Annotated in this window: 206 protein-coding genes and 1 tRNA gene (1 of these 207 running past the window's edge); 87 read left to right on the forward strand and 120 right to left on the reverse strand. The window is 71.7% G+C overall.

All coding sequences use genetic code 11. The features are described from left to right. Positions 1 to 298: integrase core domain-containing protein (locus tag BM236_RS10530; RefSeq protein WP_139230081.1), on the forward strand; the 298-nt coding region annotated here is incomplete at its 5' end. A 433-nt stretch (positions 299 to 731) separates the two neighbouring features. After that, positions 732 to 2,978: a putative bifunctional diguanylate cyclase/phosphodiesterase gene (locus BM236_RS10535; RefSeq protein WP_091123392.1), complete on the forward strand. Its 2,247-nt coding sequence runs from the start codon at positions 732 to 734 to the stop codon at positions 2,976 to 2,978. A gap of 271 nt (positions 2,979 to 3,249) precedes the next feature. Here the strand turns inward: BM236_RS10535 and BM236_RS10540 are convergent, their stop codons facing one another. The 12 genes from BM236_RS10540 to dop form a co-directional block, all read right to left on the reverse strand. Further along, positions 3,250 to 4,956, reverse strand: a complete 1,707-nt coding sequence (locus BM236_RS10540) for an HD domain-containing phosphohydrolase (protein WP_281247646.1) — start codon at positions 4,954 to 4,956, stop codon at positions 3,250 to 3,252. Between the two features lie 149 nt (positions 4,957 to 5,105). Continuing rightward, on the reverse strand, positions 5,106 to 5,978 hold the full coding sequence (locus BM236_RS10545; RefSeq protein ID WP_091123396.1) for a diacylglycerol/lipid kinase family protein: 873 nt from the start codon (positions 5,976 to 5,978) through the stop codon (positions 5,106 to 5,108). A gap of 27 nt (positions 5,979 to 6,005) precedes the next feature. Then, positions 6,006 to 6,848, reverse strand: coding sequence for a twin-arginine translocase subunit TatC (gene tatC, locus BM236_RS10550; RefSeq protein ID WP_091123399.1), 843 nt, complete (start codon positions 6,846 to 6,848; stop codon positions 6,006 to 6,008). Between the two features lie 12 nt (positions 6,849 to 6,860). Continuing rightward, the gene (gene tatA / locus BM236_RS10555) at positions 6,861 to 7,148 is read right to left on the reverse strand and encodes a Sec-independent protein translocase subunit TatA (RefSeq protein ID WP_091123401.1); all 288 of its coding nucleotides are present in this window, start codon (positions 7,146 to 7,148) and stop codon (positions 6,861 to 6,863) included. Positions 7,149 to 7,184: 36 nt separating this feature from the next. Then, positions 7,185 to 8,186, reverse strand: coding sequence for a helix-turn-helix transcriptional regulator (locus BM236_RS10560; protein ID WP_091123403.1), 1,002 nt, complete (start codon positions 8,184 to 8,186; stop codon positions 7,185 to 7,187). Continuing rightward, positions 8,183 to 9,139 carry a helix-turn-helix transcriptional regulator gene (locus tag BM236_RS10565; RefSeq protein ID WP_091123404.1) on the reverse strand — a complete coding sequence of 319 codons (957 nt, stop codon included), beginning with the start codon at positions 9,137 to 9,139 and terminating at the stop codon, positions 8,183 to 8,185. The genes BM236_RS10560 and BM236_RS10565 overlap by 4 nt, the downstream gene beginning before the upstream one ends. Positions 9,140 to 9,170: 31 nt before the next feature. Continuing rightward, positions 9,171 to 10,163 (reverse strand): FKBP-type peptidyl-prolyl cis-trans isomerase, encoded by a 993-nt coding sequence (locus tag BM236_RS10570; RefSeq protein WP_091123407.1) that lies wholly within the window; start codon positions 10,161 to 10,163, stop codon positions 9,171 to 9,173. Between the two features lie 116 nt (positions 10,164 to 10,279). Further along, positions 10,280 to 11,641, reverse strand: coding sequence for a Pup--protein ligase (gene pafA, locus BM236_RS10575; protein WP_091123409.1), 1,362 nt, complete (start codon positions 11,639 to 11,641; stop codon positions 10,280 to 10,282). 17 nt (positions 11,642 to 11,658) lie between these two features. Then, complete coding sequence (gene prcA, locus BM236_RS10580; RefSeq protein ID WP_091123411.1) at positions 11,659 to 12,456, reverse strand: proteasome subunit alpha; 798 nt, start codon at positions 12,454 to 12,456, stop codon at positions 11,659 to 11,661. Next, on the reverse strand, positions 12,453 to 13,304 hold the full coding sequence (prcB, locus tag BM236_RS10585; protein WP_245750265.1) for a proteasome subunit beta: 852 nt from the start codon (positions 13,302 to 13,304) through the stop codon (positions 12,453 to 12,455). The genes prcA and prcB overlap by 4 nt, the downstream gene beginning before the upstream one ends. Positions 13,305 to 13,307: 3 nt before the next feature. Beyond that, positions 13,308 to 13,505: a ubiquitin-like protein Pup gene (locus BM236_RS10590; RefSeq protein WP_091123415.1), complete on the reverse strand. Its 198-nt coding sequence runs from the start codon at positions 13,503 to 13,505 to the stop codon at positions 13,308 to 13,310. Positions 13,506 to 13,543: 38 nt separating this feature from the next. Next, positions 13,544 to 15,058 carry a depupylase/deamidase Dop gene (gene dop, locus BM236_RS10595; protein WP_091123417.1) on the reverse strand — a complete coding sequence of 505 codons (1,515 nt, stop codon included), beginning with the start codon at positions 15,056 to 15,058 and terminating at the stop codon, positions 13,544 to 13,546. Positions 15,059 to 15,152: 94 nt separating this feature from the next. Here dop and BM236_RS10600 point away from each other — a divergent pair, with 94 nt between their 5' ends. Together BM236_RS10600 and BM236_RS10605 are read left to right on the forward strand one after the other, a co-directional pair. Next, positions 15,153 to 15,977 (forward strand): DUF1206 domain-containing protein, encoded by an 825-nt coding sequence (locus tag BM236_RS10600; protein ID WP_175507642.1) that lies wholly within the window; start codon positions 15,153 to 15,155, stop codon positions 15,975 to 15,977. A gap of 25 nt (positions 15,978 to 16,002) precedes the next feature. After that, the gene (locus tag BM236_RS10605) at positions 16,003 to 16,632 is read left to right on the forward strand and encodes a GNAT family N-acetyltransferase (protein WP_091123423.1); all 630 of its coding nucleotides are present in this window, start codon (positions 16,003 to 16,005) and stop codon (positions 16,630 to 16,632) included. A gap of 10 nt (positions 16,633 to 16,642) precedes the next feature. On the opposite strand, the gene BM236_RS10610 is transcribed toward BM236_RS10605, so the two are convergent. The 6 genes from BM236_RS10610 to BM236_RS10635 all read right to left on the reverse strand — a co-directional run bounded on the left by BM236_RS10610 (position 16,643) and on the right by BM236_RS10635 (position 25,965). After that, the gene (locus BM236_RS10610; protein WP_091123426.1) at positions 16,643 to 18,010 is read right to left on the reverse strand and encodes a pyridoxal phosphate-dependent decarboxylase family protein; all 1,368 of its coding nucleotides are present in this window, start codon (positions 18,008 to 18,010) and stop codon (positions 16,643 to 16,645) included. Between the two features lie 26 nt (positions 18,011 to 18,036). Next, positions 18,037 to 19,086, reverse strand: coding sequence for a class I SAM-dependent methyltransferase (locus BM236_RS10615; RefSeq protein WP_091123428.1), 1,050 nt, complete (start codon positions 19,084 to 19,086; stop codon positions 18,037 to 18,039). A gap of 76 nt (positions 19,087 to 19,162) precedes the next feature. Beyond that, positions 19,163 to 21,811 carry an ATP-binding protein gene (locus BM236_RS10620; protein WP_091123431.1) on the reverse strand — a complete coding sequence of 883 codons (2,649 nt, stop codon included), beginning with the start codon at positions 21,809 to 21,811 and terminating at the stop codon, positions 19,163 to 19,165. 49 nt (positions 21,812 to 21,860) lie between these two features. After that, positions 21,861 to 23,627: a proteasome ATPase gene (arc, locus tag BM236_RS10625; protein WP_091123433.1), complete on the reverse strand. Its 1,767-nt coding sequence runs from the start codon at positions 23,625 to 23,627 to the stop codon at positions 21,861 to 21,863. A gap of 122 nt (positions 23,628 to 23,749) precedes the next feature. Continuing rightward, on the reverse strand, positions 23,750 to 24,691 hold the full coding sequence (locus tag BM236_RS10630; protein ID WP_245750289.1) for a tRNA (adenine-N1)-methyltransferase: 942 nt from the start codon (positions 24,689 to 24,691) through the stop codon (positions 23,750 to 23,752). 113 nt (positions 24,692 to 24,804) lie between these two features. Further along, a complete protein-coding gene (locus tag BM236_RS10635; protein ID WP_245750266.1) occupies positions 24,805 to 25,965 on the reverse strand; it encodes a site-2 protease family protein in 1,161 nt (386 codons plus the stop codon). Positions 25,966 to 26,056: 91 nt separating this feature from the next. On the opposite strand from BM236_RS10635, the gene BM236_RS10640 reads away from it, so the two are divergent. Further along, positions 26,057 to 26,914 carry a RecB family exonuclease gene (locus BM236_RS10640; protein WP_091123436.1) on the forward strand — a complete coding sequence of 286 codons (858 nt, stop codon included), beginning with the start codon at positions 26,057 to 26,059 and terminating at the stop codon, positions 26,912 to 26,914. Beyond that, on the forward strand, positions 26,911 to 27,441 hold the full coding sequence (locus BM236_RS10645; RefSeq protein ID WP_091123438.1) for a DUF1697 domain-containing protein: 531 nt from the start codon (positions 26,911 to 26,913) through the stop codon (positions 27,439 to 27,441). The genes BM236_RS10640 and BM236_RS10645 overlap by 4 nt, the downstream gene beginning before the upstream one ends. Here the strand turns inward: BM236_RS10645 and BM236_RS10650 are convergent. The 5 genes from BM236_RS10650 to metH form a co-directional block, all read right to left on the reverse strand. Then, positions 27,438 to 29,582: a DEAD/DEAH box helicase gene (locus BM236_RS10650; RefSeq protein ID WP_091123440.1), complete on the reverse strand. Its 2,145-nt coding sequence runs from the start codon at positions 29,580 to 29,582 to the stop codon at positions 27,438 to 27,440. The two genes, BM236_RS10645 and BM236_RS10650, sit on opposite strands and share 4 nt — an antisense overlap. Positions 29,583 to 29,802: 220 nt before the next feature. Continuing rightward, positions 29,803 to 30,519 (reverse strand): HAD family hydrolase, encoded by a 717-nt coding sequence (locus tag BM236_RS10655; RefSeq protein ID WP_281247652.1) that lies wholly within the window; start codon positions 30,517 to 30,519, stop codon positions 29,803 to 29,805. Then, positions 30,516 to 31,649: a sensor histidine kinase gene (locus BM236_RS10660; protein WP_091123807.1), complete on the reverse strand. Its 1,134-nt coding sequence runs from the start codon at positions 31,647 to 31,649 to the stop codon at positions 30,516 to 30,518. Before BM236_RS10660 ends, BM236_RS10655 begins: the two co-directional genes overlap by 4 nt. Then, positions 31,642 to 32,334 carry a response regulator transcription factor gene (locus BM236_RS10665; protein WP_091123808.1) on the reverse strand — a complete coding sequence of 231 codons (693 nt, stop codon included), beginning with the start codon at positions 32,332 to 32,334 and terminating at the stop codon, positions 31,642 to 31,644. Before BM236_RS10665 ends, BM236_RS10660 begins: the two co-directional genes overlap by 8 nt. 219 nt (positions 32,335 to 32,553) lie before the next feature. Continuing rightward, the gene (metH, locus tag BM236_RS10670; protein WP_091123445.1) at positions 32,554 to 36,300 is read right to left on the reverse strand and encodes a methionine synthase; all 3,747 of its coding nucleotides are present in this window, start codon (positions 36,298 to 36,300) and stop codon (positions 32,554 to 32,556) included. Positions 36,301 to 36,482: 182 nt separating this feature from the next. On the opposite strand from metH, the gene BM236_RS10675 reads away from it, so the two are divergent. Continuing rightward, the gene (locus BM236_RS10675; protein ID WP_091123449.1) at positions 36,483 to 37,331 is read left to right on the forward strand and encodes a PAC2 family protein; all 849 of its coding nucleotides are present in this window, start codon (positions 36,483 to 36,485) and stop codon (positions 37,329 to 37,331) included. A gap of 10 nt (positions 37,332 to 37,341) precedes the next feature. Here the strand turns inward: BM236_RS10675 and mshC are convergent, their stop codons facing one another. Genes mshC through BM236_RS10695 form a run of 4 tightly spaced genes read right to left on the reverse strand, consistent with a single transcriptional unit; the run spans position 37,342 to position 40,752 of the window. After that, positions 37,342 to 38,583 carry a cysteine--1-D-myo-inosityl 2-amino-2-deoxy-alpha-D-glucopyranoside ligase gene (gene mshC, locus BM236_RS10680; RefSeq protein WP_091123451.1) on the reverse strand — a complete coding sequence of 414 codons (1,242 nt, stop codon included), beginning with the start codon at positions 38,581 to 38,583 and terminating at the stop codon, positions 37,342 to 37,344. Between the two features lie 34 nt (positions 38,584 to 38,617). Then, positions 38,618 to 39,406: an SCO1664 family protein gene (locus BM236_RS10685; protein ID WP_245750267.1), complete on the reverse strand. Its 789-nt coding sequence runs from the start codon at positions 39,404 to 39,406 to the stop codon at positions 38,618 to 38,620. A gap of 11 nt (positions 39,407 to 39,417) precedes the next feature. Further along, a complete protein-coding gene (locus tag BM236_RS10690) occupies positions 39,418 to 40,005 on the reverse strand; it encodes a DUF3090 domain-containing protein (protein WP_091123455.1) in 588 nt (195 codons plus the stop codon). Positions 40,006 to 40,035: 30 nt separating this feature from the next. Continuing rightward, a complete protein-coding gene (locus tag BM236_RS10695) occupies positions 40,036 to 40,752 on the reverse strand; it encodes a histidine phosphatase family protein (RefSeq protein WP_091123811.1) in 717 nt (238 codons plus the stop codon). Positions 40,753 to 40,797: 45 nt separating this feature from the next. Here BM236_RS10695 and corA point away from each other — a divergent pair, with 45 nt between their 5' ends. Further along, positions 40,798 to 41,778: a magnesium/cobalt transporter CorA gene (gene corA, locus BM236_RS10700; RefSeq protein WP_091123457.1), complete on the forward strand. Its 981-nt coding sequence runs from the start codon at positions 40,798 to 40,800 to the stop codon at positions 41,776 to 41,778. A gap of 17 nt (positions 41,779 to 41,795) precedes the next feature. Here the strand turns inward: corA and BM236_RS10705 are convergent, their stop codons facing one another. After that, positions 41,796 to 42,623, reverse strand: a complete 828-nt coding sequence (locus BM236_RS10705; RefSeq protein WP_091123459.1) for an undecaprenyl-diphosphate phosphatase — start codon at positions 42,621 to 42,623, stop codon at positions 41,796 to 41,798. A 139-nt stretch (positions 42,624 to 42,762) separates the two neighbouring features. On the opposite strand from BM236_RS10705, the gene BM236_RS10710 reads away from it, so the two are divergent. Both BM236_RS10710 and BM236_RS10715 read left to right on the forward strand, forming a co-directional pair. After that, positions 42,763 to 43,710, forward strand: a complete 948-nt coding sequence (locus BM236_RS10710) for an aldo/keto reductase (RefSeq protein ID WP_091123462.1) — start codon at positions 42,763 to 42,765, stop codon at positions 43,708 to 43,710. Between the two features lie 27 nt (positions 43,711 to 43,737). Continuing rightward, positions 43,738 to 43,956 carry a DUF5703 family protein gene (locus tag BM236_RS10715; protein ID WP_091123463.1) on the forward strand — a complete coding sequence of 73 codons (219 nt, stop codon included), beginning with the start codon at positions 43,738 to 43,740 and terminating at the stop codon, positions 43,954 to 43,956. A 43-nt stretch (positions 43,957 to 43,999) separates the two neighbouring features. On the opposite strand, the gene BM236_RS10720 is transcribed toward BM236_RS10715, so the two are convergent. After that, positions 44,000 to 45,313, reverse strand: coding sequence for a M20/M25/M40 family metallo-hydrolase (locus tag BM236_RS10720; RefSeq protein WP_091123466.1), 1,314 nt, complete (start codon positions 45,311 to 45,313; stop codon positions 44,000 to 44,002). 129 nt (positions 45,314 to 45,442) lie between these two features. Between BM236_RS10720 and BM236_RS10725 the strand changes: the two genes are divergently transcribed. The 7 genes from BM236_RS10725 to BM236_RS10755 all read left to right on the forward strand — a co-directional run bounded on the left by BM236_RS10725 (position 45,443) and on the right by BM236_RS10755 (position 50,792). Next, positions 45,443 to 45,527: transfer RNA gene (locus BM236_RS10725), tRNA-Leu, on the forward strand. Positions 45,528 to 45,901: 374 nt separating this feature from the next. Then, positions 45,902 to 46,966: a cytochrome c oxidase assembly protein gene (locus BM236_RS10730; RefSeq protein WP_245750268.1), complete on the forward strand. Its 1,065-nt coding sequence runs from the start codon at positions 45,902 to 45,904 to the stop codon at positions 46,964 to 46,966. After that, positions 46,963 to 47,715, forward strand: a complete 753-nt coding sequence (locus BM236_RS10735; protein ID WP_245750269.1) for a response regulator transcription factor — start codon at positions 46,963 to 46,965, stop codon at positions 47,713 to 47,715. Before BM236_RS10730 ends, BM236_RS10735 begins: the two co-directional genes overlap by 4 nt. Next, positions 47,712 to 49,139 carry an ATP-binding protein gene (locus BM236_RS10740; protein ID WP_091123470.1) on the forward strand — a complete coding sequence of 476 codons (1,428 nt, stop codon included), beginning with the start codon at positions 47,712 to 47,714 and terminating at the stop codon, positions 49,137 to 49,139. Before BM236_RS10735 ends, BM236_RS10740 begins: the two co-directional genes overlap by 4 nt. A gap of 212 nt (positions 49,140 to 49,351) precedes the next feature. Continuing rightward, on the forward strand, positions 49,352 to 49,876 hold the full coding sequence (locus BM236_RS10745; RefSeq protein ID WP_175507643.1) for a GerMN domain-containing protein: 525 nt from the start codon (positions 49,352 to 49,354) through the stop codon (positions 49,874 to 49,876). Between the two features lie 138 nt (positions 49,877 to 50,014). Next, positions 50,015 to 50,353 (forward strand): STAS domain-containing protein, encoded by a 339-nt coding sequence (locus BM236_RS10750; RefSeq protein WP_175507644.1) that lies wholly within the window; start codon positions 50,015 to 50,017, stop codon positions 50,351 to 50,353. Continuing rightward, on the forward strand, positions 50,322 to 50,792 hold the full coding sequence (locus tag BM236_RS10755) for a hypothetical protein (protein WP_139230083.1): 471 nt from the start codon (positions 50,322 to 50,324) through the stop codon (positions 50,790 to 50,792). Before BM236_RS10750 ends, BM236_RS10755 begins: the two co-directional genes overlap by 32 nt. Positions 50,793 to 50,831: 39 nt before the next feature. Here BM236_RS10755 and BM236_RS10760 read toward each other — a convergent pair whose 3' ends face one another. The 5 genes from BM236_RS10760 to BM236_RS10775 all read right to left on the reverse strand — a co-directional run bounded on the left by BM236_RS10760 (position 50,832) and on the right by BM236_RS10775 (position 55,178). Continuing rightward, positions 50,832 to 52,403: a hypothetical protein gene (locus BM236_RS10760; RefSeq protein ID WP_139230084.1), complete on the reverse strand. Its 1,572-nt coding sequence runs from the start codon at positions 52,401 to 52,403 to the stop codon at positions 50,832 to 50,834. Between the two features lie 58 nt (positions 52,404 to 52,461). Then, on the reverse strand, positions 52,462 to 52,968 hold the full coding sequence (locus BM236_RS10765; RefSeq protein ID WP_091123480.1) for a MarR family winged helix-turn-helix transcriptional regulator: 507 nt from the start codon (positions 52,966 to 52,968) through the stop codon (positions 52,462 to 52,464). A 71-nt stretch (positions 52,969 to 53,039) separates the two neighbouring features. Beyond that, the gene (locus tag BM236_RS18985; protein ID WP_175507645.1) at positions 53,040 to 53,204 is read right to left on the reverse strand and encodes a hypothetical protein; all 165 of its coding nucleotides are present in this window, start codon (positions 53,202 to 53,204) and stop codon (positions 53,040 to 53,042) included. Positions 53,205 to 53,232: 28 nt separating this feature from the next. Beyond that, complete coding sequence (locus tag BM236_RS10770; RefSeq protein WP_091123482.1) at positions 53,233 to 53,886, reverse strand: response regulator; 654 nt, start codon at positions 53,884 to 53,886, stop codon at positions 53,233 to 53,235. A 2-nt stretch (positions 53,887 to 53,888) separates the two neighbouring features. After that, a complete protein-coding gene (locus tag BM236_RS10775; protein WP_091123484.1) occupies positions 53,889 to 55,178 on the reverse strand; it encodes a sensor histidine kinase in 1,290 nt (429 codons plus the stop codon). 168 nt (positions 55,179 to 55,346) lie between these two features. On the opposite strand from BM236_RS10775, the gene BM236_RS10780 reads away from it, so the two are divergent. Both BM236_RS10780 and BM236_RS10785 read left to right on the forward strand, forming a co-directional pair. Continuing rightward, positions 55,347 to 55,919, forward strand: coding sequence for a hypothetical protein (locus tag BM236_RS10780; protein ID WP_091123487.1), 573 nt, complete (start codon positions 55,347 to 55,349; stop codon positions 55,917 to 55,919). Further along, the gene (locus tag BM236_RS10785) at positions 55,916 to 56,458 is read left to right on the forward strand and encodes a hypothetical protein (RefSeq protein ID WP_091123489.1); all 543 of its coding nucleotides are present in this window, start codon (positions 55,916 to 55,918) and stop codon (positions 56,456 to 56,458) included. The genes BM236_RS10780 and BM236_RS10785 overlap by 4 nt, the downstream gene beginning before the upstream one ends. Positions 56,459 to 56,577: 119 nt before the next feature. Here the strand turns inward: BM236_RS10785 and bglX are convergent, their stop codons facing one another. From bglX to BM236_RS10800, 3 genes are all read right to left on the reverse strand, one after another. Next, positions 56,578 to 58,893: a beta-glucosidase BglX gene (gene bglX, locus BM236_RS10790; protein WP_091123492.1), complete on the reverse strand. Its 2,316-nt coding sequence runs from the start codon at positions 58,891 to 58,893 to the stop codon at positions 56,578 to 56,580. Between the two features lie 165 nt (positions 58,894 to 59,058). Beyond that, positions 59,059 to 59,934: an alpha/beta fold hydrolase gene (locus BM236_RS10795; protein WP_091123494.1), complete on the reverse strand. Its 876-nt coding sequence runs from the start codon at positions 59,932 to 59,934 to the stop codon at positions 59,059 to 59,061. A 127-nt stretch (positions 59,935 to 60,061) separates the two neighbouring features. Then, positions 60,062 to 60,793, reverse strand: coding sequence for an alpha/beta fold hydrolase (locus BM236_RS10800; RefSeq protein WP_091123496.1), 732 nt, complete (start codon positions 60,791 to 60,793; stop codon positions 60,062 to 60,064). 205 nt (positions 60,794 to 60,998) lie between these two features. Here BM236_RS10800 and BM236_RS10805 point away from each other — a divergent pair, with 205 nt between their 5' ends. The 3 genes from BM236_RS10805 to BM236_RS10815 all read left to right on the forward strand — a co-directional run bounded on the left by BM236_RS10805 (position 60,999) and on the right by BM236_RS10815 (position 65,431). Continuing rightward, positions 60,999 to 63,773, forward strand: a complete 2,775-nt coding sequence (locus BM236_RS10805) for an ATP-binding protein (RefSeq protein WP_091123499.1) — start codon at positions 60,999 to 61,001, stop codon at positions 63,771 to 63,773. A gap of 81 nt (positions 63,774 to 63,854) precedes the next feature. Beyond that, on the forward strand, positions 63,855 to 64,646 hold the full coding sequence (locus BM236_RS10810) for an alpha/beta hydrolase (RefSeq protein ID WP_245750270.1): 792 nt from the start codon (positions 63,855 to 63,857) through the stop codon (positions 64,644 to 64,646). Then, entirely contained in the window at positions 64,643 to 65,431 is a 789-nt protein-coding gene (locus tag BM236_RS10815) for an SDR family NAD(P)-dependent oxidoreductase (RefSeq protein WP_091123505.1), read from the forward strand. The genes BM236_RS10810 and BM236_RS10815 overlap by 4 nt, the downstream gene beginning before the upstream one ends. Positions 65,432 to 65,627: 196 nt before the next feature. Here the strand turns inward: BM236_RS10815 and BM236_RS10820 are convergent, their stop codons facing one another. Beyond that, complete coding sequence (locus BM236_RS10820; protein WP_091123507.1) at positions 65,628 to 66,785, reverse strand: acyl-CoA dehydrogenase family protein; 1,158 nt, start codon at positions 66,783 to 66,785, stop codon at positions 65,628 to 65,630. A gap of 26 nt (positions 66,786 to 66,811) precedes the next feature. Continuing rightward, positions 66,812 to 67,774, reverse strand: a complete 963-nt coding sequence (locus BM236_RS10825) for a GGDEF domain-containing protein (RefSeq protein ID WP_091123509.1) — start codon at positions 67,772 to 67,774, stop codon at positions 66,812 to 66,814. A 78-nt stretch (positions 67,775 to 67,852) separates the two neighbouring features. On the opposite strand from BM236_RS10825, the gene BM236_RS10830 reads away from it, so the two are divergent. Beyond that, entirely contained in the window at positions 67,853 to 68,398 is a 546-nt protein-coding gene (locus BM236_RS10830) for an HAD family acid phosphatase (protein WP_139230085.1), read from the forward strand. On the opposite strand, the gene BM236_RS10835 is transcribed toward BM236_RS10830, so the two are convergent. Further along, complete coding sequence (locus BM236_RS10835; RefSeq protein WP_091123513.1) at positions 68,391 to 69,257, reverse strand: hypothetical protein; 867 nt, start codon at positions 69,255 to 69,257, stop codon at positions 68,391 to 68,393. The two genes, BM236_RS10830 and BM236_RS10835, sit on opposite strands and share 8 nt — an antisense overlap. Before the next feature lie 56 nt (positions 69,258 to 69,313). On the opposite strand from BM236_RS10835, the gene BM236_RS10840 reads away from it, so the two are divergent. The 5 genes from BM236_RS10840 (at position 69,314) to BM236_RS10860 (ending at position 73,064) form a co-directional block, all read left to right on the forward strand. Then, positions 69,314 to 69,940, forward strand: a complete 627-nt coding sequence (locus BM236_RS10840) for a sulfite oxidase-like oxidoreductase (RefSeq protein ID WP_091123515.1) — start codon at positions 69,314 to 69,316, stop codon at positions 69,938 to 69,940. Continuing rightward, positions 69,937 to 70,644 (forward strand): FAD-binding oxidoreductase, encoded by a 708-nt coding sequence (locus BM236_RS10845; protein ID WP_245750271.1) that lies wholly within the window; start codon positions 69,937 to 69,939, stop codon positions 70,642 to 70,644. Before BM236_RS10840 ends, BM236_RS10845 begins: the two co-directional genes overlap by 4 nt. 17 nt (positions 70,645 to 70,661) lie before the next feature. Continuing rightward, positions 70,662 to 71,237 (forward strand): LysR family substrate-binding domain-containing protein, encoded by a 576-nt coding sequence (locus BM236_RS10850; protein ID WP_091123517.1) that lies wholly within the window; start codon positions 70,662 to 70,664, stop codon positions 71,235 to 71,237. 19 nt (positions 71,238 to 71,256) lie between these two features. Next, a complete protein-coding gene (gene galK / locus BM236_RS10855; RefSeq protein WP_091123519.1) occupies positions 71,257 to 72,426 on the forward strand; it encodes a galactokinase in 1,170 nt (389 codons plus the stop codon). Positions 72,427 to 72,491: 65 nt separating this feature from the next. After that, positions 72,492 to 73,064, forward strand: a complete 573-nt coding sequence (locus BM236_RS10860; RefSeq protein ID WP_091123521.1) for a hypothetical protein — start codon at positions 72,492 to 72,494, stop codon at positions 73,062 to 73,064. Positions 73,065 to 73,071: 7 nt separating this feature from the next. Here the strand turns inward: BM236_RS10860 and BM236_RS10865 are convergent, their stop codons facing one another. Further along, positions 73,072 to 74,286 (reverse strand): acyl-CoA dehydrogenase family protein, encoded by a 1,215-nt coding sequence (locus BM236_RS10865; RefSeq protein WP_091123524.1) that lies wholly within the window; start codon positions 74,284 to 74,286, stop codon positions 73,072 to 73,074. Then, a complete protein-coding gene (locus tag BM236_RS10870) occupies positions 74,286 to 75,644 on the reverse strand; it encodes an acyl-CoA dehydrogenase family protein (protein ID WP_091123526.1) in 1,359 nt (452 codons plus the stop codon). The genes BM236_RS10865 and BM236_RS10870 overlap by 1 nt, the downstream gene beginning before the upstream one ends. An 89-nt stretch (positions 75,645 to 75,733) precedes the next feature. Between BM236_RS10870 and def the strand changes: the two genes are divergently transcribed. After that, positions 75,734 to 76,351, forward strand: a complete 618-nt coding sequence (gene def, locus BM236_RS10875) for a peptide deformylase (protein WP_091123528.1) — start codon at positions 75,734 to 75,736, stop codon at positions 76,349 to 76,351. A 9-nt stretch (positions 76,352 to 76,360) separates the two neighbouring features. Beyond that, positions 76,361 to 77,164, forward strand: a complete 804-nt coding sequence (locus BM236_RS10880) for a TrmH family RNA methyltransferase (protein WP_091123530.1) — start codon at positions 76,361 to 76,363, stop codon at positions 77,162 to 77,164. Between the two features lie 39 nt (positions 77,165 to 77,203). Here BM236_RS10880 and cobA read toward each other — a convergent pair whose 3' ends face one another. Next, a complete protein-coding gene (gene cobA, locus BM236_RS10885) occupies positions 77,204 to 78,421 on the reverse strand; it encodes a uroporphyrinogen-III C-methyltransferase (protein ID WP_091123533.1) in 1,218 nt (405 codons plus the stop codon). Between the two features lie 98 nt (positions 78,422 to 78,519). Here cobA and BM236_RS10890 point away from each other — a divergent pair, with 98 nt between their 5' ends. Genes BM236_RS10890 through BM236_RS10905 form a run of 4 tightly spaced genes read left to right on the forward strand, consistent with a single transcriptional unit; the run spans position 78,520 to position 82,833 of the window. Then, entirely contained in the window at positions 78,520 to 79,047 is a 528-nt protein-coding gene (locus BM236_RS10890; RefSeq protein ID WP_091123534.1) for a YbhB/YbcL family Raf kinase inhibitor-like protein, read from the forward strand. A gap of 53 nt (positions 79,048 to 79,100) precedes the next feature. Then, a complete protein-coding gene (locus BM236_RS10895) occupies positions 79,101 to 80,537 on the forward strand; it encodes a glycosyltransferase family 2 protein (RefSeq protein ID WP_091123536.1) in 1,437 nt (478 codons plus the stop codon). After that, a complete protein-coding gene (locus BM236_RS10900) occupies positions 80,534 to 80,749 on the forward strand; it encodes a hypothetical protein (RefSeq protein ID WP_091123538.1) in 216 nt (71 codons plus the stop codon). Before BM236_RS10895 ends, BM236_RS10900 begins: the two co-directional genes overlap by 4 nt. 59 nt (positions 80,750 to 80,808) lie before the next feature. Continuing rightward, complete coding sequence (locus BM236_RS10905) at positions 80,809 to 82,833, forward strand: elongation factor G-like protein EF-G2 (RefSeq protein WP_091123539.1); 2,025 nt, start codon at positions 80,809 to 80,811, stop codon at positions 82,831 to 82,833. A gap of 21 nt (positions 82,834 to 82,854) precedes the next feature. Here the strand turns inward: BM236_RS10905 and BM236_RS10910 are convergent, their stop codons facing one another. From BM236_RS10910 to BM236_RS10935, 6 genes are all read right to left on the reverse strand, one after another. Then, a complete protein-coding gene (locus tag BM236_RS10910; RefSeq protein WP_091123541.1) occupies positions 82,855 to 83,520 on the reverse strand; it encodes an FMN reductase in 666 nt (221 codons plus the stop codon). Continuing rightward, a complete protein-coding gene (locus BM236_RS10915) occupies positions 83,517 to 84,692 on the reverse strand; it encodes an LLM class flavin-dependent oxidoreductase (protein ID WP_091123542.1) in 1,176 nt (391 codons plus the stop codon). Before BM236_RS10915 ends, BM236_RS10910 begins: the two co-directional genes overlap by 4 nt. Before the next feature lie 87 nt (positions 84,693 to 84,779). Beyond that, positions 84,780 to 85,871, reverse strand: coding sequence for a PP2C family protein-serine/threonine phosphatase (locus tag BM236_RS10920; RefSeq protein WP_139230086.1), 1,092 nt, complete (start codon positions 85,869 to 85,871; stop codon positions 84,780 to 84,782). A gap of 77 nt (positions 85,872 to 85,948) precedes the next feature. After that, the gene (locus tag BM236_RS10925) at positions 85,949 to 88,282 is read right to left on the reverse strand and encodes a GcvT family protein (protein WP_091123547.1); all 2,334 of its coding nucleotides are present in this window, start codon (positions 88,280 to 88,282) and stop codon (positions 85,949 to 85,951) included. After that, a complete protein-coding gene (locus BM236_RS10930) occupies positions 88,275 to 89,186 on the reverse strand; it encodes a choline kinase family protein (RefSeq protein WP_091123549.1) in 912 nt (303 codons plus the stop codon). Before BM236_RS10930 ends, BM236_RS10925 begins: the two co-directional genes overlap by 8 nt. Continuing rightward, positions 89,186 to 90,784, reverse strand: a complete 1,599-nt coding sequence (locus tag BM236_RS10935; protein WP_091123552.1) for an amino acid permease — start codon at positions 90,782 to 90,784, stop codon at positions 89,186 to 89,188. Before BM236_RS10935 ends, BM236_RS10930 begins: the two co-directional genes overlap by 1 nt. Positions 90,785 to 90,947: 163 nt before the next feature. Between BM236_RS10935 and BM236_RS10940 the strand changes: the two genes are divergently transcribed. From BM236_RS10940 to BM236_RS10970, 7 genes are all read left to right on the forward strand, one after another. Further along, positions 90,948 to 91,703, forward strand: a complete 756-nt coding sequence (locus BM236_RS10940) for a FadR/GntR family transcriptional regulator (protein ID WP_091123554.1) — start codon at positions 90,948 to 90,950, stop codon at positions 91,701 to 91,703. Between the two features lie 52 nt (positions 91,704 to 91,755). Then, entirely contained in the window at positions 91,756 to 93,147 is a 1,392-nt protein-coding gene (locus BM236_RS10945; RefSeq protein WP_281247647.1) for a glutamine synthetase family protein, read from the forward strand. Next, positions 93,147 to 94,502, forward strand: coding sequence for an aldehyde dehydrogenase family protein (locus BM236_RS10950; protein ID WP_091123557.1), 1,356 nt, complete (start codon positions 93,147 to 93,149; stop codon positions 94,500 to 94,502). The genes BM236_RS10945 and BM236_RS10950 overlap by 1 nt, the downstream gene beginning before the upstream one ends. Before the next feature lie 70 nt (positions 94,503 to 94,572). Beyond that, on the forward strand, positions 94,573 to 95,352 hold the full coding sequence (locus BM236_RS10955) for a 3-oxoacyl-ACP reductase (protein WP_091123559.1): 780 nt from the start codon (positions 94,573 to 94,575) through the stop codon (positions 95,350 to 95,352). Between the two features lie 59 nt (positions 95,353 to 95,411). Beyond that, on the forward strand, positions 95,412 to 96,128 hold the full coding sequence (locus BM236_RS10960; protein WP_091123561.1) for a gamma-glutamyl-gamma-aminobutyrate hydrolase family protein: 717 nt from the start codon (positions 95,412 to 95,414) through the stop codon (positions 96,126 to 96,128). Continuing rightward, a complete protein-coding gene (locus BM236_RS10965) occupies positions 96,125 to 96,838 on the forward strand; it encodes a glycerophosphodiester phosphodiesterase (protein ID WP_175507646.1) in 714 nt (237 codons plus the stop codon). The genes BM236_RS10960 and BM236_RS10965 overlap by 4 nt, the downstream gene beginning before the upstream one ends. Before the next feature lie 12 nt (positions 96,839 to 96,850). Next, positions 96,851 to 97,867: an alpha/beta hydrolase gene (locus BM236_RS10970; RefSeq protein ID WP_091123565.1), complete on the forward strand. Its 1,017-nt coding sequence runs from the start codon at positions 96,851 to 96,853 to the stop codon at positions 97,865 to 97,867. A gap of 31 nt (positions 97,868 to 97,898) precedes the next feature. Here the strand turns inward: BM236_RS10970 and BM236_RS10975 are convergent, their stop codons facing one another. Genes BM236_RS10975 through BM236_RS10990 form a run of 4 tightly spaced genes read right to left on the reverse strand, consistent with a single transcriptional unit; the run spans position 97,899 to position 101,138 of the window. Further along, positions 97,899 to 98,651 carry a sulfite exporter TauE/SafE family protein gene (locus BM236_RS10975; RefSeq protein ID WP_091123567.1) on the reverse strand — a complete coding sequence of 251 codons (753 nt, stop codon included), beginning with the start codon at positions 98,649 to 98,651 and terminating at the stop codon, positions 97,899 to 97,901. Next, the gene (locus BM236_RS10980) at positions 98,652 to 99,833 is read right to left on the reverse strand and encodes an SPFH domain-containing protein (protein ID WP_091123570.1); all 1,182 of its coding nucleotides are present in this window, start codon (positions 99,831 to 99,833) and stop codon (positions 98,652 to 98,654) included. 9 nt (positions 99,834 to 99,842) lie between these two features. Further along, positions 99,843 to 100,304: an NfeD family protein gene (locus BM236_RS10985; RefSeq protein ID WP_091123572.1), complete on the reverse strand. Its 462-nt coding sequence runs from the start codon at positions 100,302 to 100,304 to the stop codon at positions 99,843 to 99,845. A gap of 33 nt (positions 100,305 to 100,337) precedes the next feature. Next, the gene (locus tag BM236_RS10990) at positions 100,338 to 101,138 is read right to left on the reverse strand and encodes an ABC transporter ATP-binding protein (RefSeq protein ID WP_091123574.1); all 801 of its coding nucleotides are present in this window, start codon (positions 101,136 to 101,138) and stop codon (positions 100,338 to 100,340) included. 61 nt (positions 101,139 to 101,199) lie between these two features. On the opposite strand from BM236_RS10990, the gene BM236_RS10995 reads away from it, so the two are divergent. Beyond that, positions 101,200 to 101,982, forward strand: coding sequence for a hypothetical protein (locus BM236_RS10995; RefSeq protein WP_245750272.1), 783 nt, complete (start codon positions 101,200 to 101,202; stop codon positions 101,980 to 101,982). Between the two features lie 74 nt (positions 101,983 to 102,056). After that, the gene (gene serB, locus BM236_RS11000) at positions 102,057 to 103,265 is read left to right on the forward strand and encodes a phosphoserine phosphatase SerB (RefSeq protein ID WP_091123580.1); all 1,209 of its coding nucleotides are present in this window, start codon (positions 102,057 to 102,059) and stop codon (positions 103,263 to 103,265) included. 6 nt (positions 103,266 to 103,271) lie between these two features. Here serB and BM236_RS11005 read toward each other — a convergent pair whose 3' ends face one another. Further along, on the reverse strand, positions 103,272 to 104,711 hold the full coding sequence (locus BM236_RS11005; protein ID WP_091123581.1) for an MFS transporter: 1,440 nt from the start codon (positions 104,709 to 104,711) through the stop codon (positions 103,272 to 103,274). A gap of 108 nt (positions 104,712 to 104,819) precedes the next feature. Between BM236_RS11005 and BM236_RS11010 the strand changes: the two genes are divergently transcribed. Further along, on the forward strand, positions 104,820 to 105,470 hold the full coding sequence (locus BM236_RS11010; protein WP_175507647.1) for a TetR/AcrR family transcriptional regulator: 651 nt from the start codon (positions 104,820 to 104,822) through the stop codon (positions 105,468 to 105,470). A gap of 17 nt (positions 105,471 to 105,487) precedes the next feature. On the opposite strand, the gene sixA is transcribed toward BM236_RS11010, so the two are convergent. From sixA to fabG, 3 genes are read right to left on the reverse strand one after another with little or no spacing between them, the layout of a single operon-like run. After that, the gene (sixA, locus tag BM236_RS11015) at positions 105,488 to 105,982 is read right to left on the reverse strand and encodes a phosphohistidine phosphatase SixA (RefSeq protein WP_245750273.1); all 495 of its coding nucleotides are present in this window, start codon (positions 105,980 to 105,982) and stop codon (positions 105,488 to 105,490) included. Between the two features lie 37 nt (positions 105,983 to 106,019). Then, positions 106,020 to 106,799 (reverse strand): enoyl-ACP reductase FabI, encoded by a 780-nt coding sequence (fabI, locus tag BM236_RS11020; RefSeq protein ID WP_091123588.1) that lies wholly within the window; start codon positions 106,797 to 106,799, stop codon positions 106,020 to 106,022. A 5-nt stretch (positions 106,800 to 106,804) separates the two neighbouring features. Continuing rightward, complete coding sequence (gene fabG, locus BM236_RS11025; protein ID WP_175507648.1) at positions 106,805 to 107,530, reverse strand: 3-oxoacyl-ACP reductase FabG; 726 nt, start codon at positions 107,528 to 107,530, stop codon at positions 106,805 to 106,807. Positions 107,531 to 107,680: 150 nt separating this feature from the next. On the opposite strand from fabG, the gene BM236_RS11030 reads away from it, so the two are divergent. From BM236_RS11030 to BM236_RS11045, 4 genes are all read left to right on the forward strand, one after another. After that, positions 107,681 to 108,007 carry a DUF3099 domain-containing protein gene (locus tag BM236_RS11030; protein WP_091123591.1) on the forward strand — a complete coding sequence of 109 codons (327 nt, stop codon included), beginning with the start codon at positions 107,681 to 107,683 and terminating at the stop codon, positions 108,005 to 108,007. Continuing rightward, entirely contained in the window at positions 108,004 to 108,219 is a 216-nt protein-coding gene (locus BM236_RS11035; protein ID WP_091123594.1) for an acetone carboxylase, read from the forward strand. Before BM236_RS11030 ends, BM236_RS11035 begins: the two co-directional genes overlap by 4 nt. 10 nt (positions 108,220 to 108,229) lie before the next feature. After that, positions 108,230 to 109,594: an MFS transporter gene (locus BM236_RS11040; RefSeq protein ID WP_217645297.1), complete on the forward strand. Its 1,365-nt coding sequence runs from the start codon at positions 108,230 to 108,232 to the stop codon at positions 109,592 to 109,594. Positions 109,595 to 109,830: 236 nt separating this feature from the next. Continuing rightward, positions 109,831 to 110,469, forward strand: coding sequence for a DUF6226 family protein (locus BM236_RS11045; RefSeq protein WP_217645298.1), 639 nt, complete (start codon positions 109,831 to 109,833; stop codon positions 110,467 to 110,469). Between the two features lies 1 nt (position 110,470). Here the strand turns inward: BM236_RS11045 and moaA are convergent, their stop codons facing one another. Next, positions 110,471 to 111,466: a GTP 3',8-cyclase MoaA gene (gene moaA / locus BM236_RS11050; protein ID WP_091123596.1), complete on the reverse strand. Its 996-nt coding sequence runs from the start codon at positions 111,464 to 111,466 to the stop codon at positions 110,471 to 110,473. A 65-nt stretch (positions 111,467 to 111,531) separates the two neighbouring features. On the opposite strand from moaA, the gene BM236_RS11055 reads away from it, so the two are divergent. Beyond that, complete coding sequence (locus BM236_RS11055) at positions 111,532 to 112,416, forward strand: SURF1 family cytochrome oxidase biogenesis protein (protein ID WP_091123598.1); 885 nt, start codon at positions 111,532 to 111,534, stop codon at positions 112,414 to 112,416. Between the two features lie 15 nt (positions 112,417 to 112,431). Here the strand turns inward: BM236_RS11055 and BM236_RS11060 are convergent, their stop codons facing one another. The 3 genes from BM236_RS11060 to BM236_RS11070 all read right to left on the reverse strand — a co-directional run bounded on the left by BM236_RS11060 (position 112,432) and on the right by BM236_RS11070 (position 115,380). Beyond that, positions 112,432 to 114,291, reverse strand: a complete 1,860-nt coding sequence (locus BM236_RS11060; protein WP_091123600.1) for an ABC transporter ATP-binding protein — start codon at positions 114,289 to 114,291, stop codon at positions 112,432 to 112,434. Positions 114,292 to 114,352: 61 nt separating this feature from the next. After that, positions 114,353 to 114,787, reverse strand: a complete 435-nt coding sequence (locus tag BM236_RS11065) for a hypothetical protein (protein WP_091123602.1) — start codon at positions 114,785 to 114,787, stop codon at positions 114,353 to 114,355. Positions 114,788 to 114,822: 35 nt separating this feature from the next. After that, a complete protein-coding gene (locus BM236_RS11070; RefSeq protein ID WP_091123604.1) occupies positions 114,823 to 115,380 on the reverse strand; it encodes a hypothetical protein in 558 nt (185 codons plus the stop codon). A gap of 35 nt (positions 115,381 to 115,415) precedes the next feature. On the opposite strand from BM236_RS11070, the gene BM236_RS11075 reads away from it, so the two are divergent. Beyond that, positions 115,416 to 116,588, forward strand: coding sequence for an MFS transporter (locus tag BM236_RS11075; RefSeq protein WP_091123607.1), 1,173 nt, complete (start codon positions 115,416 to 115,418; stop codon positions 116,586 to 116,588). Here the strand turns inward: BM236_RS11075 and BM236_RS11080 are convergent. Beyond that, entirely contained in the window at positions 116,561 to 118,159 is a 1,599-nt protein-coding gene (locus BM236_RS11080) for an ABC-F family ATP-binding cassette domain-containing protein (RefSeq protein ID WP_091123609.1), read from the reverse strand. The genes BM236_RS11075 and BM236_RS11080 overlap by 28 nt on opposite strands. A gap of 65 nt (positions 118,160 to 118,224) precedes the next feature. Here BM236_RS11080 and ypfJ point away from each other — a divergent pair, with 65 nt between their 5' ends. Continuing rightward, positions 118,225 to 119,175, forward strand: coding sequence for a KPN_02809 family neutral zinc metallopeptidase (gene ypfJ, locus BM236_RS11085; protein WP_091123612.1), 951 nt, complete (start codon positions 118,225 to 118,227; stop codon positions 119,173 to 119,175). Positions 119,176 to 119,180: 5 nt separating this feature from the next. On the opposite strand, the gene BM236_RS11090 is transcribed toward ypfJ, so the two are convergent. Continuing rightward, positions 119,181 to 120,086, reverse strand: a complete 906-nt coding sequence (locus BM236_RS11090; protein WP_091123615.1) for a phosphotransferase family protein — start codon at positions 120,084 to 120,086, stop codon at positions 119,181 to 119,183. An 86-nt stretch (positions 120,087 to 120,172) separates the two neighbouring features. Here BM236_RS11090 and BM236_RS11095 point away from each other — a divergent pair, with 86 nt between their 5' ends. Then, complete coding sequence (locus BM236_RS11095; RefSeq protein WP_175507649.1) at positions 120,173 to 121,345, forward strand: glycoside hydrolase family 6 protein; 1,173 nt, start codon at positions 120,173 to 120,175, stop codon at positions 121,343 to 121,345. An 11-nt stretch (positions 121,346 to 121,356) separates the two neighbouring features. Here BM236_RS11095 and BM236_RS11100 read toward each other — a convergent pair whose 3' ends face one another. Then, a complete protein-coding gene (locus BM236_RS11100) occupies positions 121,357 to 122,934 on the reverse strand; it encodes an ABC transporter permease (RefSeq protein WP_091123619.1) in 1,578 nt (525 codons plus the stop codon). Beyond that, positions 122,931 to 123,845, reverse strand: coding sequence for an ABC transporter ATP-binding protein (locus BM236_RS11105; protein WP_175507650.1), 915 nt, complete (start codon positions 123,843 to 123,845; stop codon positions 122,931 to 122,933). The genes BM236_RS11100 and BM236_RS11105 overlap by 4 nt, the downstream gene beginning before the upstream one ends. A 54-nt stretch (positions 123,846 to 123,899) precedes the next feature. Between BM236_RS11105 and BM236_RS11110 the strand changes: the two genes are divergently transcribed. Both BM236_RS11110 and BM236_RS11115 read left to right on the forward strand, forming a co-directional pair. Further along, the gene (locus BM236_RS11110; protein WP_091123623.1) at positions 123,900 to 124,361 is read left to right on the forward strand and encodes a GbsR/MarR family transcriptional regulator; all 462 of its coding nucleotides are present in this window, start codon (positions 123,900 to 123,902) and stop codon (positions 124,359 to 124,361) included. A 68-nt stretch (positions 124,362 to 124,429) separates the two neighbouring features. Beyond that, positions 124,430 to 125,182 (forward strand): PIG-L deacetylase family protein, encoded by a 753-nt coding sequence (locus BM236_RS11115; RefSeq protein WP_091123626.1) that lies wholly within the window; start codon positions 124,430 to 124,432, stop codon positions 125,180 to 125,182. 28 nt (positions 125,183 to 125,210) lie between these two features. Here BM236_RS11115 and BM236_RS11120 read toward each other — a convergent pair whose 3' ends face one another. From BM236_RS11120 to BM236_RS11150, 7 genes are all read right to left on the reverse strand, one after another. After that, entirely contained in the window at positions 125,211 to 125,546 is a 336-nt protein-coding gene (locus BM236_RS11120; RefSeq protein ID WP_091123824.1) for a metal-sulfur cluster assembly factor, read from the reverse strand. Positions 125,547 to 125,650: 104 nt separating this feature from the next. Then, complete coding sequence (gene sufU / locus BM236_RS11125; RefSeq protein ID WP_091123628.1) at positions 125,651 to 126,151, reverse strand: Fe-S cluster assembly sulfur transfer protein SufU; 501 nt, start codon at positions 126,149 to 126,151, stop codon at positions 125,651 to 125,653. Continuing rightward, positions 126,151 to 127,428, reverse strand: coding sequence for a cysteine desulfurase (locus BM236_RS11130; protein WP_091123630.1), 1,278 nt, complete (start codon positions 127,426 to 127,428; stop codon positions 126,151 to 126,153). Before BM236_RS11130 ends, sufU begins: the two co-directional genes overlap by 1 nt. Next, on the reverse strand, positions 127,428 to 128,186 hold the full coding sequence (gene sufC / locus BM236_RS11135) for a Fe-S cluster assembly ATPase SufC (protein WP_091123632.1): 759 nt from the start codon (positions 128,184 to 128,186) through the stop codon (positions 127,428 to 127,430). Before sufC ends, BM236_RS11130 begins: the two co-directional genes overlap by 1 nt. After that, positions 128,183 to 129,397, reverse strand: a complete 1,215-nt coding sequence (gene sufD / locus BM236_RS11140; RefSeq protein WP_245750275.1) for a Fe-S cluster assembly protein SufD — start codon at positions 129,395 to 129,397, stop codon at positions 128,183 to 128,185. The genes sufC and sufD overlap by 4 nt, the downstream gene beginning before the upstream one ends. Then, entirely contained in the window at positions 129,394 to 130,812 is a 1,419-nt protein-coding gene (gene sufB, locus BM236_RS11145; RefSeq protein ID WP_091123633.1) for a Fe-S cluster assembly protein SufB, read from the reverse strand. The genes sufD and sufB overlap by 4 nt, the downstream gene beginning before the upstream one ends. Next, positions 130,809 to 131,525 (reverse strand): helix-turn-helix transcriptional regulator, encoded by a 717-nt coding sequence (locus BM236_RS11150; RefSeq protein ID WP_091123635.1) that lies wholly within the window; start codon positions 131,523 to 131,525, stop codon positions 130,809 to 130,811. Before BM236_RS11150 ends, sufB begins: the two co-directional genes overlap by 4 nt. Positions 131,526 to 131,632: 107 nt before the next feature. On the opposite strand from BM236_RS11150, the gene BM236_RS11155 reads away from it, so the two are divergent. Then, complete coding sequence (locus BM236_RS11155; RefSeq protein ID WP_091123638.1) at positions 131,633 to 134,023, forward strand: xanthine dehydrogenase family protein molybdopterin-binding subunit; 2,391 nt, start codon at positions 131,633 to 131,635, stop codon at positions 134,021 to 134,023. Between the two features lie 59 nt (positions 134,024 to 134,082). Here BM236_RS11155 and BM236_RS11160 read toward each other — a convergent pair whose 3' ends face one another. Together BM236_RS11160 and BM236_RS11165 are read right to left on the reverse strand one after the other, a co-directional pair. After that, positions 134,083 to 134,973, reverse strand: a complete 891-nt coding sequence (locus BM236_RS11160) for a hypothetical protein (protein ID WP_091123640.1) — start codon at positions 134,971 to 134,973, stop codon at positions 134,083 to 134,085. Then, positions 134,970 to 137,039, reverse strand: coding sequence for a hypothetical protein (locus tag BM236_RS11165; RefSeq protein WP_091123642.1), 2,070 nt, complete (start codon positions 137,037 to 137,039; stop codon positions 134,970 to 134,972). Before BM236_RS11165 ends, BM236_RS11160 begins: the two co-directional genes overlap by 4 nt. Before the next feature lie 197 nt (positions 137,040 to 137,236). Between BM236_RS11165 and BM236_RS11170 the strand changes: the two genes are divergently transcribed. From BM236_RS11170 to BM236_RS11180, 3 genes are read left to right on the forward strand one after another with little or no spacing between them, the layout of a single operon-like run. Beyond that, positions 137,237 to 138,169: an ABC transporter ATP-binding protein gene (locus tag BM236_RS11170; protein ID WP_245750276.1), complete on the forward strand. Its 933-nt coding sequence runs from the start codon at positions 137,237 to 137,239 to the stop codon at positions 138,167 to 138,169. Positions 138,170 to 138,186: 17 nt separating this feature from the next. Next, the gene (locus BM236_RS11175; RefSeq protein ID WP_091123828.1) at positions 138,187 to 138,942 is read left to right on the forward strand and encodes an ABC transporter permease; all 756 of its coding nucleotides are present in this window, start codon (positions 138,187 to 138,189) and stop codon (positions 138,940 to 138,942) included. Between the two features lie 2 nt (positions 138,943 to 138,944). Next, positions 138,945 to 139,823, forward strand: a complete 879-nt coding sequence (locus tag BM236_RS11180) for a COX15/CtaA family protein (protein ID WP_091123645.1) — start codon at positions 138,945 to 138,947, stop codon at positions 139,821 to 139,823. Between the two features lie 40 nt (positions 139,824 to 139,863). Here the strand turns inward: BM236_RS11180 and BM236_RS11185 are convergent, their stop codons facing one another. Continuing rightward, complete coding sequence (locus BM236_RS11185; RefSeq protein ID WP_091123648.1) at positions 139,864 to 140,772, reverse strand: heme o synthase; 909 nt, start codon at positions 140,770 to 140,772, stop codon at positions 139,864 to 139,866. 180 nt (positions 140,773 to 140,952) lie between these two features. Between BM236_RS11185 and tkt the strand changes: the two genes are divergently transcribed. The 4 genes from tkt to pgl all read left to right on the forward strand — a co-directional run bounded on the left by tkt (position 140,953) and on the right by pgl (position 146,579). Continuing rightward, positions 140,953 to 143,004 (forward strand): transketolase, encoded by a 2,052-nt coding sequence (gene tkt / locus BM236_RS11190; protein WP_245750290.1) that lies wholly within the window; start codon positions 140,953 to 140,955, stop codon positions 143,002 to 143,004. Positions 143,005 to 143,065: 61 nt separating this feature from the next. Continuing rightward, positions 143,066 to 144,175, forward strand: a complete 1,110-nt coding sequence (tal, locus tag BM236_RS11195) for a transaldolase (RefSeq protein ID WP_091123652.1) — start codon at positions 143,066 to 143,068, stop codon at positions 144,173 to 144,175. Next, positions 144,172 to 145,815, forward strand: a complete 1,644-nt coding sequence (pgi, locus tag BM236_RS11200) for a glucose-6-phosphate isomerase (protein WP_091123655.1) — start codon at positions 144,172 to 144,174, stop codon at positions 145,813 to 145,815. The genes tal and pgi overlap by 4 nt, the downstream gene beginning before the upstream one ends. 32 nt (positions 145,816 to 145,847) lie before the next feature. Continuing rightward, complete coding sequence (gene pgl / locus BM236_RS11205; RefSeq protein ID WP_091123656.1) at positions 145,848 to 146,579, forward strand: 6-phosphogluconolactonase; 732 nt, start codon at positions 145,848 to 145,850, stop codon at positions 146,577 to 146,579. A gap of 67 nt (positions 146,580 to 146,646) precedes the next feature. Here pgl and BM236_RS11210 read toward each other — a convergent pair whose 3' ends face one another. The 11 genes from BM236_RS11210 to uvrA form a co-directional block, all read right to left on the reverse strand. Then, positions 146,647 to 147,006, reverse strand: a complete 360-nt coding sequence (locus BM236_RS11210; RefSeq protein ID WP_091123659.1) for an RNA polymerase-binding protein RbpA — start codon at positions 147,004 to 147,006, stop codon at positions 146,647 to 146,649. 20 nt (positions 147,007 to 147,026) lie between these two features. Next, on the reverse strand, positions 147,027 to 147,257 hold the full coding sequence (gene secG, locus BM236_RS11215) for a preprotein translocase subunit SecG (protein ID WP_091123832.1): 231 nt from the start codon (positions 147,255 to 147,257) through the stop codon (positions 147,027 to 147,029). A gap of 33 nt (positions 147,258 to 147,290) precedes the next feature. Beyond that, positions 147,291 to 148,085: a triose-phosphate isomerase gene (gene tpiA, locus BM236_RS11220; RefSeq protein WP_091123660.1), complete on the reverse strand. Its 795-nt coding sequence runs from the start codon at positions 148,083 to 148,085 to the stop codon at positions 147,291 to 147,293. Positions 148,086 to 148,089: 4 nt separating this feature from the next. Continuing rightward, complete coding sequence (locus BM236_RS11225; RefSeq protein WP_281247650.1) at positions 148,090 to 149,304, reverse strand: phosphoglycerate kinase; 1,215 nt, start codon at positions 149,302 to 149,304, stop codon at positions 148,090 to 148,092. A 1-nt stretch (position 149,305) separates the two neighbouring features. Beyond that, entirely contained in the window at positions 149,306 to 150,304 is a 999-nt protein-coding gene (gene gap / locus BM236_RS11230) for a type I glyceraldehyde-3-phosphate dehydrogenase (protein ID WP_091123663.1), read from the reverse strand. A 146-nt stretch (positions 150,305 to 150,450) separates the two neighbouring features. Then, complete coding sequence (whiA, locus tag BM236_RS11235; protein WP_091123664.1) at positions 150,451 to 151,434, reverse strand: DNA-binding protein WhiA; 984 nt, start codon at positions 151,432 to 151,434, stop codon at positions 150,451 to 150,453. Between the two features lie 89 nt (positions 151,435 to 151,523). Beyond that, a complete protein-coding gene (locus BM236_RS11240) occupies positions 151,524 to 152,513 on the reverse strand; it encodes a gluconeogenesis factor YvcK family protein (RefSeq protein ID WP_245750278.1) in 990 nt (329 codons plus the stop codon). Then, entirely contained in the window at positions 152,510 to 153,397 is an 888-nt protein-coding gene (gene rapZ, locus BM236_RS11245) for an RNase adapter RapZ (RefSeq protein WP_281247651.1), read from the reverse strand. Before rapZ ends, BM236_RS11240 begins: the two co-directional genes overlap by 4 nt. Position 153,398: 1 nt before the next feature. Then, entirely contained in the window at positions 153,399 to 155,363 is a 1,965-nt protein-coding gene (gene uvrC, locus BM236_RS11250) for an excinuclease ABC subunit UvrC (protein WP_091123669.1), read from the reverse strand. 197 nt (positions 155,364 to 155,560) lie between these two features. Then, positions 155,561 to 155,998 carry a Rieske (2Fe-2S) protein gene (locus BM236_RS11255; RefSeq protein WP_091123671.1) on the reverse strand — a complete coding sequence of 146 codons (438 nt, stop codon included), beginning with the start codon at positions 155,996 to 155,998 and terminating at the stop codon, positions 155,561 to 155,563. An 88-nt stretch (positions 155,999 to 156,086) separates the two neighbouring features. Next, the gene (gene uvrA, locus BM236_RS11260) at positions 156,087 to 158,993 is read right to left on the reverse strand and encodes an excinuclease ABC subunit UvrA (protein WP_091123674.1); all 2,907 of its coding nucleotides are present in this window, start codon (positions 158,991 to 158,993) and stop codon (positions 156,087 to 156,089) included. Positions 158,994 to 159,103: 110 nt separating this feature from the next. Between uvrA and BM236_RS11265 the strand changes: the two genes are divergently transcribed. The 5 genes from BM236_RS11265 to BM236_RS11285 are packed head-to-tail and all read left to right on the forward strand — an operon-like array spanning position 159,104 to position 163,655. After that, positions 159,104 to 159,835 carry a maleylpyruvate isomerase family mycothiol-dependent enzyme gene (locus BM236_RS11265; protein WP_175507651.1) on the forward strand — a complete coding sequence of 244 codons (732 nt, stop codon included), beginning with the start codon at positions 159,104 to 159,106 and terminating at the stop codon, positions 159,833 to 159,835. Beyond that, positions 159,832 to 160,503 (forward strand): MBL fold metallo-hydrolase, encoded by a 672-nt coding sequence (locus BM236_RS11270; RefSeq protein ID WP_091123679.1) that lies wholly within the window; start codon positions 159,832 to 159,834, stop codon positions 160,501 to 160,503. The genes BM236_RS11265 and BM236_RS11270 overlap by 4 nt, the downstream gene beginning before the upstream one ends. Positions 160,504 to 160,560: 57 nt before the next feature. Next, positions 160,561 to 161,469, forward strand: coding sequence for a carbohydrate kinase family protein (locus BM236_RS11275; RefSeq protein WP_091123681.1), 909 nt, complete (start codon positions 160,561 to 160,563; stop codon positions 161,467 to 161,469). Between the two features lie 9 nt (positions 161,470 to 161,478). After that, complete coding sequence (gene map, locus BM236_RS11280; protein WP_091123683.1) at positions 161,479 to 162,243, forward strand: type I methionyl aminopeptidase; 765 nt, start codon at positions 161,479 to 161,481, stop codon at positions 162,241 to 162,243. 53 nt (positions 162,244 to 162,296) lie between these two features. Beyond that, on the forward strand, positions 162,297 to 163,655 hold the full coding sequence (locus tag BM236_RS11285; protein ID WP_091123686.1) for a pyridoxal phosphate-dependent decarboxylase family protein: 1,359 nt from the start codon (positions 162,297 to 162,299) through the stop codon (positions 163,653 to 163,655). Between the two features lie 81 nt (positions 163,656 to 163,736). Here BM236_RS11285 and BM236_RS11290 read toward each other — a convergent pair whose 3' ends face one another. Continuing rightward, positions 163,737 to 166,073: a M4 family metallopeptidase gene (locus BM236_RS11290; RefSeq protein ID WP_245750279.1), complete on the reverse strand. Its 2,337-nt coding sequence runs from the start codon at positions 166,071 to 166,073 to the stop codon at positions 163,737 to 163,739. 361 nt (positions 166,074 to 166,434) lie between these two features. Next, the gene (locus BM236_RS11295; protein WP_091123842.1) at positions 166,435 to 167,424 is read right to left on the reverse strand and encodes a potassium channel family protein; all 990 of its coding nucleotides are present in this window, start codon (positions 167,422 to 167,424) and stop codon (positions 166,435 to 166,437) included. 140 nt (positions 167,425 to 167,564) lie between these two features. On the opposite strand from BM236_RS11295, the gene BM236_RS11300 reads away from it, so the two are divergent. Beyond that, on the forward strand, positions 167,565 to 169,232 hold the full coding sequence (locus BM236_RS11300; RefSeq protein WP_091123687.1) for an acyl-CoA dehydrogenase family protein: 1,668 nt from the start codon (positions 167,565 to 167,567) through the stop codon (positions 169,230 to 169,232). 133 nt (positions 169,233 to 169,365) lie between these two features. On the opposite strand, the gene BM236_RS11305 is transcribed toward BM236_RS11300, so the two are convergent. Beyond that, positions 169,366 to 170,805, reverse strand: coding sequence for a lipase maturation factor family protein (locus BM236_RS11305; RefSeq protein ID WP_091123690.1), 1,440 nt, complete (start codon positions 170,803 to 170,805; stop codon positions 169,366 to 169,368). Between the two features lie 61 nt (positions 170,806 to 170,866). Here BM236_RS11305 and BM236_RS11310 point away from each other — a divergent pair, with 61 nt between their 5' ends. The 6 genes from BM236_RS11310 (at position 170,867) to BM236_RS11335 (ending at position 178,604) form a co-directional block, all read left to right on the forward strand. Next, positions 170,867 to 172,282, forward strand: coding sequence for an MFS transporter (locus tag BM236_RS11310; protein WP_217645299.1), 1,416 nt, complete (start codon positions 170,867 to 170,869; stop codon positions 172,280 to 172,282). Then, complete coding sequence (locus BM236_RS11315; RefSeq protein WP_091123694.1) at positions 172,279 to 172,626, forward strand: GntR family transcriptional regulator; 348 nt, start codon at positions 172,279 to 172,281, stop codon at positions 172,624 to 172,626. Before BM236_RS11310 ends, BM236_RS11315 begins: the two co-directional genes overlap by 4 nt. Before the next feature lie 61 nt (positions 172,627 to 172,687). Then, the gene (macS, locus tag BM236_RS11320; protein WP_245750281.1) at positions 172,688 to 173,824 is read left to right on the forward strand and encodes a MacS family sensor histidine kinase; all 1,137 of its coding nucleotides are present in this window, start codon (positions 172,688 to 172,690) and stop codon (positions 173,822 to 173,824) included. Then, a complete protein-coding gene (locus tag BM236_RS11325) occupies positions 173,824 to 174,471 on the forward strand; it encodes a response regulator (RefSeq protein ID WP_091123699.1) in 648 nt (215 codons plus the stop codon). The genes macS and BM236_RS11325 overlap by 1 nt, the downstream gene beginning before the upstream one ends. 82 nt (positions 174,472 to 174,553) lie before the next feature. Next, positions 174,554 to 175,741 carry a zinc-dependent alcohol dehydrogenase gene (locus BM236_RS11330; protein ID WP_091123701.1) on the forward strand — a complete coding sequence of 396 codons (1,188 nt, stop codon included), beginning with the start codon at positions 174,554 to 174,556 and terminating at the stop codon, positions 175,739 to 175,741. Positions 175,742 to 175,868: 127 nt separating this feature from the next. After that, positions 175,869 to 178,604: an aminotransferase class III-fold pyridoxal phosphate-dependent enzyme gene (locus tag BM236_RS11335; protein ID WP_091123704.1), complete on the forward strand. Its 2,736-nt coding sequence runs from the start codon at positions 175,869 to 175,871 to the stop codon at positions 178,602 to 178,604. A gap of 56 nt (positions 178,605 to 178,660) precedes the next feature. Here BM236_RS11335 and BM236_RS11340 read toward each other — a convergent pair whose 3' ends face one another. Further along, a complete protein-coding gene (locus BM236_RS11340; protein WP_091123706.1) occupies positions 178,661 to 180,103 on the reverse strand; it encodes a glycine hydroxymethyltransferase in 1,443 nt (480 codons plus the stop codon). Positions 180,104 to 180,452: 349 nt separating this feature from the next. On the opposite strand from BM236_RS11340, the gene BM236_RS11345 reads away from it, so the two are divergent. The 3 genes from BM236_RS11345 to BM236_RS11355 all read left to right on the forward strand — a co-directional run bounded on the left by BM236_RS11345 (position 180,453) and on the right by BM236_RS11355 (position 183,752). Next, a complete protein-coding gene (locus tag BM236_RS11345) occupies positions 180,453 to 182,177 on the forward strand; it encodes a nitrite/sulfite reductase (protein WP_091123708.1) in 1,725 nt (574 codons plus the stop codon). After that, positions 182,174 to 182,917: a phosphoadenylyl-sulfate reductase gene (locus BM236_RS11350; protein WP_091123711.1), complete on the forward strand. Its 744-nt coding sequence runs from the start codon at positions 182,174 to 182,176 to the stop codon at positions 182,915 to 182,917. Before BM236_RS11345 ends, BM236_RS11350 begins: the two co-directional genes overlap by 4 nt. 91 nt (positions 182,918 to 183,008) lie before the next feature. After that, positions 183,009 to 183,752: a sirohydrochlorin chelatase gene (locus tag BM236_RS11355; protein WP_091123712.1), complete on the forward strand. Its 744-nt coding sequence runs from the start codon at positions 183,009 to 183,011 to the stop codon at positions 183,750 to 183,752. 195 nt (positions 183,753 to 183,947) lie between these two features. Here BM236_RS11355 and BM236_RS11360 read toward each other — a convergent pair whose 3' ends face one another. The 9 genes from BM236_RS11360 to BM236_RS11400 all read right to left on the reverse strand — a co-directional run bounded on the left by BM236_RS11360 (position 183,948) and on the right by BM236_RS11400 (position 190,642). After that, positions 183,948 to 184,370 carry a DUF3037 domain-containing protein gene (locus tag BM236_RS11360; RefSeq protein WP_175507652.1) on the reverse strand — a complete coding sequence of 141 codons (423 nt, stop codon included), beginning with the start codon at positions 184,368 to 184,370 and terminating at the stop codon, positions 183,948 to 183,950. Next, a complete protein-coding gene (locus BM236_RS11365; protein ID WP_091123715.1) occupies positions 184,367 to 185,128 on the reverse strand; it encodes a HipA family kinase in 762 nt (253 codons plus the stop codon). The genes BM236_RS11360 and BM236_RS11365 overlap by 4 nt, the downstream gene beginning before the upstream one ends. Next, the gene (locus BM236_RS11370; RefSeq protein ID WP_091123717.1) at positions 185,125 to 185,979 is read right to left on the reverse strand and encodes a polyphosphate kinase 2 family protein; all 855 of its coding nucleotides are present in this window, start codon (positions 185,977 to 185,979) and stop codon (positions 185,125 to 185,127) included. The genes BM236_RS11365 and BM236_RS11370 overlap by 4 nt, the downstream gene beginning before the upstream one ends. Further along, on the reverse strand, positions 185,976 to 186,596 hold the full coding sequence (locus tag BM236_RS11375; RefSeq protein ID WP_091123720.1) for a regulatory protein RecX: 621 nt from the start codon (positions 186,594 to 186,596) through the stop codon (positions 185,976 to 185,978). The genes BM236_RS11370 and BM236_RS11375 overlap by 4 nt, the downstream gene beginning before the upstream one ends. Beyond that, entirely contained in the window at positions 186,586 to 187,644 is a 1,059-nt protein-coding gene (gene recA, locus BM236_RS11380; protein ID WP_091123846.1) for a recombinase RecA, read from the reverse strand. The genes BM236_RS11375 and recA overlap by 11 nt, the downstream gene beginning before the upstream one ends. A 230-nt stretch (positions 187,645 to 187,874) precedes the next feature. Further along, positions 187,875 to 188,069 carry a DUF3046 domain-containing protein gene (locus tag BM236_RS11385; protein WP_091123721.1) on the reverse strand — a complete coding sequence of 65 codons (195 nt, stop codon included), beginning with the start codon at positions 188,067 to 188,069 and terminating at the stop codon, positions 187,875 to 187,877. Between the two features lie 25 nt (positions 188,070 to 188,094). Then, complete coding sequence (locus tag BM236_RS11390) at positions 188,095 to 188,907, reverse strand: ABC transporter permease (RefSeq protein ID WP_091123723.1); 813 nt, start codon at positions 188,905 to 188,907, stop codon at positions 188,095 to 188,097. Then, a complete protein-coding gene (locus BM236_RS11395; protein ID WP_091123725.1) occupies positions 188,907 to 189,701 on the reverse strand; it encodes an ABC transporter permease in 795 nt (264 codons plus the stop codon). Before BM236_RS11395 ends, BM236_RS11390 begins: the two co-directional genes overlap by 1 nt. Continuing rightward, complete coding sequence (locus BM236_RS11400; protein WP_425434198.1) at positions 189,701 to 190,642, reverse strand: ABC transporter ATP-binding protein; 942 nt, start codon at positions 190,640 to 190,642, stop codon at positions 189,701 to 189,703. The genes BM236_RS11395 and BM236_RS11400 overlap by 1 nt, the downstream gene beginning before the upstream one ends. A gap of 158 nt (positions 190,643 to 190,800) precedes the next feature. Between BM236_RS11400 and BM236_RS11405 the strand changes: the two genes are divergently transcribed. Beyond that, on the forward strand, positions 190,801 to 192,084 hold the full coding sequence (locus tag BM236_RS11405; RefSeq protein WP_091123727.1) for an APC family permease: 1,284 nt from the start codon (positions 190,801 to 190,803) through the stop codon (positions 192,082 to 192,084). On the opposite strand, the gene pdxR is transcribed toward BM236_RS11405, so the two are convergent. Then, positions 192,020 to 193,417 (reverse strand): MocR-like pyridoxine biosynthesis transcription factor PdxR, encoded by a 1,398-nt coding sequence (gene pdxR, locus BM236_RS11410; protein WP_091123730.1) that lies wholly within the window; start codon positions 193,415 to 193,417, stop codon positions 192,020 to 192,022. The genes BM236_RS11405 and pdxR overlap by 65 nt on opposite strands. 59 nt (positions 193,418 to 193,476) lie before the next feature. Further along, on the reverse strand, positions 193,477 to 194,208 hold the full coding sequence (locus tag BM236_RS11415) for an HAD family hydrolase (protein ID WP_091123732.1): 732 nt from the start codon (positions 194,206 to 194,208) through the stop codon (positions 193,477 to 193,479). A 118-nt stretch (positions 194,209 to 194,326) separates the two neighbouring features. On the opposite strand from BM236_RS11415, the gene BM236_RS11420 reads away from it, so the two are divergent. From BM236_RS11420 to BM236_RS11430, 3 genes are read left to right on the forward strand one after another with little or no spacing between them, the layout of a single operon-like run. Beyond that, positions 194,327 to 198,862 carry an ATP-dependent helicase gene (locus BM236_RS11420; protein WP_091123734.1) on the forward strand — a complete coding sequence of 1,512 codons (4,536 nt, stop codon included), beginning with the start codon at positions 194,327 to 194,329 and terminating at the stop codon, positions 198,860 to 198,862. Further along, positions 198,849 to 199,604, forward strand: a complete 756-nt coding sequence (locus BM236_RS11425) for a DNA-formamidopyrimidine glycosylase family protein (RefSeq protein WP_091123736.1) — start codon at positions 198,849 to 198,851, stop codon at positions 199,602 to 199,604. The genes BM236_RS11420 and BM236_RS11425 overlap by 14 nt, the downstream gene beginning before the upstream one ends. Before the next feature lie 34 nt (positions 199,605 to 199,638). Then, positions 199,639 to 200,724 (forward strand): hypothetical protein, encoded by a 1,086-nt coding sequence (locus tag BM236_RS11430; protein WP_091123738.1) that lies wholly within the window; start codon positions 199,639 to 199,641, stop codon positions 200,722 to 200,724. On the opposite strand, the gene BM236_RS11435 is transcribed toward BM236_RS11430, so the two are convergent. From BM236_RS11435 to BM236_RS11480, 10 genes are all read right to left on the reverse strand, one after another. Next, positions 200,721 to 201,023, reverse strand: a complete 303-nt coding sequence (locus BM236_RS11435) for a helix-turn-helix domain-containing protein (protein WP_091123740.1) — start codon at positions 201,021 to 201,023, stop codon at positions 200,721 to 200,723. The two genes, BM236_RS11430 and BM236_RS11435, sit on opposite strands and share 4 nt — an antisense overlap. A gap of 73 nt (positions 201,024 to 201,096) precedes the next feature. Continuing rightward, positions 201,097 to 201,582 (reverse strand): CinA family protein, encoded by a 486-nt coding sequence (locus BM236_RS11440; protein ID WP_245750282.1) that lies wholly within the window; start codon positions 201,580 to 201,582, stop codon positions 201,097 to 201,099. A 95-nt stretch (positions 201,583 to 201,677) separates the two neighbouring features. Continuing rightward, positions 201,678 to 204,746 carry an ExeM/NucH family extracellular endonuclease gene (locus BM236_RS11445; protein WP_091123745.1) on the reverse strand — a complete coding sequence of 1,023 codons (3,069 nt, stop codon included), beginning with the start codon at positions 204,744 to 204,746 and terminating at the stop codon, positions 201,678 to 201,680. Positions 204,747 to 204,941: 195 nt separating this feature from the next. After that, the gene (gene pgsA / locus BM236_RS11450) at positions 204,942 to 205,559 is read right to left on the reverse strand and encodes a CDP-diacylglycerol--glycerol-3-phosphate 3-phosphatidyltransferase (RefSeq protein WP_091123747.1); all 618 of its coding nucleotides are present in this window, start codon (positions 205,557 to 205,559) and stop codon (positions 204,942 to 204,944) included. A 3-nt stretch (positions 205,560 to 205,562) separates the two neighbouring features. After that, the gene (gene rimO / locus BM236_RS11455; protein WP_091123750.1) at positions 205,563 to 206,948 is read right to left on the reverse strand and encodes a 30S ribosomal protein S12 methylthiotransferase RimO; all 1,386 of its coding nucleotides are present in this window, start codon (positions 206,946 to 206,948) and stop codon (positions 205,563 to 205,565) included. A gap of 202 nt (positions 206,949 to 207,150) precedes the next feature. After that, on the reverse strand, positions 207,151 to 208,821 hold the full coding sequence (locus tag BM236_RS11460; protein ID WP_091123752.1) for a helix-turn-helix domain-containing protein: 1,671 nt from the start codon (positions 208,819 to 208,821) through the stop codon (positions 207,151 to 207,153). Further along, positions 208,818 to 211,496, reverse strand: a complete 2,679-nt coding sequence (locus BM236_RS11465) for an FtsK/SpoIIIE family DNA translocase (protein ID WP_175507654.1) — start codon at positions 211,494 to 211,496, stop codon at positions 208,818 to 208,820. Before BM236_RS11465 ends, BM236_RS11460 begins: the two co-directional genes overlap by 4 nt. 101 nt (positions 211,497 to 211,597) lie before the next feature. After that, the gene (locus tag BM236_RS11470) at positions 211,598 to 213,283 is read right to left on the reverse strand and encodes a ribonuclease J (protein WP_091123755.1); all 1,686 of its coding nucleotides are present in this window, start codon (positions 213,281 to 213,283) and stop codon (positions 211,598 to 211,600) included. 18 nt (positions 213,284 to 213,301) lie between these two features. Further along, positions 213,302 to 214,192, reverse strand: a complete 891-nt coding sequence (gene dapA / locus BM236_RS11475; RefSeq protein ID WP_091123757.1) for a 4-hydroxy-tetrahydrodipicolinate synthase — start codon at positions 214,190 to 214,192, stop codon at positions 213,302 to 213,304. 59 nt (positions 214,193 to 214,251) lie between these two features. Beyond that, positions 214,252 to 215,196 (reverse strand): LLM class F420-dependent oxidoreductase, encoded by a 945-nt coding sequence (locus BM236_RS11480; RefSeq protein ID WP_091123759.1) that lies wholly within the window; start codon positions 215,194 to 215,196, stop codon positions 214,252 to 214,254. A 101-nt stretch (positions 215,197 to 215,297) separates the two neighbouring features. Between BM236_RS11480 and BM236_RS11485 the strand changes: the two genes are divergently transcribed. Further along, the gene (locus BM236_RS11485) at positions 215,298 to 215,867 is read left to right on the forward strand and encodes a TIGR03086 family metal-binding protein (RefSeq protein WP_091123761.1); all 570 of its coding nucleotides are present in this window, start codon (positions 215,298 to 215,300) and stop codon (positions 215,865 to 215,867) included. A 25-nt stretch (positions 215,868 to 215,892) separates the two neighbouring features. Here the strand turns inward: BM236_RS11485 and BM236_RS11490 are convergent, their stop codons facing one another. The 7 genes from BM236_RS11490 to gcvT form a co-directional block, all read right to left on the reverse strand. Next, the gene (locus BM236_RS11490; RefSeq protein ID WP_091123764.1) at positions 215,893 to 217,002 is read right to left on the reverse strand and encodes a calcium:cation antiporter; all 1,110 of its coding nucleotides are present in this window, start codon (positions 217,000 to 217,002) and stop codon (positions 215,893 to 215,895) included. 104 nt (positions 217,003 to 217,106) lie between these two features. Further along, the gene (locus BM236_RS11495; protein ID WP_245750283.1) at positions 217,107 to 217,649 is read right to left on the reverse strand and encodes a dihydrofolate reductase; all 543 of its coding nucleotides are present in this window, start codon (positions 217,647 to 217,649) and stop codon (positions 217,107 to 217,109) included. Continuing rightward, positions 217,639 to 218,448, reverse strand: a complete 810-nt coding sequence (locus tag BM236_RS11500) for a thymidylate synthase (protein WP_091123767.1) — start codon at positions 218,446 to 218,448, stop codon at positions 217,639 to 217,641. Before BM236_RS11500 ends, BM236_RS11495 begins: the two co-directional genes overlap by 11 nt. Positions 218,449 to 218,463: 15 nt before the next feature. Continuing rightward, positions 218,464 to 219,366, reverse strand: coding sequence for a PhzF family phenazine biosynthesis protein (locus BM236_RS11505; protein ID WP_091123770.1), 903 nt, complete (start codon positions 219,364 to 219,366; stop codon positions 218,464 to 218,466). 29 nt (positions 219,367 to 219,395) lie between these two features. Continuing rightward, positions 219,396 to 220,745: an NCS2 family permease gene (locus BM236_RS11510; RefSeq protein WP_091123772.1), complete on the reverse strand. Its 1,350-nt coding sequence runs from the start codon at positions 220,743 to 220,745 to the stop codon at positions 219,396 to 219,398. 29 nt (positions 220,746 to 220,774) lie between these two features. Next, positions 220,775 to 221,032: a hypothetical protein gene (locus BM236_RS11515; RefSeq protein WP_091123775.1), complete on the reverse strand. Its 258-nt coding sequence runs from the start codon at positions 221,030 to 221,032 to the stop codon at positions 220,775 to 220,777. After that, entirely contained in the window at positions 221,032 to 222,141 is a 1,110-nt protein-coding gene (gene gcvT / locus BM236_RS11520) for a glycine cleavage system aminomethyltransferase GcvT (RefSeq protein WP_091123776.1), read from the reverse strand. Before gcvT ends, BM236_RS11515 begins: the two co-directional genes overlap by 1 nt. Positions 222,142 to 222,195: 54 nt before the next feature. Between gcvT and BM236_RS11525 the strand changes: the two genes are divergently transcribed. Then, complete coding sequence (locus tag BM236_RS11525) at positions 222,196 to 223,695, forward strand: leucyl aminopeptidase (RefSeq protein ID WP_091123779.1); 1,500 nt, start codon at positions 222,196 to 222,198, stop codon at positions 223,693 to 223,695. Between the two features lie 35 nt (positions 223,696 to 223,730). Here the strand turns inward: BM236_RS11525 and BM236_RS11530 are convergent, their stop codons facing one another. Beyond that, on the reverse strand, positions 223,731 to 224,093 hold the full coding sequence (locus tag BM236_RS11530; RefSeq protein ID WP_245750284.1) for a hypothetical protein: 363 nt from the start codon (positions 224,091 to 224,093) through the stop codon (positions 223,731 to 223,733). A 161-nt stretch (positions 224,094 to 224,254) separates the two neighbouring features. Between BM236_RS11530 and sucB the strand changes: the two genes are divergently transcribed. Together sucB and BM236_RS11540 are read left to right on the forward strand one after the other, a co-directional pair. Further along, entirely contained in the window at positions 224,255 to 226,090 is a 1,836-nt protein-coding gene (sucB, locus tag BM236_RS11535) for a 2-oxoglutarate dehydrogenase, E2 component, dihydrolipoamide succinyltransferase (RefSeq protein ID WP_091123781.1), read from the forward strand. A 134-nt stretch (positions 226,091 to 226,224) separates the two neighbouring features. Next, a complete protein-coding gene (locus BM236_RS11540; RefSeq protein WP_091123783.1) occupies positions 226,225 to 227,118 on the forward strand; it encodes a TIGR01777 family oxidoreductase in 894 nt (297 codons plus the stop codon). Here BM236_RS11540 and BM236_RS11545 read toward each other — a convergent pair. After that, a complete protein-coding gene (locus BM236_RS11545; protein WP_091123785.1) occupies positions 227,093 to 227,692 on the reverse strand; it encodes a hypothetical protein in 600 nt (199 codons plus the stop codon). The two genes, BM236_RS11540 and BM236_RS11545, sit on opposite strands and share 26 nt — an antisense overlap. A gap of 97 nt (positions 227,693 to 227,789) precedes the next feature. On the opposite strand from BM236_RS11545, the gene lipB reads away from it, so the two are divergent. Both lipB and lipA read left to right on the forward strand, forming a co-directional pair. Next, the gene (lipB, locus tag BM236_RS11550) at positions 227,790 to 228,512 is read left to right on the forward strand and encodes a lipoyl(octanoyl) transferase LipB (protein ID WP_245750285.1); all 723 of its coding nucleotides are present in this window, start codon (positions 227,790 to 227,792) and stop codon (positions 228,510 to 228,512) included. A 70-nt stretch (positions 228,513 to 228,582) separates the two neighbouring features. After that, on the forward strand, positions 228,583 to 229,496 hold the 5' portion of the coding sequence (gene lipA, locus BM236_RS11555) for a lipoyl synthase (RefSeq protein ID WP_091123790.1). Its footprint extends 28 nt past the window's final position; 914 of the gene's 942 nt are visible here — the first part of the coding sequence; the start codon lies at positions 228,583 to 228,585; the stop codon falls past the right edge of the window.

Below are 229,496 nucleotides of genomic sequence, written 5' to 3' on the forward strand. Positions count from 1 at the left end.
CGCCCGGATCGAACGGTTGATGACCGACAACGCCTGGGCCTACCGCTGGTCGCTTCGAGCTGTCTGCGCCGAGCACGGCATCCAGCAGAAGTTCATCAAGCCCCACTGCCCGTGGCAGAACGGGAAGGTAGAGCGCCTCAACCGCACCCTGGCTACCGAGTGGGCCTACCGCCAGGTCTTCACCAGCAACGCCGACCGGGCAGCAGCCCTTGCACCCTGGCTCGAGCACTACAACACTGAACGTCGCCACAGCGCACTCGGAGGACGACCGCCGATCAGCCGCCTGTCACCAACCTGATGGCCGGGTACAGCTAGGCGGCACCACCGACAGTTTCGGATCGGCCGGTGGCACCCGGTGGAGAAGCGCTGGTACTCCGGTGAGCGCCAAGGTCAGCGCGGCGGATGAGGGACTCTGCCAATCGCCACCGGCGGAGCCTCACACCGTCTGCTGCTGTGACCAATGTCTTAGGCCGGTCGACCCGCGGCCGATGCTCCCTGCGAGAGCGGTCCCCCGATGAACGGTCCACCCGAGGTTCGGGAGTGAAGAGGAGCTATGACGACCGAGCCGTACGGCGAGTGGAGGACGGAACGCACCGCGGTCCGTACCGAGGGGGACGCGCCGGTCCCCGCGATGGCGTCACCCCGGGAGCCGGGTCACCGCGTCGCTGGTCACCGACTGCGCGCCGGGGCTGTCCGGGCGACTTCCTCGGATCGTCCACGGTGGGGGAAGCATGCCTAGGTCGTCACTGGCCGCGCTGCTGTTGGGTGTCGTGCTGCTCGCGCTCGGTCCGGTGATGGTCGCCGAGGAGCTGGCGCTCGAGCGGCAGAACGACGCGGAGCTCCGCCATGACGGGATCCAGCTCGCCAGCTCGTTCAACGCGGACTTCGAGCGGGCCCGCAGCCTCGACCTCCTGCTGTCGCGCAACCCAGACCTGCTCTCGATCCCGCAGGTCAGCCATCTCACGTCAGCGGTCAACCGGCGCGCCAACGATGCGCTGCGCTACCTCGAGGGGCTCTATCCGGCTGCGATCGGCGAGGCGGGCCTGATCGACGATACCGGGAGCGAGCTCGCGCGGGTGACGAAAGGCGTCGCCGCTCCGATGGAGGACCTATCCACCAACGAGGCTCGGAACCCATTCTTCCGGGCCACGCTGGACCTCGACCCGGGGCAGGTCTATCACGCCGCGCCGTACGTATCCGCAGGCACCGGCCGCTGGGTGATCTCGACCTCCACCCCGGTCGATGTCGGCGGTGGCCACCGGGTGGTCGTGCACTTCGAGGTCGCCCTCTCCACCTTCGCGATGACGCTTTACGCCGCCGGCTCACCTGGGCGCGAGGCGGCCGTGGTCGACGCGCGAACCGGACGGATCATCCTGCAGCAGGACGGCCACCTCCCGCCGCCGGCCGGCCAGTTTGCCGCGTTCCCCCACTGGAGGGCGGCCGACCTCGACAGCAGCAGGAACGGCCGTACCGTCACAGTCGACGGTCGACGGCTCGCCCTCACGCCGGTGTCCGCCAGCAGCGGCAACGCGAACCATTGGGTGGTCGTCAACTGGTCCCACCACCACGTCGGATTCGTCCCTATCTGGCTCGGGGTCCTCATCAGCGCGGCCGGAGCCTGCCTGTTGCTGCTGCTGATCGTCGTCGTGCGCCGCCAGCACAGCACCCTGCGGCGGGCGGCCAGGCTGGACCACCTGACCGGCCTGGCGAACCGCAAGGCGCTCGAGGAGGCACTCGATCGGGCGGTCGCCGCGTCATCGCACGGTGAGCGCGTCGCCGTGGTGCTGCTCGACCTCGACAGCTTCAAACAGATCAACGACACCCTCGGCCACGACTGCGGCGACCTTGTCCTGCAGGAGATCGCCCGTCGCCTGCACGCCAACACCTTCGAGTACGACACCGCCGCCCGCCTGGGCGGCGATGAGTACGCTGTCGTGCTCCGTCACCTCAGCCCCGACGTCGAACTCACCTCGGTGGGCCACCGGCTCCGCGAGGCACTGATCCGACCGATCGAGATCAACGGTGTCCAGAGGATGGTGGGCGTGAGCATCGGGCTCGCGGTCTGCCCCGATCACGGCACCGCCCCGGCAGAGCTTCTCCGCGCGGCCGATGCGTCCATGTACCGCGCGAAGCGCGGTCGCGAGGGCGTCAGCGTCTACGAGGCCGGGACCTGCGCCGGTGCGGAGGAGTCTTCGCTCGCGGCCGAGCTGCTCATGGCCATCGAGCGGGACGAGATCACCCTGGTCTTCCAGCCCGAGCAGGCCGTCGGGAGCGGTCGGATCGTGACGGTCGAGGCCCTGGCGCGATGGATGCGGGCAGACGGCACGCCGGTGCCGCCGTCGACGTTCGTCCCCTTGGCCGAGGAGGTCGGGTTGATCCGGCCGCTGACCGTCCTCACCATGCGCAAGGCGCTCGACGAGGTGCTCGGGTGGCGCCGCTCGGGCCTCGACGTCGCGGTCAGTGTCAACCTCTCCGCCCAGCTGGTCAGTGACCGCTCGGTTCCCGGCCTGGTCGAGGAGCTGCTCCGCGAACGCGGCCTGACCGGGGACGCCCTCATCCTCGAGATCACCGAGACCGCGGCGATCGGTAGCGTCGACGTCGCACGCGACGTGCTGCAAGACTTGCGTGCGCTAGCGGTCCGCATCGAGCTCGACGACTTCGGCAGCGGCTACGCCTCAGCGCGGACGCTGCGCGACATCCCGCTGGACGGGGTCAAGATCGACCGGGACCTCGTCAACGATCACACACCCGGCGGTCGCACCATGCTCACCTCGATGATTCAGCTCGGCAAGGTGCTCGACCTCTACGTCGTGGCCGAGGGCATCGAGAACGAGTCAGGCCTCGACGCACTCCGCTCGCTCGGTGCCGACGTCGTCCAGGGCTACCACCTCGCCCGGCCGATGCCGCCCACGCACATCCGTCAGACCCTGCTCGAGCACGCTGCCGCGGTCGACGCCCGGACCGGGGTCACGCGGTGACGGAGACCGGGCAGTCCCATCTTGAGCCACGCGTCGTCACGGCGACCGACGGACCGCAGACCGATTGCCAGCCACACCAACACAGCCGGTGGGCAGCGCATAGAGAGCTGCCTGCCGATCACCTAGACCGAGTCTGGCCAGACACCGGCCCTACCGGAATCGCCTAGTAGCTGCGTTCGCCGTGGCACCCGTAGCCGATCCGGTGGTCATGCGGCCTATTGTCAGCTCTCGCGACTCCGCTTCAGGCTCGCTGTGGCAGTCGCGTTCGTCTTCAGCGGGTCGGTTGGGTCGGGTCGATCAAGTCGGCTGGGTCGGCCAAGCGAACGAATCCGTGCTGGTTGCCGACCACCTCGGCGAGTCTCTCGACGACACCGGGGTCGAAACGGGTTCCGGCCTCGCGGCGCAGGTGCGCAAGAGCCGCCCCGACCGAGCGCCCCGGGCCGGGGTGATCGTGGGTCAACAGATCGAAGGCGTGACACGCCGCGATGATGCGGGCGCCCATCGGGATCTGGTCGGCGGTCAGACTGTCCGGGTAGCCGGTGCCGTCATAGTGTTCCTGGTGCCCACGAAGCAGCTCCGCGGTGGGAGCAAGGGCGGGCGCAGCCATGGCGACGCGCTCGGCGATCAGCGGGTGGCGACGCAGGAAGTCTCGTTCGACGTCGTCGAGGGGTTCGGTCTTGGTGAGGATCGCATCCGGTATGGCGGCCTTTCCGATGTCGTGGACCTCGGCGGCGAGCCGGATGCGCTTCACCTCCACCGAGGGCAGTTCGTACGCCGTCGCGACCCGCCCCGCCAACGATGCGACCGTGTGGCTGTGTCGGCCCAGTTCCGAGTCGCGTTCGTTGAGAACCGTGACCAGAACGTCTGCAGCCTGCTGGCTCGCCGGCACGCGGCCGTTCCCCTTCTGCAAGTAGAGGCGGGTGTCGACGAGCGTGAGTGCCTCGGTCACGCTCGCTGCCTCAGCCGGGAGCAACGCCGCGCCGTACGACGATCCGATCGCGAATCCGGGCCCGGACTCGGTGAGAGCCACCTGAGCGGTGCTGGCCAGTGTGAGTGCATCGGCCTCGTCGCTGACCTGCGCCAGCAGGCAGAACTCGTCGCCGCCGAGCCGATAGGCGACCCCCCGGCCCGCAGTCGCTGCGTCGAGGCGTCCACCGAGGCGCGCCAAGAGCGCATCGCCGGCCGGATGGCCGAACGTGTCGTTGTACAGCTTGAACCCGTCGAGGTCGAACAGCACCAGGACCGTCAGGTCACCGTCGCCCGCCACGACGCCCTCCAGATCCCGGAGCAGGGCTCGTCGGTTCGCAAGCCCGGTCAGCGGATCGGTCAGCGCGTTCTTCGCGTTCTCGGCCGCGAGCTGACGGTGTGCTGCGGCCGATCCCTCGGCCAACAGCCGCGCGCGCTGAGTCCGCCAGAAGGACCACGCGAAGCCGGAGAGCAGGAGGGCGATGACGAGAGCGGTGCCGTTCCGGGCCTTGCTCGCCGCCGCACGTGAGCGCTCCCGGTAGCGCTTTCCCGCGCTGGCCAGGGCCTGGTCGACGGTGTAGGCCTGCCGCGCGGCCGTGTCGGAGGACTCGTTTGCCGCATCCTGACGATCGTGCGACACCGCCTCCAACACGTGTTGCAACGCCGCATCGACCCGATGGAACGATCGTAGAGCTGATCGCACATCGGGTGGTCCGCCGTCGCGTTCCAAACGCGTGAGAGTCTGCTCGATCTCCTCAGTGGCACCCGTGAGCTCGTCACGGACGTCTGCGGGATCGTCACCCTCACCAGGTGATGCGCCCCACGGCACCCCGAGGACCTGCGAGACGGAGAGTCGCAGAGCAACGAGTTCGGCCTCCGCGTCGCGGCTGGACGAGGCCGTGCTCTGGAGATGGACGATCACTCCGAACGCTGCTGCCGCCGCCAGCGCGGTCACCAGCATGACAGCCGCCGTCAGGGACGGCGGAGACAACCGGCGATGCGCAAAGGCCATGCCACTCTTGTCGGCACTTCGACCAGCAGGTTGAGGAGCCAGCATGGGCGACTGAGCCGGTGTGCCCCGCAGAGAAGACGGCGGTGGTCACACGCCGCACAACCGGATCCGGCGCTGGATGAGTTGTATCGGCAGCCGCGAGACGACGCTCACCCGAAGACGGTCAACGCCCCCGGCACGACCTCGACAGTCAACGGCAGCTCCCCGAACCGCTCACCGTCGGCGTACGCGACAACGCCGGACGCGGCGACCGTCACCCGCTTCACGCGATGCCGCTCGTACGCCGGGTGGCGGGTGTGGCCGCCGGAGAAGAGCTTCGGGTAGGTCTTGATGAGCTCGCGCCGTGGCACGCTGGTGAAGAGGACGACGTCGAGCAGACCATCGTCCAGCGAGGCACCGTGGGTGACCCTGAGGCCGCCGCCCATCGAGTCGCCGTTGCCGACGGAGACGAGCATCCCCTCGACCCGGCGGGTCTCGCCGTCCAGCTCGAGGGTGTAGCTGATCGGCTTGAACTCCTTGAGCACGGCGACGATGGCGAGGCTGTACTTCAGCTGCCCCTTCGGCCAGGTCATCGTGTTGGCCTTCTCGTTCACCGCCGCGTCGAAGCCGGCGGCGAGCACGGTGACGAAGTAGCGGTCGCCGCTGCGGGCCAGGTCGATGAGCCGGGTACGGCCGCGAACGATCACGTCGGCGGCCGCGGCCGGGTCCCTGAGGGGCAGCCCCAGGGCGCGGGCGGTGTCGTTGCCCGTGCCCATCGGGACGATGCCGAGCGGCGTACTGCTGCCGGCCAGCACCTGCGCGGCGATGTTCACCATGCCGTCGCCCCCGCACACCACCAGGCCATCCACCCCGTCCGCGACGGCCACCCGGGCCAGCTGCGACGAGTGCGCCGCATCGACGCCCACCAGCTCGCGGACCGCGAACCCGGCCTGTCGCAGCCGGGCGGCCACGGCGGCGACCTTGGCGTCGTTGCGGCCGCCACCGGCCACGGGGTTCGACAGCAGGGCAAGCTCGCGCGTCACGCGCGGAACACTAGCCCGCTGCGGCGGTCAGAGAGGCGAGACCTGGTCGTCCGACCACTGCTCGGTGCTCTCCGCGCGTCTGCCCCGGCTCCGGTCGACCAGGCGCGCGATGACCTCCGCGATCGCGAAGAGCACCAGCATCGGGACCGCGAGCATCAGCATCGAGAACGGGTCGGTGGACGGTGTCGCGACCGCCGCGAACACCATGGTGCCGAGGATGATCCACGGCCGGTAGCGACCCAGCTGCTTGCCGGAGAGGACCCCGGCCAGGTTGAGCAGGATGACGAAGAGCGGGATCTGGAAGGCGATCCCGAACACCAGCAGCATGCGGGTGAAGAAGGAGAAGTACTCGCCGAACTCGACCAGGGACTGCAGCTTCGCCGGCGTGAAGCCGATCAGCACGTCGAGGCCCTTGGGCAACACGTAGTAGCCGACCGCGACGCCGGCGAGGAAGAGCGGTCCGGCGATCGAGGCGAAGACGCGGGTCCAGCGCTTCTCGTGCGGGTGCAGCCCGGGCATCACGAAGCCCCAGATCTGCAACAACCAGTACGGTGCCGAGACCACGACGGCGGCCACGCCGCACAGCTTCATCTGCAGCAGCAGCGGACCGGTCGCGCCCTTGATGTAGGCGGTCGTATCCACCTTGTCGTGCAGCGACTCCTGGGCGTGGTTGTAGGGCCGCATGACGAGCTCGAGGAGCTGGTCGTAGAAGAACAGCGCCACGATGAAGGCGATGACGAGGACCGCCACCGACCGGATGATGCGCGCGCGCAGCTCACGCAGGTGGTCGGCGAGGGCCATCCTGCCGTCGGCCCCGATGGGGTTGTGCGGTCGGCCTCGGAAGAGGTCGACGACGCCGGCGATCGACACCGACGCCCCGGGTCAGGCGTCGCCGCGGTGCAGGCGGTCGCGCTCGGCGTCGAGCTCGGCCTGCTTGGCGTCGAGCTCGGCCTGCTTGCTGGCGAGCTCGGCCGCGCGCTGTGTCTCGGGCGTGGTGGCGGCTTCGTCGTCGTCCATCAGACCCTTGGTCTCTGCCTTGAAGATGCGGAGCGCGCGGCCGCTGCCACGGGCCAGCTCGGGCAGCTTGGTGGCGCCGAACAGCAGGACGACGACGAGCAGGATGAGAACGAGCTCGGTCGTGCCAAGGCCGCCGATGAGCAGCGAAGTCATGTGGTCCTCACAATGTTGGGAAGCAGCATCGCCATGCTACTCGGCATCGGTGTAGAGCGAGCGGGTGACGGCAGATCGTGACCGGAACGCGTCGGCGTACGCCGCCGGTGCGATCACCCGGGCGTGCGGGGCGAGCCTGAGCAGCAGCCGGGTGAGCCAGCGCTGGTCGGCCACGAGCAGGTCGACCTGGTGGTGGCCGGACTCGCCCGGCCGCACCGCCTCGACCGGGTAGTACTCGGTGATCCAGTACGCCGCCGGCGCGATGTCGAGCGTCACGCGCTCGGCCCCGGCCTCCTGCGTGAAGATCCCCGGGGCGAGCTCGCGGGGGGCGTCGGTCGTCGTCACCATGGTGTCGAGCACCTCGGCGGAGCGGATCCGGTCGAGCCGGAACCAGCGCGGCGCCTCCGCGGCGTGGCACCAGGCATCGAGGTAGACGGCGCCGCCCTCCACGACCAGCCCGCGCGGGTCGACGACCCGCTCGGACTCCTCGTCGCGCGAGGGGACGTAGTAGACGAGGCGGACCTGGCGGCGCTGCCCGACGGCGGCCTCGAGACGGGCGCGGAGGGCGACCTCGGCCGCGTCCGGCGCATCACCGGGGTCGACCAATGGCGTCGCCGCCGCACCCGCCGCGGCCGCCTGCTCGAGCTTGGCCAGCGCCCGGTCGACGACCTCGCGGGTGTCGTCGCTGGTCGCGCCGCTGCGCAGGGCGCGGAGCGCGACGATCACCGCTGTCGCCTCGGTCGGCGTGAGGCGGAGCGGGCGGGAGAGGTAGTCGGCGTTGGTCACCCGGATCACCCGGTCGCCGCCCGGCGATTCGAGCGACTCGATGTCGACGTCGATGAGGTCGTCCGGATAGCCGCCGGGGAGCCCGCACATGAAGAGCACCCGGAGGTCCTTGACGATCTGGCGCTCGGTGACTCCGAACGCGGTCGCCGCCTCGTCGAGGCGGACGTGACCGTGCGCGTGCAGGTAGGGCACGAGCGCGAGCAGCCGGGCCACCTGCTCGCGAGCACCCTGGACGGGCTGACGCTGGCTCATGCGAGCACCCCGTCGAGACGCTCGATGACGGCGTCGCGGAGCTCGGCCGGCTCGACGACGTAGGCGTCGGGGCCGTAGGAGAGCACCTCGGAGGCCAGGTCCACCGTCGCCCGCGTGATCGTGATCCGGTCCCACGACTCGCCGTCCGGGCCGGTCGCCCCACTCTCCGTCGAGATCGCCCCCCGGCGCAGCGGGTGGCAGGTGCCGGGCCTGACGAGGAGCACGGCCCGGAGCACGGTGCGCTCGGGCGTGAGCCGACGGGCCACGGCCCGGACGTCGGTCCCCTCCGGGATCTCGAACGACCCGGGCGGCCCGTCGCGACGGACCTCGCCTCGCACGCGGGAGAGCCGGAAGACGCGGTCGTAGCGACGGTCGGTGTCATAGCCGACGACGTACCACCGGCCCGAGGAGCGCACGACGCCCCACGGCTGCAGGTGGCGCGTCTCGACGGGGTTGGTCCCCCGCTGGTAGTCGAACACCACCGGGGTGCGCTCCTGGGCCGCCTCGAGGAAGAGGTCGAAGGACGGCTCGTCGGCGCTGAGCCGCGGCTGGACGAGGTCGAGCGCGGCCACGTCGAGCTCGGCGCCCGCGGCCGTCAGCTTGCGGACCGCCTCGCTCGTCGCCTCGGCCAGCCGGGCGTGCTCCCAGACCTTCGTGGCCAGGGCGACGACCGACGCCTCGTCGGCGGTCAGGCTGATGTCCGGCAGTGCGAACTCGGTCGGGCTGATCCGGTAGCCCTGGTCGTCGTCGAAGAGCGGGTCGGTGGTGCCGACCTCGATCGGTACGCCGAGGCTGCGGAGCTCCTCCTTGTCGCGCTCGAACATCTTCTCGAAAGCCTCGTCCGAGGAGTCGGCGTAGAGGATGTCGCGGATCCGCTCCTTGGTGACGTAGCGCTTCTGGACGAGCAGCATGATGAGCAGGTTCATCAGCCGTTCGGTCTTCTGCGCCGACATCGTCCCGCTCCTCAGCCTGCTTCTGCGCCGGCTACTGGGCGGGCGTGGCGGACGGCGAGGCCGACGGAGCCGGCTTGGTGGCGCTGAGCACGTCGACGACGAAGTAGAGCGTGCTGTTGGCCGGGATGTTGGCCTGCTCCTGCGCGCCGTAGCCGAGCAGCGGCGGGATCTGGAGCATCACCCGGCTGCCGACCTTCACTCCGGTCAGGCCGTAGGTCCAGCCCTTCACCACGTCGCCGAGGCCGAACTCGGCCGGCTTCTTGGTGTAGCTCTCGTCGAACGGCTTCTTCGCGCCGTAGACCATGCCGAGGTAGTTGACCTTGACGGTCATGTCGGCGGTGACCGTCTCGCCCTTGCCCTGCTTCAACGTGCTGCGCAGGAACTCGCCGTTCTGCTCCGGCTTGGGCAGGCCCGTGAAGTCCATCCGTGCAGGCACGTTGGGCTTGCCCTTGGCGGGCTTGAGCTTCGGAAGCTTGGAGCGGTCGACGTCGGTCGGCTTGTCGACGGCCGGGGCGACCAGGTCGACCAGGATCAGCAGCGGGTCGGTGTTGGCCACGCCCAGGTTCGGGTTGCCCGCGTCGCCGAAGACCTCCTTGGCGCTGGCCACGGCGGCGACGCGCGAGCCGATCTTGGCGCCGGTGAGCAGCTTCTCGAAGGTCGGGCTGAGGCTCTTCGCGTCCGCCGTCAGCTCCTCGGGCTGCTTGTTGTCGTAGTCGCTGTAGGCCTGCTTCTGGGTGAAGCCGTTGCCGATCCAGATGTAGCCCCAGACCTTGCCACCCTGCTCGACGGTGGCGCCGTCGCCGGCCTTGAGGGTCTTAGTCTCGGTCTTCGTGACCGTGTCCATCTTGCCCTTCCAGTCGACCTTCGGGGCGGTGCCCGGGTCGCCGGAGACGGCCGCCGCGTCGAAGCCCTTGACGGTCTTGTCGCCGAGTCCTTCGGTCTTGTCGCCGCCACAGGCGGCGAGGCTGGTGGCCAGCAGGGTCGTCAGGATGAGGGCGAGCGGGCGCGGGACGCGTCGGAGCACGGTTTCAAGCCTTCTTCAGCGTGGGGAGGACGGACAGCGTGCGCCACCCTACAAGCCGATCCTGAAGGGATGCTGACCAGGACGCGGTGAGTCTCGACGCGCCGGGCCCGGTGGTCTCACATCCCGTCGATGAGCCGCTGCACCCGCTCGTCGTACGCCCGGAACGGGTCCTTGCAGAGCACCGTGCGCTGCGCCTGGTCGTTGAGCTTGAGGTGGACCCAGTCGACGGTGAAGTCGCGGCGCCGCTCCTGGGCGCGCTTGATGAACTCGCCGCGCAGGCGGGCCCGAGTGGTCTGCGGCGGCACCGACTTGGCCTCGAAGATCCGCAGGTCGTTGGTCACCCGCGCGACCGCGCCCTTCTTCTCGAGCAGGTAGTAGAGCCCGCGGCCGCGGTGGATGTCGTGGTAGGCCAGGTCGAGCTGGGCGACCCGCGGGTGGCTCAGCGGCAGGCCGTGCTTGGCGCGGTAGCGGTCGATCAGCTTCCACTTGATCACCCAGTCGATCTCGCGCTCGACGAGCGAGAGGTCGTCGGACTCGACGGCCTTGAGCCCGCGCTCCCACAGGTCCAGGGCGCTCTCGATGACCGGGGTGGAGATCTGCCGGCGGTCCACGAAGTCGCGGGCCTTGGTGAGGTACTCCTTCTGGATGTCCAGCGCGCTGGCCTCGCGGCCGTTGGCGAGCCGGATCCGGCGGCTGCCCGAGACGTCGTGAGCGATCTCGCGGATGGCCCTGATCGGGTTCTCCATCGTGAGGTCGCGCATGACCACGCCCTCCTCGATCATCCGCAGCACCAGGTCGCAGGAGGCGATCTTCAGCATGGTGGTCGTCTCGGACATGTTGGAGTCGCCGACGATGACGTGCAGCCGGCGGTACTTCTCGGCGTCGGCGTGCGGCTCGTCGCGGGTGTTGATGATCGGACGGCTGCGGGTGGTCGCCGACGAGACGCCCTCCCAGATGTGCTCGGCGCGTTGCGAGATGGAGTACGACGCCCCGCGCGGGGTCTGGGTGATCTTCCCGGCCCCGACGATGATCTGGCGGGTCACGAGGAACGGAATGAGCACGTCGGCGAGCCGGCTGAACTCGCCCGCGCGGCTGACGAGGTAGTTCTCGTGGCAGCCGTAGGAGTTGCCGGCCGAGTCGGTGTTGTTCTTGAACAGGTAGATCTCGCCCGCGATGCCCTCGTCGTGGAGCCGCTGCTCGGCGTCGAGCAGAAGCCCCTCGAGCACCCGCTCCCCCGCCTTGTCGTGGGTGACGACCTCGGTCACGTCGTCGCACTCGGGCGTGGCGTACTCCGGGTGGCTGCCGACGTCGAGGTAGAGCCGGGCGCCGTTGCGCAGGAAGACATTGCTGGAGCGGCCCCAGCTCACGACCTTGCGGAAGAGGTAGCGCGCGACCTCGTCGGGGCTGAGCCGCCGCTGCCCGCGGAACGTGCAGGTGACGCCGTACTCGTTCTCGATCCCGAAGATCCGGCGGTCCATGAAATGACCCTACCCGCCTACGGTGCGATCGGAGGCTCGTTGTCGGCGTCGGCGTCGGCGCGGTCGGCATCGGCGTGGTCGGCTTCGTTGAGGTCGTCGGGCGCGTGGGTCGGCGTCCCGCGCTCCCCCAACAGCGGCCCGAGCCGGGCGGGGACCAGGCGCAGGAACTTGCGCGGCTGGCTGCGCGTGCGGTCGAGGACGGCGACCTCGAGGTCCTCCACCGGAATGACCCGGTCGTCGGACTCGGTGTGCCCGAGCGCGGCCACGGCGACCGCGAGCGCGCCCTCGAGGTCGAGCCCGGCCGTGTAGTGCTCCTTGAGGTAGCCCCCGACGACGTCGGCGGCACCGCCCATCACCGCGTAGCCGTGCTCGTCGGCGACCTGGCCGTCGTAGGTGAGCCGGTAGAGCTGGTCGTCCTCGGCGCTGTCGCCGATCTCGCCGACGAAGATCTCGACCTCATAGGGCTTCTCGCCGCCGCTGGAGAAGATCGTGCCGAGCGTCTGCGCGTAGGCGTTGGCCAGGCCACGGCCGGTGACGTCGCGGCGGTCGTAGGCGTAGCCGCGCATGTCGGCGAGCCGCACGCCGGCGATGCGGAGGTTCTCGAACTCGTTGTAGCGACCGACCGCTGCGAAGGCGATCCGGTCGTAGATCTCGCTGACCTTGTGCAGGGCGGCCGACGGGTTCTCGGAGGCGAAGAGGATCCCCTCGGCGTACTGCACGGCCACGACCGAACGGCCGCGCGAGATCCCCTTCCGGGCGAAGTCCGCCCGGTCCTTCATCAGCTGCTCGGGGCTGACGTAGAACGGCGTGCTCATCGGCCACCCTCCAGCTCGGCGTGGGGTCCGTCTGGCCGGGTCATCCGTCCCGCGACGACCCGGTCGGCGACGGCCGCCACATCGCCGTCGGGGAGGCGGCGCCCGCCGGCGGCGGTGAGGATGTGCACCACCGGGAAGATGCGGCGGGTCAGGTCGGGCCCGCCGGTCGCTGAGTCGTCGTCGGCTGCGTCGTAGAGCGCCTGCACGACCGCCTCCACGGCGCCGCCCTCGTCGAGCCCGTCGCGGTAGAGCTTCTTGAGCGCGCCGCGGGCGAACATCGAGCCCGATCCGACGGAGTGGAACGAGGTCTCCTCGTAGCGGCCGCCGGTGACGTCGTAGGAGAAGATCCGGCCGAGCCCCTTGTCGAGGTCGAAGCCGGCGAAGAGGGGTACGACGGCCAGGCCCTGCATCGCCATGCCGAGGTTGCCGCGGATGAGGGCCGCGAGGCGGTTGGCCTTGCCGTCGAGGGAGAGCGTGGTGCCCTCGATCTTCTCGTAGTGCTCGAGCTCGGTCTGGAAGAGCCTGACCATCTCGACGGCGAGGCCCGCTGCGCCGGCGATGCCGACCGCGGAGAACTCGTCGGCCGGGAAGACCTTCTGGATGTCGCGCTGGGCGATGACGTTGCCCATCGTGGCGCGCCGGTCGCCGGCCATCACGACGCCGCCGTCGAAGGTGGCGGCGACGATGGTCGTGCCGTGCGGCGCCAGGTCGGCCGCGCTGCCTGCGGGGAGGCTCTGCCGGTCCTTGGGCCTGCCCGGGAGCAGGTCAGGTGCCTCGGTGGAGAGGAAGTCGGCGAAGGAGGAGGTGCCCGGCGCCATGAAGCTGGCCGGGATGCGAGGGTCGGCCAAGACCTACTCCCCGCCCTTCTGGATGAAGGACTTCACGAAGTCCTCGGCGTTGGTCTCGAGCACGTCGTCGATCTCGTCCAAGATGTCGTCGACGTCGGCGTCGAGGGACTCCTTGCGCTCGGCCAGGTCGGTCTCGGAGGAGGTCTCGACCTCCTCCGACTCCTCGTTGGCCTTGCGGGGCTGCTTCTGCTCCTGTGCCATGTCTCAGACCCTACCCACTGCGACACCCGATAGGTGGGCTATCCGCCCGCCGTCAGGGCTGCGAAGAGATCGGTGGCGGTGGCGCACCGGTCCAGGAGGGCGCCGACGTGTGCCTTGCTGCCGCGCAACGGGTCGATCGTGGGGACCCGCTGGAGCGACTCGCGTCCGGGCAGGTCGAAGATCACCGAGTCCCAGGAGGCCGCGGCGACGTTCTCGGCGTACTTCTCCAGGCAGCGGCCGCGGAAGTAGGCGCGGGTGTCGGTCGGCGGCTCGTGCTTGGCCGCCTCGACGCCCTCGTCGGTGAGGAGCCGCTCGATCCGGCCCGCCTTGACGAGGCGGTGGTAGAGGCCCTTCTCCGGTCGGAGGTCGGCGTACTGCAGGTCGATGAGGTGGAGCTTGGCGTCGTCCCAGTCGAGCCCGTCGCGGTCGCGGTAGGACTCCAGCAGCTTGAGCTTGGCCACCCAGTCGAGCTCGCCGGCGCAGAGCATGGGATCGCGCTCGAGCCGGTCGAGCACCGACTCCCAGCGCTCCAGCACGTCCTTCGTCTGCGCGTCGGCGTCGGCGCCGTAGCGGTCCTCGACGTACTTCTTGGCCAGGTCGAGGTATTCCAGCTGGAGCTGCACCCCGGTGAGGGTGCGGCCGTCGCGCAGGGTCACCGTGCGGCGCAGCGTCGGGTCGTGGGAGAGCGACCGGAGCCCGGCGACCGGCCCGTCGACCGAGAGGTCGAGAGAGATGAAGCGGTCCTCGATCATCGCCAGCACCAGGGAGGTCGTCCCGACCTTGAGGTACGTCGACACCTCGGCGAGGTTGGCGTCGCCGATGATCACGTGGAGGCGACGGTACTTGTCCGGGTCCGCGTGCGGCTCGTCGCGGGTGTTGATGATCGGACGCTTGAGGGTGGTCTCGAGACCGACCTCGACCTCGAAGAAGTCGGCGCGCTGGCTCAGCTGGAAGCCGTGCCCGCGACCGTCCTGGCCGATGCCGACCCGGCCCGCTCCGGTGATCACCTGGCGGCTGACGAAGAACGGCGTGAGGTGCTTGACGATGTCGGCGAAGGGCGTCGAGCGCCGCATGAGGTAGTTCTCGTGGGCGCCGTAGGAGGCGCCCTTGTTGTCGGTGTTGTTCTTGTAGAGCGTGATCGCGGGGTTCGTCGGCAGCTGCAGCGCGAGCTTGGTGGCGTCGAGCATGATCCGCTCCCCCGCCTTGTCGAACCGGACCGCGTCGAGCGGCGTGGTGACCTCGGGGGTGGAGAACTCCGGGTGGGCGTGGTCGACGTAGAGCCGGGCGCCGTTGGTCAGGATGACGTTGGCCAGGCCGAGGTCCTCGTCGGTCAGCTGGCTCGGGTCGGCGACGGAGCGCGACATGTCGAACCCGCGGGCGTCGCGCAGCGGCGACTCCTCCTCGAAGTCCCAACGCGCGCGCCGCGCCTTGAGGGTCGCGCTCGCGTAGGCGTTGACGACCTGGGACGAGGCGACCATCGGGTTGGCCAGCGGCTGGCCCTGCACCGAGATGCCGTACTCCACCTCGGTGCCCATCACCCGTCGAACGCTCATGCATCGAGCCTACGCGGGAGGACCGACACGGGCCGGCCGACGTGTCGGCGTACACCGGAGCGGGTAACGACGCGGCGGAGGAGCGATGACGAACATGAGCAGTGGCACTGCGGCGCGTGCGGCCGACGGGGCCAAGGACCATCCGGCGCTGACCTGGACCGCGCGCCTGGGCTTCGCGTGCTACGGCGTGGTCTACCTGGTGATCGGGTGGCTGGCGCTGCAGCTGGCCCTCGGCGACTCCGAGGGATCGCCGTCCAAGAGCGGCGCTCTCGCGCAGCTCGCCGACCAGCCGTTCGGTCGGGCCCTGCTCTGGGTGACCGTCGTCGGGTTCGCGGCGCTCGTGGTCTGGGAGCTGTGCCAGGTCGTCGTGGGGCACCGCCACGACGAGGGCGCCAAGAAGGTGGTCGGCATGGCCGGGTCGGCCTTCAAGGTCGTCGTCTTCGCCACGCTGGCGATCAGCGCCGGCCGGGTGGCGAGCGGGGCATCCGGTTCGGGGTCCGGAGGGTCCAGCCAGGGCTGGACCGCCCGGGTGCTCTCCTGGCCCGCCGGCCCGGCGCTCGTGGCCATCGCCGGGGTCGCGATCATCGGCTACGCCGGGTGGAGTGCGTTCAGAGGTCTGACGGACCGCTGGCGCAAGGACCTCGACAGCGACGGCCGCACCGGCAGCACGGGACGAGCGATCACCGTGACCGCGCGGACCGGCTACGTCGGGCGCGGCGCGGCGTTCGGCGTCCTCGGCGGACTCGTCGTCTGGGCGGGGCTGAGCCACGACGCGACCAGGTCCGGAGGCCTCGACGAGGCCCTCGACACGGTCCGCGGCGGCCCGGCCGGCCCTTACCTGCTGGCCCTGATCGCGCTGGGGCTGGTGTGCTTCGGCGTCTACAACATCGCCAAGGCCTGGTTCCTGCGCGAGGGCTGACCGGGCTGACCGTCACACTGGGCCCATGACGAACGGCCAGGCGCACCGAACCGTCCACCTCCGCGAAGCCGGCCCCGGCGATCGCGACGCCTGCTACGACATCTGCCTGCGCACGGGTGACTCTGGTGGTGACGCCAGCGGGCTGTACGCCGACCCCACGCTCGTCGGCAGCGTCTATGCCGGTCCCTACCTCACGGTCGGGCCCGGCCTGGGCTACGTGGCGGTCGACGGTGGCGGCGTCGCCGGCTACGTGCTCGGGACGGCCGACACGCGGGCGTTCGAGGCCGCCTGCGAGTCAGACTGGTGGCCCGCGCTCCGAGCTCGGCAGCCCGACCCCGGCCCTCATCCGCTGACGCCCGACGACCGGATGCGGCGGCTGGTCCACCGCCCGCCGACCGTCCCCGACGCCGTCGTACGGGCACACCCGGCGCACCTGCACATCGACCTGCTGCCGCACCTGCAAGGGACCGGCACCGGACGGGCCCTCATGGAGCGGATCCTGGCGCGGTTCGCCGCGGAGGGCGCGAGCGGCGTCCACCTGGGCGTGGCCCGCGCGAACGAACGGGCCGTCGGCTTCTACCGGCACCTCGGCTTCACCGTGCTGACCGAGGACGACGACGGCCTCGTCCTCGGGCAACGGCTCCGAAGGCTCTGACGGGGGCCGGCTACGGTTCGACGGAGCGCACCGCCCGCTCGAGCGCGTCCAGCGATCGGCGTACGTCGTCCTCGGTCGTCGCCCAGTTGCTGACCGAGACCCGCAGGACCGCGCGGTCGTGCCAGCGCGAGCCCGACATCCACGCCGTGCCGTCCGCGAGCACCGCCTGCGTGACCGCGCGGGTTCGCTCGTCGTCGCCGAACGCGGCACAGACCTGCGTGTAGTCGACGTCGTTGAGCACCTCGGCGCGCGGGAACGCCCGGATGCCCTCCGCGAACGCGGCGGCGTGCCGGCAGAAGCCGTCGACGAGGTCGGCCACGCCCGACCGGCCCAGCGAGCGCAGCACCGCCCAGACGGGCACTCCGCGCGCCCGGCGGGACAGCTCGGGCACCCGGTCGAACGGGTCGCCGGCCTCGTCGAGGATGAGATAGTCCCCGTGCTTGCCGGCCGCCGCGCCCAGTGCGACGGGGTCACGCACGATCGCGATCCCGCAGTCATAGGGGACGTTGAGCGTCTTGTGGGCGTCGGTGGTCCACGAGTCGGCGCCCTCGACGCCCGCGGTCAGGTGCTGCAGGGCCGGCGACACGGCCGCGAACAGTCCGAAGGCGCCGTCGACGTGGACCCACGCCCCGGCGTCGTGCGCGGCGGCGATCGCCGGGCCGAACGGGTCGAAGGCGCCCGAGTGCACGTTGCCCGCCTGCAGGACGACGATGGTCGGCTCCCCCGGCCTGAGCGACGCCGCGAGCGCGGCCGGGTCGAGCCGGCCCTGGTCGTCGGCGGCGACCGTGTCCGGCCGGCCCAGGCCGAGGTAGCGCAACGCGTAGTGGACGCTCTCGTGCCCCTCCGCCCCGGTGATGACCCGGACCCGTGGAGCACCGGTGAGACCGTCCCGGGCGGTGTCCCAGCCGGCCTGCCCGAGCAGGCGGTCGCGTGCAGCGAGCAGGCAGGTCAGGTTCGCCGTCGTAGCGCTGGTCGGGAAGCCGACGGCCGCCTCGGCGGGCAGCCCGAGGAGGTCGAGCAGCCACGCCGCCGCGACCTCCTCGACCGCCGCCACGGCCGGCGTCACCGCACGCAGCCCGTTGTTCTGGTCCCACGCTCCGACCAGCCAGTCGGCGGCGAGCGCCGCCGGCTCGGTGCCGCCGATGACCAGGCCGTAGAACCGGCCCGACGGCATCGCCGTCAGCCCGGGCTCGCAGGCCCGGGCCAGCAGGTCGACGACGTCGCCGGGGTCGCTCGGCCCGGCCGGCAGGTCGCGGCCCAGGGCGTCGGAGACCTCGTCGGCGGTGGCCGACGCCGGGACGGGGCGCTTGCCGAGGGTCGCGAACCAGTCGGCCGCGTGGCGGTGCGCCCGCTCCAGCGGGTCGGTGCGTGGGTCCATCGCTGCTCTCCTGCCTTCGGACCGGCCTACGGCCTGACCTCGTAGACGATGTTGAACGGGGTCTCGGCCGCCCGGCGGAACCGGGTGAAGCCGGCCTCCTCGGTGACGCGCCGGATCGCGGCCTCACCCGCCTGGGCGCCCAGGGTCCGGGCACCGCCCTGCGAGACGGCGTTCGGCACGCACAGGAACGCGCTGAACGAGTAGTACACGCGCCCGACCGGGTTGAGGTTGTCCTGGACGGAGTCGCCGGCGAACGGCTCCACGACCATCCAGGTGCCGTCCTCGGCAAGCCGCTCCTTCACGTGGCGGGCGGTGGCGACGGGGTCGCCCATGTCGTGCAGGCAGTCGAACGTGGTGACCAGGTCGTAGGGGCCACCGCGGAACGTGTCGGCCCCGGCGACCTCGAAGCCGACCCGGTGGGCCAGGCCGCGGTCCGCCGCGTTCTTGCGTGCCAGCTCGATGGAGTGGTCGTGGTAGTCCGAACCGTTGAACGACGCCTCCGGGTAGGCCTCGGCCATCAAGATGGTCGAGGCGCCCAGGCCGCAGCCCACGTCGGCCACGGTCCCACCCGTGCGGAGCTTGTCCTCGACGCCGTCGAGCGCGGGCAGCCAGGCCTCCACGAGGCTGGCGCTGTAGCCCGGCCGGAAGAACCGCTCGCAGCCGCGGAAGACGTCCTCGTCCTGCTCGTGCCAGCCGATGCCCTCGCCGGTGCGGAACGCGTCGACAACGCGCGGCAGGGCCTTGAGCGAGCCGATCGCGAGCTGGAAGGCGCCGGGCAGGAACACCGGCCCGTCGGGGTTGGTGAGCGCGAAGGCCTGCTCCTCGGTCATGGAGAAGCGACCCGACTCGGCGTCGTACTCGACGTAGCCGCCGGCGGCCTGGCCGCGCAGCCACTCCTCGACGTAGCGCGGTGCGGTGTCGGTCGCGGCGGCGAGCTCGTCGGGAAGCTGGGCGCCGGTCGCGAGGGCGCGATAGAGCCCGAGCTGGTCGCCGATCAGCACACCGCCGGCGCCGACGGTGGCGCCGAGGTCCTCGACGAAGTGGTGGAGCAGCTGGTGGAACCTGTCCTCGTCCATGGTGGTGTCCTCTCGGGTGGATGGAACGGACACCTCTGTTCTAGGGACTCCCGGCGCGACGACGCGTCGGCAGTCGTTACCGAGATCGGGCCGGTCGGCTACCGACATCGGCGGCCGGCCGGGGCTTGGGCACCACGAGCGCGCGGTAGGCGTCGGCGGCCTCCTGCCGGGTCGTCACACCGAGCTTCTGGAGCACGGCGGCGACGTGGCTGTCGACGGTGCGCACCGACAGGACCAGCCTCGCGGCGATGTCGGCGTTCGTGCACCCCTGCGCCACCAGCTCGAGCACCTCGAGCTGGCGAGCGGTGAGCCCGGCGGGGTTCGCCCGGGTGGTGGCGCCCGGACCGCGCGGAACCGACGTCATCCCGCGCTCACGGAGGCGTTGGCGCACCCGCCGGGCCATGGGTGCCGCACCGAGCCCGTCGAGGATCGCCAGGCCGGCCAGCAGGCGGTCGGTGTCCGAGCTCTCGGCCAGGGCGACCGCCTCCTCGTAGGGACAGCCGGCCTCGCGCCACAGCCGGGCCGCCTCCTCCGCCCGGCCCAGCGCCTGGAGGGCGTACGCCGAGGGCCGGTCCGCGACCAGGTCCTCGAGCTCTGCTCGTCCGACCGGTCGACCCGCAACGCCGAGCCGGTAGGCGAGCACCGCCTGCAGTGCCGGATCACCGAGACGACGGGCGTCGGCATACACCTCGGCGAGGTCGTCGGCCGGGACGGGGGCGACGCCCGTCAGGTCGGCGACCTCCAGGCCGACCGCCGCCATCGGGCCCGTGCGCTGCAGCTCGCCGAGGTGGGTCGCGACCGCCCAGCCCTGCCGGGCCGTCTCCACCGCATCGACGTCCGAGCCGGTGCGCGCCGCGACCGTGGCGCGAACACCGAGGGAGACGCTGTAGGCCTGCTGGTTCTCAGGCGAGGCCTCGGCGGCGGCCCGGACGGCCTCCTCCCAGTGCCCCTGGGCGAGCCGGAGGCGGGCCCACACCGCGCGGAGGTACTGCCAGAAGCCCAGGAACTCGACCCGCTCGGCGAGGGCCAGACCCTCTCGGAGCAACGGCTCGGCCTCGCGGACGCGGTCGTCGTCGAGGAGGCTCCACGCGAGGTTCACGTAGGCACGGCAGGCGTCCTCGTGGTCCCCCACCCGACGAGCCACGGCGATCGACTCCTGCAGGGGCTGCATCCCGTCCCGGCCGAGCCGGAACATGGCCGACCCCCGGTTGTTCAGGGCGTGCGCGAGGACCTGCGCGTCCCCGACGCGTCGGGCGAGGATGGTCGCCTGCTCGGCGAGCCGGATGGCGAACTCGTTGTCGTTGCCGAGCATGGCGAGCTGGGACTCGTTGCTGAGCGCCATCGCCAGCAGTCCCTCGTCGCCTGCACCGGTCGCGACGTGGGTGCACTCCTGGGCCGCCTCGACGGCACCGCGTCGGTCGCCGGCGAACCAGCACAACCGGGACAGCCAGCGCAGGCTGATCGCCAGCCCGCGCGGGTCGGCCAGGCTGCGGTAGAGCGCGACCGCATGCTGCTGGGCGCCGACGATCTCCGACCCCACGCCGATCGTGTAGAGCTCCACGGCCAGCTCCTCCCAGAGCCGGGCCCGCTCGTGCGGCTCGAAGCGCAGCTCGTGCGCCATGACGGTGCGGTAGTGCGCCACCGACTCGCGATGGGCGCCGCTGGCCGAGGCCTCCCTCGCCGCTGACGGTCCGTGCCGCACGACGGCGTCCACGTCCCCGCACTCGACGGCGTGGTGGACCAGCTGGCTCAGATCGCTGTCGGCGCGCTGCTCGAGGGCGCGCAGCGCCCGCCGGTCGAGCTCCACCCGACGAGCGCCGGACAGCGCGTCGACGACGGCCCGCCGGGTCAGCTCGTGGCGGAAGGCCACCGCGCCGCCGACGACCCGGACCAGGCCGGCGTCCTCGGCCTCGACCAGACCGCTCCATCCACCTGCCGCGAGCACGTCGACCAGCTCATGACCCACGGCGCCCGGCAGGACGGCCAGCTGCTCCACGAGCGCCTGGACGTCGGCCGGCAGCCGGTGCAGCCGGCCCAGGACGCCGTCGACCACGGAGGCGGGCACTGCCCGGCCGTCGGCCGAGGCCAGCAGCTCGGTGACGAGGTAGGGGTTGCCGTCGGTGAGCGTGTGCAGGCTCTGCGGATCCAGGTCGGAGCCCTCGGCCAGTGCCGCGACGGCCTCGCTCGACAGGCGTGCGAGCGGCAGGCGGGCCACGCCGTCGGCGTGCCCGAGATCGCCGAGCAGCTGGCCGAGCGGGTGACCGTTCGCGAGCTCCTCGTCGCGGTAGGTCAGCACCAGTGCGACGGGCAGCTGCTCGATCCGGCGGGCCAGGTAGCGCAGCGTGTCGACGGTCGCCTCGTCGGCCCAGTGGGCGTCCTCGACGACGAGCACCGCGGGCGCCCCACCGGCGAGCTCGTCGTACAGCGCCGGCATGACGGCATCGCGCTCGCCGCTGCGCAGCGCGTCGGTGAGCACGCGGCCGACGGAGCCGGTGAGGTCCTTGAGCGGTCCGAGCGCACGGGGCGTGGAGAGCGCGTCACAGTAGCCGACGAGCAGCCGCCCCTCGGCGGGCAGACGCGAGTGCAGCGACCGCACCAGGGCGGACTTGCCGATGCCCGCCTCGCCGTGGACGAGCAGCGTCGACCCACGGCCGCGCGCCGCCGAGCGCGCCGCCGACGCCAACGCCGTCAGCTCGTCGGCGCGCTCGAGGAGCCGGGCCACCATCTGTCGATGGTGCGCCCGACCCGCCCGAGGGGCAATGGCCCGGCGGCGTCTAGAGGTATTGCCCCGTGTTGGCGACCGTGTCGATCGACCGCCCCGGCTCGGTGCCCTGCTTGCCGGTGATGAGCGTGCGGATGAAGACGATCCGCTCGCCCTTCTTGCCGGAGATGCGGGCCCAGTCGTCGGGGTTGGTGGTGTTGGGGAGGTCCTCGTTCTCCTTGAACTCGTCGACACAGGCCTGAAGGAGGTGGCTGATTCGCAGGCCCTTCTGCGCCTCGTCGGCCCCGGAGTCGAGGAACGCCTTGATCGCCATCTTCTTCGCGCGGTCGACGATGTTCTGGATCATCGCGCCGGAGTTGAAGTCCTTGAAGTAGAGGACCTCCTTGTCACCGTTGGCGTAGGTGACCTCGAGGAAGCGGTTCTCCTCGGACTCGGTGTACATCCGCTCGACGGTGGCCCGGATCATCGCGTCGACGGTGCCCTGCCGGTCGCCGCCGAACTCGGCGATGTCCTCGGGGTGCAGCGGCAGGTCGGGCGTGAGGTACTTGCTGAAGATGTCGCGGGCACCCTCGGCGTCGGGCCGCTCGATCTTGATCTTCACGTCCAGGCGGCCGGGCCGCAGGATGGCCGGGTCGATCATGTCCTCTCGGTTGGAGGCACCGATCACGAGCACGTTCTCGAGCAGCTCGACGCCGTCGATCTCGCTCAGGAGCTGCGGCACGATCGTGTTCTCGACGTCGGACGAGACGCCCGTGCCGCGGGTGCGGAAGAGGGAGTCCATCTCGTCGAAGAACACGATGACCGGCGTCCCGGCCGACGCCTTCTCCCGCGCCCGCTGGAACACGAGCCGGATGTGGCGCTCGGTCTCGCCGACGTACTTGTTGAGCAGCTCGGGTCCCTTGATGTTGAGGAAGTAGGACTTCCCCTCGGCACCGGTCCGGGCGGCGACCTTCTTGGCCAGCGAGTTGGCGACCGCCTTGGCGATCAGGGTCTTGCCGCAGCCGGGAGGGCCGTAGAGGAGCACGCCCTTGGGCGGCTTGAGCTGGTGCTCCTTGAAGAGCTCGGGGTGGAGGTAGGGCAGCTCGACGGCGTCCTGGATCGCCTCGATCTGGTTGCCGAGGCCGCCGATCGACTCGTAGGCGATGTCGGGGACCTCCTCGAGGACGAGCTCCTCGACCTCGGACTTCGGGACCTTCTCGTAGACGTAGCCCGAGCGCGGCTCCAGCAGCAGGGAGTCGCCCGCGCGGATCACGTCGCTGAGCAGCGGCTCGGCCAGGCGCACGATCCGCTCCTCGTCGGCGTTGGCGATGACCAGCACGCGCTCGCCGTCGGCGAGGAGCTCCTTGACCATCACCACCTCGCCCACGGACTCGAACTCGAGGGCGTCGACGACGTTGAGGGCCTCGTTGAGCATGACCTCCTGGCCGCGCTGCAGGTCGTCGAGGGGGACGTTGGGCGAGACGTTGACCCGCAGCTTGCGGCCGCCGGTGAACACGTCGATCGTGTCGTCGTCGTTGCGGGCGATGAAGGTGCCGAAGCCGGCCGGTGGCTGGGCCAGCCGGTCGACCTCCTCCTTCAGCTTCATGATCTGGTCGCGGGCCTCGCGCAGCGTCTGGGCGAGCCGCTCGTTCTGCGACGTGACGGCGGCGAGCGAGCGCTGCGCGTCGGCGAGCCGGAGCTCCAGGCCACGGGACTGTCCGGGCGTGTCGCTCAGGCGCAGTCGCAGCTCGCGGACCTCGCTCTCGAGGTACCGGACCTGACTCTCGAGCTCCTGGCGGTCACGCCCGCCAGCAGCAGAGAAACCATCGGATGTCGACATCGGCGCCACCTCCTACGAATCTCGACCCTACCCGCGGGCGGGGGCGACGGAAGGCCGGATCTCACCGTGTCCGGTGCCCGTTGGTCACGTTTTGGTCGCGACCGCGCCGCCCGACGGCGGCGTCACGCCTCCGGCGTGTCGCTCCCTGCGTGCTCGACGGGCTCGACAGGCTCGTCGGGTACGGCGGCCGGCGCATCGGCGGGCCGGGGTCCGGTGTAGTCCGGGCCGTAGGCGCCGGGCGCCGGACGGCGCGTCTTGCGGGGCGGCCGCTCCCCCGCCGCGAGCCGGCGGGCCGTCACGAGGAAGGCGGTGTGACCGATCATCTTGTGGCCCGGCCGCACGGCGAGACCCTCGACGTGCCAGTCGCGGACCAGCGACTCCCACGCCTGCGGCTCCGTGAAGCCGCCGTGGACCCGCACGGTCTCGACGAAACGCGAGAGCTGCGTCGTCGTGGCGACGTACGCGCAGAGGATGCCGCCGGGGCGCAGGGCGTTCGCCGCTGCGTCGACGCACTCCCACGGCGCCAGCATGTCCAGGATGAGCCGGTCGCAGCGGATGCCCGAGGCTGGCAGCTCCTCGGCGAGGTCGCCGATGGTGAGCTCCCACGAGGGCGGCTCGGTGCCGAAGAACTGGGTGACGTTCTTGTGGGCGACGTCGGCGAACTCCTCGCGCCGCTCGAAGGAGCGGACCGAGCCGTAGGGACCGACCGCACGGATCAGCGAGCAGGTCAGAGCGCCAGACCCGACGCCAGCCTCGACGACGTGGGCGCCGGGGAAGATGTCGGCGAGCGCCACGATCTGGGCGGCGTCCTTGGGGTAGACGACCGCGGCGCCGCGCGGCATCGAGACGACGAACTCGCTGAGCAGTGGCCGGAAGACGAGGTACTCCCCGCCGACCGACGAGGTGACCGTGAAGCCCTCGTCGCGGCCGATCAGGTCGTCGTGGTCGAGGTGGCCCTTGTTGGAGAAGAACCGCTTCCCGGGCACGAGCTCGAAGTTGTGCTTGCGGCCCTTGGCGTCGGTGAGTCGGACCCATTCACCGGCCCGCAGCGGCCCGCGGTGCACGCCCGACCATGCCTGCTGGGGGACGTCGCCACCGCGCTCGTCACGGCGCTCCCCACCCTGCTCCTCGGCGGGAGTGCGTGCTTCGTCGCTGGTCTCGGCCATGACGCCGGAATCTAACGGCCCCCGGCGCGGAACGCCGCATCGACGTCGGAGGCCGTGAGCACGCCGTAGACCGACCCGTCGGACTCCACCAGGAGGTACTCCGCGGCAGGGGTGCGGGTGATCGCCCTGACCAGCTCCTCGCCGTCGATGTCGACAGGCAGCGCGAGGCCGTCACTGAGGGTGCGCGCGACCGTCGACGTGGCGACCCACGGGCGACGGTCCTCGGGCGTGGCGACCAGGGCCGCCCCGTTGACGACACCGACCGGGCGACCGTCGGCGGTCACGGTGACGATGCTGCCCGCCTGCGCCTCCTGGGCCCGCCGGACCGCCTCGGCCAGCGGGAGGTCGTCGGGGACGGCGAGGGTACGCCGGGCGAGGTCCCGTGCGACGAGGCGCGGTAGCCGGCTGCGGATGCGTGCCGACGTGATCGCGGCGCTCGCGCCGGACCAGAGGAACATCGCCACGACGAACGCGACGACGTAGTCGACCAGGCCGACCGGCCAGCCGAGCACCTCGCTCTGGAAGCTCGGCCAGAGCAGCGCACCGAGGGCCATCACCCGCCCGACCCAGCCGGCCACGATGCTGCCGCGGTGGACGTCGCTGGTGATGCCCCAGATGGCCGACTTCAGCACGCGGCCGCCGTCGAGCGGCAGACCGGGCACGAGGTTGAGGATGCCGACCAGCAGGTTGGCGCCGGCGAGTCCCTCGACCGCCATCAGGACCAGCCCGTCGGGGCTGACGGGGTGCAGGGCGAGGGCGACCCCGCCCACGGCCAGCGAGGTCAGCGGGCCGGCCACGGCGATCCAGAACTCCTCGACCGGCCGCTTGGCCTCGCCCTCGATGGCGGTGGCGCCGCCGAGGAAGTGCAGCGTGATGGAGCTGACGGGGTAGCCGTAGTGACGCGCCACGGCGGCGTGCGACGCCTCGTGCAGCAGCACCGAGCCGTAGAGGATCACGGCGAAGACCAGTCCGGCGACGTACTTCCACGCGCCGAGCCCGGGCGTCACCTCGTCGACCCTCGGGGCGACCAGGACCGCGATCATGCCCGCCACCAGGAACCACGAGCTCGAGACGAGGACGTCGGCCCCGGCGAGGGTGCCGACCTTGAGCGTGCCCGGTGGCCGCGATGGTCGGTCCGGGCCCGGCTCCGGCCGGCTGACAGGGGTCGACACGCTGTGAGCGTACGCGACAGCCGGGGGCGGGACCGGCTCGCCCCGGCCGAGTTGGCGAGCACTGTCCCCGGGCTCGCCTAGGGTGCTGCGCATGAGCCTGACGAGCGCCTCACCGGTCGAGAGGCTGTCCACCCCGGTGGACGGCGTCGACGTGCTCGGCGCGCTCTCCCCGAGCCGGGCCGGTGACTTCCTCGCGTGTCCCCTGCTCTACCGCTTCCGCACCATCGACCGCCTGCCCGAGCCCCCGTCCGTCGACGCCGTCCGAGGGACCGTCGTGCACAAGGTGCTCGAGGACCTCTTCGACCTGCCGGCGGGCGACCGCACGGTCGATCGCGCGCACGGGCTCCTCGGTCCGGCGTGGGCGGGCCTGCAGGAGGCGGAGCCCGAGCTCGCCGACCTCTTCGGCGACGCGGACGAGCTCGGCCGCTGGCTGGGCTCGTGCCGCGACGTCCTGGAGCGCTACTTCACGCTCGAGGACCCGACCCGGCTCGAGCCCTCCGACCGCGAGCTCTACGTCGAGACGGTGCTCGACTCCAAGCTGCTGGTCCGCGGCTTCATCGACCGGGTGGACGTCGCGCCGACGGGCGAGATCCGCATCGTGGACTACAAGAGTGGCCGAGCTCCTGGCGAGATGTTCGAGGCCAAGGCGCTCTTCCAGCTCAGGATCTATGCCTTGGCCCTGTGGCGGACCCGCGGCGTCGTGCCGTCGGTGCTGCAGCTGGTCTACCTCGGCAACGGCGAGATCCTCCGCTACGAGCCTGACGAGGCCGACCTGCGTGCCACCGAGCGCAAGCTCGACGCGATCTGGCGGGCGATCAGCACCGCGAAGGAGTCGGGAGACTGGCGGCCGCGGCCGAGCAGGCTGTGCTCGTGGTGCGCCCACCAGAGCCTGTGCCCGGAGTTCGGCGGCACTCCCCCGCCATTCCCCGCGACCGAGCCCACGACGTGAGCCGACGCGTCGTGCTCATCCGCGCGGTCAACGTCGGCGGCGCGAAGCTGCCGATGGCCGACCTGAAGGCGATGGCGGCCGACCTCGGCGCCACCGACCCGGCGACCTACATCGCCTCGGGCAACCTCGTCGCCGACGTGCCCGGTGACCCGGACGCGTTCGACCGGGCGCTGGAGAAGGCGATCGAGGAGCGGTTCGGCTACTTCCGCGAGGCGATCTCCCGCACCCGCGACGAGCTGGTGGCCGCCCTGGCGGCGCACCCGTTCGAGGTCCAGGAGCCGAAGTACTCCTACATCTCCTTCATGCTCACCGCGCCGACCGAACAGGCGATCGCCTCAGCCGCGGACGTGCCGACCGGGAACGACCGCTGGCAGGTGATCGGCCGCGAGCTCCATCTGCGCTACGCCGCCGGGGCCGGCCGCGCCGAGCTCAAGGAGGCCCAGCTCGCCCGCGCCCTGGGCCGGATCCCGACGACCGCGCGCAACCTCAACACCGTGCGCAGACTGATCGAGCTCGCCGGGTCCTAGGCCGCGTCGCCCCGCGCCCCGAGGGCGTCGGTGAGCAGGGTGACCAGCGCCTCGAGCCGGATGTCGGTCGTCGTGGTCTCCTCCTCCGAGGCGCCGTCGAGCGCGACGGCGGCGAGGCCGGCCTTGCTGTCGATGAGCTCGGCGATCCGGGAGTCGATCGTCTGCGCCGCGATGATCCGCCAGGCGGTGACCGGCTCGGTCTGCCCGATCCGGTGCACGCGGTCGATGGCCTGCGTCTGCTCGGCGTCGGTCCAGGACAGCTCGGCGAGCACGACGTCGGAAGCGACCTGCAGGTTGATCCCGACGCCGGCCGCGGTCAGCGAGCAGACGATGACGCCCACGCCGGGGTCCTTGACGAAGGAGTCGATCGCCTTCGTGCGCGCCGAGGCGGACTGGTCGCCACGGATCTCGGTGTAGCGGATGTCGCGCTTGGCGAAGACCTCCCCGGCCGCGTCCATGACGTCGAGGTGCTTGGCGAAGAAGACGACCTTGCCGGCGCTGCGGACCAGCTGGGCGGCGTAGTCGGCGGCCAGGCCGGCCTTGGCCTGCCCGATCCGGCGGACCATCGCGAAGATGTTGTCACCCTTCGTCGAGTCCTCGCCGTCGGAGAGCTCCCAGCCCGCGACCCGGCGGACGAGCTCGTGGTCGATGCCGTCCACGTCGACGCCCCGATGCTCGCGCCGCGCCTCGACGGCGGAGTCGTAGCGCTTGACCAGGCGGGCGGCGAGCTCGCGCTCGGCGGCCCTGATCGAGCGGCCGTCCGCGTCGTCGAGCTCGACGGGCAGGTCGGCGATGCGGCGGGCGGGGATGTCGGCGGCGACGTCGACCTTGCGACGGCGCACGATGCCCATGTCGACGACCGCCCGGCGGGCGGCCGGGTAGAAGCCGAAGTCGGCGGGCGTCATGCCCGTCTCCTCCAGCCGGGCCATGAGTGCGGGACGCGGCGACTTGTCGGTCACCCAGCCGAGGAACTGCCAGATGGTGAGGAAGTCCTCGACGTCGTTGATGAGCGGGGTGCCGGTGAGCGCCATCATCAGCGGGTTGGCGACCCGCTGCCTGATCCGCTCGGCGATCTCCAGCACGTGCTGGGAGCGCTGCGACTTCTTGTTCTTGATGAAGTGCGCCTCGTCCACGATCATGCCGCGGAAGCCGTGCTCGCCGATCCATCCGACGTGACGATCCAGGATCTCGTAGTTGAGCACGATGATGTCGGCGAAGCCGTCGACGTCCGCGCCGTCGCCGTGCACGACGCTGACCGTGCGCTGCGGCGTCCAGATCCGGGCCTCGCGCGCCCAGTTGGTCTTCACCACGTTGGGGACGACGACGAGCAGCGGATAGGCCTGCGCCGCCTGGGCGGCGAGGAGGGACTGAGCGGTCTTGCCCAGGCCGGGCTCGTCGGCGAGCAGGAAGGTGCGGTGTCCGTCCGCGACGGAGGCGACCAGTCGCGACTGGTGGTCCATCAGTGAGACGTCGGGCGGAAGGAGCACGCTCGGGCGAGCGGTGGGCAGCTCCATGCAGGAGGACACGCCGGGAGCCGGGTGCTCGAAGGAGTTCAGCAGCGGGCCGATCATCTCCCAGCCGGCCAGCCGTCGCGTCTCGAGGCGCGGCGGGGCGGCACTGAAGTCGGGCGCCATGAACGGAGTGATGAGCTGGGCCCGGGCCACCGACTGCGGCACCACCTGGCGGTCGGTGCGTACGACGGACGAGAACTGCCGCGCCGGCTCCTCGGTCGCCGGGTCCGGCTCGAGCCCGGCGGCCTCCTGCAGCTCGCGTCGGAGCCGTCGGGTCGCGTCGGTCTGCTCGGCGTCCTCGGCCAGCAGGGTGAACAGGGACGGCTCGCGCGCCGCGGTCTGGGCGAGGATGCTGGCGATCCCGTCGAGCCGCTTGAGCTCGGCCGCTCGGGTCTGCTCGCTCAGGTCGGGGTCGGCCTTCAGCCGGGCGCGCTCCTCGCGTACCAGCAGCGCGACGACCTGGAACCGGGTGCGCTCGGAGCGACCACGCTGGACACCCGACTCGACCTCGCGCACCGCCTTGGCGAGGACGGGGATGAGACCCTCGTTGTCCTGGGCGCGACGAGCACCGCCCTGACGACGTTGCGCCGTCCTTGCGCCACTGGACCGGCGCTGACCCTGTGCGGCCAACCGAAACTCCTCCTGCGTCACCGAGCGGCGACACGCACCACGTGCGTCGAGAGAACGATCCCGGCGCCGGCCACCTCGCTCGGCCCAGGCTGCGGGCCGCGGGCGTTCGTGCGCCAGGTGCCCGGCAGCAACCGGGCTCGTGCCAAGCGTAGCGCCGTCCCGAGGCGGTAGGGCACAGGGGGCCGGAATCGCGTTGTCGGGCGCGGCGCGGCCGGCACGCTCACCGTACGTCGGGCGAGCCGTCCTCGTCCCCGATCAGCATCTCCCCCAGATCGGCCACGGTCAGCCCGGAGAGCGTGTCTCGGAAGACCCGTCGTGGTCCCTCCAGGACCGGGACGTGGTTGACGACGACGAGCACGGTGCAGCCGGCGGCCTCGGCCGACTTCGCGCCGGTGTTGGAGTCCTCGACCGCGAGGCAGTCGGCTGTGGGGACGCCGAGAGCGGCGGCGGCCGTCTCGTAGGGTTCCGGGTGCGGCTTGCCGAACTCGACCTGGTCACCGGTGACGACCGCCTGGAAGGTGCCGACAGGCAGCTGGCGCAGGATCGGCGCGACGAAGCGCTGCCACGACATCGTGACGAGCGCGCACGGCACACCGGCGGCGCCGAGCTCGGTGAGCAGCTCACGGGCGCCCGGACGCCACGGGATCGCTCGCTCCACCCGCTCCACGACGCCGTCGAGCAGCAGGTCGACGATCTCCTCCGGGCTCAGCTCGAGCTCCATCCGGCGTTTGATGTAGCGCCCGGACTCGAGCAGGTCGTTGCCGACCAGCTCGAGCGCGTCGGCATGACTCCACTCCCCGCCGAACCGCTCCGCGATCGCGAACTCGGTCTCGATCCAGTAAGGCTCGGTGTCGCAGAGGGTGCCGTCCATGTCCCACAGGACGGCTGCGGGCGGGTGCCCGGGAGCTCCAGCGTGCGTCGGCGGGTCGGTGTTCAGAGCGTGCCTCCCTTGGATGTGGTCGGCAATCTAACGGTGACGCGCAGCCCCCCGTCGTGACGGGGGTCGAGCGTCAAGGCCCCGTCGTGGGCCTCGACGGTGCTCCTGACGATCGCGAGCCCGAGCCCCACGCCCGCCTGGGCGGCGTGGACGCGCTCGCTGCCGCGTTGGAACGGCTCGGTGAACGTGGCCACGAGCCGCGGGTCGAGCCTCTCGCCGGTGTTCTCGACGGTGAGGACGACGCCGTCCGGCCGGATGCCGGTGGCGACCCGGACCGTGCCGTGCTCGGGGAGGTTGTGGACGATCGCGTTGTGGACCAGGTTCGTGGTCATCTGCAGCAGCAGGGCGGGAGAGCCGAGGGTCGGTGCCGGCTCGGCGTCGGTGGCGATGCTGATGCCGTGCTTCTCCGCGAGCGGCAGGAGGGTCTCGGTGGCCTCCTCGGCCGCGAGGGACAGGTCCACGGGTTCCCGGGCGAAGGAGCGCCGGTCGGCCCGGCTGAGCAGGAGCAGCGCCTCGGTGAGGTCGATGGCACGCGTGTTGACCGTCTGGAGACGGTCGAGGAGCTCGTCGGTGTCGCGGTCCCGATCGCTGCGCGCCACTTCGAGGAGGGTCTGGGTGATCGCGAGCGGGGTCCGCAGCTCGTGGGAGGCGTTGGCGGCGAACCGCCGCTGCTCGGCGACGTGGGCCTCGAGTCGGGCCAGCATGCCGTCGAACGCGTCGGCCAGCTCGCGGAACTCGTCCCTCCGTCCGGGCATCCGGATCCGGTGGGAGAGGCTCCCACCGCCCGCGCTGCGGGTCGCCGCGGTGATGCGGTGCAACGGCGCGAGCATGCGCCCGGCGAGGATCCATCCGCCGACCAGGCCGACCACCAGGAGCAGCGCCAGCATGAGGGCCGCCTTCGGCGCGAAGGCGTCCCACAGGTCCGATCGGCCCGGGACGAAGTCGCCGGGGAGCGGCCGCATGCCAAGGCCGGGGGCATGGCGCGGTGGTGTCACGATCGCCTCGTCGGGCACGTAGCGCAGCAGGAAGACGAGGACGACGGCGATCAGCCCGGCGCCGGCGATCATGAGGAAGGCGGCGTAGCTGAGCGTGAGCTTGAGCCGGACGCTCAGCCCCGGGGCCCTATCCACGTAGGTCACTCGCCTCTGTCCCGGGACCGGTGTCGATGCGATAGCCGACGCCGGGGACCGTGGTGATGAGCCACGGCTCACCGAGGCGCTTGCGCAGCGCGGAGACGGTGATGCGCACGGAGTTGGTGAACGGGTCGGCGTTCTCGTCCCAGGCCCGCTCCAGGAGCTCCTCGGCGCTGACGACGCCGCCCTCGGCGGCGACGAGGACGTCGAGCACGGCGAACTGCTTGCGGGTGAGGGCGACGTACCGCCCGTCGCGGTAGACCTCCCGACGGAACGGGTCGACCCGCAGCCCCGCGATCTCCCTGACCGGAGGCCGGTTGTGGCCGCGCCGGCGGGCGAGGGCTCGCAGACGCAGCACCAGCTCCCTCATCTCGAAGGGCTTGGTGAGGTAGTCGTCGGCACCCAGCTCGAAGCCGGTGGCCTTGTCGTCGAGCCGGTCCGCGGCGGTGAGCATCAGGATCGGCAGGCCGGTGCCGGAGGCGACGATTCGGCTGGCGATCTCGTCACCGGACGGCCCGGGGATGTCGCGGTCGAGGATGGCGATGTCGTAGGAGTTGACGCTCAGCAGCTCCCAGGCGGTCTCCCCGTCACCGGCGATGTCGGCCGCGATCGCCTCCAGGCGCAGGCCGTCGCGGACGGCCCCCGCCATGAGGGGCTCGTCCTCCACGATCAGCACGCGCATGGCCTCCATGCTCGCAGGCCGGGCATATCGCCGGCATATCGAAAAGCGCATGCGCGCCGGCAACACGCATGCGCATGCTCGCCCCGACCGCCAACCCGGCCGACCGCAACGCGGTCAACGTCAGCCAGCCCTCCGACGCGCTCGTCGCCGAAGCGGAGGCCACGAGCGCCTTCAGCGGCCTCTCCCTCGGGCTGGGCGCCGTCGCACTCCCGCGCCCGATCAGTCCTCCGGGTCGTAGCCGAGGTTCGGCGACAGCCAGCGCTCGGCCTCGGCGAGGGTCCAGCCCTTCCGCTCCGCGTAGTCCGCGACCTGGTCGCGGCCGAGCCGGCCGACGACGAAGTACTGCGACTGCGGGTGGCTGTAGTAGACGCCCGAGACCGACGCGCCCGGCCACATCGCCATGCCGTCGGTGAGCTCGATGCCGGCCTTGGCCTCGACGTCGAGGAGCTCCCAGAGCGTCCGCTTCTCGGTGTGGTCGGGGCAGGCCGGGTAGCCGGGGGCCGGACGGATGCCCTGGTAGCGCTCGGCGATCAGGTCCTGGTTGGACTTGCCGGCCTCGTCGGCGGCGTAGCCCCAGAACTCGGTGCGGACCCGCTGGTGCAGCCGCTCGGCGAACGCCTCGGCGAGCCGGTCGGCCAGTGACTCGAGCAGGATCGCCGAGTAGTCGTCGAGGGCGTCCTTGAACTCCATGACCTTCGCCGGTAGTCCGATGCCCGCGGTCACGGCGAAGGCACCGATGTGGTCGGCCAGGCCGGAGTCGACCGGCGCGACGAAGTCGGCCAGGGACCGGTTCGGCACGCCCTCGCGGTGCTCGCCCTGCTGGCGCAGCGCGAAGAGCCGTGCGCGCTCGGCGGAGCGGTCGTCGTCGGCGTACACGATGACGTCCTCGCCGGTGGAGGCCGCCGGGAAGAGGCCGTAGACCGCGTTGGCGCTGATCCACTTCTCCGCGATCGCCCGGTCGAGCATCGCCTGTGCGTCCTCGTAGAGCTTGGAGGCCGCCTCGCCGTGGGTGGGGCTGTGCAGGATGTCGGGGAACTTGCCCTTCATCTCCCACGAGTTGAAGAACGGCTGCCAGTCGATGTACTCGCGCAGCTCGGCGAGGTCGTAGTCGGTCAGCGTGTGCACGCCCGGGCTCGCCGGCGCCGGGGGGACGTACGCCGACCAGTCGACCGGCGTCGCATTGGCCCGCGCCTTCTCGAAGGTCAGGTGGGGCCGCTCGTGCTTCTGCGCGTGCCGCGCCCGGAGCGCGTCGTAGTCGGCCTTGACGTCGGCCATCAGCAGCGGCCGTCGCTCGTCGCTCAGCAGGGCGGCGGCGGTCGGCACCGAGCGGGAGGCGTCCTTGACCCACACGACCGGTCCGTCGTAGGCCCGGTCGATCTTGACCGCCGTGTGCGCGCGGGAGGTGGTCGCACCGCCGATGAGCAGCGGAATCTTGAGCCCCACACGCTGCATCTCGCCGGCGAAGTTCACCATCTCGTCCAGCGACGGGGTGATCAGCCCGGACAGGCCGATGATGTCGGCCTGGTGCTCGGCGGCGGCGTCGAGGATCTTCTGCGCGGGCACCATCACGCCGAGGTCGATCACCTCGTAGTTGTTGCACTGCAGCACGACGCCGACGATGTTCTTCCCGATGTCGTGGACGTCGCCCTTGACCGTCGCCATGACGACGGTGCCGTTGGTGTCCTTGACCGTGGCGTACTCGGGGTTGTCGAGCTTCTCCTGCTCGATGAACGGGATGAGGTAGGCGACCGCCTTCTTCATCACGCGGGCGCTCTTGACCACCTGCGGGAGGAACATCTTCCCAGCGCCGAAGAGGTCGCCCACGACGTTCATGCCGTCCATCAGCGGACCCTCGATGACCTCGAGCGGGCGACCGCCGCGGGCCGCGATCTCCTGGCGCAGCTCCTCGGTGTCGGCCTCGACGAAGCCGTCGATGCCCTTCACGAGGGCGTGGGTGATCCGCTCGCCGACCGGCAGGTCGCGCCACTCCTCGGTGGCGGCCTCCTGCTGCTCGCCGCTCCCCCGGTGCTTCTCGGCCAGCCCGAGCAGGCGCTCGGTCGCGGCCAGCGAGTCGCCGGTCCGGTTGAGGATGACGTCCTCGATGGCGTCGCGCAGCTCGGGGTCGATCTCGTCGTAGGTGACCAGCGCCCCCGCGTTGACGATGCCCATGTCCAGGCCGGCGCGGATGGCGTGGAAGAGGAAGACCGCGTGGATCGCCTCGCGGACCGGGTTGTTCCCCCGGAACGAGAAGCTCACGTTGGAGATGCCGCCCGAGACCTTCGCACCGGGCAGGTTCTGCTTGATCCAGCGGACCGCCTCGATGAAGTCCACGCCGTAGTTGGCGTGCTCCTCGATGCCGGTCGCCACGGCGAAGACGTTGGGGTCGAAGATGATGTCCTCGGCGGGGAAGCCGACCTTGTCGACGAGGATGCCGTAGGCGCGTCGGCAGATCTGCTGGCGGCGCTCGAGGGTGTCGGCCTGGCCGTCTTCGTCGAAGGCCATGACGACGGCGGCGGCGCCGTACTTGCGGCACAGTCGGGCGTGCTCGACGAACCTCTCCTCGCCCTCCTTCATCGAGATCGAGTTGACGATCGGTTTGCCCTGGACGTTGCGCAGACCGGCCTCGATGACCTCCCACTTGGAGGAGTCGATCATCACCGGTACGCGGCTGATGTCGGGCTCGGAGGCGACCAGCTTGAGGAAGCGGTCCATCGCTGCGACGCCGTCGATCATCCCCTCGTCCATGTTGACGTCGATGACCTGCGCGCCGCTCTCGACCTGCTGGGCCGCGACGGACAGCGCGGTGTCGTAGTCGCCGGCCTTGATGAGGTTGCGGAAGCGCGCCGAGCCGGTGATGTTGGTCCGCTCGCCGACGTTGACGAACAGGCTGTCCTCGGTGAGCGTGAACGGCTCCAGGCCGGACAGCCGCATCCCGGGACGGGCCTCGCTGGGCGTGCGGGGGGCCAGACCCTCCACCGCCTTCGCGATCTCGGCGATGTGCGCCGGGGTCGTGCCGCAGCAGCCGCCGACGAGATTGACGAAGCCCGCGCCGGCGAACTCGTGCAGGTGGGCGGCGGTCTCGGCCGGCCCCTCGTCGTACTCGCCGAAGGCGTTGGGGAGGCCCGCGTTGGGATAGCAGGACACGAACGTGTCGGCGATGCGGGCCATCTCGGCGATGTAGGGCCGCATCTCCTTGGCGCCGAGCGCGCAGTTGAGCCCGACGGCGATCGGCCGCACGTGGCGGACCGAGTCCCAGAACGCCTCGGTGACCTGGCCGGACAGGGTGCGGCCGGAGGCGTCGGTGATCGTGCCGGAGATGATCACCGGCCAGCGCCGCCCCTCCTTCTCGAAGAGGCTCTCCACCGCGAAGATCGCCGCCTTGGCGTTCAGGGTGTCGAAGATCGTCTCGATGATGAGCAGGTCGGCGCCGCCGTCGACGAGGCCCTGGGCCGCGGTCTCGTACGCCGACACGAGCTGGTCGTAGGAGACGTTGCGCGCCGCCGGGTCGTTGACGTCGGGGCTGATGCTGGCCGTCCGCGTCGTCGGGCCGAGCGCGCCGGCGACGTATCGCGGCCGGTCGAGGGTGCCGAACTCGTCGGCGATCCTGCGGGCGAGCTGCGCGGACGCGTGGTTGAGCTCGTAGGCGAGCTCCTCCAGGCCGTAGTCGGCCAGCGAGACCGCGTTGGCGTTGAACGTGTTCGTCTCCAGGACGTCCGCGCCGGCCTCGAGGTACTCGCGGTGGATGTCGGCGATGATCTGCGGCTGGGTCAGCGTCAGCAGGTCGTTGTTGCCGATGAGGTCGCTGGGGTGGTCCTTGAAGCGCTCGCCGCGGTAGCCGGCCTCGTCCGGGCGGTCGCGCTGGATCGCGGTCCCCATGGCGCCGTCGATGACCATGATCCGCTCGCGCAGGCTGGTGCGGAGCGCCTCGGTGACGTCGGGGCGGTGCTCACGCAGCTGGTCTGCCATGCCAAGTCCTTCCAGGTTCGGAAGGCGTCCTTGGATCCTGCTACCGCAACGGCGGGGGCATTAGCCGAGCGTGGCGGACAGGGTCCGTTGCAACGCCTCTCGGCGCACCGATGCTACCCGCTGCGGCTCGCGCAGCGGCGGTCAGGCCACATGCTGACCCGACCCGCGACTAGGGTTGAGGAGTGATCGAGATCGAGCAGGCCCGCGAGCTGGTGGACCCGGTGGTCATCGCCGCGTTCGAGGGCTGGAACGACGCCGCCGACGCCGCCTCGGCGACGGTGGACCACCTGATGAAGGTGTGGAGCGCCCGCGTCATCGGCGAGGTCGATCCCGAGGACTACTACGACTTCCAGGTCAACCGGCCGCTCACGGGCAGCGACGAGCACGGCATGCGCCGCATCACCTGGCCGACGACCCGCATCGCGGTCGCCTCTCCCCCGGACCTCGACCGCGACGTCGTGCTGATCCGCGGCCTGGAGCCCAACATGCGGTGGCGCCAGTTCTGCGCCGAGCTGCTCGACGTGGTGGAGGAGCTGGGCGGCACGCTCGTCGTCACCCTCGGCGCGCTCCTCGCCGACGCGCCGCACACCCGGCCCATCCCCGTCTCGGGGACCTCGACGGAGCCGGACATCGTCGACCGGCTCAAGCTCGAGATGTCGTCCTACGAGGGGCCGACCGGGATCGTCGGCGTCTTCCAGGACGCGTGCACCCAGATCGACATGCCGGCCGTCTCCTACTGGGCCGCCGTGCCGCACTACGTCGCCCAGCCGCCGTGCCCGAAGGCGACGCTCGCGCTGGTGACCCGGCTCGAGGAGCTGCTCGAGATCCCCATCCCCCTCGGCGACCTGCCGGAGGACTCGCAGGCGTGGGAGCGGGGCGTCAACGAGCTGGCCGAGGACGACGAGGACGTCGCCGAGTACGTCCGCGCCCTCGAAGAGGCCCGCGACACCACCGACCTGCCCGAGGCGTCGGGCGAGGCGATCGCCCGGGAGTTCGAGCGCTACCTCAAGCGGCGCCAGGAGGACTCCTAGCCGGGTCGGCTCAGAGCCTGATCCCGAGCGCCGCGTCCAGCAGGTCGCGGATCGTGGCACCGGCGGTGTCGTCGCTGGCGTCCGCGAGGCCGTCGGTGCCGAGCGTGGCGTCGACCCAGCCCTGGACGAGCTCCACGGCCGCGGGGGCGTCGAGGTCGGCGGCGAGCACCTCCAGCACGTCCTCCACGACCGGGGCGGCGGGCGCGCCGCGGCCCAGAGAGAGCGCCTTGCGCCACTGGGCGACGGTGTCGACCGCGTCGAAGAGCAGGGTGTCGGTCCACTCCCAGTCGGCGCGGTAGTGGTGGCGGAGCAGCACCAGGCGGATCGCCATCGGGTCGATCTCGCTGTTGCGCAGGGCCGAGACGAAGACGAGGTTGCCCTTCGACTTCGACATCTTCTCGCCGTCGTACGCCACCATGCCCGCGTGGGCGTAGACCCGCGCGAACGGCTCACCGGCGACGTGGACGTGGCCCGCCGACATCTCGTGGTGCGGGAAGACCAGGTCCGAGCCGCCGCCCTGGACGTCGAAGGAGCCGCCGAGGTGCTCCAGCGAGATCGCCGCGCACTCGATGTGCCAGCCCGGCCGGCCCGGACCCCACGGTGAGGGCCAGGACGGCTCGCCCTCGCGCTCGGCGAGCCAGAGGATGCAGTCGAGCGGGTCCTTCTTGCCGGCGCGGTCGGGGTCGCCGCCGCGCAGCGGGAAGATCTCCAGCATCTGCTCGCGGGTCAGGTTGGACTCGGCGCCGAACGCCGGATCGGCGGTGACCGAGAAGTAGAGGTCCTCGTCGACCCGGTAGACCGCTCCGGCGGCCTGCAGCCGCTCGATGAGGGCGATGACCAGCGGGATGGACTCGACGGCGCCGGTGTAGTGGGCCGGCGGGATCACCCGCAGGGCCTCCATGTCGGCGCGGAACAGCTCGGTCTCGCGCTCGGCCAGCTCGACCCAGTCCACGTTCACCTTGGTGGCGCGCTCGAGGAGCGGGTCGTCGACGTCGGTGACGTTCTGGGTGTAGACGACCCGGTGGCCGGCGTTGCGCCAGGCGCGGATCAGCAGGTCGAAGCCGACGTAGGTCGCGGCGTGCCCCATGTGGGTCGCGTCGTAGGGCGTGATACCGCAGACGTAGAGCCGCGCGGCGCCGTCCTCGGCGGCCGGGACGACCGGCACCAGCGTCCCGCTCGCGGTGTCGTGCAGCGCGACCTCGGGGCCTGTGACGGACAGGGTCGGGAACTCGGGATCGGTCCAGGCGCGCATGTGCCGAACTCTACTGGCGGGGTGCTCTTCGAGGTCAGAACGGGGGCCACGGGACGGACGGCCAGCCGTGGCCGGGCTCGGGCAGCGTGCCCCGGGCCAGCAACCGCTCGCAGCGCTCACCGATGGCCTCGATGTCCCAGACCGACAGGTAGGGCTCGAGCGCAGGGCCCAGCTCCGCGTCGAGCAGGCTCCGCACCCGTCGTACGGCGTCCGTCTCCTGCGTCGTCAGGGGCTCGCCCGCCCAGCCCCAGAGCACCGTCCGCAGCTTCGGCTCGCTGTGGAAGCAGATGCCGTGGTCGATGCCGTAGCGGTGGCCGCCGGGCATCGCCAGCACGTGGCCGCCCTTGCGGTCGGCGTTGTTGACCACGACGTCGAAGACCGCCATCCGACGCAGCGGCTCGGTGTCCTCGTGGATCAGCGAGACGGGCCGGTCGTCGCCGTCGAGGCCGTCGAACACGTGGCACCAGCCGGCGGGGACCCGCCCCTCGGGCACGATCGTCACCGCGTCCTGGGACTCGTCGACGTGGCACCAGCGCTGCAGCATGCCGGTGCCGTGCGGCCCGTCGCCGAGCCAGGTCTCGGGGACGATGTCCCAGCCGAGGGCCTCCGACACGAGGTAGGCGGCCGTCTCGCGGTGGGCGAGGTTGCCCTCGGGGAAGTCCCACAGGGGGCGCTCGCCGCGGATCGGCTTGTAGGCGACCTCGATCTGCTCCCCGTCGGCCAGGGACAGGGTGGCGAAGAAGGTCAGGTTGGACGCGGGCATGACCCTGCCGTGCAGGACCAGCTCACCCTCCTGCAGCCTCTGCCCCATGTCCGCGCTCACGTGGACGCCGCTCAGGGATCCCGGCGCTTGAAGCCGTTGGCGCGGGGGCAGAGGTGACCGGCCGGGTCGATCGGGCCGCCGCAGAACGGGCAGTCCGGCCGGCCCGCGGAGACCACCTGCTGGGCCCGCTTGGCGAAGGCCCGGGCCTGGCCCGGCGTGATCCGGATGATCAGCACCTCGTCGGGCTCGGGCTCCTCGACCTCGATCTGCTGCTCGCCCTCGGCCGTCTCGGTCACGAAGGCGACGGTCTCGTCGTCGGCCGGGAAGACCTCGATGACGATGCGCTCGTCGCCCGGGTCCCACGACAGCGTCATCGTGCCGGCGCGGAACTCCTCCTCGATCGGCTGGTCGAGCGGGTCGTTGTCGTCGAGCTCGAAGGGCGCGACGGCGGGTACGACGCCCTCCGCCAGCGCGGTGACCTCGTCGAGCAGCTCGTCGACGCGCTCGGCGAGCAGGGAGACCTGCTGCTTCTCGAGCGCGACGCTCACGAGCCGGCGACCGGCACGGGCCTGCAGGAAGAACGTGCGGGCGCCGGGCTCGCCGACGGTCCCCGCGACGAAGCGCTCGGGCGGGTCGAAGCTGTGGACGACGGACGGCATGGCACCAACCCTAGAGGGCCGGGCGAGGGGCTACGAGGGGCCCGCGCCGCCGCCGACGGCCGCATCGCCGGTCGGGCTCGCGGTGCGCTTGCGGGCGCGGCCCTTCTTCGGCGGCACCAGCCAGGACAGGTCGCCGTCATGGGTGTTGGTCGCGAGCACGAACGGGCGCGACGCGGTGTAGCGGATGATCGAGACCGACGCCGGGTCGACGTTGAGCCGCTGGAAGAGGTCGAGGTGCATGCCGAGCGCGTCGGCGAGCAGCGACTTGATGATGTCGCCGTGGCTGACCGCCACCCACACCGCGCCGGGGCCGTGCTCGGCCTCGATCCGGGCGTCCAGTCGGCGTACGGCCGCCACGGCACGGGCCTGCATGCCCTGGAGCGACTCCCCGCCCGGGAAGACCGCCGCCGACGGCTGTGACTGGACGACCTTCCACAGCGGCTCCTTGGCGAGGTCCTTGAGCAGGCGGCCCTGCCACTCGCCGTAGTCGCACTCCGACAGGCCCTTCTCGGAGACCTGCTCGGGCGACGCGGTCTGGTGCGTGAGGATCGCCCGCGCGGTCTGGCGGCAGCGCTCCAGCGGGCTGGTGACCACGCTCGCGAGCGGTACGACGGCGAGCCGCTCCCCCGTCTTGGCAGCCTGCTCGGCGCCCTTCTCGTCCAGCTTCACGCCGGGCAGCCGACCCGCCAGGGTGCCGGACGCGTTGGCGGTCGTCCGGCCGTGGCGGACCAGGATCACGGTGGCCATGCGCGCCAGCGTAGCCAGGGGCTCGCGGTGCAATAGCGTGGCCTCGTGATCGTCGACAGCGCGCTCTACTCCGAGGGCCACCGTGTCGACCTCGGCTGCGATCCCCACGAGTTCGACAAGATGCGCGCCGCCATCAAGGGGGAGCGCGACTTCGTCTGGCTCGGGCTCTACTCCCCCAGCGCCCAGGAGCTCGCCGAGGTCGCCGACGCCTTCGAGCTCCACCCGCTCGCCGTCGAGGACGCCGTCAACGCCCACCAGCGGCCCAAGCTCGAGCGGTACGGCGACAGCCTCTTCCTGGTGCTGAAGACGCTCTGGTACGTCGACGCCGACGACCAGGTCGAGACGGGCGAGATCAACCTCTTCGTCGGCCCGGACTTCGTCATCACCGTCCGGCACGGCCGGGGCGCCGAGCTGGAGGCGGCCAGGCACGGCGTCGAGGCCGACCCGTGGAAGCTCGCCCAGGGCCCGTCCGCCGCCGTGTACGCCGTCGCCGACCGGGTCGTCGACGGCTACCTCAACGTGCTCGACGAGCTGGAGACCGATGTGGACGAGGTCGAGACGTCCGTCTTCTCGACCGAGCGCTCCAACGACGCCGCGCGGATCTACACGCTCAAGCGCGAGCTGGCCGAGGTGCGCCGCGCCGTCCTCCCGCTCCGCGACCCCATCCAGGGCTTCGCGACCGGCGCGGTGCCCGTCGTCGACCCGGACATCCAGCCGTTCTTCCGGGACGTCCTCGACCACCTCAACCGAGCCGCCGACCTCGCTGACACCCTCGAGTCGCTGCTGTCGTCTGCCTTCGAGGCGCACCTCGCCCAGATCTCGGTCCAGCAGAACGACGACATGCGGAAGATCTCGGCGGGTGCCGCGCTGGTCGTCGTACCCACCTTCATCGCCGGCGTCTACGGCATGAACTTCGAGCACATGCCCGAGCTGTCCTGGACCCTCGGCTACCCCATGGCGCTGCTGCTGATGGCGGCGTCGGTGACGGGGCTGTGGGTGTTCTTCAAGAAGTCCGGCTGGCTGTAGGGCGGCAGCGCCGTGCCTCAGGTCGCGCTGATGACCTCGAACGCGAGCAGCGCGAGCAGGAGGCCGCCGAGCACGACGCGGTAGGGCACGAAGGCGACGATCGTGTGGTGGGCGACGAACCTCAGCAGCCAGGCGATGGAGGCGTAGGCGACGACGAAGGAGACCACGGTCCCGACGATGGTCGGGCCCGCGCCGATGCCCGACCCGGCGACGTCCTTGAGCTCGAACAGCCCCGCGGCGGTGAGGGCAGGGATGGAGAGGAAGAAGCTGAGCCGGGTCGCGCTGACCCGGTCGAGGTTGAGGAGCAGGCCGGTCGAGATCGTGGCGCCCGAGCGTGAGACGCCGGGGATCAGCGCGATGCACTGGGCCGCACCGATGATGACGGCGTCACGCATGGAGAGGCGCTTCTCGCTGCGGTCCTGGCGGCCGAGCCGCTCGGCGAGGACCATGACGCCGCTCCACACCACGAGCGCGCCGCCGACCCACCACAGCGAGCGCAGCGGTCCGGAGATGACGTCCTTGGCCAGGAGGCCGACCACGCCGATGGGGATCGAGCCGACGATGACGTACCAGCCCATCCGGTAGTCGAGCTTGCCGCGCAGCTCCGGCCGGACCAGGCCACGGAACCAGCTGGTGACGATCCGGACGATGTCCTTGAAGAAGTAGACGATGACCGCTGCGATGGCACCCATCTGGATCACGGCGGTGAAGGCGGTGATGCCGTCGTCGTCGATCGGCAGGCCGAGGACCTTCTCCGCGATGGTCAGGTGCCCCGTGCTGGAGACGGGGAGGAACTCGGTGAGCCCCTCCACGACGCCGAGGATCACGGCCTCGAGGTAGTTCATGTCCCGCCCTTCGATTTTCTCGCCGCCAGATCCGACGGCGGGTGACGGGTGACGAGCCTAGGGGTCCTCTCCTGAGGAATTCGTGAAGACCCGCGAGCCGCCTCGGTGACGTTGCCGACGGCGGGCTATCTTCTCGCCCATGCAGCATCGCTCGCTCGGCGCCACCGGCCTGAAGGTCTCCCGCCTCGGGCTCGGCACGATGACCTGGGGCCGCGCCACCGACGAGCACGAGGCACGCGACCAGCTGATCGCGTTCGCCGAGGCGGGCGGCACGCTGGTCGACACGGCTGCGGGGTACGTCGACGGGCGGTCCGAGTCGATGCTCGGTGCCCTGATCGGCGACGTTGTCGCGCGCGACGAGGTCGTGCTCGCCACCAAGGCCGGGATCTCGCGGCGGGGCGGCCAGCGCTCTGTCGACACCTCGCGCGGTTCCCTCCTCGGCGCGCTCGACGGCTCGCTGAAGCGGCTCGGCACCGACCACGTCGACCTGTGGCAGGTCCACGTCTGGTCCGACGAGGCGCCGCTCGAGGAGACCCTCACCGCACTCGACCTCGCGCTCACGTCCGGGCGGGCGTCGTACGTCGGCATCTCCAACTACGCCGGCTGGCAGACCGCGCAGGCCGCGGCCTGGCAGCGGGCCGTGCCGGGCCGCGCGACGCTCGCGTCGACGCAGGTGCAGTACTCCCTCCTCGCCCGCGAGATCGAGTACGACGTGCTGCCGGCCGCGCAGGCCAACGGACTCGGCATCCTGGCCTGGTCGCCGCTGGCCGGTGGCGTGCTCAGCGGGAAGTACCGCACGGGCACCCCGTCGGACTCCCGGGGCGCCGACCGCGACTTCGCCGGCCGGGTCGACTCCTACCTCGACGACCGGGGCCGTGGCATCGTGGAGGCGGTGCTCAAGGCGGCCGACGGGCTGGAGTGGGCACCGCTGCAGGTGGCGCTCGCGTGGGTGCGCGACCGTCCCGGCGTCACGGCGCCGATCGTCGGTGCCCGGACCGCCGAGCAGCTGAGGGTGGCCCTCGCCGTCGAGGACCTGACCCTTCCCCCGGAACTCGCCGCCGCCCTGGACGACGTCTCCGCCGAGTAGAACCGACCGACCCGCAGGAGGAGCCAGATGCCCGCAGTCGACCGCCGTCCGCCTCAGCCTGGTGTGGAGTGGGAGTTCGACTCGGTCACCTTCCCCCGCGACTTCTCGCGCAACGTCGTGCGCAGGCTCCTCGTCGAGCGTGCCGAGCAGGGCGGCTGGGTCCTCGATCGGGTGCGGATCGGCCACGATGGCAAGCGCCGGATCGTCCTGCGGCGCAAGATCATCCGAGCGATCCGCACCGCCTAGGTACTGGTCGAGGAGGTCGCGCTGCGACCGTCTCGAGAGCCGGCTACACCAGGTCCAGGAACCGGTCGAAGACGCGCGCCCCGAACTGGAGCGCGTCCACCGGGACCCGCTCGTCCACGCCGTGGAAGAGGCCGGTGAAGTCGAGGTCGTCGGGCAGCCGGAGCGGCGCGAAGCCGTAGGTGCGGATGCCGAGCTTGCCGAAGTGCTTGGCATCGGTGCCGGCCGACATCAGGTAGGGCGCGACGATCGCGTCGGGGTCCTCGGCCAGCAGCGAGCGGGTGATGGCATCGGAGATCGCCGTGCCGTCGTACGTCGCCTCCCACGAGCGCTGGTTGGTGACGAAGCCGAGGTCGATGCCCTCGCCGCACAGCTCGGCCAACGTCGCGAAGAACTCGTCCTCGAAGCCGGGCAGGAAGCGCCCGTCGACGTGGGCGGTGGCCTCGGTCGGGATGACGTTGACCTTGTAGCCGGCGCCCAGCATCGTCGGGTTGGTGACGTGGCGCAGGGTCGCGCCGATCATCCGCGCCGCCGGGCCGAACTCGTCGACGAGCGCCTCGGCGTTCTCCGGGGTGGCCTCGGTGCCGGCCAGCTCGGCCACCGCCGCCAAGAGCGTCTGCATGGTCGGGGTCAGCTGGACGGGCCACTCGTGGGCGCCGATCCGGGCGACCGCGCCCGCGAGCCGGGTCACCGCGTTGTCGCGGTTGATCATCGAGCCGTGGCCGGCGGTTCCGCGTGCGGTCAGCCGGATCCACGCCATGCCCTTCTCGGCGGCCTCGATGAGGTACATCCGCCGTCCGCGCACCGTCGTCGAGAAGCCGCCGACCTCCCCGACCGCCTCGGTGGCACCGTCGAAGTGCTCACGTAGGTCCTCGATCAGCGGCTGTGCGCCGCGCACGCCGCCCGCCTCCTCGTCGGCGGTGAAGCAGAGCACCGTACGCCGGCCCGGCGGCCGGCCGGCCCGCTGCCGCTCGCGCACCACCGCGAGCAGCATCGCGTCGAAGTCCTTCATGTCGATCGCACCGCGGCCCCAGACGTAGCCGTCGCGGATCTCCCCCGAGAACGGGTCGACCTGCCAGTCGGCCGCCTCGGCGGGTACGACGTCCAGGTGGCCGTGGACGAGCAGCGCATCGCCCTCCGCCGGGCCCCAGTGCGCGATCACGTTGGTGCGGCCGGGCGCGGACTCGTGCACGATCGGGTCGAGGCCCGCCTCGGACAGCACCGTGGCGACGTACTCGGCGGCCTTGCGCTCCCCCGGGCCGCTGTCGTCGCCGTAGTTGCTCGTGTCGATCCGGATCAGGTCGCGGCACATGTCGACCGTGTCCTGCTCGAGGCCGCTTCCGACTCGCTCGTCCGACATGGCGCCCAACCTAACCGCTGGCCGCGGGTGCATGGCGCCGCGGCGTTCCGTAGCGCGCATCGGACGTCTGTCGAGGCGTCACCCCGATTCGTGTCCCTGCCGCCACACTGCTAACGTTCTCTCCGTTGCGCGCGGGTGGCGGAATAGGCAGACGCGCTAGCTTGAGGTGCTAGTCCACGTATAGTGGGTGGGGGTTCAAGTCCCCCCTCGCGCACAGTGACAAACCGGCCCTGACCTGGGAAACCAGGTCAGGGCCGGTTCGCATTTGCGGCCAAAGGGGGGCACCAAGGAGGCACCTGACGCCAACCCTCGGGGCGCATCGACACCTTCAACAGTGTCGGAAGGAGTCAGTGATGGCTTGGCTTGAACAGCGACCCTCGAGGACGGAGCACCGACAGCTACACAGGGTCGGATTTTCACCAGAGGCCGGCGGTGCCCGACCCGCTCGCCGCCGCGTCGGTGCACCATCAGCGTGCCCCACGCCCTGCTCCGTGACCACGCCTGGCTCTCGACGCCCCGAATTCGCGTGCGTTCATGCAAACGTTGCATGCTGGAGGTGCTGCGCGACCGACGACATCGGGAGACCTCATGACTATCGCCTCCGCCATGGTCGACGGCGATCTCATGCCGCGACTGACGTGGTCGACGTTCCTCACCAGCTGGCATGTCTCACGAGGATGGCTGCTCGGCACGGCGTTGATCGGTGCCGCGTACGCCGCTCTACGGCTCTCTGCCAGAGGTCGGTCGACCGTGCGTGGATGGCGAGTGGCCGCGTTCCTGCTCGGCTGCCTGCTGTTGTGGGGCTCCGTCTCGTCCGGCATCGGCGGCTACGCGATGTCGCTGTTCTGGATGCACATGGTGCTCCACCTGCTGTTGATCATGGTCGTACCCGCACTTCTGGTGCTCGGCCACCCGATCACCGTCGCCGTCGAGGCGCTGCACGAGCGCCACCAACGTGGTGCACGGCGCGTCCTCCGCTCCGGCCCGGTCGGCGTGGCGACGCACCCGCTGACCGGGCTGCTCGTCTACACGTCGGTCATCATCGGCACGCATCTGACCGGGTTCATGGACCGGATGGCCATGCACGCATCGCTGATGACCGGTGAGCAGGTGCTCTACGTGGCCGCCGGCTTCCTCTTCCTGCTGCCCCTGCTCGGCGAGGAGCCTCTTCGCAGGAACCACGCGTACGCCGTGCGCCTGGTCGTCCTCCTGGTCGCGATGGTGCCGGACACCCTGGTCGGCATCGTGCTTCTCCAGACACAGGAGGACCCATTCCCGGAAATGATGGCGCACCACTCGCAGTGGGCACCGCCCCCGGTGTCCGACGTGAACATCGCCGGTGGGCTGATGTGGGCAGGTGGTGACGGCTTGATGATGCTCATCGCAGTGGGCCTGATGCTCAGTGTCGTGACATCACCGAGGCGGCGCGAACTGGTGACCGGCCCTTGGCTCGAGTCGGTCCGCCGCCGGGTGATTGCGGCTGACCTCGACGACACCTCCGCGGCGATCGATTCTGTGACGCTGGACCCCGACAGTGACGAAGCGCTCGTGGCCTACAACCGGATGCTGCGGCGACTCGACGCCGCAGGTGATGAGCACGGGCGGGGCCGACCAACGGTGGGGCAGCCGGCGTCAGATGCCCGAGACGCATGACATCGCCGCTTGGGGACTTCCGGGCCCACGCGGGCGTGGCGACGCACGTGTTGGTACTCGAGGACGACTACGGCTTGCGTACGTCGCTTCGGCTGGTGCTGGAACAGGACGGGTACTCCGTCCTGGAGGCGAGCGACGCCGAGACCGCCCTCACCCTCCTCAGCGAGCATGCGGTCGACGTGATGCTCGTCGATCTCATGCTCGGCGGCATCGACGGGTTCACCTTCATCCGTAACGCCCGGCCCCAGACTGCGGCCCCGATCCTGATCATCAGCGCCCGTGACAGCGCGCAGGATGTCGTGGCGGCCCTCGAAGCCGGCGCCGACGACTACGTCCGCAAGCCGTTCGAAGTCGAGGAGGTGAAGGCTCGGCTCAACGCCGCTCTCCGTCGGCCGTCGATCATCGATCGGACCTCCGAGTCGACTATGGCGAGCCACGGCATGGTGCTGGACTCCCGCCACGGACCACTGGTGTTCGACCCGCTCGCAGCGACCCTCAAGCGGGGCGGAGCCGACCTGCATCTGACCCACACCGAGTTCAAGCTGCTGCTCACGCTGACCGAGAACGCCGGGCACGTGATGAGCCGGGCCGGTCTGCTGAATCGGGTCTGGAGCGACGGACACTTCGGCGACGAGCGGATCGTCGACGTGCACATCCGGAGGCTGCGCACGAAGATCGAGCCTGACCCCGGTTCCCCCGAGCTCGTCCTCACCATCCGGGGCCTGGGCTATCGGCTGGAGGTGCGGTGAGGGTCGGCCTCACCTCACGGATGCGCCGCCGGCTACCCGCCCGTGGCCTGCGGAGCTCGGTGGTGCTGGCCTTCGCGACCGGGGCGCTTCTGATCAGCGTGATCCTCGCCCTGGGCACCTACTTCTCGGCGCGCCACTACCTGATCGAGCAGCGTGAGAGCACGGCTTTGCGCCAGGCCTACACCGACGCGGCCCTGGTCAGGGACGGGATGCTGACCTCGGGGGCGAGGGTGGGTGACGTGCTCTCCGCGATTGCGCTGCCGTCCGGAACCAGCGCGTATGTCCGTGCCAGGGGAGGGTGGTACTCCACGGCGCTGACCGATGACGGGCCGGGGGCAGTCGGCGCCGTCAGGCGGCACGTCGCGGACGGGTCGGCGGCCTTGATGTGGACCGGCGCAACCGACTCGGCTGCGGTCGTCGTGGGGATTCCGGTTCCAGCCGTGCATGCGGAGTACTACGAGGTCACCGTCGCCCAGGAACTCGACAGCACGCTCGGGACCCTACGGACCGCGCTCGTCGTGTGCGCACTGCTCACCACTGCGGCCGGCGCACTGCTGGGGTGGTACGCCGGGGCCCGGGTGCTCCGCCCGCTCAACGAGGTGGCCAAGGCCGCCGCGCGCATCTCGGGTGGTGATCTCGACGCGCGGCTGGACCCCAGCAACGACCCGGACCTGGCGACGTTGGTCGGGTCGTTCAACAACATGGTCGACACCGTGGCTGAGCGCATCGCGAAGGACGCCCGCTTCGCTGCCGACGTGAGCCACGAGCTGCGGACCCCGCTGACAACTTTGACCACCGCCCTGGGGGTGCTCCGCGGCTCGTCAGAGCTGGCCCGGCCCTCGCGACTCGCGGTGCATCTCATGGGCGCAGAGCTCGAGCGCTTCCGCCAGGCGCTTGAGGACCTCATCGCCCTGGGACGCCTGGACTCCGACGTGCGTGAGTCGGGGTGGGAGACCCTCCCCATGGGTGAGCTCGTGCGTCTTGCACTGGCCGACCACAGCCCGCTGCGCGACGTCGAGGCTGGCGGGTCCTCGGGTGTCGTCGTCCTGCGTGACCGAACGGCTGAGGCATCGATGGTCCGCGTGGATCGGATGCAGATCCGTCGAGCGTTGAGCAACCTGCTCATGAACGCCCAGACCCACGGGGGCGGTCTGGCCCGCGTCCGGATCGCCACACGCGGCCGCTTCGTCGACGTGCACATCGAGGATGCGGGCCCCGGCGTGCCTCTCGTCGACCGCGAACGCATCTTCGAGCGGTTCGCCCGGTTGGGAGCGCGCGACGCCAAGGGTGGCAGCGGACTCGGACTCAGTATTGTCGAGCGCACCGCCGCCATCCACGAAGGGTCGGTCTCATGTCACGAGTCCGCACAGGGCGGCGCTGACTTCGTGCTCTCGCTCCCGGTGGCGGTAGGTGAGCGTCAATGAGGCCATGCTTCGGACGCCACACATCAAAGCGGGACCGCCGTTCTCCGAGGTCGCCTCGCGTCGCGGCGCGAGGAGCGGCCGTCGTCGCCATTCTGTCGCTCCTGGCGCTTCTCGCCGGTTGCGGCGTCCCGTCCGACGGCGGGGCGCACGCTATCGACCGCGATGCCGTCCCCTATCGACTTCTGGAGCCGGAAGAGCATTCCCCCACCGAGATGCCGATCGCGTCGCGCGCCGACGCGCCGCGTCTGTACTGGATCGATCCCGAGCAGCGCCTCGTGGCGAGGATCCCGGGCCGGTACTGCGTCGGTAGCCCGGCGCAGCTGGTCGAGGAGATCCTCGACCAGCTGGCGGCCGGCCCGTCGGAACGCGACCGTGCGGCAGGCCTGGGCTCAGCGCTGCCGTCGCGGAGATGGGTCGACCTGGCCACGCTGGACGGCGACTTGGCGGTCCTGCGCGTGACTCCGGACGCCGCCATCGGCGCCAACCGCGTCACCCTCGCTGCTGCGCAGGTCGTACTCGCGGTGACCTCGATCGCCGGAATCTCTCGAGTCGAGCTGGTGCACGACGACGACGCCCTCCAGGTGCCGCTGCCCGACGGAGAGCTCGCCGACGGTCCTCTCACAGCAAGTGCCTATCTCGAGACGCTCGCCGTGCCCCGACATCACACCACCGACGCCTCGGACTGGCCCACGGTGCGCTGCCCCGGCGGAGGCCCGAGCGCGGGTCCGCGGCGCTGACCCGGACCGGCGTGGGTCCTGCACCACTGCGCGAGACCGGGCGGACGCGCCCCGTGGATCGTCACGCAACTGTAAAGGCACCGTCGGGGCACTGCCACGTGCCGCCGGCACCCTGTTGTCATGCCGTACTCCAGCCTCATGCCGCGCCTCGACGCCGGTGCGCACGGCCACTCGCCCTACCTGGTGAACGACGATGTCGTGGTGATCACTCTGTCCGACAGAACGGTCCGAGACGTCATCTTCAACCTGCGGTGGCGCCTCGAGGAGCTCCTCACCACCGCGCCAACGCGGCTTGTCATCGACGCATCCCAGGTATCCCGCCTCTCCTCCCCCGCGATCGCCGCCCTGCTCTGGGCCAATCGCCATTGCGCGGCCCGCGGCGTACGGGTCGCCGTCCGCGATGCCGGACCGACCGCGGGACTGCTGCGTCGAACCGGGCTCGAAGGTGTCCTCGACGTCGAGCCCGACCGGCGATGACAGCCCCGGAGTTGCGATGACTCTGCCCATCCGCCTCGAGGATGTCGTCCGGCTCAGCTCCCACGGCGGTGGTGACGCCGCCGACGAGCCCTCCGCGCTCATGACGCCCGACGAAGCCATGGAGCTGGTCCGCGCATGGACGGAGTCACGCGTGGTCGGCGCAAAGGCCGCGACGACTCTGGAGATCCTCTCGGCGCTCGGCCTGCGCATCATGATGTCCGCCTGGCCGGAGCAGATCACCATGGCACTCCGATGGAGCGACCCGGTCACCGTCGAGCTGACGGTCCGATGTACGCGCCGCCTCCCGGGTCTCGATCTCGCACCCGAACCGCACCTCGCCGATTGCCTCAGCGCGCTGGCCGACAGATGGGTCTTCCGCCATTCGCCTGGAGCCGCGCACTTGGTGTGCACGGTGGAGGATCGCGACACCGAGGGCTGAATCCTCCCGACGGAGAGGGCGAGGCCCTCGCGGGAGCGGCTACGGCTCGTCGACAGACTGACCCTCGAGGACCACGATCGGCTCGGAGACTGTCACCGAGGCGTCGGGTCGGACCGTGACGACGCTGGCCTGAACGAGGCCGCTCTCCGGGTCGAGGCTGAACACCTCGAACGTCGCCCGGTGCTGGACGGGCCCCGGGTTCGGTCGGGTGTCGACGTGGCCGCCGGCGCTACCCACGGTGTACTCGATCGCAGCACCTCCGTCCGGCGTGAGGTACCGCTGAACGCCGATCCGCCGGAACGAACGGCCGTCGATCACGAGATCCTGGCACCCGCTCTCGGCGATGCGCTGGCCCAGGACGTGGTCATGCAGCACGACGACGTCAGGACGGGAGTCGCATGCCTCCTCGACCGCGGCTTCCACGAAGTCATCGACATCCACGCCGTTGTCGCGCGGCACCGTGCCTGCCCCGAAGTTTCCGACGGTGCTGACCCTCGGGTCTGCGAGGGTCAACAGCGAGACATCCCCGACCTGATGTGTCCGGTTGTCGGCAACATGCCATCCCCGCGCGGTCGCTGCTCGCAGGATCGCGGGGGTGTCGTGCAGGCCGGGTGAGAACTCCACCGGAGTGCCTTGCGAGTAGTAGTCGATGGTGTCGATGAGATAGCTCTCCACCGGCTTGCCCGCGAACGTGAGGTCGCCGCTGAAGGAGATGAAGTCGGCCTCCACCAGCGTTGCGGCCCGGCCGACGATCCGTGCCATGCCGTTGACGTCCTCGAGGTCCTCAGCCTCGACGAACAGCACATCGTCCTCGTCGGTCCGTACGGCGGCGTCGCGCAGGACCGAGTCGAGATTGTCCGACACCTGGTCGTAGAAGGTGCTGTGTGGGCGCAGGACCGCGAGGAAGGGAATGACGTCGGCGACGAGACCCTCGACCTGGGTGCCGGCGAGGCTGGTTCCGGCGAGGGCGGGACTGCCCACGACGACGCGTTCGTCACGGTGGAGCAGCGTGTGGCCCGCCATCAGCTCAAGCGCGATGAGGGAGGCGACTGCGGTCACAACGACAAGGCGACGCAGTCTGGAGTTGTGGGCGCTGACGACGTCGGCGAGTGACGGAGGCATCGCCGCCAGCTTCTTCCGACGTTGCCAGAGCAACGCCCCCACCGCCACCTCGGTCGCGAGGACAACGACGGCAGCCGCTACTGTCCACGACAGGACCTGGCGGCGCGCAGCGGAACGGATCGATGCGATGGCCGGGCTCGGATCATCGAAGAGTGCAACGAGATACTGACGGGTCTGCTTGTCCTCGGGGATGAGCCTGTTCCAGTCGACTCCGAGATCGAGCCCGACATCGACCGCGATCGGCCCGAGCTCGATGCGACCGTGCTCGGGACGGGTGATGGCGTCACCGGCCACCTGGGTGGTGTTGCGTCCCAGCACCGGCCGCACAGTGACGTCCTGGCCGGCGATCTCGACATGTGCCGGCGGGGCGAGCTGCACGGCGAGCACGGCGGCAGCCGCGGGCGCGACGAGAAGAGTGATCCCGATGAGCAGGAGACCCGCAACCTTGGCGGCGGACCGCGCCGTTGCCACTGGGCGGTGCGATGCCACCGCTCCCCACCCTTTCATGGTCATCCGTGCACGCTTCGCGTCATCCTGACGAGCGCTGTCAGCGCAACCAGGGGATCAGCGACTCCCGTCCGTCGGCCGATGGCTCAAGTCCAGCGCCGGCCGCGGCCGCGAGGAAGGCCTCCAAGCTCGCAGCCAGGCGTTTCTGTTGTGCGGGTGAGAGCCGTCCGATGATGTCGTCGAGGATCGACTCTCGATCCGCCATCACGCCGTCGACGATTCGCGCCCCGTGCTCGCTCAATGACAGCGAGACGTGCCGGCGATCGTTCTCGGCCTCCTCGCGGATCAGCAGCCCGGCGACGACCAGCCTGTCGCACGTACGGCTGGCGTTGGACGAGTTCACCGCGAGTGCTTCGGCGATGGACGTCAGATTCATCGGCGCGCCGTAGCGCAGCATGACCAGCACTCGCAACTGGCGCACGCTGATGGACTCGTCGACGGAGCGAAAGGTGCGCGCCACGACGGCCGTCATGAGGCGAGACGTCCCCATCAGGGCGCTTGTCGCCGCGCGACGAGGATCGTCAGCGGAAGACGATGGCGCGTTCATGGCGTCAGATTAGACGTCGTTACGGCGACCGGTGCGCAGGGCGGCGCCCTCTCCCCACAGAGGCCGCCTGTTCAATGGATGTCGAGGCGCCGCAAGCCCGAACCCGCGAGCATGGACGTGGTCATCGCGGTCGCCATGGAGCTGATGAGGTATGCCACTGCGGCGACATCGAAACGCCCGATGCTGCCGGACGACGAGCCGGCACAGCCGGTGCCGCCTGCAACGGCGATACGCATGATGAAGCCCCTTTCGATGAGGCGCTTGTCATGGCCGAGGCCGGATCAGCCCGACCTCGTAGGCGTAGACGACCAGCTGGACGCGGTCGCGGAGCTCCAGCTTGCTGAGGACGCGGCCGACGTGGGTCTTGATGGTCGCCTCGGAGAGGAACATCCGAGTTGCGATCTCCGCGTTCGACGCTCCGGTGGCCACCTCGATCAGCACCTCCCGCTCCCGCTCGGTGAGTCGACGCACCTGGGCGGGGATGCGCCGGGGTCCGGGGAGGTCGACCTGGTCCAGGAGCCGCCGGGTCAACGCCGGCGCGATCACGGCGTCGCCGCGATGCACGCTGCGGATCGCCTGGACGACCTCCTCGGCCCGTGCGCTCTTGAGCAGGAAGCCGCTCGCGCCGGCCCGCAGGGCGGCGAAGGCGTGGTCGTCCACGTCGTAGGTCGTGAGCATCAGGACGCGGGGCGGCTCGGGGTAGGTGAGCACCTGCTCGGCCGCCCGGAGGCCGTCGAGCTGGGGCATGCGCACGTCCATGAGCACCACGTCGGGGCGGGTGCGTTGCACCCCGGCGACCGCCGCCCGCCCGTCCCCGGCCTCGCCGACGACGACGAGGTCGTCCTGGGCCGACACGATCATGGCGATGCCGTCCCGGACGAGGTCCTGGTCGTCGGCCAGGAAGACCCGGATGGCCACGGTCAGCGGTCCTTCGCCGCGACGGGGACGAGAGCACGGACGACGAACGCGTCGGCCGAGTCGGTCACCCGCACGCTTCCGCCGATCGCCGCCAGGCGCTCCTGCATCCCGCGCAGTCCGCGCCCGGATCCACCGGCCGGACGGCGTTCGGGGTCGACGTCGTTGGTGACGAGCAGCTCGAGCGAGCGAGCCCGCCACCGGAGCGCGACGTGCGCCCCCGGCTGCGGTCCCGCGTGCTTGAGGACGTTGGTCAGCGCCTCCTGGGTGAAGCGGTAGGCGGCGAGCTCGGCGGCCGCACTCAGGCGCCTGCGGGTTCCGGTCTCCTCGAGCACCACGTCGAGACCGGAGCGGCGGACCTGCGACACCAGCGCCGGCAGGTCGGCGAGCCCCGGCTGCGGGTCCGCGACCGGGCGGGAGCCACCGTCCTCGGGTGGGTCCAGCACCCGCAGGACGCTGCCCATGTCGTGCATGGCCTCGCGGCCGGCCTGCGCGATGGTGTCCAGCACCGGAGCCGCGACGGCGGGGTCCTTCGCGGCCATGGCCCGTCCGCCCTCGGCCTGGCTCACCATGATCGACAGCGAGTGTGCGACCACGTCGTGCATCTCGCGAGCGATCCGCCGGCGGTCCTCCTCGACCGCCCTTCGCGCCTGCGCCCGACGCTCCGCGTCATCGCGACGGGCGCGCTCCTCGAGCTCGAGGACGTAGAGAACACGCAGCCGACGGTATCGCCCTGCGCACCACGGGAGGATGACGACGACGAGCAGGCCGAGCAGGAGGAACAGCGGCCAGCTCCGCACGGGGTCCTCGTCGCTGGCCAGCCCTGGCTGGGCGACCGTCAGGTAGTCGGAGCCCCAGAGCCGGGCGACGACCAGCCCGCCACCGGCGACCGACAGCGCCAGCGCCCACATCGAGGTCCGGTGCGAGCACCACGCCCCCACCGTGTAGAGCAGGACCGGATAGACCAGGACGCTGGGAACGAGGATCGCGGAGAAGGCGCCGGATCCCTCGCCAGGGTCGAGCGGCGGCGTGGCGACCAGGAACGCGACGAGGACGGCGCCCGTCGCGAAGGCGGCACGTGGCACGAGGCGACGTACGCCGACGGCGCCGTGCCCGACGACCAGCGCTCCCACCCCCAGGCCCTGCAGGGCGGTCGGCCACGAGCTCCCCCACAGGGTTCGAGCCGACACGGGCAGCAGCACGATGACCAGCAGCGCCGCGAGACCCGCATCGGCTGCCTGAGCCGAACGACCGGGAGCATGCCCGAGGGATCGCTGCCCGAGAACCGCGCTCACCGCAGCATCCTAGGTTCTGCGACTCAGCCTCAGGGATGACGGCGTCATCCTCCCGGCGGACGTCGACGGCCGGTCGGCCGCACCAGGCTGAGAAGTCGAACGCCGTCCCCCGCCGGTTCATCGTCGCGTCGAACCCCCGGGGACACCGCCGACAGGATGGACTCCCCCATGTTGAAGCTCGCTGCGCTGAGCCTCTGCGCCTCGCTCCTCGTCGCCGTACCAGCCGGCGCATCCCGACCACCGGACGCGACCGTGCCGGCGCCCGTCGCGACGCACCCCGCGCACGACGTGCGGCTGTCGGGAGCAGGGGGCGGCACGCTCTCGCTGCCCGGCTTCGCCGGTGACCGGGTGCGGTTCCGCCTGACGGCCTCGGTGCCGCCCGACCGCCCGCTCGACGTCCATGGTCGGTTCCGGGTCGAGCACGTCTCCGCGGACGGCAGGCTGCTCGCCAGGTTCTCCGGAGCCTTCGACTGCCTGATGACCGGGGGTGGTGTCGCCGTCGCCACCGGCCTGATCACGAGCGGCAGCGCCCCGGGCCTCCCGGGTGAACCCGAGATCGTCGGTCGTCGCATCGGCCTCACCGTCGCCGACCGTGGTCCGCACGACCGGCTCGGGTGGAGCTGGCTGGTCATGGGCTTCCACGACGTGGCGGGCTGCACCGGCATCGCGCCGTTCTTCCCGGTCACCCGCGGCGGCTTCGCGGTCCGCGGCGACACCGACCTGGCGGAGGAGGCGCGATGACCGCCGCGCCACGCTCCGCGGTCTTCACCGCCCATCTGATCCCACTCATCCTGCTGCCCTCCGGTGTGTGGCGGATCGTGCTCGGCTGCGGCGTCTCGATGGGCTTCAGCCAGGCGTCCCTCGACGACCAGGGATTCCCCGGTCGCGGGACGCTGATGGTCGTGTTCCTGACGGCGCTCACGGAGGGACTGGCGCTGCTCAGCCTCGGGCTCGTGCGGCCCTGGGGCGAGGTCGTGCCCGGCTGGGTGCCGCGGCTCCACGGCCGCCGCATCCCCGCCGGCCCCGTGATCGCCGCGGCCACGGTCGGGGGCGTCCTCCTCTCCGCGATCTGGGCGTTCGCGCTCCACGGGCTGCTCACCGGTGAGATGGACGAGATCTCCGGCCGGGGCTGGCACGCCCTGGTGATCGCCTGCTACCTCCCGGCGATCCTCTGGGGACCGCTGCTGCTCTGGCTGACCCACCAGTACCGGCGCCGCCGGTTGAGCGCCTCCCCCGCACCCATGCCGACGACCCGGCTCGGAGCATGGCCGTGCCCCTGAGCTCGCGCCGGGTACCTACGAGCCGGCGCTGGTCCTCCTGGCGCGGCTCGCCGTCGAGCGACCCGGTCACGCGGCGCTGACCAGTGCCCTGACGTGGCGTGGGCGCATGCCGGAGACCATCAGCGCCTGCGGACCGTGAACGACTCCGTCTTCGACGCGGTCGAGGAGTCTCCGGCGTACAGCTCGATCGTCCCCGGCTCGACGACGAAGCGGCCGCGGTTGTCGTAGAAGCCGAAGTCGCTCCGGTCGATCGTGAAGGTGACGCTCCGGGACTCTCCGGGCTGCAGGGTCACCCGCTCGAAGCCACGTAGGCGCCGGACCGGCTGGGAGATGCTCGCCACCGGGTCGTGCAGGTAGAGCTGCACGACGTCGTCACCGGGCCGGGAGCCGGTGTTGGTGACGGTCACCGTGGCGGACAGGCTGCCGTTGGGGCTGACCGACGTGCGACTCAGCCGCGGTCCCGAGACGTCGAACGTCGTGTAGCTCAGGCCGAAGCCGAACGGGAAGAGCGGGTCGCAGGTGCGCAGGTCGCGGTAGCGGGAGTCGTACTTCTGGGTCACGTCGCACGGGCGACCGGTCGGCTCGTGGTTGTAGTAGATCGGGATCTGCCCGACCCGTTGCGGGAACGACACCGGGAGCTTGCCGCCAGGGTCGACCTTGCCGAACACGACGTCGGCCACTGCGTTGCCGGCCTCGGTGCCCGGGAACCAGGCCTCGAGGATCGCCGGCGAGGAGTCCACCACCGGGCCGAGCGTGAGGGGGCGCCCGTTGAAGAGCACCACGGCGAACGGCTTCCCGGTCGCCTTCACGGCGTCGATGATCTTCTGCTCGTCGCCCGGCAGCGAGATGTCGGATCGCGACGCGGCCTCACCGGTCATCTCGCGGGTCTCCCCCAGCGCCAGGACGACCTGGTCGGCGGCGTTCGCCGCGGCGGTCACGGCGGCGAGGTCGGCATCGCTGCAGGCGTCGTCGTCCTGGGCGTCCGGCGGCTCGACGTTCTTGCGCGTGCAGCCCTGGGTGAAGGTCGTGTCCGGGTTCTGCACCTTCAGGCCCTGGTAGAGGGACACGGCGTCCTCGTCGCGCCCCTGGCCCCACCACGGCCCGAGCATGTCGTGCTGGTCGTCGCCCAGCGGGCCGATGACGGCGGTGGACTTCGTCGCGCTGAACGGCAGCGTGCTGCCGGCGTTCTTGAGCAGCACCATCGACCGGCCGGCCGCGGTCCGTGCCGCCGCGCGGTCGGTCGCGGTCACGAAGCTCGCGGGGTCGGCCGCGCGGGTCTGGTCGACGTACGGGTGGTCGAAGAGTCCGGCCCGGAACTTCACCCGCAGGATCCGGCGTACGGCGTCGTCGAGCCGCGACCTGGAGATCCGGCCGTCAGCCAGCAGCTGGGCGCCGTAGTCGCGGATGAACGTGCTCACCATCTCCGAGTCCGTGCCGGCCATCAGGGCGTTCGCGCCGGCGCTCGGCGCGTCGGCGGCGGTGCCGTGGCCACACGGGAACCCGTCACCGGCGGGCACGGCCGGGCAGGCGCGGGTCTCGGCGACGGCGGTGTAGTCGCTCTCGATGAAGCCGTCGAAGCCCCACTCCTTCTTGAGGATCCGGGTCTCGGTGTAGGGATCGGCACAGCCGGGGACGCCGTTGATGGCGTTGAACGAGCACATGACGGTGTCGGCGCCGGCGTCGATCGCCGCCTTGAACGGCGGGAGGTAGAGGTTGCGCAGGCGCTGCTCGGACAGGTCAGTGGTGTTGTAGTCGCGGCCGCCCTCGGGCTGACCGTAGGCGGCGAAGTGTTTCACGCTGGTGACCACCTTGTCGGTGGCGCCGTAGTCGGAGCCCTGCGCCGCCTTGACCCGCGCAGCGGCCATGACCGACCCGAGGTAGGGGTCCTCGCCGTTGCCCTCGACGATCCGGCCCCACCGCGGCTCGTGCGAGACGTCGACCATCGGGCTGTAGACCTGCTTGATGCCGACGGTCGCGGACTCCCGTGCGCCGATGCCGGCGTCCGCGCCGGCGACGCCCGGGTCGAAGGAGCTGGCCGCGCCGAGCGGCACGGGGAAGACGGTCCGGTAGCCGTGGATGGTGTCGTAGGCGAACAGGATCGGGATGTGCAGCCGGGACTGCTCGACAGCGATGTGCTGGAGGCGGTCGATCTTGGCCGGGTCGGTGAGGCTGAAGACCCCGCCGACACCGGCCTTGGCGTCGGCGTCGGTCACCTGCCCGTCGGAGAGCAGCTGGACCTGCTGCAGCTTCTCCCGCGTCGTCATCCGTCGGAGCAGGCTGTCCACCCGAGCCTCGATCCCCCGGCTCGGCGCCTTCCTCGTGGCCGCGAGGGCCGTCTCGTCGTCGGAGCGGCCGTGGGTCAGAGCACTGCTGCCGACCGCCGTTCCTCCCAGCACCAGTGCCGCCACCGCGACGGTGCTCACCATCCGCTTCATCGGGCTACCTCCGCGGGCGTCCTCGCACCCGGCCGGCACCCTGCCGGTCGTTCCCGCACGAGACCGCTCGCGCCCGCACCCGCGCAGGCCACGCGCTCAGTGCCCCGCGGCGCACGCCCCGAAACCGGTCACCGGCGTGTCACCGCTCTGCGGCCTGGCGAGGCGTCACCTCGCGGCCGTGGCGGCAGTCTCGATGGTCCGGGTCACGGTCGCCGGTTGGGAGATCATCGGCAGGTGGCCGGTCGCGGCCTTCACGACGTGCGACCCGGCCGTCTGGGCCATCGCGAGCTGGGCCGCGGCGGGGATCACCTGGTCCCGGGTGCCCACCTGGTACCAGGACGGGATGGTCCGCCAGGCCGGCGTCGTCGAGGGCTCGGTGAGCGCTTCGAGGGCGATCGGTCGCTGGGTGATGGCCAGGATGCCGGCGAGCCGGGCGGGCAGGTCGTTGGCGAACGCCGACCGGAAGAGCGTCCGCTTCACGTACAGCTCGGGGTTGCTGGGATCCGATCCGACGAAGTCGAAGATGGTCGCCGGGTCCCCTCCGACGGCGGACGACGCGTCGACGTAGGCCCCGACGGGGAGGCCCTCCTGCGGCGCGAAGGCGTCGAGGTAGACGAGCGCCTTGACGTTGGCGTTGCCGGTCGCGGCATCGGTCACCACCGCTCCGCCGTAGGAGTGTCCGACCACGACGATCGGGCCGGCGATCGTGGCCAGGTAGTCGCGTAGCGCCGCGGAGTCGGTGGTCAGTGACTCGAGCGGGGTCGGGAAGACGTGGACGTCATAGCGGTCGCGCACCAGGCGTGCGACCACCGCCTCCCACGCACCGCTGTCCGCCCAGGCGCCGTGCACGAGGACGATGGCCGGTCTGCTCGTGGATGCCGGGCCGCCCGGACGTCGGTGATGGGCCGCCTGCTGGGACGCCGCGGTGGCGTGGGCGTCCGCCGTCGAGCCGGTGACGACGGTCGATCCGGCGGTCACCAGGACGGCGACCGCCGCAACCGCCGCCGTGCGGCCCCGGAGGGCTGCGCTGGTCGTGCTCATGGGCTTCTCCTTCTCACATCCGGGGCAGTGCCGGCCGGCACTAGCCCACCTGTCGGGCAACTCGACGGTAGGAACCGGGGACGTGCCGCGGCTTCCGTCATGTGACTGCCCCGGGAGGGCGACGACCTCACGACACCGAGCGGACGGCTTCGAGGACGGTCTCGGTGACGGCCGACGGCTGGGACACCATCACGGCGTGCGAGGAGGCGACGGTTCCGTACGTCGACCCGGCGCGCTCCGCCATCCAGCGCTGCCCTGCCGGTGGGATCGCGTTGTCCTGCTCGGCGATCAGCGCCCACGACGGCGTGTCGTGCCAGGCGGGTCGCGCGGCGGCGCTGCCGGTCAGGGCGCTGAGCGAGAGGGGCCTCTGTGTCCAGGCCATCGACCGGGCCTGGTCCTCGGGCACGTCGGCCGCGAACACCTTGCTGAAGTGCTCCGAGGTGATGTAGAGGTCGCCGTCGGTCCCGCCCGGCGACTCCGCGTTCGGGAACGGCCGCTCCAGCGTCGTCTCGGGGCCGAGCAGCCCGCCAGGGAAACGCTGCGGGTCCAGCACCGTGGCGATGCTCTCCCCCTCGTCCAGGATGTAGGCGGCGACGAAGACGAGCGCGGCGACTCGCTCCGCCCCGCGGGCGGCCTCCCCGATGACGGCCCCGCCGTACGAGTGGCCAACGAGCACCACCGGGCCGTCCAGCGTGTCCACCACGCTGCGGACGTACGCCGCGTCGTGCGCCAGACCCCGCAGCTGGTTGGGGATCGCGAGAACGGGCAGGCCGGCCCCGGCGAGTGCGTCAAGCGACGTCGCCCATCCGCTGGAGTCGGCGAACGCGCCGTGGACGAAGGCGATCGTGGGTGTGCTCATCGGTGTCTCCTGTCGGAACTGCCGGGCCCGGGCGGCCCTGCTCCGAGGCTGGGCCCGGGCACGCTCGCCTGCTTGCGCCGGATGACTGCATCCATGGCTGCATCCATGGCTGCATCCATGGCTGCATCCACGGCTGCTTCCATGACTCGGACAGCGACTTCACCTCCGTAGACGGGGCGGTCCACGAAGGACCATGCTGTGACCCATGACCGTCACCGATGACGCTCGGCTGTTCGGTCGCGAGGACATCGTGACGCGTCTCGGGAACGCGCTGGATGCCGTCGGTGGCTCATCCCTGGGGCTGACGGGCGATCCGGGCGTCGGCAAGAGCGCCCTGCTGGACCGGATCGCGCGGGAGGCGCGGACCCGGGGCTTCACCGTGCTGAGCGCCCGCGGCAGCCAGGCGGAGTCGCAGCTGCCGTACGCCGTCCTGCACCAGCTGGTCGCGCCGATCCTGGCTCGGCTCGACGCCATGCCGGGCCCGCAGAGCCACTCGCTGCTGGCCGGGTTCGGGATGGTCGAGGCTGCCGACGTCAATCCGTTCTTCACCTCGCTGGCCGTGCTGGACCTGCTGGTCGACGTGTCGCGCGAGACCCCCGTCCTCGTCTGCCTCGACGATCTGCAGTGGATGGACCGTCCCTCCGCCGACGCGCTGGCGTTCGTCGCCCGGCGGATCTCCGAGGAGCGGGTCGTCCTGCTCTGCACCGCCTCGGCCGCGACCACGTTGCTCGGCGACGACCGCACCACCGGCTGGCTCCGCGTGGCCGGCCTGGCCGAGGACGCGGCCCGCGCGCTGCTCACCGACCGAGCACCGGACCTCGCTCCCGACCTGAGGGACCGGGTCGTCGAGCAGGCGCACGGCAACCCGCTCGCCCTCATCGAGCTCGCCGGCACCGCCGCCGCCCTGACGGGTGTGTGGAGCACTGCGACCGACCTGCCGATGACGACGCGGCTGGAGCGTGCCTTCTCGGCCCGCGCGCAGGAGCTGGACCCGGTCAGCCGCACGATCCTGGAGATGGCGGTGCTGGACGAGGGCGACCAGCTCGACGACGTCCTGGCGGCGGTCGCGGTCGTCACCGGGACCGCCGTCGACCAGCAGGCCGCCTCCCCGGCGGTCGACCTGGGCCTCCTGACCGTCACCGGGTCGACGTACGCCGTCGCCCACCCCCTCGTCGGATCGGCGCTGCGACGATCCATGCCGCACCAGCGCCGCGCCCAGGCACACGCGGCGCTCGCGGCGGTGCTCGGCGCCCACCCCGACCGGGTCGTGTGGCACAGGGCCAGCTCGGTCTCGCGGCGCGACGAGCCGATCGCGGTCGAGCTGGAGCAGGCCGCGTCGGAGGCGAGGAGCCGCGGCGCCTACGCCACCGCCATGGCGCGCATGGAACGGGCGGCGGCACTGAGCCCGGACCCGCTGGACGAGGCGGCACGGCTGCTCGGCGCCGCCGAGTACGGCTACGAGCTGGGCAGGTTCGCACACGTCGAGGACATCACCGCGCGGGTGACCCGGATGACGCTCCGACCGCGGGACCGGTCCCGGCTGATCCGGCTGACCGGGGTGTTCCACGACGGGGCGAGCAGCGAGCCCGAGGAGATCCTGCACCTCGTCGGCCTGGCCCGGCAGGCGGCGCAGGAGAGCGACGTCGAGGTCGCGATGCAGCTGCTGTTCGGCGCCGCCCGGAGGGTCTGGTGGCGAGACCCCGGCGAGGTGGTACGCCGTGAGATCGTCTCGGCGGTCCGTGCGGTGCCGCTCCCAAGCGGCGACCCCCAGGTGCTGGCGGTGCTCGGGCTGGCCGAGTCGCTCGACCTGACGCCCGAGCTCATCACCGAGATCGACCGCGCGCCGCTCGACGCCGGCGGCCGGGGCGACGTGGCCGCGCTGCTCGGCATCGCCGCGTTCTGCGCCGGCGACTTCCTCCGGGCCGACTCCTTCCTCTCGCTGGCCATCCACCACCTGCGCGGCGAGGGCCGGCTCGCTCTGCTCGGAGAGGCGCTCGCGATCCGGTCCTGGGCGGAGATCAACCTCGGTGTCTTCGACCCGGCCCGCTCCGCCGACGAGGCGATGCGGCTCGCCGACGAGACCGGCCAGCGGGTGTGGGCAGGCACCGCGCGACTCGCCGCCACCTTCATCGACGCGGTGAGCGGTCACTGGACCGCACGTCACGAGCTGCTCGTCCACGCCGAGCAGACCGCACTCCAGCTGCCGAACGCGAGCTCCTCGCTCCTCGCGGGCGCGCAGCTGGTGCGAGGGGTCGGGGACCTCGGCGCGGACCGGCCCGATCAGGCGTACGGCGAGCTGTCCCGGGTCTTCACCCCCACCGATCCGGCGTACCAGCGCGTGCAGCAGCTGTGGACGATCGGCTACCTCTGCGAGGCGGGCGTCCGAGCCGGTTCTCGCGAGGACGCCCGCCGGACGCTCCGCGCCGTGGAGTCGCAGGTCGCCTCGCCGACCGCGACCGGCACGGCGATCACCCTCGCCTACGCCCGCGCAGTGCTGGCCGACGACGCCTCGGCCGAGGAGGAGTTCCGCAGCGCGCTGTCGGGCGCCGCGCAGGCCTTCCCCTGGCACCAGGCTCGGCTGCAGCTCGCCTACGGCTCCTGGCTGCGGCGTCAACGGCGGGTCACCGAGTCGCGCGATCCGCTCCGCTCCGCGCGTTCGACGTTCGACGCCCTCGGCGCGAAGCCGTGGGCGCAACGCGCCGACCAGGAGCTGCGGGCCACCGGCGAGCGTGGCTGGCAACCGACCGCGAACGCACGCGAGCAGCTGTCGGCGCAGGAGGCCCAGATCGCCGGGCTCGCCGCGCAGGGCCTCTCCAACCGGGAGATCGGGCAGCGGCTCTTCCTGTCCCACCGCACGGTCGGCTCGCACCTCTACAGGATCTTCCCGAAGCTCGGCGTGACCAGCCGGCAACAGCTCGCCGGCCTCCTCTCCGATCCCCCCGGCGGCCTGCTCATCCGGCAACGACAGTCATCCGACTGAAGCCGGGCGGCCCTCCGCCTCCCTAGGGTCGGCAACGCCGCCGGATGCATCCCGCAACCGGCACGAGCGAGGGAGCCGATCGTGGGAACACCTGTCCTCTTCATCCATGGACTATGGCTGCATGCCTCGTCGTGGGAGCCGTGGGTGACCCGCTTCCAGGACGAGGGGTACGACGCGCAGGCCGTCGGCTGGCCCGGCGACCACGACACCGTCGAGGAGTCCCGGCGTGACCCCGAGGCGATCGCCGACCACGGCATCGACGACGTGGTCGAGCACGTCGCCGGCGTCATCAGGGGGCTGCCCGAGCTGCCGATCCTGGTCGGCCACTCGTTCGGTGGGATGATCGCCCAGCGGCTGCTCGGCCAGGACTGCGCCAGGGCAGCGATCGCGATCGACGCCGCCCAGATCAAGGGGGTGCTGCCGCTGCCGCTGTCGGCGTTGCGGGCCACGCTCCCGGTCTTCAAGAACCCCGCCAACAAGCACCGGGCCGTCTCCCTGACCGCCGAGCAGTTCCGCTTCGCCTTCGGGAACGCGGTCTCGGAGGAGGAGTCGGACCAGCTCTTCGAGCGCTGGACCATCCCGGCGCCCGGCCGGCCGCTGTTCGAGGCCGCCGCGGCGAACTTCAACCCCCACTCGCCGGCGAAGGTCAACACCGCCAACCAGGCCCGCGGCCCGCTGCTGCTCATCGCCAGCGGCAAGGACCACACCGTGCCCGAGACCGTCACCCGCGCGACGCTCAAGCAGTACCGCCACTCCGAGGCGGTGACCGACCTGGAGACCTTCCCCGACCGGGGCCACTCGCTGACCATCGACTCCGGGTGGGCCGAGGTGGCCGACACCTGCCTGAAGTGGCTGCGAGGGCAGTCGCTGTGAAGCTCGAGCTCGACGGGCGTACGGCGGTGGTGACCGGCGCGAGCAAGGGCATCGGCCTCGCCGTCGCCCACGCCCTGCGCGGCGAGGGGGCGAACGTGGTCGCCGGCGCGCTGACCGGCTCACCCGAGCTGACCGCGCTGACCGAGGACGGCCACACGGTCGAGGTGCTCGGCGACCTGACCACCGCGAGCGGGTGCCAGGACCTGGTGGACCGGGCGGTGGACCGTTTCGGCGGCATCGACGTGCTCGTCAACAACGTCGGAGGCGTGCACCCACGGACCGACGGCTTCCTGGCCGTCACCGACGAGGACTGGCAGTGGGCGGTCGAGGTCAACCTGTTCTCCGCCGTCCGCGCGACGCGCGCGGCCCTCCCCCACCTCTTGCGGGCGGCGCCCTCGACGATCGTCACGATCTGCTCGGTGAACGCCACACTGCCCGACCCGGGAGTCATCGACTACAGCGCCGCCAAGGCCGCGTTGCGCAGCTTCACCAAGTCGCTGTCGAAGGAGGTCGGCCCGGCCGGCGTACGGGTCAACACGGTCAGCCCCGGCCCCGTCGAGACCGCCCTCTGGCTCGGCGCCGGCGGCGTCGCCGACACCATCAGCCGGGCGCAGGGCGTCGACGCCGCGGACGTGAGGCAGGCGGCCGTCGCCGGTACGCCGACCGAGCGTTTCACCCGGCCGGACGAGGTCGCCCAGGTCGTCCTGCTCCTCGCCTCCACCACTGCGGGCAACATCACCGGGGCCGACGTGCTGATCGACGGGGGCATGGTCACCACCATGTAGGCGGGGTCCGGACGCTGGCGTCTCGCCGACCCGGGACGGACCATCAAGTGCTGGCAGGTGCCGTTTCGCGCCGCCCCTCATCTGGCATCTGCCGGCAGTCAGACAGATGTCGGCCGCCATGCCGACTCGAACAGCAGCACGGGGAGCAGGCGGCAGCGGCGAAGGGCGCCGGATCAGTGATCCGGGGCCCTTCGCGTCACAGACCCATGCTCTTGGCGATGATCGTCTTCATGACCTCGCTGGTGCCGCCGTAGATCCGGTTGACCCGGTTGTCGGCGTAGAGGCGCGCGACCGGGTACTCGTTCATGTAGCCGTAGCCGCCGTGCAGCTGCAGGCACCGGTCGATGACCTCGGAGGCGACCTCGGTGCAGAACAGCTTGGCCGACGCGGCCTCGGCGGCGGTCAGCTCGCCGGCGTCGAGCGCCTCGAGGGCGCGGTCGGCGACGGCCTGGGCGGCGTCCACCTTGGCCTGGCAGGCGGCCAGCTCGAACTTGGTGTTCTGGAAGGAGGCGACCTCCTTGCCGAACACGGTCCGCTGCTGGGTGTACTCCTGGGCGAACCGCACGGCGGCCGCCGCCTGAGCGTAGGCGCCGTAGGCGATGCCCCACCGCTCGGAGGGCAGGTTGCGCCCGAGGTAGGAGAAGCCCTGGTTCTCCTCGCCGAGCAGGTCCTCGGCCGGCACCACGACGTCGCTGAAAGACAGCTCGGCGGTGTCGGAGGTGCGCAGCCCGAGCTTGTCGAGCTTGCGGCCGACGACGTACCCCTCCGACTTGGTGTCGACGGCGAAGAGCGAGATGCCGAAGCGGCGGTCGTCGTCCCGGGGCGGGGCGGTGCGGGCGCACACGATCACTCGGTCGGCGTGCACCCCGCCGGTGATGAAGGTCTTCGCGCCGTTGAGGACGTAGTGGCTGCCGTCGTCGGAGCGGCGGGCGCTGCTCTTCATCCCGGCCAGGTCCGAGCCGGTGCCGGGCTCGGTCATCGCCAGCGCCCACATCTCCTCGCCGGAGACGAACGCCGGGAGGAAGCGCTGCTTCTGCTCCTCGGTGCCGAGCATCTTGATGTAGGGCAGGGCGAGCAGCACGTGCACGCCCGAGCCGCCGAAGTTGACGCCGGCGCGCGCCGTCTCCTCGTACTGGATCGCCTCGAACTTGTGGCTCTCGAGCCCGGCGCCGCCGAACTCCTCGGGCACGTTGATGCCGAACAGGCCGAGCTCGGCCAGCTTGAAGTAGAACTCGCGCGGGACCAGCCCGTCGTCGAACCACTCCTGGTAGTGAGGTGCGACCTCGGCCTCGATGAAGGCCCGGAGGGTCTTGCGGAACGACTCGTGGTCCTCGTCGAAAACGGTACGGCGCATGGCCACACCCTACCGACCGGTAGGGGTCAGGCCGCGACGACCCGGCTCCGGCCGTCCGCCTTGGCGCGATAGAGCGCGGCGTCGGCACGGGCGAGCACCGACGTGACGTCCTCGCCGGTACGCCGGGTGGCGGCGCCGATCGAGCACGTCTCGGCGCCCGGGACCGCGGCCATCACCTGCTGGGCGAGGGCGTGCGCGGACCCGTCATCGCTGCCGGGGAGGATCACGACGAACTCCTCGCCGCCCCAGCGCGCGACGAGCCCGTGCCCGTCGACGAGGGTCCGCAGCGCGGTGGCGAACTCGACGAGCAGGAGGTCGCCCCCCAGGTGGCCGTGGGCGTCGTTGTACCGCTTGAAGTGGTCGAGGTCCACGACGAGGAGCGACAGCGCGCCACCGTCGTCGGTGTCGACGAGCCACTCGTCCCAGGCCCGGCGATTGGGGAGGCCGGTCAGCGCATCGGTCGCGGCGAGCCGGGCGACCTCGCTGCGGGCAGCGCGGAGGGAGGTCGTCAGCCAGGCGGGCAGCTCGGCGACGGAGATCCAGACCAGGGACGCGAGGCTGACCCGGACGAGCGCCTGGGACAGCGGCAGGTCGAAGGTCGACCACAGCGCCACCACGGCGAACGGCCACACGATCAACGACGTCCACGGCCGCTGGGTGAGCCCGACGAAGAGGAAGCCGAGGACGATCACCCCCGTGCAGAGCGTGGCGGCGTGCGGCGCGACGTACGACTCGCCGGTCACGCCGAGCGTCACCATCACCGGCCAGACCAGCAGTACCCGACGCGACGCGGCACGGTGCACGAGCGTCCACAGGACCCAGGTGAGGCCGAGATAGGCGGCGAGCGAGGCCAGCTCGGGCGCATCGGAGGCCTCCTGGGTCGTCGTGCTGGCCGCGAAGCAGACCAGCGCGATGAACGAGACGCCGCCGGCGGCCGCGAGGTGCCAGGCGCGGTCGTCCGCAGCACCGGCCTTGTCGAGCCGCCACATGCTCCGGCTCCTTCCGGGTCGAGCGTCGTCCGCCTCATCCTTGCAGGCCGCCCCAGAACCCGGGTTAGCGTGGCGACCATGGCCCGAGCACTTCTCGCCCTGATGACCATGCTCCTACCGCTGCTGGCCGGCTCCCCCGCTGACGCCGTGCCGCTGCCCTCCAAGGCCCGGTGGCACGCCGACGTGAGGCAGGCGATGCAAGGGTCGATCCCCTACCTCGAAGCGCGGGCGGCGCGGGACGGCGGCCGCCTGGCCATCGTGCTCGATATCGACAACACCTCGCTCGCCACCGAGTACGACTGGCCGCGACCCGTGCGCCCGACGCTCCGGTTCGCCCGCCACGCGGACCGGCTCGGGATGGGCGTCTTCTTCGTGACCGGCCGTCACCGGGGGACGCTGGCGAACCCGCGCCGGGAGCTGCGTCGCGCGGGCTACGAGGTCACCGGCATGTGCGGGCGCGGACGCGGCGAGTCCCTGGTGCACAGCAAGAGGCGCTGCCGGCGGCAGATCGCCGCGAAGGGCTGGACGATCGTCGCCAACGTCGGCAACCACCGCTCCGACCTGGTCGGCGGCGACTACGAGCGCGGCTTCCGGCTGCCGAGCTACGGCGGGCGGCTCAGCTGACGCCGTTCCGCCCCCGGTGGCGCGGGACGTCGGGCCCGAGCATCTCGATCAGGTCCGCGATGACCTCGAGCGTTGACAGGGCGCGCTCAGCAGGGGTGGGCTCGACCCGAGGCGGCGCCGGGAGGGGCCGGTCGCGCCGCATGCCCGAGCGCTGCCCCATCCGCTCCTCGGCCATGTCGGTGAGGACCGTCACCTGGGCGCCCATCCGGATGAGCGCGCCGTAGGCGGCATGGCGGCGTACGTCGCCCCCGCGCGCCTCGTGCTCGACGAGCAGGCCGAGCATCCGGTCCGCGCGAGGCAGCAGGTCCGCGACCATCGCCAGCGCCGACGGCGGCACTCCCAACCGGACGAGCACGGCGGTGCCGTCCCGGATCGTCTCGTAGGCGTCGGCCAGGTCCGCCCTGACCAGCCGTCCGCGCGGCCCGCGCTCCTCGAAGTGGTCCTGGGCCCGGGTCAGGACGGCGAAGCCGCCGACGACCACGGCGATGGTGACGATCCCGGCAGCGAGCTCGGTCGCCCACCCGTGCCCGGGCTCGGCGAGGGTGGTGGTGAGCAGCGCCACCAGGACGGCACACACTGCGGTCACCGCGAACGTCGCGAGCGGGACCCAGACGTTCGCGTGCCGCCTCACGTCACGCACCTCGGCGAGCTCGCCCAACGTGTGCACCACGCGTCTGGTGCCGTGACGGTAGGCGGCGAGGCCGGCGCGCTCCTCCACGCGGCGGGCGAAGTCCCGGACCGTCGGGTCGTGGGCCCGGCGCACGTCCGGAATCCGCTCGCTGCCCGGTCCCGGGGTCGCCGACACGACCGGCGGCGCGGAGGCGCGGTCGATCGGCGGATCGGCGGGGTCATCGAGCACACCTCCCGATCGGCAGGGCGAGCCCCGGGCTGAGCGTCGACCGCTACCTTGGGCGCGTGCCCATCACCCGCGGCTTCAGCGGCCGGCCCCGGCGCGGCCGGCCTTCCCAGGACTCGACGCAACGGCTCCCGCCCGGCCAGTACGACACCGGCGCCGAGTGGCCCACCCTGACCGCCGAGGTCACACCCCACCTGGTCGCTGACGAGTGGACGATGACCGTGGACGGCCTCGTCGACAATCCGCACACGTGGTCGTGGCGGGACCTCCACGCCCTGCCAGGGTCGACGTACTTCGGCGACATCCACTGCGTGACCACCTGGTCCAAGCTCGACACCACCTTCAGCGGCATCAGCGTCGACACGCTCCTCGACATCGCGCGGCCGCGGCCCGAGGCGGCCCACGTCATGGCCCACTCGACCACCGGCTACACCACCAACCTCCCGCTCGACGACGTGCGCGGCGGCAGGGCCTGGCTCGTCTGGGAGTACGACGGCCGGCCGCTCCCGCCCGAGCACGGCGGCCCGGTCCGGCTGCTCGTGCCGCACCTGTACTTCTGGAAGTCGGCCAAGTGGATCACCCGGCTGGAGCTGATGGAGCGCGACCGCCCGGGCTTCTGGGAGCAGAACGGCTACCACGACCGCGGCGACCCGTGGCTCGAGCAGCGCTACCAGGGCGACCCGTGACCGGCACGCCGGTCCAGGCGCCGACGGGAGCGTGGACGACGGGGACGCTGGTCGAGATCGACCGCACCGACCGGCTGGTGCGGCTGCGCCTCGACGTGGCCGATCGGGTCGACCACCTGCCCGGGCAGCACTACGTCCTGCGCCTGCGCGCCGACGACGACTACACCGCGTCGCGGTCCTACTCGGTCGCCTCCGACCCCGCCGACTCGCTGCTGGAGCTCATGGTGGAGTGCCTGCCCGGCGGCGAGGTCTCCGGCTTCCTGCACGACGAGGCGCGGGAGGGCGACGTCTTCGAGGTGCGCGGACCGATCGGCGGCTGGTTCACCTGGACCGGCGACGTCCCGATCGTCTGCGTCGGCGGCGGGACGGGCGTCGTGCCGTTCGTCGCGATGCTGCGGCACGCCCGCCGGATCGGCGCGGAGCGGCTGATCCGGGTGTGCGCGGTCGGTCGCACCCGCGCCGAGCTCCCCTACGCCGACGAGCTGCTCGCCGCGGGCGCGTTCGTCGCCCTCACGCGGGAGAACCTCGACGGCCGGGTCTCGGCGCCGCCGTACCTCGACGAGCTCGAGCCGCTGGTCGCCGGGGCCGAGCGGGCCTACGTCTGCGGGTCCGTCGGCTTCGCGTCCTACGCAACCCGCCTGCTCGGCGAGGTGGGCGTGCGAGCGGACTCGATCAGGGTGGAGCAGTTCGGTGCGACGGCCTGACTCGTAGGATCTGCTCCGTGACCTTCCGGCTGGGCTTCGTGACCGGGGCGACCCCTGACAAGTGGGCCCGCGTATGGCGCGACCGCTCCCGCGAGCGGCTCGAGCTGGTGCCACTGACCGAGGACGAGCAGGAGCAGGCGCTGCGCAGCGGTGAGGTCGACATGGCGCTCGTGCGCCTGCCCATGGATCGCGACGGCGTCCACCTCATCCCGCTGTACGACGAGGTGCCGGTCGCCGTCCTCGCCCGCGACCACTACCTCTCCCTCGCCGAGGACGTGTCGCTGGAGGACCTGGCCGAGGAGCAGCTGGTGCTCCCCCACCGCTCCGGGTGGACGCCGTCGGCCGCGCAGCTGGCGTGGCCGTCGATGAGCGAGAAGGACGCCGTCGAGACCGTCGCGTCGGGGACGGGCGTCGTCCTGCTGCCGATGTCGGTCGCCCGGCTGTTGCAGCGCAAGGACGTCGTCCAGCGGCCGGTGCGCGACTTGGAGCCGACCAGCGTCGGCCTGGCCTGGCTGGTCGAGCACGACGACGAGCGCACCCAGGCGTTCGTCGGCATCGTGCGGGGCCGGACCGCCAACTCCTCCCGCGGCTGACGCCTCTAGCCTGAGCGCCATGAGCCTGCCGACGCCTCCCTCCGCCGACACCCTTGCCGACCGAGCCCGGGCGGGCCTGCGGGAGCGGCACGGTGCGGACGCGGCCGCCGTCGGCTGGGCGCCGGGCCGGGTGAACCTGATCGGCGAGCACACCGACTACAACGGCGGGCTGGTCCTCCCCGTCGCCCTGCCCCACGCCACCGCGGCGGCCGTCGCGCGTCGTGACGACGGGGTCGTCCGGCTCTCCAGCGCCCAGGCCGACGACGACTGGACCGGGCGGATCGACGAGCTCGCCCCAGGGCGGCTCACCGGCTGGCCGGCGTACGTCGGCGGAGTGCTGTGGGCGCTGGGCGAGGCCGGCCTCGAGGTGCCGGGCGTCGACCTGCACGTCGACGGCACGGTGCCGCTCGGCGCCGGGCTGTCCAGCTCGGCCTCGATCGAGTGCGCGGTGGCGTTCGCGGTGCTCGGACTGCTCGACGTCGAGCCGACGGCGCCGACCCGGCAGATGGTGGTCGACGCCTGCATCCGCGCGGAGACCGAGATGGCCGGCGCACCGACCGGCGGCATGGACCAGACCGTCGCGGTCTTCGCCGAGCCCGGCAGCGCCCTGCTCATCGACTTCTCGTCCCACCGGCACGAGGCCGAGCCGCTCGCCCTCGTCGACCGCAGCATCCTGGTCACCGACACCCGGGTCTCGCACGAGCTGACCGACGGCGGCTACGCCTCCCGCCGCGACGAGTGCGAGCGCGCGGCCGCGGAGCTGGGCATCCCGACGCTGCGCGAGGCGACTCTCGACGACGTCACCCGGCTCACCGACGAGCGCGTCGCCAGGCGGGCCCGGCACATCGTCACCGAGACGGCGCGGGTGCCCGCCACCGTCGAGGCGCTGGCGCACGCCGACTGGCGCAGCCTCGGGGAGCTGTTCGCCGCCTCGCACGCCTCGATGCGCGACGACTTCGAGATCTCCACGCCCGAGCTCGACCTGGCCGTCGAGACGGCCGTTGCGCACGGCGCCGACGGCGCGCGGATGACCGGAGGCGGCTTCGGAGGATCGATCGTCTCCGTCGTGCCCACCGACCGGGTCGAGGAGGTCGTCGAGGCCGTGGACGCCGCCTTCGACCGGGCCGGGTACGCCTCGCCCGCCCACCTGCTCGCCGAGCCGTCCGGCGGCGCGACGCTGCTGCCCTGAGGACACGCGTGCTGCTCGGGTGACCGGGTACCGGACCGCCTCCCCCACGAGCAGGAGGCTCACGCATGGTCCACCCGGTCAAGACACCGCTCGGCATCGTCCGCGGGGCGACGAGCGTCTCGCTCAACGCGGTCCGCCACCCCCTCCGCACCGCCGGTGGCGTCCTCACCCTCGGACGCGGGATGGTCGGCGCCGTCGTCACCGGCCATGGGCACGACCGGCCCCTGCTGGACCCCGACCGCGCCGTCGCCGAGCCGACGGGCGACGAGCCCACGCTCAAGAGGCACGGCGACCCGGTCACGCAGTCGACGCCGGCGCCCGAGTCGTCCGACGAGTCGTCCGACCAAACCCCCGAGCCCGGCCCTGTCCACGACCCGGTCTTCACCGAGCCGTCGTCGGTGACCGGTCCTGGCGACGACGAGGAGCTCACCTCCTACGTCGGCGGGCCGGAGGACGAGGACGTCGAGGTCGTCACGCCGGTCGGCACGACGGGCGCCGGTCCGGGCGTCAACCCCGACACGACCGAGTCCGACCTGCAGCAGCCCGGCACCGAGCCGCTGATGGACCCGTCCACGACCAAGCGCATCAAGCGGGAGACCGACGTGCTGCGCAAGGCCAGCGACCCCAAGAAGGGCTAGCGCGAGCTCACTTGAGCTCGGCCGAGGTGAGCCCGAGGACCCGGCGCGCCACGATGAGCTGCTGGATCTGCTGCGTGCCCTCGAAGATGTCGAGGATCTTCGAGTCGCGCGCCCACTTCTCGAGCAGCTCGGTCTCCGAGTAGCCGACGGTGCTGCAGAGCTCGACGCAGGCGAGCGTGATCTCCGAACCGACCCGGCCGGCCTTCGCCTTGGCCATCGACGCCTCGAGCGAGTTGGGCCTGCGGTTGTCGGCCATCCACGCCGCCTGCAGCATGAGCAGGTAGGCGGCGTTCCAGTCGGCCTCGAGCTGCATGAACCGTGCGGCGGCCGCCACCTGGTTCTGGGCCGGGCGGTCGTAGTCGACGGTCACGCCCGCTCGGTCGAGAAGGTCTCGGGTCAGGTCGAGGGACGCCTTGGCGCACCCGACCGCGAAGGCGGCGACGAGCGGGCGGGTGTTGTCGAAGGTCGCCATCGCGCCGGCGAAGCCCTTGGACACGTCGATGTCGGGCGTGCCGAGCAGGTTCTCCGCGGGCACGCGGCAGTCGGTGAAGCTGATCACGGCGGTGTCCGAGACGCGGATGCCGAGCTTGTGCTCGAGCCGCTCCACCTTCATGCCGGGCGTGCCCTTCGGCACCACGAACGACTTGATCGCCGCGCGCCCGAGCGACTTGTCGAGCGTCGCCCAGACGACCACGGAGTCGGAGCGCTCACCGGCGGTGACGAAGATCTTCTCGCCGTTGAGGACGTAGTGATCGCCGTCCTTCACCGCGGTGGTCGAGACGGCCGCCGAGTCCGACCCGAAGCCCGGCTCGGTGATCGCCATCGACGCCCAGGTGCCCTTGAACCGCTCCAGCTGCTCCTCGTCGGCGACGCTCGCGATGGCCGAGTTGCCCAGGCCCTGCCGCGGCATCGTGAGCATCATGCCGACGTCGCCCCAGCACATCTCGACGGCGCCCATGACGGTGGCCATGTTGGCGCCGTTGCGGTTGCCCGTCGGGCCCGCGTCCTCGGTCCGGCGTACGCCGGCCGCGCCCGCGCCCTGCGAGGTGCCCGAGTCGTTGAGCCCGTCGAGGATCGCCGCCAGCATGTCGAGCTCGGTCGGGTAGGTGTGCTCGGCGCGGTCGTACTTGCGCGAGATGGGGCGCAGCATGTTCATCGCGACCTGGTGGGCCTGGTCGCGCAGTCCGCGCAGCTTCTTGGGGTCGTCCAGGTTGATGGCCATCAGACGAGCACCGCGCCTTCCATGAGTCCGATCGCACGCAGGTCGCGGTACCACCGCTCGACCGGGTGCTCCTTGATGAATCCGTGGCCACCCAGGAGCTGGACGCCGTCGTTGCCGATCTGCATCGCCTTCTCGGCGCACAGCTTCCGCGCCCAGGCGACGTCGCGGGCGACGTCCTTGCCGCGGGCGGCGCGGCTCGCGGCCTTGTAGGTCAGCGCCCGCATCGCCTGCAGCTCGATGGCGATGTTGGCGACCATGAAGGCGACCGACTGGCGGTGTGCGATCGGCTCGCCGAACGCCTGGCGCTCCTTGACGTAGGGCGTCACGTAGTCGAGCACCGCCTGCGCCGTGCCGAGGCTCAGCGCGCACCAGGCCAGCCGGCTCAGCCGGACGCACTCACGGTAGGAGTCGGCGTCGCCGAGCACGTTGCCGGCCGGGATCCTCACGTCGGTGAGGGTGAGCCTGGTCAGCGCCGCGGCGCGCAGGCCCATCGAGGGGTCGGCCTCGACCTCGAGGCCGGGGGGGCCGGACTCGAGGAGGAAGAGCGTCGGGAGGCCGTCGAGCGTCGCCCCGACGACGAAGAGCTCCGCCTCCGCCCCGCGTACGACGGCCGACTTGGTCCCGCTGAGGAGGAACCCGTCGTCGGTCCGGGTCGCCGTCGTGGCCGGCTCGAGCGGGTCGAAGAGCACCCGCGGCTCGCTCAGCGCGAGCGTGGCTGCGGGCGTCGTCTTCTCCCCGGTGAAGGCCGGCAGGTAGGTCCGCTGCTGCTCCTCGGTCCCCCACAGGCCGAGGGCGGTCGCCACGGCACCGGGGGCGAGGGCGGCGACCGCGATGCCCATGTCCCCGCGGGCCAGCGCCTCGGCGACCAGCGTCCCGGCCATCGCCGAGCGGGTCTCCGCGATGCCGCCGAGTGCCTCGGGGACCCCCAGCATCGGGAGACCGATCTCCAGTCCTGCCGCCAGCACCTCGGGCGGGGTCGCGCACGCCTCGTCGGCCGCGGCGGCTGCAGGGCGGACCAGCTCCGCGGCGTACTCGCCGACGACGTCGACGAGCATCTGCTCGTCCTCGGTGGGCGTGAGGTCGAAGACGCCGTCGCCGGCGCTCCTGGACGCGCGCACCCCGGCCTTCTGCGAGCCGACCTTCTGCCACGTCCGGCCGGCAGCGGCGGCGACCCGGAAGCCACCGCTCGTCGACGTGAAGACGAGCTGCTCGGCCTGCTTGCGCATGCCGAGCCGGTCCAGGAGCGACGACGTGGTGACCTTCTGCACCGTCGCCAGCAGGACGCCCATGGCGTCGCGCTGGTCGCCGGACGGCACGCCGTGGCGGCCACCGCCCTTGAGGCTGTTCAGGAGGGACATGCGAGAAACTGTAACTCTGAGTTACACCGCGGTCTACAGGCCCCCGGGTGCCGCCGGTCACAGGGCCCCCCGCCGGTAGGCTGCGGCCCATGCCGGACTCCGAGGACGTCGACATGACCGCGCCCGATCACGAGCCCTACGGGCCGCTGCCGACAGGCGGCACGGTGCGCCCGATGACGCGCTGGGGCACCGACGTCATGCACCGGCCGCAGCAGCAGGTGACGGTCTTCGACGATGCGCTGCGCAGCCTCGCCGCCGACATGGTGGCCACCATGTATGCCGCCGAGGGCGTCGGCCTCGCCGCCTGCCAGATCGGCGTGGACCTGGCGATGTTCGTCTTCGACTGCCCCGACGCGGCGGGCGAGCGCTGGGTCGGGGTGGTCTGCAACCCGGTCGTCACCATGCCCGAGGGCAACGACCGGGTCCTCGACGACGACCTCGAAGGCTGCCTCTCCTACCCCGGTGCCTTCGTCTCCTGCGCCCGACCGGACCACGCCCGCGTCGACGGCGTCGGCCTGTCCGGCGAGCCCGTGACCTTCGAGGGCGACGGGCTGCTCGCCCGCTGCCTGCAGCACGAGACCGACCACACGGTGGGCACCGTCTTCGGCGACCGCATCTCCGATCGCAACCGCAAGAAGCTGCGCAAGGAGCACGACAAGCTGGCCGACGAGTTCCCGCCGTCGTGGCCGGTGCCCGAGACGGACTGACCGCCTCCGATGGCCCAGCTCATCGAGGTCGACTCCGCCGACGATCCCCGCCTCGCCGACTACCGCGACCTGCGCGACGTGGAGCTGCGCAAGTCGATCGAGACGGCCGAGGGCCTCTTCCTCGCCGAGGGCGAGAAGGTCGTACGCCGGGCGGCCGAGGCCGGATTCGCGGCCCGCTCGTTCCTCATGGCGCCCCGCTGGCTCGACGGCCTGGCCGATGTCCTCGCCGCGTCGGACGCGCCCTGCTACGTCGTGTCGGAGGCGCTCGCCGAGCAGGTGACGGGCTTCCACGTGCACCGCGGCGCGCTGGCGTCGCTCGCGCGGCGGCCGCTCCCCTCGGTCGGGTCGGTGCTCGAGGGTGCGCGGTCGGTGCTCGTCCTCGAGGACATCGTCGACCACACCAACGTCGGGGCGATCTTCCGCTGCGCCGCCGGGCTCGGCTTCGACGCCGTCCTGCTCGCGCCGCGCTGCGCCGACCCGCTCTACCGCCGCTCGATCAAGGTCGCCATGGGCACGGTCTTCTCGGTGCCGTGGACCCGGCTGCCCGACTGGTACGACGCCCTGCCGATGCTCGACGCCGCCGGGTTCACCACCGTCGCACTCACCCTCGCCGGCGACTCCGTCGACATCGAGGACGCCGTCGCCGGGCTCGACAAGGTCGCGCTCGTGCTCGGGTCCGAGGGCCACGGGCTGTCCGAGCACTGGGAGCGGGCCGCGTCACGACGCGCGACCATCCCGATGAGCGCGGGCGTCGACTCGCTCAACGTGGCCGCCGCGACGGCCGTCGCCTGCTACGTCACCGCGCGCCGCTGAGGACGCCGGCCCGAGGCGGTCCGCCCGATGGCGACCGGCTCAGAACGCCTCCGGATGCGCCACCCGGACGACCTCGCCGACGACGATGATCGCCGGGGGCTTCACCGCCTCCTCCGCCAGCCGTGCGCCGAGGGTGCCCAGCGTCGCGAGCACGGTCCGCTCGGTCGGCATCGTGCCGTCGCAGACGACCGCGACCGGGGTGTCGGCCGGCCGGCCGCCGTCGAGCAGGGCGGTCGCGATGGCCGGCGCGTTCTCGACGGCCATCATCAGCACGACGGTGCCGGCCAGCCCGGCGACGGCGGGCCAGCTGGTGAGCGACTCCGGGTGCCCAGGCGGCAGGTGGCCGGAGATCACGGTGAACTCGTGCGCGACCCCTCGGTGCGTCACGGGGATGCCCGCGATCCCGGGCACCGCGACCGGCGAGGTGAGCCCCGGGATGACGGTGACCGGGACCCCCGCCGCGCGGCAGGCGAGGACCTCCTCGTAGCCCCGGCCGAAGACGAAGTTGTCGCCGCCCTTGAACCGCACCACGGAGCGGCCGGCCAGCGCCTGCTCGACGATGACCCGGTTGATCTCCTCCTGCTGCGCGGAGCGGCCGCGGGGCAGCTTGGCGACGTCGATCAGCTCGACGTCGGCCGGCAGGTCCGAGAGGAGCTCGCGCGGAGCGAGCCGATCGGCGACGACGACGTCGGCGTCCATCAGCGCCTTGCGGCCGGCGACCGAGACGAGCTCCGGGTCGCCCGGGCCTCCGCCGACGAGCGTCACGCCGGCCACCCGGTCACGGTGCTGCCGGGCGACCAGGCTGCCCTCGCGCAGCTCGGCCACGATCCCGTCGCGCAGCTCCGCGGAGCGGCGCGGGTCGCGGTTGCCCAGCACCGCCACGGTGACGTCCCCGTGCCGGCCGACGGCGGGGGTCCAGGCGGTCGCCGCGAGGGCGTCATCGGACCGGACGCAGAACACCCGGCGCTCATCGGCGGCGACGCTCACCGCCTCGTTGACCGCCGCGTCCGACGTCGCGCAGACGACGTACCACGCTCCGTCGAGGTCGGCCGCGGTGAAGCCGCGGGCCGTCCACCGGATCTCTCCGGAGCCGAGCAGACCCTCGATCGCCGGCGTGACCTCGGGCGAGACCACCTCGACGTCGGCGCCGGCGGCGATGAGCGCGGGGATGCGGCGCTGGGCCACGTGTCCACCGCCGACGACGACGACGCGGCGACCGGCGAGCCGGAGGCCGGAGGGGTAGGGCGGGAAGTCCACGGGGCCATTCTCCGTGACCGGGCGCCGCACCCGGTGACGACTGTTCACTGGCCGGACTAGGGTCGGCTCGTCCGCCCAGGATCAGACCTAGGAGTGCCATGTCCCTCGACCGCCCGGTCAAGCCCGACCCCTACGAGCTCCTGCCCGCCGTTCCCTCGTTCTCGGTCACCAGCACCGACGTCACCCAGGGCAAGCCGCTCGGCGAGGCCCAGGTCTACGAGGGCGGCAACACCTCGCCGCAGCTCACGTGGGAGCCGGGGCCGGAGGGGACCAGGAGCTACGTCGTCACCTGCTACGACCCCGACGCCCCCGTGGTGAGCGGCTTCTGGCACTGGATCGCGGTGGACATCCCGGGCGACGTCACCGCGCTCGACGCCGGGGCCGGTGCGAGCGACGACAGCCTCCCCGGCGGCGCCTTCCACGTGCGCAACGACTTCGGCACGAAGAGCTTCGGAGGCGCCGCGCCGCCGCCGGGTGACCAGGTCCACCGCTACTACTTCGTCGTCCACGCGGTGACGGAGGAGACCCTCGGCGTGGACGGCGACGCCACCCCGGCCGTGGTCGGGTTCAACCTCGCCTTCAAGACCGCTGCTCGCGCGATCCTGGTCGGCACCTACCAGCACTGATCGGACTCGGTCACTGACTGTTCCTGTTACCCGGTTGTGGGTACGGTCACGAGGTGAGACACGGACTCGAGCGGCTGGTCGGCCTGATCATCCTGGGCCTGACCGCCGTGGCCGCCGTACTCCTGTGGCTGGCGGTCGCCCGCGAGGACGTGAACGCGGACGACGAGCGCCACGGCGTCGTGCTCGGTGCCTGGCGGGTCCTCTACGACACCCATGCCCCGTCGCTGCGCGTCCTGGAGATCGCCGTCGCGGTCTCGCTCCTCTGCGGCGCCGGCCTGGCCCTCCTCGAGTACCGCGTCCTGCGCCGGACCCGGCGCTCCCTCAACGCGCACCAGGACCCCTTGTCCCCGCGCGTGATGATGAGCGAGACGCGCGGGGTGTTCCACGGCGAGGTCACGGTCACGGTGCTCGTGCCGGCCCACAACGAGGAGGCGTCCCTCCCGGCCACCCTGTCCTCACTGGCGCAGCAGGTGCCCCCGCCCGACCGGGTGATCGTGGTCGCCGACAACTGCACCGACCGCACCGTCGACGTCGCCCGGGCGCACGGCGCGGAGGTCCGGGAGTCGGTCCGCAATACGCACAAGAAGGGCGGCGCGCTCAACCAGGCGCTCCGGCACCTGCTCCCCCACCAGGGCGAGAACGACGTGGTCATGGTGATGGACGCCGACACGATGCTCGACCAGGGGTTCCTCGCCTCCGCGGTCCGCCGGTTCACCGAGGACCGTGGGCTGTCCGCCGTGGGCGGCGTCTTCTACGGCGAGGAGGGACACGGCCTGATCGGCCAGTTCCAGCGCAACGAGTACCTCCGCTACGGACGCGAGATCAAGCGCCGTCGGGGCAAGGTCTTCGTCCTGACCGGGACCGCCTCGCTGTTCCGTCCGCGGGCGCTGCGTGCGGTCGCCGAGCACCGCGGATCGGCCATCCCGGGCATCAGGGGCGACGTCTATGACACCGCGGCGCTCACCGAGGACAACGAGCTCACCATCGCCCTGAAGTCGCTCGGCGCCCTGATGGTCTCCCCCTCCGAGTGCACGGTGGTCACCGAGCTGATGCCGAGCTGGGGCCTGCTGTGGAACCAGCGGCTGCGCTGGCAGCGCGGCGCGCTCGAGAACCTCGGCGCGTACGGCGTCACGACGGCCACCTTCCGCTACTGGGCGCAGCAGCTCGCGATCGGCTACGGCGTCTTCGCGCTGTGGGGCTACTTCGTGCTGCTCGGCGTCATGCTCCTCGCCAGCGACCACTGGGTCTGGTTCACCTTCTGGCTCGGTCTCGGCACGGTCTTCCTGCTGGAGCGGCTCGTGACCGCGTGGAAGGGCGGCTGGCCGGCCCGGCTGCTCGCCATCACGATCTTCCCGGAGCTCTTCTTCGACGCCTTCCTGCAGCTCTGCTACGTCAAGGGCGTCCTCGACATCTCCCTCGGACGCAAGGCGCGCTGGACGCACGTGGATCATCCGGGTGCACGCCGCGACGTGACGGCGGACGCGTCATGATCTCCCTCATCGCCGGCTTCCACCCACTGCCCGCCTCGCTCCTGCACTCCGAGGCCTACCTCGTCCTCGTCACCTTCGTGTCGGTCAACACCGTCGCCTTCGGGGCGCTGTCCATCGCCAAGCTGCTGCCGCCGATCAACCCGTCCGGGTGGTTCACCAGCCGCAACCGACGCGCGGAGACGCGCAGCATCTACCCCGACGCGGAGCGCTGAGCAATCCTGGGTCAGTGCCGGGCCTTGTGTCCCGGGGCCCACAGGAGTTTCTTGGACCTATGGCCGAGAAGACCGGACGGAAGGGCAGCGCCCCCGACGTGGAAGCCTCGGGGCCCGACGGGATCCGAAACGTCGTCCTCGTCGGGCCCGCCCAATCGGGCAAGACCACGCTCGTCGAGGCGCTGCTCGGCCGGCACAGCACCGAGCAGGAGCGCTCGGTCTCCCTCTCCGTGACGCCCGTGCGCCACGGTGACGTGAAGATCAACCTCATCGACACCCCCGGCTACGTCGACTTCATCGGCGAGGTCCGGGCCGGCCTGCGGGCCGCTGACTGCGCGCTCTTCGTGATCGCCGCCAACGACGGCGTCGACGACGCCACCCGGCGGCTCTGGCGCGAGTGCGGGGACGTCGCCATGCCCCGCGCCGTGGTGCTCACCAAGCTCGACCACGCCCGCGCCGACACCGACCGCGTCCTCGCCGAGGCCCGGGACGCGTTCGGGGCCGGCGTCCTTCCGGTCTACGTGGTCACCGGTGACAGCCTCACCGGGTTGATCACCGGCGACTCCGCGCAGATCCAGGCCGACCAGCGGCGCGGCGAGCTGATCGAGGCGGTCATCGAGGAGTCCGAGGACGAGACGCTGATGGAGCGCTACGTCGGCGGCGAGCAGATCGACGAGAAGGTGCTGGTCGCCGACCTGGAGAAGGCGATCGCGCGCGCCTCCTTCCACCCGGTCGTGCCGGTGTGCGCGACGACCGGGGTCGGCGTACCCGAGCTGCTCGACCTCTGCGTGCGGGCCTTCCCGTCGCCGCCCGAGCACGTGCCGCCGGAGGTGTTCACGCCTGCGGGCAAGGCCGCCGCGCCGGTGAGCTGCGACCCGGACGGGCCGCTGGTCGCGGAGGTGGTGCGGACGAGCAGCGACCCCTACCTGGGCCGAGTCAGCCTCGTCCGGGTCTTCTCCGGCACGCTGACCCCGGACGTCCCGGTGCACGTGTCGGGCCACTTCTCGTCCTTCGCCGGCGCGCTGGCGGGGTCGCACGAGGACCACGACGAGGACGAGCGGGTCGGCGCGTTGGGCTACCCGCTCGGCGCGGCGCAGGCGCCGGCGACGCAGGTGGTGGCCGGCGACCTCGGCATCCTCGCGAAGCTCTCCCGGGCGGAGACCGGTGACACGCTCTCCTCCCCCGACCAGCCGCTGGTGCTGCGCCCGTGGTCGATGCCGGAGCCGCTGCTGCCGATCGCCGTCGAGGCCGCGACGCGCTCCGACGAGGACAAGCTCTCCTCGGCGCTGTCCCGGCTGACCGCCGAGGACCCGAGCCTGCGGGTCGAGCAGAGCCCCGAGACCGGTCAGCTCGTGATCTGGGTGATGGGCGAGGCGCACGCGGAGGTGGCGCTCGAGCGGCTGCAGTCCCGCTACGGCGTCACCGTCGAGCAGCGGGAGGTCGTCGTACCGCTGCGCGAGTGCTTCGGCGCCCCGGCGAAGGGCCACGGCCGGCACGTGAAGCAGTCCGGCGGGCACGGCCAGTACGCGATCTGCGACATCGTGGTCGAGCCGCTCCCCGAGGGCGGCGGCTTCGAGTTCGTCGACCAGGTTGTCGGCGGCTCGGTGCCCCGGCAGTTCATCCCGAGTGTCGAGAAGGGGATCGCCGCGCAGATGGCCCGTGGCGTCCGTGCCGGCTTCCCGCTCATCGACCTCCGGGTCACGCTGGTCGACGGCAAGGCACACAGCGTGGACTCCTCCGACATGGCCTTCCAGAGCGCCGGCGCGCTCGCGCTGCGGGACGCCGCCGGGGCCACGAGCCTCCGCCTCCTCGAGCCGTACGACGAGGTCGCGGTCGTCGTCGCCGACGACCTCGTCGGCCAGGTGATGAGCGACCTGTCGTCGCGGCGGGCGCGCCTGCTCGGCACCGACCAGGCCGACGAGGGCCGGACCCTCATCCGCGCCTACGTGCCGCAGCGCGAGCTGCTGCGCTACGCGATCGACCTGCGCTCGGCCACCCGCGGTGCCGGGACGTTCACCCGCACCTTCGCGCACTACGAGCCGATGCCCGAGGAGCTGGCCAAGCAGGTCCCCGCGCAGCGCTGAGCCGCCGGTCCGGCAGAGGCCTCAGAACGCCGGCGGGCCGTCGCTGGCGGCTCGGAGCAGCGCCTCGAATGGTGTCGGGTCGGCGAACTCCTCGTCGACGGTCCGGCGGTGGGCCACCGGGGTGGGCGCCGCAGTGGTGCCGGCGACCAGCGCCGCGAGCTCGTTGGCGGCGCGCTCGACCCGCTTGGCCAGGCCGGTGGTCCCCGCGTCGGTGGCGACGGCGCCGAAGTCCTCGCTGGCGGCGAAGACGCCGGTCGGAACGACGACGGCGTGCAGATAGCTGAAGAGCGGCCGGAGCGCGTGGTCGAGCACGAGCGAGTGCCGGACGGTCCCCGCGGTCGCCGCGACCACGACCGGCTTGCCGTCGAGCACGCCGAGCTCGAGGACGTCGAAGAACGTCTTGAACAGCCCCGAGTAGGACGCCGAGAAGACCGGCGTCACCACGACGAGCCCGTCGGCCCGGCGTACCTTCTCGATGGCCGCGCCCAGCTCGCCGCTCGGGAACCCGGTCAGCAGGTGGTCGGCGAGTGCGTGCGCCAGCGGGCGCAGCTCGACAACCTCGACGTCGGCCTCCTGGCCGCGCTCGCGGATCGCGCCGACCGCCGCCTCGCCGAGCATGTCGGCGAGCAGGCGGGTGCTCGACGGGACGCTCAGGCCGGCGCTGACGACGACGATCCGCCTCGTCACAGCTCCCCCTCGAGGACCTTCGCGACCTCCGGGTCGTCCAGGTCGCGGTCACTGGAGCCGGTCGCCGAATCTGCCGCGGCGTACACCGTGCTGTCCGTCGCGCCGCCCGCCTTCGCGACGAGCGAGGCGTGGGTGGGCGCGTCCGGGACGCCCGGCTTGCGCATCTTCGCGAACTCCTCGCGCATGGTCGGCAGGATCTCGCCGAGCAGGTCGAGCTGCTCCAGGACGGTCTTGAGCGGCAGGCCGGCGTGGTCGACGAGGAAGAGCTGGCGCTGGTAGTCGCCGACGTAGTCGCGGAAGGACAGCGTGCGCTCGAGCACCTGCTGCGGGCTGCCGACGGTCAGCGGGGTGGCCTCGGTGAAGTCCTCCAGCGACGGACCGTGGCCGTAGACGGGAGCGTTGTCGAAGTAGGGCCGGAACTCGTTGACGGCGTCCTGGCTGCTCTTCCGCATGAAGAACTGGCCGCCGAGGCCGACGACCGCCTGGTCGGCGGTGCCGTGGCCGTAGTGCTCGAAGCGCTGACGGTAGAGGCGCACCATCGACTCGGTGTGGCTGGCCGGCCAGAAGATGTGGTTGTGGAAGAAGCCGTCGCCGTAGTACGCCGCCTGCTCGGCGATCTCGGGGCTGCGGATCGACCCGTGCCAGACGAAGGGGGCGACGCCGTCCAGCGGCCGCGGGGTGCTGGTGTAGCCCTGCAGCGGCGTGCGGAAGCGGCCGCTCCAGTCGACGACGTCCTCGCTCCAGAGCCGGCGCAGCAGCGCGTAGTTCTCGATGGCGAGGTTGATGCCCTGCCGGATGTCCTTGCCGAACCACGGGTAGACCGGGCCGGTGTTGCCGCGGCCCATCATCAGGTCGACGCGGCCGTCGGTGAGGTGCTGGAGCTTGGCGTAGTCCTCCGCGATCAGCACCGGGTCGGTCGTCGTGATCAGCGTGGTGGCCGTGGAGAGGATGATCCGCTCGGTCTTCGCGCCGACGTAGGCGAGCGTCGCGGTCGGGTTGGACGCGATGAAGGGCGGGTTGTGGTGCTCGCCGGTCGCGAAGACGTCCAGGCCGATGTCCTCGGCCTTCTTCGCGATCTCGACGGTCGCCTTGATCCGCTCGTGCTCGGTGGGCGTCCGGCCGGTCGTGGGATCGGTGGTGACGTCGCCGACGGTGAAGATTCCGAACTGCATCGCGTGCTCCTCGATCGGGCGTTCAAGAGGTAGTTGAATGTGAAACTACACATCAGAACCGCTGCAGCTCCCACGCTATTCCACGGGCTACCCCACGGCGCGCGAGAGGATGAGCACCGCTCGATCGTCCTCGTCCACGCCGGGCACGCGGGAGAGGACGCGGCGTGCGGCGCCGTCGAAGCCACGCCGCCGGATCTCCTGCCCGGCGACGTCACGGAGCCACGCGATGCCGGCGTCGATGTCGGAGCGGCGCCTCTCGATGACGCCGTCGGTGTAGAACATGAGCGCGTCGCCGGCAGCGAGGACGCCCGTGCTGGCGTCGAAGTCAGGCTCGTCGATGACGCCCAGCGCCATCCCCCGCGCGTTGTCGACGGCCCACTCCCCGGCATCGGCGGACCAGCGCAGCGCCGGCGGGTGGCCGGCGCTCGTCACCTGGTAGCAGCCCGTGTCGAGGTCGACGAGGACGTGGACCGCGGTGGAGAACGCCTCGTCGTGGCGCTGGCGCAGCAGGAAGGCGTTCGCGGCCCGCAGCAGCTCCTCGGGCGGGAGCGCGCCGATCAGGCCGCCGATCGCGCCCGCGAACTGCAGCGACTGCGGCCCGACCGCCGTCCCCTTGCCACAGACGTCGACGAGGACCATCTCGAGCACGTGCCCGTCACGGACGTCGGCGACCAGGAAGTCGCCCGCGTAGCCGGTGCCGGCCGCGGCGATCATCGCCGACTGGGACGTCCACCCCTCGAGCAGGGCGGGCACCCGGCCCTGCTGCTGGAGCCGGTCCCGCAGCTCGGCGAGCATCGCCTCGCTGAGTCCGACGGGCAGTCCGCTGCGCTGGTGGCTCGACTGCCACAGGACGATCGCGATCGCCAGAGTCGCGACCGCGGCGTCGTCGAGACCGATCCGCCGCCCGCCGCCGTCGTGGACGTAGGCCACCACGGCGGCCACCACCGTCGCGCCGGTCAGCACCGCGAGCGGCCGGAAGCGCAGCAGCGTCATCCCGAGCAGCGGCCCGAGGAAGAAGGCACCCGTGGGCAGGCACCCCGGGCAGCCCAGCGCGACCACGAAGCACAGCAGCAGCCCGAGCAGCAGGACGCCCAGCACCTGCCGCTGGCTGCGCGCGGATCCGGTGCGCCACCTCGTCGCGAGGTCGGCCGCCCCGCGCCCGAGCCGCGACTGCTGCATGCGCGGCACTCTAGGTCCAACCCGGGACCAGTGCGGCCGAATGTGCACAGCCGCCGAGCGCACAGCCGCCCGAGCGCTCAGCCGACCGGCGCCCGCAGCGACAGCCGCACCGGCACCGGGGTGCCCCCGACGTCGACGGTCCAGACCGACCCGGCGAGGGTCTCCGCGGTGACCGGCCACGAGCGCAGGTAGCCCAGGCCGACCGCCGCCCCGACCGTCGCACCCCAGGCGGCCGAGGTCACCTGGCCGCCGGGCCGGCCGTCGGAGAGCAGCAGCTCACCGCCCCAGAGCATGACGTCCGGATCCCCGACGACCAGGGAGAGGTAGCGGCGGACGGGCTCGCGCTGTGCAGCCGCCCTGCCGAGGAAGTCCTTGCCCTTCGACAGGGCGAAGGACAGCCCGGCCTCCCGCGGCGTGACGTCGGGCCCGAGCTCGCGACCGAACGCACGGCGACCGAGCTCGATCCGGAGGGCGTCGATCGTGTAGTAGCCGGCCGGGTCGATCGCCAGCCGGTCGTAGAGCGCGGCCGCCTCGTCGCGCGGGACGAAGAGCTCCACGCCCGTCAGGTCGACGTAGGAGGAGCGGATCGGGATGGTCCCTTCCGGCAGCCCGCCCGTGTCCCGCGGGACCACCGCCTCCGTCCGCGGGCCGAAGACCCCGAGCACCGCGTAGTCGTCGCTCACGTCGCGCACCTCCACGCCTGCCGGGAGGTGGCGATGCAGGTGGTCGAGGTCGCGGTACGTCGTCGCCGCCGACGAGACGACGAAGAACCGGTCCGCGCCGAGCCGGGTCACGGTCACGTCGGCCTCGTAGCCGCCGCGCTCGCCGAGCCACGGCGTGTAGACGGTCTCCCCGACCGCGACGTCCACGTCGTTGCCGCAGATCCACTCGAGTCCCGCCAGCGCCGCCGGCCCGGTGACGAGGTATTTGGAGAACGACGTCTCGTCGAAGACGGCGACGTTCGTGCGGACCTCCCGCTGCTCGGCGATGCAGGCGTCGAGCCACGACGGCCTGTCCCAGGAGTAGTCCAGCGAGGTCGGGCCGAAGACCAGCGGGCGCTCCCAGCCGTTGCGGGCGCCGAACAGCGCGCCCTGGCCGACGAGCCGGCCGTGCAGCGGCGAGGTCCGCTGCGGCCGGGCCGACTCGAACTCCCGGTTGGGCCACGGGATCTCGTAGTGCAGACCGAGCGTCTCGACCACCCGCTCCCGCAGGAACGGGACGTCGTTCTGCCACGGCCCGAACCGGCGTACGTCGACGGCGACCAAGTCCTCCTGGGGCGACCCGGCCACGATCCACTCCGCGAGCGCCTTGCCCGCGCCGCCGGCCGAGGCGATCCCGACCGAGTTGAACCCGCAGCCGACGAAGAGCCCGGCGACCTGCGGTGTCTCCCCCAACAGGAACTGGTTGTCGGGCGTGAACGACTCCGGGCCGTTGTAGAACTTCCTGATCCCCGTGTGCTCGAGCGCCGGGATGCGCAGCAGCGCCTGCTCCATCAGCACCGAGAAGTGCTCCCAGTCCTCGTCGAGGAGCTGGAACTCGAACGGGTAGGGGATCTGGTCGGGGGCGACCCATGGCTTGGCGGCGGGCTCGAACCCGCCGACGACGAGCCCGCCGACCTCCTCCTTGAAGTAGGTCCAGCCGTCCTGGTCGCGCATGATCGGCAGGTCCGGGTGCGTCCCGCCGACGGCCTCGGTGACCACGTAGAAGTGCTCGGCCGAGTGCAGCGGCACGGTGATCCCGCCGCCCTCGATCCCATCGCCGAGCGCCTTGGTCCACTGCCCCGCGCACAGCACGACGACCTCCGCCTCGACGTCGCCCCGGTCGGTCCGGACCCCGGTCACCCGCCTGGTCGAGCGTTCGCCGGTCGTCGCGAGACCCAGCACCCGCACCTTCTCGACGATCCGCGCACCTCGCTGCCGGGCGCCCTTGGCCAGCGACTGGGTGACGTCGGCGGGGTTCACCTTGCCGTCGCCGGGCAGCCAGAGCGCACCGAGCAGGTCGTCCACCTGCATCGGCGGCCACAGCTCCTGCGCCTGTCGTGGCGTGATCAGCTCGGCCTCCAGGCCGTACGCAGCCCCGTTGGCCGCCGTCCGCGCAAGCTGCACCAACCGGTCCGGCGTTCGGGCGACGACGAGACCTCCGACGTTGCGGTAGCCGGTCGCCAGGCCGGTCTCCTCCTCCAGTGAGGCGTACAGCTCCGCGGAGTAGCGCACCAGCGCGGTCCCGCTCTCGCTGGCCCGCAGCGGGCCGACCAGCCCGGCGGCGTGCCACGTGGTCCCCGACGACAGCCGGCCCTGTTCGAGCAGCAGCACGTCGTCCCGGCCGAGCCGGGTCAGGTGGTAGGCCACCGAGCAGCCGACGATCCCGCCGCCGACGATGACGACGCGGGCGCGGGAGGGCAGGTCAGCCACCGGCGGCCGCCTCGGCCAGCAGCGTCGGGAAGTCGGCCGCGCCGAAGAGCGCCTGCGCCTTCTCGAACCGCTCCATCCCCCAGTCCCAGAAGTCGAACTCGATCGGCGAGAGGGCCGCCTGGATGAAGCCCCAGAGCGACCAGCCGTAGCAGCTGCACAGCGCCTGGAGCCGCACCCGTGCCAGATCGGCCGCGGTCGGCGACCCGACGTACGCCTCCACCCACGCGTCGCGCTGCTCGGGGGTGAACCCGCACTCGGCCACGGTGTTGCCGAGCTCGAAGGAGGGGTCGTTGTTGCCGGAGTACTCGTAGTCGATCAGCCAGACCCGCTCGCCGTCGTCGAGGAAGTTGGCGGCCAGCAGGTCGTTGTTGCACGGCACCGTCGGCGGCGGCGAGACGGCCAGCGCCCGGCGTACGTCCTCCCAGGCGTCGGCGTAGGCCGTGTAGTCGGCGGGGAGCCGGAGCCCGCGGTCGCTGATGGTCGACAGGTACGCCGCCCGGCGGGCGAACATGTCGAAGTCACCGGTGAACCGCGGCCCGGCGTGCAGGCGCCGCACGGCCGCGGCCGCCCGCGCCATCACCGCCTCGTCGGCGAACGACCCGTCGGTCAGCGCGGTGGCGTGGAGGTAGCCGATGACGAGCATCCCCAGGTCCGGCCGGTAGTCCACCACCGGCGCGCCGACACCGGCGGACGCGGCGGCAGCGGTGTTGTCGCGCTCCGCCGCGCGGTCGATGCCCAGGAGGTCGGCCCCCGCGTGGGAGCAGCGGACGACGAGGTCGAGGGCCGGCTCGACGCCGTCGTCGGTCGTGACCCGCACGTTGGTGTTGGTCAGCCCGCCCGGCAGCGGAGCGACGCGCCAGGACCGCCCCGCCAGCGCGGCGAGGCGGTCCAGGGGCATCGTCATCAGATGGCGGGCTCCGGCGCGAGCGGCGGCTCGAGGGGCGGCTCGGGTTCCGTCCCGGCGTCGATCGTGCGGACCGGCCCCTTGAACCAGTTCTTCGCCGAGACGTTCCACCAGACGATGAGCAGGACGAACACGCCCAGCGTCATGAGGGGTGCGTAGTTGACGCTCGCCCAGGTGAACTCGTCTCGCCACGGTGCACCGAAGGGCGACGTCGGCAGCATCAGCATGATGCCGACGACGATGATCTCGACGACCGCGACCGGGTTCATCCACTTGTACTTCGCGCCGTTGTTCCAGCTGCCGACCTCGAACTTCTCGCCGTGCTTCCAGCGCAGGAAGATCGGGATCGCGAACGAGAAGTACAGGCCGATGACCGACACCGAGGTCACCGCGTAGAACGCGGTCGGGATGCCGTTGACCGACTTCAGCGCCGGCAGGGTGATGAGGGCGGCGACGACCGCGGCACAGATGACCGCGTTCACCGGCGTCCGGGAGGCGTTGACCTTCGACCACAGCGACGAGCCGGGGACGGCCCGGTCGCGGCTGAAGGCGAACATCATCCGCGAGGTGGAGGTCAGGCAGGCGGTCGCGCAGAAGAGCTGGGCCGCCGAGGAGATGAAGAGCAACGTCCCCGCCCAGTTGGCCCCGAGAGCGGCGTCGAAGACGTAGGCGACGCCACCGGCGGGGATGCCGGCGTAGTCGGGTGCACCGTCGACCTGCGGGATCGCGAAGGTGATCGCCAGCAGCAGGATGTAGCCGCCGACCGCCGAGTAGAAGATCGACTGCCAGATCCCCTTGGCGGCCGAGTTCGCGGCACCGTGCGTCTCCTCGGAGAGGTGGACCGAGGCGTCGAAACCGGTGATCGTGTACTGCGTCAGGATGAAGCCGAACGGGATGATCGCCAGCCAGAAGCCCAGCGCGCTCGTCGAGCCGTCGGCGTGCCAGCCCGAGCCGTTGAAGCGGTCGGTGAACACCTGCGAGACGCTCAGGTGCTGGTCGGGGACGAAGAGCAGCACGAGGATCAGGAACGCCGCGCCCGCGACGTGCCACCAGACCGACACGTTGTTGATCAGCGCGAGCAGGTGGCTGGAGAAGATGTTGATCAGCGCGATGAGCACCAGGATCACCAGGAAGATGAGGAACACCTGGTTGAGGGAGAAGGTGTCGACCCATCCCCACTCGATGAAGGTGAGCTCGAAGAAGCTCGCGCACCCGTAGGCCACCGAGGCGGTCACCGCGATGAGGCCGATCAGGTTGAGCCAGCCCGTGAAGAACCCGGCCATCGGGCCGCCGAGCTTGGAGGCCCAGTAGTAGATGCCGCCCGAGGTGGGCATCGAGGAGACGAGCTCCGACATCGTGAAGCCGATGATGAGGATGAACACCGAGATGATCGGCCAGGACCACGAGATCGAGACCGGGCCGCCGTTCGCGATGCCGGCGCCGTACGTCGTGAGGCAGCCGGCGAGGATCGAGATGATCGAGAACGAGATCGCGAAGTTGGAGAACCCGGACCAGGTCCGGCTCAGCTCCTGCTTGTAGCCCAGCTTCGCGAGGTGCTCCTCGTCGGCGATCGAGCTTGTTTCGTGTCCTTCAGGCATGCGGATCTCCTGCGAGTCAGTGGGGTCGCACCGAGTTCCAACGGACGCTAGACCCGCGGCGCAGTGGCGTGTCAACAGGTCGGCGACAATTTGGTATGAACTCAGACCATAAACACGTCGTGGGTCGTTGACGGCCCCCTGACCACGGAAGAGACTGACCGCCATGACCCCCTCCCCCGAGCCGTCCGCGGCGGCCGCATCGGCGACCCTGCCGGTGACGCTGCTGAGCCCGGTGCGCGGGCACCACGCCTTCGAGGCGTGCGTGGAGCAGCTGGCTCGCGCCATCCGGCTCGGGGTCTACCCGCTGGGCAGCACCCTGCCGCCCGAGCGGGAGCTCTCGACCCAGCTCGGCGTCTCGCGGGCCACGTTGCGTGAGGCGATGGCGGCGCTGAGGCAGGCCGGGCTGGTCCAGACCACCCGGGGGCGCGGCGGCGGGACGGTCGTCATCCTCAAGCCGCCCACCCCGTCGGCCCGGGCCGCCGCCCGGACCACTCCGGAGCAGCGCTCGGACTGGCTCGACGCGCTGGCCTTCCGACGTGTGATCGAGCCGGGCGCGGCCGCGATGCTCGCCGAGGCGGGCCTCGACGACACCGCCCGTGCCCAGCTGCTGGCGGCGCACGACGAGGTCGCCGCCGCGTCGAAGCCGGCTCACTACCGCCAGTCCGACTCGCGGTTCCACCTCACCATCGCGGCGTTGACCGGGTCGCACCGGGTGATCGAGTCGGTCACCTCGGTGCAGGCGACGCTGCACGAGATGCTGCTGGCCATCCCCCAGCTCGAGACCAACATCGCCCATTCCGACGACCAGCACACGGCCGTCGTACGCGCCATCCTCGCGAAGCGGCCCGACCCGGCGCGGCGCGCGATGGAGCAGCACTGCGACGACACCGCCGCGCTCCTGCGCGGCCTGCTCGCCTGACCCCGCCCCACCGACGATCCAGCCTGCCAACGACCATCCCGAGGAGCACGCCGTGGCCCGACTCCGCAACGACCGGCACCTGTCGATGAGCGACCTGCTCACCGACATCTCCACTGGTGCCGTCGACACCGTGATCGTCGCCTTCACCGACATGCAGGGACGGCTGCAGGGCAAGCGCCTGCACGGCCGCTACTTCGCCGACCACGTCGTCGAGCACGGCACCGAGGGCTGCAACTACCTGCTCGCCGTCGACGTCGACATGAACACGGTCGGGGGCTACGCCATGTCGTCGTGGGAGCGCGGGTACGGCGACATGGAGTTCGTCCTCGACGACCGGACCATCCGCCGGCTCACCCACCTGCCCGCGACGGCCATGGTCCAGTGCGACCTGGCCTGGCCCTCGGCCGACGAGGCCGACCGGCAGCCGGTGCTGCAGTCGCCGCGCACGATCCTCCAGCTCCAGCTCGACCGGATCGCGGAGCGGGGCTGGACGGCGCTGGCCGGGACCGAGCTCGAGTTCATCGCCTTCGAGGACACCTACGAGGATGCCTGGCGCTCGGGCTACCGCGACCTCACCCCGGTCAACGCCTACAACATCGACTACTCGATCCTCGGCACGACCAGGGTCGAGGGCCTGCTGCGGGCGATCCGCAACCACATGTACGACGCCGGGCTCGACGTGGAGAGCGCCAAGGGCGAGTGCAACCCCGGCCAGCACGAGATCGGGTTCCTCTACGCCGACGCGCTGACCACCGCCGACAACCACGTCGTCTACAAGAACGCCGCCAAGGAGATCGCCGCCCAGCAGGGCCGCTCGATCACGTTCATGGCGAAGTACAACCAGCGCGAGGGCAGCTCGTGCCACATCCACCTGTCGCTGCGCGACGAGGACGGGTCGCTGCTGTTCTGGGAGGGCGCCGGCTCGTCGGGGGCCCGCACGGAGCTCTACGACCACTTCATCGCAGGGGTCCTGGCCACGATGGCGGAGTTCACCCTGCTCTACGCGCCCAACGTGAACTCCTACAAGCGCTTCGCCGACGGCTCCTTCGCCCCGACGACCATCGCCTGGGGCGAGGACAACCGCACCTGCGCCGTGCGGCTCGTCGGCCACGGGCACGGGGCGCGGATGGAGAACCGCGTCCCCGGTGCCGACGTGAACCCCTACCTCGCCCTCGCCGCGATGATCGCGGGCGGGTTGCACGGCATCGACGAGGCGCTGCCGCTGCCCGACCCGCTGGCCGGCAACGCCTACACCTCGGGCCTGGCCAAGGTGCCCGGCACGCTCCTGGCCGCTCGCGACCTCTTCGCCGCGTCGGAGGTCGCTCGCAAGGCCTTCGGCGACGAGGTCGTCGACCACTACGCCAACATGGCCGACGTGGAGCTCGCGGCCTACGACGCCACCGTCACCGACTGGGAGCTGCGCCGCGGCTTCGAAAGGATGTAATGAGCACGTTCACGGTCCTGAACCCGGCGACCGCCCGGCCGGTCGCCGAGGTGCGCCTCGCCTCGGTCGAGGACACCGACGCCGCGGTCGCCGCAGCTCACGAGGCGTTCCAGACCTGGCGCTCGGTCGCCCCGGGCGAGCGGGCGCGGCTGCTGCGGCGGTTCGCGGCGGTCGTCGAGGACCACATCGACGAGCTCGCCGAGCTCGAGGTCCGCAACGCCGGGCACACCTGGGGCAACGCCCGCTGGGAGGCGGGCAACGTCCGCGACCTGCTCAACTACTACAGCGGGGCGCCCGAGCGGCTGACCGGCAAGCAGATCCCGGTCGCCGGCGGCCTCGACGTCACCTTCCACGAGCCGCTCGGCGTGGTCGGGATCATCGTTCCCTGGAACTTCCCGATGCCGATCGCCGCCTGGGGCTTCGCGCCCGCGCTCGCGGCCGGCAACACCGTCGTCCTCAAGCCGGCCGAGCTCACCCCGCTCACGGCCGTCCGGATCGGCGAGCTCGCCCTCGAGGCAGGGCTGCCCGAGCACGTGCTGACGATCCTGCCGGGCGCCGGGACGGTCGTCGGCGAGCGGTTCGTCAGCCACCCGCTCGTCCGCAAGATCGTCTTCACCGGCTCCACGGCCGTCGGCAGACGGATCATGGCCGGCTGCGCCGAGCAGGTGAAGCACGTGACGCTCGAGCTCGGCGGGAAGTCCTCCAACATCGTCTTCGCCGACGCCGACCTGCCGGCCGCAGCCGCGGCGGCGCCGTACGCCGTCTTCGACAACGCCGGGCAGGACTGCTGCGCCCGCTCGCGGATCCTCGTCGAGCGCCGGGCGTACGACGACTTCATGGCCCTCCTCGAACCCGCCGTGCGCGGCCTGCGGGTCCTCGACCCGTCCGACGAGGCCAGCGAGATGGGGCCGCTCATCTCCGCCGGTCAGCGGACCCGGGTGACCGGCTACCTCGACGGCGTCGACGTGGCGTTCACCGGATCCGCGCCCGACGGTGACGGCTTCTGGGTGCCGCCGACCGTCGTCGCGCTGGAGGACCCCTCGGCCCGCATCTGGCGCGAGGAGGTCTTCGGCCCTGTCGCCGCGGTGATGCCGTTCGACGACGAGGCCGACGCGATCGCGAAGGCCAACGACACCGACTACGGGCTGTCCGGCTCGATCTTCACCAGGGACCTCGGCGCCGGGCTGCGCGTCGCGCGGGGCGTCGAGGCCGGCAATCTCAGCGTCAACTCTCACTCCTCGGTGCGCTACTGGACGCCGTTCGGCGGCTACAAGCAGTCCGGCCTCGGGCGCGAGCTCGGCCCCGACGCGCCGTACGCCTTCACCGAGGAGAAGAACGTCTTCATCGCCCACTGATCCCCCAACCGCTGGTCGAGGAGGTCGCGCAGCGACCGTCGCAAGACCCGCAGACCGAGAAAGAGAAGCAATGGCAGGACGCATCGAAGGAAGGGTCGCCGTCGTCACCGGCGGCTGCTCGGGCATCGGACTGGCGACCGTGCGTCGCTTCGTCGCCGAGGGCGCGAAGGTCGTCGTCGGCGACATCGCGGACGAGGCCGGGAAGGTGCTCGTCGACGAGCTGGGCGGCCCGGAGGTCGTGACCTACGTGCACGTCGACGTGACCAGCAAGGAGGAGGTCGACGCGCTCTTCAAGACCGCGAAGGACACCTACGGCTCGGTCGACATCGCCTTCAACAACGCCGGCATCAGCCCGCCGGACGACGACTCCATCCTGACCACCGAGCTCGACGCCTGGCGCAAGGTGCAGGAGGTCAACCTGACCAGCGTCTACCTGTGCTGCAAGGCCGCCCTGCCCTACATGATCGAGCAGGGCAAGGGGTCGATCATCAACACCGCGTCGTTCGTCGCCGTGATGGGCGCGGCCACGTCGCAGATCTCCTACTCGGCGTCCAAGGGCGGGGTGCTGTCGATGACCCGCGAGCTCGGCGTGCAGTTCGCCCGCGAGGGCGTCCGCGTCAACGCGCTGTGCCCGGGCCCGGTCAACACGCCGCTCCTGCAGGAGCTCTTCGCGAAGGACCCCGAGCGGGCCGCACGACGGCTCGTCCACATCCCCATGGGGCGCTTCGGCGAGCCGGAGGAGATGGCGTCGGCGGTGCTGTTCCTCGCCTCCGACGACTCCTCGTTCATGACCGCCAACACGTTCCTGGTCGACGGCGGCATCTCCGGCGCCTACGTCACGCCGCTGTGAGCGACGGAGTCGAGCGAGGGACGAGCGAGCGACCGAGTGAACGGGCAGGCGCTGTGAGCATGTCGCAGAGTGCGCCCGTCATCGGCCTGACGACCTACCGTGAGCAGGCGGCGTGGGGCGTCTGGGACCAGCGCGCCGACCTGCTGCCGGCCGCCTACGCGGGCGCGGTCGAGTCGGTGGGCGGCGTACCGCTCCTGCTGCCACCGGTCGCCGCTCCGGGTGCGGCGGCGACCGTCGTCGCCCGGCTCGACGGCCTGGTGGTCTCGGGCGGCGCCGACGTGGACCCCGGCCGCTACGGCGCGGACGCGCACCCGCGGACGGCCGGCTGGCGTCCGGACCGCGACGCCTGGGAGCTGGCGCTCCTGGACGCCGCCGACGCCGCCGGGCTGCCCGTCCTCGGCGTCTGCCGCGGCATGCAGCTGATGGTCGTCCACGCGGGCGGGACGCTCGACCAGCACACCCCCGACCTGGTGGGCCACGACGAGCACTCTCCCGGCGGCGACGCCTTCGGCACGACCCAGGTGGCGACCGAGCCGGGCAGCCGGCTGGCCACGCTGGTCGGCGACAAGGTGACCGTCTCGTGCCACCACCACCAGTCGGTGCGGGAGGCGCCCGGCTTCCGGGCGGTCGCCCGCGCGGCCGACGGGACCCTCGAGGCGATCGAGGACCCCACCGACCGGTTCTGCGTGGCCGTCCAGTGGCACCCGGAGACCGCCGCGGACGTCGGCCTGTTGGCCGGGCTGCTGGAGGCTGCCGCGGCATACTCGGCCCGGTGAGCCGTCGTGCACGCCCCCGCGTCCTGATCAGCGCCCACCGTGGCGGCGCCGGTGTCGAGACGTCGAACGAGAACACCCTGGTCGCCGTCCATCAGGCGGTGGAGATGGGCGCGGACTACGTCGAGCTGGACGTGCAGCGCCGTCCGGACGACTCGCTCGTCGTCCTCCACGACGACGACGGGCGGCTGGACGCGGTGCGGTTCGACGACGTCGTCGCGGCGCTCGGCCGCACCCGGGCCCATCTCGACCTCAAGTTCGGGACGGCGGACGGCGCTGCCGAGGTCGAGGCCGTACGCCGGGCGCTGGACGTGCTCGGTCCGGGGCCGCACGTCGCCACGACCGGTCGGGTGGCCACGGCGCGGACGCTGCGCGCCTGGGCCGACGCCAACGGGTCGGACCTGAAGGTCGGCATCTCCATCGGCGGCACCGTCGCCGGCCTCCCGGTCCTCGAGCAGGTCCGGCGTCGCTGGGCCGAGCTGTTCCCCTGGCCGAAGGTGGCCGCGTCGCACGCCGACGTGATCGCCGCGCACCACCTGCTGGCGTTCCTGACCCTGCGCCGCCTCGCCCGCAGACGCGGTCTCGACCTGCTCGTGTGGACGCCCGACCACGCCGTGCTGCTGCGCTACTGGCTGCGGCCCGGCCGCGCCTGGCTGGTCACCACGAACCACCCCGGGCTCGCCATCAGGATCCGGGAGCAGCACGGCGGCTGACAGAATGGACCCATGAGCACCACGCAGGACCCGGCCGAGGACCGGGACACGGGCCGGGAGACCGGCCCGGTCGAGGACATCCTCGGGCCGCCGTACACGGCCGAGACCATCCCTCTCGCCGACGACGACGAGGGCCGCGTCATCGCGACGCTCGTCAAGCGTCCGGCCGACCGGACCACCGACCGCGCCGTCCTCCACGTGCACGGGTTCTCGGACTACTTCTTCCAGACCGGCCACGCCGAGTGGTGGACCGACCGGGGCTACGACTTCTACGCCCTCGACCTGCGCAAGTCCGGCCGGTCGCTGCTCGAGCACCAGACGCCCAACTACGTCACCGACCTGGCGACCTACCACGAGGAGCTCGACGCGGCCTGGGAGCTCATTACCGAGCGCGACGGCCACGACGAGGTGGTCGTGACCGCGCACTCGACCGGTGGGCTCACGACCCCGCTCTGGGCCGACGCCCGCCGGCCGGCCGGGCTGGTCGGCATGGTCCTCAACTCGCCCTGGCTCGACATGCAGGGCTCGCCGCTGCTCCGCGTGGTCGGGACGCCGCTCATCAACCAGCTCGGAGCGCGGGCGCCGAAGTTCCACATCAGGCGGACGGTGAGCGGTGTCTACGCCCGCAGCCTCCACCGCGACCACGCCGGCGAGTGGGACTTCAACCTCGACCTCAAGCCGCTGACCTCCTTCCCGGTCTACGCCGGCTGGCTGCGGGCCATCCGCAACGGCCACGCGGTGCTCCACGGCGGCCTCGACGTGCCGGCGCCGGTCCTGGTGCTCTCCTCGGACCAGACCCGCTGGACGGTCAACCTCAACGACGCCGCCCACACCGCCGACCTGGTGCTCGACGTCAAGCAGATCCGCCAGTGGGCGACCTCGGTCGGTCGGCACGTCACCTACGTCGCGGTGCCGGGGGCCCGCCACGACGTGCTGCTCTCCCGACCGGACGTGCGCGAGCGCGCCTACCGCGAGATCGACACCTGGATGACGGCGTACGTCGACGGGGCGACGCCGCGCGGGACCTGACCACGGCGCACGCCGTCCGTCAGGGCGTCGGTCAGGTGGCCAGCATCGCCACCAGCGCCACCACGCCGACGACGACGATGACACCGCGCAGGACGGGCGGCGGCAGCCGGCGTCCGAGCGAGGCGCCCAGCAGGCCGCCGATGACCGACCCGACGGCGATCAGCCCGACCACGCCCCAGTCGACGTCGGCCACGAAGGTGAAGATCACGCCCGCGACGCCGTTGACCAGCGCGGCGAGGACGTTCTTGGCCCCATTGAGCCGTTGGAGGGTCTCGGCGACGCCGATGCCGAGGATCGCCATCAGGAGCACGCCCTGGGCGGCGCCGAAGTAGCCGCCGTAGACGCCCGTCAGCGCCACGGTCGGCCACACCCACCAGTGCTCGCCGCGGCCGCCCTCGCGGTGCGCCCCGACCCACCGCGAGATGCGCGGGCCGAAGATCACCAGCAGCACGCCGAGCGCGATCAGCGCGGGGACGATCGCCTCGAAGGCGCCCGACGGGAGGACGAGCAGGAGCACGGCGCCCGTCGCCCCGCCGATCAGCGAGCCGACACCCAGCCGAACCACCCGTCCGCGCTGGCCGGCCAGCTCACGCCGGTAGCCCCACGCACCGGCGATGGTGCCGGGGACGAGACCGATCGTGTTGGACACGTTCGCGGTGACCGGAGAGAACCCGAAGGCGAGCAGGGTGGGGAAGGTCAGCAGCGTGCCCGAGCCGACGACCGCGTTGATCGTCCCCGCCCCGACCGCGGCGAGCAGGATCGCGAGGGCCTCCAGTGGCCCCACTCAGGCGGTGCCGGGATCGTCGGTGAGGTCGGGCTGGCCCGGCAGGTCCGACGCCGCCGGATCGGCGGAAGCGGTCGCGCCCGGGTCCGCACCGGCCGGGTCCATCGCGGCGGCCGCAGCGGCTGCCGCCGGCGTACCGGTGACGCTGGCGTTCGCCTCCGCGATCGCCTTCTTGACCGCGTCGTCGGCCTCGGCCACCGCCCGGTCGGAGCTGGGCACGGCCGGCTCGAGAGCGGCGGGGTCGAGCCGCTTGCGCGGGCCACCGCTGTTCGTGGGGATGCCCTGCATGTCGGTCAACGTCGACCCCAGTCCCTCGAGCGCCTTGCCGATCTCGCTCGGGACGATCCAGACCTTGTTGGCGTCGCCCTCGGCGATCTTGGGCAGCATCTGGAGATACTGATAGGCCAGCAGCGACTGGTCCGGGGCGCCGTCGTGGATGGCCTCGAAGACCGTCTGGATGGCCTGGCCCTCACCCTGGGCACGCAGGATCTGGGACTCGCGGTCGGCCTGGGCGCGCAGGATGGTCGCCTCGCGGGCGCCCTCGGCGTTGAGGATCGCCGACTGCTTGTTGCCCTCCGCGGTCAGGATCGCGGACTGCCGCTGGCCCTCGGCGGTGAGGATGGAGGCGCGCTTGTCGCGATCGGCGCGCATCTGCTTCTCCATGGCGTCCTTGATGGAGGCCGGCGGGTCGATGCTCTTGATCTCGACACGCTTGACCTTGATGCCCCAGCGACCGGTCGCCTCGTCGAGCACGGCCGCCAGGCCGGAGTTGATCGTCTCGCGGCTGGTCAGCGTCTGCTCGAGGTCCATCCCGCCGACGATGTTGCGCAGCGTGGTCATGGTGAGCTGCTCGACGGCCTGGATGTAGTTGGCGATCTCGTAGGTCGCGCTCACCGGGTCGTTGACCTGGAAGTAGATGACGGTGTCGATCGAGACCGTCAGGTTGTCCTCGGTGATCACGGGCTGCGGCGGGAAGGTGACCACCTGCTCGCGCAGGTCGGCGAGGTAGCGCATCTTGTCGATGAACGGGACGATGACGTTGAGGCCGGGGTCCAGCGTGTTCTTGTACTTGCCGAACCGCTCCACGATCCCCTTGCGGGCCTGGGGGATGATCTTGACTGTCTTCGACAGCAGCACGATCGCCAACAACACGACCAGCAGCAGGACGATCAGCAGGGCCACAGTGACTCCTCAGCTCTCCAACGTGGGAACGGGGTGGACGTAGGCCGTCGCCCCGCGGATCTTCAGCACTTCGACGGTCTGCCCCGGCTCGATGACCAACAGGTCGTCGTAGGGCTCGGCCCGCCACATCTCACCGGCGATCTTCAGCTGCCCCGGCTCGCTGGCGCTGAGCCGGACCGGTGTCACGGCCTGCTTCCCGATCAGGGTGTCCGGCCCCAGGACCAGGTCGGGTCCGGTGTGCAGGCGCCGCACCAGCCCGGGCCGTACGACGGCCAGCATCCCGATCGACGCGGCGACCGCGACGACGACCTGGGCCGCGACGCTGTCCGTGGCAAGCGAGGTCGCCAGGCCGGCCAGCGCACCGACGGCGAGCATCACCAGGACGAGGTCGAGACTGGCCAGCTCCGCGATCGTCAGGAGCGTCGCCAGGGCCAACCAGACTGCCCACGGATTGTCCCCCAGCCAGTGCATACGGCGAGCCTAGTGCGCGAGGCGACAGACCGGTTAAGAACTCGCTCGACGGCTCCGACGGCGTGCCGCCCAGCGACCGTCCGCGTGTTGCAGCAGCAGCGGCATGCCGAAGGTCGCCGAGAGGTTCGCCTCGTTGAGCTCCTCCTCGAGCAGCCCTGCGGCGACGACCTTCCCCTGCCGAAGCATCAGCACGTGGGTGAACCCCGGCGGGATCTCCTCGACGTGGTGGGAGACCAGCACGGTGGCCGGGGCGTCGGGGTCGTAGGCGAGCATCGACAGTGTCGAGACGAGGTCCTCGCGCCCGCCGAGGTCGAGCCCGGCGGCCGGCTCGTCGAGCAGCAGCAGCTCGGGGTCGGCCATCAGGGCGCGGGCGATCTGGACCCGCTTGCGCTCCCCCTCGGACAGCGTCCCGAAGGTGCGCTGGGCCAGGTGCGGGATGCCGATCTCCACGAGCAGGTCCTGGGCACGGTCGTGGTCGAGGCTGTCGTAGTCCTCCTTCCACCGGCCGAGCACGCCGTAGGACGCCGAGACCACCACGTCGCGGATCATCTCCCCCCGCGGGATCCGCTCGGCGATGGCGGCACTGGTGATGCCGATGCGCGGACGCAGCTCGAAGACGTCGACCTTGCCGATCCGGCTGCCGAGGATGTCCGAGGTGCCCGACGTCGGGTGCATCTGGGTCGCCGCGAGCTGCATGAGGGTCGTCTTGCCGGCGCCGTTGGGGCCGAGCACCACCCAGCGCTCGTCCTCCTCCACGACCCAGTCGACGCCGTCCAGCAGGATGGACTGCCCGCGCCGGACGGTGACCTCGTGGAACTCGAGAACGGCAGCCATGCGCGGCAGCCTATCGACCGGGCAGTGCCCGGGAGGCGGGGGCCTCCTAGACTCGATGACCGTGACGGAGCGACGCACCGAGGAGCGGATCGAGCGTGTCGACGACGGCCTGCCGCTCGCCGTACGCACCGCCTGGTGGGCCACCGCCTGGCTCCGCGGGTACGTCGTCACCGACCTGCTCCTCGACGCGGTGATCGGCGACGACGCGACCCATGTCGTGGCCGGCCTGGGCGCGCTGGGCCTCGGCCCGGACGACGCCGCGGAGACGCTGCTCACCGGTCTGGCCCGGGTGCGCGCGGAGGGCGCGAGCGGCTTCGGCGTCGCGCTCCCCGTCGAGGGCGACCCGGTCGGACTGGGCGGCCCCGCGGAGTTCAACGCCGCGGTGATGGAGGCCGGTCAGGCGGTCGTGGTGAGTGGCGCCTGGATCGGGTTGGTCCCGGACCGGGTCGGCGCGGCGGTCACCTGGCACGCGCAGCGCGCCGAGCGCCGGCAGCTGCCCGACGTCGGCGAGGCCGATCGGGTGCTGCGGCGCGAGCTGCCACGGGCGGCCGACGCGCTCGCCGACCTCGACGTCGCCCGCTGGCGGCCCGAGGTGGCCGACCGGCTGATGAACCTGCGCCACCGCCCACGGCTCGCTCCCCCGCCCGGTGTCCCTGCGCGCTGTGTCGAGCTGGCGGCGCGTGCCCTGCAGGCGGCCGACATCGTCGACCTCGCCCTGGAGGACGACGGCGGCGCGGTGTCCGCCCAGGAGATCTCGGCACGACGCGCGGCGCTGCGGCCCCTGGACCGCGCGGCGCGGCACGCGCTCGTCGCCGCGGGCTCCCCGGAGGCGTGGCCGGAGTAGCCGAGCCGCCGTACCGCCCGGTCCGAGACGCGGGCCGGACCTCCGGCCGCGCAGCCGATAGGCTGAGCCGCGCCATGGAACAGCGCCCCGACTCCCTGCTCATCACGCTCGCCGGGCGCGACCGGCCCGGTGTGACCCGGGCCGTCCTCGGCCGCCTCGCCGACGCCGGCGTGGAGGTGCTCGACCTCGAGCAGATCGTGCTGCGCCGGCGGCTGGTGCTCGGCCTCCTGGTGACCGTCCCGAAGGACGAGGTCGCGTTGCGTGACGCCGTCTGGCAGGCGGGCGACGAGCTCGGGATGCAGGTCGAGATGGTGCGCGGCACCGGCGACAACGCCCCCAAGCAGCACCGGGCCCACGTGACGGTGATCGGTGCACCGCTCCTGGCCAGTGCCCTCGCGGCGGTCACCGGCCAGATCGCGGACGCGGGCGCCAACATCGACCGGATCCAGCGGCTGGCGAGCTATCCGGTCACCGCCATCGAGCTGGCCGTCTCCGGCGCCGACCCGATGGCGCTGCGGGTCGCCCTCGCTCGCGAGGCCGCCGAGCAGGGCGTCGACATCGCCGTCCAGCCGGCCGACATCACCCGGCACGGGATGCGCCTTATCGTGATGGACGTCGACTCCACCCTCGTCCAGGGCGAGGTGATCGAGATGCTGGCGGCCCACGCCGGCTGCGAGGCGGAGGTCGCCGAGGTCACCGAGCGCGCGATGCGCGGCGAGATCGACTTCGAGGAGTCGCTGCGCCAGCGGGTCGCCTTGCTCAAGGGCGTGCCGGTCTCCGCGGTGCACCAGGTCTACGACTCCATCAACCTCAACCCCGGCGCCCGCACGATGGTGCGCACCCTGCGCCGGCTGGGCTACCGGTTCGCCATCGTCTCCGGCGGCTTCAGCCAGATCACCTCACGGCTGGCCGCCGACCTCGGCATCCACTTCCAGCGCGCCAACGAGCTCGAGATCGTGGACGGCGTCCTCACCGGCGGCATCGTCGGCGACGTCGTCGATCGGGCCGGGAAGGCGCGCGCGCTGCGCGAGTTCGCCGCGGAGCTGGGCATCCCCGAGTCGTCCACCGTCGCGATCGGCGACGGCGCCAACGACCTCGACATGCTCTCGGCGGCCGGGCTCGGCGTCGCCTACAACGCCAAGCCCGTCGTGCGCTCGCAGGCGCACACTGCGGTCAGCGTCCCCTATCTCGACACGATCATGTACCTGCTCGGCATCAGCCGAGAGGAGATCGAGGCGGCCGACGCCGAAGCGGGCATCGTCACGCCCGCGCCACCGGTCTGACGCTCGCTACTCGACCAGCGGGACCCGCTGGTGCGGGATGCCGAGCGCCACGACCGCAGCGAGCACGGCGGCGACGCCGCAGAGCGCGAACAGCTCCTGGTAGGCGCCGAGCGACGGCAGCGCGAAGTCGCCGAGCATGATCACCTTGCCGGCCAGCAGGCTGCCGCCGATCGCCGAGGCCAGCGAGCTGCCGAGGCTGCGGAAGAGCGAGTTGAGCCCGTTGGCCGCCGCGAGCTCGTGGACCGGCGTGTTGGCGTTGATGATCGAGGGCAGGGCGGCGTACCCGATGCCCGTGCCGACTCCGATGATCGTCGAACCCACGATGATCTGCCACAGGTGGTCGTGCACGGTGATCCGGCTCAGGAAGCCGAGCGCGACGATGGCCGCGCCGATCGCCAGGGTCTGCGGAGCGCCGCGCCGGGAGATCAGCCGGGCGGCGACGGGTGCGAAGACCAGCATCATCAGGCCGCTCGGCAGCATCACCAGTCCGCCGACCAGCAGGCTGGACGCGAAGCCGTAGCCGGTCTGCTCGGGCGCCTCGACGTAGGCGGCCGTGCCGATGAACGAGGCGAAGAGCGCGAAGCCGAAGAGGATCGAGGCCAGGTTGGCCAGGACGATCGGCTTGCGGCGCACGGCCTTGAGATCGACCAGGGGCTCGCGGATCCGGGTCTGCGACCAGCCGAAGGCGACGAGCAGGACGGCCGATGTCGCGAGCAGGCCCCAGACCTTCGCCGAGCCCCAGCCCCAGCTCGAGCTCTCGCTCAGCGGGAGCAGGAGGGCGACCAGGCCCGCGCCGAGCAGGACCGCCCCGACGACGTCGACGTGCCCGCCGCTGCGGTTCGGGGACTCCGGGACGATGGTGAGGATGCCGACGAAGGCGACGACGCCCACGCCGGCGGTGATCCAGAACAGCGCGTGGAAGTCGGCGTGCTCGGCGACGAAGCCGGCCAGCGGCAGACCCAGTGCGCCGCCGACGCCGAGCATCGCGGAGATGAGGGCGACGGCGCTGCCGACCCGCTCACGCGGCAGGAGGCCGGCGAGCAGGCTGATACCGAGCGGGATCGCCGCCGCCGACACGCCCTGGATCGCACGCCCGGCGATCAGGAGGGCGACGTTGCTGGTCACCGCGGTCAGCAGCGACCCGGCCACCAGCGATCCGACCGCGACGAGCAGCAGCAGTCGCTTGCCGAACATGTCGCCGAGCCGACCCATGATCGGCACCGAGACGGCGCCGACGAGGAGCGTCGAGGTCAGCAGCCAGCTGACGGTGCTCGCCGAGGTGTGCAGGTCGCCCGGCAGCTCACCCAGGACCGGGATGAGCAGCGACTGGGCCAGCGAGACCACGAGGGCGCCGAGCCCGACGACGAAGAGCTCCAGACGGGCTCGTGCCGTGGACGTGTGCGAGGCGATCTCGGCGTCGGTGGCACCGGACGGCTCGTGCTGCATGGGGGCGTTCCTCTCGAGGGAGCTGGACGATCGTCAGGATCGTAGCTCGACGTTGACACCGAGTGCCAATCTTGGCGCGTCATGCCAGCTGGTCCTACAGTGGGCGCGATGAACGAGACGAGCGGCACGCTGCGCGACCACGCCCGGGAGGCGGTCCGGGCCGAGGTCCAGCGTCAGGCCTGGCTGCTGTTCTCCGAGCACGGCTACGAGTCCACGACCGTCGACCGCATCGCCGCCGCCTCCGGGATGTCGCGGCGCACCTTCTTCCGCTACTTCGCGAGCAAGGACGACCTGGTGCTCGCCCGGATGGTCGAGTCGGGCGACGCGGTCGTCGCGGCGCTGGTCGCGCGTCCGGCGGCGGAGTCGCCGTGGCAGGCACTGCGTGCGTCGTTCCAGTCCATCGTCGACGCGCAGGTCGCTCACGCCGACCGGTCCCGCGCCCTTCAGGTCATGCTGCGCGACGAGCCCGCGGTCCGCGCCACCGTGGAGGAGTGGCGGCGTCGCTGGACGGCGCTGCTCACGCCGGCGGTCGCCGCGCGCCTCGAGTCCGCCGAGGGTCGCGCCGAGGGTCGCGCCGAGGGTCGTGCCGAGGGTCGTGCCGAGGGTCGCGCCGATGACGACACGCGCCTGCGCGCCGAGGCACTGGTGCGCAGCGCGCTGGAGTGCCTGGAGTCGGCGCAGGACGCCTGGGCCGAGCGGGAGGACGGCGACCTGGACCGGCTCGTCGACGTCACGATGGGTGCCGTCGCCCCGCTCTGAGCCGGGTCAGCCGCGGGTCAGCCGGGCGGCGTGTGGACGTCGACGAGCCGGGCGGCACCCTCGCCGAGGTCGGCCCACGGGCCGTCGTACTCGAAGACGGCGACCGCCGCCGTCGGGAACCCGGTGGTCGCCAACTGCGGCGAGCCGCCCGCGTCGAGGACCTGGGCGAGGTAGGCCATCGTGGGGTTGTGCCCGACCAGCACCACCGCGCTGACGTCGTCGTCGAGCCCGCGCACCACGTCGAGCGCGGTCTCGGAGTCGGCCTCGTAGAGCGTGTTGTCGAAGGTCGGCGTCAGCGCCCACCCGGCGGCCTCGGCCAGCGCCGCCCAGGTCTGCCGGGCGCGGATCGCGTCGGAGACGAGGGCCAGCTCGGGCACCGAGCCTCGCTGGGCGAGCCAGCGGCCGGCCTCGGCGGCCTCGGCGACGCCGCGCTCGGTGAGGGCGCGCTCGTGGTCGGTGTTCGCGTAGCCCTCGGCCTTGGCATGGCGGACGAGGAGGATTTCGCGGCTCACGCCATCGACAGTAGCCATCCTTACCTTCGGATGCAGGTCACGCACCCATGGCGTGGAAGCCGCCGTCCACGTGGATGATCTCGCCGGTCGTGGCAGGGAAGAAGTCCGACAGCAGCGCACAGATGGCCTTGGCGGTCGGCTCCTGGTCGGTGTTGTCCCAGCCGAGCGGAGCCCGCGTCGACCACATGTCCTCGAGATCCCCGAAACCGGGGATGGCCTTCGCCGCGAGGGTGCGCAGCGGGCCGGCCGAGACGAGGTTGACGCGGATGCCCTCGGGGCCGAGGTCGCGGGCCAGGTAGCGCGCGCAGGACTCCAGGCCGGCCTTCGCCACGCCCATCCAGTCGTACGCCGGCCAGGCGACCGTGGCGTCGAAGGTGAGCCCGACGACGCCCGACCCGGACGTCATCAGCGGCTTGGCGGCCATCGCCAGGCTCTTGAGGGAGTAGGCCGAGACCTGCACCGCCTGCGCGACGTCCTCCCACGGGCCGTCGAGGAACTTGCCGCCGAGCAGCGTCTCGGGGTTGCCGTAGGCGATCGAGTGCACGACGCCGTCCAAGCCGTCGACGTGCTCGCGGACCTGAGCCTCCAGGCCGGCGAGGTGGTCGGGGTCGGTGACGTCGAGCTCGAGCACGGGCGCCTCGGCCGGGAGCCGCTTGGCGATCCGCTTCGTGATCGACAGCGCGCGGCCGAAGTTGGAGATGAGCACCGTCGCGCCCTGCTCCTGCGCGACCTTCGCGGCCGCGAAGCCGATCGAGCTGTCCATCGTCACGCCCGCGACGAGGATCCGCTTGCCCGCGAGAAGACCTGTGTTTGCCATCGGTTTCAGTGCCCCATTCCCAGTCCACCGTCGACCGGGATGACGGCCCCGGTGACGTAGCCCGCGTCTGCGAGCCAGGTGATGGCGCCGGCGACCTCGTCGACGCTCGCGTAGCGACCCAGCGGCACCTGTGCCTTGATCGCGTCCTTCTGGTCGTCGGTCAGCACCGCGGTCATGTCGGTCTCGACGAAGCCGGGCGCGACGACGTTCGCGGTGATCCCGCGACTGCCGAGCTCGCGGGCGAGCGACCGGGCCAGACCGACCAGGCCGGCCTTCGAGGCGGCGTAGTTGGCCTGTCCGGCGCTACCGAGCAGTCCGACGACGCTGGAGACGAAGACGATCCGGCCGCGGCGCAGCCGCAGCATGCCCTTCGCGGCGCGCTTGGCCAGCCGGTAGGAGCCGGTGAGGTTGGTGTCGAGCACACCGGCCCAGTCGTCCTCGGACATCCGCAGGATGAGGGTGTCCTTGGTGATGCCCGCATTGGCGACCAGCACCTCCACCGGGCCGTGGGCGGCCTCGATCTCGGCGAAGGCCGCCTCCACCTGCTCAGGGTCGGTGACGTCGCAGCGGACGTCGAGCGCCCCCTCGGGCGCTCCCCCGCTGCGCGTCGTCACCGCGACCTTGTCACCCGCCGCGAGGAACGCCTCCGCGACGGCGCGGCCGATGCCGCGGTTGCCGCCGGTCACGAGGACGGACCGCGGCTGCCTCTCCACTGCGCTTGCTCCGCTCACCCGCCGAACGTATCCATTACCGCGAAGTACGACGAATGAGCGGCGCGTCCCGCCGGCCACGGATCACTCGTCCTCGAGCCGGAGACACGGCTGCGGAGTGCCGTCCGGGGTCACGGCGTGCGCCTGATGCCCGCCCCGTAGAGTGGAGGCATGGCCCGAGCCAGACGTCGCGACGAGGCCATCAGGATCACCACCGCCGCGGAGAGCCACGAGCACGACATCAGTGTCCGCCAGCGGCACTACCTGTTCTCGATGAGCATCCGCGTGCTCTGCTTCATCGGCGCGGTCGTCGCCGGCGTCAACGGCATCAACTGGCTGTGGCCGCTCCTCATCGTCGGCGCCATCGTGCTGCCCTACGTCGCCGTGGTCGGTGCCAACGCGGCGCACACCAAGGGCGAGGAGTTCGAGCTGCCCGACACGACGTACCGCCGCGAGCTGCCCGAGCGCCCCACTGACGGCCGTCAGGACCCGTCGTGACGCTCGGCGACAAGACCGAGCTCGACCTCTGCTCGGCCAAGGGCTGCCAGGCCCCCGGCGTCTGGGAGCTGCGCTGGAACAACCCCAAGATCCACACGCCCGACCGGCGCAAGGTCTGGCTCGCGTGCGAGGAGCACCGCGGGTCGCTGGGCGACTTCCTCGGCGCGCGGGGGTTCTTGAAGGACACGGCCCCGCACGAGCCGGCGGAGTAGCCGCCCGGTCGTGACCGTGCCGACGCTGACGGGACCCAGGGCGACGGCCCTCCGGATCGCGCTGTGCGGTGGCTACTTCCTCGTCCTCCTCGACGTCACCGTCGTCAACGTCGCACTCCCCCAGATCGGCAGCAGCCTCGACGCCGGCGCCGCGGGTCGGGCGTGGGTCGTGGACGCCTACACGGTGCCGCTCGCCGCACTGCTCCTCGTCGCGGGCGCGGTCGGAGACCGGATCGGCCACCGCCGGGTCGTGGTCACCGGCTTCCTCGGCTTCGGGCTCGCCTCCGTGCTCTGCGGCGCCGCCCCGGGCCTCACCATGCTGGCGGTCGGGCGGTTGGTCCAGGGAGCCGCCGCCGCGCTCATGCTCCCGGGCACGCTGGCGTTGCTCGTGGACACGGCGGGCGACGAGTCCCAGCGGCCACGACTGGTCGGGCTGTGGGCCGCAGTCGGGGGCTCGGCCCTGCCGGCGGGACCGCTGCTCGGCGGTCTGCTCGTCGAGGCCGCTGGTTGGCGGGCGGTCTTCTGGCTCAACGTGCCGGTGATCCTCGCGGCCCTCGTGCCGGTGCTCGGGATCGCCCAGCGGTACGACGACCGTGCCGGCACCCGGACCCACGTGGACTGGCGCGGCGGCGCCCTGCTCGCGGTCCTGGTCGGCTCAGCCGTGACGGCGATCCTGGAGGTGCGCAGCCGTCCGATCGCGAGCGCCTGTGCTGCCGCAGTCGCCCTGCTCGCCTTCCTGCTGCTGCGGGTCGTGGAGCGTCGCGCCGACCCGCCGCTGCTGGAGGTGCCCACCGCGGCTCGCCGCCCGCTCCTCGCCGCCTCCGGTGTCGCCGGCCTGATGAACCTCTGCACGATCGGGTCGCTCTTCTTGCTGACCCAGGTGTTCCAGGACGTCCACCGCACGGGGCCGTTGACGGCGGGGCTCGTGATGCTTCCCGCGATGGTGCCGCTTCCGCTGCTCGGCGCACCCGCCGGCCGGCTGGTGCAACGGTTCGGCTCCTGGCGGACAGCTGCAGCCGGGCTCGGGGTGGCTGCCGTGGGTCTGGTCGGAATGGCGGCCTCCATCAAGCAGCCCGTCTATCCGGCCCTGCTCCCGGCGCTCACCCTCTGGGGCATCGGGCTGGGCGTCCTCACCCCCGCGATCGTCACCGCCGCGCTCGACGCCCTGCCAGGCGCTCCGGGCGTCGCGTCGGGAGCGAGCAACACCGCCCGGCAGACCGGCGGGGCGCTCGGCGTGGCGATCTTCAGCGCGCTGGCCGGCGGCTCCGCTGCCGCAGGTTTCTCGGGCCGGACGGCCGCGGTGCTCGTCGGCTCCGCGCTCGCGTTCGTCCTGGCCGGTGCTGGTGCGCTGGCGCGTGGTCGTCGGTCGGGTTGAGGACGCCAGACGCATCGCCTATCTGCGTCGGGCGAATCGCACGTCGCCGTTGGCGAGCCGGTGGGCTGCGGTGAGGTCGGTTCACGCGGCCTCTCCCACTAACCGCTGGCAGGTGCCACATCCAGCGAAGCCCGATCTGGCATCTCCCAGCAGTTGCGTGCAGGCCGCCCGACGGCAGGCCAGCCGGCGCGCGAAAGTCCGGCGACCACGGACTCCCGCCGTCGTAAGGTCCAGCCGTGGAGCTTGCCGACCTGCTCGCCGACGTGGCCGAGCGCTACGACCGGATGGGGATGCCGTTTTGGCCGGACCCGCACCCGGGGCTGGCGTCGCCCCGCGAGGAGGAGTACTCCCGCGTGACCGACGGCGGCCGCTACGGCATCGTGCACGCCCGTGCGCGGGCCTGGACCGAGACGCTCCGCGAGCTCCTCGGGGCAGAGGCCGAGCCCGACGGGCGCACCACGACCCTCGTCTCGCCACGCCGGCGCACGCTGCCGCTCCTCCTCATCGAGGAGCACGTGGCGCTGACCGCGGAGGAGGACCACCTGCCCCTGCTCCGTGTCGCCGTCGTCGACCCGACCTGGGAGGTCGACCGGGAGCCCGACTGCGGGTGCGACGCCTGCGACTCGGGGTCGGACGACCTGCTGGAGGCGATCGACCACGCCGTCACGAACGTGATCGGCGGCACCTTCGTCGCGATGCGCGGCGCGGGCTGGAGCGCCCAGTGGTATCCCGACGGCGGCAGGTCGAGCATCAGTGGCGGCTCGATGGGCGACTTCGGGGACCCCGTGGACCTGTGCCGGCGCGTCGCCGCACGAGAACGCGTCGAGCTCCCGCCCGGCACCGAGGTCGTCGTCGGCCGCTCCTGGTTGGGCTGAGCTACCCGCCGATCGCCGACATCGGCCGGTCGGGCTGCAGGAACGTCGGGTCGTCGATGCCGTGCCCCGCCCGCTTGCCCGCCATGGCGGTCACCCACCGGTCAGCGACCTCCTCGTCAGAGGCACCGGAGCGCATCGCCCCGCGCAGGTCGGACTCCTCCCGCGCGAACAGGCAGTTGCGGACCTGCCCGTCGGCAGTGAGCCGCACCCGGTCGCAGTCGCCGCAGAACGGCCGCGACACCGAGGCGATGATGCCGACGGTGGCCGGGCCGCCGTCGACGGTGAAGAGCTCGGCCGGGGCGCTGCCGCGCGGCTCCTCGGCCGGCTCGAGCGTGAACTCCTTCTCCAGCAGCCGCTGGATCTCGTCGGCGGTCACCATCTCCGTCCGCGACCAGCCGTGCTGGGCATCGAGCGGCATCTGCTCGATGAAGCGCAGCTGGTAGCCGTGCTCGACGGCCCAGCGGAGCAGCTCCGGCGCCTGGTCGTCGTTGACGCCGCGCAGCAGCACCGCGTTGAGCTTCACCGGGCCCAGCCCCGCGGCGTGCGCGGCGCGGAGGCCGGCGACGACGTCGTGCAGCCGGTCGCGGCGGGTCACCGCGGCGAACGTCTCGGGGCGGATCGAGTCGATGCTGACGTTGACGCGGTCCAGCCCGGCGGCGGCCAGCGCGGCCGCCGTACGCTCCAGGCCGAGGCCGTTGGTCGTCAACGAGGTCTCGACGCCCAGCGCGTGCGTGCGCTCGACGATCCCGACCAGGCCGCGGCGGATCAACGGCTCGCCGCCGGTGAACCGCACCTCGCGGATCCCGAGGTGCTCCACGCCGATCGTGACGAGCCGGACGACCTCGTCGTCGGTGAGCACGTCGTCGGTGGGCAGCCAGTCCAGCCCCTCGGCCGGCATGCAGTACTCGCACCGCAGGTTGCACCGGTCGGTGAGCGAGACGCGGAGGTCGGTCGCGATGCGGCCGAACCGGTCGGCGAGGGGTGTCGTCTGCACCACACCATCCTAGGTCGCGGCGCCTGCCCGCGCGCTCTCGCCGATCACCCGGCGACTAGCCTGCTCGGGTGCGGTCGTTCCGGTTCCTGCTCAGCCGTCGCTGGGGGCTCTTCGCACTCACGGTGGTGCTGGTCGCCTGGGCGACGTGGTGGCTCGGGCAGTGGCAGTTCAACCGGTTGCACGAGCGCAAGCACGACAACCACGTCATCGAGACCAACGAGCACCGCATCCCAGCGCCCGTCGAGGACGTCCTCACGGTCGGCGGGAAGGTCGACGAGGACCAGCAGTGGCGCCTGGTCACGGTGACCGGCACCTACGACGCGGAGCACACCATCACCTGGCGCTACCGGTCCGACGACCGCGGCGCCGACGGGATCGACGTCGTGGTTCCGCTCATCACCGACGACGGCACCGCGGTGATCGTCGACCGCGGCTTCCTGGAGAACCCGGACAACGGCAAGGCCCGGCCTCCCGCTCCCCCGGCCGGCCGGGTCACCGTCACCGGCTACGTCCGCGAGGACGGGACCGGCAGCAGCACGCGCGTCGACGACCTGTCGACCCGGGCGCTCTCCTCCCGGACCGTCGGGCCGGCGATCGGACGCTCCGTGTACGCCGGCTGGGTGGCCCTGCACACCGAGAACGGTGCGCCCGCTCGCTCGCTGGACCCGATCGACCTCCCCGACCTCGGCAACGGGCCGCACTTCTTCTACGGGCTGCAGTGGTGGTTCTTCGGGGTGCTGGCGGTCTTCGGCTTCCTCTACCTGCTCTGGGACGAGTGGCACGGCGGCAAGGAGCGTCGACCCGCTGCCCAGCCGGCGGCCAGCGCTAACGAGAACGTGAACACGGCGCGGCAGGCGCGCGCCAGCGCCCGGGCGGCCAAGGCCAGCCGCAAGCAGGCCGTTCGGCAGGCCTACCAGGCGGCGTACGAGAAGGAGCGGGCCGGGCGCGACTGAGCGCCCGCCGGCTGCTCAGTCGGTGACCGGTTCCCGGCTGAACTGGGTGCGATAGAGCTCGGCGTAGAGCCCGCCTGCCGCGATCAGCTCGTCGTGGGTGCCGCGCTGCACGATCGTGCCGCCCTCGACGACGAGGATCTGGTCGGCGCCGCGCACGGTCGAGAGCCGGTGCGCGATCACCAGCGACGTGCGTCCGGCCAGCGCGGCGTCGAGAGCCCGCTGGACGGCCGCCTCGGACTCGCTGTCGAGGTGGGCGGTCGCCTCGTCGAGCACGACGATCGACGGCGCCTTGAGCAGCAGCCGCGCGATCGCCAGGCGCTGGCGCTCCCCTCCTGAGAGCCGGTAGCCGCGGTCGCCGACGACGGTGTCGAGGCCGTCGGGGAGCGCCGAGACGAGCGCCGCGATCTGGGCCGCGTCGAGCGCCGCCCACAGTTGGTCGTCGGAGGCGCCGGGGCGGGCGTAGACCAGGTTGGCGCGGATCGTGTCGTGGAACATGTGGGCGTCCTGGGTGACGTAGCCGACCGCGTCCTCCAGCGACTGCAGGGTGACGTCGCGGACGTCGTGGCCGCCGACACGGACGACGCCGGCCCCGACGTCGTACAACCGGGCGACGAGGTGCGTGATCGTCGTCTTGCCCGCACCGGACGGGCCCACGAGGGCGACCATCTGGCCCGGCTCGGCGGTGAAGGTGATGTCGGTCAGCACCGGGCCGCTGGCCCGGCTCTCCGCCCGCGCGACGGACTCGAGGGACGCGAGCGAGACGTCCTCCGCCCGCGGGTAGGCGAAGGCGACGTGGTCGAACTCGACCCGGGCCGCCTCCGGCGGCAGCGCCGCCGCGTCGGCCTGCTCCTGGATCGACGACGGCAGGTCGAGGACCTCGAAGACGCGCTCGAAGCTCACCAGCGCCGTCATCACGTCGATGCGCACGTTGGACAGCGACTGCAGCGGCCCGAGCAGGCGCAGCAGCAGCAGCCCGAGCGCGGTGAGCGTGCCCAGGCTGAAGCGGCCCTCGATGACCAGCCAGCCCCCGACGCCGTAGACCAGTGCGGTGGCCATGGCCGGCACAGTCGTCATGGCCATCGAGAAGAGCCGGGTGAGCAACGCGATACGCACCCCGACGTCGCGTACGACGGCCGCCCGGTCGGCGAACTGGGCGTCCTCCTCGGCGCGCCGGCCGAAGAGCTTCATCAGCAGCGCTCCGCCGACGCTGAACCGCTCGGTCATCGCGGTGGCGAGCGCGGCGTTGCCGTTCATCTGCTCCCGGGTCAGCCCGGCCAGGCGGTTGCCGACCCAGCGCGACGTCGCGAGCAGGATGGGGAAGAGCAGCAGGCACAGCAGGGTGACCTGCCAGCTGAGCGTCAGCATGGTGACGCCGACGACGACGACCGAGATCAGCGAAGCCACCGTGTTGGAGAGCGTCGAGGTGAAGGCCCGCTGGGCGCCGATCACGTCGTTGTTGAGCCGGGAGACCAGCGCACCCGTCTGCGTGCGGGTGAAGAACGCCAGCGACTGCCGCTGGACGTGCGCGAAGACCTGCGTGCGCAGGTCGAAGATCAGGCCCTCGCCGATGCGTGAGGAGAGCAAGCCGCTCGCCACGCCGATCCCCGCGTCCACCAGCGCGACGACCGCCATGATGACCGCGAGCCAGACGACGAGCGACAGGTCGTGCTCGAGGATGCCGTCGTCGACGACCCGTTTCGTGAGCAGCGGCGTGACCACCACGAGTCCGGCGTCGATGATCGTGAACGCCAGGAATCCCGTGATCAGCCGGCGGTGCGGCCTCGCGAACGCGACCACGCGGCGCACGGTGCCGCGCTCGAGCCGCTGGCCGAGCACATCGCGGTCCGACCGCAAGTTGCGGTAGACGCCGCCCATCCCCAGGTTCCCTGACACCCGGCCAGTATCGCCGGACGCCGGCGTGCTCCCTGGCCCGGGTTCAGGCCAGCTTCCACAAGCCGGGCGCGCCGGCGGTCATCACACCCTCCGAGATCAGCGCCTGCCGGGCCCGCCGGGCGGCGTAGTGCCAGCGCAGCTCGCCATTGGGCGTCAGCTCCTCGTCACCGGGTCGGAGCCCCTCTCCGATCGTGGCGTGCACGCGGCTCAGCAGCTCCTCGACGGGCAGCTCGCCGCCCGCCTCCGTCAGCACGTCGACGATGATCGGGCCGAGCGCCTCGGGTGGCGTCCAGCGCCGCGAGACCGGCTTCCTGGTGACACCCGCGCTGCGCGTCGGCGTGGGCGTCGACGCCGCCCGCTTGCGTGGAGCGGGCGCCGTCCTCGCCTGAGCGGAGGCGGGGGCCGGAGCGGGCCGCCCATGGACACACTGGGACCTCGGGAGGTCGCACAGCTCGCAGTAGTCGTCGGTCGTGGCCATCGTCGCCCAGGATAGGCAACGGCCGGGCGAGCGGGTCAGCCGGTCCGGCCGCGCCTCGAGCCGACGTACGCCGCCTCGCGGATGCGGGAGAAGAACTTGACCGGCCCCAGCCCCGGCGCCTGGTGCAGATAGGGGTCGTACGGCGACCCGTCGTCGCCCGTCGGCTCGCCGATGTCCAGCACGCCGACCGTGCGCACCGATCGCGGTAACCGCCGCTCCCGCAGGACGAACCGGGTCTGCGAGCGACGCTCGAGCTCGAGCCAGAGCAGCCCGGAGCCCGACCGGTAAGGGAGGAGGGTGCTCTGGTGCCGTGGCGTGCCGCTGAACAGGAGGTCCACCCGGCCGGCGCCCCGGTCGAGCCGGACGGCCACCCCGCTCACGTCGGGGAGCGGCTGCGGCACGCCCAGCCCGCGGGAGAGCCGCACCCTCGCCGGGTGCACGCCGGTCCCGAGGGCCGCTCCGAGAGCACTCTCCGGGTCGTCCACCTGCAGCGTGGCGGCGGTGACGGTGCCGCGCGGGTGCAGCGCGCGGTCGTGCCGGAGCCGTGCCACGCGGGCGAAGACGTTCTCGGAGAGGGAGGAGAGAGGTCGCACGCCGCTCGGTACCCAGCGGACACTACATTCGGCGGATGGAGTTCCGTCGCGACCGCCTCACCTGGGTCGCGTACCTCCTCCTCTCGTGGTTCGCCTTCCTGCAGGCGGCGCCCGGCCTGGTGATCCCCCACCTGCGCCACGAGCTGCACATGAGCTACTCCGTCGGAGGCCTGCACGTCGCGGCGTTCGCGACCGGGAGCACCGTCGCGGGGCTGCTGTCGGAGCGGATCGAGCGCCGGCTCGGGCGCCGGCCGCTGCTGTGGTGGTCGGCCGCCGTCATGGCGTTGGGAGCGGTCGGGCTGACCGCAGGTAGATCACCGCTCGCAACCGTCGGCTCGGTCCTGGTCATGGGCCTGGGTGGCGGTCTGCTGCTCGCCACCGTCCAGGCGCTGCTGGCGGACCACCACGGCGAGCGACGGGCCGTCGCCCTCACCGAGGCCAACGTCGCCGCCAGCATCGCCTACGTCGTGCTCACCGGCGCGCTCTCGCTCGCCGCCGGCATCGGTGCCGGGTGGCGCGCGGCCGTGCTGGTCTCGCTGGCCGTGCCGGCCGTGGCGTGGTGGCGCAACCACGGGCTCGCCTTCGAGGCACCCGCTCCGCCGGGGACCGTCGCCGGGCGGCTCCCGGCCCTCGTGTGGCTGGCGACCGGCATGCTGTTCTGCACGACCGCCGCGGAGTGGTGCGTGACGTCGTGGGGCTCGAGCTTCGTGGAGGACGCCGCCGACGTCTCCTCCGACACGGCGGTGACGCTGATGGTCGGCTACTTCGGCGGGTTCGTGGTCGGCCGCACCCTCGGCAGCGTCCTGAGTCGGCGCTACGAGCCGCCGAGGCTGCTGGCCGGCGCGCTGGTCGTCGCGGCCGCCGGGTTCGTCGTGCTGTGGCCGGCGCACACGCCGACCCAGGCCGTGGTCGGGCTGGGCGTTGTCGGCGTCGGCATCGGCAACCTGTTCCCGCTCGGCCTCGCCGTCACGGTCGGCCTGGTGCCGGGTCGCGCCGCGCTCGCGAGCGGCCGGGCGGTCGTCACGACCGCCTTCGCCGGGCTGCTCGCCCCGCTCACGGTCGGCACGCTGGCCGACGCCACGTCGCTGACCGCCGCTCTGGCCGTCGTACCCGTCTCACTGGCGCTGGCGGGCGTGGCGCTCGCGTCCGTCTGGCTCGCCCAGCGTCGGCCGGCGGCGGATCAGGCCAGCGAGACCAGGTCGGCGTAGGACTCGTTCCACAGGTCCTCGACGCCATCGGGCAGGATCAGCACCCGGTCGGGCTCGAGCGCCTCGACGGCGCCCTCGTCGTGGGTGACGAGGATGATCGAGCCCTCGTAGCGACGGATCGCGTTGAGGACCTCCTCGCGGGAGGCCGGGTCGAGGTTGTTGGTCGGCTCGTCGAGGAGCAGCACGTTGGCGGCGCTGACCACGAGCGAGGCGAGCGCGAGCCGGGTCTTCTCGCCGCCCGAGAGCACGCCGGCGGGCTTGTGCACGTCGTCGCCGCTGAAGAGGAACGCACCGAGCACGGTGCGCGCCTCGGTGTCGGTCAGCTCGGGCGCGGCGGACTGCATGTTCTCCAGCACGGAGCGGCGGACGTCGAGCGTCTCGTGCTCCTGGGCGTAGTAACCGACCTTGAGCCCGTGACCGGGGACGACCTCGCCCGTGTCCGGCTTGTCGACGCCCGCGAGGATCCGCAGCATCGTCGTCTTGCCGGCACCGTTGAGCCCGAGGATGACGACGCGCGAGCCCTTGTCGATCGCCAGGTCGACGGCCGTGAACACCTCGAGCGCGCCGTAGGACTTCGACAGCCCCTGCGCGGTGATGGGCGTCCGGCCGCACGGCGCCGGGGAGGGGAACTTGATCGCGGCGACCTTGTCGACCTGCCGCTCGCCCTCGACGCCGGCCATCAGCTTCTCGGCCCGCTTGAGCATCTGCTGCGCGGCGCTCGCCTTGGTCGCCTTCGCGCGCATCTTGTTGGCCTGGTCGGTGAGCGTCCTGGCCTTGTTCTGCGCGTTCATCAGCTCGCGCTTGCGACGCTCCTCGTCGGTCTCGCGCTGGGTGAGGTAGTTCTTCCAGCCCATGTTGTAGATGTCCATCACGGCGCGGTTGGCGTCGAGGTGGAAGACCTTGTTCACCGTCTGCGCCATCAGGCTGTTGTCGTGGCTGATCACGATGAAGCCGCCCTTGAACGCCTTCATCCAGTCGCGCAGCCAGATGATCGAGTCGGCGTCGAGGTGGTTGGTGGGCTCGTCGAGGATGAGGACCTCGGCGCCCGAGAAGAGGATGCGGGCGAGCTCGACCCGGCGGCGCTGGCCACCGGAGAGCGTGCCGAGGTGCTGGTCCATCAGCCGGTCCGCGATCCCGAGCGACTGGGCGATCTGCAGCGCCTCGGTCTCGGCGGCATACCCGCCGCCGGCGTCCAGCTCGTCGTGGGCGCGCTGGTAGCGGCGCATCGCCCGCTCCCGGACGCTCGGGTCCTCGGAGCCCATCTCGTGCTCGGCGGCACGCATCCGGCGTACGGCGTCGTCGAGCCCGCGCGCCGAGAGGATCCGGTCGCGCACGAGGACCTCGGGGTCGCCGACCCGCGGGTCCTGCGGCAGGTAGCCGATCTCGCCGGTGCGGCTGACGCTGCCGCCTGCGGGCAGCGCATCGCCGGAGAGGACCTTCGTGAGCGTGGTCTTGCCGGCGCCGTTGCGGCCGACGAGGCCGACCTTGTCGCCCGGTCCGACCCGGAAGCTGACGTCATCCATGAGGAGCCTGGCGCCGACGCGGACTTCCAGCTGATGGGCGGTGATCATAACTGTCACTACTGTAGGCGGCTGGGTACCGTGCGCCGAAGTTGGCGAAGGACAGGAGAAGGTGCATGCGCTTCAACCCGAAGGCGCGGCTCGACACGAGCCGGACCCGCGACGTCGGCGGTTCGTCCGGTGGCGGGCTCGGCGGCGGGGGCCTGTCGCTGCCCGCGGGCAGGATGAGCGGCGGCGGTCTCGTCGTGCTGCTCCTGTTGTTCGTGATCGGCCAGTGCACCGGCGTCGGGCCCGACATGGGCAGCGTCCTCGGCGGCTCCACGACGGGCAGCTCGCTCGACGCGAGCCGGTTCGACGCGAGCGGTGGCGGCACCGAGCGGTACGCGAACTGCAAGACCGGCGACGACGCCAACAACAACGCCGACTGCGCGCTGGTGGCGGTGGAGAACTCCCTCTACGACTACTGGGGCGACGAGCTGGGCGGCAAGTTCCAGCCGGAGGCCGGCGTCGCGACGTTCACCGGCCAGGTGAGCACGAACGGCTGCGGCACGGCGACGACCGACGTCGGGCCGTTCTACTGCCCGACCGACCAGACGATCTACCTCGACACCTCCTTCTACCAGGACATGCTCGAGGGCCAGCTCGGCGGGAAGGACGCGCCGTTCGTGCGTGCCTACGTGATCGCCCACGAGTTCGGTCACCACATCCAGAACCTGCTCGGGGTCATGGGCCAGGTCCGCACCCAGCAGGGTCCGAAGAGCGACTCGGTCAAGCTCGAGCTCGAGGCGGACTGCTTCGCGGGCATGTGGGCGCAGGCCGCCCAGACCACGCCCGACGCGGACGGCAACGTGCTCATCTCCGATCTCACCGACGCCGACATCACCGACGCCATCGGCGCGGCCACGACGGTCGGCGACGACTACATCGAGAACCGCATGAGCGGCGGCGTCAACCCGGAGAAGTGGACCCACGGCTCGTCCGCGCAGCGCGTGCAGTGGTTCAAGACCGGCATGTCCTCGAACAACGACATCAACGCCTGCGACACGTTCGCGCCGGGAGCGATCTAGCCGACCTACCGGTCGAGCAGCGCCTCGACCGCGTCGGACTGGCGCTGCAGCGCGCGTAGGTGCGGCGCCACGGACGGGTGCCGGAACTTCGCCCCCAGGGCGCCCTCCCCCGTCACCACACGCGCCAGCGCCCAGTCGGCACGGGTGAAGACCGTGTAGACGGCGGTCACCTGCGCGCCGAGGGTGACCTGCTCCCGGGTGGCGACACCGTCGGGCAGCCCGAGCAGGTACGCGTCCAGGAGCGGCTCGAACTCCTCGCGGGCCATCAGCAGGTAGAAGCCCAGGTCGGCGCCCACCGGCCCGTAGCCGAGCGAGCCCCAGTCCACCGCGACCAGCTCGTCGCCCTCCCGGCCGAGCAGGTTGCCCGGGACCGGGTCGCCGTGCTGGGCGACCTGGGGCAGCCGGTCGAGCTCGTCGAGCAGTCGTCCGCGCTTGCGCCACAGCGAGTCGGCGATGTCGCTGGCCGTCGTACGGCCGAGGGTGGACCAGCCGCCGCGGCGCTCGACGCGGGCCAGCCGGTCGCGCAGCTGGTTGCGGGCCAGCCAGCGCACGTGGCCGAGCTCGGCGGCGGCGAAGCGGCCAATGGCGTGGGCGATGAAGAGGCCGCTGTTCGCGGCGTCCTCGACCCAGTCCTGGATGATCGTGAGCCCGTCGGCGTCCTCCTCGACCGACATGCGGGGCGCGCGCAGGCCGGGCGTCGCGTCCACCAGGCCGTACGTCGCCACGTCGGCCGCCCTGCGCCAGTAGGCGAAGTGGCGAGGGTCGGTGAGCTCGGCCGGGTCGAAGTCGTCGGGCGCGGCCACGCGCTTGACGGCGACCGCGCGGTCACCGAGGACGGTGCGCCAGACGCCGACGGTCGACACGCCGCTGCCGCCCGGCAGAACGAGCCACCCAGGCTCGGGCTCCCACATGGTCGCGACGCTAGCCGATGAGGCGCCTCACACCGCGCAACCGGAACGTCTCAGCCTCGGGGCGTCGCCTGCCGATCAGCCGCGACGTGAGGTTGACGAAGAAGGTCACGGCCCTGACCGCCACCGCGCTGGTCGCTCTCGCGGGCGGCCTGCTGGCCCCCGACGCCGCCCGGGCGGACGGGTCGCGCCTGCCGCTCCCGGCGCCGAAGACGTTCAGCGGAGCGCCGTACGCGGCCAACCCCACGAACCCGCTCGCCGGTGGGTCGTGGGCGGTCAACAACGGGTTCTGGGAGAACGGTCGCGGGCTCTACACGGACTACCGTCGAGCCGCCGGCACGACCAAGGCCTACCTCGCCCGCGCCGCACTCCAGCCATCGGCACTCTGGCTGACCAGCACCAACTCCTTCACCCGCACGAAGGTCCCCGACTACCTGCGCACGGTGAACCCGAGCAGCGACCCGGCCAAGCTGGTCACGGTCGCCGTCTTCGGGCTCTGGCCGCGCGGCGAGGGTGCCCGCCACAGCCCGCTGACGCGGCGGCAGCAGACGCACTACCGCACCTGGATCCGCCGGGTCTCGGCAGGCATCGGCCGGTCCCGCGTGCTCGTCGCGCTGGAGCCGGACCTGGCCATCACCGCCAACCGCGGCTCCGACGGCGTCCGGGACCCGCTGGTCCGGCAGAGCCTGACGCGCTTCGCCGCGCAGTACTTCCACGACCACAACCCGCGCGCCGCCGTCTACCTGGACGCGGGTGCCTCCGACTGGCTCTCCCCCGGCCAGGCCGCCGACCTCCTGCAGCGCTCCGGCGTGCAGTTCACCCGCGGCTTCAGCCTCGACATCACCCACTACACCCGGACGTCGGACAACATCACGCAGGGCGCCGCCATCGTCAGCGCCCTCGCGGCACGCGGCATCGGCGGCAAGCACTTCGTGATCGACACCGCCGACAGCGGGCGGGGCTACACCTACGCGCAGTGGGCCGCCCGGTTCGGGACGTCGACGTACGACAACTCGCGCCGCTGCAGCGGCGCCCAGCCGACCCTGTGCAACGCGCTCGGCGTGCCGCCCACGTGGCAGGTCGCGCAGCCCGCCTACGTCCAGGCACTCGGGCTCACCGCGGTTCAGGCGCAGACGGCGGCACGGGACGTCGACGCCTACGTCTGGCTGACCCGGCCGTGGATGCTCAACCAGGCCTCGCCCTACCGGCACACCAAGGCCGTGCCCGCGGCGCAGTTCACGCCGTTCGGGTCGCTCTTCTGACCGGCCGGCGTTCAGCCGATGTCGCGCTCGCGGAAGGCGACGTGGCCCAGCCCCGACGACGCGCCGGCCGTGGCCAACAGCACCAGCACGGGCGTCAGCCGGAACTCCTCGGCCGGGGCCAGTGCCATGTGCTCGAAGGGCGACAGGCCCCGGATCCATGCGGGCAGCTGGAGCGGCTCGGCCAGGATCAGCACGACGACGGCGAGGGCGAGCGGCACCCAGGCGATCTGGACGAGATCCTGGCGTAGCCCGTACAGCAGCCGGGCGATACTGCTCAGCAGGAGCACCGGGGCGACGTAGGCGAGCGCGGGTACGCCGAGCCGGAGGACGGCGCCCCAGTCGCCGGTGGTCGTCGCGTAGCCGAGGCCGAGGCCGAACCCCGCGACCGCGACGACCAGCACCGATCCGGCGATCGTGACGAGGGTGTGCCCGAGGAGCCAGCCCTGACGGGTCAGACCGGTCGCGAGCAGGTCCTCCACCCGACCGGAGGCCTCCTCGCCGTGCGGCCGGATCGCCGAGGAGACGCCGAACCCCGAGGCTGTGAGGGCCAGCATGACGATGGCGACCGCGTAGAACCCGTCGATCACGTCGTTCGGGTCGACCCCGAACAGGTCCAGACCCCGGTCGCCGATCACGTCGCCGACGCTGTCGCCGAGGGTGCCGTAGGAGAAGCCCATCAGCAGCAGGCCGATCGTCCAGCCGATGACGGCGCCCCGTTGCAGCCGCCACGCCAGACCGAGCGCGATCGGGAGCCCGCGGGTCAGCCCGACCGAGGCGGCGGCCGGGCCGGCCGTCGCGGCCCACAGCCCGGAGCCGATGTCGCGGCGGTGGAACAACGCGACTGCTCCGCACACGAGCGCGGCGCCGCCCGTCACGAGCAGCAGCAAGGGCCACCAGCGCAGGCCCGACCACGGGTGCATCGCCTGGTACCAGCCGATCGGCGAGAGCCAGCTGAGCGCGGGCGCCCCGACGTCGCCGATCGCCCGCAGGACGTAGGCGACTCCGATCGCGGCGCCGACGATTCCGTACATCGCGCGGGTGCTCCGAGTGAGCTGTGCGGCGACGAGGGCGACGCCGCTGAAGAACCATCCGGCGCCGGTCAGGCCGAGCCCCGCGCCCCACGAGTCGGCCGCTGCGAGCGGGACGCTCGTCAGGCTGAGAGCGACGAGGACACCGAGCACCAGGTTGGCGATCAGCGCGACGGAGAGCCCGGCGAGGAGTGGCGCGTGCCGGTTGACGGCCGTGCTGCGCAACAGCTCGTCGCGCCCGGACTCCTCCTCGGCACGCGTGTGCCGGCCCACCAGGAACATGCTCATCAGCCCCACGAGGATCACGGCGAAGGCGCTGATCTGCCAGAAGGTGTTGCCGCCGATGGTGTCGAGGGCGCGAGCGGGACCGGCCATGGCGATGAGTGCGGCGTTCGACGCCATCGTGGCGGCGGACCTGTCCAACGCCGCCTGGTCCTCGTAGAGCCCCTCGAGGCTGACGGCCTGCGACCAGTAGAGGACGGTTCCACCGAGAACCCACAGCAGGACCATCCAACGGTCGCGTCGCAGGTGGCCGCGGAGGAGCACCCACCAGCCGGTCACGACTCGCCCTCGTCGGCACGGACCGTATCGCCGTAGTGCCGCAGGAAGAGCTCCTCCAGGGTCGGCGGCTGGGACACGAGGGTGCGCACGCCCGCGCGGTGGAGGGCGCCGAGCGCAGCATCGATCGCGTTGCTCTCGACCTGGAACCTGGCCTGGTTGCCCGTCACGTGCAGGTCGTGCACGCCGGCCAGCTCGGCCAGGCCGTCCGGCGGACCGGCGAGCTCGGCCTCGACCGAGGTGCGGGTCAGGTGACGAAGGTCGGCGAGGGTCCCCGACTCGACGACCCGCCCGGCGCGGATGATGCTCACCCGGTCGCAGAGACGCTCCACCTCGGCCAGGATGTGGCTGGAGAGCAGGACACTGCCACCGTTGGCACGGAAGCGCTCGACGTACTCCTGGAAGACCTCCTCCATCAGCGGGTCGAGGCCGGAGGTCGGCTCGTCGAGCAGCAACAGCTCCACGTCGGAGGCCAGCGCCGCCACGAGAGCGACCTTCTGCCGGTTGCCCTTCGAGTAGCTGCGGCCGCGCTTGGTCGGATCGAGCTCGAACCTTCCGATCAGCTCCTCACGTCGCGCTGGATCCAGCCCGCCCCGCAGCCTGCCCAGGAGGTCGATGGTCTCGCCGCCGGTGAGGTTGGGCCACAGGTTGACCTCACCCGGGACGTAGGCCAGCCGTCGGTGCAGCTCGGCCGCCTGGCGCCACGGGTCACCACCGAGCAGCGTGACCCGACCGGTGTCCTTGCGCAACAGCCCGAGCAGGATGCGGATGGTCGTCGACTTCCCGGCGCCGTTGGGGCCGAGGAAGCCGTGCACCTCGCCGGCGCCGACGGTGAGGTCGAGCGCGTCGAGGGCGCGGAACGCGCCGAAGGTCTTCACCAGGCCCCTGGTCTCGATCACGGGAGTCGTCGTCACGGTCTCGACCCTACGCTTGTTTCAGAGCTTTCTGAAACCTGATAACGTCACGGCATGGAAGCGCAGCGCGAGGCGGCGGAGCGGATCGGCGCGGCCCTGGTGTCGAGCGGCATGGCACGGCTCCCCTCCCGGCTGTTCGCCGCCCTCCTCGTGGACGACGACGGGCGGATGACCTCCGTCGAGCTGGCGTCGTTCCTCGGGATCTCCTCGGGTGGAGTGTCCGCCGCGGTGCGCTACCTCGAGCAGATCGGGCTCGTCCGGCGCGAGCGCGAGCCGGGGGGCCGGCGGGACGTCTACGTCGTGGACGACGACGCGTGGCATGACGCGATGATGGCGCCGGACCAGCTCTACGCCCCTATCAAGTCGGCGATGGCGTCGGCGGTCCAGCTCCTCGGCGACGCGCCGGCCGCCACCCGCGTCGAGCTGTCCCTGGAGTTCCTCGACTTCCTCACCGTCGAGCTCGCGTCGCTGGCCGAGCGGTGGGAGGAGCACAAGCGCCGCACGCACCCGTCCTGATCGCCGGCACGCCTGCGTGGCCCGGAATGCTGATGCGCGACGGGGTCGGTCGGGAACACACTTCTGGCATGAGTGAGACACTCCCCCGACTGCCCGACGACGACTTCGCCCGAGTGCTCTGCGTCGTGGCCCATCCCGACGACATGGAGTACGGCTCGTCCGCCGCGGTGGCGACCTGGGTCCGGCGCGGCGCACGGGCCCGCTACCTCCTGCTCACCAAGGGCGAGGCGGGGATGGACAACACCGAGCCGGAGCGCACCAAGGAGATCCGCACCGCCGAGCAGGAGGCCGCGTGCCGGGCGGTCGGTGTCGAGCGCGTCGACTTCCTCGACCACCCGGACGGGACCCTCCTCTACGGCCTCGACCTCCGCCGTGACATCGCCGCAGCGATCCGGGAGTTCCGGCCCGACGTGGTCGTGACCGGGTCCTGGGAGGTCGAGTTCGTCCAGGGGATGCTCAACCAGGCCGACCACCGCGTCGCCGGACTGGCCTCGCTCGACGCCGTCCGCGACGCCGGCAACCGCTGGGTCTTCCCCGACCAGCTCACCGACGGGGTCGAGCCGCACGCCGTGCGCTGGCTGCTCGTGTCGGGCGACCCGGCGCCGACGCACGGAGTGGAGGTGGACGAGGAGGCGCACGAGGCCGCCGTCGCCTCGCTGGAGGCGCACGGCGCCTACCTGGCGTCGATCTCCTGGCACCCGACCGCCCGCCAGCTCGTCACCATGGTGACGGGCATGATGGGCAAGGCGCTCGGGACCGAGCGCGGCGTGCTCTTCCGCGCCTACGACTTCCAGGCGCCGCCGCCGTTCCCGGAGGATTGAGCAGTCGCGTCAGGCCCGTTGTCGCGCCTCAGACGTTGAACCCGAGCGCACGCAGCTGCTCGCGGCCGTCGGGGGTGATCTTGTCGGGGCCCCACGGCGGCATCCAGACCCAGTTGATGGCGACGTCGTTGACCATCCCCTCGAGCGCCATGTTGGTCTGCTCCTGGATGAGGTCGGTCAGCGGACACGCGGCGGAGGTCAGGGTCATGTCGATGACGACGTCCGAGGTCTCGCCGATGTGCACGCCGTAGACCAGCCCGAGGTCGACGACGTTGATCCCGAGCTCGGGGTCGACGACGTCCTTCATCGCCTCGGTCACGTCGTCGACGGCGAGGGACGCGCCCTCGGCGACGGTGACGGTCATGGTGTGGCCGCCCGGCTGCGCGTGGTCGTGGCCCGCGTGATCGTGCCCGGCGTGGTCATGACCGTGGTCGTGCCCGGTGTGGTCCTGGTGGTCGTGCTCAGTCATCACTTCTCCTCCGTGGCGTCGTCGGCGCCGGCCAGGGACTGCGCCGTCGCGTCCTTCCACGCCATCCAGCTCAACAGGGCGCACTTCACACGCGCCGGGAACTTCGCCACGCCGGCGAAGGCGATCCCGTCCTCGAGGACGTCCTCGTCGGGCTCGACGCTGCCCTTGCCCTGCATCAGGGTCAAGAAGTCGGCGTGGATCGCCATCGCCTCGTCGACGCTCCGACCGATCACGAGGTCGGTCATCACCGACGCCGACGCCTGCGAGATGGAGCAGCCGACGGCGTCGTACGACACGTCCTCCACCCGGCGCACGCCGTCGGCGCTGTCGCTGAGGTGCACCCGCAGGGTGACCTCGTCGCCGCACGTGGGGTTGACGTGGTGGACCTCCGCCTCGAACGGGTCACGCAGACCCGTGTGGTGGGGGTTCTTGTAGTGATCCAGGATGATCTCCTGGTAGAGCGAGTCGAGGTTCTGCCCTGTCGTGTTCCCGGTGCTCATCAACCGTCCAACTTGAAGTAGGAGCGGGTGTATTCCAACGCCTCGACGAGGGCGTCGATCTCCGCAGGGGTGGTGTAGAGGTAGGACGACATCCGGCTCGAGCTCTGCACGCCGAAGCGGGCGTGCGCCGGCTTGGCGCAGTGGTGCCCGGCCCGGATCGCGACGCCGCGCGAGTCGACGACCTGTGCGATGTCGTGCGGGTGCACGCCCTCGAGCTCGAAGGAGATCGCCCCGCCGCGCTGTGCCGCGTCGAGCGGGCCGAGCACCTTCAGCCCCTTGACCGCCTGCAGACCCTCGAGGGCGTAGGCGGTGATGGCCTGCTCGTGGGCGTGGATCGCGTCCATGCCGAGGTGGCCGAGGTAGGTCAGCGCCGCACCGAGGCCGACGGCCTCGACGATCGGCGGCGTCCCCGCCTCGAACTTGTGTGGGATGCCCGCGTACGTCGACCGCTCCATGCGGACGGTCTCGATCATCTCGCCGCCGCCGAGGAACGGGGGCAGCTGCTCGAGGACCTCACGCCGGCCCCAGAGCACGCCGATGCCCGTCGGGCCGACCGTCTTGTGGCCGGTGAAGACCAGGAAGTCGGGTCGCTCCTCGGGCGCCATCGCGGCCAGGTCGATCGGCAGCTGCGGTGCGGCCTGGGAGGCGTCGAGCACGACGAGGGCGCCGACAGAGTGCGCACGGCGGGCGATCTCGGCGACCGGGTTGATCGTGCCGAGCATGTTGGACACCCAGGTCAGCGTGACGACCCTGGTGCGCTCGGTGATCAGCTCGTCGATGTTCGAGGTGTCGAGCAGCCCGTCGTCGGTCAGGCCGAACCAGCGCAGGGTCGCGCCCTTGCGCTCGGTGAGCAGCTGCCACGGCACGATGTTGGAGTGGTGCTCCATCTCGGTGGTGACGACGACGTCGCCCTCGCCGATCTCGAGCGGCCCCCGCGCCCACGCCAGCGTGTTCGCCACCAGGTTGAGCGCCTCGGAGGCGTTCTTGGTGAAGATCACCTCGTCGCGCTCGGGCGCGCCGATGAACTCGGCCACGACGTCGCGGGCGGACTCGAACGCCTCGGTCGACTCCGCCCCCAGGGCGTGCATCGCCCGGGCGACGTTCGCGTTGTGCCGCTCGAGGTGGTCGACCATCGTGTCGATCACGATCTGCGGCTTCTGCGAGGTGTTCGCGCTGTCGAGGTAGACCAGCGCTAGTCCGTCGTGGACGGTGCGCTCGAGGATCGGGAAGTCCTTGCGGACGACCTCGAGCTCGGGCAGCAGGCCGGGGAGAGTCATCAGACGGAGGCCCTCACGAACCTGTCGTAGCCGTTGGCCTCCAGCTCCTCGGCCAGCTCGGGGCCACCGGACTCGGCGACGCGGCCGTCGACGAACACGTGCACCCGGTCGGGCTTCACGTAGCGCAGGATGCGCGTGTAGTGGGTGATCAGGAGGACGCCCTTGTTCTCGCGCTCACGGAAGGTGTTGATGCCCTCCGAGACGATCTTGAGCGCGTCGATGTCGAGGCCGGAGTCGGTCTCGTCGAGCACGGCGACCTTCGGGTCGAGGAGGGCTAGCTGGGCCATCTCGTGGCGCTTCTTCTCACCGCCGGAGAAGCCCTCGTTGACCGAGCGTTGCGAGAACGTCGGGTCGAGGTTCATCTTCTCCATGGCCCCGTTGACCTCCTTGACCCACGTGCGCAGCTTCGGGGCCTCGCCGTCGATGGCGGTCTTGGCGGTCCGCAGGAAGTTCGCGACCGACACACCCGGGACCTCGACGGGGTACTGCATGGCCAGGAAGAGGCCGGCGCGAGCGCGCTCGTCGACGGTCATGCTGAGCAGGTCATCGCCGTCGAGCGTGACCGTGCCGCCGGTGATGGTGTACTTCGGGTGGCCGGCGATCGAGTAGGCCAGCGTCGACTTGCCCGAGCCGTTCGGGCCCATGATCGCGTGGGTCTCGCCATCGCCGATCGTGAGCGTGACGCCCTTGAGGATCTCCTTGGCGCCGTCCTCGGTGTCGACCGAGACCCGCAGGTCCTTGATCTCGAGCTTGCTCATGCGGTGGGAACTCCGTTCTCGGTGGCGCCGGTCAGGACGCTCATGTTCTTGGACAGCTCGGCCTCGACCGTCTCGGTCAGCTTGGCCTCGAGCTCGGGTACGTCGATCTTGCGGATGAGGTCGTTGAAGAAGCCATGCACGACGAGACGCCGGGCCTCGGTCTCCGACACGCCGCGCGAGCGCAGGTAGAAGAGCTGCTCGTCGTCGAAGCGGCCGGTCGCCGACGCGTGCCCCGCGCCCTCGATCTCGCCCGTCTCGATCTCGAGGTTCGGGACGGAGTCGGCCTGGCAGCCGTCGGTGAGCACGAGGTTGCGGTTCTCCTCGTAGGTCTCGATGCCCTCGGCGACCTTGCGGATCAGCACGTTGCCGATCCACACGGTGTGGGCACCCTCGCCCTGCAGCGCGCCCTTGTAGACGACGTGCGACTTCGTCTTCGGCGCGGTGTGGTCGACGAAGAGGCGGTGCTCGATGTGCTGGCCCTCGTCGGCGAAGTAGAGGCCGAGCAGCTCGGCGGAGCCGCCGGGGCCGGCGTACTCCACGCTCGTGTCGCTGCGGACCACGTCGCCGCCGAAGGTGACCGCGACGTGCTTGAGCGTCGCGTCCCGGCCGACCGAGGCGTGCTGGTTGACCACGTGCACGGCGTCGTCGGCCCAGCCGTGGACGGCCACGAAGGTGAGCTCGGCGCCGTCCTCGACGACGATCTCGAGGTTCTCCGCCCAGGTCGCGGACCCGCTGTAGTCGACGACGACCGTCGAGCGGCTGTGCTTCCCGGCGCGGACCAGCAGGTGGCCGGCCGAGGCGACGTCGACCCCGGTGCCGACCACGCGGACCGTGGCGGCACGGTCACCGACGTAGTCGTCCGGGACGGTGAGCTCGAGGACCGAGGTGGCGGCCTCCCACACCCGGGCCGAGACGCGGTCGGTCGGCACGAGGCCGGAGGCGCCGCGCTGCGAGTCGGACACCGGCACCGACGCGCCGGTGACGCCCTCGGGCAGGTCGAGCTCGACCTTGAAGGCGTCGCCGTCGAGCGGCGCGTCGGAGTGCAGGCCCTTGAGCCGGCGCAGCGGCGTGAACCGCCAGATCTCCTCGCGGCCGGTCGGGACGGCGTGGTCCTCGACGTCGAACGAGCCCTCCGGGTGGAGGTGGGACTCGATGCGGTCGCCCGAGGGCCCCATCTCCAGTGAGTCCTTGACGCTGTCCAGCACCGTCACCCGACGGCTCCTTCCATCTGCAGTTCGATCAGGCGGTTGAGCTCGAGGGCGTACTCCATCGGGAGCTCCTTGGCGATCGGCTCGACGAAGCCGCGCACGATCATCGCCATCGCCTCGTCCTCGGCCATGCCGCGGCTCATGAGGTAGAAGAGCTGGTCGTCGGAGACCTTCGAGACGCTGGCCTCGTGGCCCATCGACACGTCGTCCTCGCGGATGTCGACGTAGGGATAGGTGTCGGACCGGCTGATCTGGTCGACCAGCAGCGCGTCGCAGAGCACGTTGGACTTCGAGCCGTGGGCGCCCTCGTTGACCTGGATCAGGCCGCGGTAGGACGTCCGGCCACCGCCACGGGCGACGGACTTGCTCAGGATCGAGCTGGAGGTGTGCGGGGCGGCGTGCACCATCTTGGCGCCGGCGTCCTGGTGCTGGCCCTCGCCGGCGAAGGCGATGGAGAGCGTCTCACCCTTGGCGTGCTCGCCCATGAGGTAGACCGCGGGGTACTTCATGGTGACCTTGGAGCCGATGTTGCCGTCGACCCACTCCATGGTGGCGCCGGCCTCGCAGGTGGCCCGCTTGGTCACCAGGTTGTAGACGTTGTTCGACCAGTTCTGGATGGTCGTGTAGCGCACCCGGGCGTTCTTCTTGACGATGATCTCGACGACCGCGGAGTGCAGCGAGTCCGAGGAGTAGATCGGCGCGGTGCAGCCCTCGACGTAGTGGACGTAGGAGTCCTCGTCGGCGATGATCAGCGTCCGCTCGAACTGGCCCATGTTCTCGGTGTTGATCCGGAAGTAGGCCTGTAGCGGGATGTCCACGTGGACGCCCTTGGGCACGTAGATGAACGAGCCGCCCGACCAGACGCTGGTGTTGAGCGCGGCGAACTTGTTGTCGCCGACCGGGATGACGGTGCCGAAGTACTCCTTGAAGAGCTCCTCGTGCTGCTTCAGCGCGGTGTCGGTGTCGACGAAGATGACGCCCTGCTGCTCGAGGTCCTCGCGGATCGAGTGGTAGACGACCTCGGACTCGTACTGCGCGGCGACGCCGGCGACGAGGCGCTGCTTCTCCGCCTCTGGGATGCCGAGCTTGTCGTAGGTGTTCTTGATGTCCTCGGGGAGGTCCTCCCACGAGGCGGCCTGCTTCTCCGAGGAGCGCACGAAGTACTTGATGTTGTCGAAGTCGATCGCCGACAGGTCCGAGCCCCACGTGGGCATGGGCTTGCGACCGAAGAGCTTCAGGCCCTTCAGGCGGAGGTCGAGCATCCACTGCGGCTCGCTCTTCTTCCCCGAGATGTCGCGGACGACAGCCTCGTTGAGGCCGCGCTGTGCCACGGCGCCGGCGGTGTCGGGGTCGGCCCAGCCGAACTCGTAGCGGCCGATGCCGTGCAGCTCCGGGTTGAGCTCTTCGATGGAGGTCATGCGGTGACCTGCTCCTTCTTCCTCGTGGTGCTGCTCGTGTTGCTCGTGTTCGTGTGCGGGATGCAGGTGGTGCACACCCCGTCGCCGTGCGCGATCGTGGCCAGCCGCTGCACGTGGGTGCCGAGGACCTCGCCGATCGCCTCGGTCTCGGCCTCGCACAGCTGGGGGAACTCGTGGGCCACGTGGGAGACCGGGCAGTGCTGCTGGCACAGCTGCTCCCCCATCGCCTGGCCGTTGACCACCGGCAGCTCGCGCACGCCGGCCGCGTAGCCCTCGTCGGTGAAGACCCGTGCCAGCACCTGCGCCGGTGAGAGCGACGGGTCGGCCGCGGCGACCGTCTCGAAGCCCTGCTTGATGAACGCCGCGCGCCGGTGGGCGAATTCCCGCACGCCGGCCTCGCCCGCCGTCTCGGCGAGGAAGCGCAGCGCGGAGACGGCCAGGTCGTCGTACTGCTGGTCGAACTTGGTCTCGCGGCCCTGCTCGGTAAGGGCGAAGACCTTGGCCGGCCGCCCGCGTCCGCGGTGGTGGCCCGGACGCTGGTCACGCGCCTCGACCGTGCCCTCCTCGGCCAGCTGGTCGAGGTGGCGGCGTACCGCCGCCGCGGTCAGGTGGAGCCTGACGGCGAGGTCGGCCGCGGTGGACGGACCGTTGACGAGGATCGACCGAGCGACACGCTCACGCGTGCGCTTGTCGGGTGCCTCGTCGATTTTCACAACACTAGTGTGCTCTTATTGCCGAGCGCCCTTCAAGCAAGGCGACCCTTACTGGGCCGCGCTGCGACCTGCGTCACGTCCAGACGCCGATGCGCAACACTGGCGCCATGCCGGGATCATTGCTGGGCACCGTCGTCCGCCGGGTCGAGGACCCGGACCTGCTGGTCGGTCGGTCCACCTTCGTCGACAACATGCAGGCCGCCGATCTGCTGCACGCGGTGTTCGTGCGGAGCCCCTTCGCCCACGCGGGACTGGTGTCGGTCGACACCGCCGAGGCGGCGGCCGCGCCTGGCGTCGTCGCCGTGCTGACCGGCGCCGACCTCGACGGCCGCACGCTGGAGCCCTTCGCGATCGCCGACCCGCGGCTGACCCAGCCGCCGCTCGCCGTCGGCAAGGTGCGCTACGTCGGCCAGGCCGTTGCCCTCGTCGTCGCCGAGTCGCGCGCTCAGGCCGTCGACGCCGCCGAGCTCGTCGAGATCGGCTACGACCCGCTCCCGGCCGTCGTCGACATGGAGGAGGCGCTCGCCGAGGACGCGCCCCTGCAGTTCGAGGAGCTGGGCAGCAACGTCGCCGCCTCGCGCAAGGACGACGACATGGACCGCCAGCTGGGCGGGTCCGCGGAAGGCCCGTGGCCCGCCGACGCCCGCGTCGTCCGGGTCCGGATCGAGAACCAGCGCGTCGCCACCGCCCCGATGGAGGGCCACGCCGTCCTGGTGCGACCGGGCCGACCGGACGACGAGCACGAGCTGTCGATCTGGCTGACCACCCAGCAGCCGCACATGGCGCGCGACCAGCTCGCCGCGTTCGCCGGGCTGCCGCCCGAACGGGTCCGGCTGATCGCGCCGCACGTCGGCGGCGCGTTCGGCGGCAAGGCCGGCGCCAACGCCGAGCACGCGGTGATCGTCGCCGCCGCGCAGCAGGTCGGCCGCCCCGTGAAGTGGGCGGAGACGCGCAGCGAGTCGATGCTGTCGATGCACGGGCGCGGGCAGGTGCAGTACGCCGAGCTGGGGCTCTCCGACGAGGGCAGGATCCTCGGCATGCGGCTGCGGATCGTCGGCGACTGCGGCGCCTACGGCGGCTTCGGCGGTACGTTCCCGCTCGGTGGCACCTACCTGATGGCCCAGGGCGTCTACGAGATCCCGCGGATCGCCTACGCGGGCATCGCGGCGCTCACCAACACCGCCCCGGTCGGCGCCTTCCGCGGCGCCGGACGGCCCGAGGCGGCCGCCCTCATCGAGCGGCTCATCGACCTGGCCGCCGACGAGCTCGGGCTGCTGCCCGAGGAGATCAGGAGGCGCAACCTGATCCCGAAGGACGCCTTCCCCTACGACACCGTCACCGGCGCCCACTACGACGTCGGCGACTTCGACCTGCCGCTGCGCGAGGCGCTGCGGATCGCCGACGTCGACGCCGTCCGGGCCGAGCAGGCCCGGCGCCGCGAGGCCGGGGGCGTCAAGCAGCTGGGCGTCGGCCTGGCGACGTACGTCGAGATCACGGGGTTCGCCGGCACGGAGTTCGGCTCCGTGGAGGTGCACGCCGACGGCAGCGCCACCGTCAGCGCCGGGACGTCGGCGCACGGCCAGGGCCACGCGACGTCCTTCGCGATGATCGTCTCCGACCGCTTGGGCATCCCGATGGAGCGGATCAGCTTCGTGCAGTCCGACACCGCCCTGGTGCGCAGCGGCGGCGGCACGGGCGGCTCACGGTCGCTGCAGCTCGGTGGCAGTGCCGTCGGGCGCGCCGCCGACAAGGTCCTCGATCGTGCTCGTGAGGTGGCGGCGAAGCTGCTCGAGGCCAGCGGTGCCGACATCGACCTGGTCGACGGCGGCTTCGCGGTCCGCGGCGTCCCCGGCGTCACCCTCGGCTGGGCGAAGGTCGCCGCCGAGGCGGCTGCGGAGGGCGTCGCCCTGGCGGACACCGACGACTTCACCGCCAGCCACGCCACCTTCCCGTTCGGCTGCCACGTCTCGATCGTCGAGGTCGACACCGAGACCGGTGAGGTGACACCGGTGCGCCACGTCGCCGTCGACGACTGCGGCCGTGTCCTCAACCCGCTCCTCGTCGAGGGCCAGCAGCACGGCGGCGCCCTGCAGGGCATCTCGCAGGCGCTGTGGGAGGAGTTCGTCTACGACACCGAAGGCAACCCGCTCACCGCGACGTTCGCCGACTACACCCTGCCCACCGCGGCGGACACGATCTTCTACGACGCCACGAACACCGAGACGCCGACCCCGCTCAACCCGCTGGGCGCCAAGGGCATCGGCGAGTCGGCGACGATCGGCTCGACCCCGGCCGTCCAGAACGCCGTCGTCGACGCGCTGTCCCACCTCGGTGTCCGCCACGTCGACATGCCGTGCACGCCCGAGCGGGTGTGGCGCGCGGTCGAGCAGGCGCGGTCGGGCACGCTGCCCGACCCGTGGCGCGAGCCGCCCGCGCGGTTCGCGACGATCCCGTCCGACTCCGAGGGCGGGTCGGTCACGCACAGCGCGGAGGTGTGAGCTCCTCGCTGGTCGAGTAGCCCGCGAGGAACGAGCGGGCGTGTCGAGACCCGGCTCGGTCAGCGCAGGTCCTTGCGGAGGTGGACCTCCGTCACCCGGCTGGCGTCGGGGATCATGATCGACCGGGCCCACCGGTCGTAGCCGTAGACGCGTGCACGGACGAGGCGCACCTGCTTCTCGGTGAGGTGGCGGGCGACGGCGCCGAGGAAGGACCTGCTCAGCCGCTGGCCGCGGAACTCCGGGAAGAGGTGGAGCGTGTGCCCGTGGAGGTCCGTCCCCTCCTCACCCGTGACGAGGGTCGCCCACATGCCCCCGATCGGCCGGTCGTCGAGGACCGCGGTCAGCAGCAGCTCCCCGTCTGGGGCAGGGTCGTCACCGAGCCGGACCAGCCGGGTCTCCAGCTCCTCCAGCCGGCTGCTGGCCGGGTCTGCCACGCCGGCCCGGGCCATGCCGCTGTGCAGCAGCGCGCGGGCCTCGCCGACGAAGCGCCGGCGCTCGTCGGCATCCATCGGCCGCACGGACACCCGCCGGTCCTGCTGGAGGTCGGGGCCGACGTCCGGGTCGAGGGTGCGCGCAGTACCGAACATGGTGGCCTGGAAGCCCGCGCGACCGAAGGCCGTCGCGAGCGCGGGTGCCACCGCAGTGGCGAGCTCCGTCGCTCCGCGGTCGCGGGCATGCGTCGCCAGCACGGACGCCACGGACGTCCAGGCGCCGGCGGCGTCGTGCGGCAGCGTCGTCTGCAGCACCCGAACGGCACACCGGAGGCCGGCACCCTCGCGCCCGTAGGCGAGCAGAGCACCTCCGACGTCGACGCCGCCGACCGCGACCACCACGGCCTCGTGCTGCTCGTCCCGGTAGGGCTCCGGCAGTGGCGTGCCGGCCGCGTCGCGGTCGGCACGCCACTCGTCGAGCTCCGTCCCGGGCATCTGCCGCACCCGGGCTTCGGTCACGACAGCTCGAGCACGTCGGACGTCGAGCGCTTGACCGTCACGCCGCCGCGCAGCACGGCGCGGTAGCGCGTCCTGGCGGTGCCGTTGTGGTCGGCCACCGTCAGCTTGGCGACGCCCCTGCGGTTGAGCTTGTGGGCGGCGACCCGGACCCACCGGTGACCGTGGACCTTCCGGAAGAGCACCACGACCTTGCCGGCCACGGCGACCGGCGCGGCGACCTTCACCCGGTCGGCCCGCGCACCCCGCCCGGCACCACCGAGGCCCACGACGACCGTGGTCCGCCCGGGACCGAACTGCGTCCCGGCGGGGGCGCTCTCGTGGGCGTTGCTGCTGACGGCGGTCAGGCGCCCCGACTCGGACGGGTTGCCCGCCTCGGCCTGGTCCTGCACCGTCACGCTGAACTGGCCGAGCGCGTTGGTGGTCGTGGTGCCGGTGAGCGCGCGGGCGGCGCCGATGCCGGCGTCGGCCAGCCGGCCGGGGGCCAGCTCGTGGCCGCGGGCGTAGCTCAGGTCGATCGTGCGCCCGGGCATCGGCTTGCCGCCGACGCTCAGGCTCCCGACGTACGTCATCCGCCCGCCCGACGGTGCGCTCGCCACCCCGGCCGCCAGGGTCAGGACGGAGTCCCCGACCGTGAAGGTCGTCCTCAGCCGATGGTCGACCCGCGCCTCGTTGGGCGTCGTGTAGTCGAGCGTGTAGGAACCGGCCATCGCCGCGTTGACCGGGATCACGACCCTCCCCGTGGCGTCCGCGGTGGCGGTCACCGGCGCCGTCGGGGTGCTCCCGGTCCGGTAGAGCGAGTAGCTGACCTGCGAGGCCGACGCGTACGGCGCCCCCTTCTGGTCAACGATCTGCAGGGCGACGTCCCCGGCGGCGTACTCGTCGCTGTCGAAGGCGCTGCCGTCGGCGAGCCGGGCCACGGTGGAGGTGGCCTCGGGCGCGTAGGCCGGCGTCGCGCCGGTCGTGGTCTTGACGTCGTCCGGTGCGTCGAAGGTGGCGTCGTCCGCGGCGTTGGCGTAGTAGGTCACGGTGGACGCGGCCGGCTGGAGCGCGGAGACGTGGCCGGCACCGTCGGTGTAGCCGACCAGCGCGTTGTCCGGGAGCCGGCGCACCTGCGCACCGGCCACCGGGGCGCCGTTCTCGTCCGAGACCGACAGGATCGCCGGCGTGCCGTCGGGCGTCGGGTCGCCGAAGGCGTCGAACGAGATGTGGGAGATCGTCTGCTCGTGGAGCGTGACGGGGAGGACGTCGTCGCTGTCGCGGCGCGCGGCGATCGCGAGGATCGCACCGTCGGGGCCGTCCTGGGCGTCGAACGCGCTGATGTCGAGGGCACCGGAGAAGAAGCCTCCGGGAACACTCGAGCCGGTCGGCGACGGGAGGCTCGGGAGGTCACCGGGGTCGAACGAGGCCTTGAAGGCGGTCGGGCTGACCGCCGCATCGGTCCGGCCCTGGAAGGTCCCGTCCGAGGCACGCCACCAGGAGAGCGCCACATCGCCGTCGCTCGCCGACGTGGTGCCGAGGACCGCGGCGAGCGTCGCCGTGTGACCGGCGGAGACGTACGGCTGCGGGAAGTAGCCCTGAGCGCTGGTGGTGAGGAGGACGCTGTTGGTGGGAGAGGACTGCCCGGTGACCTTGACGTCGCGGCGGGTGGCGTAGGAGGTGACGGCCTCCTCGCCCACGCCGAGGGTCGCCGCGACCCGGACGGCGACCGTCCGGCCGGCGAGGGCTGCGGCCGACCACGACCCGGTCACGTAGCCGCCGGCGTCCGGGGTCAGCACGGCCCCGTCGACCACGGCCCAGCCATCGGCCTCGTCGCTGGCATCGGGGTCGACGTTGTACTCGAAGACGGCCGTCGCGGACGGGTCCACCCGGGCGGTGAGCCTGACCGACATGGTGTTGCTCAAGAACGCGCCGTCGTACCGGACCGACGCCTTGCCACTGAACTGGCTGATCAGTGTCGGCGACACGGGGGACGCGGTCTCTGCGTGTGCGGTGGTGGCGAGACCGGTGACGGCGAGCGCGGCGACCGCGCTGACGGCCAGGCCACGCATGAGCGACTGACGCTGCATGTAGAGGGTGCTCCTCGGGTGGAAGTGCCGTGGGCTTCGCCACGGGCTGACGGGCTCCGGCGACGCTAGGCGGAGGCCTCCGCCCGGGTCTTTGCTTTGGACGAGCCGTTGACCCGTCGTTGACTTCCCCACGCTGCGCGTCCGGTCGGGCATGGCCCGATTGGGGACGGGCGAGCGCGGCTCCCTAGACTCGCGCCGTGTCAACCGTCGCTGTGGAGGTCGCCGATCTCCGCATGTCCTACGGCGACAAGACGGCCGTGGACGGGCTCTCGCTCGCCGTCGACCGCGGGTCGATCACCGCCGTGCTCGGCCCGAACGGGGCCGGCAAGACCACCACGCTGGAGACCTGCGAGGGCTACCGCCGCCCGCACTCCGGACGGGTCCGCGTGCTCGGCCTCGACCCGATCGCCGACCGCCGCCGGCTGCTCCCCCGCATCGGCGTGATGCTGCAGGGCCAGGGAGCGTGGAGCGGGGTGCGCGCGATGGAGATGCTGCGCCACATCGCGCGCCTGCACGCGCACCCGCTCGACGTCGACATGCTGTCCGACCGGCTCGGGCTCGACGAGTGCGGCCGCACCCCCTACCGGCGGCTCTCCGGAGGCCAGCAGCAGCGGCTCGGCCTGGCGATGGCCCTCGTCGGGCGCCCGGAGATCGTCTTCGTCGACGAGCCCACCGCGGGGATGGACCCGGCCGCCCGGCGTACGACGTGGGAGCTGCTGCGCGAGATGCGCGCCGACGGCGTCACCGTGGTGCTGACCACCCACTACCTCGAGGAGGCCGAACAGCTGGCCGACCGGGTGCACATCATCGACCACGGCCGGCTCATCGCCTCCGGGTCTCCGCTCGAGCTGACCCGGGGCGGCACTGCCGCGACGATCCGGCTCGTGGTGACCCGACCCTTCCCGCCGGGTGCTCCGGACTCGCTCCGGATCGCGCTCGGCGACGCCACCGAGGTCACCCAGCTCGACGAGCGGAGCCTGCTCGTCATCGGCCCGGCCGACAGCACGACGCTGGCGCGGGTGTCCCACTGGTGCGAGGAGCAGGGCGTGCTGCCGGAGTCGCTCACGCTGGGCCGACGCAGCCTCGAGGACGTCTTCCTCGAGCTCACCGGACGGGAGCTGCAGCCGTGACCGGCACCTTCACCCCCATGCCGGGTGGCGCGGCCCTGCACCGCCAGGTCCTGGCGCAGGCCTCGATGGAGGCCCGCCTGATGCTCCGCAACGGCGAGCAGCTGCTGCTCGCCGTCGTGATCCCCGTCATCGTGCTGGTCGGCGCCGTCAAGGGCGGCCAGCACCTCGACCTCTCCCCCTCGGTCCTCGACGGCCGTCCGCTCGTCGACCTCTTCACGCCGGGCGTGCTCGCCCTCGCGATCATGTCGACGTCGTTCACGTCGCTGGCGATCGCCACCGGCTTCGAGCGGCGCTACGGCGTCATCAAGCGGCTCGGCGCGTCGCCGCTCCCCCGCCTCGGCCTGCTGGCCGGCAAGGTCCTCGCCCTCGTGCTCGTCGAGCTGGTCCAACTCTTCGTCATCGGCGGCGTGGGGCAGCTGCTCGGGTGGACCCCCGAGCCCGGTGCCGTCGGCTTCCTGCTCGCGGTCGTCCTGGGCACGGCCGCGTTCGCCGCGCTCGGGCTGCTCGTGGCCGGCACGCTGCGCGCCGAGGCGACCCTGGCCGCGGCGAACCTCATCTACCTGCTCCTGCTCGCCGGCGGCGCCGTCGTCCTGCCCGCCTCGGCGTACGGCGGCTTCGGCTCCTTCGCCGAGTGGCTGCCGTCCGGCGCGCTCGGCGAGGCCGTCCGGACGGCCTTCCTCGACGGCGCGGTCGCCTGGCGCGACCTCGGCGTGCTCCTCGGCTGGGCCGTCCTCGGCTCGGCGCTCACTGCTAGGACCTTCACGTGGGAATGACCATGTCCACCGCGACCGCCCGGCTCGTCCGGCCCGGTCTCGTCCGACCGCTCGGGTGGGCGAGCCTGATCGCCAACGTCGTCCTCGTGGTGACCGGTGGCGCCGTCCGGCTGACCGGCTCGGGGCTCGGCTGCCCGACCTGGCCGCGGTGCACCGACGCCTCGATGACACCGCGGCACTCGCTCAACGTGCACTCCGCCATCGAGTTCGGCAACCGCACGCTGACCTTCGTACTGACCGCGATCGCGATCGCCACCCTCGTCGCCGCCTGGAACAGCCGCCGGCGCGACCTGCGCCTGCTCTCGCTCGGGATGGCGCTCGGCATCCCGGCCCAGGCCGTCATCGGGGGCATCACCGTCCTCACCGACCTCAACCCGTGGATCGTCTCGCTGCACCTGCTGTGCTCGATGGCGATCATCGGCGTGGCGGTCCTCTTCCTGTGGCGCCTCGACCATGCCGACGTACCCGTGTTGCGGGGGCCCGTCCTCTGGCTCGCGTGGGCCAACTTCGCCGCCGCCTGGCTGGTGCTCTACGTCGGCACCGTCGTGACCGGCTCCGGCCCGCACGCCGGCGACGCGGACAGCCCGCGCAACGGGCTCTCCCCGTTGCAGATGTCGCAGCTCCACGCCGACCTGGTCTTCCTCTTCATCGGCCTGACGGTCGGGCTGCTGTTCGCCGCCCTGGCACTGCGAGCTCCGCGCGGCACCGTGCAGGCCGCGGGGCTCCTGCTCGCCGTCCAGCTCGCGCAGAGCCTGATCGGCTTCGTGCAGTACTTCACCGACCTGCCGATCGTCCTGGTCGGCTTCCACATGCTCGGCGCCGCGGTCATCGCCGCCGCCGTCACCTGGGTGCTGCTCCGGGTGCGCCAGCCGGTCGCCTGATCGAGCGCGCCGCGACCGGCGAGCCGGTCCATCGCAGGGATCAGCGGGAGATCAGCGGGTCGAGCGCGACGGCCACGAACAGCAGCGAGAGGTAGAGGTTGCTGCTGTGGAAGAGGTGCATCGGGCGGATGAGGGAGAGGTCCTCGGTGTTGCGGGACCGGACCAGCAGGCGGTGGGCCTGGACGAGGAAGACGGCGCCGAGCACGACGGCGCACGCGGTGTAGAACACACCGGTGCCGGCCACTGGCCAGAGCAGCAGCGAGGTCGCGACCATCACCCAGGAGTAGGCGACGATCTGACGGGCGACCTCGCGGGCCGGCTTCACGACGGGCAGCATCGGCACGTCGACGTTCGCGTAGTCCTCGCGGTAGCGCAGGGCCAGCGCCCAGGTGTGCGGCGGCGTCCAGAAGAACACGACCGCGAAGAGGACGACGGGGGCCCAGGAGAGCGAGTCGGTGACGGCGGTCCAGCCGATGAGGGCCGGGAAGCAGCCGGCGATGCCGCCCCAGACGATGTTCTGCGTCGTGCGCCGCTTCAGCAGCATCGTGTAGACGAAGACGTAGAACGCGTTGGCGGTGACGGAGAGCACGGCCGAGAGCGGGTTGACGAACGCCCAGAGAACCGCGGTCGAGATGATCGCGAGGACCGTGCCGAAGACCAGCGCCGCCCTCGGGGAGACGATGTGGCGCGGCAGCGCACGGCGGCGCGTGCGGCGCATCTGCTCGTCGATGTCGCGGTCGTAGACGCAGTTGAAGACGGATGCCGAGCCGGCCGAGAGGGTACCGCCGATCACGGTCGCAACGACGAGTCCGAGAGAAGGGACGCCACGTGCGGCGAAGAACATCACGGGTACCGTCGTCAGCAGGAGCAGCTCGATGACCCTGGGCTTCGTCAGTCCGACATACGCCGCGACGACGTCTCGCCAGGTCGCCTCCTCAGTCGTCCGCATCCCTTCACCCGCGTGGGTGAGCCGCTGGTCAACTGATGTCACCCTGGGAGTGTAGACCGTGACGTCGGTAGGCTTGGACTCGCCGTTCGTCACATCGAGAGGACTTCAGTGAGCATCACCCCCGACCTTGAGTGGACCGACCTGGACAAGAAGGCGGTCGACACCATCCGAGTGCTCGCGATGGACGCCGTGCAGAAGGTCGGCAACGGCCACCCCGGCACGGCGATGAGCCTGGCACCGGCGGCCTACCTGCTGTTCCAGAAGGTCATGCGCCACAACCCGGCCGACACCGACTGGATGGCGCGCGACCGGTTCGTCCTCTCCGCCGGCCACAGCTCGATCACCCTCTACCTGCAGCTCTTCCTCGGCGGCTTCGGCCTCGAGATCGAGGACATCAAGAGCCTGCGCACCTGGGGCAGCAAGACCCCCGGCCACCCCGAGTTCGGCCACACGGCCGGCGTCGAGGTCACCACCGGTCCGCTGGGCCAGGGCGTCGGCAACGCGGTCGGCATGGCCATGGCCGCGCGTCGCGAGCGCGGCATCCTCGACCCGAACGCCGACGGCGAGTCGGTCTTCGACCACAACATCTACGTGATCGCGTCCGACGGCGACCTGGAGGAGGGCGTCAGCGGCGAGGCCTCCTCGATCGCGGGCACCCAGGAGCTGGGCAACCTGACGGTCATCTACGACGCCAACAAGATCTCCATCGAGGGCAACACCGACGTCGCGTTCAACGAGGACGTCGCCAAGCGCTACGAGGCCTACGGCTGGCACGTCCAGACCGTCGACTGGACCCACTCCGGCGACCACGCCGACGGCGGGAACTACCACGAGGACGTCCCGGCGCTCCACGCCGCGCTCCAGGAGGCGGCCAAGGTCGCCGACAAGCCGAGCATGATCGTCCTCCGCACGATCCTCGCCTGGCCCGCCCCCCACGCGCAGAACACCGAGGCCGCCCACGGCAGCGCCCTGGGGGCCGACGAGGTCGCCGCCACCAAGAAGATCCTGGGCTTCGACCCGGAGAAGGACTTCGAGGTGCCGGACGACGTCCTGGCCCACACCCGCTCGCTGATCGAGCGCGGCAAGGAGTGGGAGACCGCCTGGCAGAAGGAGTACGACGCCTGGGCCGCCGCCAACCCCGAGCAGGTCACGATCCTCGAGCGGATGCGCAAGCGCGAGCTGCCCGAGGGCCTCGAGGCGGCGCTGCCGAGCTTCCCGGCCGACGCCAAGGGCATCGCGACCCGTGCCGCCTCGGGCAAGGTCATCAACGCGATCGCCGACCTGATGCCCGAGCTGTGGGGCGGCTCCGCCGACCTCGCCGGCTCCAACAACACGACGATCACCAGCGCCAAGTCGTTCATCCCGGCCAACCGCTCCACGCACGACTGGGAGGGTGACCCCTACCAGGGCCGCGTGCTCCACTTCGGCATCCGCGAGCACGGCATGGGCGCGATCCTCAACGGCATCGCCGTCCACGGTGGCACCCGCGTCTTCGGCGGCACGTTCCTGCAGTTCTCCGACTACATGCGCGGCGCGGTCCGCGTAGGCGCCCTGCAGAAGGCCCCGTCCATCTGGGTGTGGACCCACGACTCCGTCGGCCTAGGCGAGGACGGCCCGACCCACCAGCCGGTCGAGCACCTCTGGGCGCTGCGCGCGATCCCCGGCCTCGACATCGTCCGTCCCGCGGACGCCAACGAGACCGCCGCTGCGTGGCTGCAAATCCTGAAGAACGCAGACCGCCCGGCCGGTCTCATCCTGAGCCGGCAGAACCTGCCGGTGTTCCCGCGCGGCGAGCAGGGCTTCGCCACGACCGAGCACGTCGGCAAGGGCGCCTACACCCTCATCGACGCTGAGGGCGGCCAGCCGGACGTCATCCTCATCGGCACCGGCTCCGAGGTGCAGCTGGCGGTGACCGCCCGCGAGCAGCTCATGGAGGACGGCATCAACGCCCGCGTCGTCTCCATGCCGTCGGTGGAGTGGTTCGAGCAGCAGACCCAGGCCTACCGCGACGAGGTGCTGCCGGCGTACGTCAAGGCGCGCGTCAGCGTCGAGGCGGGCATCAGGCAGGGCTGGCGCGAGTACGTCGGCGACGCCGGCCGCAGCGTGAGCCTCGAGCACTACGGCGCCTCGGCGGACGCCGCGCGCATCTTCAAGGAGTTCGGCTTCACCCCCGAGGCGGTCGCCCAGGCCGCCAAGGACAGCATCGAGGCCGCCGCCAAGAGCCACCGGTGAGGCGCTGCTCCACCCCGCGCTACAGTCAAAGTTTGAACGATCAAACAGTTTGGGAGTGCACATGAGTGACCGCCTCAAGGCGCTGGCCGAGGCCGGCGTCTCCATCTGGCTCGACGACCTGTCGCGCGAGCGCATCGAGACCGGCAACCTCGCCGAGCTCGTCAAAGAGAAGTCGGTGGTCGGTGTCACCACCAACCCGACCATCTTCGCCGCCGCCATCGCCAACGGTGAGCGCTACGACGAGCAGGTCCGCCGGCTCGTCGCCGACGGCGCCGACGTCGACAAGGTGATCTTCGAGCTCACCACCGAGGACGTCCGCAACGCGTGCGACATCCTCGCGCCCGTCGCCGAGTCGACGAAGGACGACGGCCGCGTCTCGATCGAGGTCGAGCCGACCCTGGCCAACGAGACCCAGCCGACCATCGACAGCGCGAAGGCGCTGTGGGCGGCCGTGGAGCGGTCGAACGTGCTCATCAAGATCCCGGCGACCCTCGAGGGCCTGCCGGCCATCACCGCCGCGATCGCCGCAGGGATCAGCGTCAACGTCACGCTGATCTTCTCGACCGAGCGCTACCGCCAGGTCATGGACGCCTACCTGGCCGGCCTCGAGCATGCCAAGGAGGCGGGCATCGACCTGTCCACCATCCGCTCGGTGGCGTCCTTCTTCGTCAGCCGTGTTGACACCGAGGTGGACGCCCGCCTGGAGAAGCTCGGCAGCGACGAGGCGCTCGCCCTGCGCGGCAAGTCCGCCGTCGCGAACGCCCGCCTGGCCTACGCCGCCTTCGAGGAGGTCTTCTCCTCCGACCGGTGGAAGGCGCTCGAAGGCGCCGGCGCCAACGCGCAGCGTCCGCTGTGGGCGTCGACCGGCGTGAAGAACCCTGCCTACTCCGACACGCTCTACGTCACCGACCTCGTCGTCGCCGACACCGTCAACACCATGCCGGAGAAGACGCTCAACGCCTTCGCCGACCACGGCGAGGTCACCGGTGACCAGGTCACCGGCAAGGGCGAGGAGGCGCAGGCGGTCTTCGACCAGATCTCCGCGGCCGGCGTCGACGTGGACGACGTCTTCCTCACCCTCGAGACCGAGGGCGTCGACAAGTTCAAGGCGTCCTGGATCGAGCTCGTCGACACGGTCAAGGGCCAGATGGCGCAGGCGGCCGACGCGTGAGCACCGGGCCGGTTGACGCGACCACGACACCGGCCTGGCAGCGCCTGACGGCGCTGGCCGAAGGCTTCACCCCTGACCTTCGGTCGGCGCTCGCCGACGAGGAGTGGGTCCGGCGCTCGACGCTGCAGGCGGGGGACCTGTACGTCGACCTGTCCAAGAACCTCGTCGACCCGGACGTCTGGAAGGCGCTCCGGGCGCTGGCCGCCGAGGTCGGTCTGGAGGAGCGTCGCGACGCGATGTTCCGCGGTGAGCACATCAACATCACCGAGGACCGCGCCGTCCTGCACACCGCGCTCCGGCTCCCGGCCGACGCCTCGCTGGTCGTCGACGGCCAGGACGTCGTCGCCGACGTCCACGCCGTTCTCGAGCGCGTCTACGCGTTCGCGGACAAGGTGCGCTCCGGCGAGTGGACCGGTCACACCGGCCAGCGGATCCGGACGGTCGTCAACATCGGGATCGGCGGGTCCGACCTCGGCCCGGTGATGGCCTACGAGGCCCTCGCGCCCTACCGCCAGGACGGGCTGGAGTGTCGCTTCATCAGCAACATCGACCCGACCGACGCGGCGACCACGCTCGCCGGGCTCGACCCGGCCACGACCCTGTTCATCGTCTCCAGCAAGACCTTCGGGACCCTGGAGACGCTGACCAACGCCCGGCTCTGCAAGGCCTGGCTGCTCGAGGGGCTCGGCGCCGACGAGTCGGCGGTGACCCGGCACTTCGTCGCCGTCTCCACCGCCCTCGACAAGGTCGCCGCCTTCGGCATCGACCCGGCCAACGCCTTCGGGTTCTGGGACTGGGTCGGTGGCCGCTACTCGGTCGACTCCGCGATCGGCACCTCGCTCGCCGTGGCTGTCGGTCCGGAGCGGTTCACCGAGCTCCTCGCCGGCATGCACGCGATGGACGAGCACTTCCGCACCGCCGACCTGGAGCACAACGTGCCGGCGCTGATGGGGCTGCTCAACGTCTGGTACACCGACTTCCTCGGCGCCCAGACCCACGCGGTGCTCCCCTACTCCCAGCTGCTGCACCGCTTCCCCGCCTACCTCCAGCAGCTCACGATGGAGTCCAACGGCAAGGGCGTGCGCTGGGACGGCACCCCCGTCACGAGCGACACCGGCGAGGTCTTCTGGGGTGAGCCCGGCACCAACGGCCAGCACGCGTTCTACCAGCTCATCCACCAGGGCACGCGCGTCATCCCGGCCGACTTCATCGCGTTCGCCAACCCGGCCTACGCCCTGAAGGACGGCGACACCGACGTGCACGAGCTGTTCCTGGCCAACTTCCTCGCGCAGACCCAGGCGCTTGCGCTGGGCAAGACCGCCGACGAGGTGCGGGCGGAGGGGACCGCGGAGGAGATCGTGCCGGCGCGGGTGTTCTCCGGCAACCGGCCGACCACGTCGATCATCGCGCCGGACCTGACGCCCTCGGTGCTGGGCCAGCTGATCGCGCTCTACGAGCACATCACCTTCACCCAGGGCGTGGTGTGGGGCATCGACAGCTTCGACCAGTGGGGCGTCGAGCTGGGCAAGCAGCTCGCCCTCCGGATCAGCCCGGCGATCGCCGGCGACGAGACGGTGGCCGCCCAGCAGGACGCGTCCACCCGCTCGCTGATCGCCTACTACCACCAGCACCGACGCTGACGCGTCCGGAGACGGCTAGGAAGAGGACCCAGATGTTCCAGAACGACGCCCGCGTCGAGGTGCACGAGGACGCCGCCGCGCTGTCGACCGCCGTGGCCGGCGAGCTGCTCAGCCGGATCGCGGACCACCAGGCCGCCGGCGACGTCCCGCATGTCGTCCTGACCGGCGGCACGATCGCCGAGACCATCCACCGCGAGGTGGCCCGGCTGACGCCCGAGTCGGGCGTCGACTGGGGTGCGGTCGAGGTCTGGTTCGGCGACGAGCGGTACGTCGCGCCCGACTCCCCCGACCGCAACGCCGGTCAGGCGCGCGCGGCGTTCCTCGACGCGGTCGGCGTACCTGCCCACCGCGTGCACGCGATGCCGTCGACGGCCGACGCCGACGACGTCGACGCCGCTGCTGACGCCTACGAGGCGGAGCTGCACGAGCGGGGGCCCGTGGCCTTCGACATCCTCATGCTCGGCGTGGGGCCGGACGGACACGTCGCGTCGCTCTTCCCCGGCTTCGACCAGATCGACGTCACCGACCGCACCACGGTCGCCGTCACCGGCTCCCCGAAGCCACCGCCGGAGCGGGTCAGCCTGACGCTGCCCCGGCTCAACAAGTCGACCGCCGTCTGGTTCCTCGTCTCCGGCGAGGGCAAGGCCGAGGCCGTCGGGAGGGCCCTCGGCGGTGCCGACGTCCACGAGATCCCGGCGGCCGGCGTCACCGGTCGTGACGAGACGATCTGGTTCCTCGACCGGGCCAGTGCCTCGGCGCTCTGACGCCCGCCGCGAACGCAAGGGGCCGCCACCCGGATCCGGGTGGCGGCCCCTCGGCGTTCGACCAGCGTCAGAAGATGATGTCCCCCGACTTGCGCCTGGAGCGGAGCAGCTGGATCGCCTCGTCGAGGATGACCTCGGCCTCCGCGTCCGTGCGCCGCTCCTTCACATAGGCGAGGTGCGTCTTGTAAGGCTCGATCTTCGGCGCCGGCGGCGGGTTGTCGCAGTCCAGGCTCGCCGGGAGCCCACACTTCGGGCAGTCCCACGAGTCGGGCGCCGTCGCCTCCACCGCGAAGGTCACGACCGAGCGGTGCTCGCGCGCACAGAAGTAGGTGACCGCCTTGCGCGGAGCAGCCTCGCCCCGCTCGGCCTCACCCATCGGACCGGCACCGACCCGGCTACCCCGGATCGCGTTGCCTCCACCAGCCACGTTCGTCCCCTTCGGATTTCTCAGTAGGCCTTGAGCAGGCCGAGCGCGATGACACAGGCGAACCAGATGATCCCCGTGCCGACCGTCAGCCTGTCGAGGTTCCGCTCAGCGACGGAGGAGCCCCCCAGAGAGCTGGACACACCACCGCCGAACATGTCCGACATTCCGCCGCCCCGCCCCTTGTGGAGCAGCACGAGCAGGATCATCAGGGCACTCGCGATGATGAGGATGATGGTGAAGAGCAGTTCCAGCACGCGGGAATCCTACGTCACGTCCGCCCGTGCTCAGAGCACCGGCATGGCATAGAAGCGACAGATCGCTGCGAACTCGTCCACCTGCAGGCTCGCGCCGCCCACCAGAGCGCCGTCGACGTCCGGCTGAGCCATCAGGGCCGCGACGTTGGTCGCCTTCACCGAGCCGCCGTAGAGGATCCGCACGGTGTCGCCCACGTCGTCGCCGTGGGTGCTCCGGACGCAGGCCCTGAGCTCCGCACAGACCTCCTGGGCATCCTCGGGCGTGGCCACCTCGCCGGTGCCGATCGCCCACACCGGTTCGTAGGCGAGCACCGATCCGGCGACCTGCTCGGCGGTGAGGCCGGCCAGCGACCCCGTGACCTGGACGGTGCAGTGGTCGACGTGCCCACCGGCCTGTCGCACCTCGAGCCCCTCCCCGACGCAGATGATCGGGGTGAGCCCGTGCTTGAGCGCAGCGGTGGCCTTCTCGGCGACCAGTGCGTCGGTCTCGGCGTGGTACTGCCGGCGCTCCGAGTGCCCGACGACGACATAGCTGCAGCCCAGCTTCGCCAGCATCGCGGCCGAGACCTCGCCGGTGTAGGCGCCCGACTCGTGCGGCGACACGTCCTGGGCGCCGTACTTGATGGAGAGCCGGTCGCCGTCGACCAGCGTCTGCACGGACCGGATGTCGGTGAACGGCGGGAGGACGGCGACCTCGGCCTTGGCGTAGTCGTGCCGCTTGTCCGACAGCGTCCACGCGAGCTTCTGGACGAGGACCACCGCCTCCTGGTGGTTCAGGTTCAGCTTCCAGTTGCCCGCCATCAGCGGGGTGCGCGTGTGCGTCATCGGCTCAGTCCTCGAGCACCGTGATGCCGGGGAGCTCCTTGCCCTCGAGGTATTCGAGGCTGGCGCCACCGCCGGTGGAGATGTGCCCGAAAGCGTCCTCGTCGAACCCGAGCGCGCGTACGGCGGCCGCGGAGTCGCCACCGCCGACGACCGTGAGCGCCCCCGTGTCACGGAGCTCGGTGAGCGCCTGCGCGACCGCGCGGGTGCCCTCGGCGAAGGCCGGCTGCTCGAAGACGCCCATCGGGCCGTTCCAGAAGACGGTCCTCGCCGGACGGATCTCCTCGGCGAACGCAGCACCCGACGCGGGGCCGATGTCGAGGCCCAGCGCGTCGGCGGGGATCTCGTCGGCCGCGACGACGCGGGCCGAGGCCTCGTCTCCGAAGCTGTCGGCGACCACGACATCGGTCGGCAGGACGATCTCGACACCGGACTGCTGCGCCCGCTCGAGGTAGCCGAGCACGGTCGGGACCTGGTCCTCCTCGAGCAGGCTCGAACCCACCTCGCGGCCCTGCGCCTTGAGGAAGGTGAAGACCATGCCGCCACCGATGAGCAGCTTGTCGGCCTTGCCGAGGAGGTTGTCGATCACACCGAGCTTGTCGGAGACCTTCGAGCCGCCGAGGACGACCACGTAGGGCCGCTCGGGCGTCTCGGTCAGCCGCCGCAGCACGTCGATCTCCGCCGCGACGAGGCCGCCCATCGCGTGCGGGAGCCGCTGCGCGACGTCGTAGACCGACGCCTGCTTGCGGTGCACGACGCCGAAGCCGTCGGAGACGAAGACGTCGGCGAGCGCAGCGAGCTCGTCGGCGAAGGCACCGCGGGCGGCGTCGTCCTTGGCGGTCTCGCCGGCGTCGAACCGGACGTTCTCGAGCAGCGCCACCTGGCCGTCGGCCAGGCCGCCGACCGTCTCCTGCGCCGAGGGGCCGACGGTGTCCGTCGCGAAGGCGACCGGGGCGTCGAGCAGCTCGCCGAGACGGGTGGCGACCGGCGCGAGGGAGTACTTCGCGTCGGGGGCACCGTCGGGACGGCCGAGGTGGGCGGTGACCACCACCCGTGCACCGGCCTCAGCCAGCGCGCGGATGGTGGGCACCGATGCCCGGATCCGGCCGTCATCGGTGATGGCGCCGTCCTTGAGGGGGACATTGAGGTCCGACCGGACGAGGACACGCTTGCCGCCGACGCTCTGTAGAAATTTCGGCGTCAGTCCGGCGTACTCCCCCACGTCAGAGCGTCTTGCCGACGTAGTCGATCAGGTCGGCGAGGCGGTTGGAGTAGCCCCACTCGTTGTCGTACCAGCCGGCGACCTTGACCTGGTTGCCGATGACCTTGGTCAGCGGCGCGTCGAAGATGCACGACGCCGGGTCGGTGACGATGTCGGAGGAGACGATCGGGTCGGTGGAGTAGCGGAGGTACTTGCCGTCGGCGGCGTTCTTGACGATCTCGTTGATCTCCTCGACCGAGGTCTCGCGGGAGGCCTCGAAGGAGAGGTCGGTGAGCGAGCCGGTCGGGGTCGGGACCCGCAGCGCGTAGCCGTCGAGCTTGCCCTTGAGCTCGGGCAGGACCAGGCCGATCGCCTTCGCGGCGCCGGTGGAGGTCGGGACGATGTTGAGCGCGGCGGCGCGGGCGCGGCGCAGGTCCTTGTGGATGTTGTCCTGCAGGTTCTGGTCGGCCGTGTAGGCGTGGACGGTCGTCATCAGGCCCTTGACGATGCCGATGCCGTCGTTGAGCGCCTTCGCCATCGGCGCGAGGCAGTTGGTCGTGCAGGACGCGTTGGAGATGACCGTGTGGTTGTCGGGCTCGTAGATGCCCTCGTTGACGCCCATGACGATCGTGGCGTCCTCGTGGGAGGCCGGTGCGGAGATGATGACCTTCTTGGCGCCGCCGTTGTCGACGTGCGCACGCGCCTTGGTGGCGTCGGTGAAGAAGCCGGTCGACTCGACGACCACGTCGACGTCGAGCTCGCTCCACTTGAGGTTGGCCGGGTCGCGCTCGGCGAAGGCCCTGACGACCTGGTCGCCGACGCGGATCTCGTCGCCGCTCGCGGAGACGTCGGCGTCGAGGACACCGAGGATGGTGTCGTACTTGAGCAGGTGGGCCAGCACGGCGTTGTCGGACAGGTCGTTGACGCCGACGATCTCGATGTCGAGACCCGACGCACGCACGGCGCGGAAGAAGTTGCGGCCGATGCGGCCGAACCCGTTGATGCCTACTCGAACGGTCACTGCTACTCCTGGGATCTGAGGGCGCGTTTAGTCACGCCGTCGGAAGGACGCCTCGACACTACCCACTACCTGCCGGTAGAAGGACCGGCGCGTCCGGCGGTCTCAGACCTTGGCACGATCAAACGATCGCGATCCTCGTCACAGGATCAGTCGTCGGCCAGCATGTCCGGGGTCAGCACGGCCTCGGTGTCGGGGATGCCGAGCTCCTCGGCGCGCTTGTCGGCCATCGCCAGGAGGCGGCGGATGCGGCCGGCGATGGCGTCCTTGGTGAGCGCGGGGTCGTGCAGCTGGCCGAGCTCCTCGAGGGACGCCTGCTTGTGCTCGAGCCGCAGGCTCCCGGCCTGGCGCAGGTGGTCGGGGATCTCCTCGCCGAGGATCTCCAGCGCCCGCTCGACGCGCGCGCCTGCCGCGACCGCGGCCCGGGCCGAGCGGCGCAGGTTGGCGTCGTCGAAGTTGGCCAGCCGGTTGGCGGTGGCACGCACCTCGCGGCGCATCCGGCGCTCCTCCCACGCCATCAGCGACTCGTGCGCGCCCAGCCGGGTGAGGAGCTGGCCGATCGCGTCGCCGTCCCGGATCACGACCCGGTCGACCCCGCGGACCTCGCGAGCCTTGGCCTGGATGCCGAGCCGGCGGGCGACACCCACGAGTGCGAGCGCCGCCTCGGAGCCGGGGCAGGTCACCTCCAGCGAGGAGGAGCGACCGGGCTCGGTGAGCGAGCCGTGCGCCAGGAAGGCGCCGCGCCAGGCCGCGACCGCGTCGCAGGCGCCGCCCGAGACGACCGCGGGCGGGAGCCCGCGGACGGGGCGGCCGCGCTGGTCGAGCAGTCCGGTCTGACGGGCCAGCGCCTCGCCCTCGCGCGAGACGCGCACGATGTAGCGGCTCCCCTTGCGGATGCCGTTGGCCTGCACGATGGTCACCTCGGCGTGGTGGCCGTAGACGTCGGCGATGTCGCGGCGCAGCCGCCGGGCGGCAGCGCCCGTGTCGAGCTCGGCCTCGACGACGATCCGGCCGTTGACGATGTGGAGGCCGCCGGCGAAGCGCAGCGTCGAGGCCACCTCCGCCTTGCGGCAGCAGGTCTTGGTGATCTGGGTGGATGAGAGCTCCGCCTTGACCTGTGCCGTCATCGCCATGGCGCCGATCCTTTCACGTTCGTCAATCAACCTCGCACCTGACGTCGACCGTCCCAGCGGTCGCTGCGTCAGGCCGCAGACAGGCTCGGTCAGCCTGCCATGATCGCGGCGTAGGCCCGGGCCAGCTTGACCGGGTCGTGGCGCGGCGTACCGTCCCCGACGCTCACGTCGTCGAGCACGAGCCGGGCGCCGCAGGCCTCGACGGCCTCGCGCAGCTCGGCCAGCCCGTCGCCGACCGAGGACGCGTCGGCGAGCACGGTGTCGACCTTGAGCGACGGTGCGTGCTCGAGGAGTACGGCGAGGTGGTCGGCGGGTCCGAAGCCGGGCGTCTCCCCCGCCTGCTCGGCGAGGTTGAGCACGACGACGATGCGAGCGGGCGTCTCCAGGAGGGCGCCGCGCAGGGCGGGGACCATCAGGTGCGGGATGACCGAGGTGAACCAGGAGCCGGGCCCGATGAAGACCCAGTCCGCGCCGGCGATGGCGTCGAGCGCGGCCGGGGCCGCGGGCGGGTCCTCGGGCACGAGCGCGATGGAGTCGATGACGCCCTCGGTGGTGGCGACCTCCACCTGGCCGCGGACCGCGACCAGCGCGTCGGGATGGTCCGGGACCAGGCCGCGGACCTGGGCGGTGATGTCCATCGGGGTGAGCGCCATCGGGAGGACACGGCCCTTCGCGCCGAGCAGCCGGCCGACGTAGTCGAGCGCCTTCACGTGGTCGCCGAGGAGCTCCCACAGCCCGACGATGAGGAGGTTGCCGAGGTTGTGCCCCTGCATCTCCCCGTCACCGGCGAACCGGTGCTGGAGCACCTCGGCCCAGGTCGTGCCCCAGTCGTCGGAGCCGCACAGAGCGGCGAGCGCCATCCGCAGGTCACCGGGAGGGAGCACGTCGAACTCGCGGCGCAGCCGGCCCGAGGAACCGCCGTTGTCGGCCACCGTGACGATCGCGGTCAGCTCGTCGACGGTGAGGTCGTCCACGAGCACCCGGAGGGCGGACAGCGAGGCGTGGAGGCCGTGACCACCCCCGAAGGCGGCGACCGCCTGGGCGCGGTCGTGCCACTCCTCCACGGAGGGGCCGCTCACTCGCGCCCCAGGTCGCGGTGGAGGGCGCGGGCGACGAGGCCGCCTTCCTGCAGGCGGCGCGCGATCTCCTCGGCCATGGCGACGCTGCGGTGCTTGCCGCCGGTGCAGCCGACGGCGACCCGCATGAAGCGCTTGCCCTCGCGCAGGTAGCCCTCGGCGACGCCCTCCAGCACGGGAACGTAGCCGTCGAGGAACTCCTTCGCCCCCGGGCGGCTCTTCACGTAGGCGGCGACCTCGGGGTTGTCGCGCCCGTTCCCCGGCCGCAGCTCGGGCACCCAGTGCGGGTTGGGCAGGAAGCGCATGTCGGCGATGAAGTCGGCGTCGACGGGGATGCCGTACTTGAAGCCGAAGCTGAGCACCGTCACCCGCAGCCGGGTGGTGTCCGGGGTTCCGAAGGACTCGGCGATGCGGTCGGTGAGCTGGTGCACGTTGAGGTTGGTGGTGTCGATGACGAGGTCGGCGACCGAGCGCAGGTCGGCCAGCGCGACCCGCTCGCGCTGGAGGCCGTCGAGCAGCCGGCCCTCGCCCTGCAGCGGGTGCGGCCGGCGTGCGGCCTCCTGGCGGCGGACGAGCACCTCGTCGCCGGCGTCGAGGAACACGAGCGTCGCCTTCCGGCCCGCTCCCTCGTGGGCGATCGCACCGGCGATCGCGTCGAAGAAGGCGCCGGAGCGGACGTCGACGACCACGGCGATCGGCTGCTGACGGCCGCGGCTCTCGTCGACGAGGCGGACGACCTCGGGCAGGAGCGACGGCGGGAGATTGTCGATCACGAAGAAGCCGAGGTCCTCGAGCTCCTTGGCGGCCGTGCTGCGGCCGGCCCCGGTCATCCCGGTGACGACGACGAGCTCGCCCGCGTGCACCTCCGGATCCTGCTGATCCCCCACGTCACGTCTCCTGGACTTCGCCGGTCGCCGTGTTCACGGCGATCCCTGTGCCATTCTTCTCGACCGCCGCCTTGATCGCAGCCGCTGTGGCGGGTCCGATCCCCGGCACCGTCGCGACCTCCTCGAGGCTCGCCGCCCGCAGCTTGCGCAACGAGCCGAAGTGCTTGAGCAGCGTCTTGCGGCGCACCTCACCGAGGCCGGGGACGTCATCGAGGATGCTCTCGACCATCGACTTGGAGCGCCGCGAGCGGTGGTGGGTGATCGCGAACCGGTGGGCCTCGTCGCGGACGCGCTGCAGGAGGTAGAGCCCCTCCGAGGAGCGCGGCAGGATGACCGGGTCGGCCTGGCCGGGCAGCCAGACCTCCTCCAGCCGCTTCGCGAGTCCGCAGACGGGGACGTCGTCGATGCCGAGCTCGTCCAGGGCGCGGACGGCGGCCGCCACCTGCGGTGCGCCGCCGTCGACCACCACCAGGCCGGGTGCGTAGGCGAACTTGCGCGGCCGTCCGGTCTCCGGGTCGACCAGCATCGGGCCGTGAGCACCGTCCACCTCGGTGGACGGCACCGACGTCGCCTGCTCGTCGAGCAGCCGCCGGAACCGTCGGGTGATCACCTCGTGCATCGCCCGGACGTCGTCGGAGCCGTCCTGGCCGCGGATCACGAAGCGGCGGTATTCGGACTTGCGGGCGAGACCGTCCTCGAAGACGACCATCGAGGCGACGATCTCGGAGCCCTGCAGGTGGGAGATGTCGTAGCACTCGATGCGCAGCGGGGCCTCGGGCAGCTCCAGGGACTCGCGGAGCTCCTCCAGCGCCTGGTTGCGGGTGGTCAGGTCGGAGGCGCGCTTGGTCTTGTGGATGGCCAGCGTCTGCGCGGCGTTGCGCCCGACCGTCTCGAGCAGGGTCTTCTTGTCGCCCCGCTGCGGCACCCGGACCTGGACCCGGCTGCCGCGCAGGTCGGTGAGCAGCTCCTCGACAGTCGTCGCCTCCGGCGGCAGCGCGGGCACCAGCACCTCGCGCGGGATCGAGTCGGGGTCGCCGGCATAGAGCTGGAGCAGGAAGTCCTCCACCAGCTTGTCGGTCTCGCCCTCGTCGACCCGGTCGGCGACCCAGCCGCGCTGGCCGCGGATCCGGCCGCCGCGGACGTGGAAGACCTGCACGGCGACCTCGAGCGGGTCCTCGGCCAGGGCGATCACGTCGGCGTCGGCGCCGTCGCCGAGGACGACGGCCTGCTTCTCCAGCGCTCGCTGGAGGGCGCCCAGGTCGTCGCGCAGCCGGGCGGCGCGCTCGAACTCCAGGGCGTCGCTGGCGGCGTACATCTCCTTCTCGATGCGACGGACGAACCCGGTCGTGTTGCCGCCGATGAAGTCGCAGAAGTCCTCGACGATCCGGCGGTGGTCCTCGGCGCTGACGTTGCCGACGCACGGGGCGCTGCACTTGTCGATGTAGCCGAGCAGGCAGGGCCGGCCGACCTGCTGGCTGCGCTTGAAGACGCCGTTGCTGCACGAGCGCATCGGGAAGACCCGCAGCAGGACGTCGACGGTCTCCCGGATCGCCCAGGCGTGGCTGTAGGGACCGAAGTAGCGGGTCCCCTTGCGCTTGGCGCCGCGGCCGACCATGACGCGCGGGAACTCGTCGGCGAGCGTGACGGCGAGCCAGGGGTAGGACTTGTCGTCGCGGTACTTCACGTTGAACCGCGGGTCGAACTCCTTGATCCAGGAGTACTCCAGCTGGAGGGCCTCGACCTCGGTGTTGACCACGGTCCACTCGACGCTGGCCGCGGTCGTCACCATCGTCGCGGTGCGCGGGTGGAGGCTGCGGATCGGCTGGAAGTAGTTGGACAGGCGCGCCCGGAGGTTGATCGCCTTGCCGACGTAGATGACCCGGCCCTTCGGGTCGCGGAACCGGTAGACCCCGGGCTGGGTCGGGATCTCCCCCGGCCGCGGTCGATAGCTCCTCGGGTCAGGCACGCCCCAACCCTACGGCGGCACTCCGACACTCCTTAACCCGCGTTTCTGACGCTACTTGGGTGACCGCCGAGCTGGGCTGCCGAGCCCGGCCGGGACGGCTCAGGCGCGGTAGTAGACGTCCGCCCGGCGGTTCTTGGCCGGATCCGGGCTGACCGGGTTCTCCATGGCTGCCGCGACGGTGCGAGAGGTGAGCCTCCTCAGCTGACGGTGATCTGCCCGTTCGCCACGCTGATGTCGATCGGCGGCAGCGGCTCGGGCGCCGGCCCGCCCTGGACCGATCCGTCGGCGAGGGAGTACTTGCTGAAGTGGCAGCTGCACTGGATCGCGTGGTTCACGATCTTGGAGACCTGGCAGCCCTGGTGGGTGCAGGTGGCACTGAACGCGTGGAACGTCCCCTCCTCAGGCTGCGTCACCACGACGTTCAGGTCGCCGTAGATCTTGCCGCCGCCGACAGGGACGTCACTCGTCGGGCCGACCACGACGCCGGCCGAGGGGGTCGCGGTCGGTAGGACGGCGCCGGCCGGGATCTCGTCGCCCTCGGACGCGTTCGAGCCGCCACAGGCGGCGAGCACGGGCACGGCGGCTGTGAGGCCGGCTCCGGCCAGGGTCGTACGACGGGTGATCTGATCGCGCATGGGGACTCCTGGTCGTCAGCGAGTGGCAGGCGTGTCTGGTGTCTGCTCCCGTGACACGAGGGAGCGGCCGATCCGGTTCACCCGATCTTCAGCGGGCCTTCGTCGTCCGGCGCCGGACCGGCTTCGGCTGCGCCGCCGCGCGGCCGTCGAGCAGCGGCTTGAGGAACCGCCCGGTGTAGGAGTCGGGGTGAGCGGCGACGGTCTCCGGGGTGCCTTCGATGACCACCGTGCCGCCCTTGTTGCCGCCCTCCGGACCCATGTCGATGATCCAGTCGGCCGTCTTGATCACGTCGAGGTTGTGCTCGATGACGAGGACGGTGTTGCCCTTGTCGACCAGGCTGGAGAGCACGCCGAGCAGCTTGCGGATGTCCTCGAAGTGCAGGCCGGTGGTCGGCTCGTCGAGCACGTAGACGGTGCGACCGGTCGACCGCTTCTGCAGCTCGCTGGAGAGCTTGACGCGCTGGGCCTCGCCGCCGGACAGGGTGGTCGCCGGCTGGCCGAGCCGGACATAGCCCAGGCCGACCTCGAGCAGCGTGTTGAGGTGGCGGGAGATCGCCGGGACGGCTGCGAAGAAGTCGACCGCCTCCTCGATCGGCATGTCGAGCACCTCGCCGATGTTCTTGCCCTTGTAGTGCACCTCGAGCGTCTCGCGGTTGTAGCGCTGCCCGTGGCACACCTCGCACGGGACGTAGACGTCGGGCAGGAAGTTCATCTCGATCTTGATGGTGCCGTCGCCGGCGCACGCCTCGCAGCGGCCGCCCTTGACGTTGAAGGAGAACCGGCCCTGCTGGTAGCCGCGCATCTTCGCCTCGGGGGTCGAGGCGAACAGCTTGCGGACGTGGTCGAAGACACCCGTGTAGGTGGCCGGGTTGGACCGCGGCGTACGCCCGATCGGGCTCTGGTCGACGTGGATGACCTTGTCGACGTGCTCGAGCCCGGTGATGGTGCGGTGCCGGCCCGGGATGGTGCGGGCGTTGTAGATCTGCTTGGCCAGCGAGGTGTAGAGGATGTCGTTGACCAGCGTCGACTTCCCGGAGCCGGACACGCCGGTGACGGCGAGGAAGACGCCGAGCGGGAACGCGACGTCGACGTCCTTGAGGTTGTTCTCCCGTGCGCCGATCACCTTGAGCTCGCGGCCCTTCGTCGTCGGACGGCGTACGGCGGGCACGGGGATCTCGCGCTTGCCGGCGAGGAACTGCCCCGTCATCGACGACTCGTTCTCGAAGAGCTCCTTGACGGTGCCGCTGTGCACGACGTGGCCGCCGTGCTCGCCCGCGCCGGGGCCGATGTCGACGACCCAGTCGGCGACCCGGATGGTGTCCTCGTCGTGCTCGACGACGATCAGCGTGTTGCCCAGCTCCTTGAGCCGGACGAGGGTCTCGATGAGCTTGGCGTTGTCACGCTGGTGCAGGCCGATCGACGGCTCGTCGAGGACGTAGAGCACGCCGACCAGGCCGGCGCCGATCTGCGTCGCGAGCCGGATGCGCTGCGCCTCGCCGCCGGACAGCGACCCGGAGGGCCGGTCGAGGGAGAGGTAGTCGAGGCCGACGTCGAGCAGGAAGCGCAGGCGCTCCTGGATCTCCTTGAGCACCCGCTCGGCGATCTGCTTCTCGCGCTCGCTGAGCACGACCGAGTTGAGGTAGGCCGCCGCCTCGTCGATCGGGAGGGCACAGACCTCGGCGATGTTCTTGCCGCCCTCCTCCTTCGCACCGAGCGTGACGGCCATCGACACCGGCTTGAGCCGGCTGCCCGCGCACACCGGGCACGGCACCTCGCGCATGAAGCCCTCGAACCGCTCACGGCTGGTGTCGGTCTCCGCCTCGCGGTGGCGCCGCTCGACGTAGCGGCGGACGCCCTCGAACTCGGCGTCGTAGGCGCGCTGGCGGCCGTAGCGGTTGGTCGTGACGACGTGCACCTTGCGGACGTGGCCGTCGAGGACGGTCTGCTGCGCCTTGGCCGACAGCTGCTCCCACGGCGTGTTGAGGTCGAAGCCGAGCTCCTTGCCGAGGGCGCCGAGCAGGCGGAGGAAGTAGTCGGCGATGTGGGCGTGGCTCCACGGCTGGATGGCGCCCTCCCCCAGCGTCGCCTGCGGGTTGGGGATGACCAGCTCGGGGTCGACCTCCATCCGCGTGCCGAGACCGTGGCAGGCGGGGCAGGCGCCGAAGGGGCTGTTGAAGGAGAACGAGCGCGGCTCGAGGTCGTCGGTGTCGATGACGTGGTCGTTGGGGCACGACATCTTCTCCGAGAACTTCAGCTCGGCGTCCTCGCCCGGGCCCGCGTCGACGAAGTCGATGAGCACCAGGCCGCCGGCCAGCTCGAGCGCCGTCTCGACGGAGTCGGTGAGCCGGCGCTTGCTCGACGCCTTCACCGCGAGGCGGTCGATGACGACCTCGATGGTGTGCTTCTTCTGCTTGTCGAGCTTCGGCGGGTTGTCGAGCAGATGGGTCTCGCCGTCGACGCGGGCGCGGGAGTAGCCCTGGCTCTGCAGCTGAGCGAAGAGCTCGACGTACTCCCCCTTGCGTCCGCGGATGACCGGGGACAGCACCTGGAACCGCTTGCCCTCCTCCAGCGCGAGGATCCGGTCGACGATCTGCTGCGGCGTCTGCCGCTCGATCGGCGCGCCACACGTCGGGCAGTGCGCCCGGCCCGCGCGCGCGTAGAGGAGACGGAGGTAGTCGTAGACCTCGGTGATGGTGCCGACGGTCGAGCGGGGGTTCTTGCTCGTCGACTTCTGGTCGATCGAGACCGCCGGCGAGAGGCCCTCGATGAAGTCCACGTCGGGCTTGTCCATCTGGCCCAGGAACTGGCGCGCGTACGCCGACAGCGACTCGACGTAGCGGCGCTGGCCCTCGGCGAAGATGGTGTCGAACGCGAGGCTGGACTTGCCGGACCCGGAAAGACCCGTGAACACGATCAGCGCATCACGCGGCAGGTCGAGGGAGACGTCCTTCAGGTTGTGCTCCCGGGCACCCCGAATGATCAGCTGGTCGGCCACGGTCTGCTGCTGCCTCTTCCGTCGGTGTCGACTCCGCCCCCCGGAGTCGAACAAGTGTTCGCGATGCTACCAGGGGCCACCGACAGTCCTGAGGTGGCACGATGGCGCTCGTGAGCCACCCCACATCGACCGCCGACCTGCTGCACACCGCATCTCAGCGTCTGGTGCGCACGGTTGATTCCCTGGACGGCGACGCCTGGGCGAGACCCAGTCTGCTCCCGCGCTGGACCGTCGCGCACGTCCTGGCCCACGTCGCGCTGAACGCGGAGGCGCTCGCAGGAGTGCTCACCGGTGTCGCCCACGGACGCCCGGTGAGCATGTACGCCTCCCAAGATGCGCGCGACGGCGACATCGCCGAGCTCGGCGCGGCCGAGCCGGCCGAGATCCGCGACCGGGTGTTCGCGTCGGTGACCCGTTTCAGCGACGCTCTGGCGGCGCTGCCCGAGGACCGCGCGGGCGAGCGGGTGGAGCGGACACCCGGCTCCGGGACCTTCTTCCCCGCCGGCGCAGCAGCCTCGATGCGGCTGCGCGAGGTGGAGATCCACCACGCGGACCTCGACGCCGGGTACGCCCCCGCGGACTGGCCCGACGAGTTCACGATCCGGTTGCTCGACCACGTCGCCGGCCACTTCACCGACCACCCCGCCGGGACCTCTGGGGGCTCCGGCTTCCGGGCCGAGGCCACCGACCTGGGCCGCACCTGGGAGTTCGGGACGGGTGATGCGACCGTCACCGGCACCGGGCACGAGCTGGCCTGGTGGGCGACCGGCCGGCCGGCGTACCCGGGCACGACCGGGCCGACCAGCGCCGACGGCATGCTGCCGAGGGCGAACGCGATATGAGCTACACAGGCGTGGTGCGGCCGGGCGGGTTGTACGACGTCCGGGACCTGCTCCACCTGAGCATCCACAAGGTCGCGGTCGACGCCAAGATGTCCAACAACTGCTACCTCCTGCGCTGCCGGCACTCCGGCGCGCAGACGCTCGTCGACGCCGCGGCCGAGCCCGAGCGACTCGTCCCCTGGGTCGGCGCCACCGGTCTCGACGCCGTCATCACCACCCACCAGCACTGGGACCACCACCGTGCGCTCGCCGCCGTCGTCGAGGCGACGTCCGCCGAGACGATCGCCGGCGAGCCGGACGCCGCCGCGATCACCGAGCAGACCGGCGTGCCGATCACCCGCACCGTCGGCCAGGGCGACCGGATCGCCGTGGGCGAGTCCGAGCTCGAGGTGATCGCGCTGCGCGGCCACACCCCGGGCTCGATCGCCCTGCTCTACGACGACCCGGACGGCCCGCCCCACCTGTTCACCGGCGACTCGCTCTTCCCCGGCGGCGTCGGCAACACGTTCGGCGACGCCGGCGCCTTCGAGCAGCTGATCAACGACGTCGAGGAGCGCATCTTCCAGCGGCTCCCGGACGAGACGTGGTTCTACCCCGGCCACGGGGACGACTCCACGCTGGGCGCCGAGCGGCCGCACCTCGCCGAGTGGCGCGAGCGCGGCTGGTGACGACGCCGCGCGCGCCGTCCGCCGTCCGTGCGCTCGGGCCCCGCTAGCCTCGCAGGCATGGACACAGCGCTGGTCGTCGGCGAGGCGCTCGTCGACATCGTCCGTGGTCCCGGCGGCACGGTGACCGAGCTCGCCGGCGGCAGCCCCGCCAACGTCGCGGTCGCGCTCAGCAGGCTCGGCCGCCGCGCCACCCTCGTCACGGAGTACGCCGACGACCGACTCGGTCGGATCATCGACGAGCACCTGCGCCGCGAGGGCGTCGACGTGGTCCGGCAGGAGCCGCGCTCGGGGCGGACTTCGAGCGCGGACGCCGTCCTGGGGCCCGGCGGTGCCGCGGCCTACGAGTTCGACCTCGCCTGGAGCCTGCGCCCGTGGGCCCCGCCGGCACCGCCGCTCGTGGTGCACAGCGGGTCGCTCGCGGCCCTGCTCTCCCCGGGCGCGGACGGCGTCGCGCAGACCGTCGAGAGGCTGCGCGAGCACGCGACGGTGACCTACGACGTCAACATCCGGCCCCGGGCGATGGGCCGGATGGACGGCGTACGCGAGGCGGTGCTGGGCGGCATGGCCCGGGCCGACGTCGTGAAGGCCTCCGACGAGGACCTCGAGCACCTCTATCCGAGCCAGGACCCGCTCGAGACCGCCGCGGACCTGCTGGAGTACGGACCGGGCGCGATGGTGATCACCCGTGGGGGCGACGGCGCCACCGTCCTCACCCGGAACGTGCGCGTCGACGTCGCAGCGCCCGAGGTCGTCGTGGCGGACACCATCGGCGCCGGCGACTCCTTCTGCGCCGCCGCCATCGACGCCCTGTGGGAGCTCGGGCTGCTCGGCGCAGCCGCGCGGCGGGCCCTGCACGACCTCGGCGAGGACGGGTGGCGGTCGGTCCTCGAGCACGCGGTGGAGGCAGCGGCGATCACCGTCCAGCGGCCCGGCGCCGATCCGCCGTACCGCCGTGACCTGGCATAGGGTCTGAGCGTGATCGAGCTCCGCACCCCGACCCAGATCGAGCAGATGAAGCCCGCCGGCCGGTTCGTGGCCGACGTCCTCCTCGCCCTGCAGGAGAAGGCCGATGTCGGCGTCAACCTGCTCGAGCTCGACGAGCTCGCCCGCCAGATGATCAAGGACCGCGGTGCGGAGTCCTGCTACATCGACTATCACCCGAGCTTCGGCGCGAGCCCGTTCGGCAAGGTCCTGTGCACCAGCGTCAACGACGCCGTGCTGCACGGCCTGCCGCACGACTACGAGCTGCAGGACGGCGACCTGCTCAGCGTCGACTTCGCCGCCAGCGTGGACGGCTGGGTCTCGGACTCCGCGCTAAGCGTCGTCGTCGGCACGCCCCGCCAGGAGGACCTCGACCTGATCGAGACCACGACGCGGGCGCTCGAGGCCGGCGTCGCCGCCGCCCGGCCGGGCAACCGGATCGGCGACATCTCGGCTGCCATCGCGTCGGTCGCGCACGCCAAGGGCCTGAAGATCAACACCCAGTTCGGTGGCCACGGCGTCGGCCGGACCATGCACGGCGACCCGCACGTGCCCAACGACGGTCGCGCCGGCCGGGGCTTCAAGCTCCAGCCCGGCCTGGTCATCGCGATCGAGCCGTGGTTCCTGCACACCACCGACGAGATCTTCACCGACCCCGACGGCTGGACCCTGCGCAGCGCCGACAAGTCGCGCGGCGCCCACATGGAGCACACCGTCGCGGTCACCGACGACGGACCGCTGGTGCTGACCCAGCGCTGAGGGTCTCGGTCGCCGGCTCTTCGACCGGCGCCACCCGGCCCTAGGCTCCCGCCATGCACCTCTACACCGACGCCACGGACCGCATGGCGCGTGCGCTGGCCGACCTCTGCATCGATCGTCTCCGGATGCAGGCGCCGCTCGACGAGACGGTGCCTCCCGAGGAGCTGCTCGACCGGGCCGGGCTGACGGTCACCGAGACGGGCATCGGCCAGGACGAGGCACTGCGGCTGTGGGAGCACGTGCTCGCCCCGGCCTGTCTCTCGATCGACCACCCGCGCTACCTCTCCTTCATCCCGGGCGCGCCGAGCAAGGCCGCCGCGGCGTTCGACATGCTCGTCGGCGCCTCCAGCGTGTACGCCGGCAGCTGGCTCGAGGGCTCGGGAGCCGTGTTCGCCGAGAACCAGGCGCTGCGCTGGATCGCCGACCTGGCCGGACTGCCCGAGGAGGCCGGCGGCGTCTTCGTGCAGGGCGGCACGATCGGCAACCTGTCCGCGCTGGTGGCCGCGCGGGCCGCCGTCCAGCACGTGCGCGGGTCGCGGCCGGAGCGCTGGACCGTCGTCCTCACCGACGAGACGCACTCCTCGGTCAAGCACGCGCTCGAGTCGGTCATGGACGTCGACGTGGTGCTCATCCCCGGTGATGAGCGCGGCCGGCTGACCGGTGGCGCGATCCGCGAGTGGCTGAGCACCGCCACCGACGTCCAGCGCGAGTCCGTCTTCGCCGTCGTTGCCACCGCCGGCACGACCAACCTCGGCGTGGTCGACGACCTGGCCGGGATCGGCGAGGTGGCGCAGGAGCAGGGCTGGTGGTTCCACGTCGATGGCGCCTACGGGGGCGCCGGCCTTGCCGCGCCGTCGGTCCGCCACCTCTACGACGGCATCGAGCGAGCGGACTCCTTCATCGTCGACCCCCACAAGTGGCTATTCGCACCGTTCGACTGCTGTGCGCTGATCTACCGCGACCCGGTGCTGGCCCGCGCCGCGCACACCCAGAAGGCCGGCTACCTCGACCCGGTCACCGTCGAGGGCGAGTGGAACCCGAGCGACTTCGCCATCCAGCTCACCCGGCGGGCGCGCGGCCTGCCGTTCTGGTTCTCCCTCGCGGTGCACGGCACGAAGGCCTACGGCGACGCGGTCGAGCACACGCTGTCGGTCACCCGCGACGGGCGTGCGCTCATCGATGCGGCCGACCACGTCCGGCTGCTGGTCGAGCCCGACCTGTCGGTGCTCATCTTCGAGCGGGTCGGCTGGAGCGACGCCGACTACGCCACCTGGAGCCGGCGGATGCTCGACGAGCAGCGGGCCTTCGTCACGGCCAGCCGCCACCAGGGCAAGGTGTGCACCCGCTTCGCCATCGTCAACCCACTGACCACCGCCGACGACCTCGCCGAGATCCTCGACTCGATGCGCTGACCGGGCCGCTCGTCCGGACGCGGACCGGCGGCCACCCTGCGTGAGGGCGGCCGCCGGCCTGTTCCGGTGGACGGTCGGGCGTCAGCCCAGGGTGACCGCCGTGTCGTCGACGAGGAAGCTCGTCGCCTGTGAGCTGTCCTCGCTGCCCGTGAACGTCAGCGCGAACGACGTCCCCGCGACGCTCGACGGCAGGGTGATCGACTTCTGCACGTAGCCCGAGCCCTTGTTGAGGTTCGAGTACGTCGCCAGCGTGGTCGAGCCGGCCTTCACGGTCAGCTTGTCGTACGCCGTCGTGGTCGTCGTCTCGTCGGAGGCGATGTAGACCCAGAACGTCAGCGTCGCCCGGCACCCGGACGGGACGGTGACCGACTGGCTCAGCGAGTCGGTGTGGGTGGAGCCGTAGCCGTCCATCCACGCCTTGTAGCTGCCGCTGTGCGCCGGCGCGCCGGCGGAGCTGTCGATGACGCCGCTGCTCGCCGTCCAGCCGGTGGTGCCCGACTCGAAGCCGGGGTTGGCCAGCTTCTGACCCGAGCACGAGCCGCCGGCCCCACCGCTCACGGTGAAGGTGAACGACGCCGTGCCTGCCGCGCCCCTGCTGTCGGTCGCCGAGACGGTCACGGCGTAGGTGCCGGCCGTGGTCGGCGTACCGCTCACCGTGCCGCCGGACGAGATCGTGACGCCGGTCGGCAGGCCGGTGGCCGACCAGGTGTAGGGCGACGTGCCGCCCGAGGCGCTCAGCGTGAACGAGCCGATCGCAGTGCCGACAGTGCCCGTCCTGTTGCCCGGGTTGCTGACGCTCACGGTGCCCGTGCCGCCGCCCGCCGTGCAGGTGGGCTCACCGGACTGGGCCGGGACGGACACCGCGTTCCACGCCGCCTTGACCGCGTTGAACTCAGTGCAGGTCGTGGTGCCGTAGAGGTTCTTGGCCGCCGTCAGCGTCCAGGTGCGGTACTTCAGGTAGGACGACGACGACGTCTTGAGCAGCATCGCGTTGTACATGATCTTCTCGGCCTTCTGGATGCCGATGCCGGTCACCGTGGAGCCGTTGCAGGTCGGCGACGTGGGCTGCCCGTCGGTCGGGTTGGTGCCCTCGGCGAGCAGGTAGAACCAGTGGTTGCCGGGGCCGGCCGCCGAGTGCACCTCGGAGCCGGGGGTCGAGGAGGAGTAGCAGTTGGCGTCGCCGATCAGCGAGGGGTTGTACATGTAGCGGATCGGGCCGCCACCGAGGTCGACCTCCTCGCCGACGGTGAAGTCCGGCGGGTCGTAGGCCGAGCCCTCGTTGGCGTACCACTCCGTCGCCGCGCCGAAGGTGTCGGCGACGAACTCCTGGGTGCCCCCGCCCGAGATCCCACCCGGGGTGTGGTCGTCGACGCCGTGGCCCATCTCGTGGGCGATCACGTCGATCGGCGTCAGCCAGGCCCCGTTGTCGTCGTACCCGACCTGGACCTGCGTGCCGTCGTAGTAGGCGTTCTCCTCCTGGTCACCGATCCGGATCGGCCAGGCGCCGCCGCTGCCGTTCGGGCCGTTGCGGCCGTCCCAGGCCGCCAGCATGGCGATCTCCTTGTCGGCCGCGAACAGTGCGTCGACGCAGGCGGTCTCGCGGTCGGTCGCCGCGCCGCCACCCCATCCGGAGTCGGTCGACTGGGTGTAGGTGATGTTGTTGGAGGCGTTCTGGCAGCTCAGGTTCGTCGCCGCCGGGTCCTTCATCGAGTACGTCGACCCGGACGGCGTCGTGCCGAAGGTGACCGGCTTGGGGCCGTTGAAGGTGCCCGCCCCGGTGCCGTGGACGACCTTCTCCTGGGTGTCGACGACCTTGCCGGAGTGTGCGTCGACGTAGACCGCGAGCCGCGACGGCTGTCCCTTGCGGGTGCCCGTCGCGATCGTCTCGTAGGCGAGGGTGGAGGTCGCGCGCTGCTGGAGCACCACGAGCCGGGTGTCGCTCAGCGTCGCGCCGTCGACCTTCGTGGCGGCCTTCTCGCGCGCCGAGGCCTGCGAGACGCTCGGCGTGACCGAGGCCAGGCGGGTGGGGGCCGTCTGCGCCACCGAGGTGGAGAGGACCCTGCCGCTCGCGTCGGTGGCGACCACGAAGTCGCCGCCGACGACGTCGAGACCGCGGTAGGTGCGGTCGTAGGCGACATAGTTGAGCCCGTTGGAGGAGAACATCTCCTTCTGGCGCGGCCTGTCCTGCTGGGCCAGGTGCAGGGGACCCGGGCGGGTGGCCACGAAGTTGCCGGCGCCCTTCGCCGCCGCGGCGCGACCGCGGTCGGCGGACTTCCCCGGCGGCTGCTTCTGGTCGGTCCTGTGGTCGGCCGACTTCGCCGAGCTGCCAGGGGCGGCGGCGGCCTGGACGCCGGTGGGCGCCAACCAGGCTGCGGAGACGAGGGCCACGGTCAGGCCCGTTGCGACGCGATGTTTCACGAGTTCCCCTTCGAACCGGGGCCTGGTGGCCCCCGAGACGGTTCGGCCCAGGTCCGGGCCTTCGGGAAGAGTCGTCGGCTGCAGATCCTCCGGTCAACGGCGCAGATCGACACAGATGTGCAATGCGACAACTCGCAGAACTGCAAGACGTTCGCCGAGCGACCGTGATGCTGGCAATCCCGTGCTCGCCGACCTTCGCCGGAGATAGCCCTTTCGGGCTATGCGGTATGGCCCGGACACGTCATCTTCGCCTCGGAACGCCGATGATCACTTGGGCGGTGATCGGACGGCGGCTAGAGTTCATCTCACTGAACCGCTGGTGACCCGAGACACCAGCGGTTCAGTGCTATTTCGGGACGGTTCAGAACTCCTCGGACGCGAGGTCCTCGTCGTGGGTCCCCGGTCGTGGCGCCCACGGAAGCTCCTTGGCGGGCCGGACGACGATCAGCCGGTCGCCCCGGGCGAGCTGGGTGACGACCGGGTCGAAGTAGCGGAAGACCTTCTCGTCGCGCACCACGGCGATGACCTGGTCGGGCACCTGCTGGGGCTGCTTGCCGACCTCGCCGACGAGCAAGTCGCGCTCGGCCACCTCCAGCCCCTCGCCGTACGTCAGCAGGTCCTCCATCACCGAGCCGAGCGTCGGGGACAGCGAGGAGAGGCCGAGCAGGCGACCGACGGCGTCGGAGGAGGTGATGACCGAGTTGGCGCCGGACTGCTTCATCAGCGGCGCGTTCTCCTGCTCGCGGGCGGCGGTCACGATCCACGACTCCGGGTTTAGCTGGCGCACCGTGAGCGTGGTGAGCACGTTGGTGTCGTCGCGGTCGGTGGTGATGATGACCTGGTCGGCGGTCGCGACCCCGGCGCGGTTGAGCACGTCGCGGCGGGTGGCGTCGCCCGTGATGACGGCGAGCCCGTCGGCGTGGGCTTCCTCGAGGGCCGACTGGCTGGGGTCGACGACGACGATCGCGTCGCGCTCCAGGCCGTTGTTGATGAGCGTGTCGACGGCGCTGCGACCCTTCGTGCCGTAGCCGACGACGACGACGTGGTGACCCATGTTCTTCCTCCAACGGGCGATCCGAATCTGTTCCCGGCCACGCGTGGCGAGCACCTCGAGCGTGGTGCCGATCAGCAGGACCAGGAAGGCGATGCGGGCGGGGGTGACGACGAACGCGTTGACGAGGCGCGCGCTGTCGGAGGCGGGCGTGATGTCGCCGTAGCCGGTGGTGCTCAGTGTGACGGTGGTGTAGTAGAACGCGTCGATCAGGCTCAGGGGGTCGCCGTTGCTGTCGCGGTAGCCGCCCCGGTCGACGTAGACGATCAGCATCGTGCCGACCAGGAGGCCGATGGCCATGAGGAGCCGGCGGGTCAGCTGCCACCACGGCGAACGGATGTGCTCCGGGAGCGCGATGCGACCGGTGCGCGGCGCATCGACCCAACGGCCCCGAGCGGAGTCGGAGCGCTGGTCGTCGGGCACGCCACTACCGTAGTGGCATGACCGCGACACCCGGCGGAGGCATCCGCACCGTTCTCAACCAGGCTCCCCTGCTGGCCGGCCACAACGTCGTGACCGCCGACCGCGCCCTCGCGGAGGCGGTCGCCCGGCACGCATCGCAGGAGGCCGTCGAGTCGCTGGTCCCGCTCGGGTTCGAGGCGGGCTCTCAGGAGGCCCGCGAGCACGGGATGCTCGCGAACCAGAACGAGCCGGTGCTGCAGCCCTACGACCGCTACGGCAACCGGGTCGACGAGGTCGCCTTCCACCCGTCGTGGCACTGGCTGATGGAGCGGGCGGTCGGCTACGGGCTGGCCGCCACCCCGTGGGAGGCCGACGCCTCCACCGACGAGGGCCGGCACGCCCACGTCCGCCGGGCGGCCGGCTTCTTCGCCTGGTCGCAGACGGAGCCGGGTCACGGGTGCCCGATCTCCATGACCTACGCCGCCGTGCCCGCTCTGCGCGCCGACGACGCCCTGGCCAAGGAGTGGACGCCGTTGCTGGCCTCGCGCAGCTACGACCCCGGCGTACGCCCGGCGTCGCAGAAGCTGGGCGCGCTCGCCGGCATGGGCATGACCGAGAAGCAGGGCGGCTCGGACGTCCGCGCCAACATCACCGAGGCGCGCCCGACGTCGACCGACGGCACCTACACCCTGCACGGGCACAAGTGGTTCACGTCCGCCCCCATGAACGACGTCTTCCTCGTCCTCGCCCAGGCCCCGGGCGGCCTCACCTGCTTCGTGCTCCCCCGCGTCCTGCCGGACGGCACGCGCAACCGGCTCGACGTGGTGCGCCTGAAGGACAAGCTCGGCAACCGCTCCAACGCCTCCTCGGAGCTGGAGTTCGGGGGCACCGTCGCCTTCCGGCTGGGCGACGAGGGCCGCGGCGTGCGGACCATCATCGAGATGGTGGCGGCCACCAGGCTCGACTGCGTGCTGGGCTCGGCGTCGCTCATGCGGCGTGCACTCGCGGAGGCGTCCTGGCACGTCGCGCATCGCTCCGCCTTCGGAGGCGTGCTGGCCGACAAGCCGCTGATGCAGAACGTCGTCGCCGACCTGGCCGTGGAGTCCGAGGCGGCCACCGCGCTCGCCATCCGGCTCGCCGCGTCGGTCGACAACCTGGCCGACCCGCACGAGGCCGCGCTGCGCCGGATCGGGCTGCCGCTGGCGAAGTTCTGGGTCTGCAAGCGCACGCCGGGCATGGTCGCTGAGGCGCTGGAGTGCCTGGGCGGCAACGGCTATGTCGAGGAGTCCGGCCTCCCGCTGCTCTACCGCGAGGCGCCGCTGAACTCGGTCTGGGAGGGCTCCGGCAACGTCAACGCCCTCGACGTCCTGCGTGCGCTCTCCCGAGAGCCGGAGGTGCTCGACGCCTACCTCACCGAGGTCGGCCGCGCCCGCGGCGCCGACCCCCGTCTCGACGCCGCCATCGACTCGCTGCTGGGCCTCCTCGGCACGCTCACTCCGGACGAGATGGAGGTGTCTGCGCGGCGCCTGGCCGGTCGGATGGCCGCCGTCCTCCAGGGCTCGCTGCTCGTGCGCTACGCCCCTGCCGAGGTCGCCGACGTGTTCTGTGCCTCGCGGCTCGGGGCCGGCCACGACGGGACGTACGGCGCCCTGGCCGGAGGCGCGCTCGCGACGATCGTGGCCCGGGCGACGCCGGTCGTGGGTTAGCCGGCCTGCCCGAGCCGCTGGGCGCCACAGACCGTGTCGAGGTCGGTGACGATCATGCCGACGGTGATGCCGACGTGGTCGAAGGTCGTGACGTGGGTCATGGGCCCATCCTGCTCCTGCGCCTGCCGATGGCTCAGTGGCCGACGCGGTCGCCGCGCAGCCGGACGGGCTCGAGGAAGGTCCCGACCCGCTCGCGCCACCACCACTGCCCGGTCTCCGCGCGCTCACGGCGGCTGGTGAAGCGGTAGCGGTAGACCGACGCGCGGACGAACCGTGGCGGCGCGTCGGGGAACGGGTCGTGCCGCAGCAGCCCGATGACGTTCCGGTCGCCCTCGAGCAGGCGTTGCACGAAGGCGCTGAACCACGGCTCGGCATACCCGGGCGAGATCGCGGCGAACCACATCAGCCAGTCCAACCGCAGGTGGTACGGCGCCCACTGCCGTGGCCGGCGGCGCGGATCGCCCGGCTTGCCCCTGAACTCGTACTCCCGCCACTGCGTCGCCGGGCCCCACCCGGCCTCGTCGGTGCCCTCGACCACGATCTCGTAGCGGGTCTTGGTCACGCTGCCGAAGGCGCCGTAGGAGTTCACGAGGTGCCACCGGTTGAACGAGGTGTTCATCAGCTGGCGCGACGACAGCAGGTTGGCGACGGGCTGATAGCTGAGCACGACGACGGCCGCGGTCGCGACGCAGACGGCAGCGGTGAACGGTACCGGCATGCCGGTGTCAGGCGCCCCGGGGCCCGGGAGGACGGGCGCGAGCCACGCATCGGGAAGAGCGGAGAGGCCGAGCACGATCGCCAGCCAGTTGAGCCAGGCGAAGTTGCCGCTGAGCACCAGCCAGAGCTGGGTCACGATCATCACGGCCGCCGCGACACCCGCGACCGGCTGCGGAGTGAACAGGAGGAATGGCACGACCAGCTGCGTCGCGTGGTTCGCCAGCACCTCGACCCGGTGCAGCGGCCGCGGCAGGTGGTGGAAGTACCAGCTCATCGGGCCGGGCATCGGCTGGGTCTCGTGGTGGTAGTCGAGGCAGGTCAGGTCGCGCCAGCACGGATCGCCGCGCATCTTGATCAGCCCGGCACCGAACTCCAGCCGGAACAGCAGCCAGCGCAGCAGCAGGAGCGTGAGCAGCGGCGGCGAGACGTCGTCGTTGCCGAGGAACACCGCGAGCAGCCCCGCCTCCAGGAGCAGCGACTCCCATCCGAACGAGTACCACCGCTGCCCGACGTTCACGATCGAGAGGTAGAGGAACCACAGGACGCCCCAGACCGCCATCGCGGCGACGAGCGGGACGGCGTCGGTCAGCCCGGCGAGGGTCGCCAGCGCGAGCAGGGCGCCGGCCCAGGCGACCGCGAGGAAGGCCCGGTCGGAGTGGTGGAGGTGGAACAGGCTCGGCGACCGCCGGAAGCCCGTCCTGGTGAGGTAGCGCCGCACCGGCATGAGGCCGTGGTCGCCCAGCAGGGCGCGGTACTGCCGGGCGGCCGCGACGAAGGCGACGACGTAGACAACGGCCAGCGCCCGCTGGAAGAGCAGGCGCGCCAGCCAGCTGTGCTCGGCGGCGAACCAGTCCACCCCTCCCCGGTTCCCTTAACGGCCGCGCGGCCACCTCCCCCGGAGCACTATCGTCGACGCCGTGTCTGTTCCCGAGTGCGCCGCGGTCAGGATGGGTTCGCCGACCGGTCGGGCCGTCGTCGCCGCCGCGACCCTCGGCTCCGGCATGGCGATGCTCGACGGGACGGTCGTCAACGTCGCCCTGCGCACGATCGGCAAGGACCTCCACGCGAGCCTGGCTCAGCTGCAGTGGATCACCAACGCCTACCTGTTGCTGCTCGCCAGCCTGATCCTGATGGGCGGGTCCTTCGGCGACCGGTTCGGCCGGCGGCGCGTTTTCGTCGTGGGCGTGGTCTGGTTCGCGGTGGCGTCCCTGATCTGCGGCGTGGCGCCGAGCCCCGAGGTGCTGATCGCCGCCCGGGCCCTCCAGGGCATCGGCGGCGCCCTGCTCACCCCCGGCAGCCTGGCGATGATCCAGGGCGCGTTCGCGCCCGAGGACCGCGCGCCGGCCATCGGGGCCTGGTCCGGGCTGGGCAGCATCGCAGCGGCGGTCGGGCCGTTCGTCGGCGGCGCGCTGGTCGACTACGCGAGCTGGCGCTGGATCTTCCTGCTCAACCTCCCGATCGCAGCGCTGACCGTCCTCGTCGCCGTCCGGTCGGTCCCCGAGACGCGGGACCCGAACGCCTCCTCGCACTTCGACGTCGCGGGCGCGGTGCTGGCCGCCCTGGCGCTGGGCGGGACGACGTACGCGCTGATCGAGTGGGGCGGGCTCGGTGGCTGGATCGCGGCGATCCTCGGGGTCGTGGCGGGGGTCGCCTTCGTGCTGGTCGAGGCGCACGAGCCGGAGCCGATGCTGCGCCTGGAGCTGTTCCACGACCTCACCTTCAGCGCGTCCAACGTGATGACCCTGCTCGTCTACGGCGCGCTGGGTGCCCTGACGTTCTTCGTGGTGATCCAGCTCCAGACGGTGAGCGGCTGGTCGGCGCTCTCGGCCGGCGCGGCGTTCGTCCCGATGACGATCATCATGCTGTTCCTCGCTGCCCGGGGCGGCCGGCTCGGCCAGCGGATCGGCCCCCGGATCCCGATGACGGTCGGGCCGCTGGTGATGGCGCTCGGCACGCTCGGGATGCTGCGGATCGGGCCGGACGTGAGCTACGTGCGCGACGTGCTGCCGGCCGTCGTCGTCTTCGGGCTCGGGCTGGCCATGATGGTCGCTCCGCTCACCGCGACGGTGCTGGCCGCCGCTCCGGACGAGAACGCCGGCATCGCCAGCGGGGTCAACAACGCCGTCGCCCGGGCCGGCTCGCTGCTGGCCGTCGCCGCGCTTCCGATCGCCGTCGGCCTGCGCGGCGCCGACTACGCCGACCCCGCGGTCTTCGACCAGTCCTTCCAGCGCGCCATGATCGCGTGCGCCGGCCTGCTCGCCGCGGGCGGCCTGGTCTCGTGGTTCACGGTCCGGCGCCCCGAGCCCACCGCTGTGGCGGAGATGCCCGCGTGATCACCGTCGACCCGAACGCTCCAGAGCCGCCCTTCGAGCAGATCCGGGCCCGCTTCGCCGAGCAGATCGAGGACGGGACGCTGCCCGCGGGCGAGCGACTGCCGACGGTCCGCCGGCTCGCCGACGACCTCGGCGTTGCGGCCAACACGGTCGCCCGGGCCTACCGCGAGCTCGAGCAGGCCCACCTGATCGAGACGCGTGGCCGGGCCGGAAGCTTCGTGGCCGGCGCGGGCGTCGAGCGCGAGGCCAGAGCCGCCGCGGCGGCGTACGCCGAGCGGGTCCGCGCGCTCGGCATGACCGCCGACGAGGCGGTCGGGCTCGTGCGGCGCGCGCTGGAGCACTGAGCGCACCACGACGGCCCCGACATCCCTGCGGATGCTCGGGTTCTGCTGCAGACTGCGCCGTGTGAGCCCGCCCACGACGCCCGCCGCGACCGCGGTCGAGAGCGGCCTCTTCCGTGCCCTCGCCGTGCTGCGCGTCATCCTCGTGCTCAACGCGGTCGGGCTCAACGTCTATCGCGCCGACAACTTCGAGCACCCAGCCGCCGCGGTGATGTGCGTCGGCGCCATGGCACTGTGGACAGGCTTCGCGACCTGGGCGTACGCCGACCCGCGCCGGCGTACCGCCGTGCTGCTGGTCACCGACCTCGCGCTCGCGGTGGCGCTGGTCGCCGCCACCCCGGCCGTGAAGGGGGCGTCGTTCAACGCGACGATCCCCGGCTTCTGGGTGGCCGGGGCGCTGCTGGCCTGGGCGGCCCACTTCCGCACCGGCGGCGGCCTGCTCGCCGGCCTCCTGCTGGCGGGCGTCGACCTCTCGCTGCGCGATCACATCCGGCAGCTCGACTACGGCAACGCGTTCCTCCTCGTGATCGGCGGCGCGGTGGTCGGCTTCCTGTGCGGGTCGCTGCAGCGGATGGCCACCGAGCGCGACGCCGCCGAGCGGGCCGCTGCGGTGGCCGCCGAGCGGGCCCGGCTGGCCCGGGTGGTGCACGACGGCGTGCTGCAGGTGCTGGCCCTGGTCCAGCGACGTGGCCTCGAGCTGGGTGGCGACCTCGCCGAGCTCGGCCGGCTCGCCGGTGAGCAGGAGCGCTCGCTGCGCGGGCTGATCCGGGCCGAGGAGGGCGCCCCGGCCACAGCCAGCACCGTCGACCTCGTCGGTGAGCTGGCCCGGCTCGAGCGCAGCGGCTCGGTCACCGTCTCGACGCCGGCCTTCCCCGTCGAGCTGCCCGCACCGGTCGCGACGGAGCTGCTCGCCGCGACCCGCGCCTGCCTCGACAACGTCCGCGTCCACGTCGGCGAGGACGCGCCCGCCTGGGTGCTGCTGGAGGCCTTCCCGGACCGGGTGGAGCTGTCGGTGCGCGACGACGGCCCGGGCATCCCGCCGGGGCGGCTGGAGACGGCCGCTGAGACTGGACGGCTCGGGGTGCGGGAGTCGATCCGCGGACGGATCGAGGACCTGGGCGGCACCGCCACGCTGGTGACCGGGGAGCTCGGGACCGAGTGGGAGCTCGTGGTGCCGCGCGGCACCGGAGAGGACGGCTGATGGAGCCCATCCGCGTGATGGTCGTCGACGACCACCCGATGTGGCGCGACGCGGTCGAGCGTGACCTGGTCGCCGCCGGCCTGGACGTGGTCGCGGTCGCCGCCGACGGCCGGTCGGCGATCGCCCGTTTCACCGCCACCCGGCCCGACGTCGTCGTGCTCGACCTGCAGATCCCCGAGCCCGACGGCGTCGGGGTCACCGCCGAGATCGTGCGGCAGGACCCCTCGGTGCGGGTGCTCATCCTCTCCGCGTCCGGCGAGCAGCAGGACGTCCTCGCGGCCGTGAAGGCGGGCGCCGCAGGCTACCTGGTGAAGTCCGCGTCGAGCCAAGAGCTGTTGGCCGCCGTACGCCGGGTGGCGCAGGGCGAGCCGGTCTTCACGCCCGGGCTCGCCGGCCTGGTGCTCGGCGAGTTCCAGCGGATCTCCGAGGCGCCCGCGGAGCCCGACGACCAGCGGCTGACCGAGCGCGAGACCGAGGTGCTCCGGATGGTCGCCAAGGGCCTGTCCTACCGCCAGATCGCCGACCGCCTCGTGCTCTCCCATCGCACCGTGCAGAACCACGTCCAGAACACGCTGCGCAAGCTGCAGATGCACAACCGGGTCGAGCTCACCCGGTACGCCATCGAGCGAGGCCTGGACGAGGAGTAGCGCCCGGCGGGGTGAGGCCGCGCGTGCTCGCCCGGCCGCTCGGGTAAGGGACCAGCCCGTCCCCTAGCCCGAGGAGCTTCCCGTGAAGGCTGTCACCTGGCAAGGCGTCCACGACATGCAGGTCACCGAGGTCCCGGACCCCCTGATCGAGGAGCCGACCGACATCATCATCAAGGTCACCTCCTCCGGTCTGTGCGGGTCGGACCTCCACCTCTACGAGACGCTGGCCCCGTTCATGGAGCCGGGCGACATCGTGGGGCACGAGCCCATGGGGATCGTCCAGGAGGTCGGCAGTGCGGTGACCAGCCTGCGTCCCGGCGACCGGGTCGTGGTCCCGTTCAACGTCTCCTGCGGCTCGTGCTGGATGTGCGACCGGCACCTCTACAGCCAGTGCGAGACGACGCAGAACCGCGAGCACGGCACCGGAGCGAGCTTCTTCGGCTACTCCAAGCTCTACGGGCACGTGCCCGGCGCCCAGGCCGAGTACCTCCGCGTCCCGTTCGGCGACTTCCTGCCCGTCAAGGTGCCCGAGGGCCCCTCCGACGACCGGTTCCTGTTCCTCTCCGACGTCCTCCCGACCGCCTGGCAGGGCCTCAAGTACGCCGACGTGCCCGACGGCGGCACCTTGCTGGTGCTCGGCGCCGGGCCGATCGGCGACATGGCGGCGCGGATGGCCGTCCACGCCGGTCACCGGGTGATCAGCGTCGACCGCGTCCCGGAGCGGCTGGCCCGGGTCGCGGAGTACGGCGCCGAGCCGCTGAACCTCGACGAGGCCGAGCAGGTGGGCGGCATCGCCGACGTCGTGCGGGAGGCCACCGGCGGCCGCGGCGCCGACGCCGTGATCGACGCGGTCGGCATGGAGGCGCACGGCGCCCCCGGCGCGCAGGGGGTGCAGAAGCTGGTCGGCCTGCTGCCCGACGCGGTCGCCGAGCCGATGATGAAGAAGGCCGGGGTGGACCGTCTCGCCGCGCTCTACACCGCCTTCGAGGCGGTCCGTCGCGGCGGCACGGTCTCCATCTCCGGCGTGTACGGCGGCGCCGCCGACCCGATCCCGATGATGCAGCTGTTCGACAAGCAGATCCAGATCCGGATGGGTCAGGCCAACGTGCGGGCGTGGACTGACGAGCTGCTCGGCGTGCTCCAGGACGGCGACCCGTGGGGCGTGGAGTCGTTCGCCACGCACCACCTGCCGCTGACCGATGCGTCGGACGCCTACGCGAAGTTCCAGAAGAAGGAGGACGGCTACGTGAAGGTCGTCTTCCGGCCCTGAGATCGGGTCGACGTCGGACCACAGGTGCGGCAGCCTCGGGACCCGTGGACAGCAGCGCCGACCGGGACCGCAGCCCTTTCACCGGGAAGAGCACGACTCACGTGTCGGTGTGGTGCAAGATCGCCGCATGACCGACCTGGGTGGCCTGGCGCGGCCGGTGCTCGACCTCGACGAGGCGGCGGAGATCGCCGCGCGGCACTGGGGGCTGCGCGGACCGGTGACGGAGCTGGGCAGCCAGCAGGACCGGAACTTCCTGGTCCGAGCGACCACGGGAGCGGTCGTGCTCAAGGTCGCCAACGCCGCGACCGCGCCCGCCGAGCTGGAGGCCCAGGCCGCCGCGCTCGCCGCCGCGGCCGAGGCCGGGCTGCGGGTCCCGACCGTCGTACCCACGCTCGACGGGCAGGTCGTCGAGACGGTCGACGTGGCGGGCCAGCGCTTGCTGGTCCGGGTCCTGACCTACGTCGACGGCACCCCGTTGCTCGAGCTGGACGGGTTCGGCTTCGAGCACTGCCGGCTGCTGGGCCGCACGGCGGGCGTCCTGGTCGCCGCGTTCCGCGGCGTCTCTCACCCAGGAATGCGCCGGCGGACCCAATGGGACCTGAGGGTCGCGAGTGACGTTGTCCGGTCGCTCGGGTCCCACCTGCCCCGATCGGTACGCGCGGAGCTCCTCGCGGCCGCCGACGGCGCGGCGCTGCGCCTCCAGGCCGTGGCCGAGGACCTGCCGGTACAGGTGATCCACGGCGATCTCACCGACGACAACACCGTCCTCGACGCCGACGGGTCGATCGGCGTCATCGACTTCGGCGACGTGATGACGAGCTGGCGCGTCGCCGAGCTGGCCGTCACGGTCACCAGCGTGCTCGGCAGGACGGCCGACGACGTCGCGGCGGTGCTCGCCGTCGTCGAGGCGTTCAGCGAGCACGTGACCCTGACCGACACCGAGCTGACCGCGGTCTGGCCGCTGGTCGTCCTGCGCACGGGTGTCCTGGTCGCCAGCAGCGCCGAGCAGGTGGCGCTGGACGGCGGCAACGACTACACCGAGGCCCGCCGCGCCGAGGAGGTCCGCGCGTTCGAGCGGGCCGCCGCCCTCGACGCCGACGAGGTGGCCTGGCTGGTCCGGGCCGTCGGCCAGCCGCTCACCCCTCCGCCACTCGCTCGCATCCTCGACGCTGAGCTCACCCCGCTGGATCTCTCGACGACCAGTCCCCTGCTCGACGACGGCGCGTGGCTCGAGCCGGACATCGAGCAGCGGCTGCTGCGGCCCGGCACCGTCACGCGGTACGCCGAGCACCGGCTGACCCGGGCGACGCCGCTCGCGCGCCGGAACACGTCGCAGGTGCTCGCGCTCGGCGTCGAGGTGGCGCTCCCCCTGGGCACGCGGCTCGCGCCGCCACCGGCCGGCGTCTTCCTGGACGGCGTGGGCGAGGACGGCACGACCGTCGCTCCGGTCGTCACCGTCCAGGTCAGCGCCCTGCCCGGCCGGCCGCCGATGTTCGTCACGCCGCACGCCGGGGCGACCTGGCGCCGGCTCTGCCCCGACCCCTCGGCCCTGCTCGGGCTCGACGTGGCGGCGCCGGAGCCGAGCCCCGAGCAGCTGCTGGCCCGGCGCGACACCCACTTCGCGACCGTCCAGGAGCACTACTACGCCGACCCGCCGCAGATCGAGCGCGGTTGGCGCGAGCACCTCGTCGACACCAGGGCCCAGGTCTACGTCGACGCCGTCAACAACGTCGCCACGACCGGCCACGCCCACCCGACCCTGACCGCCGCCGCGGCCCGGCAGTGGTCGCTGCTCAACACCAACTCGCGGTTCCACTACGCCGCCGCCGTGGAGCTCGCCGAGCGGCTCGCCGGTCTCGCCCCCGGCGGCCTGGACCAGGTCTTCCTCGTCAACAGCGGCAGCGAGGCGGTCGACCTGGCGCTGCGCCTCGCCATGACCGCGACCGGGCGGCCACGCATCCTCGCCGCCCGCGAGGCCTACCACGGCTGGACCTTGGCCTCCGACGCGATCACCACGAGTCTCGGTGACAACCCGCGCGCGCTGGAGACCCGGCCCGACTGGGTCGAGCTGATCGACGCGCCCAACGCCGTCCGCGGCACCCACCGGGGCCCGCGGGCCGCCGGCGGCTACCTCGCCGACCTCGACGCTCAGCTCGCCGGCCTCGACACGAGCCGGCTCGCCGGCGTCATCCTCGAGCCGATCTTCGGCAACGGCGGCGGCGTCCTGCTGCCCGACGGCTACCTCGCAGGCGTGTTCTCCCGGGTCCGCGCGCTCGGCGGCGTCTGCATCAGCGACGAGGTGCAGATGGGCTACGGCCGGCTCGGCCACCACTTCTGGGGCTTCGAGCAGCAGGGGGCGGTCCCCGACGTCATCACCGTCGCCAAGGCGATGGGCAACGGGCAGCCGCTCGGCGCGGTCATCACGACCCGGAGGATCGCCGAGGCGTTCGCCGCGGAGGGCAGCTTCTTCTCCTCGGCCGGCGGGTCACCGGTCAGCTCCGCGATCGGCCTGGCGGTGCTCGACGTGATGGCCGCCGAGCACCTCCAGGAGAACGCCAAGGCCGTCGGCGACTCGCTCAGGGCCGGTCTGGAGGCGCTCGGGTCGACGTACGACGTGGTCGGGGCCGTGCACGGGATGGGCCTCTACCTCGGCGTCGAGCTCGTCACCGACCGCGCGTCCTTCGCCCCCGCCACCGAGCTCGCCGAGCGCGTCTGCGAGGCGCTGCTCGACGAGGGCTGCATCGTGCAGCCGACCGGCGACCACAAGAACGTGCTCAAGATCAAGCCACCGCTCGTGATCACCGCCGAGTCGGCGCGCTTCGTGGTCTCGGCGCTCGACCGGGTCCTCGCGCGGCTGTTGTGAGCGTCAGCGTGACCCAGGGGTCACGCTGACACTCACCAAGCGGAATCAGCCGCGGTTCAGCTGAGGTCGAGACCCGGGTAGAGCGGGAACCGGTCCATCAGCTCCGCGGCAGCGGCCTTGGTCCGCTCCGCCACCCCGTCCTCGATGGCGTACGACGCCTTGGACGGCGCGCCAGCGGCGGTGGTGCCCGGCGAGGTCTTCCTGAGGACGTTGACGATGAGCTCCGCGACCTGGTCGAACTCGTCACCGCCGAGACCGCGCGTGGTCAGCGCCGGCGTGCCGAGGCGGACGCCGGACGTGTACCAGGCGCCGTTCGGGTCGGACGGGACCGAGTTGCGGTTGGTGACGACGCCGGAGTCGAGCAGCGCCGACTCGGCCTGGCGACCGGTGATGCCGAGCGGGGAGACGTCGAGCAGCACGAGGTGGTTGTCGGTTCCGCCGGTGACGAGCTTGATCCCACGCTTGAGGAAGCCCTCGGCCAGCGCCTGGGCGTTGTCGGCGATGTTCTGCGCGTAGGTCTGGAAGTCGGGCCGGCGCGCCTCGGCGAAGGCGACGGCCTTGGCGGCCATGACGTGGGAGAGCGGGCCGCCCAGGACCATCGGGCAGCCGCGGTCGACCGAGGGTGCGTACTCCTCGGTGGCCAGGATGAAGCCGCCGCGCGGGCCGCGCAGCGACTTGTGGCTCGTGGAGGTGACGACGTGGGCGTGCGGGATCGGGTCCTCATCACCGGTGAACACCTTGCCGGCCACCAGGCCGGCGAAGTGGGCCATGTCGACCATGAGGGTGGCGCCGACCTCGTCGGCGATCTCGCGCATCTTGGCGAAGTTCACCCGGCGCGGGTAGGCGGAGTATCCGGCCACGATGATGAGCGGCTTGAACTCGCGGGCCTTGGCCGCCAGCGCGTCGTAGTCGAGCAGACCGGTCTCCGGGTCGGTGCCGTACTGCTGCTGGTGGAACATCTTGCCCGAGATGTTGGGGCGGAAGCCGTGGGTGAGGTGGCCGCCCGCGTCCAGGCTCATCCCGAGCAGCCGCTGGTTGCCGAGCTCGCCGCGCAGCTTCTCCCAGTCGGCCTCGGAGAGCTCGTTCATGTTCTTCACGCCCGCGTTCTGCAGCCACGGGCCCTCGACGCGGTGGGCCAGGATCGCCCAGTAGGCCGTCAGGTTGGCGTCGATGCCGGAGTGCGGCTGGACGTAGGCGTACTCGGCCCCGAACAGCTCCCGCGCGTGCTCGGCGGCCAGCGCCTCGACGGTGTCGACGTTCTGGCAACCGGCGTAGAACCGGTGGCCGACGGTGCCCTCGGCGTACTTGTCGCTGAACCAGCTGCCCATCGTGAGCAGCACCGCCGGGCTCGCGTAGTTCTCGGAGGCGATGAGCTTGAGGGAGGCCCGCTGGTCGGCGAGCTCCTGCCGAGTCGCCTCGGCGATCCGGGGCTCGACGGAGGCGATGACCTCCAGAGCCTGGTTGTAAGCGCTGCTCGTCAGGGCGGTGAGGTCGGCCATGGGGCTGAGCCTAGTGAGGGTGCGGGGGGTCGACCAATCATCGTCACCGGTCGGACACTGTGTGACCTGCGCCTCAGCGCACGCTAGCCCCGGTCACTACTCGTCCGTATCCTGGACAGACGTCTCACTCCATGAGAACGCGAGTTGTGGGACGGCGGTCCGAGGACTGAGACTCCTTGACATGGTCACTGCTGCAACACATGCGCACCTCGTGGTTCGTCGCCACGTGGACTTCGGGCGCACCCGCAGCATGATGTGTTGGCCTCGCTGACCGCTCCGATCCTCCTCCCTCACGACGGTTGCGGCCCGCCCTCGCGCGGCGCCCCCAGCGAAGGACCCTGACCTCCCCATGCCTGATCTGCGCTACAAGCCCGAGTTCGCCAAGCGGACCGAGATCCCCCGCCCCAAGCGCGGCGAGGGCCAGTGGGCGCTCGGCTTCACCGAGCCGCTCAACAAGAACGAGCAGTCCAAGAAGGACGACGACCCGCTGAACGTGCGGGACCGGATCCTCAACATCTACTCCAAGCGCGGCTTCGACTCGATCGACCCGGCCGACCTGCGCGGCCGCTTCCGCTGGATGGGCCTCTACACCCAGCGCAAGCCGGGCATCGACGGCGGCAAGACCGCGGCGCTCGGCGAGGAGGAGCTCGACGACCGCTACTTCATGCTGCGGGTCCGCAGTGACGGCGCGCTCCTGTCGCCGGAGGCCGTCCGCGTCCTGGGCACCATCGGCCAGCGCTTCGCCCGCGACACCGCCGACGTCACCGACCGGGAGAACATCCAGTACCACTGGATCGACATCGAGAACGTCCCGCAGATCTGGGACGAGCTCGACGCGGTCGGGCTCAACACCCTGGAGGCGTGCGGCGACAGCCCCCGAGGCTTCCTCGGCTCCCCCGTCGCCGGCGTCGCGGCGGACGAGATCATCGACGGGACCTGGGCGCTGGAGGAGATCAAGCGGCGCTACATCGGCGACCCGCGCTTCTCGAACTTCCCGCGGAAGTTCAAGACCGGCGTCACCGGCCACCCCGACCACGACATCGCCCCCGAGATCCAGGACGTCGCCTTCGTCGGCGCCGTCCACCCCGAGCACGGGCCCGGCTTCGATGTCTGGGTGGGCGGCGGCCTCTCCACCAACCCGCACTTCACCGGCAAGCTGGGCGTCTGGGTCGCGCTCGAGCAGGTGCCCGACGTGTGGGAGGGCGTCGCGGGCATCTTCCGTGACTACGGCTACCGCCGGCTGCGCTCGAAGGCACGGCTGAAGTTCCTCGTCGCCGACTGGGGCACCGAGAAGTTCCGCGAGGTCCTCGAGAACGAGTACCTCGGCCAGCCGCTGCTCCGCAACCCGTCGCCGCAGTCCCCGCTGGGCTACCGCGACCACATCGGCGTACACCCGCAGAAGGACGGTCGCCGCTACGTCGGCGTCGCCCCGACCGTCGGCCGCATCTCCGGCACGCTGCTGGTCCAGCTGGCCGACCTGCTCGACGAGCACGGCGTGGAGGGCATCCGCCTGACGCCGTACCAGAAGATCGTGCTCATCGGCGTCGAGCCGGACCGGGTCGACGCGCTCGTCGCCGACCTGGACCGGATCGGGCTCTCGGCGCGGCCCTCCAACTGGCGCCGCAACACCATGGCGTGCACGGGCATCGAGTTCTGCAAGCTCGCCATCGTCGACACCAAGCAGCGCTCGGCCGACCTGATCGCCGAGCTCGAGCGCCGCTTCCCGCAGCTCGATGCGACGATCACCGTGAACGTCAACGGCTGCCCGAACGCCTGCGCCCGCACCCAGCTCGCCGACATCGGCCTGAAGGGGCAGCTCGTGGTGGACCGCGACGGCAACCAGGTCGAGGGCTTCCAGGTCCACCTGGGCGGCGCGGTCGGCGTGCAGGCCAACTTCGGTCGCAAGCTGCGCGCGCACAAGGTGACCAGCGTCGACCTCGACGACTACGTCTCCACCCTGGTGACCAACTACCTCTCCGATCGCGAGACCGGCGAGACGTTCACGACCTGGGTGCTGCGGGCCGACGAGGCCCTGGTCCGCGGCGACAAGGTCCTCGAGGAGGTGCTGGCATGAGCGCCAGCACGACGCTCGCGCGCAACAACCGCGGGGCGCAGACCGACGGGCGGACCCCCGAGGAGCTGCGCGAGATCGTGTCGCACTGGGGCGCCGAGCTCGAGCTGGCACCGGCGGAGACGATCATCGAATGGGCGGCTGCCACGTTCGGCGAGCGCTTCTGCGTGACGTCGTCGATGGGCGACGCAGTGCTCGCGGACCTGGCGGCGAAGGTGGTGCCCGGGATCGACGTCGTCTTCCTCGACACCGGCTACCACTTCGTGGAGACGATCGGCACCCGCGACGCCGTCGCCGCGACGCTCGACGTCAACCTGATCACCATCACCCCGGTGCAGTCCGTGGCCGAGCAGGACGCGACGTACGGCAAGGACCTCTACCGCACCGACCCCGACCTGTGCTGCCAGCTGCGCAAGGTGCGGCCGCTCCAGCAGGGCCTGGAGGGGTACGACGCCTGGGCGACCGGGCTGCGCCGCGCGGAGACCCACAACCGGGTGATCGCCCCCGTCATCGGCTGGGACGCCAAGAAGGGCAAGGTCAAGGTCTCGCCGATCGCCCGATGGTCCGACGAGCAGGTCGAGCGCTACATCGCCGACCACGGCGTCCTGGTGAACCCGCTCGTCTACGACGGCTATCCATCCATCGGGTGCGCTCCGTGCACACGCCGTGTCGCCCCCGGCGAGGACCCGCGCAGCGGGCGCTGGGCCGGCACCGGCAAGACCGAGTGCGGGATCCACACGTGATGGCCACCCGCACCGCCATCCTCCGGGACGCGACTCCCCCTTCTCCCTCGGGCCCACACCCCGGCCCATCGCACGAAAGGCACGCCCGACCATGGCTGCTCCCGCTCTGATCGCCCTGGCGCACGGATCGCGCGACCCGCGCTCGGCCGCAACCGTCACCGCTCTCGTCGAGGAGGTGCGCGCCCAGCGCCCCGACCTCCGGGTCGCCGAGGCGTTCCTCGAGCTCGCCTCCCCGTCCTTCCACGACGTCGTCAAGAAGCTCGTCCGCGAGGGCCACGAGGAGATCGTCGTCGTCCCGCTGCTGCTGACCGAGGCCTACCACGCCAAGGTCGACGTCCCGTCGGTCGTCGCCGAGGCAGCGGAACGGCACCCGTCGGTCAAGATCCGCGCGACGGCGGTCCTCGGTCACGAGGCGCGCTTCCTCGAGATCATCGACGAGCGCCTGCGCGCAGCGCTCGGCAAGGCACGGGTACGCGAGCTCGACGCCCTGGTCCTGGCCGCGGCCGGCTCCAGCGACCCGCTCGCCAACGCGTCCATCGCCCGGCTGGCCCGCCTCTGGGGTGCGCACCACAAGCTCCCCGTCGTCGCGGCCTACGCCTCGGCGACGCCGCCGACCACCGGTGAGGCGGTGCGGGCCTTCCGCGCCCAGGGTCGCCGCCACATCGCCGTCGCGTCGCTCTTCCTGGCCCCGGGCTGGCTGCCCGACCGTGCCGCCGAGCTCGCGCTCGAGGCCGGTGCCATCGCCGTCGCCGAGCCGCTCGGCGCCCACCCGGAGATCGCCCGCACGGTCCTCGCCCGCTACGCCGTCGGCGCCGTCGAGCTCGTCCCCGTCTGACCGCCCGCCGAGGAGTCAATCCCTCACTGTCGAGGAGTCAATCCCTCATCATCGAGGGGTCAATCCGATTGACCGGTCGGTGCGCAGGGGTTGACTCCTCGGGGCGCAGGGGTTGACTCCTCGGTACGCAGGGGGTGACTCCTCGGTGCGCAGAGGGTGACTCCTCGGTGCGCAGGGACTGACTCCTCGGGCGCGTCAGGAGACGAGGCGCGCCACGAGGCGGTCGAGCTCGGCGCGGGGGTCGGCGGTGACTCCACCGTGGACCGGGCCGGGCTGCAGGACGGTGCTGCGGGGCGCCTTGAGGAAGCCGAAGCGCGAGCTCTGGGTGTCGGCGAGCACGCGGACGCCGTACGCCGTGGCGCGGGTCGCCTCGGCGTAGGCGCCGTGCGCCTCGCCGGCGCAGACCAGCTCGACGGCGGCGAGTGCGGCTCTCACCGACGGCAGGTCGAGATCCGGCGCGAGCGCTCGCAGCCGGGCCTCGTCGACGTGCCAGCCGACGTCGAGGAACTCGTGGTCGGGGCAGTAGAGCACCACGCCCACGTTGACGAACTCCTCGCGCTCGACGCGCGGGACGCACCGCAGGACGGTGTATTGGTAGGGCGACAACGTCTCGCTCATGCCGGCAGCCACCCCCTGCCGCCGTCGAGGCGCGCCCTGAGGAACGCGACGTACCGAGCCCGGACCGCCGCCGGGTCGTCCGCCCCGTGCACCGGCTCCAGCCAGCCGTCGGGCACGTCGCCGGTGACGGCGCGCAGGACATCGTCGTCGAGGCGTCGCGCCAGCTCCTTGTCCTGCAGGGCGGCCTGGTCGGCGTGCTCGCGCAGGACGTGCTCGCTGATGTCGAAGGGCTGGGCGGCGAACCGCTCCGGGCTGCCGGGTCCGCCCGGCCACGAGTGGTGGAAGTAGAGCGAGGCGCCGTGGTCGATCGCCTGCATCGTCCCGCCCCACACCAGGAGGTTCGGGTTGCGCCAGCTGCGGTCGACGTTGGCGGTGAGCGCGTCGAGCCAGAGGACGCGGCCGGCGAGCTCGGGGTCGGGCTGGTAGGAAGCGTCATAGCCGAAGGATCCGGGCAGGAAGTCGATGCCGAGGTTGGAACCGCTGCTGGCGTTGAGCAGGTCCTGGACCTCCTCGTCGGCCTCGTAGCGGGCGATCTGCGGGTCGAGGTCGAGCTCCACCTGGTCGGGGGTGGGTACGTCGAGTGCGCGCGCGAGACCCGCCACGATGACCTCGGCGACGAGGACGCGAAGACCCTGCCCCGCGCCCCGGAACTTGCAGACGTAGGTGCCGAGGTCGTCACCCTCGACGATGCCGGGGAGGCTGCCTCCCTCGCGCAGCGGTGTGACGTAGCGGGTCACCCGGACCCTGGGCAGCGTCACGCGTGGCTCTCCCCCACTGTGTCGGCCGCGAGCCGCCGGCGCTCGGCCTCGACGTCGAAGTCGGCCTTCGGCCAGTCGAGGTCCATCGACTCGAACGTCTCCAGGAGGATCTGCCCGATCGCGAGGTTGCGGTACCACTTCCGGTCGCTCGGCACGACGTACCACGGGGCGACGTCGGTGTTCGTGCGCTCCAGCGCGATCTCGTAGGCACGGGTGTAGTCGTCCCACAGCTGGCGCTCGTCGACGTCGCCCGGGTTGTACTTCCAGTGCTTCGTCGGGTCGTCGAGACGCGCCAGCAGTCGCTCCTTCTGCTCCGCGGGCGAGATGTGGAGCATGCACTTCAGGATCACGATGCCCTTGTCGACGAGTTGCTGCTCGAAGTCGTTGATCGCGCCGTACCGCCGCTCGATCTCGTCCGCTGGAGCCAGGCTCCGGACCCGCGCGATGAGCACGTCCTCGTAGTGCGACCTGTCGAACACGCCGACGTAGCCCAGCGCCGGGACCGCCTTCTCGATCCGCCACAGGAAGTCGTGCGCCCGCTCCTGCTTCGTCGGCGCCTTGAACGAGGTGATGCGGACGCCGACCGGGTCGACGAGCCCGACGGTGTGCTTCAGCACGCCCCCCTTGCCGGAGGTGTCCATCCCCTGCAGGACCAGCAGGACTCCACGGGCGTCGGCGACGTCGCGCTGGGCGTAGAGCCGGGTCTGCAGGTCGAGCAGGCGCGGGCCCAGACCGGCCAGGGTCTTCTCGCCGCCCGACTTGCCGCCCTTGAAGTTGGGCTTCGCGTTGGTCGACCAGGCCGAGAGGTCGACCGGTCCGGACGGGAGCCGCAGCTCGTCGAGGAAGGTCACGCCTCGGATTCTGGCATGTCGGCGAGCTCGCTCAGCTCGGCACGCACGATCCGCATGGCCAGACCGGGCGGATAGCCCTTGCGGGCGAGCATCCCGACCAGCCTCCGCGCCTTGGTGGTGTCGTCGAGCCTGCTCATGGTGCGCAGCTTGCGCTGGACCAAGGACCGGGCGGCGGCCTCCTCGTCGGCCGGGTCGAGCTCGTCCAGCGCCTCACGGGCGACCTCGTCGGCGATGCCCTTGCGGCGCAGCTCCTGGGCGAGGGCTCGGCGCGCGAGCCCTTTCGAGGACTGCCTGCTGCTCGCCCAGAGCTTCGCGAAGGCCTCGTCGTCGACGAGGCCGACCTCCTCGAACCGGTCGAGCAGCCGGGTCGCGATCTCCTCGGGCACGTTGCGCTTGGCCAGCCGGTCGGCGAGCTCCTTGCGGCTGCGCGCCTGACCGGTCAGCTGGTCGAGCAGGATCTTGCGGGCCACCGACTCGGGTTCGGCCTCGGGACCGCGGGTGACCTCGTCCTCAGGAGGCGCGACCTCGGTCTCGCGGCGCGTCCAGGCGTCGACGCCGAGGGTGACGTCCCCGACCCACTCGGGGACGTCACCTCCGAGCCACGGATCAGAAGTCATCGACGCCGATGGGAGCGTCCGGCAGGTCGGTGCCCTCCGGGGCGTCGACGGTGGGACCGACACCGAGCTTCTCGAGGATCTTCTTCTCGAGCTCGTTGGCCAGGTCGGGGTTGTCCCGCAGGAAGGTGCGGGCGTTCTCCTTGCCCTGGCCGAGCTGGTCGCCCTCGTAGGTGAACCAGGCGCCGGCCTTGCGGACGAGACCGGCCTCGACACCGACGTCGATGAGGCCACCCTCGCGACTGATCCCCTTGCCGTACATGATGTCGAACTCGGCCTGCTTGAACGGCGGGGCCACCTTGTTCTTGACGACCTTGACCCGGGTGCGGTTGCCGACCATGTCGGTGCCGTCCTTGAGGGTCTCGATCCGGCGCACGTCGAGACGCACCGAGGCGTAGAACTTCAGCGCCCGACCACCGGTCGTGGTCTCGGGCGAGCCGAACATGACGCCGATCTTCTCGCGGAGCTGGTTGATGAAGATGGCCGTGGTGCCCGCTCCGTTGAGCGCACCGGTCATCTTGCGCAGCGCCTGGCTCATCAGGCGGGCCTGGAGGCCGACGTGGCTGTCGCCCATCTCGCCCTCGATCTCGGCCCGGGGCACGAGCGCGGCCACGGAGTCGATGACGATGAGGTCGAGCGCGCCCGAGCGGATCAGCATGTCGGCGATCTCGAGGGCCTGCTCACCGGAGTCCGGCTGGCTGACCAGCAGGGCGTCGGTGTCGACGCCGAGGGCCTTGGCGTACTCCGGGTCGAGGGCGTGCTCGGCGTCGATGAACGCCACGACGCCGCCACCGCGCTGGGCGCTCGCCACGGCGTGCAGGGCGACAGTGGTCTTACCGGAGGACTCCGGACCGTAGATCTCCACGACACGGCCGCGTGGGAGGCCACCGATGCCGAGCGCGACGTCGAGCGCGATCGCCCCGGTCGGGATCACCTCCAGCGGGGCACGGGAGTCATCGCCCAGCCGCATGACCGAGCCCTTGCCGAACTGCTTCTCGATGTTGGCGAGTGCGGCGTCCAGGGCCTTCTCGCGGTCTCCTCCACCAGCCATCATGTTCCTTCCTGCCTGGACCTTGGGTCCGGGAGCCTTTGCCACTGTTCCTCATGCCTTCGTTGGGTTGGGTGTCCGTGTCGTCGTGCGTGACGCTAGACGGGACCGCCGACAACCTTCGATCACGGCTTGTCGGGCCTGTGGAATGCGTGGACCGGAGCGCCGCCTGTGTACACAATCTAGCCCGAACAGATGTTCGATGCGCCTATTGGTGCGTGCGGCGTGTCGCGTCAGCGCTCGCTGGCCGGCAGCCTCAGGGCCTGGTGCACGGCGCGCCAGACCTCCTTGGGCGTGAACCCGGCGTCCAAGGCCTGTCGAACGGTCCGTCCCCCGAGCTCGCCGAGCACGAACTGGTCGGCCCAGACCTGGTAGTACCCCGGCCCGAGGGCGTGCTCCATACGCGCCCAGAACTCCGTGTGCCTCACGCCGCTCCCCCACTCGACTCGGTGCTCACGTCAGCAACAACCTATCCAGGCGTCGCCGGACGACGAGCAGGCCGGCCACCCCCAGCGCGACGAGGTAGAGCACCGACACCGGCGACCCCCACGACACCGCTCCGGTGGTGAGCTCGCGACAGAGCACGACGCCGCGGTAGAGGGGCGTCACCTCGACCAACCACCGCAGCCACTCCGGGTAGGCGGTGACGGGGAAGAAGGTGGCCGAGAACAGGAACATCGGCAGCATGCCGAGGGTGACGTACTCGAAGTCCTGCCACGACCGCATGAAGGTGGTGAGCGCCATGCCGACGGCTCCGAAGGCGAGCCCGATCAGCAGGGCGGCCGGCACGACCAGCACGGCCCACCACGAGCCGACCAGGCCCATCGCCACCATCACGAGCACGAACGCGGTCGAGTAGACGCCGCCCCGCAGCAACGACCAGGCGAGCTCGCCGCGGGCGACGTCGAGGGTCGACAACGGCGTGGCGAGCATCTGGTCGAAGAGCTTGTTGTACTTGAGCTTGAAGAAGAAGTTGAAGGTCGCGTCGAGGAGGGCGCCGTTCATCGCCGACGCCGCGACCATGCCGGGGGCGACGAAGTCGCGGTAGGCGATCGGCTCGCCGTTGAAGTCGAAGCCGTGCACGATCCGGCCGACGCCGATCCCGATCGAGAACAGGTAGAAGACGGGCTCGAGGAAGCCGGTCGCGAAGACGGTCCAGGCCCGACGGTAGGCCAGCAGGTTGCGGTAGAGCAGCAGGGAGACCGCCTCGTCGGCGCGCAGCGGTCGGGCGACGGCGGTGTTGAGCGCGGCGTTGACGAGTGCCATCACGTCACCAGCCGGCGGGTCAGCCGGCGTACGGTCAGGAACCAGCCGACCGCGCCGAGCGCGAGGAGGTAGGCGACGTGGAAGGCCGCCCAGCCCCACTGCACGTCGCCGAGGACGAGCATGCGGGTCAGGTGGACGCCCTGCCACAGCGGCGTGACCCGGGCGACCGCCTCGAGCACCGGCCCGAGGTTGTCGATCGGGAAGAAGGTGCCCGAGAACAGGGTCAGCGGGATCATCCCGAGCCGGAAGACCAGGGCGAACGCCGACTCGTCGGCGAGGCCCGCGGCGAACGCGAAGACCGGAGTGGCGAAGGCCAACCCGAGGAGCATCTGCACCGGCAGCGCGACGAGCGTCCCCCAGACCGACTCGAAGACGCCGAACGGGGCGAGGACCGCGAGGAAGACGGCACAGGAGAACGCCACCCGGAGGACGATGAAACCGATCTGGGCGAGCACGATCTCGCCGACGCGCAGCGGTGAGGCGATCATCGAGTGGTAGATCCGCTGCCACTTCACCATGCCCATGACCGGGTACGTCGTCTCGCTGAACGCGATCGTCATCGCCTGCGCGGCGACCATGCCGGGCGCGATGAAGGAGAGGTACGACGACGCGCCGTCGAGCCGCGCCGGGTCGGCCGTGACGTAGTCGCCGAGCAGGACGCCCATCGCGACGACGTAGAAGAACGGCGTCACGAACGACGTGATGACGCCGCCCTTCCAGGTGCGCTTGTAGACGGTCGCCCAGTAGTCGGCCAGCCGCAGAGCGCGGGCGTAGGACGGGGTGAGCGCCGCCATCAGTCCACCAGGGTCCGACCGGTCAGCCGCAGGAAGACGTCCTCGAGCGTGGCCCGGCGCACGAGGGTCGTCTCCGGCCGCAGCCCGCGCGCGAGCACGTCCTGCAGCGTGCGCTCGCCGTCGTCGGCGTAGAGGAGCAGCCGGTCGGGCAGCACCTCGACCCGGTCGGCGAGGTCCTCGACCTTCGGCGCCGTCGGCTCGTTCTCACCGGGGCCGAAGCGGATCTCGGCGACCTCGCGCGTGGAGTACTGCTCGATCAGCTCCCGCGGCGAGCCCTCGGCGACGATGACGCCCTTGTCCATCACCACCAGCCGGTCGGCCAGCTGCTCGGCCTCGTCCATGTAGTGGGTGGTCAGCACGAGCGTGACGCCCTGCTGCTTGAGCCGGAACAGCCGGTCCCAGATGACGTGCCGGGCCTGCGGGTCGAGCCCGGTGGTCGGCTCGTCGAGGATGAGGATCTCGGGCCGGTTGATCAGGCTCCGGGCGATCGTCAGACGCCGCTTCATGCCGCCCGACAGGTCCTCGACCTTCGCGCGCGCCTTGTCGGAGAGCTGCACGAAGTCGAGGAGCTCCTCGATCCGGCCCTTGACCACGTCGCGGGGCAGACCGAAGTAGCGGCCGTAGACGAAGAGGTTCTCCCAGACGTTGAGCTCGGTGTCCAGCGTGTCCTCCTGGGGGCACACGCCGATGCGCGCCCGGATCTGGGGTCCGTGGGTCGCCGGGTCGAGCCCGAAGATGCGCAGCTCACCGGCGCTCACCGGCGACACGCAGCAGATCATCCGCATCGTGCTCGACTTGCCGGCGCCGTTGGGGCCCAGGAACCCGAAGGCCTCACCCCGGCGTACGTCGACGTCGATGCCGCGGACGGCCTCGAACTCGCTCGCCTCGCCCCGACGGGCGCGCCGCACGAAGGACTTGCGCAGGCCGCGCGCCATGATCATCGGTGCCGGTATCGGTGTCGGAGCCGGGGTCGGGAGTTCGGACACTGTCCGACCCTAGGACCCGCCTCCGACAGGTCAAGCGACACTCTCGAATGGTCCATCCATCTGGCCCGGAATTGGCAGGGCGCCGGGACACTCGGCAGCCCTAGCGTTCCACTGTGACCCGCACCGGACTCTCCGTCGCCCACGGAGCCGCCCTCACCCTCGGTGCCGTGCTCGGCACCGGCGTCGTCTCGCTGCCGGCCCTCGCCGCTGCGGAGGCGGGCCCGGCCTCCCTCGTCGCCTGGCTGGCGCTGATCGCGCTGTCGGTGCCGTTGGCGACGACGTTCGCCTCCCTCGGCGCCCTCCACCCCGACGGCGGCGGGGTGTCCACCTATGCCCGGCTCGCCTTCGGCGAGCACGTTTCGACGATGGTCGGCTGGGCGTTCTACCTCACCATCGGCGTCGGCGCGCCCGTGGCGGCCGGGTTCGCCGGGTCGTACGTCGCCGACGCGGCCGGCGGAGGTCGCGCGACGACCCTCGCCGCGAGCGCCGGCATCATCGCCCTGGTCACCCTGCTCAACTGGTTCGGCATCCGCATCTCCGGACGCGTCCAGCTCGGCATCGCGGGCACGATCGCCGCTCTGCTCGCCGTGTCGGTCGTCGTCTCCCTCCCCCACGCCGACCTCGGCAACCTCACCCCGTTCGCGCCGCACGGCTGGGCGGCGGTGGGCCGGGCCGCCTCCGTCCTCGTCTGGGCCTTCGCCGGCTGGGAGATCCTCACTTCGCTGTCCGCGGAGTACCGCGACCCGGCCCGCGACATCCGCCGCTCGACAACGATCGCGCTGGTCGTCGTGGGGGTCCTCTACCTCGGCATCGCCTTCGCCACGGTGGCGGTGCTCGGCCATGACACCGGCCCCGCTCCGCTGTCGGACCTGCTGGTGCTCGGCTTCGGGGACGGCGCCCGTCCGGTCACCACCGTCGTCGCCGTCCTGCTCACGCTCGGGGCGGTCAACGCCTACTTCGCCGGCGGCTCCCGGCTGGGCGCGGCGCTCGCCCGCGACGGCGGCATGCCGCGCGTGCTGGCCGCGGGCGGCGGTCCGGGCGAGGTGCCGCGCCGGTCCCTCGCGGTCATCTCGGGCATCGCACTGGGGACGGTCGCCACCATGGCGGCTCTCGACCTGTCGACCGACGCAACGCTGCTGCTCGCGACCGGCACGTTCTCCTTCGTCTACGTGGTCGGCGCAGCGGCGGCGTTGCGGTTGCTGCCCCGGGGCACGGCCTCGTGGTGGTGCGCGGTGGCGTCGCTGGTCGCGGCGCTGGCGCTGCTGGCGATGACGGGGACCCATGTCGTCGGGCCGCTCCTCTTCGCCGCCGGCGGCCTGGTGTGGACCGTCGTCAGGCGGAGGTCCACCCGGCGGTCCGCGCCAGTCGGTCCAGCCCCGGCCGGATCGTGTCCGTGACGGCCGCCCCGTAGCCGAGGACGAGCCCGTCCCGGCCGGCGCCGAGCCGGTGCTGACCGAGCGTCTCGACGACGAGGCCCTCCGCGCGGGCGCGCCCGACGAGGTCGGGCGGAAGGTCGGCATAGGCCGCGAGGTGCAGGCCGGCCGCCGACGGGACCACCTCGACCGGCAGGGCGGCCAGCGCCTCGAGGACGAGCGCCCGCCGCTCGGCGTAGACCTTGGCCGCACGCCGCACGTGCCGGGCGAGCAGCCCCTCCTCCAGGAAGCGGGCCAGCGCGGCCTGCGGCTGGGGCGGCCCGAAGCCGTCGGTGAGCTGCTTCGCGGCCAGCAGGGCGTCGACGAGGGTCAGCGGCGCGACGAGGTAGCCCGTGCGCAGGCTGGGGAGGAGCGCCTTGGAGAACGTCCCGACGTAGATGACGCGGCCGCTCTCGTCCAGCGCGTGGAGCGGCTCCAGCGGCCGCTCGCTGAAGCGGAACTCGCTGTCGTAGTCGTCCTCGACGACGGCGGCCTCGTGGCGGGCAGCGAACGCGAGCAGCTCCCGGCGTCGGGCGAGGCTCAGCGCGACGCCGAGCGGGAACTGGTGGCTCGGTGTGGTGTAGATCAGCCGGGTCTCCTCCGGAAGCTCGTCGACGACCAGGCCCTCGCCGTCCACGCGCACCGGCACGATCCGCGCGCCGTGGGAGGCCAGCAGGTCGCGCGCGAAGGCGTAGCCCGGGTCCTCGACGGCCACCACGTCGCCCGGCTCGACGAGCACCCGCGCCACAAGGTCGAGCGCCTGTTGGGCGCCGCTGGTCACCACGACCTCGTCGGGCTCGACGAGCACCCCGCGTCCGTAGGCGACCGACCGGGCGATCGCCTCACGCAGGCGGGGCAGGCCGGCCGGGCCGGCGTACGCGCCGGGGCTGTGACCGCCCATGCGGAACTCGGCGGTGAGGATGCGGCGCCACGTGTCGAACGGGAAGAGCGACGGGTCGGGGATCCCCACCCTGAAGTCGTACGCCGGCGGCGGACTCCCCCCGCTCGTCGGGACCGCCGACCAGCGCCAGCCCGAGCGTGGCCGCACCGCTCCTGCGGCGCAGCGCGGTGGCGTGGCGGCAACGTCGCTCACGAACGTGCCCGAGCCGACCCGTGCGTCCAGGAAGCCCTCGGCGACCAGACGCTCGTAGACGGTCGCGACCGTCGTGCGCGAGATGCCGAGATCGGCGGCCAGGGCCCGGCTGGCGGGCAGCCGGTCGCCCGGGGACAGCCGCCCCTGGCGCACGGCGTCGCGCAGCGCGCGGTAGAGCGCCGCGGCGCGATCGCCGCGGTCGCTCAAGTCGAGGGCGAGGTCCACGGGCACACCCTGCCCGACGCCACCGACAGCCCGCACGCGGGTGCCCCGGGCGGACCGGACTACGACAGTCGGCCGCCGTAGCTCGGCAGCCTGACGGCGCGCTCGTAGTAGCCGCCGACGTAGGCCTGGTGGTGCGTCGAGATGTTCGCCGTGATCGTGTAGCCGCGGGCCGTGAGCGACTGACGGCAGCGCAGCTTGCCCCCCGCGATCCTCAGGCCGTGCGCGCGTCCGCAGATCCCCTCGAAGGCGAAGCCGGCCCGGCGCAGCGGCCCGGCGAGGCTGCGGGCGTTGCGCTCACTCCGTCCGGTGACGAAGAAGACCGCATAACCGAGCGCTCGCGCACGCCGCACGAGGCGCAGTGTCGGTGGGACGGCCCTCGGCCAGTCGTAGCGGGTGGCCAGGGCGACGTTGTCGATGCCCAGGACGATCGCGAGCCGCTCACCGCTGGCCGCACGGCTCTGCAGGTAGCCCGGCAGCCCGGCGAAGGCCCGGGCGACGTCACGGTGCCACGTGTGCATCGGGGGCAGACCGCCGTGACGCGCGGCATGCCGCGCGTGCGCGGCGTGGTCGGCATGCGCGTGGCGCCTCGCGTGCTCGTGATGGCCCCGCCTCGCATGCGGGGCATGGTGGGCGTGTCCGTGGTGCCGGTGGTGCTTGTGGTGCGCAGTGTGGCGGGCGTGTCCGCGCGCGGCGTGGGTCTGCGCCGAGGCGGTGCCGGCGACGGACATCATCGTCAGGACGCCGATCACCACGACGACCAGTCGGTGGCGGGCGCTACTGCTGGGGGTCACTGCTCTCCTTCGAAACGGGGCCGCACCCACAACGGCGGGAACCGGTGGTTCCTGAGCCATTCCGCCTGCTGGGTCACCGACGCGCTGGACTGTCGGTGGCGTGCGGGAGGATGGTGCCATGCCCCTCGAGCGCTTCAGCGAGCCGACCCGGACCTGGTTCTCGGCCGCCTTCGCCGCGCCCACCCCGGCGCAGCAGGGAGCGTGGGAGGCGATCAGCAAGGGGCGGCACGCGCTGGTGGTCGCGCCGACCGGCTCCGGCAAGACGCTGAGCGCGTTCCTGTGGGCGATCGACCGGCTGCTCACCGCGCCGGCGCCGGAGAAGGCGAAGCGGACGCGGGTGCTCTACGTCAGCCCCCTCAAGGCGCTCGCAGTCGACGTGGAGCGCAACCTCCGCACGCCGCTGGTGGGCATCCGGCAGACCGCGGAGCGGCTCGGCGCCGCCGCGGAGGAGGTGCGGGTCGGCGTACGCTCCGGCGACACCCCGGCCAGCGAGCGGCGCAAGCTGACCACGAGCCCCCCGGACATCTTGATCACCACGCCTGAGTCGCTCTTCCTGATGCTGACCAGCCAGGCCCGTGAGTCCCTACGCGGCGTGGAGACCGTCATCCTCGACGAGGTTCACGCGGTCGCGGGCACCAAGCGCGGGGCACACCTGGCGCTGACCCTCGAGCGGCTCGACGCCCTGCTCGAGCAGCCGGCCCAGCGCATCGGGCTCTCCGCCACCGTCCGGCCGCTCGAGGAGGTGGCCCGGTTCCTCGGCGGCAGCCAGCCGGTGGAGATCGTCGCGCCGCCCGCCAACAAGGAGTGGGACCTCAAGGTCGTGGTCCCGGTCGAGGACATGACCGCCCCCGAGGAGTACGACGACGAGGGCGACGACCCCCAGCGCCGCAACTCGCTCTGGCCGCACGTCGAGGAGCGCGTCGCCGAGCTCATCGGGCAGCACCGCTCGACCATCGTCTTCGCCAACTCCCGGCGCCTGGCCGAGCGGCTGACCGCACGGCTCAACGAGATCGCCTCCGGGGCCGACGACGACGACGATGGCGGGGACGGCGGAGCGCCGGCCCAGCTGATGGCCCAGTCCGGCCAGACCCACGGCGCCGCGACGGTGATCGCGAAGGCCCACCACGGCTCGGTCTCCAAGGAGCAGCGCGCCCTGATCGAGGACGACCTCAAGGCCGGCCGGCTCCCTGCCGTCGTGGCGACGAGCAGCCTCGAGCTCGGCATCGACATGGGCGCTGTCGACCTCGTCGTGCAGATCGAGTCGCCGCCGAGCGTGGCCAGCGCGCTGCAGCGCGTCGGCCGGGCCGGTCACCAGGTCGGTGAGGTGTCCCGCGGCATCCTCTTCCCCAAGCACCGCGGCGACCTGGCCCAGACGGCCGTCGCGGTCGAGCGGATGCGGACGGGTGCGATCGAGTCGCTGAGCGTCCCGGCCAACCCGCTCGACGTCCTCGCCCAGCAGGTCGTCGCGGCGACGGCCATGGACCAGTGGGACGTCGACGAGCTCTTCGAGCTCGTCAAGCGCGCGGCGTCCTACTCCTCGCTGCCGCGCAGCGCCTTCGAGGCGACCCTCGACCTGTTGGCCGGCCGCTACCCGAGCGACGAGTTCGCCGAGCTGCGACCGCGGATCGTGTGGGACCGGGTGACCGGGACGCTCACCGGCCGTCCGGGTGCGCAGCGACTGGCGGTCACCAGCGGCGGCACCATCCCCGACCGGGGCCTCTTCGCCGTCTACCTCGCCACCGGACAGGGACCGGGCCGCAGGGTCGGCGAGCTCGACGAGGAGATGGTCTACGAGTCCCGCGTCGGGGACGTCTTCGCGCTCGGCGCGACCAGCTGGCGCATCGAGGACATCACCCACGACCGGGTGCTGGTCACGCCGGCGCCGGGAGTGCCCGGACGGCTGCCGTTCTGGAAGGGCGACAGCCTCGGCCGGCCGGCCGAGCTCGGCGAGGCGATCGGCGTCTTCGTCCGGGAGCTCAGCGCCCTGCCCCGCGCCGAGGCGGAGGCGCGTGCACGCGAGGGCGGGCTGGACGAGTGGGCCGCGGGCAACCTCGTCACCTACCTCACCGAGCAGGCCGAGGCGACCCGCGTCCTGCCGAGCGACACGACCCTCCTCGTCGAGCGGTTCCGCGACGAGCTCGGCGACTGGCGGCTGGTCGTCCACTCCCCGTATGGCACGCCCGTGCACGCCCCGTGGGCGCTCGCGATCAACGCCCGGCTGCGCGAGCGCTACGGCGTCGACGGCCAGGCCGTCGCGTCCGACGACGGGATCGTGATCCGGGTGCCGGACACCGAGGCCGAGCCGCCCGGTGCCGACATCGTGGTGTTCGACCCGGCCGAGATCGAGGAGATCGTCACGACCGAGGTCGGCGGCTCGGCGCTCTTCGCGAGCCGCTTCCGCGAGTGCGCGGCGCGTGCGCTCCTGCTGCCCCGTCGTGATCCGGGCCGTCGCAGCCCGCTGTGGCAGCAGCGGCAGCGGTCGGCGGCCCTGCTCCAGGTCGCCGTGCAGTACCCCTCCTTCCCGATCGTCCTCGAGGCGGTCCGCGAGTGCCTGCGCGACGTCTACGACGTGGCGTCGCTCGTGGCGCTGCTGCGCCGTGTGGAGCGCCGCGAGGTGCAGGTCGTCGACGTGGCGACCACGACGCCGTCCCCCTTCGCGCGCAGCCTGCTGTTCGGCTACGTCGCCCAGTTCATGTACGAGGGCGACTCCCCCATCGCCGAGCGCCGGGCCGCCGCCCTCACCCTCGATCAGGGCCTGCTCGCCGAGCTGCTCGGCCGCGCCGAGCTGCGCGAGCTGCTCGACCCCGACGTCCTCATCGAGCTCGAGGCGGAGCTCCAGCGGCTCGCGCCCGACCGGCGCGCCCGGGGCGCCGAAGGGATCGCCGACCTGGTCCGGCTGCTCGGGCCGCTGAGCACCAGCGAGGTGCAGGACCGCTCCGCCCCGGAGGCGGCCGGCTGGCTCGACGACCTCGCCGCCTCCCGGCGGCTCGTCCGGGTCCGGGTCGCCGGCGAGGAGCGATGGGCGGTCGTGGAGGACGTCGGCCGGTTGCGTGACGGCCTCGGAGTCGCCGTACCCCCGGGTGTCCCGGCCGTCTTCACCGAGCCGGTCGAGGACCCGCTCGGCGACCTGGTGGCCCGTTACGCCCGGACCCATGGACCCTTCACCGCCGAGGAGGTCGCTGCCCGGCTCGGGCTCGGTGTCGCGGTGGTGCGGCACACCCTGCAGCGGCTCGCCGCCCGCGGCCGGGTGCTCGACGGGGAGTTCCGTCCGGCGGGCGTGGTCGGCGGCCAGGAGTGGTGTGACGCCGAGGTCCTCCGAACGCTGCGCCGCCGCTCGCTCGCGCGCCTGCGTCACGAGATCGAGCCCGTCGAGCCGGCGACCCTCGGTCGGTTCCTGCCCGCCTGGCAACGGGTCGCGACGGGCTCGTCCGGAGGAGGGGGCTCCAAGGGACTGCGCGGCATCGACGGCGTGCTCGCGGTCGTCGACCAGCTCGCCGGCTGCCAGGTGCCCGCGAGCGCGCTGGAGCCGCTCGTCCTCGCGGCCCGCGTCGTCGACTACGAGCCCGCCTTCCTCGACGAGCTGACCACCACCGGCGAGGTGCTCTGGGCCGGCCACGGGCCGCTGCCCGGCGCCGACGGGTGGGTCTCGCTCCACACCGCCGACAGCGCCCACCTGACCCTGCCCCAGCCCACCAGCGTCGACGGCGCGCTCGCCGGAGCGGTCGTCGACGCGCTTGCCCCCGGCGGCGCCTGGTTCTTCCGCCAGCTCGCCGACGCCGTCGGCTGCACCGACGACGCCAAGCTCAGCAGCGCCCTGTGGGAGCTGGTCTGGGCCGGACTGGTCAGCAACGACACCCTGGCGCCGGTCCGGGCGCTGACCGGGTCCGGCACGCCCGCCCACCGGACCCGGCGCCCTCCGCCCCGCGCGCGCCTCGGCGGCGGCGGCCGGGCGCGGCTGCCCTCCCGCACGGGTCCGCGCGAGACGGCCGGCCGGTGGGCGCTGCTGCCGTCGATCGACGCCGACCCGACCCGGCGTGCGCACGCCATCGCCGAGCGGCTGCTCGACCGGCACGGTGTGGTCATCCGCGGGGCCGTCGTCAACGAGCGCGTCCCCGGCGGGTTCGCCGGGGTCTACAAGGTGCTGAGCGCGTTCGAGGACTCCGGCCGGGCCCGCCGCGGTTACTTCGTCGAGGGCCTCGGCGCCGCCCAGTTCGGCACCGCGGGCGCGATCGACCGGCTGCGGACCTACAGCCGAGCCCCCGACGACGGCGCCAAGCCGGTCGCCCTCGCCCTGGCCGCGACCGACCCGGCGAGCCCCTACGGCGCCGCCCTGCCCTGGCCCGCGACCGAGGGACACAAGCCCGGCCGGAAGGCCGGCGCCATCGTCGTACTCGTCGACGGCGAGCTGGTGCTCTACGTCGAGCGCGGGGGCCGGACCCTGCTCACCTGGTCCGAGGATCCCGAGCGCCTCGACCCGGCCGCGAGAGCTCTCGCCGAGGCCGTACGCCGGGGTGCGCTGGGCCGGCTGACGGTCGAGCGCGCCGACGGCGACCGCCTGCTCGGCTCCGGCGACACCCCCCTGCGGCAGGCCCTCCACTCGGCTGGTTTCGTCGCGACGCCGAAGGGGCTGAGGATCTCCGATGCCCGAGGGTGACGCCGTCCTGCGCACGGCCCGCCGTCTCGACCGGGCGCTGACCGGAGCCGTGCTGACCCGCACCGAGCTGCGGGTGCCCCGCTTCGCGACCGTCGACCTGGCCGGCGAGACCGTGACCGGCACCATCGCCCGCGGCAAGCACCTGCTCACCCGGGTGGGCACGGAGTGGACCCTCCACACCCACCTGAAGATGGACGGCTCCTGGGTCACCCTCCGGCCGGGTCAGCGCTGGCCCAAGCCGGCCCACGCCGCCCGCGCGATCCTGGAGTCCGACGCCACCCAGGCCGTCGGCTTCCTGCTGGGCATCGTCGAGGTGATCCCGCAGTCCGCCGAGGCGACCACGCTCGGCCATCTCGGCCCGGACCTGCTCGGCGACTGGGACGAGGAGGAGGCCGTCCGCCGGCTGAGCACCCACACCGACGAACCGATCTTCGACGCCTTGCGCGACCAGACCAGCCTGGCCGGGATCGGCACCATGTGGGCGGCCGAGACGCTCTTCACGATGGGCGTGCACCCGACCACCCGGGTCGCGGACGTCCCCGACCTCCGGCGGATGGTCCGGGTCGCCCGGCTCAAGCTGCAGCAGGCGATGGATCGGCGCGGCACGATGGCCGTCTACGCCCGCGAACGGACGACCTGCCTGCGCTGCGGGGCGCCGATCCGGCGGATCGAGATGGGCGCGGCCGAGGGGCGGCCCCGGCCGGCGTACTTCTGCCCGTCGTGCCAGCCCGAGCGTTCCTAGCGAGGAGCGCTCGCGACCCCCTACTGTCTCGAGCATGCACGGCGGCGTCCTCGCGGTCTTCATCGTGGTGGTCGCGGCCCGGCTCCTCGTGCCGCTGACGATCCCGAGATGGCCGCTGCCCGGCATCGTCGCGTCCCTCGTGCTGGACGCCGTGGACCACAGCGTCTTCCAGGCCTTCGGCTACGACCCGCCGGAGTACCAGAGCTACGACAAGGCGATGGACGTCTACTACCTGGCGGTGGCTTACCTGGCGACGCTGCGGAACTGGCGCACGCTCCCGGCCGTCGAGATCGGCCGTTTCCTCTACTTCTACCGGCTCGTCGGCGTGGTCGCCTTCGAGCTCGCCCAGGTGCGGGCGCTGCTGCTGGTCTTCGCCAACACCTTCGAGTACTTCTTCATCGCCTACGAGGTGGTCCGCACCCGGTGGGACCCGCAGCGGTCCGGCTGGCGGACGTGGCTGTGGGTGGCGGCGGTGATCTGGATCGGCGTCAAGCTGCCGCAGGAGTGGTGGATCCACATCGCCCAGCTCGACTTCACCGATGCCGTGACCGACCACCCCTGGTTCGGGGCCCTGGTGCTCGCAGCGCTGGCGGCTGCGACGCTGGTCGGCTGGCTGCTCGTGTGGCCGCGTACGCCGCCAGCTGACTGGTCGCTGCGGCTGAGCGCCGATCGGCTTCCCGAGCAGGTCGACTCCGCCGCCGAGGTGGCCGCCTGGACCGCGACGAGCGGCCGGCTGCTCTCCTGGGTGACCGCGGAGAAGGTGCTCCTGGTCGGTCTGCTGTGCGTGCTCTTCGCGCAGGTCCTGCCGGGCGTCGACGCCGACCCCACGGCCGTGTTCGTCGGAGTCGCCGTGTTCGTGGCGGTGAACGCCGCCATCACCCTGGCCGCGCACCGCCGCGCGCGCAGCCTCGAGTCGCTCGCGGCGACCTTCCTCGTCCGGACGGCCGCGAACGTCGTGCTCGTCGTGGCCGAGGGCCAGGTGCTCGGCCACATCGGCGGGCACCTCCCCTATGCGCACACGCTGTTCTTCGTCGTCCTGCTCAGCATGCTGACCACGATGCACGAGCGGTGGCACCCGGTGTACGACTGGCGCCGCACGCAGCGGCAGGCAGGCAGCTAGGCGGCGGAGGCGACGACCTCGCGGCCGCGCACAGCGACCGGGATCGGGGTGGGGGCGATGGCCGCCTCCTCGACGGCGACCGCGTCGGAGACCTCGCGGAGCACGTCGGAGAGCGGGACCTCGAGGGCGGAGCAGAGCGAGGCGAGGAGCTCGGAGGAGGCTTCCTTCTGGCCACGCTCGATCTCGGAGATGTAGCCCAGGCTGACCCGAGCCTCGGCGGAGACCTCGCGCAGCGTCATGCCGCGCTCCACCCGCTGCGAGCGGAGCACGTCGCCGAGAAGTCGACGGAACAGCACCATGCGGACTGCCTCCTCACATCAGGCCCGACGGGCCGTGGTCCTGCGGCCACCCCAAGGTGGCGTGGGGCCAACGCTACCTGAGAGCCGTGTGTTCCCGCAGGCGCTCCTCCAGCGCGGCGAGCACGGCGTCGCAGGTGGCCTCCTGGATGTCGGTGCGGTCGCCGTCGAGCTCGAGCAGCTGGGAGGTGACGAAGCCGGGACCGGCCAGGCCGACGTACACCGTGCCCGCCGGTTTGCCCTCCTGGTCGTCGGGTCCCGCCACCCCCGTGGTCGACAGGCCGTACGTCGCCCCCGTCGTCGCCCGCACTCCGCTCGCCATGGCCTCCGCGCACTGCGACGAGATCACGCCGAACTCGTCGATGATCTCGGCGTCGACGCCCAGCATCGACGCCTTCAGCGGGGTCGCGTAGGTGACCGCGCCGCCGAGGTAGGTCTCCGAGACGCCCGGCACGTCGGTGAACCGCACGGCCAGGCGCCCACCCGTCAGCGACTCGGCGGTGGCGACCGTGCTGCCCTCGGCACGGATCAGGAGGTGGACGCGTCTGCCCAGGTCAGTCACGACACAGATGGTAGGCAATGACCCCAGGACATGAGACGGCCGGCAGTGCTCAGCGGGTCGCGGAGCACTGCCGGCCGTCGTCGAGCGGCGGAGAGCTACTTGCCGTTCGGGTTGGTCACGGTCAGCGTGAACGTGTCCGTGCCGGCCAGGACGGGGCCGTTGCCGGCGTAGGCAGCCGTCAGCGTGTAGACGCCTCGCTTGAAGGACTTCTTGGGCAGTGTCACGACGGCCCGACCATCCACGAGGGTGCCGGTGCCGACCACGCGGTCGCCGTCGAGGATGTCGACGGTCCCGGTGGGAACGACTCCGTCCGCCGTCACCCGCACCACGATCCGGGGGGCCTCCTTGCTGAACACGACGGTCGTGTCGGCGGCGTCCACGGTCGGGGTGTAGGTCACCTCGGGCAGGTCGAGCCCGACGATCTCCGGGTTGTGGTCGGAGGCGCGGAAGACGCTGTCGTCATAGAGGATCGTCGCGTTGTAGTTGTAGCGGCTGTACTCGAACCCGACCTGCTCCTGTGCGTTGATCTGCCACACGTCCACACCGGTCACCCAGGCCTCGGCGGCCGGGCTGGCGAAGACGTGGTCGAGGGAGCCGTCCATGCCGTCGAAGGAGTACGTCGCCTCGCCGTCGTTGAACTCGCCGTTGAGCTCGCGGTAGCCGGCGGCCTCGATCACCTGGATCGGGTCCTCCATCGAGTAGGCGTTGAAGTCGCCGGTGAAGAACACCTTGTCGGTGCCGAGTGCCGTCCCCTGCGCGGCGGCGAAGTCGACCAGTGCATGCGCCTGCGCGATCCGATCGGGGTTGGCATTGCCCTGACCGGTGCCGTCGTCGACCCCGGAGCCCTTGGACTTGAAGTGGTTGACGATGACCAGGAAGGCGTCACTGTCCGGAGCACCCAGGCGCTTGAAGCCCTGCGCGAGCGGCTCGCGAGCGTTGTCGAACGCCTGCCCGTCAGCCGACTGGTCGCTCAGGACATGCGACACCCCGACGAGCGAGACAGCGGCCGGCTTGTAGATGAAGCCCGTGCGGATCACGTCCTGATCGGCCAACGCCGGCAGCCCCGACGCGGCAGGGCTCGGCGCGAAGGCCCAGGTGCCGGCACCGGCCTGTGCGTTCAGCGCGTCGACCAGCTTGCCGATGGCGAAGTCGCGGTCCTTGCCGAACCACACCGAGTTCTCCAGCTCCTCGAGCGAGACGATGCTCGCGCCGAGGCCGTTGATCGCCTTGACGATCTTGACCTGTTGGCGGGCCAGGCTCTCCGCGGTCGCGGCGCCGCGTGGGCCGGGGTCGGTCTTGTTCGTTCCCGTGCACGTGTCGTCGCCGATGTGGTTGCCGGCACGGTCGTCGAACCAGGTGCACGTGCCGAGGCCGCTGTCGACGTACTCCTCGCCCGTGGTCGGGAAGTAGTTGAGCACGTTGAAGGTCGCCAGCTTGATGTCGCCGCCGACGTCCCGGGGAGCCAGGTTGGGTGTCCGGGTGTCGGAGAAGGTGGCGACCTCGTGGCCGTCATCGGTCACCTGCTCGGTCGGCTGGAGGTTCCAGGCGTCGAAGCGGTACTCGAGGACGAACGGCTGGTGGAACGTCACAGCGGAGCCGACCCGGACCGGGTTCGCCGGCGTCAGCCACGGGAGCGGGGTGTTCTTGTTGGCGGCGCCGTTGTAGTTGACGCTCGCGCCATCGTCGAGGGTGACCTTCTTGGCGTTGTTGGCGTCGACGACGTCCTGCACAGCGGCGGGGTCCTGGGCGTCCGCGACCTCGGTGGGGGTCGTCAACGGCCTGTCACCGGCGGCAAGCACGAACGAGCCGAAGAAGTTGGCGTCGAAGTTGTCGCTCACCGTGAAGTCGCCCGTCGGCTCGACGAGCTCGCCCTCGTGCGCTTCCTTCTCAGCGTCGGTGTCCAGCGCGGTCCACGGCACCTCGAGCTGCTCGACCGGGCCGAGTGGCGACGTCAGGGTGACGACTCCTCCACTGGCGGGGGTGAGCTCGGTCGTGCCCTGGAACTCGCTGACCTTGCCGGTCACGGAGACGCTGTCGCCGATCTCGACGCTGGCCGGCACACCGGACCCGAAGACGAAGATGGCGTCGGAGGACGTGTCGTCGGGGTTGCCCGACGGGTCCTGGATGTAGATCCCGTTGAACCCACCGTGGTCGTAGTCCGCCGTCACCACGCCGGTGGTGGTGGCGAGCTCGCCGGCGTGCGGCGAGCTCGCGCTCGCGCCCTGGATCTCGCCGATGCTCAGCATCGTCGGCGGCGGGTTCACGGTGATCTTGAACGAGGCCGTTCCGGTCTTCGCCGGGGTGGAGGCGTCCGTCGCCGTGACGGTCACGGTGGTCGAACCGGTCGCGGTCGGCGTACCCGAGATCACGCCCGTGGCCCGGTCGAGGGTGACCCCTGCCGGGAGCGTCGTCGACGACCAGTAGTACGGCGCGGTGCCACCGGTAGCGCTGAGGGTGATCGGCGCGAGCGGCGTGCCGACCGTGACCGAGGGGTCACCCGGCGAGGTCACCGTCAGGCCTGCGGCGACGCCGCCCGATCCGGTCGGGGACGGCGCAGCCAGCGTGAAGTCCGCGGCGTTGCTGTCGGTGTCCGCACCGTCGGCAGAGCGGTTGAGCGACTGGGCCGCGCTCGCCGCCGACCCGGTGACAGCGGTCTCGTAGCTCGCGGCCCCGCTGGCGCCGACGAAGTCGACGATGCCGGCGACGCCCCTGACGTCCCCCGACGTGGCGATGACGGCGGTGCCCTGCTGCAACGCGACCTGTCCACCCGCGGCGGCCATCGAGAAGGCGGGCGACGCGGTCGCGTCGGGGGTCGGCAGTGCGGAACCGTTGGCTCCGGCTGCGCTCATCTGGACCAGCCAGTGGCCGTGAGCGGGCACCGAGCCCGACAGTGCGTACGGCGTCCCGCCGGACCCTCCCGCCGCAGAGCGGTAGTGCAACGCCAACCCGGAGAGCGGGAGGTTCGCGGAGGTCGGGTTGTAGAGCTCGACGAAGTCGGCGTTGTAGGCGGCGCCGTTGTTGCCGCCCGCGCCGTAGACCTCGCTGATGACGAGGGCGGTGCCGGACGTGTTGGCGTCGGCGGGAGCGGTGGCGAGGAGGGGGCTGATGGCGGCCACAGCCAAACCGAGGGCGGCGACGATGCCGACCCGACGCGAGGAGGACATGGATGCTCCGAGGATTCGAGGGTGATCGGACGGGCAGCAGCCGATCCCGAGCGGTCAGCCGCAGTTACTCGCCCACCAGACCCGGATCAGATGTCGCTGCGCTCAGGACACCGTGAACGGCGACTTAACGCAATCCCGAAGAATCCGGAAGGATTTGGCACACCCTGCCGATGCCCGGCGACCCCCGCCTGTGGATCAGGACGCGCGAATGGCGTGGCGCTGCTTCCAGACACCGGAGAAGAACTGCCAGCCGGACACCAGCGTGAGCGCCACGGCGACGGCGAGGCAGGCCTGGAAGCCGTAGTAGAGCACCTCGCCGGGGATGTGGAGCCAGTCGGCCAGGTCGTCGTCACGCAGCGGCACGCAGAGGCCACCGAGGGCGACCGCCTGGACGGCGGTCTTGATCTTCCCGAGCCGGTCGGCCGGCAGCACGATCTTGCTGAGGACCGAGAGGCGCAGCAGCGTGACGCTCCACTCGCGGACCAGCACGATGATGGTCACCCACCACCAGATGTCGCCGACGATCGACAGGGCGACGAACGCCATCCCCGTGATCGCCTTGTCGGCGATCGGGTCGGCGATCTTGCCGAAGTTGGTGATCAGGTTGTGCTTGCGGGCCAGGTCGCCGTCGATCTTGTCGGTGATCATCGCGACCACGAAGAGCGCCCATGCCAGCAACCGCAGCCAGGCGTTCTCGCCACCGTCGGCGAGCAGCGCCCACCCGAAGAACGGCACCATGACGATGCGCAGCGACGTGAGGATGTTGGGCACGTTGAGGTTGCTGGGCCGGCTCTCCGGCTGGGTCTCGGGCACGGCTCAGACCGCCTTCGCGATGAGGTCGACGCCGTCGGTCGCGACGACCTCGGCCCGCACGATGTCCCCCACGGCCGCCGGGGACCCCAGCAGCGCGGTCGTGCCGTCGACCTCGGGCCCCTGGTGGGCGGCCCGGCCGACGACGCCCTCGTCGGTCGACTCGACCAGCACGTCGACGTACTCGCCGATGCGCTCCTCGGCGCGCTGGCTGTTGAGCTCCTCGACGAGCGACTGCACGTGCTCGAAGCGGGCCCGCACCTCGTCCTCGTCCAGCTTGAGGGACTCGTCGAAGCCGGCCGCCTCGGTGCCGTCCTCGTCGGAGTAGCCGAAGACCCCGGTGACGTCGAGGCGGGCGGCGACGAGGAAGTCGCAGAGGATCTCGAGGTCCTGCTCGGTCTCACCCGGGAAGCCGACGATGACGTTGGAGCGGACGCCGGCCGTCGGAGCAAGCGCGCGCACGCGGTCGAGCAGGCCGAGGAAGCTCTCCGGGTCGCCGAAGCGCTTCATCCGGCGCAGCACCGCGTGGGAGGCGTGCTGGAAGGAGAGGTCGAAGTAGGGCACCACGCCGGGCGTGCCCGCGATCGCCTCGATCAGCCCGGGCCGGGTCTCGGCCGGCTGCAGGTAGGAGACCCGGACCCGCTCGACCCCGTCGACGGCCGCCAGCTCGGGCAGCAGCGTCTCGAGCAGTCGCAGGTCGCCGAGGTCCTTGCCGTACGACGTCGAGTTCTCGCTCACCAGGAAGAGCTCCTTGACCCCCTGCCGGGCGAGCCACTGCGCCTCGTGGAGGACGTCGCTCGGCCGACGGCTGACGAACGACCCCCGGAAGGTCGGGATGGCGCAGAACGTGCAGCGCCGGTCGCAGCCGCTGGCCAGCTTGAGCGGCGCCCACGGCCCGTCGTCGAGCCGCGCGCGCAGGTCGTCGAAGCCGGGCGTCGACACCGCCGTCGCGTCCCGCTCGACCGGCGAGATCGGGAGCAGCAGCCGGCGGTCCTGCGGCGTGTGCGGGTGGTGGGCCTCGCCGTTGACGATGGCGCGCAGCTTGGAGGCGATGTCGGGGTAGTCGTCGAACCCGAGCACGGCGTCGGCCTCGGGCAGGCTGTCGGCGAGCTCCTTGCCGTAGCGCTCCGCCATGCAGCCGACGGCGACGACCGCCTGCGCCTTCCCGGTCTCCTTGAGGTCCGCTGCCTCGAGGAGGGTGTCGACGGAGTCCTTCTTGGCCTGCTCGACGAAGCCGCAGGTGTTGACGACGACCGTGTCCGCCTCCGTGGCGTCGGCGACGAGCCGGAAGCCGCCCGCGGCGAGCCGTCCGGCGAGCTCCTCGGAGTCGACCTCGTTCCGGGTGCAACCGAGGGTCACGAGGGCAACGGAGAGCTGGGTGTCAGTCGTCATGATCGCGTTCAGGCTACCGGCGAGCGGGTTCCGCGGCCGAAACGGTGGCACGGGCCGCCGCCCCAGGCTCAACGCGGTGGTCCAGTGAAGGCGGCACCCCCGCGGATGCGGGGCGAGGACGCCGCACTCCTGCTGGTCGAGGAGGCGGAGACGGAGCTCGACGACATCGTGACGGGAGTCCGGTCGGGGCGCCCTGGCGCCGTCAGTTCACCGTGTAGGTCTGCTGGGCCGCCTCGCCGGTCTTGCCGACCGCAGCGGCCTTGCCGCCGTCGACGGCGACCGTGGCGGACCCGTCGGAGGCCTGGATGCGCACCGGCGGCGAGGCGCGCAACGTCTTGGACTCCCCGAACGCCAAGGAGCCGGAGAAGACCACGTCACCACCCGCATCACGTACGACGACCTCGGTGCCGCCACCGGCGGCGGTGATCGTCACGGGGACGGCCGGAGCGAGCTTGCCGTAGGGGTTGCCGGTGCCGGCCGAGCCGCTGCCCAGGCTGGGCGCCGGGGGCGGCGTCGTTGCGGAGCCGTCCAGGACGAGCCGGGCGACCGACCAGGCGAGCACGATCGCCATCACCGCGGCGGCGAGGACGGACCAGTTGGGTCCGCCCTTCATCCGGCGGATCGGGCCGCCGGCGCCGGTGGCCAGCTCGGCCTCGAAGACGCGGCGCGCGTCGATGGGAGCGTCCGCGTAGGACGCGCTGTAGTGCTCGAGCAGCGGCGCGGCGTCGACGCCGAGGACCCGAGCCAGCGTCCGCAGGTGACCGCGCGCGTAGAAGTCGCCACCACACGGACCGAAGTCGTCGACCTCGATCGCCTCGATCACGTGAGGACGGATCCGCGTGCGGTCGGCGAGCTGGTCGACGGTGAGACCGATCCGGGTGCGCGCGGCCGCCAGCTCCGGGCCGATGACCGGCTCGGGGGCCGGTGTCGGGCCCAGGTCTTCGATCACCAGCGGCTCGACCGGCTCGCCGGGGCGAGCGATCGGCGTGACGCCGTCGGCCTCGCCCGGGAGGCCGCCGAAGGACGGGCGACGCAGCTCGTCGGCCTCCGGGAGACCGGTGTGCGTCTCGTCGTCAGAGCCGACCGGGTCGACCTGGTCGAGCTTCAGCGCGTTGGCGCCCATCGTGGAGAAGTCCCGGGTCACCTCGGACCGGACGGCGACGGTCGGCTCGCGCAGCGGCGTCGGGGTCGGGCTGGCCGACAGCAGCGGCCGCTCGGCGGTGTCGGTGAAGGGGTCACGCGCCGACTCGCGGGCGATCGGCCGCGTCGGCTCGGGCCCTTCGTCGCTCCAGCTCTCGTCGCCGACGCCGGAGTCGACCCCGTCGACACCCGTGTCGATCTCGGGGTCGATCTCGGGGTCGATCTCGACGATGGTGGTGTCCTCACCGGCCAGGTCGGCCAGTCGCGAGGAGAGGTCGCGCGAGCCTCCGGCGACGACGGTCGCGAGGCCGAGCGGGACGACGAACGGGGCGCCGTACAGCTTCTGTGTGATCGTCGCCTGCCGCCGGCCCGACGCGGGGAGGGCCGCGAGCTGGGCGGCGTCGTCCTCGGGCAGCAGCACCAGTCGTCCGTCGCGCCACCAGGAGCGCCGCGGGAGGTGCTCGACCTCGTCGAGCTCCTTCCACGGGATCCCCTGCCAGACCCGACCGAGCCGGACCCGGACGCCGAGGTCGTCGGCCACGAGCAGCGGCGTGCGCGCGTCCCACGCCGAGAACAGCTGGTAGCCGGCGATGCCCAGCAGCACCACACCGAGCACGAGATCGAGCGCGCCGTGGTGCCTGACGAAGAACGCCACGGCCACGACCGCGGCCACGACGCCGATGATGGCGGCCAGGCGCCCGTTGCGGTTGATCTGGATGTCGGTGGTGCTCACAGCTCCCCCTGAAGCGTCGCGATCACACTGTCCAGCTCGTCAGGCTTGACGAGCACGTCACGAGCCTTGGATCCCTCGCTGGGGCCCACCACGCCACGGCTCTCCATGATGTCCATCAGGCGGCCGGCCTTGGCGAACCCGACGCGGAGCTTGCGCTGCAGCATCGACGTGGAGCCGAACTGCGTCGTCACGACGAGCTCGATCGCCTGGACGACGAGCTCGAGGTCGTCGCCGATGTCGTCGTCGAGGTCGCGCTTGGCGGCGGCGGGCGCCGTGACGTCCTCGCGGTACGACGGCTCCAGCTGCGTCTTGACGGCCTTGACCACCCCCGCGATCTCGGCCTCGGAGACCCACGAGCCCTGCACGCGGATCGGCTTCGAGGCACCCATCGGGAGGAACAGCCCGTCACCCTGGCCGACGAGCTTCTCGGCGCCCGGCTGGTCGAGGATGACCCGCGAGTCGGCCAGGGACGAGGTGGCGAACGCCAGCCGGGACGGCACGTTGGCCTTGATCAGGCCGGTGACGACGTCCACCGACGGGCGCTGGGTGGCGAGCACCAGGTGGATGCCCGCCGCTCGGGCCAGCTGCGTGATCCGGACGATGGAGGACTCCACGTCACGCGGGGCGACCATCATCAGATCGGCGAGCTCGTCGACGATGACCAGCAGGTACGGGTACGGGGCGAGCTCGCGCTCGCTGCCCGCGGGAAGCTCGACCTTGCCCTCGCGCACCGCCTTGTTGAAGTCGTTGATGTGCCGGAAGCCGAAGTTGGCGAGGTCGTCGTACCGCATGTCCATCTCGCGGCAGACCCACTCGAGCGCCTCGGCGGCCTTCTTCGGGTTCGTGATGATCGGGGTGATGAGGTGCGGCACGCCCTCGTAGGCGTTCAGCTCGACCCGCTTGGGGTCGACCATGATCATCCGCACCTCGTCGGGCGTGGCCCGCATCAGGATCGAGGTGATCATCGAGTTGATGAACGACGACTTTCCGGAGCCCGTGGCACCGGCGACGAGCAGGTGCGGCATCTTGGCGAGGCTGGCGACGACGAACCCGCCCTCGACGTCCTTGCCGAGGCCGGCCACCAGCGGGTGGTGGTCGCTGCGCGCCGCCGCGGAGCGGAGCACGTCGCCCAGGGAGACGATCTCCTTGTCGGGGTTCGGGATCTCGACGCCCACGGCCGACTTCCCGGGGATCGGGCTGAGGATGCGGACGTCGGCCGACGCGACGGCGTAGGCGATGTTCTTCTGGATGCCGAGGATCTTCTCGACCTTGACGCCGGTGCCGACCTCGACGACGTAGCGCGTCACGGTCGGGCCGCGGGTGTAGTCGACCACCTGGGCGTCGATGCCGAACTCGTCGAGCACCTGCTGCAGCCGGCTGACGATCGCGTCGCTGGCCTTGGTGCGGGTCTTGTGGGCGTCCCCCGGCTTCAGCAGCTCGCTGCCGGGGAGCGTGTAGGTGACGTCGCCGGAGAGCATGAGCTGCTCGACGCGCGGCGGCAGTGGCGTGTGCGGCGGCGGCTCGAGCTCGCCCTTGGCCGCCGGCTTGTCCTGGCGTGCGCCGGGCTTCGGGCGGCGGACGGTCGGCTCGAGCGCCTCCTCGGCGCCCTCCTCCGCCGCGTCCTCCGCGGTGAAGGGGTCGTCGGCGAAGAGCTGGTCGAGGTTGACCTTCTCGCCCCGCCGACGGCGCTTGCGCATCTCGCGGTCCTCGAGGACCGGGCTGTCGTAGGCCGGGTCGCCCATGTCCGGGTCGATGAAGGAGTCGTCCAGCTTCGACTTCCGCTTCGCGATCGGCTGGGTGTCGTGCGGGCCGACGCTGAACTCGTCGGAGCCGTCGTCCTCGTGGTGCAGGCCGAGCGCACGGTCGCGGAGGGCGGCCAGCTTGGCGGGGACCTGGTAGACGGGCGTGGCGGTGATGACGAGCACGCCGAAGAACGCGAGCAGGAGCAGCAGCGGCACGACGACGTACGCCGACCGCAGCAGGTCGAGCAGCAGGGCGCTCACGACGTAGCCGACGGCCCCACCGGCGTCCTGCAGCGCTGCGGCGTTGCCGCCCTGCGGCTGCGGGTTGCCGTTGGCGATGTGGACGATGCCCAGCACGCCGAGGCCGAGGGACGACCAGCCGATCACCTGGCGTCCGGCCGGGCCGGTGCCCTCGGGGTCGCGCATGGTGCGGGCGGCCACGAAGACGAGCGCCAGCGGCACCAGCCATCCGACCTTGCCGACGCTGCCGGTGACGAGCGTCCGGACGAAGCCGAGCACGCCGCCCTGGATCTCGAACCAGACCGCCCCTGCGGTCACGAGGGCGAGGCCGAGGACGAAGAGGCCGGCCCCGTCACGGCGGTGCTCGGGCTCGAGGTCTCGAGCGCCGTGCCCGATGCTGCGGGCCAGGGTGCCGATGCCTTGGGCGACCGCCAGCCAGATGGCGGCGACGCCCTTGAACAGGGCGAGGAAGAGGGTGGCGACCGGGCCGCGTCCGCTGCGGACCGCACGCGGCGCGGGACGGCTCGACCCGCTCTTCCGCGCAGCCGGCTTGCGGGCCGTGGAGGTGCGCGAGGTCGAGCGCTTGGTCGGTGTTCCGGCACTCCGGGTGCGGCTGCTGGGAGCACGACCTCCCTTGGAGGAGGACGTGCTCTTGCTCCGCGACCCCGGCGGGGAAGACGTACGGGTCGCCATGCCAGCAAACCTAGGCGATCGTCACTCCAGTCCCAGGGATCACAGTCGTGCGTGTCGCACGCGCGCAGCGACTTCCGCCGCACGCGCGGTGCCGGGTCCTGTCAGGCCTCCACGACGAGCGGGACGATCATCGGCCGGCGCCGGTGCGTGTCCGAGACCCAGCGCCCGATCCGGCGCCGGATGAGCTGCTGGAGCTGGTAGGTGTCGGTGACGCCCTCGGACAGCGCGACGTTGACGGCGTCGAGGATCGGGCCCCTGATCTCATCGAAGGCGCCCTCGCCCCAGACGTTGCCGCGGGCGTGGATCTCCGGCCCGGCGGCGACCTTGCCGCTGACCGAGTCGACGACCACGATGACCGAGACGAAGCCCTCCTCGCCGAGGATCCGGCGGTCCTTGAGCTCGGACTCGGTGATGTCGCCGACCGACTGGCCGTCGACGAAGACGTAGCCGCAGTCGACCTTGCCGGCGACCTTCGCGACGCCCGCGGCCAGGTCGACGACGATGCCGTCCTCGGCGATGACCACGTTGTCGACACCGGTGAGCCGCGCGAGGTCGCCGTTGGCGAGCAGGTGCCGGATCTCGCCGTGCACCGGCATCACGTTGCGCGGGCGGACGATGTTGTAGCAGTAGAGCAGCTCACCGGCCGAGGCGTGGCCCGAGACGTGGACGAGGGCGTTGCCCTTGTGGACGACCTTGGCGCCGAGCTTGGCCAGGCCGTTGATCACGCGATAGACGGCGTTCTCGTTGCCGGGGATGAGCGAGGAGGCGAGCAGGACGGTGTCTCCGGCCTCGATCCGCACGAAGCTGTGGCTGTTCTGCGCGATCCGCGACAGCGCCGACATCGGCTCGCCCTGCGACCCGGTCGACATGAGCACCTGACGCTCCGGGGGCAGGTCGGCGAGCTTCTTGGCCTCGACGAGCACCCCCTCGGGGACGTGCAGGTAGCCCAGCTCGGCGGCGATCTGCATGTTGCGGACCATCGACCGACCGACGTAGCCGACCTTGCGCCCGTGGGCGGCCGCGGCGTCGAGGACCTGCTGGACGCGGTGCACGTGCGAGGCGAAGCTCGCCACGATGATGCGCTGGGTCGACTCGCGGAAGACCTGCTCGATGGCCGGCGTGATCTTGCGCTCGGAGGTCGTGAACCCCGGCACCTCGGCGTTGGTGGAGTCGGTGAGGAACAGGTCGACGCCCTCCTCCCCCAGCCGGGCGAAGGCGCGCAGGTCGGTGATCCGGCCGTCGAGCGGGAGCTGGTCCATCTTGAAGTCGCCGGTGTGCAGCACCAGGCCGGCGCCCGTGCGGATCGCGACCGCGAGCGCGTCCGGGATCGAGTGGTTGACCGCGACGAACTCGAGCTCGAAGGGCCCGAACGCGATCCGGTCGCCCTCCTTGACGACGTGCTGCACGCTCTCCCGCAGGCGGTGCTCGCGCAGCTTGGACGCCAGCAGGGCCAGCGTGAGCTTGGAGCCGACGAGCGGGATCTGCTGCCGCTCGCGCAGGAGGTACGGCGTCGCGCCGATGTGGTCCTCGTGGCCGTGGGTCAGCACGATCGCCTCGACGGCGTCGAGCCGGTCACGGATCGAGCTGAAGTCGGGAAGGATGAGGTCGACGCCGGGGTGGTGGTCCTCGGGGAAGAGGACGCCGCAGTCGACGATGAGCAGGCGGCCGTCGTACTCGAAGACGGTCATGTTGCGGCCGACGTCGCCGAGGCCACCGAGCGGAGTGACCCGCAGGGCACCCTTGTCGAGGGGCGCGGGCGCAGACAGCTCCGGGTGGGAGTGGGACATGCAGTTCCTAACGTTGGGTCAGAGAAGACCCGCCGCGGTCAGTCCGTCGCGCAGCGCGGCGACCTCGTCCTCGTCCAGCGCCACCAGGGGCTGCCGGACGCGGCGGTTGTCGAGGACTCCGAGCAGCTCCAGGGCCGCCTTGGCGGTGGTCGCTCCATAGTTGGGGACGCCCATGATGGCGTCGATCGCGGGGAGCATCCGCGCATACGTCTGTCGGGCGGTGGCGAGGTCGTTCGCTGCTGCGGCGTCCACCATCGTCCGGAGCAGGTCACCGGCCGCGTGGCCGGCGACCGAGATGACGCCGACGGCGCCGTGCGCGAGCCAGGCGAGGTTGAGGGCGTCGTCACCGGAGTAGACGGCGTAGCCGAGGTCGATCAGCCGGGTGCCGCGGGCCAGGTCGCCGGCGGCCTCCTTGACCGCGACGACGGTGTCGAAGCCGATCGCCTCGCGGTAGGCGTCGAAGCCGATCGAGGAGCCGGTGCGGCCGGGGACGTCGTAGAGGATCACCGGGACGTCGGTCGCGGCGGCGACGGAGCGGAAGTGCTCGACGATCCCGCGCTGGCCCGGCTTGTTGTAGTACGGGGTGACGACCAGCAGGCCGTCCGCGCCGGCCTTCTCGGCCTGCAGGGCGAGCTCGACGGAGGTGCGGGTGTCGTTGGTGCCGACGCCGGCCACGATCTTCGCCGTCGAGCCGACCGCGTCGCGGACGGCGGCGAGCGTCTCGGCGTCCTCAGCGACCGTCGTCGTGGCCGACTCGCCGGTCGTGCCGGAGACGACGAGGCCGTCGTGGCCGTGCTCGACCAGGTGCTTCGCGACCTTCTGCACACCGTCGAGGTCGACCGACCCGTCCTCTCGGAGCGGGGTGACCATGGCCGTCAGAACGGTCCCGAACGGTGCGGCGGACGTCATGGGTCAAGGGTATCGCTCCCCCGCTGAACGACGATGATCGCGCGCCGGGGCGGAGCCCATCAGACCCGCGGCATGACCTCCGCGGCGAGCAGCCGGAGGTGGTCCAGGTCGGCCAGGTCGAGCACCTGGAGGTAGACCCGCTCCACGCCGGCCTCGGCGTAGGTCGCGAGCCTGGCGACCGCCTCGTCGGGCGTGCCGGCGACGCCGTTCTCGCGCAGCTCGTCCTTCTCCCGGCCGATCGCCGCGGCGCGACGCTCGACCTCGGCCTCGTCGGCGCCCACGCACACGACCAGGGCGGCCGAGTAGGTCATCGAGGCGGCCGAGCGACCGGCGGCCTCGACCGCGGCGCGGACCCGGCCGAACTGGGTCGCGACATCCTCGGCGCTGGCGAAGGGCACATTGAACTCGTCGGCGTACGCCGCGGCGAGGGCGGGCGTCCGCTTCTTGCCGTGCCCGCCGATGACGACCGGCACGCCACCGCGCAGGCCGCCGCGCTGGACCGGCTTGGGCAGGCCCGGGCTGCTCTTGACCTGGTAGTGGTCGCCGGCGAAGTCGTAGCCGACCCCCTCACCGACCGGGTTCGCCCACAGCCCGGTGATCAGCTCCAGCTGCTCCTCCAGCCGGTCGAACCGCTCGCCCGTGGCCGGGAACGGGATGCCGTAGGCCTCGTGCTCGGCGCTGAACCAGCCGGCGCCGAGGCCGAGCTCGACCCGGCCGTTCGACATCTGGTCGACCTGGGCCACCTGGATCGCGAGCGGACCGGGGTGGCGGAAGGTCGCGCTGGTCACGAGCGTGCCGAGCCGAATGCTCCTCGTCTCACGGGCGAGGCCGGCCAGCGTCGTCCACGCGTCGGTCGGTCCGGGCAGCCCGTCGCCGCCCATCGCGAGGTAGTGGTCGGAGCGGAAGAACGCCCCGAACCCGAGCTCCTCGGCCGTCGCGGCCACGGCAAGCAGGTCGTCGTACGTGGCCCCTTGCTGGGGCTCGGTGAAGATGCGCAGCTCCATGGCGACGAGCCTAGTGAGGCACACCCGACGCCCGCGTCCGGGTGCCGCGTCCCGCGAATCCCGCTCGCCCGGTGTCGGCAGGTCGGTCTACGTTCGTGCGCATGGCGACTTTGGACGACCTCCGACTGCTCTTCGAGCGGGCCCTCGACGACGCCGGTGTGCTGGTGAGGCAGGCGGCCGCCGCCGATCTCGGCGCACCCACGCCCTGCTCGGAGTGGGACCTGCGCGCGCTGATCGGGCACATGGTCGGCCAGAACGAGGGGTTCGCGGCAGCGGTCGCGGACGGAGACGCCCCCGTGGAGGCGTACGCAGCGCCCGAGCTGAGCGCCGAGCAGGTCCGGTCGAGCTGGGACGCCTCCGCGGACCGCCTGCGGACCGCTTTCCGCGACGCGGCGCCGGAGGCACGGGTCAGGCTCGCGGAGTTCGACCGCGAGGCGTCGTTGGAGACGGCGCTGGGGATGCAGGTGGTCGACTGCGCCGTCCATGCGTGGGACGTCGCGACCGCCCTCGGCGAGGTCTACCGGCCGCCCGACGTCGTCGTCGAGGTCGTCCTGGCGAGCGCCCGTTCGATCGCCGCCCGCCCGGGCGGGACGCCCGGCGTCTTCGCCCCCGCGAAGGCTGTCGCCGGCGACGACGCGTGGTCGGACGCGCTGCGCCTGCTCGGGCGCTGAGCGTCAGCTGGCAGTCAGCCGGCGGTCACGGGTTGGCGGCGAGGAACAGGAACGCCGCGAGCAGCGCCAGGTGGAGCCCGCCGTGCAGGGTCTTGGCGCGGCCGGGGACGACGGTGAGCGTCGCCACGAGCATGGTGATCGCCAGCAGCACGATCTGCGTCGGCTCGAGGCCGAGCACCAGAGGCCCGTCCAGCCAGATCGACGCGACAGCGATCGCCGGGATGGTCAGCCCGATCGAGGCCATCGCCGAGCCGTAGGCGAGGTTGAGGCTGATCTGGACCCGGTCGGCGAGCGCCTGCCGCACCGCCGCGATGCTCTCGGGCAGCAGCACCAGCAGGGCGATGACCACGCCGACGAAGCTGCGCGGGAGGCCCAGCGCGTCCACGGCGTCCTCGATCGGATGGGACTCGATCTTCGCCAGCCCGACCACGGCGACGAGGGCGAGGAGAAGCAGGACGCCGCTGGTCAGCGCCGGCCGTACGCCGGGCGGGTCGGCGTGCTCATCGCCGTCCAGGTCGCGCACGGTGCCGTCCATCGCCACGGGGAGGAAGAAGTCCCGGTGCCGGACGGTCTGGGTGAAGACGAAGAGCGCGTAGACCGCGAGCGACGCGACGGCAGCGAACGTCAGCTGTGCCCCGGAGAACTCCGGGCCCGGGTGCGACGTGGTGAACGTCGGGAGGACCAGGCAGATCGCCGCGATCGTCGCGACGGTGGCGAGCGCCGAGCCGCTGCCCTCGGGGTTGAAGACCGCCAGCCGACGCTTGAGCGCGCCGACCAGGAGCGAGGCGCCGGCGATGCCGTTGACACAGATCATCGCCGCCGAGAAGACCGTGTCGCGGGCGAGCGACGCGTTGCCGTGCCCACCGCCGGCCATCAGGGTCACGATGAGGCCGACCTCGATGACCGTGACGGACGCAGCGAGGATCAGTGATCCGAACGGCTCCCCCACCTGGTGGGCGACGACCTCGGCGTGGTGCACCGAGGCCAGCACGGCGCCGACCAGGGTCACCGCGATGACCGCCACGAGGACGCCCTGCGGGTGGCCGCCCCACGTCACGGCCAGCAACAGCATCGCGAGGATCGGCACGCTGACCGACCAGTGCAGCCGCGAGAGGAGGGGCTGGAGTCGCTGCATGGCGGCCGTTCATCGTCGGGTCTGCGGTCGAGGACGACCCTAGCCGGAGAATCGAGTTGCCCGGCGCGCGCCGACCACCACCTGCAGGTCGGCGGCCGGTCGACTCACTCGCCGGTCGGACGCCGGCTGAGGAACACCCGGTCGTAGGCCTCGCCCGGCTCGCGGCGCGTCTCGGTCCACTCCTCGGCCGCGAAGGCCGGATAGTGCACGTCGCCCTCGGGGCGCAGCCGGACCCGCGTGATGACCTGGCGGTCGGCGTACGGCAGCGCGGCGGCGTAGACCTGCGCGCCCCCGACCACCATCACGTCGCCGGGCAGTCCGGCGGCCATCGCGAGGGCCTCCTCGACCGTGTTGGCGACGAGCACGGACGCGGTCCCTGACCCTGTCGGCGGGTAGGACCAGGACGGGTCGCGGGTGAGGACGATCGTGGTCCGGCCCGGCAGCGGCCGCCCGATCGACTCGAACGTCGTCCGGCCCATGACGAGCGTGTGGCCCATCGTGAGCGCCTTGAACTCCGCCTGCTCCCCGGGGATGTGCCACGGGATGTCGGGGCCGGCGCCGATCACGCCGTTCTCGGCGACCGCTGCCACGAGGACCACGCGCTTGCCGAGGACGTCGAGCTCCTCGACGACCGACTCAGACAGCAATGGGGGCCCTGATGCCCGGGTGCGGGTCGTAGCCCTCCACCGCGATGTCCTCCAGGTCGAAGGCGTCGATCGCCGTCACCTCGGGGTTGAGCACGAGGGTGGGCAGCGCCCGCGGCTCGCGGGTCAGCTGGAGCCGGGCCTGGTCGAGGTGGTTGAGGTAGAGGTGGGCGTCTCCGAGCGTGTGCACGAAGTCGCCGACCTCGAGCCCGACCACCCGGGCGACCATGTGGGTGAGCAGCGCGTACGACGCGATGTTGAACGGCACGCCGAGGAAGACGTCTCCGCTGCGCTGGTAGAGCTGGCAGCTCAGCCGGCCCGGGCCGTCCTGCTGAGGGCTGACGTAGAACTGGAAGAGGCTGTGGCACGGCGCGAGCGCCATGTCGGGGATGTCGGCCGGGTTCCAGGCGCTGACGATGTGGCGGCGGGAGTCGGGGTTGGTCCGCAGGTCCTCGACGACCTGGGCGAGCTGGTCGAGGTGACGGCCGTCCGGGGTGGGCCAGCTGCGCCACTGGGCGCCGTAGACCGGGCCGAGGTCGCCGTTCTCGTCGGCCCACTCGTCCCAGATCGTGATGCCACGGTCCTGCAGCCACTTCACGTTGGTGTCGCCGCGCAGGAACCACAGCAGCTCGCCGAAGACCGAGCGGGTGTGGACCTTCTTCGTGGTCACGAGCGGGAACCCGGCGGAGAGGTCGAACCGCATCTGGTGGCCGAAGACGCTGAGCGTCCCGGTCCCGGTCCGGTCGCTCTTCTCGACCCCCTCGTCGAGGACTCTCCGCATCAGGTCGAGGTACTGGCGCACGACCCTCAGCCTAGGTCAGATCTCGAGTGTGCCGACGATCGTGGTGCGCGTGTCCCCGCCGACCCAGATGACGCCCGCGTCTTCGGTGGTGACGTGCACCCGCCCGCGACGCCCGAGCGCCGTCCCCTGGGAGGAGAGGTACGTCGCCGGGAGGGTGCCGTTGGCCGTGAGCCACTGGGCCACACCCGCGTTGAGCGAGCCGGTCACCGGGTCCTCGTCGACGCCGAGCCCGCCGACGAACGCCCGGACCTCGATCGCGCAGTCGTCGGCCGGGTCCGAGGTGCCCTCGGGGTAGATCCCGACCACACCGACCGCGAGGTCGCCGAGCGCCGCCGCGTCCGGCCGTACGGCGAGCACGGCGCCGGCGTCCGGGAGCAGCACCGCCACCCAGCCCGGTCCGTTGTCGACCCACTGGGCGTCGACGATCTGGTCGCGACCGATCCCCAGGCCCGCCGCGATGCGATGGAGGTCCTCCTCCGACACCGGGCCCGAGCGCAGCAGGTCAGGCGCCGCGAACGCCAGCCGGTCGTCCTCGCGACGGATGTCGACGAGCCCGAGGCCGCACTCCTGCACCATGCCTTCGCCGCTGGTGGGTCGGCCTCCGGCCTCCGTGCTCTGAGGTCGGCCTCCGGCCTCCGTGCTCTGAGGTCGGCCTCCGGCCTCCAGCCACGCATGAGCGCTCCCCAGCGTCGGATGCCCGGCGAACGGCAGCTCACCGCTCGGCGTGAAGATCCGCAGCCGGTAGTCGGCGGCCGGATCCGTCGGCGTCAGCAGGAACGTCGTCTCGGACAGGTTCGTCCACCGCGCGAACGCGGCCATCTGGTCGTCCGAGAGCCCGTCGGCGTCGTGGACGACGGCGACCGGGTTCCCCATCAACGGTTCGGAGCTGAAGACATCGACCTGGCGGAACGGGCGCATGGCCGGATCGTAGGACGAAGTGGGCCGCGTCAGATGACGCCGCGGGCGAAGTACCAGACGAAGAGCGCCGCCACGACCGCCATCAGCGGATGGATCCTGCGCCAGTCGCCGCGACCGAGGGCGATGATCGTGTAGAGGACCATGCCGGCTCCGACGCCGTTCGCGATCGAGTAGGTGAAGGGCATCATCACCAGGGTCGCGAAGGCGGGCAGGGCGATGCCCATGTCGTTCCAGTCGATGCCGGCGACCTGGCTGATCATCAGCGCGCCGACGACGACCAGCGCAGGCCCGGTCGCGGCCGCCGGGACGATCCCGGCGAGCGGGGCGAAGAACATCGAGAGCAGGAAGAGCACGCCGGTGACGACATTCGCCAGTCCGGTGCGGGCGCCCTGGGCGACACCCGCCGTGCTCTCGACGAAGATCGTGTTGGAGGAGGCCGAGCCCGCGCCGCCCGCGATGGCGCCGACGGACTCGACGACGAGCACCTTGCGCATCTGCGGGAGCTGACCCTTGTCGTCGATCAGGTTCGCCTCGCGGCCGATCGCGAGAGCGGTGCCCATGGCATCGAAGAAGTTCGCCATCAGGACGGTCACGATCAGTGCCAGCGCGGCGCCGAAGCCGACCACGTCGAAGACGTTGAAGCTGATGTCGCCGACCAGGCCGAAGTCGGGCGCGGCGGCGATCGAGTCGGGCAGCTCGGCGCCCGGCACCGGCGTCTTGTCCGCGATCGCGTTGATGATCACGCCGACCACCGAGGCGAGCACGATGCCGATGAGCAGCGCGCCCGGGACGCGGCGCGACATCAGGATCGCGATCAGGACGAGCGCGACCACGAAGACCAGGGTGTTCCACGAGCTGATGTCCTGCGAGAGGGCGACGATCGTGCCCGACTCCGGGTGCGTGACGATGCCGCCGTCGACCAGGCCGATCAGGGCGATGAAGAGTCCGATGCCGCCGGCGATGGCCCGCTTGAGCCCGTCGGGGATGGCGTTCATGATCGCCTCGCGCAGGCCGACCAGGACCAGCACCAGCATCACGACGCCCTCGATGACGATGACGCCCATCGCCTCCGGCCAGGTGAGGCCCCTGGACCCGACGAGCGTGAACGCGACGAACGCGTTGACGCCGAGCCCGGCGGCCAGCGCCATCGGCACGTTGGCGAACAGGCCCATCGCGATCGTCATCACGCCGGCGACGAGCGCCGTGACCGTGACCAGCTGGCCGTGGTCGAGCGTCGTGCCGGACCCGTCCGGCAGGCTGCCGAGGATCGAGGGGTTGACGATGAGGATGTAGGCCATCGTCGCGAACGTGACGACGCCGCCGAGCACCTCGGTGCCGATGCCGCTGCCGCGTTCGCTGATCCGGAAGAACCGGTCCACTGGGACTCCTTGTCGAAGTGAGAGAGGTGTCAGGCCCGCAGGGACATCGGGCCGTAGACCTCGCGGTCGTGCTCGAAGAGGGTCACGGAGTCGACGCCCTGGTCGGCCAGCTCGCGCCACACCTCGCCGACCCAGGACTCGGCGTCGCCCTGCGAGGCGAACCGCTGGTCGGCGTACTCCGCGGAGACGGCGACCTCGACGCCGAGGACGTCGACCAGCCGCCACCACCAGGGGCGGTCGGACGGCTCGGGCTGTCGGAAGGTCGCGGGGAGGTCGGGGAGCGACATCAGGACTCGCGCACCGAGGTGTCGAGGAACGGCGGCTGGGTCAGCTGGAACACCTCGCGGCGCCCGCGTACGTCGACGCTGACCTCCGCCTCCGGGTTGACGACCGTGGAGACCAGCGCGAGCCCGATGCCCTTCTTCAGGGTCGGCGAGAACGTCCCGGACGTGACTTCGCCGACCGCGACGTCGGCGCTCAAGAAGACCTGCATGTGGGGGCGCGGGATGCCGCGACCGGTGGAGACGATGCCGCGCAGGATGCGCTTCGGGCCGGCCTCCTTCTCGGCGACGACGGCCGCCTTGCCCCAGAAGGCGTCCTTCTTCCAGCCGACGGCCCAGCCGAGCCGGCCCTGGTTGGGGGTGGTGTCGAGGGAGATGTCCTGGCCGTGCAGCGGGTAGCCCATCTCGGTGCGAAGGGTGTCGCGCGCGCCGAGGCCGCAGGCCTGGATGCCGAACTCCTCGCCCGCCTCGAGCAGCCTGTCCCACAGCTCGCCGGCCGCGCTGTTGGCGGCGATCAGCTCGTAGCCGCGCTCGCCGGTGTAGCCGGTGCGGCACACGACGACGCCGACGCCGGCGAACTCGGCCTCGAGGAACGACATGTAGTCGTGGCCGACCGGCAGACCGAGCTTCGCGAGCACCTCGTCGGACCTGGTGCCCTGGACGGCGAGCACGGCGTAGTCCTGGTGGTGGTCGGTGACCTTGACGCCCTCGGGGGCGGCCGCGGCCAGCCGGCGCACCACCTCGCCGGTGTTGGCGGCGTTGGGCACGAGCAGGACGTGCCGGTCGTCGCGGTAGTAGGCGATGAGGTCGTCGACGATGCCGCCGGTCTCGTCGTCGAGGCAGAGTGTGTACTGCGCCTTGCCGGGACCGATCCGGCCCAGGTCGTTGCTGAGGGTCGCGTTGACGAAGTCGGCGGCGCCCTCACCGGTCACGATCGCCTTGCCGAGGTGGCTGACGTCGAAGAGCCCGACCGCCTCGCGGACGGCTACGTGCTCCTTGACGACGCCGGCGCCGGCGTACTCGAGGGGCATCGACCAGCCGCCGAACTCGGCGAACTTGGCGCCCAGAGCGACGTGTCTGTCGTGGAGCGGCGACTGCAGGAGTTCGTCGGACATGGCGGCAAACTACCGCAGTCAGGACGCCGTCCCGGCCGCAGGTAATGTGCGCCCGTGCCTCACTACTCCCTCAGGCCCGCCAGCCCGGCGAAGACCCGGGCCGAGGCTGTCGTCGTCGGCGTGCTGCAGGGCCCGAAGGGGCCGGTGCTCGCGCCGGGCGCCGAGGACGTGACCGCGGCCCTTGGCCGGCGGCTGCGGCCCCTCCTCACGACGCTGGGCGTCACCGGCAGGGCCGGCGAGGTCACCCGGCTCCCGGCCGGCGACACCGTCGCCACCTCGTTGCTGGTCCTCGTCGGGCTGGGTCCGGAGCCGACGCCCGACGCCGTGCGCCGGGCCGCCGGCTGGGCCGCCCGGGCCGTTCCTAACGCCACGTCGGTCGCGCTCGCACTGCCTGCCGACTCCCCCGACCTGGTCCGGGCGGTGACCGAGGGCCACCTGCTCGGCGGCTACACCTTCACGTCCTACAAGCAGCCCGGCGAGTCGCGCGCGCCCGGCGAGGCGATCGTGCTGAGCCCTGCGGCGCGGCGCAAGGAGATCGTTGCCGCCTTCGAGCAGGCCCAGGTGGTGGCCGCCGCCGTTGCCACCGTCCGCGACTGGGTGAACACCCCCGGCGGCGATCTCACGCCTCCGCTCTTCGCCGACGCCGTCTCGGCGGCGGTCGCCGAGCACAACAAGAACGCCACCTCCATCTCGGTGACCGTGCACGACGAGGCATCGCTCGCAGAGCTCGGCTGCGGCGGCATCCTCGGCGTCGGTGGCGGCTCGAGCGCCCCGCCGCGCCTGGTCGAGCTGACCTACACGCCGTCCGACCCCGTCGCCCACGTCGCGCTCGTCGGGAAGGGCATCACGTTCGACACCGGCGGCCTGTGGCTCAAGCCCGGCACCACCATGGGGCAGATGAAGAGCGACATGGCCGGCGCCGCCGCTGTCGTCCAGGCCACGCTCGCCATCGCGGCGCTCGGCCTGCCGGTCCGGCTGTCGACCTTCGTGCCGATGGCCGAGAACATGGTCTCGGGCGACGCGATGCGGCCCGGCGACGTGCTGCGCATCTGCGACGGCACCACTGTCGAGATCTCCAACACCGACGCCGAGGGTCGCCTGGTCCTCGCCGACGCGCTGGTGCGCGCCGCTCGCACCGGGCCCGACGTGATCGTCGACGTGGCCACGCTGACCGGCCACATGGTCGCGGCGCTCGGCGACAAGGTCACCGGCGTCATGGGCTCCCCCGAGGTGGTCGAGGCCGTCCTCGCCGCGGCGGCGACCGCCGGCGAGGAGAGCTGGCCGATGCCGCTGCCCGAGATGATGGAGGAGCGGATCCGGTCCTCCAAGGTCGCCGACCTGGCGCAGTACGACGGCATCCGCTGGGGCGGCGGTCTCTACGCGGCCACGTTCCTGCGCCAGTTCACCGCGGGACTCCCCTGGGCCCACCTGGACATCGCGGGGCCGTCGTACAACACGGGCGGCGCGAGCGGCCACATCACGCCGGGAGGGACGGGCGTCGCGGTCGCGACGCTGGTCGACTACGTCCGCGCGCTCACCTCGCAGGTCGAGTAGCCCGAGCCGCTAGGCGAGGGCGTATCGAGACCGCCTCACGACCCTTGCTGCTTCCGCCGCCGGTTGTAGTCGCGCATCCGCTGCGGGATGCCGACCACGGCGGCGTCGTACGACGGCGTCATGTGGTCGTTGCAGAACCGGTGCGCCCACTGCACCGACGGGACCCGGCGCCGGGTCCACTCGCCGTCGTGCGCGACCAGCAGCAGCGTCACGTCGCTGACCGCCGTGCGCGGCTCGACGAAGCCCTCGACACCGCGGCGGGTCGCGATGAAGTCGGCCAGGTGCGCGACGTCGGTGTCGTCGGCGGCGCGGACGCGGGTCGAGCCGGTACGGGCGGCGTTGCGGGCCGGTCGGCGCATGCGGCCGCCACCGCGGCGGAAGCGGTCGAGGAACGACATGACGCCAAGTGTGCCCCCTGTCAGGAGTGTCTGATGGTGACTCTTGGGTAACTCGCCCCGGTGTAGACGCAGCGTGTCGGGGTGACAAGATGGCCTCCGGGCGGGAACCCCTGACCACAGCATCAAGAGGCGCATCCACAGAGGCGAGCGAAGGAACTCCATTGGCCACCGAAGTCACACTCCCGGCACTCGGCGAGTCCGTCACCGAAGGCACCGTCACCCGCTGGCTCAAGAACGTCGGCGACACCATCGCCGTCGACGAGCCGCTGCTCGAGGTCTCCACCGACAAGGTCGACACGGAGATCCCCTCGCCCGTCGCCGGCACGCTGCTGGAGATCCGCGCCAACGAGGACGACACCGTGGAGGTGGGCGCCGTCCTCGCGATCGTCGGCGCCGAGGACGAGGCCGGCTCCGCGCCTGCCCCGGAGTCCGCCCCGCAGGAGCCCGCCCAGGCTGAGGAGCCCGAGCAGCCCGCGCAGGCCGAGCCCGTGCAGCAGCAGGCCGAGGAGCCGGCCGCGGCCGAGGCCCCCGCGCCCGCCGCCGAGGAGGCCCCCAAGCCCACCGCCGACACGCAGCCGACCAGCGGGTCCGGCACCTCCGTGACGCTGCCCGCGCTGGGCGAGTCGGTCACCGAGGGCACCGTCACCCGCTGGCTCAAGAACGTCGGCGACAGCGTCGCCGTCGACGAGCCGCTGCTCGAGGTCTCCACCGACAAGGTCGACACCGAGATCCCCTCGCCCATCGCCGGCACCCTGCTCGAGATCAAGGTCTCCGAGGACGAGACCGTCGAGGTCGGGGCCGAGCTCGCGATCGTCGGTGACGCCTCCGCCACCCCGTCCGAGGCACCCGCCGAGCCGGAGCCCGCTGCCGAGCAGAAGCAGCCCGAGCCCGAGCAGGCGCCCGAGCCCGCCGCCCAGCCCGAGCCGACCCCGGAGCCCCAGCAGGAGGTCAAGCCGGAGCCGACGCTGACGCCGGCGCCCGCCCAGACCGCGCCCGCCGCCTCTGCGCCTGCTGCTCCCGCGTCCACCCCTGCCGCTCCGGCGCCCGCCGCATCCGCCTCGTCGGGTGAGGGCCACGGCTACGTCACCCCGCTCGTGCGCAAGCTCGCCGCCCAGAACGGCGTCGACCTGGCCACCGTCACCGGCAGCGGTGTCGGCGGTCGCATCCGCAAGGAGGACGTGCTCGCCGCGGCCGAGGCGGCCAAGGCTCCTGCTGCCGCCGCGGCCGCCCCCGCCGCCCCGGCTGCCGGCGCTCCCGCCGCCGCAGCGCCGGCCACCCCCTCGCCGCTGCGCGGCACGACCGAGAAGGTCAGCCGGCTGCGCAAGGTCATCTCCGAGCGGATGGTCGAGTCGCTGCAGACCTCGGCCCAGCTCACCCAGGTCATGGAGGTGGACGTCACCAACATCGCCCGCCTGCGTGAGGCGTCCAAGGAGGCCTTCCTGGCGCGCGAGGGCGTCAAGCTGACCTACCTGCCGTTCTTCGCCAAGGCGGCGATCGACGCGCTCAAGCAGCACCCCAAGCTCAACGCCAACCTCAACACCGAGGCCGGCGAGGTGACCTACTACGACCGCGAGAACATCGCGTTCGCAGTCGACACCGACCGGGGCCTGCTGACGCCCGTGGTCAAGGACGCCGGCGACCTCTCGATCGCCGGGCTCGCGAAGAAGATCGCCGACGTCGCCAACCGCACCCGCACCAACAAGATCACCCCGGACGAGCTGTCCGGCGGCACGTTCACGATCACCAACCTGGGCAGCTTCGGGGCGCTCTTCGACACCCCGATCATCAACCAGCCCCAGGTCGCGATCCTCGGCCCCGGTGCCGTCGTCAAGCGTCCGGTCGTCATCGACGACCCGAACCTCGGCGAGACGATCGCGGTGCGCTACATGGTCTACCTCGCGCTGACCTACGACCACCGCCTGGTCGACGGCGCCGACGCCGGCCGCTTCCTGCAGGACGTCAAGAAGCGTCTCGAGTCGGGCGCCTTCGAGATCTGAGGAGTCGGCAGAAGGTCACGGTCTCAGGACTCTCGAGTCGGCAGAAGCTCGCACGCATCCCCGCGAGCTTCTGCCGACTCGGCCGTTGAGGGGCGAGAGCTTCTGCCCACTCGGCCACGGCTAGGGTCACGGGCATGGCACGCGTCGTGATGGCCGGTTCGTCGGGGTTCCTCGGGTCGCACCTGCGCGAGGAGCTGCAGCGGCGCGGACACGAGGTCACCCAGCTCGTACGCCGCCCGGCCCGGTCCGGCGAGTCGACCTGGGACCCCTACGGCGGGGGGCTCGACGCCGGCGTGATCGAGAACGCCGACGTCGTCGTCAACCTGGCCGGCAGTTCCACTTTCGGCAACCCCCACTCGCGCCGCTGGTCGACCGCCCTCCGCAACAGCCGGGTCACGACCACCCGGGTGCTGGCCGAGGCGATCGCGGCCGCGGGCAGCAGGCCGGCGTACCTCGCCGGCAACGCCGTCGGCTGGTACGGCGACCACGGACCGCAGCCTGTCGGCGAGTCGGCCGACAGCCGCGGGCACACGCTGATGACGAGCGTGTGCCGCGACTGGCAGGACGCGGCGCTGCCCGCCGTCGAGGCCGGCGGCCGGGTGGCGTTCCTGCGGACCAGCCCCGTCCTCGACCGGGCCGCGCCGCCGCTGCGCCAGCTCGTCCCGCTCTTCCGAGCCGGTCTCGGCGCCCGGATCGGCGACGGACGGCAGCGGATGCCCGTCGTCTCGCTGCGCGACTGGCTCGGCGGCGTGCTCCACGTCCTCGAGCACGACATCGCCGGTCCGGTGAACATCACCTGCCCCGTCGCCCCGACCAACGCCCAGTTCACCGACGAGCTGGCCCGCCAGGTCGGCCGCAAGGCGCTGGTGGCGGCCCCGGCACCTCTCATCCGGATCGGTGCCGGCCGCCTCTCCCCCGAGCTCCTCGGCTCGGTCGACGCCCGGCCGGAGGTGCTGACGGCGTCCGGCTACGAGTTCCGCGACCCCGACATCCGCGCCGTGCTCACGACCGCGCTCCGACCGGCCTGACCGAGGCGACCCGCCACGCGGTGCCGACCCGCCGCACCACCACCCGCTGCTCCACGGTCGCACCGGCCGGCAGCGGCTCGGTGAGCCCGGCGCCGGCCGCGACCGCGCCGGTGACCCGGTCGCGCACCCGCAGCACCCAGCGAGCAGGGCCGTGCGCGACGATCCGCACCGCCAGCAGCTGTGTGGTCAGCGCGTCGACGGCGAGGCCGCGGGCCGACCAGTCCTCGAGCATCGCCACGTCAGCCTCCCCGGCACTGGCTCCCGGCACGTAGAGCGCCCGCAGCGACGCTGCGTCGCCCGCCGCCCACGCCGCCGCACGGCGACGGTCCCACTCGCCCAGCACACCCGCGGCCCTGGCCTCCTGACGCGAGAGGACCGACGGGTGCGAGGCGGACGCGGCCGGCGGCCCGGCCGGCGGCCCGGCCGGTGCGGCGGCCCGACTGCCCTCCGACCGCCCGGCCCGCGACCCCGGCGCCGGCCAGGAGAGCACCGCGACGACGCCCACCAACAGCCCGATGACCAGGATCGGGACCAGCAGCCGCGGCGCCGCGGCGGGTTCGTCTAAGGACGCCATGGCACAACACCTACCCCGAACCGCGGAGCCGCCGCAGCGCTCATCCACAGGCGGTGCTGCCGCTGGTGCCGGCGTACCTCCGGAGTACCCTCGCAGCGTGACTGACCTGCGCTTCGACAGCATCGGGACGATCGACTACCTCGACGCATGGGACCTGCAGCGGGAGGTCCACGCGAAGGTCGTCGCGGGCGAGCAGGAGGGCACCGTCCTCCTCCTCGAGCACCCGCCGGTCTACACCGCGGGCAAGCGCACCGACCCGCACGAGCGGCCGACCGACACCAACGGTGCGCCGGTGGTCGACGTCGACCGCGGCGGCAAGATCACCTTCCACGGGCCCGGCCAGCTGGTCGCCTACCCGATCGTGCGCCTGCCCGACCACGTCCGCGTCGTGGACTTCGTCCGACGTCTGGAGGAGGTCATGATCCGCACGTGCGCCGACTTCGGCGTGACGACGGCTCGGGTCCCGGGTCGCAGCGGAGTCTGGCTCAAGGCCGACGAGCGCGGCGAGGAGCGCAAGATCGGCGCGATCGGCCTGCGGGTCAGCAAGGGCGTCACGATGCACGGCATCGCGCTCAACTGCGACGTCGCCCTCGACTGGTACGACCGCTTCATCCCCTGCGGCATCTCCGACGCGGGCGTCACCACGCTCAGTGTCGAGACCGGGCGCGACGTCACGGTGGCCGAGACGCTCCCCGTCCTGCAGCGCCACCTGGAGACCTACCTCGCCTGGGAGCCGTACGACGCCACCCCGGACTACGACCCCAAGCCAGAGCCCTCCCACGGCCCGCGGATCGAGCTGCTGACCCCGTCCCGCGGGTGACCCCCGAGGGCGACTGAGGGGTAACCGTCCCGACTGCGGACGCGGTGGCCTCCCGGCGTAGGCTGAACGCGTGACGACTGCGCCAGCACCTGAAGGTCGCAAGCTCCTCCGGCTGGAGGTCCGCAACGCGGAGACCCCGATCGAGCGGAAGCCGGAGTGGATCAAGACCCGGGCCAAGATGGGTCCCGAATACAAGCACCTCCAGCAGCTCGTGAAGTCCGAGGGGCTCCACACGGTCTGCCAGGAGGCGGGCTGTCCCAACATCTTCGAGTGCTGGGAGGACCGCGAGGCGACCTTCCTCATCGGCGGCGACCAGTGCACCCGCCGCTGCGACTTCTGCCAGATCGACACCGGCAAGCCGCAGCCGCTCGACCGTGACGAGCCGCGCCGCGTCGCCGAGTCGGTGCAGAGCATGGGCCTGCGCTACGCCACCATCACCGGCGTCGCGCGCGACGACCTCTCCGACGGCGGCGCCTGGCTCTACGCCGAGACGGTCCGCGCCATCCACGAGCTCAACCCCGACACCGGCGTCGAGAACCTCATCCCCGACTTCAACGGCAAGCCGGACCTGCTCCGCGAGGTCTTCGAGAGCCGACCCGAGGTGCTCGCCCACAACGTCGAGACCGTGCCGCGGATCTTCAAGCGGATCCGGCCCGCGTTCCGCTATGAGCGCTCCCTCGACGTGATCACCCAGGCCCGCGACTTCGGCCTGGTCACCAAGTCCAACCTCATCCTCGGCATGGGTGAGACCCGCGAGGAGGTCTCCCAGGCCCTCCGCGACCTCCACGACGCCGGCTGCGAGCTCATCACGATCACGCAGTACCTGCGCCCCAGCGTGCGTCACCACCCGGTCGAGCGGTGGGTGAAGCCGGAGGAGTTCGTCGAGCTGAACGAGGAGGCCGAGCAGATCGGCTTCTCCGGCGTCATGTCCGGCCCGCTCGTTCGTTCGTCCTACCGGGCCGGTCGCCTGTACCGTCAGGCGAT

The organism is Nocardioides terrae, assembly GCF_900112345.1.
GTDB classification, from domain to species: domain Bacteria; phylum Actinomycetota; class Actinomycetes; order Propionibacteriales; family Nocardioidaceae; genus Nocardioides; species Nocardioides terrae.

Bases quoted from the DNA above. Each gene is read 5' to 3' on its own strand.
- BM236_RS11295 (WP_091123842.1), bottom strand. From the start codon at position 167,424: ATGGCCATCGGCCTCCTGGTCGGCACGATGCTGATCGTCTACGTCGAC.
- mshC (WP_091123451.1), bottom strand. From the start codon at position 38,583: ATGCGCGCCTGGACCGATCCCGAGTTCCCGACCCTGTCCGTCACAGGC.
- BM236_RS11470 (WP_091123755.1), bottom strand. From the start codon at position 213,283: ATGTCCCACTCCCACCCGGAGCTGTCTGCGCCCGCGCCCCTCGACAAG.
- bglX (WP_091123492.1), bottom strand. From the start codon at position 58,893: ATGAAGCGGATGGTGAGCACCGTCGCGGTGGCGGCACTGGTGCTGGGA.
- dapA (WP_091123757.1), bottom strand. From the start codon at position 214,192: ATGACGTCCGCCGCACCGTTCGGGACCGTTCTGACGGCCATGGTCACC.
- BM236_RS11010 (WP_175507647.1), top strand. From the start codon at position 104,820: ATGAACGAGACGAGCGGCACGCTGCGCGACCACGCCCGGGAGGCGGTC.
- pgl (WP_091123656.1), top strand. From the start codon at position 145,848: ATGTTCCAGAACGACGCCCGCGTCGAGGTGCACGAGGACGCCGCCGCG.
- BM236_RS11430 (WP_091123738.1), top strand. From the start codon at position 199,639: ATGCACGGCGGCGTCCTCGCGGTCTTCATCGTGGTGGTCGCGGCCCGG.
- BM236_RS11545 (WP_091123785.1), bottom strand. From the start codon at position 227,692: ATGGCGTCCTTAGACGAACCCGCCGCGGCGCCGCGGCTGCTGGTCCCG.
- ypfJ (WP_091123612.1), top strand. From the start codon at position 118,225: ATGCGCTTCAACCCGAAGGCGCGGCTCGACACGAGCCGGACCCGCGAC.
- whiA (WP_091123664.1), bottom strand. From the start codon at position 151,434: ATGGCGATGACGGCACAGGTCAAGGCGGAGCTCTCATCCACCCAGATC.
- BM236_RS11485 (WP_091123761.1), top strand. From the start codon at position 215,298: ATGGCGACTTTGGACGACCTCCGACTGCTCTTCGAGCGGGCCCTCGAC.
- BM236_RS11435 (WP_091123740.1), bottom strand. From the start codon at position 201,023: ATGGTGCTGTTCCGTCGACTTCTCGGCGACGTGCTCCGCTCGCAGCGG.
- BM236_RS10985 (WP_091123572.1), bottom strand. From the start codon at position 100,304: ATGCACTGGCTGGGGGACAATCCGTGGGCAGTCTGGTTGGCCCTGGCG.
- BM236_RS10830 (WP_139230085.1), top strand. From the start codon at position 67,853: ATGGCCCGAGCACTTCTCGCCCTGATGACCATGCTCCTACCGCTGCTG.
- BM236_RS11165 (WP_091123642.1), bottom strand. From the start codon at position 137,039: ATGCAGCGTCAGTCGCTCATGCGTGGCCTGGCCGTCAGCGCGGTCGCC.
- BM236_RS11340 (WP_091123706.1), bottom strand. From the start codon at position 180,103: ATGGCCGACCTCACCGCCCTGACGAGCAGCGCTTACAACCAGGCTCTG.
- sufC (WP_091123632.1), bottom strand. From the start codon at position 128,186: ATGAGCAAGCTCGAGATCAAGGACCTGCGGGTCTCGGTCGACACCGAG.
- BM236_RS10590 (WP_091123415.1), bottom strand. From the start codon at position 13,505: ATGGCACAGGAGCAGAAGCAGCCCCGCAAGGCCAACGAGGAGTCGGAG.
- BM236_RS10640 (WP_091123436.1), top strand. From the start codon at position 26,057: ATGAGCCTGACGAGCGCCTCACCGGTCGAGAGGCTGTCCACCCCGGTG.
- BM236_RS10720 (WP_091123466.1), bottom strand. From the start codon at position 45,313: ATGTCGGACGAGCGAGTCGGAAGCGGCCTCGAGCAGGACACGGTCGAC.
- BM236_RS11480 (WP_091123759.1), bottom strand. From the start codon at position 215,196: ATGGAGCTGCGCATCTTCACCGAGCCCCAGCAAGGGGCCACGTACGAC.
- BM236_RS11345 (WP_091123708.1), top strand. From the start codon at position 180,453: ATGCCTGATCTGCGCTACAAGCCCGAGTTCGCCAAGCGGACCGAGATC.
- galK (WP_091123519.1), top strand. From the start codon at position 71,257: ATGAGCCTGCCGACGCCTCCCTCCGCCGACACCCTTGCCGACCGAGCC.
- BM236_RS18985 (WP_175507645.1), bottom strand. From the start codon at position 53,204: ATGCGTATCGCCGTTGCAGGCGGCACCGGCTGTGCCGGCTCGTCGTCC.
- BM236_RS11445 (WP_091123745.1), bottom strand. From the start codon at position 204,746: ATGTCCTCCTCGCGTCGGGTCGGCATCGTCGCCGCCCTCGGTTTGGCT.
- BM236_RS11400 (WP_425434198.1), bottom strand. From the start codon at position 190,642: ATGATCATGGCGCGCGGCCTGCGCAAGTCCTTCGTGCGGCGCGCCCGT.
- BM236_RS11360 (WP_175507652.1), bottom strand. From the start codon at position 184,370: ATGAGCGAGACGTTGTCGCCCTACCAATACACCGTCCTGCGGTGCGTC.
- BM236_RS10750 (WP_175507644.1), top strand. From the start codon at position 50,015: ATGCCGCGCCTCGACGCCGGTGCGCACGGCCACTCGCCCTACCTGGTG.
- BM236_RS10535 (WP_091123392.1), top strand. From the start codon at position 732: ATGCCTAGGTCGTCACTGGCCGCGCTGCTGTTGGGTGTCGTGCTGCTC.
- tal (WP_091123652.1), top strand. From the start codon at position 143,066: ATGAGTGACCGCCTCAAGGCGCTGGCCGAGGCCGGCGTCTCCATCTGG.
- BM236_RS11420 (WP_091123734.1), top strand. From the start codon at position 194,327: ATGCCCCTCGAGCGCTTCAGCGAGCCGACCCGGACCTGGTTCTCGGCC.
- BM236_RS10800 (WP_091123496.1), bottom strand. From the start codon at position 60,793: ATGAGCACACCCACGATCGCCTTCGTCCACGGCGCGTTCGCCGACTCC.
- BM236_RS11395 (WP_091123725.1), bottom strand. From the start codon at position 189,701: ATGGCGGCGCTCACCCCGTCCTACGCCCGCGCTCTGCGGCTGGCCGAC.
- BM236_RS10865 (WP_091123524.1), bottom strand. From the start codon at position 74,286: ATGGCCATCAACCTGGACGACCCCAAGAAGCTGCGCGGACTGCGCGAC.
- BM236_RS10935 (WP_091123552.1), bottom strand. From the start codon at position 90,784: ATGCCTGAAGGACACGAAACAAGCTCGATCGCCGACGAGGAGCACCTC.
- recA (WP_091123846.1), bottom strand. From the start codon at position 187,644: ATGGCTGGTGGAGGAGACCGCGAGAAGGCCCTGGACGCCGCACTCGCC.
- BM236_RS10615 (WP_091123428.1), bottom strand. From the start codon at position 19,086: ATGGACGAGGACAGGTTCCACCAGCTGCTCCACCACTTCGTCGAGGAC.
- BM236_RS10825 (WP_091123509.1), bottom strand. From the start codon at position 67,774: ATGTGGCGGCTCGACAAGGCCGGTGCTGCGGACGACCGCGCCTGGCAC.
- BM236_RS11180 (WP_091123645.1), top strand. From the start codon at position 138,945: ATGTCCACCGCGACCGCCCGGCTCGTCCGGCCCGGTCTCGTCCGACCG.
- BM236_RS11155 (WP_091123638.1), top strand. From the start codon at position 131,633: ATGCCGGGATCATTGCTGGGCACCGTCGTCCGCCGGGTCGAGGACCCG.
- tatA (WP_091123401.1), bottom strand. From the start codon at position 7,148: ATGACTTCGCTGCTCATCGGCGGCCTTGGCACGACCGAGCTCGTTCTC.
- BM236_RS10765 (WP_091123480.1), bottom strand. From the start codon at position 52,968: ATGAACGCGCCATCGTCTTCCGCTGACGATCCTCGTCGCGCGGCGACA.
- BM236_RS11080 (WP_091123609.1), bottom strand. From the start codon at position 118,159: ATGATCACCGCCCATCAGCTGGAAGTCCGCGTCGGCGCCAGGCTCCTC.
- BM236_RS11005 (WP_091123581.1), bottom strand. From the start codon at position 104,711: ATGCAGCACGAGCCGTCCGGTGCCACCGACGCCGAGATCGCCTCGCAC.
- BM236_RS11075 (WP_091123607.1), top strand. From the start codon at position 115,416: ATGGAGTTCCGTCGCGACCGCCTCACCTGGGTCGCGTACCTCCTCCTC.
- BM236_RS11130 (WP_091123630.1), bottom strand. From the start codon at position 127,428: ATGACTCTCCCCGGCCTGCTGCCCGAGCTCGAGGTCGTCCGCAAGGAC.
- BM236_RS11465 (WP_175507654.1), bottom strand. From the start codon at position 211,496: ATGGCGACCCGTACGTCTTCCCCGCCGGGGTCGCGGAGCAAGAGCACG.
- BM236_RS11030 (WP_091123591.1), top strand. From the start codon at position 107,681: ATGGCCCGAGCCAGACGTCGCGACGAGGCCATCAGGATCACCACCGCC.
- BM236_RS11335 (WP_091123704.1), top strand. From the start codon at position 175,869: ATGACCGACCTGGGTGGCCTGGCGCGGCCGGTGCTCGACCTCGACGAG.
- BM236_RS10540 (WP_281247646.1), bottom strand. From the start codon at position 4,956: ATGGCCTTTGCGCATCGCCGGTTGTCTCCGCCGTCCCTGACGGCGGCT.
- BM236_RS10730 (WP_245750268.1), top strand. From the start codon at position 45,902: ATGACTATCGCCTCCGCCATGGTCGACGGCGATCTCATGCCGCGACTG.
- tpiA (WP_091123660.1), bottom strand. From the start codon at position 148,085: ATGACGCACACGCGCACCCCGCTGATGGCGGGCAACTGGAAGCTGAAC.
- BM236_RS10960 (WP_091123561.1), top strand. From the start codon at position 95,412: ATGTCGCAGAGTGCGCCCGTCATCGGCCTGACGACCTACCGTGAGCAG.
- dop (WP_091123417.1), bottom strand. From the start codon at position 15,058: ATGAGCGTTCGACGGGTGATGGGCACCGAGGTGGAGTACGGCATCTCG.
- BM236_RS10565 (WP_091123404.1), bottom strand. From the start codon at position 9,139: ATGTCGGCGCAGAAGACCGAACGGCTGATGAACCTGCTCATCATGCTG.
- BM236_RS11065 (WP_091123602.1), bottom strand. From the start codon at position 114,787: ATGGCCACGACCGACGACTACTGCGAGCTGTGCGACCTCCCGAGGTCC.
- BM236_RS10990 (WP_091123574.1), bottom strand. From the start codon at position 101,138: ATGGCTGCCGTTCTCGAGTTCCACGAGGTCACCGTCCGGCGCGGGCAG.
- BM236_RS11325 (WP_091123699.1), top strand. From the start codon at position 173,824: ATGGAGCCCATCCGCGTGATGGTCGTCGACGACCACCCGATGTGGCGC.
- BM236_RS10805 (WP_091123499.1), top strand. From the start codon at position 60,999: ATGACCGTCACCGATGACGCTCGGCTGTTCGGTCGCGAGGACATCGTG.
- BM236_RS11505 (WP_091123770.1), bottom strand. From the start codon at position 219,366: ATGCGCCCGTTCCGCCAGGTCGATGTCTTCAGCTCCGAACCGTTGATG.
- BM236_RS11120 (WP_091123824.1), bottom strand. From the start codon at position 125,546: ATGACCGTCACCGTCGCCGAGGGCGCGTCCCTCGCCGTCGACGACGTG.
- BM236_RS10905 (WP_091123539.1), top strand. From the start codon at position 80,809: ATGGCCGAGAAGACCGGACGGAAGGGCAGCGCCCCCGACGTGGAAGCC.
- BM236_RS11115 (WP_091123626.1), top strand. From the start codon at position 124,430: ATGAGTGAGACACTCCCCCGACTGCCCGACGACGACTTCGCCCGAGTG.
- BM236_RS11390 (WP_091123723.1), bottom strand. From the start codon at position 188,907: ATGGCACTCGTCAACGCCGCGCTCAACACCGCCGTCGCCCGACCGCTG.
- BM236_RS11060 (WP_091123600.1), bottom strand. From the start codon at position 114,291: ATGGGCGGCGTCTACCGCAACTTGCGGTCGGACCGCGATGTGCTCGGC.
- BM236_RS11350 (WP_091123711.1), top strand. From the start codon at position 182,174: ATGAGCGCCAGCACGACGCTCGCGCGCAACAACCGCGGGGCGCAGACC.
- arc (WP_091123433.1), bottom strand. From the start codon at position 23,627: ATGTCGACATCCGATGGTTTCTCTGCTGCTGGCGGGCGTGACCGCCAG.
- BM236_RS11425 (WP_091123736.1), top strand. From the start codon at position 198,849: ATGCCCGAGGGTGACGCCGTCCTGCGCACGGCCCGCCGTCTCGACCGG.
- BM236_RS11515 (WP_091123775.1), bottom strand. From the start codon at position 221,032: ATGTCGCTCCCCGACCTCCCCGCGACCTTCCGACAGCCCGAGCCGTCC.
- BM236_RS11490 (WP_091123764.1), bottom strand. From the start codon at position 217,002: ATGCAGCGACTCCAGCCCCTCCTCTCGCGGCTGCACTGGTCGGTCAGC.
- BM236_RS10955 (WP_091123559.1), top strand. From the start codon at position 94,573: ATGGCAGGACGCATCGAAGGAAGGGTCGCCGTCGTCACCGGCGGCTGC.
- BM236_RS10820 (WP_091123507.1), bottom strand. From the start codon at position 66,785: ATGCGCCGTACCGTTTTCGACGAGGACCACGAGTCGTTCCGCAAGACC.
- BM236_RS10915 (WP_091123542.1), bottom strand. From the start codon at position 84,692: ATGCAGTTCGGAATCTTCACCGTCGGCGACGTCACCACCGATCCCACG.
- BM236_RS11255 (WP_091123671.1), bottom strand. From the start codon at position 155,998: ATGCGCGATCAGATCACCCGTCGTACGACCCTGGCCGGAGCCGGCCTC.
- BM236_RS10715 (WP_091123463.1), top strand. From the start codon at position 43,738: ATGCCCGCAGTCGACCGCCGTCCGCCTCAGCCTGGTGTGGAGTGGGAG.
- BM236_RS10930 (WP_091123549.1), bottom strand. From the start codon at position 89,186: ATGACGATGCCCCTGGACCGCCTCGCCGCGCTGGCGGGGCGGTCCTGG.
- BM236_RS11285 (WP_091123686.1), top strand. From the start codon at position 162,297: ATGCACCTCTACACCGACGCCACGGACCGCATGGCGCGTGCGCTGGCC.
- BM236_RS11110 (WP_091123623.1), top strand. From the start codon at position 123,900: ATGGAAGCGCAGCGCGAGGCGGCGGAGCGGATCGGCGCGGCCCTGGTG.
- BM236_RS10870 (WP_091123526.1), bottom strand. From the start codon at position 75,644: ATGTCCCTCCTGAACAGCCTCAAGGGCGGTGGCCGCCACGGCGTGCCG.
- BM236_RS11540 (WP_091123783.1), top strand. From the start codon at position 226,225: ATGGCACGCGTCGTGATGGCCGGTTCGTCGGGGTTCCTCGGGTCGCAC.
- BM236_RS11275 (WP_091123681.1), top strand. From the start codon at position 160,561: ATGGACACAGCGCTGGTCGTCGGCGAGGCGCTCGTCGACATCGTCCGT.
- BM236_RS10795 (WP_091123494.1), bottom strand. From the start codon at position 59,934: ATGAGCACGACCAGCGCAGCCCTCCGGGGCCGCACGGCGGCGGTTGCG.
- BM236_RS10600 (WP_175507642.1), top strand. From the start codon at position 15,153: ATGAGCAGTGGCACTGCGGCGCGTGCGGCCGACGGGGCCAAGGACCAT.
- BM236_RS11185 (WP_091123648.1), bottom strand. From the start codon at position 140,772: ATGCGGACGACTGAGGAGGCGACCTGGCGAGACGTCGTCGCGGCGTAT.
- BM236_RS10950 (WP_091123557.1), top strand. From the start codon at position 93,147: ATGAGCACGTTCACGGTCCTGAACCCGGCGACCGCCCGGCCGGTCGCC.
- BM236_RS11090 (WP_091123615.1), bottom strand. From the start codon at position 120,086: ATGTGGGAGCCCGAGCCTGGGTGGCTCGTTCTGCCGGGCGGCAGCGGC.
- BM236_RS10710 (WP_091123462.1), top strand. From the start codon at position 42,763: ATGCAGCATCGCTCGCTCGGCGCCACCGGCCTGAAGGTCTCCCGCCTC.
- BM236_RS10900 (WP_091123538.1), top strand. From the start codon at position 80,534: ATGATCTCCCTCATCGCCGGCTTCCACCCACTGCCCGCCTCGCTCCTG.
- sufU (WP_091123628.1), bottom strand. From the start codon at position 126,151: ATGAGCACCGGGAACACGACAGGGCAGAACCTCGACTCGCTCTACCAG.
- BM236_RS11175 (WP_091123828.1), top strand. From the start codon at position 138,187: ATGCCGGGTGGCGCGGCCCTGCACCGCCAGGTCCTGGCGCAGGCCTCG.
- fabI (WP_091123588.1), bottom strand. From the start codon at position 106,799: ATGGCAAACACAGGTCTTCTCGCGGGCAAGCGGATCCTCGTCGCGGGC.
- BM236_RS11375 (WP_091123720.1), bottom strand. From the start codon at position 186,596: ATGACTTCTGATCCGTGGCTCGGAGGTGACGTCCCCGAGTGGGTCGGG.
- BM236_RS10735 (WP_245750269.1), top strand. From the start codon at position 46,963: ATGACATCGCCGCTTGGGGACTTCCGGGCCCACGCGGGCGTGGCGACG.
- tkt (WP_245750290.1), top strand. From the start codon at position 140,953: ATGGACGCCGTGCAGAAGGTCGGCAACGGCCACCCCGGCACGGCGATG.
- BM236_RS10745 (WP_175507643.1), top strand. From the start codon at position 49,352: ATGCCGATCGCGTCGCGCGCCGACGCGCCGCGTCTGTACTGGATCGAT.
- BM236_RS10970 (WP_091123565.1), top strand. From the start codon at position 96,851: ATGAGCACCACGCAGGACCCGGCCGAGGACCGGGACACGGGCCGGGAG.
- metH (WP_091123445.1), bottom strand. From the start codon at position 36,300: ATGGCAGACCAGCTGCGTGAGCACCGCCCCGACGTCACCGAGGCGCTC.
- gcvT (WP_091123776.1), bottom strand. From the start codon at position 222,141: ATGTCCGACGAACTCCTGCAGTCGCCGCTCCACGACAGACACGTCGCT.
- BM236_RS10605 (WP_091123423.1), top strand. From the start codon at position 16,003: ATGACGAACGGCCAGGCGCACCGAACCGTCCACCTCCGCGAAGCCGGC.
- BM236_RS11530 (WP_245750284.1), bottom strand. From the start codon at position 224,093: ATGTCGTTCCTCGACCGCTTCCGCCGCGGTGGCGGCCGCATGCGCCGA.
- BM236_RS10940 (WP_091123554.1), top strand. From the start codon at position 90,948: ATGACCCCCTCCCCCGAGCCGTCCGCGGCGGCCGCATCGGCGACCCTG.
- BM236_RS10890 (WP_091123534.1), top strand. From the start codon at position 78,520: ATGTCCCTCGACCGCCCGGTCAAGCCCGACCCCTACGAGCTCCTGCCC.
- BM236_RS10880 (WP_091123530.1), top strand. From the start codon at position 76,361: ATGGCCCAGCTCATCGAGGTCGACTCCGCCGACGATCCCCGCCTCGCC.
- BM236_RS10860 (WP_091123521.1), top strand. From the start codon at position 72,492: ATGGTCCACCCGGTCAAGACACCGCTCGGCATCGTCCGCGGGGCGACG.
- def (WP_091123528.1), top strand. From the start codon at position 75,734: ATGCCGGACTCCGAGGACGTCGACATGACCGCGCCCGATCACGAGCCC.
- BM236_RS11270 (WP_091123679.1), top strand. From the start codon at position 159,832: ATGAGCTACACAGGCGTGGTGCGGCCGGGCGGGTTGTACGACGTCCGG.
- serB (WP_091123580.1), top strand. From the start codon at position 102,057: ATGGAACAGCGCCCCGACTCCCTGCTCATCACGCTCGCCGGGCGCGAC.
- BM236_RS10665 (WP_091123808.1), bottom strand. From the start codon at position 32,334: ATGCGCGTGCTGATCGTGGAGGACGAGCCCCTCATGGCGGGGGCCGTC.
- BM236_RS10785 (WP_091123489.1), top strand. From the start codon at position 55,916: ATGACCGCCGCGCCACGCTCCGCGGTCTTCACCGCCCATCTGATCCCA.
- BM236_RS11300 (WP_091123687.1), top strand. From the start codon at position 167,565: ATGACCGCGACACCCGGCGGAGGCATCCGCACCGTTCTCAACCAGGCT.
- prcA (WP_091123411.1), bottom strand. From the start codon at position 12,456: ATGAGCACGCCGTTCTACGTCAGCCCCGAGCAGCTGATGAAGGACCGG.
- BM236_RS10560 (WP_091123403.1), bottom strand. From the start codon at position 8,186: ATGAGCCAGCGTCAGCCCGTCCAGGGTGCTCGCGAGCAGGTGGCCCGG.
- BM236_RS10920 (WP_139230086.1), bottom strand. From the start codon at position 85,871: ATGCAGCAGTCGCGGCTCGGGCGCGGGGCGGCCGACCTCGCGACGAGG.
- BM236_RS10705 (WP_091123459.1), bottom strand. From the start codon at position 42,623: ATGAACTACCTCGAGGCCGTGATCCTCGGCGTCGTGGAGGGGCTCACC.
- pafA (WP_091123409.1), bottom strand. From the start codon at position 11,641: ATGGACCGCCGGATCTTCGGGATCGAGAACGAGTACGGCGTCACCTGC.
- BM236_RS10690 (WP_091123455.1), bottom strand. From the start codon at position 40,005: ATGCCGTCCGTCGTCCACAGCTTCGACCCGCCCGAGCGCTTCGTCGCG.
- BM236_RS10610 (WP_091123426.1), bottom strand. From the start codon at position 18,010: ATGGACCCACGCACCGACCCGCTGGAGCGGGCGCACCGCCACGCGGCC.
- BM236_RS10780 (WP_091123487.1), top strand. From the start codon at position 55,347: ATGTTGAAGCTCGCTGCGCTGAGCCTCTGCGCCTCGCTCCTCGTCGCC.
- sufB (WP_091123633.1), bottom strand. From the start codon at position 130,812: ATGACCTCCATCGAAGAGCTCAACCCGGAGCTGCACGGCATCGGCCGC.
- BM236_RS11355 (WP_091123712.1), top strand. From the start codon at position 183,009: ATGGCTGCTCCCGCTCTGATCGCCCTGGCGCACGGATCGCGCGACCCG.
- rimO (WP_091123750.1), bottom strand. From the start codon at position 206,948: ATGACGACTGACACCCAGCTCTCCGTTGCCCTCGTGACCCTCGGTTGC.
- BM236_RS10695 (WP_091123811.1), bottom strand. From the start codon at position 40,752: ATGGCCACCGTGATCCTGGTCCGCCACGGCCGGACGACCGCCAACGCG.
- BM236_RS10620 (WP_091123431.1), bottom strand. From the start codon at position 21,811: ATGGTGGCCCGGCTCCTCGAGCGCGCCGACGAGCTGACGGCGTTGGCG.